Annotated in this window: 179 protein-coding genes, 5 tRNA genes, 1 pseudogene and 1 riboswitch; of the genes and pseudogenes, 131 read left to right on the top strand and 54 right to left on the bottom strand. The window is 69.4% G+C overall.

From position 1 onward, the window contains the following. On the bottom strand, positions 1–838 hold an 838-nt coding region (locus ACFXJL_RS00990; protein WP_384688162.1), incomplete at its 3' end, for an aldo/keto reductase. An 89-nt stretch (positions 839–927) separates the two neighbouring features. Between ACFXJL_RS00990 and ACFXJL_RS00985 the strand changes: the two genes are divergently transcribed. From ACFXJL_RS00985 to serA, 6 genes are all read left to right on the top strand, one after another. Further along, complete coding sequence (locus tag ACFXJL_RS00985; protein ID WP_384689088.1) at positions 928–1,875, top strand: 2-hydroxyacid dehydrogenase; 948 nt, start codon at positions 928–930, stop codon at positions 1,873–1,875. Positions 1,876–2,627: 752 nt separating this feature from the next. Beyond that, on the top strand, positions 2,628–5,432 hold the full coding sequence (locus ACFXJL_RS00980) for a putative bifunctional diguanylate cyclase/phosphodiesterase (RefSeq protein ID WP_384638048.1): 2,805 nt from the start codon (positions 2,628–2,630) through the stop codon (positions 5,430–5,432). A gap of 463 nt (positions 5,433–5,895) precedes the next feature. After that, positions 5,896–7,752, top strand: a complete 1,857-nt coding sequence (locus ACFXJL_RS00975) for an acetolactate synthase large subunit (protein WP_358881753.1) — start codon at positions 5,896–5,898, stop codon at positions 7,750–7,752. 67 nt (positions 7,753–7,819) lie between these two features. Further along, a complete protein-coding gene (gene ilvN, locus ACFXJL_RS00970) occupies positions 7,820–8,344 on the top strand; it encodes an acetolactate synthase small subunit (RefSeq protein ID WP_358881752.1) in 525 nt (174 codons plus the stop codon). Between the two features lie 95 nt (positions 8,345–8,439). Then, complete coding sequence (ilvC, locus tag ACFXJL_RS00965; RefSeq protein WP_358881751.1) at positions 8,440–9,441, top strand: ketol-acid reductoisomerase; 1,002 nt, start codon at positions 8,440–8,442, stop codon at positions 9,439–9,441. A gap of 313 nt (positions 9,442–9,754) precedes the next feature. Beyond that, positions 9,755–11,356: a phosphoglycerate dehydrogenase gene (serA, locus tag ACFXJL_RS00960; RefSeq protein WP_329023603.1), complete on the top strand. Its 1,602-nt coding sequence runs from the start codon at positions 9,755–9,757 to the stop codon at positions 11,354–11,356. 190 nt (positions 11,357–11,546) lie between these two features. On the opposite strand, the gene ACFXJL_RS00955 is transcribed toward serA, so the two are convergent. Then, complete coding sequence (locus ACFXJL_RS00955) at positions 11,547–12,167, bottom strand: TetR/AcrR family transcriptional regulator (RefSeq protein ID WP_384638054.1); 621 nt, start codon at positions 12,165–12,167, stop codon at positions 11,547–11,549. Positions 12,168–12,250: 83 nt separating this feature from the next. On the opposite strand from ACFXJL_RS00955, the gene ACFXJL_RS00950 reads away from it, so the two are divergent. Beyond that, positions 12,251–13,117 (top strand): alpha/beta fold hydrolase, encoded by an 867-nt coding sequence (locus ACFXJL_RS00950; RefSeq protein ID WP_384688156.1) that lies wholly within the window; start codon positions 12,251–12,253, stop codon positions 13,115–13,117. 70 nt (positions 13,118–13,187) lie between these two features. Here ACFXJL_RS00950 and ACFXJL_RS00945 read toward each other — a convergent pair whose 3' ends face one another. Further along, complete coding sequence (locus ACFXJL_RS00945) at positions 13,188–14,444, bottom strand: PucR family transcriptional regulator (RefSeq protein WP_384688153.1); 1,257 nt, start codon at positions 14,442–14,444, stop codon at positions 13,188–13,190. Between the two features lie 177 nt (positions 14,445–14,621). Between ACFXJL_RS00945 and ACFXJL_RS00940 the strand changes: the two genes are divergently transcribed. Continuing rightward, positions 14,622–15,548 (top strand): proline dehydrogenase family protein, encoded by a 927-nt coding sequence (locus tag ACFXJL_RS00940; protein ID WP_384688150.1) that lies wholly within the window; start codon positions 14,622–14,624, stop codon positions 15,546–15,548. Positions 15,549–15,587: 39 nt separating this feature from the next. After that, on the top strand, positions 15,588–17,228 hold the full coding sequence (pruA, locus tag ACFXJL_RS00935; RefSeq protein ID WP_358881746.1) for an L-glutamate gamma-semialdehyde dehydrogenase: 1,641 nt from the start codon (positions 15,588–15,590) through the stop codon (positions 17,226–17,228). 77 nt (positions 17,229–17,305) lie between these two features. Here the strand turns inward: pruA and ACFXJL_RS00930 are convergent, their stop codons facing one another. Both ACFXJL_RS00930 and ACFXJL_RS00925 read right to left on the bottom strand, forming a co-directional pair. Further along, a complete protein-coding gene (locus ACFXJL_RS00930; protein ID WP_358881745.1) occupies positions 17,306–17,662 on the bottom strand; it encodes a metalloregulator ArsR/SmtB family transcription factor in 357 nt (118 codons plus the stop codon). After that, positions 17,659–18,138 (bottom strand): SRPBCC family protein, encoded by a 480-nt coding sequence (locus ACFXJL_RS00925; RefSeq protein WP_384638067.1) that lies wholly within the window; start codon positions 18,136–18,138, stop codon positions 17,659–17,661. Before ACFXJL_RS00925 ends, ACFXJL_RS00930 begins: the two co-directional genes overlap by 4 nt. 181 nt (positions 18,139–18,319) lie before the next feature. On the opposite strand from ACFXJL_RS00925, the gene ACFXJL_RS00920 reads away from it, so the two are divergent. Continuing rightward, positions 18,320–18,781, top strand: a complete 462-nt coding sequence (locus ACFXJL_RS00920; RefSeq protein WP_358881743.1) for a hypothetical protein — start codon at positions 18,320–18,322, stop codon at positions 18,779–18,781. Positions 18,782–18,842: 61 nt separating this feature from the next. Here ACFXJL_RS00920 and ACFXJL_RS00915 read toward each other — a convergent pair whose 3' ends face one another. From ACFXJL_RS00915 to ACFXJL_RS00905, 3 genes are read right to left on the bottom strand one after another with little or no spacing between them, the layout of a single operon-like run. Further along, complete coding sequence (locus ACFXJL_RS00915) at positions 18,843–20,123, bottom strand: lysophospholipid acyltransferase family protein (protein ID WP_384688145.1); 1,281 nt, start codon at positions 20,121–20,123, stop codon at positions 18,843–18,845. After that, positions 20,120–20,983 carry a phosphatidate cytidylyltransferase gene (locus tag ACFXJL_RS00910; protein WP_384688142.1) on the bottom strand — a complete coding sequence of 288 codons (864 nt, stop codon included), beginning with the start codon at positions 20,981–20,983 and terminating at the stop codon, positions 20,120–20,122. Before ACFXJL_RS00910 ends, ACFXJL_RS00915 begins: the two co-directional genes overlap by 4 nt. Then, positions 20,980–21,555: a CDP-alcohol phosphatidyltransferase family protein gene (locus tag ACFXJL_RS00905; protein WP_384688139.1), complete on the bottom strand. Its 576-nt coding sequence runs from the start codon at positions 21,553–21,555 to the stop codon at positions 20,980–20,982. Before ACFXJL_RS00905 ends, ACFXJL_RS00910 begins: the two co-directional genes overlap by 4 nt. A gap of 100 nt (positions 21,556–21,655) precedes the next feature. Between ACFXJL_RS00905 and ACFXJL_RS00900 the strand changes: the two genes are divergently transcribed. The 8 genes from ACFXJL_RS00900 (at position 21,656) to ACFXJL_RS00865 (ending at position 29,630) form a co-directional block, all read left to right on the top strand. Next, a complete protein-coding gene (locus ACFXJL_RS00900; RefSeq protein ID WP_384688136.1) occupies positions 21,656–22,213 on the top strand; it encodes a GNAT family N-acetyltransferase in 558 nt (185 codons plus the stop codon). A gap of 401 nt (positions 22,214–22,614) precedes the next feature. Beyond that, entirely contained in the window at positions 22,615–22,743 is a 129-nt protein-coding gene (locus ACFXJL_RS00895) for a hypothetical protein (protein ID WP_285366387.1), read from the top strand. A gap of 254 nt (positions 22,744–22,997) precedes the next feature. Further along, positions 22,998–24,038: a 3-isopropylmalate dehydrogenase gene (locus tag ACFXJL_RS00890; RefSeq protein ID WP_329023626.1), complete on the top strand. Its 1,041-nt coding sequence runs from the start codon at positions 22,998–23,000 to the stop codon at positions 24,036–24,038. Between the two features lie 249 nt (positions 24,039–24,287). Continuing rightward, entirely contained in the window at positions 24,288–25,376 is a 1,089-nt protein-coding gene (locus ACFXJL_RS00885; RefSeq protein ID WP_358881738.1) for a branched-chain amino acid aminotransferase, read from the top strand. A 45-nt stretch (positions 25,377–25,421) separates the two neighbouring features. Continuing rightward, positions 25,422–25,931 carry a tetratricopeptide repeat protein gene (locus ACFXJL_RS00880; protein WP_358881737.1) on the top strand — a complete coding sequence of 170 codons (510 nt, stop codon included), beginning with the start codon at positions 25,422–25,424 and terminating at the stop codon, positions 25,929–25,931. Between the two features lie 150 nt (positions 25,932–26,081). Beyond that, positions 26,082–26,765 carry an urease subunit gamma gene (gene ureA, locus ACFXJL_RS00875; protein WP_384638088.1) on the top strand — a complete coding sequence of 228 codons (684 nt, stop codon included), beginning with the start codon at positions 26,082–26,084 and terminating at the stop codon, positions 26,763–26,765. A gap of 76 nt (positions 26,766–26,841) precedes the next feature. Continuing rightward, positions 26,842–28,533 carry an urease subunit alpha gene (locus ACFXJL_RS00870; RefSeq protein WP_384688129.1) on the top strand — a complete coding sequence of 564 codons (1,692 nt, stop codon included), beginning with the start codon at positions 26,842–26,844 and terminating at the stop codon, positions 28,531–28,533. Between the two features lie 74 nt (positions 28,534–28,607). Next, positions 28,608–29,630, top strand: coding sequence for an agmatine/peptidylarginine deiminase (locus tag ACFXJL_RS00865; RefSeq protein WP_384688126.1), 1,023 nt, complete (start codon positions 28,608–28,610; stop codon positions 29,628–29,630). Between the two features lie 677 nt (positions 29,631–30,307). On the opposite strand, the gene ACFXJL_RS00860 is transcribed toward ACFXJL_RS00865, so the two are convergent. Further along, entirely contained in the window at positions 30,308–31,558 is a 1,251-nt protein-coding gene (locus ACFXJL_RS00860; RefSeq protein ID WP_384688123.1) for a helix-turn-helix domain-containing protein, read from the bottom strand. Positions 31,559–32,190: 632 nt separating this feature from the next. On the opposite strand from ACFXJL_RS00860, the gene ACFXJL_RS00855 reads away from it, so the two are divergent. The 4 genes from ACFXJL_RS00855 to ACFXJL_RS00840 all read left to right on the top strand — a co-directional run bounded on the left by ACFXJL_RS00855 (position 32,191) and on the right by ACFXJL_RS00840 (position 37,978). Continuing rightward, positions 32,191–32,739: a TetR/AcrR family transcriptional regulator gene (locus ACFXJL_RS00855; protein WP_358881757.1), complete on the top strand. Its 549-nt coding sequence runs from the start codon at positions 32,191–32,193 to the stop codon at positions 32,737–32,739. Positions 32,740–32,862: 123 nt separating this feature from the next. Next, positions 32,863–34,185 (top strand): MFS transporter, encoded by a 1,323-nt coding sequence (locus tag ACFXJL_RS00850; protein WP_358881730.1) that lies wholly within the window; start codon positions 32,863–32,865, stop codon positions 34,183–34,185. A gap of 655 nt (positions 34,186–34,840) precedes the next feature. Continuing rightward, positions 34,841–36,478, top strand: coding sequence for a citramalate synthase (gene cimA / locus ACFXJL_RS00845; RefSeq protein WP_358881729.1), 1,638 nt, complete (start codon positions 34,841–34,843; stop codon positions 36,476–36,478). Positions 36,479–36,577: 99 nt separating this feature from the next. After that, positions 36,578–37,978, top strand: coding sequence for a hypothetical protein (locus ACFXJL_RS00840; protein ID WP_384688120.1), 1,401 nt, complete (start codon positions 36,578–36,580; stop codon positions 37,976–37,978). Positions 37,979–38,096: 118 nt separating this feature from the next. Here the strand turns inward: ACFXJL_RS00840 and ACFXJL_RS00835 are convergent, their stop codons facing one another. Beyond that, positions 38,097–38,702 (bottom strand): YceI family protein, encoded by a 606-nt coding sequence (locus tag ACFXJL_RS00835; RefSeq protein ID WP_358881727.1) that lies wholly within the window; start codon positions 38,700–38,702, stop codon positions 38,097–38,099. Positions 38,703–38,852: 150 nt separating this feature from the next. Between ACFXJL_RS00835 and ACFXJL_RS00830 the strand changes: the two genes are divergently transcribed. The 5 genes from ACFXJL_RS00830 to ACFXJL_RS00810 all read left to right on the top strand — a co-directional run bounded on the left by ACFXJL_RS00830 (position 38,853) and on the right by ACFXJL_RS00810 (position 45,066). Continuing rightward, complete coding sequence (locus tag ACFXJL_RS00830) at positions 38,853–40,007, top strand: pyridoxal-phosphate dependent enzyme (protein ID WP_384688117.1); 1,155 nt, start codon at positions 38,853–38,855, stop codon at positions 40,005–40,007. Continuing rightward, on the top strand, positions 40,004–40,630 hold the full coding sequence (locus ACFXJL_RS00825; protein ID WP_384688114.1) for a transcriptional regulator: 627 nt from the start codon (positions 40,004–40,006) through the stop codon (positions 40,628–40,630). The genes ACFXJL_RS00830 and ACFXJL_RS00825 overlap by 4 nt, the downstream gene beginning before the upstream one ends. 98 nt (positions 40,631–40,728) lie before the next feature. Then, the gene (locus ACFXJL_RS00820; protein WP_384688111.1) at positions 40,729–43,089 is read left to right on the top strand and encodes a polysaccharide lyase 8 family protein; all 2,361 of its coding nucleotides are present in this window, start codon (positions 40,729–40,731) and stop codon (positions 43,087–43,089) included. 154 nt (positions 43,090–43,243) lie between these two features. Next, positions 43,244–44,827: an acyl-CoA carboxylase subunit beta gene (locus ACFXJL_RS00815; RefSeq protein ID WP_384638118.1), complete on the top strand. Its 1,584-nt coding sequence runs from the start codon at positions 43,244–43,246 to the stop codon at positions 44,825–44,827. Between the two features lie 29 nt (positions 44,828–44,856). Further along, positions 44,857–45,066: an acyl-CoA carboxylase subunit epsilon gene (locus tag ACFXJL_RS00810; protein WP_384638120.1), complete on the top strand. Its 210-nt coding sequence runs from the start codon at positions 44,857–44,859 to the stop codon at positions 45,064–45,066. 425 nt (positions 45,067–45,491) lie between these two features. On the opposite strand, the gene ACFXJL_RS00805 is transcribed toward ACFXJL_RS00810, so the two are convergent. From ACFXJL_RS00805 to ACFXJL_RS00770, 8 genes are all read right to left on the bottom strand, one after another. Further along, on the bottom strand, positions 45,492–46,073 hold the full coding sequence (locus ACFXJL_RS00805; protein ID WP_050791473.1) for an ATP/GTP-binding protein: 582 nt from the start codon (positions 46,071–46,073) through the stop codon (positions 45,492–45,494). Further along, positions 46,054–46,641, bottom strand: a complete 588-nt coding sequence (locus tag ACFXJL_RS00800; RefSeq protein WP_358878740.1) for a DUF742 domain-containing protein — start codon at positions 46,639–46,641, stop codon at positions 46,054–46,056. Before ACFXJL_RS00800 ends, ACFXJL_RS00805 begins: the two co-directional genes overlap by 20 nt. Before the next feature lie 98 nt (positions 46,642–46,739). Further along, positions 46,740–47,153, bottom strand: coding sequence for a roadblock/LC7 domain-containing protein (locus tag ACFXJL_RS00795; protein ID WP_009997645.1), 414 nt, complete (start codon positions 47,151–47,153; stop codon positions 46,740–46,742). Between the two features lie 10 nt (positions 47,154–47,163). Beyond that, a complete protein-coding gene (locus ACFXJL_RS00790) occupies positions 47,164–50,481 on the bottom strand; it encodes a nitrate- and nitrite sensing domain-containing protein (RefSeq protein ID WP_384688106.1) in 3,318 nt (1,105 codons plus the stop codon). Positions 50,482–50,845: 364 nt separating this feature from the next. Continuing rightward, positions 50,846–51,427 (bottom strand): ATP/GTP-binding protein, encoded by a 582-nt coding sequence (locus tag ACFXJL_RS00785; protein WP_159686641.1) that lies wholly within the window; start codon positions 51,425–51,427, stop codon positions 50,846–50,848. Next, entirely contained in the window at positions 51,408–51,806 is a 399-nt protein-coding gene (locus ACFXJL_RS00780) for a DUF742 domain-containing protein (RefSeq protein WP_329023658.1), read from the bottom strand. Before ACFXJL_RS00780 ends, ACFXJL_RS00785 begins: the two co-directional genes overlap by 20 nt. A gap of 141 nt (positions 51,807–51,947) precedes the next feature. Continuing rightward, positions 51,948–52,361, bottom strand: a complete 414-nt coding sequence (locus tag ACFXJL_RS00775) for a roadblock/LC7 domain-containing protein (RefSeq protein WP_142214992.1) — start codon at positions 52,359–52,361, stop codon at positions 51,948–51,950. A 9-nt stretch (positions 52,362–52,370) separates the two neighbouring features. Beyond that, a complete protein-coding gene (locus tag ACFXJL_RS00770) occupies positions 52,371–56,144 on the bottom strand; it encodes a nitrate- and nitrite sensing domain-containing protein (RefSeq protein WP_384688103.1) in 3,774 nt (1,257 codons plus the stop codon). A 595-nt stretch (positions 56,145–56,739) separates the two neighbouring features. On the opposite strand from ACFXJL_RS00770, the gene ACFXJL_RS00765 reads away from it, so the two are divergent. The 9 genes from ACFXJL_RS00765 (at position 56,740) to ACFXJL_RS00725 (ending at position 60,734) form a co-directional block, all read left to right on the top strand. After that, positions 56,740–56,910 carry a hypothetical protein gene (locus tag ACFXJL_RS00765; RefSeq protein ID WP_329023661.1) on the top strand — a complete coding sequence of 57 codons (171 nt, stop codon included), beginning with the start codon at positions 56,740–56,742 and terminating at the stop codon, positions 56,908–56,910. A 203-nt stretch (positions 56,911–57,113) separates the two neighbouring features. Continuing rightward, on the top strand, positions 57,114–57,899 hold the full coding sequence (locus ACFXJL_RS00760; protein WP_358878737.1) for a fumarylacetoacetate hydrolase family protein: 786 nt from the start codon (positions 57,114–57,116) through the stop codon (positions 57,897–57,899). Continuing rightward, positions 57,892–59,367 (top strand): glutamate--tRNA ligase, encoded by a 1,476-nt coding sequence (gene gltX / locus ACFXJL_RS00755; protein ID WP_384688100.1) that lies wholly within the window; start codon positions 57,892–57,894, stop codon positions 59,365–59,367. The genes ACFXJL_RS00760 and gltX overlap by 8 nt, the downstream gene beginning before the upstream one ends. Before the next feature lie 65 nt (positions 59,368–59,432). Beyond that, positions 59,433–60,152 carry an HAD family hydrolase gene (locus ACFXJL_RS00750; RefSeq protein WP_358878736.1) on the top strand — a complete coding sequence of 240 codons (720 nt, stop codon included), beginning with the start codon at positions 59,433–59,435 and terminating at the stop codon, positions 60,150–60,152. Positions 60,153–60,240: 88 nt separating this feature from the next. Then, positions 60,241–60,312, top strand: a tRNA-Gln gene (locus ACFXJL_RS00745). A gap of 21 nt (positions 60,313–60,333) precedes the next feature. Next, positions 60,334–60,406, top strand: a tRNA-Glu gene (locus tag ACFXJL_RS00740). 83 nt (positions 60,407–60,489) lie between these two features. Further along, a tRNA-Glu gene (locus ACFXJL_RS00735) sits at positions 60,490–60,562 on the top strand. A 12-nt stretch (positions 60,563–60,574) separates the two neighbouring features. Further along, a tRNA-Gln gene (locus tag ACFXJL_RS00730) sits at positions 60,575–60,646 on the top strand. A gap of 15 nt (positions 60,647–60,661) precedes the next feature. Beyond that, a tRNA-Glu gene (locus ACFXJL_RS00725) sits at positions 60,662–60,734 on the top strand. Positions 60,735–60,984: 250 nt separating this feature from the next. Here the strand turns inward: ACFXJL_RS00725 and ndgR are convergent. Further along, a complete protein-coding gene (ndgR, locus tag ACFXJL_RS00720; RefSeq protein WP_329023667.1) occupies positions 60,985–61,701 on the bottom strand; it encodes an IclR family transcriptional regulator NdgR in 717 nt (238 codons plus the stop codon). 141 nt (positions 61,702–61,842) lie between these two features. Here ndgR and leuC point away from each other — a divergent pair, with 141 nt between their 5' ends. The 4 genes from leuC (at position 61,843) to ACFXJL_RS00700 (ending at position 65,013) form a co-directional block, all read left to right on the top strand. Beyond that, positions 61,843–63,276, top strand: a complete 1,434-nt coding sequence (leuC, locus tag ACFXJL_RS00715) for a 3-isopropylmalate dehydratase large subunit (RefSeq protein WP_384688095.1) — start codon at positions 61,843–61,845, stop codon at positions 63,274–63,276. 6 nt (positions 63,277–63,282) lie between these two features. Beyond that, the gene (gene leuD / locus ACFXJL_RS00710; protein WP_358878734.1) at positions 63,283–63,876 is read left to right on the top strand and encodes a 3-isopropylmalate dehydratase small subunit; all 594 of its coding nucleotides are present in this window, start codon (positions 63,283–63,285) and stop codon (positions 63,874–63,876) included. 104 nt (positions 63,877–63,980) lie between these two features. Then, positions 63,981–64,208, top strand: coding sequence for a hypothetical protein (locus tag ACFXJL_RS00705; protein ID WP_329023673.1), 228 nt, complete (start codon positions 63,981–63,983; stop codon positions 64,206–64,208). 154 nt (positions 64,209–64,362) lie between these two features. Next, entirely contained in the window at positions 64,363–65,013 is a 651-nt protein-coding gene (locus ACFXJL_RS00700) for an HU family DNA-binding protein (protein ID WP_358878733.1), read from the top strand. A gap of 155 nt (positions 65,014–65,168) precedes the next feature. Here ACFXJL_RS00700 and ACFXJL_RS00695 read toward each other — a convergent pair whose 3' ends face one another. Together ACFXJL_RS00695 and cofC are read right to left on the bottom strand one after the other, a co-directional pair. Next, positions 65,169–65,372, bottom strand: a complete 204-nt coding sequence (locus ACFXJL_RS00695; RefSeq protein WP_358878732.1) for a hypothetical protein — start codon at positions 65,370–65,372, stop codon at positions 65,169–65,171. Between the two features lie 167 nt (positions 65,373–65,539). After that, entirely contained in the window at positions 65,540–66,241 is a 702-nt protein-coding gene (gene cofC / locus ACFXJL_RS00690; RefSeq protein ID WP_358878731.1) for a 2-phospho-L-lactate guanylyltransferase, read from the bottom strand. Positions 66,242–66,380: 139 nt separating this feature from the next. On the opposite strand from cofC, the gene ACFXJL_RS00685 reads away from it, so the two are divergent. The 3 genes from ACFXJL_RS00685 to ACFXJL_RS00675 are packed head-to-tail and all read left to right on the top strand — an operon-like array spanning position 66,381 to position 69,371. After that, on the top strand, positions 66,381–67,133 hold the full coding sequence (locus ACFXJL_RS00685) for a lysophospholipid acyltransferase family protein (RefSeq protein WP_383543198.1): 753 nt from the start codon (positions 66,381–66,383) through the stop codon (positions 67,131–67,133). Next, on the top strand, positions 67,130–68,140 hold the full coding sequence (locus ACFXJL_RS00680) for an NAD(P)H-dependent glycerol-3-phosphate dehydrogenase (protein WP_358878729.1): 1,011 nt from the start codon (positions 67,130–67,132) through the stop codon (positions 68,138–68,140). The genes ACFXJL_RS00685 and ACFXJL_RS00680 overlap by 4 nt, the downstream gene beginning before the upstream one ends. A gap of 58 nt (positions 68,141–68,198) precedes the next feature. Continuing rightward, complete coding sequence (locus tag ACFXJL_RS00675) at positions 68,199–69,371, top strand: D-alanine--D-alanine ligase family protein (RefSeq protein ID WP_358878728.1); 1,173 nt, start codon at positions 68,199–68,201, stop codon at positions 69,369–69,371. 504 nt (positions 69,372–69,875) lie between these two features. Here ACFXJL_RS00675 and ACFXJL_RS00670 read toward each other — a convergent pair. Next, positions 69,876–70,109 (bottom strand): Lrp/AsnC ligand binding domain-containing protein, encoded by a 234-nt coding sequence (locus ACFXJL_RS00670; RefSeq protein ID WP_329023688.1) that lies wholly within the window; start codon positions 70,107–70,109, stop codon positions 69,876–69,878. A gap of 335 nt (positions 70,110–70,444) precedes the next feature. On the opposite strand from ACFXJL_RS00670, the gene ACFXJL_RS00665 reads away from it, so the two are divergent. Continuing rightward, positions 70,445–71,413, top strand: a complete 969-nt coding sequence (locus tag ACFXJL_RS00665) for a thiamine-phosphate kinase (RefSeq protein WP_358878727.1) — start codon at positions 70,445–70,447, stop codon at positions 71,411–71,413. Beyond that, the gene (thiD, locus tag ACFXJL_RS00660) at positions 71,410–72,195 is read left to right on the top strand and encodes a bifunctional hydroxymethylpyrimidine kinase/phosphomethylpyrimidine kinase (protein WP_358878726.1); all 786 of its coding nucleotides are present in this window, start codon (positions 71,410–71,412) and stop codon (positions 72,193–72,195) included. Before ACFXJL_RS00665 ends, thiD begins: the two co-directional genes overlap by 4 nt. Before the next feature lie 195 nt (positions 72,196–72,390). On the opposite strand, the gene rpmB is transcribed toward thiD, so the two are convergent. Continuing rightward, on the bottom strand, positions 72,391–72,576 hold the full coding sequence (gene rpmB / locus ACFXJL_RS00655) for a 50S ribosomal protein L28 (protein WP_078877327.1): 186 nt from the start codon (positions 72,574–72,576) through the stop codon (positions 72,391–72,393). 256 nt (positions 72,577–72,832) lie between these two features. Between rpmB and ACFXJL_RS00650 the strand changes: the two genes are divergently transcribed. Continuing rightward, entirely contained in the window at positions 72,833–74,467 is a 1,635-nt protein-coding gene (locus ACFXJL_RS00650) for a DAK2 domain-containing protein (RefSeq protein ID WP_384688086.1), read from the top strand. Between the two features lie 174 nt (positions 74,468–74,641). Here the strand turns inward: ACFXJL_RS00650 and ACFXJL_RS00645 are convergent, their stop codons facing one another. Both ACFXJL_RS00645 and ACFXJL_RS00640 read right to left on the bottom strand, forming a co-directional pair. After that, entirely contained in the window at positions 74,642–77,593 is a 2,952-nt protein-coding gene (locus ACFXJL_RS00645) for a tetratricopeptide repeat protein (RefSeq protein ID WP_384688083.1), read from the bottom strand. Continuing rightward, positions 77,590–79,422 carry an HSP90 family protein gene (locus ACFXJL_RS00640; protein WP_384688080.1) on the bottom strand — a complete coding sequence of 611 codons (1,833 nt, stop codon included), beginning with the start codon at positions 79,420–79,422 and terminating at the stop codon, positions 77,590–77,592. The genes ACFXJL_RS00645 and ACFXJL_RS00640 overlap by 4 nt, the downstream gene beginning before the upstream one ends. A 180-nt stretch (positions 79,423–79,602) precedes the next feature. Here ACFXJL_RS00640 and recG point away from each other — a divergent pair, with 180 nt between their 5' ends. From recG to mutM, 8 genes are all read left to right on the top strand, one after another. Then, positions 79,603–81,867 carry an ATP-dependent DNA helicase RecG gene (gene recG, locus ACFXJL_RS00635; protein WP_384688078.1) on the top strand — a complete coding sequence of 755 codons (2,265 nt, stop codon included), beginning with the start codon at positions 79,603–79,605 and terminating at the stop codon, positions 81,865–81,867. A gap of 100 nt (positions 81,868–81,967) precedes the next feature. Beyond that, the gene (rsmD, locus tag ACFXJL_RS00630; protein WP_358878721.1) at positions 81,968–82,570 is read left to right on the top strand and encodes a 16S rRNA (guanine(966)-N(2))-methyltransferase RsmD; all 603 of its coding nucleotides are present in this window, start codon (positions 81,968–81,970) and stop codon (positions 82,568–82,570) included. 26 nt (positions 82,571–82,596) lie between these two features. Continuing rightward, a complete protein-coding gene (gene coaD / locus ACFXJL_RS00625) occupies positions 82,597–83,088 on the top strand; it encodes a pantetheine-phosphate adenylyltransferase (protein ID WP_358878720.1) in 492 nt (163 codons plus the stop codon). A gap of 162 nt (positions 83,089–83,250) precedes the next feature. Beyond that, positions 83,251–84,627 (top strand): cell division initiation protein, encoded by a 1,377-nt coding sequence (locus ACFXJL_RS00620; RefSeq protein ID WP_384688073.1) that lies wholly within the window; start codon positions 83,251–83,253, stop codon positions 84,625–84,627. A gap of 195 nt (positions 84,628–84,822) precedes the next feature. Beyond that, positions 84,823–85,461 (top strand): DUF177 domain-containing protein, encoded by a 639-nt coding sequence (locus ACFXJL_RS00615; RefSeq protein WP_358878751.1) that lies wholly within the window; start codon positions 84,823–84,825, stop codon positions 85,459–85,461. Between the two features lie 2 nt (positions 85,462–85,463). Continuing rightward, a complete protein-coding gene (rpmF, locus tag ACFXJL_RS00610; protein WP_250923301.1) occupies positions 85,464–85,637 on the top strand; it encodes a 50S ribosomal protein L32 in 174 nt (57 codons plus the stop codon). A gap of 19 nt (positions 85,638–85,656) precedes the next feature. After that, on the top strand, positions 85,657–86,535 hold the full coding sequence (gene rnc, locus ACFXJL_RS00605; RefSeq protein WP_384639916.1) for a ribonuclease III: 879 nt from the start codon (positions 85,657–85,659) through the stop codon (positions 86,533–86,535). Between the two features lie 143 nt (positions 86,536–86,678). After that, positions 86,679–87,548, top strand: a complete 870-nt coding sequence (gene mutM / locus ACFXJL_RS00600) for a bifunctional DNA-formamidopyrimidine glycosylase/DNA-(apurinic or apyrimidinic site) lyase (RefSeq protein ID WP_329023711.1) — start codon at positions 86,679–86,681, stop codon at positions 87,546–87,548. 164 nt (positions 87,549–87,712) lie between these two features. Here the strand turns inward: mutM and ACFXJL_RS00595 are convergent, their stop codons facing one another. After that, a complete protein-coding gene (locus tag ACFXJL_RS00595) occupies positions 87,713–88,552 on the bottom strand; it encodes a CAP domain-containing protein (protein ID WP_384688068.1) in 840 nt (279 codons plus the stop codon). Positions 88,553–88,738: 186 nt separating this feature from the next. On the opposite strand from ACFXJL_RS00595, the gene ACFXJL_RS00590 reads away from it, so the two are divergent. The 4 genes from ACFXJL_RS00590 (at position 88,739) to ACFXJL_RS00575 (ending at position 95,185) form a co-directional block, all read left to right on the top strand. Beyond that, positions 88,739–89,020, top strand: coding sequence for an acylphosphatase (locus ACFXJL_RS00590; RefSeq protein WP_358878713.1), 282 nt, complete (start codon positions 88,739–88,741; stop codon positions 89,018–89,020). Between the two features lie 389 nt (positions 89,021–89,409). Continuing rightward, positions 89,410–89,628 (top strand): hypothetical protein, encoded by a 219-nt coding sequence (locus ACFXJL_RS00585; RefSeq protein ID WP_329023716.1) that lies wholly within the window; start codon positions 89,410–89,412, stop codon positions 89,626–89,628. A gap of 231 nt (positions 89,629–89,859) precedes the next feature. Then, positions 89,860–93,525 carry an AAA family ATPase gene (locus tag ACFXJL_RS00580; protein ID WP_384688064.1) on the top strand — a complete coding sequence of 1,222 codons (3,666 nt, stop codon included), beginning with the start codon at positions 89,860–89,862 and terminating at the stop codon, positions 93,523–93,525. Positions 93,526–93,766: 241 nt separating this feature from the next. Continuing rightward, entirely contained in the window at positions 93,767–95,185 is a 1,419-nt protein-coding gene (locus ACFXJL_RS00575; RefSeq protein ID WP_358878711.1) for a sugar porter family MFS transporter, read from the top strand. Positions 95,186–95,292: 107 nt separating this feature from the next. Here ACFXJL_RS00575 and ACFXJL_RS00570 read toward each other — a convergent pair whose 3' ends face one another. Then, positions 95,293–96,522: a GNAT family N-acetyltransferase gene (locus tag ACFXJL_RS00570; RefSeq protein WP_384688062.1), complete on the bottom strand. Its 1,230-nt coding sequence runs from the start codon at positions 96,520–96,522 to the stop codon at positions 95,293–95,295. 174 nt (positions 96,523–96,696) lie between these two features. Between ACFXJL_RS00570 and ftsY the strand changes: the two genes are divergently transcribed. After that, positions 96,697–97,911 carry a signal recognition particle-docking protein FtsY gene (gene ftsY / locus ACFXJL_RS00565; protein WP_384639905.1) on the top strand — a complete coding sequence of 405 codons (1,215 nt, stop codon included), beginning with the start codon at positions 96,697–96,699 and terminating at the stop codon, positions 97,909–97,911. Positions 97,912–98,170: 259 nt separating this feature from the next. On the opposite strand, the gene ACFXJL_RS00560 is transcribed toward ftsY, so the two are convergent. Then, positions 98,171–98,887 carry a bifunctional DNA primase/polymerase gene (locus ACFXJL_RS00560; RefSeq protein WP_329023726.1) on the bottom strand — a complete coding sequence of 239 codons (717 nt, stop codon included), beginning with the start codon at positions 98,885–98,887 and terminating at the stop codon, positions 98,171–98,173. Between the two features lie 434 nt (positions 98,888–99,321). Here ACFXJL_RS00560 and ACFXJL_RS00555 point away from each other — a divergent pair, with 434 nt between their 5' ends. The 23 genes and pseudogenes from ACFXJL_RS00555 (at position 99,322) to ACFXJL_RS00445 (ending at position 123,180) form a co-directional block, all read left to right on the top strand. Continuing rightward, positions 99,322–100,794 (top strand): hypothetical protein, encoded by a 1,473-nt coding sequence (locus ACFXJL_RS00555; RefSeq protein WP_358878750.1) that lies wholly within the window; start codon positions 99,322–99,324, stop codon positions 100,792–100,794. Positions 100,795–101,108: 314 nt separating this feature from the next. Next, positions 101,109–102,464 carry an ammonium transporter gene (locus ACFXJL_RS00550; protein WP_384639902.1) on the top strand — a complete coding sequence of 452 codons (1,356 nt, stop codon included), beginning with the start codon at positions 101,109–101,111 and terminating at the stop codon, positions 102,462–102,464. Further along, positions 102,461–102,799, top strand: a complete 339-nt coding sequence (locus ACFXJL_RS00545) for a P-II family nitrogen regulator (protein ID WP_329023729.1) — start codon at positions 102,461–102,463, stop codon at positions 102,797–102,799. Before ACFXJL_RS00550 ends, ACFXJL_RS00545 begins: the two co-directional genes overlap by 4 nt. 73 nt (positions 102,800–102,872) lie before the next feature. Beyond that, positions 102,873–105,332, top strand: coding sequence for a [protein-PII] uridylyltransferase (locus ACFXJL_RS00540; RefSeq protein WP_384688058.1), 2,460 nt, complete (start codon positions 102,873–102,875; stop codon positions 105,330–105,332). Between the two features lie 155 nt (positions 105,333–105,487). Further along, positions 105,488–107,035, top strand: a complete 1,548-nt coding sequence (gene ffh, locus ACFXJL_RS00535) for a signal recognition particle protein (RefSeq protein WP_384688056.1) — start codon at positions 105,488–105,490, stop codon at positions 107,033–107,035. 166 nt (positions 107,036–107,201) lie between these two features. Beyond that, the gene (proS, locus tag ACFXJL_RS00530; RefSeq protein ID WP_384688053.1) at positions 107,202–108,614 is read left to right on the top strand and encodes a proline--tRNA ligase; all 1,413 of its coding nucleotides are present in this window, start codon (positions 107,202–107,204) and stop codon (positions 108,612–108,614) included. A 603-nt stretch (positions 108,615–109,217) separates the two neighbouring features. After that, the gene (locus ACFXJL_RS00525) at positions 109,218–109,811 is read left to right on the top strand and encodes a hypothetical protein (RefSeq protein WP_329023736.1); all 594 of its coding nucleotides are present in this window, start codon (positions 109,218–109,220) and stop codon (positions 109,809–109,811) included. 203 nt (positions 109,812–110,014) lie between these two features. Then, positions 110,015–110,464, top strand: a complete 450-nt coding sequence (gene rpsP, locus ACFXJL_RS00520) for a 30S ribosomal protein S16 (RefSeq protein ID WP_358878704.1) — start codon at positions 110,015–110,017, stop codon at positions 110,462–110,464. 2 nt (positions 110,465–110,466) lie between these two features. Further along, positions 110,467–110,706, top strand: coding sequence for an RNA-binding protein (locus ACFXJL_RS00515; RefSeq protein WP_005311361.1), 240 nt, complete (start codon positions 110,467–110,469; stop codon positions 110,704–110,706). Positions 110,707–110,902: 196 nt separating this feature from the next. Beyond that, positions 110,903–111,523: a ribosome maturation factor RimM gene (gene rimM, locus ACFXJL_RS00510; protein ID WP_358878703.1), complete on the top strand. Its 621-nt coding sequence runs from the start codon at positions 110,903–110,905 to the stop codon at positions 111,521–111,523. Further along, entirely contained in the window at positions 111,523–112,344 is an 822-nt protein-coding gene (gene trmD, locus ACFXJL_RS00505) for a tRNA (guanosine(37)-N1)-methyltransferase TrmD (protein ID WP_384688050.1), read from the top strand. The genes rimM and trmD overlap by 1 nt, the downstream gene beginning before the upstream one ends. A 130-nt stretch (positions 112,345–112,474) precedes the next feature. After that, positions 112,475–112,825: a 50S ribosomal protein L19 gene (gene rplS, locus ACFXJL_RS00500; RefSeq protein WP_329023743.1), complete on the top strand. Its 351-nt coding sequence runs from the start codon at positions 112,475–112,477 to the stop codon at positions 112,823–112,825. Between the two features lie 139 nt (positions 112,826–112,964). Then, positions 112,965–113,882 (top strand): signal peptidase I, encoded by a 918-nt coding sequence (gene lepB / locus ACFXJL_RS00495; RefSeq protein ID WP_384639883.1) that lies wholly within the window; start codon positions 112,965–112,967, stop codon positions 113,880–113,882. Continuing rightward, positions 113,875–114,899 (top strand): annotated as a pseudogene (gene lepB / locus ACFXJL_RS00490) (signal peptidase I). The gene lepB (ACFXJL_RS00495) and the pseudogene lepB (ACFXJL_RS00490) overlap by 8 nt, the downstream one beginning before the upstream one ends. Next, on the top strand, positions 114,859–115,800 hold the full coding sequence (lepB, locus tag ACFXJL_RS00485; RefSeq protein ID WP_358878749.1) for a signal peptidase I: 942 nt from the start codon (positions 114,859–114,861) through the stop codon (positions 115,798–115,800). Before lepB (ACFXJL_RS00490) ends, lepB (ACFXJL_RS00485) begins: the two are co-directional and overlap by 41 nt. An 89-nt stretch (positions 115,801–115,889) precedes the next feature. Then, positions 115,890–116,630 (top strand): signal peptidase I, encoded by a 741-nt coding sequence (gene lepB / locus ACFXJL_RS00480; RefSeq protein WP_384688047.1) that lies wholly within the window; start codon positions 115,890–115,892, stop codon positions 116,628–116,630. A 229-nt stretch (positions 116,631–116,859) separates the two neighbouring features. Beyond that, a complete protein-coding gene (locus ACFXJL_RS00475) occupies positions 116,860–117,354 on the top strand; it encodes an NUDIX hydrolase (RefSeq protein ID WP_358878748.1) in 495 nt (164 codons plus the stop codon). 55 nt (positions 117,355–117,409) lie between these two features. After that, complete coding sequence (locus tag ACFXJL_RS00470; RefSeq protein ID WP_003993268.1) at positions 117,410–117,718, top strand: DUF2469 domain-containing protein; 309 nt, start codon at positions 117,410–117,412, stop codon at positions 117,716–117,718. A gap of 85 nt (positions 117,719–117,803) precedes the next feature. After that, entirely contained in the window at positions 117,804–118,166 is a 363-nt protein-coding gene (locus tag ACFXJL_RS00465) for a YraN family protein (RefSeq protein WP_358878699.1), read from the top strand. Further along, positions 118,166–119,782, top strand: a complete 1,617-nt coding sequence (locus ACFXJL_RS00460; RefSeq protein WP_384688045.1) for a YifB family Mg chelatase-like AAA ATPase — start codon at positions 118,166–118,168, stop codon at positions 119,780–119,782. The genes ACFXJL_RS00465 and ACFXJL_RS00460 overlap by 1 nt, the downstream gene beginning before the upstream one ends. Positions 119,783–120,274: 492 nt before the next feature. After that, complete coding sequence (gene dprA, locus ACFXJL_RS00455; RefSeq protein WP_384689081.1) at positions 120,275–121,465, top strand: DNA-processing protein DprA; 1,191 nt, start codon at positions 120,275–120,277, stop codon at positions 121,463–121,465. A 249-nt stretch (positions 121,466–121,714) separates the two neighbouring features. After that, a complete protein-coding gene (gene whiG / locus ACFXJL_RS00450) occupies positions 121,715–122,551 on the top strand; it encodes an RNA polymerase sigma factor WhiG (RefSeq protein WP_329023755.1) in 837 nt (278 codons plus the stop codon). Between the two features lie 71 nt (positions 122,552–122,622). After that, positions 122,623–123,180 (top strand): helix-turn-helix domain-containing protein, encoded by a 558-nt coding sequence (locus tag ACFXJL_RS00445; protein ID WP_329027819.1) that lies wholly within the window; start codon positions 122,623–122,625, stop codon positions 123,178–123,180. Here ACFXJL_RS00445 and ACFXJL_RS00440 read toward each other — a convergent pair. Next, the gene (locus ACFXJL_RS00440; RefSeq protein WP_384688043.1) at positions 123,131–124,384 is read right to left on the bottom strand and encodes a peptidoglycan DD-metalloendopeptidase family protein; all 1,254 of its coding nucleotides are present in this window, start codon (positions 124,382–124,384) and stop codon (positions 123,131–123,133) included. The genes ACFXJL_RS00445 and ACFXJL_RS00440 overlap by 50 nt on opposite strands. Positions 124,385–124,643: 259 nt before the next feature. Between ACFXJL_RS00440 and rpsB the strand changes: the two genes are divergently transcribed. The 9 genes from rpsB (at position 124,644) to ACFXJL_RS00395 (ending at position 135,155) form a co-directional block, all read left to right on the top strand. Then, the gene (gene rpsB, locus ACFXJL_RS00435) at positions 124,644–125,579 is read left to right on the top strand and encodes a 30S ribosomal protein S2 (protein WP_358878697.1); all 936 of its coding nucleotides are present in this window, start codon (positions 124,644–124,646) and stop codon (positions 125,577–125,579) included. A gap of 145 nt (positions 125,580–125,724) precedes the next feature. Continuing rightward, positions 125,725–126,570, top strand: coding sequence for a translation elongation factor Ts (gene tsf / locus ACFXJL_RS00430; RefSeq protein ID WP_358878696.1), 846 nt, complete (start codon positions 125,725–125,727; stop codon positions 126,568–126,570). A gap of 192 nt (positions 126,571–126,762) precedes the next feature. Then, on the top strand, positions 126,763–127,557 hold the full coding sequence (gene pyrH / locus ACFXJL_RS00425; RefSeq protein WP_358878695.1) for a UMP kinase: 795 nt from the start codon (positions 126,763–126,765) through the stop codon (positions 127,555–127,557). Between the two features lie 151 nt (positions 127,558–127,708). Beyond that, positions 127,709–128,266 carry a ribosome recycling factor gene (gene frr, locus ACFXJL_RS00420; RefSeq protein ID WP_329023762.1) on the top strand — a complete coding sequence of 186 codons (558 nt, stop codon included), beginning with the start codon at positions 127,709–127,711 and terminating at the stop codon, positions 128,264–128,266. Next, positions 128,266–129,432: a phosphatidate cytidylyltransferase gene (locus ACFXJL_RS00415; protein ID WP_358878694.1), complete on the top strand. Its 1,167-nt coding sequence runs from the start codon at positions 128,266–128,268 to the stop codon at positions 129,430–129,432. The genes frr and ACFXJL_RS00415 overlap by 1 nt, the downstream gene beginning before the upstream one ends. Before the next feature lie 489 nt (positions 129,433–129,921). After that, positions 129,922–131,031: a 23S rRNA (adenine(2503)-C(2))-methyltransferase RlmN gene (gene rlmN, locus ACFXJL_RS00410; protein ID WP_358878693.1), complete on the top strand. Its 1,110-nt coding sequence runs from the start codon at positions 129,922–129,924 to the stop codon at positions 131,029–131,031. 131 nt (positions 131,032–131,162) lie between these two features. After that, positions 131,163–131,272: riboswitch (TPP riboswitch) on the top strand. An 84-nt stretch (positions 131,273–131,356) separates the two neighbouring features. Continuing rightward, entirely contained in the window at positions 131,357–132,451 is a 1,095-nt protein-coding gene (locus ACFXJL_RS00405; RefSeq protein ID WP_384688040.1) for a thiamine ABC transporter substrate binding subunit, read from the top strand. Beyond that, positions 132,427–134,121, top strand: a complete 1,695-nt coding sequence (locus tag ACFXJL_RS00400; RefSeq protein WP_384639962.1) for an ABC transporter permease — start codon at positions 132,427–132,429, stop codon at positions 134,119–134,121. Before ACFXJL_RS00405 ends, ACFXJL_RS00400 begins: the two co-directional genes overlap by 25 nt. Next, the gene (locus tag ACFXJL_RS00395) at positions 134,121–135,155 is read left to right on the top strand and encodes an ABC transporter ATP-binding protein (protein ID WP_384688038.1); all 1,035 of its coding nucleotides are present in this window, start codon (positions 134,121–134,123) and stop codon (positions 135,153–135,155) included. Before ACFXJL_RS00400 ends, ACFXJL_RS00395 begins: the two co-directional genes overlap by 1 nt. A 61-nt stretch (positions 135,156–135,216) precedes the next feature. On the opposite strand, the gene ACFXJL_RS00390 is transcribed toward ACFXJL_RS00395, so the two are convergent. The 5 genes from ACFXJL_RS00390 to ACFXJL_RS00370 form a co-directional block, all read right to left on the bottom strand. Continuing rightward, entirely contained in the window at positions 135,217–135,705 is a 489-nt protein-coding gene (locus ACFXJL_RS00390; protein WP_384688036.1) for a nuclear transport factor 2 family protein, read from the bottom strand. A gap of 225 nt (positions 135,706–135,930) precedes the next feature. Continuing rightward, the gene (locus tag ACFXJL_RS00385) at positions 135,931–137,082 is read right to left on the bottom strand and encodes a hypothetical protein (RefSeq protein ID WP_384688034.1); all 1,152 of its coding nucleotides are present in this window, start codon (positions 137,080–137,082) and stop codon (positions 135,931–135,933) included. Then, positions 137,064–137,792: an ATP-binding cassette domain-containing protein gene (locus ACFXJL_RS00380; RefSeq protein ID WP_358878688.1), complete on the bottom strand. Its 729-nt coding sequence runs from the start codon at positions 137,790–137,792 to the stop codon at positions 137,064–137,066. Before ACFXJL_RS00380 ends, ACFXJL_RS00385 begins: the two co-directional genes overlap by 19 nt. Before the next feature lie 193 nt (positions 137,793–137,985). After that, entirely contained in the window at positions 137,986–139,371 is a 1,386-nt protein-coding gene (locus ACFXJL_RS00375; protein ID WP_358878687.1) for an aspartate aminotransferase family protein, read from the bottom strand. Then, positions 139,356–139,862, bottom strand: coding sequence for an Lrp/AsnC family transcriptional regulator (locus ACFXJL_RS00370; protein ID WP_358878686.1), 507 nt, complete (start codon positions 139,860–139,862; stop codon positions 139,356–139,358). The genes ACFXJL_RS00375 and ACFXJL_RS00370 overlap by 16 nt, the downstream gene beginning before the upstream one ends. A gap of 167 nt (positions 139,863–140,029) precedes the next feature. Here ACFXJL_RS00370 and ACFXJL_RS00365 point away from each other — a divergent pair, with 167 nt between their 5' ends. Continuing rightward, positions 140,030–141,466 carry a gamma-aminobutyraldehyde dehydrogenase gene (locus ACFXJL_RS00365; RefSeq protein WP_358878685.1) on the top strand — a complete coding sequence of 479 codons (1,437 nt, stop codon included), beginning with the start codon at positions 140,030–140,032 and terminating at the stop codon, positions 141,464–141,466. A gap of 275 nt (positions 141,467–141,741) precedes the next feature. Further along, positions 141,742–142,914, top strand: coding sequence for a PotD/PotF family extracellular solute-binding protein (locus tag ACFXJL_RS00360; protein WP_384639848.1), 1,173 nt, complete (start codon positions 141,742–141,744; stop codon positions 142,912–142,914). 234 nt (positions 142,915–143,148) lie between these two features. Here the strand turns inward: ACFXJL_RS00360 and ACFXJL_RS00355 are convergent, their stop codons facing one another. The 3 genes from ACFXJL_RS00355 to ACFXJL_RS00345 all read right to left on the bottom strand — a co-directional run bounded on the left by ACFXJL_RS00355 (position 143,149) and on the right by ACFXJL_RS00345 (position 145,833). Then, complete coding sequence (locus ACFXJL_RS00355; RefSeq protein WP_358878683.1) at positions 143,149–143,943, bottom strand: SAM-dependent methyltransferase; 795 nt, start codon at positions 143,941–143,943, stop codon at positions 143,149–143,151. 49 nt (positions 143,944–143,992) lie between these two features. Then, positions 143,993–144,721 carry a glycerophosphodiester phosphodiesterase gene (locus tag ACFXJL_RS00350; protein ID WP_384639844.1) on the bottom strand — a complete coding sequence of 243 codons (729 nt, stop codon included), beginning with the start codon at positions 144,719–144,721 and terminating at the stop codon, positions 143,993–143,995. A gap of 86 nt (positions 144,722–144,807) precedes the next feature. Beyond that, entirely contained in the window at positions 144,808–145,833 is a 1,026-nt protein-coding gene (locus ACFXJL_RS00345) for an adenosine deaminase (protein WP_384639840.1), read from the bottom strand. A 110-nt stretch (positions 145,834–145,943) separates the two neighbouring features. Here ACFXJL_RS00345 and ACFXJL_RS00340 point away from each other — a divergent pair, with 110 nt between their 5' ends. After that, a complete protein-coding gene (locus ACFXJL_RS00340; protein ID WP_384688030.1) occupies positions 145,944–146,552 on the top strand; it encodes a DUF4190 domain-containing protein in 609 nt (202 codons plus the stop codon). A 287-nt stretch (positions 146,553–146,839) separates the two neighbouring features. Here the strand turns inward: ACFXJL_RS00340 and ACFXJL_RS00335 are convergent, their stop codons facing one another. Further along, a complete protein-coding gene (locus ACFXJL_RS00335; protein WP_384688028.1) occupies positions 146,840–147,409 on the bottom strand; it encodes an NADAR family protein in 570 nt (189 codons plus the stop codon). 312 nt (positions 147,410–147,721) lie between these two features. Between ACFXJL_RS00335 and ACFXJL_RS00330 the strand changes: the two genes are divergently transcribed. From ACFXJL_RS00330 to ACFXJL_RS00295, 8 genes are all read left to right on the top strand, one after another. Next, the gene (locus ACFXJL_RS00330; protein WP_358878678.1) at positions 147,722–149,233 is read left to right on the top strand and encodes a gamma-aminobutyraldehyde dehydrogenase; all 1,512 of its coding nucleotides are present in this window, start codon (positions 147,722–147,724) and stop codon (positions 149,231–149,233) included. Positions 149,234–149,288: 55 nt separating this feature from the next. Then, positions 149,289–150,545, top strand: coding sequence for a spermidine/putrescine ABC transporter substrate-binding protein (locus ACFXJL_RS00325; protein WP_384639830.1), 1,257 nt, complete (start codon positions 149,289–149,291; stop codon positions 150,543–150,545). A gap of 74 nt (positions 150,546–150,619) precedes the next feature. Continuing rightward, positions 150,620–151,771 carry an ABC transporter ATP-binding protein gene (locus ACFXJL_RS00320; RefSeq protein WP_358878676.1) on the top strand — a complete coding sequence of 384 codons (1,152 nt, stop codon included), beginning with the start codon at positions 150,620–150,622 and terminating at the stop codon, positions 151,769–151,771. Further along, on the top strand, positions 151,768–152,688 hold the full coding sequence (locus ACFXJL_RS00315; protein WP_329023799.1) for an ABC transporter permease: 921 nt from the start codon (positions 151,768–151,770) through the stop codon (positions 152,686–152,688). Before ACFXJL_RS00320 ends, ACFXJL_RS00315 begins: the two co-directional genes overlap by 4 nt. Continuing rightward, positions 152,688–153,485, top strand: a complete 798-nt coding sequence (locus ACFXJL_RS00310; protein ID WP_358878675.1) for an ABC transporter permease — start codon at positions 152,688–152,690, stop codon at positions 153,483–153,485. The genes ACFXJL_RS00315 and ACFXJL_RS00310 overlap by 1 nt, the downstream gene beginning before the upstream one ends. 36 nt (positions 153,486–153,521) lie before the next feature. Then, the gene (locus tag ACFXJL_RS00305) at positions 153,522–154,934 is read left to right on the top strand and encodes an NAD(P)/FAD-dependent oxidoreductase (protein ID WP_384639826.1); all 1,413 of its coding nucleotides are present in this window, start codon (positions 153,522–153,524) and stop codon (positions 154,932–154,934) included. Between the two features lie 333 nt (positions 154,935–155,267). Beyond that, positions 155,268–155,729 (top strand): hypothetical protein, encoded by a 462-nt coding sequence (locus tag ACFXJL_RS00300; protein ID WP_358878673.1) that lies wholly within the window; start codon positions 155,268–155,270, stop codon positions 155,727–155,729. A 97-nt stretch (positions 155,730–155,826) separates the two neighbouring features. Continuing rightward, complete coding sequence (locus tag ACFXJL_RS00295; RefSeq protein WP_358878672.1) at positions 155,827–157,620, top strand: glycoside hydrolase family 18 protein; 1,794 nt, start codon at positions 155,827–155,829, stop codon at positions 157,618–157,620. On the opposite strand, the gene ACFXJL_RS00290 is transcribed toward ACFXJL_RS00295, so the two are convergent. Together ACFXJL_RS00290 and gabT are read right to left on the bottom strand one after the other, a co-directional pair. Beyond that, positions 157,589–158,155, bottom strand: coding sequence for a phosphatase PAP2 family protein (locus ACFXJL_RS00290; protein WP_384639822.1), 567 nt, complete (start codon positions 158,153–158,155; stop codon positions 157,589–157,591). The genes ACFXJL_RS00295 and ACFXJL_RS00290 overlap by 32 nt on opposite strands. Positions 158,156–158,667: 512 nt before the next feature. After that, on the bottom strand, positions 158,668–160,002 hold the full coding sequence (gene gabT, locus ACFXJL_RS00285; protein WP_384639819.1) for a 4-aminobutyrate--2-oxoglutarate transaminase: 1,335 nt from the start codon (positions 160,000–160,002) through the stop codon (positions 158,668–158,670). A 466-nt stretch (positions 160,003–160,468) separates the two neighbouring features. On the opposite strand from gabT, the gene ACFXJL_RS00280 reads away from it, so the two are divergent. The 7 genes from ACFXJL_RS00280 (at position 160,469) to ACFXJL_RS00250 (ending at position 168,534) form a co-directional block, all read left to right on the top strand. Beyond that, positions 160,469–162,619 carry an ATP-binding protein gene (locus ACFXJL_RS00280; RefSeq protein ID WP_358878669.1) on the top strand — a complete coding sequence of 717 codons (2,151 nt, stop codon included), beginning with the start codon at positions 160,469–160,471 and terminating at the stop codon, positions 162,617–162,619. 148 nt (positions 162,620–162,767) lie between these two features. Beyond that, the gene (locus tag ACFXJL_RS00275) at positions 162,768–164,330 is read left to right on the top strand and encodes a PucR family transcriptional regulator (RefSeq protein WP_358878668.1); all 1,563 of its coding nucleotides are present in this window, start codon (positions 162,768–162,770) and stop codon (positions 164,328–164,330) included. 139 nt (positions 164,331–164,469) lie between these two features. After that, a complete protein-coding gene (locus tag ACFXJL_RS00270) occupies positions 164,470–165,504 on the top strand; it encodes an EamA family transporter (protein WP_384639812.1) in 1,035 nt (344 codons plus the stop codon). A gap of 183 nt (positions 165,505–165,687) precedes the next feature. Further along, the gene (locus ACFXJL_RS00265) at positions 165,688–167,133 is read left to right on the top strand and encodes an aldehyde dehydrogenase family protein (protein WP_384688022.1); all 1,446 of its coding nucleotides are present in this window, start codon (positions 165,688–165,690) and stop codon (positions 167,131–167,133) included. Positions 167,134–167,643: 510 nt separating this feature from the next. Beyond that, entirely contained in the window at positions 167,644–167,892 is a 249-nt protein-coding gene (locus tag ACFXJL_RS00260; protein WP_358878664.1) for a hypothetical protein, read from the top strand. Further along, a complete protein-coding gene (locus ACFXJL_RS00255; protein WP_358878663.1) occupies positions 167,889–168,140 on the top strand; it encodes a hypothetical protein in 252 nt (83 codons plus the stop codon). Before ACFXJL_RS00260 ends, ACFXJL_RS00255 begins: the two co-directional genes overlap by 4 nt. 82 nt (positions 168,141–168,222) lie before the next feature. Then, on the top strand, positions 168,223–168,534 hold the full coding sequence (locus ACFXJL_RS00250; protein WP_384639804.1) for a hypothetical protein: 312 nt from the start codon (positions 168,223–168,225) through the stop codon (positions 168,532–168,534). A gap of 92 nt (positions 168,535–168,626) precedes the next feature. On the opposite strand, the gene ACFXJL_RS00245 is transcribed toward ACFXJL_RS00250, so the two are convergent. Then, the gene (locus tag ACFXJL_RS00245) at positions 168,627–170,003 is read right to left on the bottom strand and encodes a hypothetical protein (protein ID WP_384688019.1); all 1,377 of its coding nucleotides are present in this window, start codon (positions 170,001–170,003) and stop codon (positions 168,627–168,629) included. A gap of 309 nt (positions 170,004–170,312) precedes the next feature. Between ACFXJL_RS00245 and ACFXJL_RS00240 the strand changes: the two genes are divergently transcribed. Beyond that, positions 170,313–170,717: an ATP-binding protein gene (locus tag ACFXJL_RS00240; RefSeq protein WP_384688017.1), complete on the top strand. Its 405-nt coding sequence runs from the start codon at positions 170,313–170,315 to the stop codon at positions 170,715–170,717. A 596-nt stretch (positions 170,718–171,313) separates the two neighbouring features. On the opposite strand, the gene ACFXJL_RS00235 is transcribed toward ACFXJL_RS00240, so the two are convergent. Continuing rightward, complete coding sequence (locus ACFXJL_RS00235; protein WP_384688015.1) at positions 171,314–171,514, bottom strand: hypothetical protein; 201 nt, start codon at positions 171,512–171,514, stop codon at positions 171,314–171,316. Between the two features lie 31 nt (positions 171,515–171,545). Here ACFXJL_RS00235 and ACFXJL_RS00230 point away from each other — a divergent pair, with 31 nt between their 5' ends. The 8 genes from ACFXJL_RS00230 to ACFXJL_RS00195 all read left to right on the top strand — a co-directional run bounded on the left by ACFXJL_RS00230 (position 171,546) and on the right by ACFXJL_RS00195 (position 182,415). Further along, positions 171,546–172,700 (top strand): serine hydrolase domain-containing protein, encoded by a 1,155-nt coding sequence (locus tag ACFXJL_RS00230; protein ID WP_358878659.1) that lies wholly within the window; start codon positions 171,546–171,548, stop codon positions 172,698–172,700. A 290-nt stretch (positions 172,701–172,990) separates the two neighbouring features. Continuing rightward, entirely contained in the window at positions 172,991–174,937 is a 1,947-nt protein-coding gene (locus ACFXJL_RS00225) for an acyl-CoA dehydrogenase family protein (protein ID WP_358878658.1), read from the top strand. A gap of 53 nt (positions 174,938–174,990) precedes the next feature. Beyond that, on the top strand, positions 174,991–176,241 hold the full coding sequence (dxr, locus tag ACFXJL_RS00220; protein WP_358878657.1) for a 1-deoxy-D-xylulose-5-phosphate reductoisomerase: 1,251 nt from the start codon (positions 174,991–174,993) through the stop codon (positions 176,239–176,241). Then, positions 176,238–177,539, top strand: a complete 1,302-nt coding sequence (locus tag ACFXJL_RS00215; protein WP_358878656.1) for a site-2 protease family protein — start codon at positions 176,238–176,240, stop codon at positions 177,537–177,539. The genes dxr and ACFXJL_RS00215 overlap by 4 nt, the downstream gene beginning before the upstream one ends. A gap of 165 nt (positions 177,540–177,704) precedes the next feature. Next, the gene (gene ispG / locus ACFXJL_RS00210) at positions 177,705–178,862 is read left to right on the top strand and encodes a flavodoxin-dependent (E)-4-hydroxy-3-methylbut-2-enyl-diphosphate synthase (RefSeq protein WP_329023836.1); all 1,158 of its coding nucleotides are present in this window, start codon (positions 177,705–177,707) and stop codon (positions 178,860–178,862) included. A 291-nt stretch (positions 178,863–179,153) separates the two neighbouring features. After that, positions 179,154–179,996, top strand: coding sequence for a GNAT family N-acetyltransferase (locus tag ACFXJL_RS00205; RefSeq protein ID WP_358878745.1), 843 nt, complete (start codon positions 179,154–179,156; stop codon positions 179,994–179,996). A 103-nt stretch (positions 179,997–180,099) separates the two neighbouring features. Then, positions 180,100–180,648 (top strand): GNAT family N-acetyltransferase, encoded by a 549-nt coding sequence (locus tag ACFXJL_RS00200; protein WP_383537143.1) that lies wholly within the window; start codon positions 180,100–180,102, stop codon positions 180,646–180,648. 69 nt (positions 180,649–180,717) lie between these two features. Beyond that, on the top strand, positions 180,718–182,415 hold the full coding sequence (locus tag ACFXJL_RS00195; RefSeq protein WP_384688011.1) for a proline--tRNA ligase: 1,698 nt from the start codon (positions 180,718–180,720) through the stop codon (positions 182,413–182,415). A 101-nt stretch (positions 182,416–182,516) separates the two neighbouring features. On the opposite strand, the gene ACFXJL_RS00190 is transcribed toward ACFXJL_RS00195, so the two are convergent. From ACFXJL_RS00190 to ACFXJL_RS00180, 3 genes are all read right to left on the bottom strand, one after another. Then, complete coding sequence (locus ACFXJL_RS00190; RefSeq protein WP_358878653.1) at positions 182,517–183,386, bottom strand: aminoglycoside phosphotransferase family protein; 870 nt, start codon at positions 183,384–183,386, stop codon at positions 182,517–182,519. 146 nt (positions 183,387–183,532) lie between these two features. Further along, the gene (locus ACFXJL_RS00185) at positions 183,533–183,967 is read right to left on the bottom strand and encodes a ferritin-like domain-containing protein (RefSeq protein WP_384688009.1); all 435 of its coding nucleotides are present in this window, start codon (positions 183,965–183,967) and stop codon (positions 183,533–183,535) included. Continuing rightward, the gene (locus ACFXJL_RS00180) at positions 183,964–184,473 is read right to left on the bottom strand and encodes a hypothetical protein (protein WP_358878651.1); all 510 of its coding nucleotides are present in this window, start codon (positions 184,471–184,473) and stop codon (positions 183,964–183,966) included. Before ACFXJL_RS00180 ends, ACFXJL_RS00185 begins: the two co-directional genes overlap by 4 nt. 160 nt (positions 184,474–184,633) lie before the next feature. Between ACFXJL_RS00180 and rimP the strand changes: the two genes are divergently transcribed. The 9 genes from rimP (at position 184,634) to ACFXJL_RS00135 (ending at position 196,559) form a co-directional block, all read left to right on the top strand. Beyond that, a complete protein-coding gene (gene rimP / locus ACFXJL_RS00175) occupies positions 184,634–185,134 on the top strand; it encodes a ribosome maturation factor RimP (RefSeq protein WP_358878650.1) in 501 nt (166 codons plus the stop codon). A 2-nt stretch (positions 185,135–185,136) separates the two neighbouring features. Then, a complete protein-coding gene (nusA, locus tag ACFXJL_RS00170; protein WP_358878649.1) occupies positions 185,137–186,171 on the top strand; it encodes a transcription termination factor NusA in 1,035 nt (344 codons plus the stop codon). Between the two features lie 132 nt (positions 186,172–186,303). Further along, complete coding sequence (locus ACFXJL_RS00165; RefSeq protein WP_358878648.1) at positions 186,304–186,600, top strand: YlxR family protein; 297 nt, start codon at positions 186,304–186,306, stop codon at positions 186,598–186,600. A gap of 152 nt (positions 186,601–186,752) precedes the next feature. Continuing rightward, a complete protein-coding gene (gene infB, locus ACFXJL_RS00160) occupies positions 186,753–189,887 on the top strand; it encodes a translation initiation factor IF-2 (protein WP_358878647.1) in 3,135 nt (1,044 codons plus the stop codon). Between the two features lie 156 nt (positions 189,888–190,043). Beyond that, complete coding sequence (locus tag ACFXJL_RS00155) at positions 190,044–190,337, top strand: DUF503 domain-containing protein (protein WP_329027824.1); 294 nt, start codon at positions 190,044–190,046, stop codon at positions 190,335–190,337. 34 nt (positions 190,338–190,371) lie between these two features. Beyond that, positions 190,372–190,815 (top strand): 30S ribosome-binding factor RbfA, encoded by a 444-nt coding sequence (gene rbfA / locus ACFXJL_RS00150; RefSeq protein ID WP_329023853.1) that lies wholly within the window; start codon positions 190,372–190,374, stop codon positions 190,813–190,815. Then, positions 190,812–191,708, top strand: coding sequence for a tRNA pseudouridine(55) synthase TruB (gene truB / locus ACFXJL_RS00145; RefSeq protein WP_384688006.1), 897 nt, complete (start codon positions 190,812–190,814; stop codon positions 191,706–191,708). Before rbfA ends, truB begins: the two co-directional genes overlap by 4 nt. Before the next feature lie 187 nt (positions 191,709–191,895). Then, positions 191,896–195,531, top strand: coding sequence for a serine protease (locus tag ACFXJL_RS00140; RefSeq protein ID WP_384688004.1), 3,636 nt, complete (start codon positions 191,896–191,898; stop codon positions 195,529–195,531). Positions 195,532–195,611: 80 nt separating this feature from the next. After that, positions 195,612–196,559 (top strand): bifunctional riboflavin kinase/FAD synthetase, encoded by a 948-nt coding sequence (locus ACFXJL_RS00135; protein WP_358878644.1) that lies wholly within the window; start codon positions 195,612–195,614, stop codon positions 196,557–196,559. Positions 196,560–196,643: 84 nt separating this feature from the next. On the opposite strand, the gene ACFXJL_RS00130 is transcribed toward ACFXJL_RS00135, so the two are convergent. From ACFXJL_RS00130 to eccE, 9 genes are all read right to left on the bottom strand, one after another. Beyond that, on the bottom strand, positions 196,644–197,567 hold the full coding sequence (locus ACFXJL_RS00130) for a DMT family transporter (RefSeq protein ID WP_384639958.1): 924 nt from the start codon (positions 197,565–197,567) through the stop codon (positions 196,644–196,646). 181 nt (positions 197,568–197,748) lie between these two features. Then, on the bottom strand, positions 197,749–198,723 hold the full coding sequence (locus ACFXJL_RS00125; RefSeq protein WP_384688002.1) for an ABC transporter ATP-binding protein: 975 nt from the start codon (positions 198,721–198,723) through the stop codon (positions 197,749–197,751). Further along, positions 198,720–199,706, bottom strand: coding sequence for an ABC transporter ATP-binding protein (locus tag ACFXJL_RS00120; protein ID WP_384688000.1), 987 nt, complete (start codon positions 199,704–199,706; stop codon positions 198,720–198,722). Before ACFXJL_RS00120 ends, ACFXJL_RS00125 begins: the two co-directional genes overlap by 4 nt. A gap of 91 nt (positions 199,707–199,797) precedes the next feature. Beyond that, positions 199,798–200,685: an ABC transporter permease gene (locus tag ACFXJL_RS00115; RefSeq protein WP_384639769.1), complete on the bottom strand. Its 888-nt coding sequence runs from the start codon at positions 200,683–200,685 to the stop codon at positions 199,798–199,800. Further along, complete coding sequence (locus ACFXJL_RS00110) at positions 200,682–201,689, bottom strand: ABC transporter permease (protein ID WP_384689078.1); 1,008 nt, start codon at positions 201,687–201,689, stop codon at positions 200,682–200,684. The genes ACFXJL_RS00115 and ACFXJL_RS00110 overlap by 4 nt, the downstream gene beginning before the upstream one ends. A gap of 156 nt (positions 201,690–201,845) precedes the next feature. Continuing rightward, positions 201,846–203,657, bottom strand: a complete 1,812-nt coding sequence (locus ACFXJL_RS00105; protein WP_384687998.1) for an ABC transporter substrate-binding protein — start codon at positions 203,655–203,657, stop codon at positions 201,846–201,848. 174 nt (positions 203,658–203,831) lie between these two features. Continuing rightward, the gene (locus ACFXJL_RS00100) at positions 203,832–207,446 is read right to left on the bottom strand and encodes an SCO5717 family growth-regulating ATPase (protein ID WP_384687996.1); all 3,615 of its coding nucleotides are present in this window, start codon (positions 207,444–207,446) and stop codon (positions 203,832–203,834) included. 339 nt (positions 207,447–207,785) lie between these two features. Continuing rightward, a complete protein-coding gene (locus ACFXJL_RS00095) occupies positions 207,786–208,505 on the bottom strand; it encodes a hypothetical protein (protein ID WP_329023864.1) in 720 nt (239 codons plus the stop codon). Then, positions 208,505–209,800 carry a type VII secretion protein EccE gene (eccE, locus tag ACFXJL_RS00090; RefSeq protein ID WP_358878638.1) on the bottom strand — a complete coding sequence of 432 codons (1,296 nt, stop codon included), beginning with the start codon at positions 209,798–209,800 and terminating at the stop codon, positions 208,505–208,507. Before eccE ends, ACFXJL_RS00095 begins: the two co-directional genes overlap by 1 nt. Positions 209,801–210,017: 217 nt before the next feature. On the opposite strand from eccE, the gene eccB reads away from it, so the two are divergent. The 4 genes from eccB to ACFXJL_RS00070 all read left to right on the top strand — a co-directional run bounded on the left by eccB (position 210,018) and on the right by ACFXJL_RS00070 (position 213,663). Next, positions 210,018–211,553 carry a type VII secretion protein EccB gene (gene eccB / locus ACFXJL_RS00085; RefSeq protein ID WP_384687993.1) on the top strand — a complete coding sequence of 512 codons (1,536 nt, stop codon included), beginning with the start codon at positions 210,018–210,020 and terminating at the stop codon, positions 211,551–211,553. A gap of 14 nt (positions 211,554–211,567) precedes the next feature. Beyond that, positions 211,568–212,845, top strand: a complete 1,278-nt coding sequence (mycP, locus tag ACFXJL_RS00080; RefSeq protein WP_384687991.1) for a type VII secretion-associated serine protease mycosin — start codon at positions 211,568–211,570, stop codon at positions 212,843–212,845. 144 nt (positions 212,846–212,989) lie between these two features. Beyond that, positions 212,990–213,325 (top strand): WXG100 family type VII secretion target, encoded by a 336-nt coding sequence (locus ACFXJL_RS00075; protein ID WP_329023869.1) that lies wholly within the window; start codon positions 212,990–212,992, stop codon positions 213,323–213,325. 44 nt (positions 213,326–213,369) lie between these two features. Next, entirely contained in the window at positions 213,370–213,663 is a 294-nt protein-coding gene (locus tag ACFXJL_RS00070; protein ID WP_329023871.1) for a WXG100 family type VII secretion target, read from the top strand. The last annotated feature ends 90 nt before the right edge of the window (positions 213,664–213,753 follow it).

The following is a 213,753-nucleotide window of genomic DNA, read 5'->3' as shown; positions in this document are numbered from 1 at the left end:
TCCCCCCCGGCAACCCCTGCTGTCCCCCCCCCACCGGGGGTTCGGTCCCCCCTGCGGACTGCGGGAACGATCCGCCAGTAGCGCCGCTCGCCGCCGCGCCCGCCGGGAAGGCGCCGCCCGCCGGGAACGCGCCGCCCGCCGGGAAGGTGGTACCCGTCGGGAACGCGGTCGCATCCCCCCGGACGCCCATCGAGAACCCCTGGCCCGCCCCGCCCGACCCAGCCCCGGGCTGTGGTCTGACCTGGCCACCGGGGCCCGGCCCCGGGTACGGCACCTCGCCCAGGCCCGTCGACCGGGCAGCACCGCGCCACCGGCCGCCACGTGCCGTTGTGTCCGTCGAGGCCGATCCGGCCCCCGCCCCGTGCGCGCCGAGCGCACAGACACCGAGCGCACGTACCTTCCCCGCCCCCACCAGCTCCGCCATCGCCCCCCAGGTCTCCTCCACCGGCACCTCGGGGTCCGCACAGTGCAACTGGTAGAGATCGATCACGTCCGTCTGGAGTCGTCGCAGCGATGCGTCACACGCCCGTCTGACGTACCCGGGCCGCCCGTGGGCGACCACGTGCCGGTCTCCCACCAAGAGGCCGACCTTGGTGGAGATGAAGGCGTCCCGCCGTCGCTCCCGCAGCACCCGTCCCACCAGGAGTTCATTGGTGAACGGCCCGTACATGTCGGCCGTGTCCAGCAGGGTGGCGCCGGCGTCGAGCGCGGCGTGGACCGTGCGCAGCGACTGTTCCCCGTGCCGCCTGGAGGCGGTGTAGGCCCAGTGCATCGGCATGCACCCGAGCCCGACCGCGCCCACTGCCAGCGCCGCCGCGCCGATCGTCCTGCGCTCCAACTGCCCGTATCCCTCCCTTGACCGCCCCCAAACTAACCAATGCGGATCACCCCTCTCCGCCCAGGCTCCCGCCGACTAGCCTCGTGACCATTACCGCAGACATATGGCTCTCCCTTCCGGCCGACGAGATCGAGGGTCTGCCCTCGACCGTCGACGCCGGGTTTCGCTACCGGTTCTGGAACGGAGGTCCGGAGTTCCCCGCCGATCCGGCGGACTGCGTCTTCTACACCGTTCCCTACCTCCAGCCGGGGGTGGCGCTCCGCCCCCTACCGGAGATGACGTCCGTACAGGTCATCCAGACCCTCTCGGCGGGCATCGACCACGTCGAGCCGGGTCTGGGCGCGCTGCACCCCGGGGTGCAGCTGTGCAACGCCAAGGGGGTCCACGACGCGTCGACGGCCGAGCTGGCACTGACCCTGGTGTTGGCGTCGCTGCGCGGCATCCCCGGCTTCGTCCGCGGACAGGACGGGGAGGAGTGGCGGTCAGGCTTCTATCCGGCGCTCGCCGACTCCTCGGTCCTGATCGTCGGCTACGGATCGATCGGCGCGGCGATCGAAGACCGGCTTGCGCCCTTTGAATGCGCGCGGGTGGCGCGCATCGCGCGCTCTGCCCGCACTACGGCGCGCGGTGAAGTGCGCCCATTCACCGAAGTGCACTCTCTGCTCCCGGACGCCGATGTGGTGATCCTGTCGACTCCGCTCACCGAGGACACCAGGGGGCTGGTGGACGCCGAGTTCCTGGCCCGGATGAAGGACGGAGCGCTCCTGGTCAATGTGGCCAGGGGCCCGGTCGTCGATACGAAAGCCCTGCTGGCAGAGGTGGGGACCGGCCGTATCACCGCCGCGCTCGATGTCACCGACCCGGAGCCGCTACCGCCGGGCCACCCCCTGTGGCATGCCCCCGGAGTGCTCATCAGCCCTCATGTCGGTGGCTCCACCTCGGCCTTCCTACCGCGTGCCAAGAAGCTGCTCGCCGCTCAGGTAGGAGCCTTCGTCGCCGGTGAGCCCGTGCAGAATGTCGTACTGACCACGGAGTAATGGCTGGTGAGCCCAGCGGAGGTCCGGCCGCCCGCCCGCCGCGGCCATCTGGAACACCTGGCACCCCGGCTAAACCACAAGAAGTCAACCAATCGCTCTGCGCGCCGCGGTGGCGATTGATGGTCACTCAGAGTAGAGGAACTATGTCCCTGAGTGACGATTCTGGTGTATCGTCCGGACCTGGGGGCTGCACCGGCAAGGGGCGGTGCGCTGACGCGACCTGACTGCCAATCAGACTTTTGAGGGGGGCGACGGGCGATGCACGGCCAGTGGACCCAAGATCCCATGAGGCAGGGACGTCGACGACGACCCTCGCACGATCCAGAGCCCGGCGCCATCACCACGGCAGTGCACACACCCCTTCCCGGCAGGGGCACCAGCGCGGTTGACGTCCCCGGCCGGGCACTTCGCCCGCCCCCGGTGAGCCCGGCCCTCACCACGGTGATCGCTTCCCATGGGCCGGGCGCCCCAACCCGACGGACGTCCGCCAGTCGAACGACGTCCGTAACCCAACGGGTGTCCGTCGCCTCCGTGGTGTCCGTGGCGCTGATGCCGTTCCCGATCGTCATGGCGCTCTTCCAGCCCTCGGCGCTCACCCCGCCATTACGCACCTCGGGTACTTCCTCGCGCCATGCTCCCCGGGCCCTGCCGACCACCCCGGCCGATCCGCCCTTCCCGCCCTGCACGCCCGCTGGATCTCCCACTGCCGCACACCGGTCGTCCGTGCCGGGCACACCGCAAGGAGCGGCCCGGTGAGCGCGCCGGGGGCGATGGCGGCCCGAGAGCCCGCCCCCAGCGGCAAGGGCCTGGTCGCCCAACTCATCCTCGCCCTGATCTGTGCCGGCTACGGAGTGGGCGCGGCGCTCGGTTGGGGCTCACCCGAACTGGCTTTGATCATGGGGGATTTCGGCCTCAGTGCGGGCGCTCTCGTCGCAGCCGTCTCCTGCTTCCTCTACGCACGCACGAGCCCACCCCGACTGCGTCCCGCCTGGCTGCTCTTCGCTCTCTCCTCGCTGATGGCCTCCGCGGGCAACGCCATCTGGGGCTGGTACGAGGTGGTCCTGCACCGCGAGGTGCCCAGCCCCTCCATCGCCGACCTCTTCTTCCTCTGCTTCGCCCCGCCCGCCATCGTCGGGCTGCTGGTGCTCGCCAAGCGCCCGGTGAGCAGGGCCGGTTGGGTCTGCCTCGGCTTGGACGCCTGGCTGATCGGCGGTTCACTGTTGACCCTCTCCTGGAGCCTCGCGCTCGCCCACACCACCCGCGTACAGGGTGAGAGCGTCGCCCCGGCCGCCCTCGCCCTCGCATACCCGCTCCTGGACATCGTCCTGGTCAGCATGGTTCTGGCGTTGCACTTCCGGCGCTCGGCCACCAACCGCTCGGCCGTCAACACCGCCATCGCCGCGCTCGCCCTGACCGTGCTGTGCGACACGCTGTTCACCTCCCCCCTGCTGCGGGAGAGCTACCGCTCCGGCCAACTGCTCGACGCCGGCTGGTTCGCCGGCTCGCTCCTGCTGGCGTACGCGCCCTGGGGCGCCAGACGCTCGGCCGAGACCGTACGGCCACCGCGACCGCCCCGCCCGAGCAGGCCCGTCGCCGGGTCGCTGGCCGCCCTGACCCCCTATCTGGCCGCCGCGGTCTGCACCCTGGGCATTCTCTACAACGTTGTCGAGGGCCGTACGGTCGACCGGGTCGTCGTCCTCACCGGCTGCACGGTCGTCCTGGCGCTCGTGGTGCGACAGGGCATCATGCTCGTCGACAACATCGCCCTCACCCATGAGCTGGCCCAGAAGGAGAACCACTTCCGCTCGCTCGTACAGGGCTCCAGCGATGTCATCATGATCGCCGCGCCCACCGGAGTTCTGCGCTACGTCAGCCCTGCCGCGTCCGGGGTCTACGGACGTGAGGCGGACGAGCTGATCGGCTCCGAGCTGGCCACCCTCATCCATCCGGAGGACCTCGGCAGGGTCATCAGGGAAGTGCGCCGCTTCCTGGCGGCCTCACCGGCCGAGGAGCCGACCACCCGCATCGAGTGCCGCTTCCGCTCGGGCAGCGGTGACTGGCTCAATGTGGAGTCCACGGTCAACCGCCATCAGGGCGGGCTCATCTTCAACAGCCGCGACGTCACCGAACGCGTGCGCCTGCAAGCCCAGCTCCAGCACAGCGCCGAACACGATCCACTCACGGACCTGCCCAACCGGGCCCTCTTCACCGATCGCGTCCGCCGCGCGCTGAGCGGTAGACGGGCCGCGGACCGGGGCGCGGCCGTGCTCTTCATCGACCTCGACGGCTTCAAGGGCGTCAATGACCGCCTCGGCCATCAGGCGGGGGACGACCTGCTGATCCAGGCCGCCGGTCGGCTCGCCGACTCCGTACGGGCCGGAGACACCGCAGCCCGACTCGGCGGCGATGAGTTCGCGGCACTCATCCTCGGCGACGGCATGGCGGACGAGACCGCCCGCGAGACCCAGGTCGCCGAGATCGCCGACCGGCTCAGACTCACCCTCTCCCAGCCCTACCGCATCGACGGCCACGACGTCCGGGTCGCCGCCTCGATCGGTGTCGCCTTCGCCGAGGAGGGCATCACCCCCACCGACCTCATGCGCAACGCTGACCTCGCGATGTACCGGGCCAAGGCCGCCGGCAAGGACCGCGTCGAGCTCTACGCGCCCCAGATGCAGGCCGAAGTCGTCCGCCGTACCGAGTTGGCGGCCCGCTTGCGCAGTGCCCTGCACGACGGAGAGTTCGCCCTGCTCCACCAGCCCGTGGTCAACCTCGCCACCGGTCGCATCGAAGCCGTGGCCGCGCAGGCCCGCTGGCGCTCCGCACAGGGGATGCTGTTCACGCCCGCCGAATTCCTCCGCTCGTCCGACGACGGCGACCGCACCGCGGAGCTGGGACGCTGGCTGCTGGAGGAGGCCGTGGAACAGGCGGCGGAGCGGGACCGGCTCGGCCACCGGGTGCCCGTCTCGGTGCGGCTGTCCGCCCGCAGGCTCCTGGACCGGTCACTGCCCTGCGGCACCGTCGAGGCCCTGCTGACCCGCCACGGCCTCCCGCCCGGGGCGCTCATCATCGAACTCGCCGACAGCGATCCACGGATCTCCTTCGACGACCTCGAACAACGTCTCGTGGCCCTGCGCCGACTCGGTGTAAGGATCGCGCTCGACGGATTCGGCAGCGGTCATGCCGCGATCAACGCCCTGCGCAGGCTCCCCGTGGACCTGCTGAAGCTGGATCGCGGGCTGATCGAGGGCATTGTGGAGTCCTCCCGACTGCACAAGATCACCAGCGGACTGCTGCGGATCTCCGGAGACCTCGGCCTCCAGTCCGTCGCCGATGGAGTGGACCTCCCCGAGCAGGTGCTCGCGCTGCGCAGCATGGGGTGCACGCATGGTCAGGGCATGGCGTTCGCCGGCCCCCTCGATGAGTACAGGCTGCGCAGGGCGCTGGTCCGCGACGACTTCCCGCTACCGGGAGGAGCGGTGCTCCCGCTGCTTGCCGGTGGCTCATTGACGACGCGCACCGGCTCAAATAGTGAGACGCGCGTCCCACCCGCTTGACAGCCCCACGGGCTGAGGTGGAGGGTCTGTGACATGCGCACCCGAATTCTCGTACTTGGAAAGCGCGTCGGCTGAGCGGAGCCTTGACGGCCCTGCTGAATCCCCCGACGCGCTCCCCTCGCTTGCCTCACGGCACGAGGGGTTTTTTGTTGTACCGATGCAGTTTCCAGGTGTGAGAACTCCCCGCGCAGCCCCTCACCGGGCCCCGACTGACCCCTTCGCACCACTCATGAAATCCTGAAGCAAGACAACAAAACAGCAGAAAACAAGCATTCAGCAGCACAACGGCCAAGAGTTCGCGCGGTTCCGCACTCCTGGCGCAACCGTCGCCCGACAGGGCGGCAGAGTCACACCCGTCGGGACCGACGAACCACCGGACCCGCTCAACCGCCCGCACCACCCAGCAGCACCCGCCAGATCCTCAGCACCAACCTCAGCGTCAGCCCTCAGCTTTGAGAAGAGAATGCCGATGACCGAGCAGGCCACCGGGGCCCACCATCCGCAGCCGCGGGCCCGTACTGTCGGAAGCTCCACCCCCGCAGTCGAGCATGTCACGGGTGCCAAGTCCCTCATCCGCTCTCTTGAGGAAGTGGGGGCGGACACCGTCTTCGGCATCCCCGGCGGCGCCATCCTCCCCGCCTACGACCCGATGATGGACTCCACCAAGGTCCGTCACGTCCTGGTCCGCCATGAGCAGGGTGCGGGGCACGCCGCCACCGGATACGCCCAGGCCACCGGCAAGGTCGGCGTCTGCATGGCGACCTCGGGACCCGGTGCCACCAATCTGGTCACCCCGATCGCCGACGCCCACATGGACTCCGTCCCGCTGGTCGCGATCACCGGTCAGGTCTCCTCCAAGGCGATCGGCACCGACGCCTTCCAGGAAGCGGACATCGTCGGCATCACCATGCCGATCACCAAGCACAACTTCCTGGTCACCAATGCCGACGACATCCCGCGGACGATCGCCGAGGCGTTCCACATCGCCTCCACCGGCCGCCCCGGACCAGTCCTCGTCGACATCGCCAAGGACGCCCTCCAGGCCAAGACCACCTTCAGCTGGCCCCCCACCCAGGACCTGCCCGGCTACCGCCCGGTGACCAAGCCGCACGCCAAGCAGATCCGTGAGGCCGCCAAGCTGATCGTCCAGGCCAAGCGGCCGGTGCTCTACGTCGGCGGCGGCGTGATGAAGGCCCGCGCCACCGCGGAGCTGAGGGTCCTCGCGGAGCTGACCGGCGCCCCCGTCACCACCACGCTGATGGCGCTGGGATCCTTCCCCGACAGCCACCCGCTGCACGTTGGAATGCCCGGTATGCACGGTTCGGTCACCGCCGTCACCGCGCTCCAGAAGGCCGATCTGATCGTCGCCCTCGGTGCCCGCTTCGACGACCGCGTGACCGGCAAGCTGGACAGCTTCGCGCCGTACGCCAAGATCGTCCACGCGGACATCGACCCCGCCGAGATCGGCAAGAACCGCACCGCCGACGTGCCGATCGTCGGGGACGCCCGCGAGGTGATCGCGGATCTGGTCCAGGCGGTCCAGGCCGAGCACAGCGAGGGCCACACCGGCGACTACGCCGCGTGGTGGAAGGACCTGAACCGCTGGCGCGAGACCTACCCCCTCGGCTACGACCAGCCCGGGGACGGCAGCCTCTCCCCCCAGCAGGTCATCCAGCGCATCGGCCAACTCGCCCCCGAGAACACCATCTACGCCGCAGGCGTGGGCCAGCACCAGATGTGGGCCGCCCACTTCATCGAGTACGAGAAGCCCGCCACCTGGCTGAACTCCGGTGGTGCCGGAACGATGGGGTACGCGGTCCCGGCCGCCATGGGCGCCAAGGCCGGTGCACCCGACCGCACGGTCTGGGCGATCGACGGTGACGGCTGCTTCCAGATGACCAATCAGGAACTCACCACCTGCGCGCTCAACAACATCCCGATCAAGGTCGCCATCATCAACAACGGCGCGCTCGGGATGGTCCGCCAGTGGCAGACGCTCTTCTACAACCAGCGCTACTCCAACACCGTGCTGCACTCGGGCGGCGGAGACGGCGGCGAGCCCAGCGGTGGCACCCGCGTCCCCGACTTCGTCAAGCTGTCCGAGGCGATGGGGTGTTACGCGATCCGTTGTGAATCCCCCGACGACCTCGACAAGGTCATCGCCGAGGCCAACTCCATCAACGACCGTCCCGTCGTGGTCGACTTCATCGTCCACGAGGACGCCATGGTCTGGCCGATGGTCGCCGCCGGCACCTCCAACGACGAGGTCATGGCCGCCCGCGGGGTCCGCCCCGACTTCGGCGACAACGAAGACGACTGAGCGAGCGAGCAGAAGAGAGAGATCGACTCCGATGACCTCCTACCACCACCCGGCGCACACCTCCCACATGTCGAAGCACACGCTCTCCGTCCTCGTGGAGAACACCCCCGGCATCCTCGCGCGGATCGCCGCCCTCTTCTCCCGCCGTGGCTTCAACATCGACTCCCTCGCCGTCGGTGTCACCGAGCACCCCGACATCTCCCGCATCACGATCGTGGTCAATGTCGAGGAACTGCCGTTGGAGCAGGTGACCAAGCAGCTCAACAAGCTCGTCAACGTCCTGAAGATCGTCGAGCTGGAGCCGGCCAACGCCATCCAGCGCGAGTTGGTGCTGGTGAAGGTCCGCGCCGACAACGAGACCCGCTCCCAGATCGTCGAGATCGTCCAGCTGTTCCGCGCCAAGACGGTGGACGTCTCCCCGGAGGCCGTCACCATCGAGGCCACCGGTTCGAGTGACAAGCTGGAGGCCATGCTCAAGATGCTGGAGCAGTTCGGCATCAAGGAGCTGGTCCAGTCCGGCACGATCGCCATAGGGCGTGGCGCCCGGTCCATCACCGACCGGTCCCTGCGCGCGCTCGACCGCAGCGCCTGACCCGCGCACCGGCTCGCATGGCGAGACCCGAAAACCTCCCCGCCCACTCCCGCCGTACGGTGGGACGCACACCTGCACACCAAGGAGACATTCCAGTGGCCGAGCTGTTCTACGACGACGATGCCGACCTGTCCATCATTCAGAACCGCAAGGTCGCGGTCATCGGCTACGGCAGCCAGGGTCACGCGCACGCCCTGTCGCTCCGTGACTCCGGCGTCGATGTCCGCGTCGGTCTGCACGAGGGTTCCAAGTCCAAGGCGAAGGCCGAGGAGCAGGGCCTGCGCGTGGTCACCCCTGCCGAGGCGTCCGCCGAGGCCGACGTCATCATGGTCCTCGTGCCGGACCCGATCCAGGCACAGGTCTACGAGGAGTCCATCGCCCCGAACCTGAAGGACGGCGACGCGCTGTTCTTCGGTCACGGACTCAACATCCGCTTCGGCTTCATCAAGCCCCCGGCCGGCGTCGACGTCGCCATGGTCGCCCCCAAGGGCCCGGGCCACCTCGTGCGCCGCCAGTACGAGGAGGGTCGCGGAGTTCCCTGTATCGCGGCCGTGGAGCAGGACGCCACGGGCAAGGGCTTCGAGCTCGCCCTGTCCTACGCCAAGGGCATCGGCGGCACCCGCGCCGGCGTCATCAAGACCACCTTCACCGAGGAGACCGAGACCGACCTCTTCGGTGAGCAGGCCGTCCTGTGTGGCGGTGCGTCCGCGCTGGTCAAGGCCGGCTTCGAGACGCTGGTCGAGGCCGGCTACCAGCCGGAGATCGCGTACTTCGAGTGCCTCCACGAGCTGAAGCTGATCGTGGACCTGATGTACGAGGGCGGCCTGGAGAAGATGCGCTGGTCGGTCTCCGAGACCGCCGAGTGGGGCGACTACATCACCGGGCCCCGGATCATCACCGACCAGACCAAGGTCGAGATGAAGAAGGTCCTCGCCGAGATCCAGGACGGCACGTTCGCGCGCAACTGGATGGACGAGTACCACGGTGGTCTGAAGAAGTACAACGAGTACAAGACGCAGGACGAGAACCACCTGCTGGAGACCACGGGCAAGGAGCTCCGCAAGCTCATGAGCTGGGTCGACAACGACGACGCGTAAGTCGTACGGCGAGGGTCGGGACGACCGTGTCCCGGCCCTTCGCCGTTGTGCGCCCTGCCCGGCGCGCGAGCACTTGGCGTGCGCCCCGGACACTCGTGGACACCCCGGTACTTGCCGGGCGGTTCTCCACTTCGTCCAGCCACGGACGGGTGATCCTGCCGAGAAGGCACAAGACACACCCTGAACCACCACTACACTTCTCAACAACACTTCGCGTCAGGCCCACAGTGTCGTGCGTCTTCCACGCGGCTAGCCCCCTCCACCGCCTGCGGCCGTCGGGACGGCCGTCTGCACTGGACTAGTGAGGACTCACGTGAGCACTGCGTCTCGGAAACCAGTCGTACTCATCGCTGAAGAGCTGTCGCCCGCCACCGTGGATGCGCTCGGCCCTGACTTTGAGATCCGCCACTGCAATGGTGCGGACCGCGCGGAGTTGATCCCCGCCATCGCCGATGTGGACGCCATCCTCGTGCGTTCCGCCACCAAGGTCGATGCCGAAGCCATCGCAGCCGCCAAGAAGCTGCGCGTCGTCGCGCGTGCCGGTGTCGGTCTGGACAACGTCGACGTCTCCGCCGCCACCAAGGCCGGCGTGATGGTCGTCAACGCCCCCACCTCCAACATCGTCACCGCAGCCGAGCTGGCCTGCGGTCTGTTGGTCGCCACCGCGCGCAACATCCCCCAGGCCAACACCGCCCTGAAGAACGGCGAGTGGAAGCGTTCCAAGTACACCGGCGTCGAGCTGAGCGAGAAGACGCTCGGTGTCGTCGGTCTCGGCCGCATCGGCGTGCTCGTCGCCCAGCGCATGTCGGCCTTCGGCATGAAGATCGTGGCGTACGACCCCTATGTGCAGCCCGCCCGGGCCGCGCAGATGGGCGTCAAGCTGCTGACGCTCGACGAGCTCCTCGAAACGTCCGACTTCATCACCGTGCACCTGCCCAAGACGCCCGAGACCCTCGGGCTCATCGGGGACGAGGCGCTGCACAAGGTCAAGCCGTCCGTGCGCATCGTCAACGCCGCCCGTGGCGGGATCGTGGACGAGGAGGCGCTCGCCTCCGCGCTCAAGGAAGGGCGCGTCGCCGGCGCGGGCCTCGATGTGTACGCCAAGGAGCCCTGCACCGACTCGCCGCTGTTCCAGTTCGACCAGGTCGTCTGTACGCCGCACCTCGGTGCGTCGACCGACGAGGCGCAGGAGAAGGCCGGTGTCGCCGTGGCGCGTTCGGTGCGTCTCGCGCTCGCCGGTGAGCTCGTACCGGACGCGGTGAACGTCCAGGGTGGCGTGATCGCCGAGGACGTCAAGCCGGGTCTGCCGCTCGCCGAGCGCCTCGGTCGCATCTTCACCGCACTCGCGGGCGAGGTCGCGGTCCGTCTCGACGTCGAGGTGTACGGCGAGATCACCCAGCACGACGTCAAGGTGCTCGAACTGTCGGCGCTCAAGGGCGTGTTCGAGGATGTCGTCGACGAGACCGTCTCCTATGTCAACGCTCCGCTCTTCGCCCAGGAGCGCGGTGTCGAGGTCCGGCTGACGACCAGTTCGGAGTCCCCGGACTACCGGAACGTCGTCACCGTGCGCGGCACCCTCTCGGGTGGCGAAGAGGTCGCCGTCTCCGGCACCCTCGCCGGCCCCAAGCACCTCCAGAAGATCGTGGCGATCGGCGAGCACGACATCGACCTGGCGCTCGCCGACCACATGCTGGTGCTGCGCTACGAGGACCGTCCCGGTGTCGTCGGTACGGTCGGTCGCATCCTGGGTGAGGCCGGACTGAACATCGCGGGCATGCAGGTCTCACGCGCCGAAGAGGGTGGCGAGGCCCTGGTCGTCCTCACGGTCGACGACAATGTGCCGCAGACGGTGCTCACGGAGATCGCCGAGGAGATCGGCGCCGCGTCCGCCCGTTCGGTGAATCTGACGGACTGATCCCACACGTTCATCCCGGCAGGGGCCCGACTCGCCTGGTGCGGAGTCGGGCCCCTGCCGTGTCTACGGACGCCGCCCGGTTCCTTGAACGTGTCCTTGAACGTGCGCCACCGAGCTGTTGAGCCGCCAGGCACGCCAGCCACTCACTGGATCGGGCGTCCGCGGGCCGGGACCGGCGGACAGAGCCGGCTCAGCCGGCTCGGTCGGCGCTAGGTACCAGCAGCCCTTCCACCAGGTGCTCCAGTGCCTCCGTCATCTCCGTGCGGGTCGCCCCGGGATCGTCCGAGTGCGCGACCATCAGCGCCGCCTCGTCCAGCGCGCCGAGAAGGATGTGGGCCAGCGGCGGTACGGGTCGGGTGGTCATCGCCCCGGCTGCCATCGCCGCTTCCAGGGCCCCTGTGATCACTCCGAGGCCGTGCTCCTGGCCGATCTCCCGCCATCGCCGCCAGCCCAGCACTCCTGGCGCGTCCAGCAGCAGGATGCGTTCCACGTCCGGCTCGGCGAAGGCGTCGAGAAAGGCGCGTGCGCCTGCCTTCAGCGCCTCCACCGGATCCGTTGCGGTCGTCATGACCTGCCCGGCGATCCGCTCGGTCAGCTCCGCCTCGACCGTCTGCACCGTGGCGTCGAACAGATCGGTCTTGTCCCGGAACTGGTGGTAGAGCGCCCCTCTGGTCACCCCCGCCGCCCGGACGATCTCCTCGGTGCCCACCCCCGCGTAGCCGCGCTCGGCGAACAGCGAACGGGCGGCGGCGATGAGAGCTGCCCTGGTCGCCCGGGATCGCTGGGTGTGCTTGGTGTCGGTCGATTCCATCCTGCCCCCTTGAGTTCCGTACAGACTGTATGCAACTCTACATGCATACAGTCTGTATGTAATTGCAGCGAGAGGTGACCGCCATGCCACAGATCACGCTCGACCAGGGAACCGTCCACTACCGGGACACCGGAGAAGGCGAGCCCGTGCTGTTTCTGCACGGCTACCTCATGGACAGCAAGCTCTGGGAGCCGATCGTCGACCGGCTCGCCCCGGACTTCCGGTGCATCACCCCCGATCTGCCCCTCGGCGCCCACCGCACCCCGATGAACCCCGGCGCGGACCTCAGCCTCGCGGGGATCGCCCAGTTGGTCGCCGATCTGATCGTCGCGCTCGATCTGCCGCGCGTGACCCTGGTCGGCAACGACCTGGGCACCGCCATCGCACAGATCGTCGCCGCCCACCATCCCGAGCGGATCGGCCGTCTCGTCCTCACCAACGGCGAGTGCTTCGAGAACTGCCCGTCACCCTGGTTCAGAACACTCGGCCCCTCCTCCCGGGTGCCCGGCCTGCTCACCCTGGTCTTCCAGGCCCTGCGGCTGCGCGCCGTCCGTCGGATGCCCTTCGGGTTCGGCCTGCTCACCAAGGGCGCACTGCCCCACGACCTGATCGACGGCTGGCTGGGTGCCTTCTTCGCCGACCCCGCCGTCCGGCGCGACTGCGTCAAGGTCACCCGCGGGATCGTCCCCACGGCCCTGCTCGAACCGGCACGACAGCTCGCCTCCTTCGACCGGCCCACCCTGCTCGCCTTCGCCCGTGAGGACCGACTCTTCCCGTACGCGCACGGCGAGCGGCTGGCCGCGATCATGCCCGGCGCCCGGCTGGAGACCATCCACGACAGCCGGACCTGGCTGATGCGCGACCAGCCCGATCTGACGGCCCTGCTCTTCGGGGACTTCATCCGCAGCACGCCCGCGGGCGCTGCGGCGGCGGACGTCACCCCCGCTTGATCCCAGCCGGCCCGAGAATCGCGCCATCGGACGGGCAACTCGATCAGACCTCGATCCATCGGGGAACGGGTCAGAGCCGGGCCGTCTTCAGCGCCATGTGGAGCAGTAGCCGGTCCTCGCCGTCAGCGAGGTCGAGCCCGGTGAGCTGCTCGACCCGGGAGAGCCGGTAGTAGAGCGTCTGTCGATGGATGCCCAGCGCGGACGCGGTACGACTGGCCTGGCCGCCGCAGTCCAGATAGGTCTCGGCGGTGTGGACGAGATCGGGGTGGGAGCCGTCGAACAGCGGCAGCACCGCGGGGTCCTGGGGCAGGTCGCCCGGGAGAGCGGTGAGGATGCGGTACGCCCCGATGTCGGCCCACTGGGTGACGGGCCCGAACCGGGGCGCTGCTCGGGCGGCGCGGGCTGCGGAGGACGCCTGGCGCCAGGCGGCGCCCAGGTCGGCGAGGCCCTGGTGGGGCGAGGAGACACCGGCCGTGGCGGCGCTGGTCGCCGAGGCGAGCAGACGTTCCGCTGCGGCGATCGCGGGGGCGGGCGTGTCGAGGGTGCGCAGCCGCAGCAACACTGCGAGGGCGTGCGTGCCCGCGGTGCCCCGGCCGCCCGTTGCGGCCGGGGCGCCACCGGCCGCCCGGCCTGCGGCTCGTGACGAGCCACCGCGGGACGTCCGTACGGCCGGAGCCTCGACCCGGGCCGCCGCACCCGGCACCGTGCACAGGGCAGCCGCGCCGGGGAGCGCGCGGACCGGCGGGGCGTCGCCCGACGGCCAGGGTGCGACGCACACCACCGCATGGGGGCCGTCGGCGCCCCGCTCCCCACCGCCGAGAGCGGTGCGCAGCGCGGCCACCGCCATGTCGTACTGCCAGCCGCGATCCGCGGTGAGTACCGCACGGAACTCGCGGGACAGATCGGTGCCGGCCCGTTCCTCGTCGGCGAGCAGACCGCCGATCCGTTCGGCGACCTCCATGGCCGCGACCAGCTGGGCGTCCGTGGGCCCGGGTGTGGTGTCCAGCAGCCACACATAGCCGAGCGCGATGCCCCGGTGGCGTACCGGAAGACAGATGCGGTCCCGGAAGACGCCGGCGTCGGGGGCGGCGGGGATGCGGACGGGGGCGGTGGCGCGGGTGATCCCGAAGCCCTCGAACCAGGCGCGGACCGCGGGGGAGGACTTTCGGGTGAGGATCGAGCGGGTCCTGACCGGGTCCATCGCATCGTCGTCGTCGCTGTCGTGCGCACCGAAGGCGATCAGCTCGAAATCGCGGTTCTCCAGCGTTGCCGGGGCTGCCAGCAGAGCCGAGATCTCATCCACGAGTTCCTGGTAATCGCCCTTCATTCGGACATTCTGACACGGCCTTCAGACAGATGTCTGAGATCCCGGCCACGGATGCGTGACAGCTGTCGATGGCTGAGGATCGGAGCGATCCTTAGATTTCACGGTGGTTCTTCGTGCCGTTCCGGACGCGTCTTCCCCCGCGTTCCGGCCCGGCGCCCGTACTTCCAGGAGGTCCCCGTGCTGGGTCCCGTGATCCTCGCCGCCTCGCGCAGCGACAGGATGCGTCGCATCGTCTCGGCCGCTCCGGTCACCAAGCCCGTGGTCAGTCGCTTCATCGCGGGTGAGACGGTCCACGAGACCATCCCCGTGGTCCAGGAGACCGCTGCCCGCGGCCTGGAGGTCACGCTCGACGTCCTCGGTGAGGACATCACCGATCCGTCGGAGGCGCTGCGCGCCCGCGATGCCTATCTGGAGCTGATCGAGGCGCTGAAGCCGCTCGGTCTGGGGGAGCGCGCCGAGATGTCGGTCAAGCTCTCCTCCTTCGGCCAGGCGCTCGCCGGCGGTCATGACCTGGCGCTGAAGAACGTCACACCGGTCGTCGAGGCCGCCGCCGAGATCGGCACCACGGTTACCCTCGACATGGAGGACCACACCACGGTCGATTCGACCCTGGCCATCCACACCGAACTCCGTGAGCGCTTCCCCCGCACCGGAGCGGTCGTCCAGTCGTACCTCTTCCGCACCGAAGACGACTGCCGGGCGCTGGCCGCCGCGGGCTCCCGGGTCCGGCTGGTCAAGGGCGCCTACAAGGAGCCCGCGTCCGTCGCGATCCAGGACAAGGCCGAGGTCGACCGCGCGTACATCCGTTGTCTGAAGATCCTGATGGAGGGCGAGGGGTATCCGATGATCGGGTCCCACGACCCGCGCATCATCTCCATCAGCCAGGAACTCGCCCGTCGTGCCGGCCGCAAGCTCGACGACTACGAGTTCCAGATGCTCTACGGCATCCGCGAGGGCGAGCACCACCGGCTCGCAGTCGAGGGCCACCGCATGCGCGTCTACATCGCGTACGGCACCGACTGGTACGGGTACTTCATGCGTCGCCTCGCGGAGCGCCCCGCCAATCTGGCGTTCTTCCTGCGTTCGCTGGTCAGCCGAGGCTGAACCCCCCAACTGACCTACTGATTAAGGAGAGTCGGCACCATGGACGCCGTCACCAAGGTTCCCGCGCCGGTCAATGAGCCGGTCCACGGCTATGCACCGGGCAGCCCCGAGCGCGCCCGGCTGGAGGCCAAGCTCAAGGAGCTGGCCGAGAACCCGATCGAGCTGCCGATGACCATCGGCGGCGTACGCCGGATGGGCGGCGGCGAGCGGGTCGACGTCGTCCAGCCGCACAACCACTCCGCCGTGATCGGCACCTTCGCCGGGGCGACCGAGCAGGATGCGCAGGACGCCATCGACGCGGCGCTCGCCGCCGCGCCCGCCTGGCGTGCGATGTCCTTCGACGACCGCGCGGCGATCATCCTGCGCGCTGCCGAGCTGCTGTCCGGCCCCTGGCGCGAGACGCTCGCCGCCTCCACCATGCTGGGCCAGTCGAAGACCGCCCAGCAGGCCGAGATCGACACCCCGTGCGAGCTGATCGACTTCTGGCGCTTCAATGTCGCCTACGCCCGCGACATCCTGGCCGAGCAGCCTCCGGCCAACTCCCCGGGCGTGTGGAACCGGATGGACCACCGTCCGCTGGAGGGGTTCGTCTATGCGATCACCCCCTTCAACTTCACCGCCATCGCGGGCAATCTGCCGACCGCTCCGGCCCTGATGGGCAATGTGGTGGTGTGGAAGCCGTCCCCCACGCAGACGCACGCGGCCGTGCTGCTGATGCAGCTGCTGGAGGAGGCCGGGCTGCCCAAGGGCGTCATCAACCTGGTCACCGGTGACGGCATCGCCGTCTCCGAGGTGGCGCTGAACCACCGCGACCTCGCCGGGATCCACTTCACGGGCTCGACCCGGACCTTCCAGCACCTGTGGAAGACGGTCGGCAACAACATCGAGAAGTACCGCTCGTACCCCCGGATCGTCGGCGAGACCGGTGGCAAGGACTTCGTGGTCGCGCACCCGAGCGCCGATCGCGCCGTGCTGAAGACCGCGCTGACCCGGGGTTCCTTCGAGTACCAGGGCCAGAAGTGTTCGGCGAGCTCCCGTGCGTACATCCCCGCCTCGATCTGGAACTCCGGTTTCAAGGAGGAGTTCGCGGCCGAGGTCGACGGGATCAAGATGGGTGATGTCACCGATCTGTCGAACTTCATCGGTGCGGTGATCGACGAGCGTTCGTTCGCGAAGAACAAGGCCGCCATCGACCGGGCCAAGGCCGATGACACCTGCACGATCGTCGCCGGTGGCACGTACGACGACTCGGTCGGCTACTTCATCCGCCCGACCGTCGTCGAGTGCTCGGACCCCTCCAACGAGGTCTTCACCACGGAGTACTTCGGCCCGTTCCTGGCCGTGCACGTCTACGACGACAGCTCCGCGGACCAGTACGACGCCATGCTGGACCAGATGGAGTCGGTCTCCGACTACGCGCTGACCGGTGCGGTCATCGCCAACGACCGGGCCGCTGCCGCGCACACCATGGAGAAGCTGCGCTTCGCCGCCGGCAACTTCTACATCAACGACAAGTCGACCGGTGCGGTCGTCGGGCAGCAGCCCTTCGGCGGCGGTCGGGCATCGGGCACCAACGACAAGGCCGGCGCTCCGCAGAACCTGATGCGCTGGACGCTGACCCGTGCGATCAAGGAGACGCTGGTCGCTCCGACGGAGTACGGCTACCCGCACATGGGCTGATCTTCACCGCCCCCCTGATCCCGCCCCCGTTCCAGCCCCCACGCCGGAACGGGGGCGGTTCCATGCCCGGGCACGGCTCACCGCTCGGGGTCGGACTCCGCCAGCCGTTTGATGGCCGCGAGTCGGGAGTCCCAGTCGGTGGCCAGTCGGTCCATCCAACGGGCCGTCGCGGCCAGTCGGGTCGGTGCGACGGCGTAGCGCGCTTCCCGCCCCTCCCGGTGCCCCTCCACCAGACCGGCGCGGGCGAGGACGCCGAGGTGCTTGACGATCGCCTGTCTGCTCACGGGCAGTTCCAGGGCGAGCACGGTTGCCGTCGCCCGGCCGCCGTGGGCGGCCAACGCATCGAGTATCCGACGCCGGGTCGGGTCCGCCAGCGCCGTCAGGACGTCGCTGACGGCCTCCTCGTCCGACACCCGATCCTGCGGGTCGGTCATGCCGACAGTCGTTCCGCGTACTGCTGGATGTTGACGACCTGCTCGCTCCAGCCGCCCTCGTGGCTCTCGTACGAGGCCGAGTCCTTGCGGTCGTCGGGGATGGTGATCGAGGAGAAGCCGGTCTCGACCACGCGCAGTCGGGTGCCGTCGCCCTCGGAGGTCAAGGTGAACTCGACCAGGGTGGAGTTTCCGTCGACGGCCTGCTCTCCGGGGTAGGCGGACGCCCAGCGGTAGGAGAACCGATGGGGTGCGTCCACCTCGACGATGGTGGTGGGGAACTGCCCGAACTCGCCGTGGTCCAGGAACATGGTGCCGCCGGGGCGGAGGTCCACCGGGGTGGGGCTGCCCTGGCCGAACCAGGAGCCGACGTGTTCCGGTTCGGTCAGCACCGCCCAGACGCGCGCCACGGGTGCATTGATGGTGATCTCCTTCTCGATCCGGTCGCCGGCGCGGTCGGACTTGAGGTCTTCGGTCATGGTGAGCCTCCCTCTGGTTGCTGCGAACTGGCTTTACGTGCAACTCCAGAGTTGCACGAAGCAACAGGAGGTGCAACCCGCGAGTTGCAGGTTCTGGGAGTCTCCGGAATGGATCTGTGACCTGATGAACACTCTTCGCAGCGACGGCTCCCCGCGGATGGGCCGGTGCCACACTTGGGCCGTGTTCCAACTCCTGCCGGGCACCGGAGTGTTGTTGCCGCACCGCGCGGGAACCCTCCGCTTCGGCATGAGCGAACACACCGCGCGCTGGGCCCTGTCCACCATCTGCGACATCCGCACGCAATCCGTCTGTGGCGCGGCCTGGGCGTTCAGTGGCGAGTACCTCGGGCTGACCATCGACGTCCTCGGTGCACCGGAGGGAAACCATGCCCAGCGCCTCGGCTATGTGGAACTCGGTAGGTCACCGTGTGACAGTTCGGGGGAGGAGCCCCGAGGGCCCGCCCTCGTGCCCGTACTGCACGAGGGCATCGACCTCTTCGGGCGCCCCCGGCACGACGTGGCGAGCCATCTGCCGTCGGACTCCCGGGTGAACCACGGCCTCGGGCGCACCGGCGGATACATCCAGTCGATCGGTCTCCGCAGTCCGTACTGGGCGATTCCCTACGGCTCGGAGACTGTCTAGGCGTACTGACCGACTCGCCGGGCCTTCCCCGCCGGGCCCCTTCCCGTACGGAGAGGACCCGTCACTGCCAGCCGATCACGATCCAGGTCAGCCCCGTAGCGAACGCCCCGGTCAGCAACGCCAGATAGCTGCCGTAGCACCTGCGGTAGCGCCGTAGGAGCAGGCCCAGTGCGGCGAACGCCAACCCCACCGTCAGTGTGCGCGATCCTCGCGCACCGGCCGAAGCGAGCAGCCAGTCGTCGACGGGCACGTCGGCCCGACCGGCTTCGGCCGCGTACACCTTGAACGGAACGCCGTTCCACGGTTGGTGACGCACGGCGTCCGCGGACTCCACCACCAACTGCTGGCGCACCTCGGCCCGCATCCGGTCCGTGGTCAGCGGCGCGGGCAAGACGATCCCCGCCGCCGCGATGTGCAGCGCCAGGAGCGCTCCCACGATGCTCCCAGCCCATGCGGTGAGCGACAGCCGCAGTGCCGCCCGGGGCGCCGCCGCACAGGCGATGCCCAACAGCAACTCCGGCATCAGCGGCCAGCTCAACGCCTCGGCGAACGCCCAACAGAAGGCGATCAGCAGCCCCCAGCGTGAAGCGGCCCGGGTTGCCACCCAGCGCCGCACCTTCGAGTCCCGGAGCGATTCCGCGTTGGTCCTTCGGTGCAGCGCGGCGACCGCGTCCCGGGCCTCCTCCGGGGTCGCCGTCGGCGCCAGCGGTGCCCCGATCCGCACCCGGACCAGAGAGGACCGCAACCGTCCGTGCTTGGGCAGCAGCCGATCCGTCCCCGCGATCCCGACCGGCACCACGGGCACCCCCGCGGACTGGGCCAGCACGAGCGCACCGCGGTGGAAGGAGCCCACCGAGCCGTTCGAGCCCCGGGTGCCCTCGGGGAAGAGGACCACGGCTCGCCCGGCGCGCAACTCCGCGGCCATCGACAGCAGATCGCCCATCCCGCCGCCCGTGCGCCGCAACGGGAAGCCGGCCGCGAGCCGACGGCAGATCCGGCTGCGCCACCGTGAGGCGAACCAGTAGTCCGCCGCGGCCCCGATCAAGGGGGTGTGGCGGGCGTCGAGGGCCGCGAGCAGGGCGGCCGTATCGGCATGCGAGGAGTGGTTGGCGACGACGACACAGCCGCCGCGCGGCAGTCGCCCGCGGCGCTCCACCCCACCGGTGAGGGTGAGCACGCACCACCACAGCGCGCGGCGGAGCACGGACGCCACCCGCGAGCGGGAGGGACGATCCTGCTCACCCGGCTCAGGTCGGTCAACGTCGGGCGGGTCCGCGATCGCGCCCGGCACGGGCCGTGCGCCGGCCGGCCCCTTCGGGCCGTACCCCTCATGCCCGCTCATGCGCCGACCACCATCGCCAGCACCAGAGCCGGCAGCAGTGAGTCGATGCGGTCCAGCAGACCACCGAACCCCGGCAGCCAACTCCCCGCGTCCTTCACCCCTGCCTCCCGCTTGACCATCGACTCCAACAGGTCTCCGAGGACGCACCCCAGCAGCACCGCGGCCCACAGTTGCGGGGTGAAGGCGCCGACCGCGAACAGCACCAGACCGGTGGCCACCGCGGCACCCGCCACACCTGCCCAGGTCTTGTTGGGCGACAGCGGTGACAGCGGCCGTGCCAGCGGCCCGCGCCGCCTTAGAGCGGTGCCGCCGCACCAGGCCCCCACATCGCCCAGGGCCACCGCGAGTCCCACCGCGACCGCGGTGTCCCCGAGCGTCACCAGGCCGGTCAGCGAGAGGGGAATCCACAACAGGCCGAAGGCGGAGCGTGCTGCCCGGGTGAACCCGGTCGTGTGGTCGCCCGACAGCAGGGGCGGTACGGCGGCGATCAGCAACAGCAGTGCGGCGGCCCGCAGATCGAGGACGTGCGGCGCCAGCCAGGCCAACGCCGGGAGCACGAGCGCCGAGGCCATCAGCACCGTCTGATCGAACCGTCCCAGCCCGGCCATCCGCACGTACTCGCTCACGGCGATCACCCCGAGCACGGCGGCCAGGGCGAAGGCCCCACCGGCACCGAGGTAGAGGGAGCCCAGGAACACGGGAGCGGTCAGTGCCCAGGTACGCCAGCGCCGGCGCAGCTCCGCCCGCATCCGCACCCGCGCCGGCAGTGCCGCGACCGCGACCCCACCGGCGCCCAGGGCCCCTGCGACCAGGGGGAGCGCCCGTCCCATGGCGTCACCCACGACGAGGAATCCGCTCATCGTCCGAGCTCCTTCCAGAGTCCACCGCACCGGAGCACCGCCGTCAGCAGCGAACCGACCGCGATGACCGCCAGTACCGGCACGACCCAGCCCGTCACGGCGGCGACCAGCACCAGCAGGCAGCGCTCGGTCTTGCCCAGGGGGCCGCCGTTGCGTCGTGGTGCACCCGCCGCCGCACCCGCGAGGGACACCCAGGACGGAAGGGTCGCCGCCAAGGCCGTGGTGGCCACCAGCCACAACGGGGCCAGTGTGAGAAAACCGGCCAGCACCACCAAGTCCGCCATCCGGTCGCCGAGTTCATTGAGCAGGGCGCCGCGCCGGGTGATGCGTCCGGTGTCCCGGGCCAGTGCCCCGTCGAGATTGGCGAACGCCAGGCGCGCGGCGAGCAACAGGGCGACCGGGACCGCGGCGAGCGGCGCGGGAAGCCAGGCCAGTGCCGCTGCGGCCCCGGCGGCGCTCACCACACCGGCCGCGGTCAATGCGTCGGGCGACACATCGCGGCGGGCGAGTGCGCCGCGGACCCCGGAGAGTCGGGCCGCGTACCAGGGCTTGAGGGAGTAGAGGCCGTTCATGTGTTCAACTCTCCAGCGGTGGCTTGTTCTTCACCACGAGCTGCGTACTCAGTTCCTTAATGAGTACGCGCAGACCGTGGGACCGGAGAGACTCAGTCCCATGTCTGCGACAGTCGGGGCGGTTCGTACCGCCCACACGCATCAGCTCACCCCTGCCGAACGCGACGCGATCCGTGACCTCCTGGACCTTGCCTTCGACGGGGACTTCGGCGCCGAGGACTGGGACCACTGCCTCGGTGGTGTCCACGCCCTGCTGTACGACGCCGATGACGTTCCCGTCGCCCATGGTTCGGTGATCATGCGCAGAGTGGTCCACCGCGGGCGTTCGTACCGTGTGGGGTACGTCGAAGCGGTTGCGGTCCGGGCGCAGGAGCGGCGCCGGGGGTTCGGTGACCGGATCATGGAAGCCCTGGAGGGGGTCATCGACCGGGCGTACGACTTCGGTGCCCTGTCCGCATCGGATGCGGGTGCGGCGCTCTACCGCTCGCGCGGTTGGACGCTGTGGCAGGGCCGGATCGAGACGGCAGGCCCGGACGGGCTGGTGCCGCTGCCGGAGGAGGAGGACTCCACCTTCGTCCGGATCGGAGGGACGTCGGGTGGGCTGGTGGTACCGCCCGATGCCTTGCTGTTCGACTGGCGCGACGGGGATGTGATCTGAGGCCCGGCGGTTCGCACTGCGCCAAGTTCGCACTGCGCCAGGGGGGAGTCGCCTTCGGCCGGCCGGAGTGGTCCAGCGCGGTTCCGCGGAGCTGGTTCAACACCGCGCGGGTTCCTCAGCCGCCGTGGTGTGGATGACTTCGGCCCGGTTCCTCCCCTTGAGCGCTCTCCGTCACACCTCTCTGACCTGCGTGTTCCATGATTCCCGTCTCAGATAGTAGGAAGTCCGACTACTTGTAGAGACAGCGGAGCCCACCTGCCCTAGCTTTGTAGGAGCCGAACGTCTCGCTTGATCCAGCGAATGGCGTGCGTGAGCAACGGCCCCGGCAGGTGACCCCTGCGGCGTGCTCCCCGCCCCAACCGGCGCCTCGACATCTCCGTGATCTCAAGGAGTCGATCACCATGCCAGCTGAGACCGCCCGCCGTGTCCGCCATGCCTCCCACGCCAGCGAGTCCGACCGCAAGAACGCCGCGGCAGCACTCCAGCGAGCCCTCGACCGTCGTGACAACGGCGGCTCGACCGGTCACTGATCCCACACGTCTCGACCGGGCGCTGATCCCCGGCGCCCCGTCGAGCGCCTCGATATCGCCGTGTCTCGTCTTCGGCGACGAAATGTCCGTCCACCGTCCCGTGCTGCTGCGTTCCCGCAGATCGGCCCGGTTCGGTGCCTCGACGGCCCGGTTTGGGCGCGGAGTTCGGTGCGCGCGGTGTTCCGCCGACAGCCTTCAGTCCACAGTGTGGACATCGCATGTCATGGGATGGGACGGAGAGTAGGGTGCCCGACATGTCTCGGAGCCTCAATCTCGCAGTCATCCCCGGCGACGGCATCGGCCAAGAGGTCGTGGCCCAGGGTCTGAAAGTCCTGTCCGCGGTTCTGCCGCAGGACGTGAAACTGGAGACCAAGGAGTACGATCTCGGCGCCCAGCGCTGGCACCGTACCGGCGAAACCCTGCCCGACGCGGAGTTGGAGGCCCTCAAGGCCCACGACGCGATCCTGCTCGGTGCCATCGGTGATCCGACCGTACCTTCTGGAGTGCTGGAGCGCGGGCTGCTGCTGAAGCTGCGCTTCGCCTTCGACCACTACGTCAACCTGCGCCCATCGAAGCTGTTTCCGAACACGGCGACTCCGCTGGCAGGCCGCCCCGAGATCGACTTCGTCGTCGTCCGCGAGGGCACCGAGGGCCCGTACACGGGCAACGGCGGTTCCCTGCGCACCGGTACGCCCGCCGAGGTGGCCACCGAGGTCAGTGTGAACACCGCGTACGGCGTGGAGCGCGTCGTCCGTGACGCCTTCGAGCGGGCCAACTCCCGTCCGCGCAAGAAGCTGACGCTGGTCCACAAGAACAACGTCCTCGTCTACGCGGGACATCTGTGGAAGAACATCTTCGACGCGGTGGCCGCCGAGTACCCTGACGTCACCACTGATTATCTGCACGTCGACGCCGCGACGATCTTCTTCGTCACCCAGCCGGAGCGCTTCGACGTCATCGTCACCGACAACCTCTTCGGCGACATCCTCACCGACCTCGCCGCCGCCGTGACCGGCGGCATCGGCCTGGCGGCCTCCGGCAACATCAACCCGACGGGCACCTTCCCGTCCATGTTCGAGCCCGTCCACGGCTCGGCGCCCGACATCGCGGGCACCGGCAAGGCGGACCCGACGGCCACCATCCTCTCCGTCGCCCTCCTCCTGAGGCACCTCGGCTTCGAGGCCGAGGCAGTGCGCATCGAGGAGGCGGCCTCCGCCGACCTCGCGGGCCGCGACGGCACGTTCCGTACCACGGACGAGATCGGCGACGCGCTCGCGGCGCGAGTAGCGGGCTGACCCGACGCTTCCACCCCAAGCCGCCGGGTCGCACTTCGCACCCGGCGGCTTTTCCTGTACGGCTTCCGGGTGTCACCATCATCCTGGACTGATTCACGCCGTTCCCCCCGGTTCCACCCCCGTTTCTCGCATTCACCCCTTCGGGCGATAATCGAGACGGGCCGTGGGCTCGCGGTAATGCTCGGACGTCCTAGCATCGGCGGCGGCGTGAGTGCGGTCCGTCACAACCAACGGTGAAGGACACTCCTCATGACGACGCCCTCGATCGAGCTCAAGCCTTCGGCGCATCCGCTTTCCGACGCGGAGCGCGAGGCGATCCTGACCAACCCCGGGTTCGGCCGCCACTTCACCGATCACATGGTGACGATCAAGTGGACCGACGGCCGCGGCTGGCACGACGCGCAGCTCACGCCGTACGGGCCGCTCTCCATGGACCCGGCCAACATGACCCTGCACTACGCCCAGGAGATCTTCGAGGGCCTCAAGGCGTACCGCCGTCCCGACGGCACGGTCGCCACCTTCCGTCCGGACGCCAACGCGGCCCGCTTCCAGCGCTCGGCCCGCAGGCTGGCCATGCCCGAGTTGCCCGTCGAGTTGTTCATCGAGGCGTGCGACGTCCTCATCCAGCAGGACAAGGCATGGGTTCCGGAGCACGGCGGTGAGGCATCGCTCTACCTCCGCCCCTTCATGATCGCGTCCGAGGTCGGGCTGGGTGTGCGGCCCGCCAACGAGTACCTCTTCCTCGTCATCGCATCGCCCGCCGCCTCCTACTTCCCCGGTGGGGTGCAGCCCGTCTCCGTCTGGCTCTCCGAGAACTACGTCCGCGCAGTCCCCGGCGGCATGGGCTTCGCGAAGACCGGCGGCAACTACGCGGCCTCCCTCCTCGCCCAGGCCGAAGCCGCCGAAAAGGGCTGCGACCAGGTCGTCTGGCTGGACGCGCTGGAGCACCGGTGGGTCGAGGAGATGGGCGGGATGAACCTGTACTTCGTGTACGGGGACCGCATCGTCACCCCGGAGCTGACCGGCTCCCTCCTCGCGGGCGTCACCCGTGACTCGCTCCTCACCCTGGCCAAGGACCTCGGCTACGAGTCCGGCGAGGGACGCATCTCCACCGAGGACTGGAAGCGCGACAGCGAGAACGGCACGCTCACCGAGGTCTTCGCCTGCGGAACCGCCGCCGTGATCACCCCCGTCGGCCTGGTGAAGTCCGCAGGCGGCGAATGGACCCAGGGCGACGGCAAGCCGGGCGAGGTCACCCTCAGACTGCGCAAGGCGCTCCTCGACATCCAGACCGGGGCCGCTCCGGACGAGCACGGTTGGATGCACCCGCTGGGCTGAGCACCTCCGCGCACGCCCCCGTCCCACGTCAGCGAGGATGGGGGCATGCGCGCAACCGAGCGGGACGAGGAACTGGCCGAGGCCGTACGACTGCGGGAGAACGGCAACGCGGCCGAGGCGAGGCTGCGCCTCCTCGCCCTCGGTGAGCACTGGCCCGATGACGCCAGGATCGCCTATCAGACCGCCTGGGCGCACGACGTCCTCGGTCGCGAGGCAGAGGCCGTCCCCCACTACGAGCGGGCCCTGCGGGTCACCGCGCCCGCACTGCCGTCCGTCGACCGCTCGGAGGCATTCCTGGGTCTCGGCAGCACCTACCGGGTGCTCGGCCGCTTCCATGAGGCGGGCACCACCCTGCGGCGCGGTGTCGCCGAGTTCCCGGAGCACGGCGCGCTGCGCGCGTTCCTGGCGATGGCCCTCTACAACGAGGGCCGCCACCAGGAGTCCGTACGACTGCTCCTCGAACTCCTCGCCGCGACGAGCGACGACCCGACGGTACGGGAGTACCGAGGGGCGATCGCGGAGTACGCCCGGGATCTGGACGGCACGGTGAGCTAGGACGGCTGCCACCTCGGAGCTCCCGAAGGCCCCCGCGTAGCCGGCCTTTCTTCGAGTGATGCTCAATTCCATGGATCCCATCCCTCCCGGCTCCTTTCCTCCTGCGTTATCGCAGGTTTAGAGTGATGCTCTAAAAGGAGGTGTGCAGAGGTGCGACTCACCCCCACCGAACGGGACCGGCTGCTGCTCTTCAGCGCGGCCGAACTCGCCCGGGCGCGGCGGGCCCGTGGTCTGCGGCTCAATGTGCCCGAGGCGACCGCGCTGATCGCCGACACCGTCTGCGAAGCAGCACGTGACGGTCGGCGCCTGGCAGAGGCAGTCGAAGCAGCCCGTGCCGTGCTGGGTCCGGACGACGTACTGCCCGGAGTCAGCGACGTGGTCACGGAAGTCCATGTGGAGGCCGTCTTCGACGACGGGTCCCGCCTCGCCGTGGTCAGCGATCCGATCGGCGGCACCGGGCTGGGCGACACGGCACCCGGCGCGGTCCTACCGGGCCCTGCCACCCCCGAACCGGAACCGGCACTGCGACTGTCCGTCCACAACACGGCGGCCGTCCCCGTGAGCGTCACCTCCCACTTCCACTTCTTCGAAGCCAATCCGCGGCTCGACTTCGACCGGTCCGCCGCGTACGGCATGCGGCTGTGCGTCCCCGCCGGTTCCTCCGTCCGCTTCGATCCGGACGCCCGGATCGAGGTCGGTCTGCTGCCGATCGGTGGGGCCCGTGTCGCGATCGGGTTCGCCGGTCTCGTGGACGGCCCCCTCGATGCTCCGGGTGCCAAGGAAGAGGCCCTGCGCAGGGCGGCTGCCTGCGGATACCGAGGAGCCCGGCCATGACGACCCCACCACGGCACCCCTCGCCGTGCGCCGCGAGCCGTTCAGCGGCCGTCGATCTCACAACGGAGCTGCGCTGATGGCCGGAATCGACCCGTACGAGTACGCCGCCGTCCATGGCCCCCGCGCGGGCGACCGAGTGGTCCTCGGTGACTGCGGTCTTGTCGTCCGGGTCGAGTCCGACTCCCAGCAGTCGGGGGACGAGTTCCTCGCCGGCTTCGGGAAGACGGCCCGCGACGGACTCCACCTGAAGGCCGCGGCCGTCCGCGAGACCTGTGACGTCGTCATCAGCAACGTGCTGGTCATCGATGCCGTCCAGGGCATCCGCAAGGTCTCCATCGGCATCCGGGAGGGTCGGATCGCCGGCATCGGCCGCGCAGGCAACCCCGACACCCTCGACGGAGTGGACGTGGTCACGGGGACCGGCACCACCATCGTCTCCGGTGAGGGGCTGATCGCCACCGCTGGCGCGGTGGACACCCATGTCCACCTGCTGTCACCCCGGATCATGGAAGCGTCCCTCGCCTCCGGCGTCACCACCATCATCGGCCAGGAGTTCGGCCCGGTCTGGGGCGTCGGCGTCAACTCCCCCTGGGCCCTGCGCCACGCCTTCAACGCCTTCGACGCCTGGCCGGTCAACATCGGCTTCCTCGCCCGCGGCTCCTCATCCGACCCCGCCCCCCTCGTCGAGGCGCTCGCCGAGGGCGGGGCCTGCGGATTCAAGGTCCACGAGGACATGGGCGCCCACACCCGGGCGCTGGACACCGCGCTACGGGTCGCCGAGGAGCACGACGTCCAGGTCGCCCTGCACAGCGACGGGCTGAACGAATGCCTGTCCGTCGAGGACACCCTGAAGGTGCTCGCCGGCCGGACCATCCACGCCTTCCACATCGAGGGGTGCGGGGGAGGCCACGTACCCAACGTCCTGAAGATGGCCGGGGTGCCGAACGTCATCGGCTCCTCCACCAACCCGACCCTCCCGTTCGGCCGGGACGCCGTCGCCGAGCACTACGGAATGATCGTTTCCGTACACGATCTGAAGACCGATCTGCCGGGAGACGCGGCCATGGCCCGCGATCGCATCCGGGCCGGGACCATGGGTGCCGAGGACGTGTTGCACGACGTCGGAGCCATCGGCATCACCTCATCGGACGCCCAGGGGATGGGCCGGGCCGGTGAGACCGTGCGCCGGACCTTCGCCATGGCCGGCAAGATGAAGGCCGAACGGGGGCCGATCGAAGGCGACGGGCCGCACGACGACAACGGCCGAGTGCTTCGCTACATCGCCAAGCTCACGATCAATCCGGCCATCGCCCACGGCCTCGCACACGAGATCGGCTCCATCGAGGTCGGCAAGATGGCCGACATCGTGCTCTGGCAGCCGCGGTTCTTCGGCGCCAAACCCCAACTCGTACTGAAGTCGGGCTTCCCGGCGTACGGGGTGACCGGTGACCCCGGAGCCGCGACGGACACCTGTGAACCCCTGGTGATCGGACCCCAGTTCGGATCGTACGGCGCAACCGCCGCCGACATCTCCGTGGCCTTCGTGGCCGAAGCAGCCGTCGACCTCGGCGCCGACCGCATGCCCACCCGCAGACGACGGGTCGCGGTCCGCGGCACCCGTGGCATCGGGCCGGCCGACCTGCGGTTCAACTCGCGCACCGGGGAGGTGGATGTGGACGGTCGCAGTGGGCTGGTCACCCTCGACGGGGAACCGATCCGCTCGGAGCCCGCCGACGCCGTCCCGCTCAACCGCCTGTACTTCCTCTGACCGCAGCCTCCTCGCCCCCGACCCGCTGACCTTCCCCACCGCCTACGCCCCCGACCACCAGCCAGGAGTGACCCATGTTCCATATGCCGCCCGAGTGGGCACCGCACGAGCGCACCTGGATGGCCTGGCCCGTGCCCAACACCACCTTCGCCGGTGAGGACCTCGCCGCCGCCCGGCGTGCCTGGGCCGACGTGGCACGTGCGGTGCGGCGCTTCGAGCCGGTCACCGTGGTCGTCGGACCGGCCGGGACCCGCGAGGCACGGGCCCTGCTCGGCCCCGAGATCGAGATCGTCGAGCGGCAACTCGACGACGCGTGGATGCGGGACATCGGCCCCACCTTCGTCACCGACGGCAGTCGACTGGCCGCCGTGGACTGGGTGTTCAACGGCTGGGGCGCACAGGAGTGGGCCCGCTGGGAGCATGACTCCACCATCGCGCGCCAGGTGGCGGACATCGCAGGTGTCCCCGTTCACTCCTCACCCCTGGTGAACGAGGGCGGCGGCATCCACGTCGACGGTCGGGGCACGGTGCTGCTGACGGAGACCGTGCAACTCGGACCGGAGCGCAACCCCGGCTGGACCAAGGCCGAAGTGGAAGCGGAGATCCATGCCCGACTGGGCACGACCAAGGCGATCTGGCTGCCACGGGGACTGACCGCTGACTACCCGCCGCACGGATTCGGCACCCTGGGCCATGTGGACATCGTCGCGGCGTTCGCGGGGCCCGGCGTCATCGTCGTCCACACCCAGCCCGACCCCACCCACCCCGACCACGAACCCTGCGCCGAGAACGCGGAGTTCCTGCGCACCCGGACGGACGCACTTGGACGCCCCTTCGAGGTGGTCGAGGTCCCGGCACCCACGAGCGTGCACAACGAGGACGGCGGCTGGGCCGACTACTCGTACATCAACCACTACGTCTGCAACGGCGCGGTGATCCTCTGCGCCTTCGACGACCCACGGGACGAAGAGGCTGCGGCCGTCTTCCGGCGTCTCTACCCCGAGCGGGAAGTGGTCCTGGTGGATGCACGGACGATCTTCGCGGGCGGTGGGGGCATCCACTGCATCACCCAACAGCAGCCGAGGGTTTCCGTCTGACCTGCTGAGCATGGCGGTTGATCAGCGATGTACCTGGCCAGGTACAGGTTTTTGATCGTGGTCGCCAGAGGATGAGTGGGGTGCCCCCTAGCCTCTGTGGACGACCACCACGGAAGAGTGGCCCCGGCCGTTGGGGCGGCCGGGGCTTGGGGGTGCCTGCCCCACGCGCGGGACCGTGAGGCATACATCTACCGGCCCTGCGGGGCAGAGAGCCGTATTGTCTCGGCCAACTGTTCCACTGCGTCCGCGGCTAGTCGGCCCACCTGCACGTGCGGCCGGCCATCGTGGGTGACCACCGGTCGGATCGATCTCACGGCCCGCTCGGATAGGCCGAATTGGCGGAGCGACTGTTGAAGCGCTGTCGCCGCGGATTCTGCTCGGGCTCGGGCGTCGCGCCAGGTCTGCATCTCCACCGTCACTGTCCCTTCGCGGTGCAGCGGCGGCAGGTGCACGGCGGGTATGCCGAGGACGTGTTTGGCGTCTGCTGGTTTGGCGGCGGGTCCGGGATCACGACCTTCGGCCGTACTGGATACCGAGATAGGTCGGGCCGTACTCCGTACACAGACATCGTCATCATTCGGCCCGCCATTCTGAGCTGGTCAGCGTCACTCAGACGACGGTAGGCGTGCACACATGGTAGAAGGGGCACGGTTTGTGCCCCTTCGATTCCTGATGCGTCAGGCAGCCAGCAGGCCCAGCTTCACTGCGAGTTCAGATGCCCGACGCCGTCGGACCGGCGCCCTCGACTCGACTTCCTCCAGCACGATTATCTTCGCGAACCCGTTGTACCGGATGGTCTCCGGCGCGGCCTCATGCGCCTGCGCGAGCGTCGCCAGGGCGACATCCGGTTGCCCGTCCAGCTGATAGCCGCGAGCCTGCTCGATGCGGTGCCGGGCACGGCGCGGACGAGAAGGGATCGCCGCTGAATCCGACGCCGCTGCCTGCCGTGCGGACTCCCCGCCCTGGTGCAACTCCACCGCCACCGTGACCGCGTGGGCTCCTATGATCGTGCGTCCGAAGCTGGTCACCGGGTGGAAGTAGTTCTCGGGCAGCCGTTTGGCCATACGTCGGGCTTCGTCCCAGTGGCGCCATGCCGTGCCCGTATCAGCTCGGCGGGCAGCCGTGTATCCGGCCTCGAAGACCAGCGCCCCCGTGATGGCCCGAACATCGTCACTGGCGTCCGGCAGCAGCGGTCTCAGGTAGTCCAGCGCCTGTGTGGTCACCATGTCCGCAGCGTCGAAATGAGCCGGTCCCGCATCACGGTGCGCCTGTGCGCACAACCACGCCGCCACCCCGATGCTGTGCGGGTCCTCCGACTCCTGCGCCGCCACCATGCCCCGCTCCGCCACCCGCCAGAGCAGCGCAGCGTCCGGCTGATACGCCACGAAGAACTGAGCGAGTGAGTAGACCTCGGAGAGGATCGCCTGCGTGGAACGCCGATCGCCCGCCGAATTGGCCTGCCGCACAGCCAGTTGGGCATCACGGAGCAACTCCGGGAGGAGTGCCCCCACCACCTCGCGGTGTTTCGGAGAGGAATGCCGAGCCGACCAAGCCTGCGCGAGCCGCGCCGCAAGATGCTCTGACGAAGGGGCTTCCCGGTCCGCCCCAGGAGTCAGCGCGTCCACTGCGGCCTTGACCGCCCCGAGTCGTGGATGGCCAGGGCCGGTGAACAGGGGGACGTGCATGGACTGGTCCCCTGTGAGGTCGGAGAGGTCCCGGACCCGGAGCACGTCCGCGAGCCGCAGTATGACGTCCAGCTTCGGCGTCTTGAGCCGGCCGGTCTCCAGCGCTTTGACCCAGGAGCCGGATCGGCCCAGGAGCCCGCCGAGTTGCTCGCGGGTCACGCCGCGGCGAGTGCGGAGAATCTGTAGACGCTGACCGAATGCCAGCGGGTCGGCGTACGGGTCCGGGGTAGCACGAGATGACACGGCCCTGCCCCTCTCTGTCCAGCTCGTCACTGCCAGGGTATGGGGCAAGGTCTATTTCATGGGTGCTTCCTGCCACCAACTTCTACCGTCGTGGATCCCGCGGGAGAGCCATGCCGCGGAGTCTCCCGGCATGCCTTCCATAAAGCGAAGCCTCAACGCCCTCGGCATGATCTGGTATCCCCGCGCCCCTCCCGTGGGGAGACGGGAGGGGCAACATTGGTCCCGCCCGAATGGGGGCACGGGCGGGACAAAGCCCCACCTGATCGGCGCAGGTGGAGCGGTTCCCTCCGCCCACCCTGGCACTCTGACCCCGGCATCGATAGACGTCGTACTGGGGAAATCACATCGTGCGGTAGGCGGCCACAGTCGCCCGTCCGGTCGCTACAGGGCCAGCGAATCCGATAGAACGTACGGGTGAATGTGATGCCCCGCGCACCGGCGTGCAGCGCGTCCGGGAACGGCGTGCCGGCCGGGCCCCGCGAACCCGGCGGTCAATGCCGTGGGATCGCTCACCGGTATGCGAGCACCATGCAACACACCCGACCCTCTCTCCCCAGTACGGAAGGCACCCTGTGACCCCCTCCCGGCGCCGCAATGTCGCGCCGCCCCGCGAGTCCGTCCTGGCCGCAGCCATGGCCACCATCGCCGCACACGGTCTCGACGGGCTCACCATGGCGGCCCTCGGTCGCGAGGTGGGCATGAGCAGCGGACACCTCCTCTACTACTTCCGCAGCAAGGACGAACTGCTCCTGCGGACCTTGGAGTGGAGCGAGGGCCGGTTGGGCGTCGAGCGGGGTGCGCTGCTCTCCCACTCGGGAGCGGCCCGGGAGCGGCTGCGTGCCTTCGTCGAGCTCTATCTGCCCGAGGGGCCGAGCGACCCCCACTGGACCCTCTGGCTGGAGGTGTGGAACCGCTCCCAGCGTGCCGGCGAGCAGGCGCGGGCCCGCCAGGCCGCGATCGAGGGTGCCTGGCACCGGGATCTGGTCGCCCTCGTGGCGGAGGGGATCTCCCGCGAGGAGTTCCGGTCGGTCGATCCCGACCGCTACGCCACCCGACTGCGCGCGCTCCTCGACGGCTTCAGCGTCCACATCGCGGTGGGGATTCCCGGGACCGAGCGGGCCCAAGTCCTCGTACACATAGGCGAATTCCTCGAAGGCACGCTCTACCATCAACAGAACTGACGCACTGTCAGGTGTGGTTGCAGGGCCCCGGACCACGGAGGGAACGCAAGGCACGCAAGTACACGGGATCGTTGTGCCGGCCGGCCTTGTCGGGCCACGGGCCGTCCGGCACGGTGTTCCGCCATGGGACGAGCGCACTGGAAGAAGATCTGGGTCGGGTCCGCAGGGAACATGGTCGAGTGGTTCGACTGGTTCGTGTACGCGAGTTTCGCCACCTACTTCGCGGGTGCCTTCTTCCCCGAGGGCAACGACACCGCCAAGCTGATGAACACCGCGGGCATCTTCGCGGTCGGGTTCTTCATGCGGCCGGTGGGTGGCTGGCTGCTCGGTCGGGTCGCGGACCGCAAGGGGCGCAAGACCGCCCTCACCCTCACCGTGACCCTCATGTCCGCTTCGGCTCTGCTGATCGCGATCGCCCCCACCTATGCGGTGGCCGGATACGGAGGGGCGGCCGTCCTCCTGGTGGCCCGCCTCCTCCAGGGCTTGTCCGTCGGCGGCGAGTACGCGGCCAGCGCCACCTACCTCACCGAGGCTTCGCTGCCCCAGCACCGGGGCTTCGCCTCCAGCTTCCAGTACGTCTCCATGACGGCAGGCCAGATCCTGGGGCTGGGACTCCAGATCGTCCTCCAGAACACCATGTCGTCGCAGGCGCTGCACAGTTGGGGCTGGCGCATCCCCTTCATCATCGGAGCGCTGGGCGCCGCGGTGGTGTTCTACCTGCGCCGCGCGATGCTGGAGACCGAGGTGTACGAGGAGTCCGGCGACGACACGCCCGATCGCCTCAAGGGCACGATCAAGGCGCTCCTTGTCCACAAGCGGGAAGCGTTCCTGGTCGTCGCGCTGACGATGGGCGGGACCGTGGCGTACTACACGTACACCACGTATCTCACCAAGTACCTCGCCAACAGCGCCGGGCTGCCCAAGGAGACCGCGACCCTGGTCTCCTTCTGTGCGCTGATCGTCTTCGCCTGCCTCCAGCCGTTGGCCGGCCGGCTCTCCGATCGGATCGGCCGCCGTCCGCTCCTGATCACCTTCGCGTTGGGGTCGACCTTCCTCACCGTGCCGATCATGACGATGCTCCGGCATGCGGGCTCGTTCTGGCCGGCCTTCGGGCTCTCCCTGCTGGCCCTGGTGGTCATCACCGGCTACACCTCGATCAATGCCTGTGTGAAGGCTGAACTCTTCCCGACCGGAGTGCGTGCGCTCGGGGTCGCGCTGCCGTACGCCATCGCCAACGCCCTGTTCGGGGGGACGGCCGAGTATGTGGCGCTCTGGTTCAAGAAGGCCGGCATGGAGTCGGGGTTCTCCTGGTACGTCGCGGGGTGTGCCGCGGTCTCGTTGATCGTCTATCTGACGATGCGGGAGACCAGGGGCATCGACCTCAACCGGGTGGGGGCCACCGTGGAGCGTGCTGAACCGGCTCCTGCGAAGGTTGCGCCCCTTTAAGCGGCTGGGCGGCTGAGCGGCTGAGTGGCTCACGGCTGAGCGCCTGAGCGCCTGAGCGCCTGAGCGGCACTCGTGCCTGCGGACGTTTGATCTTGGCCAGTGGTTGTACGCATTTGATCGGATTGTTCCGAGGGTGGTGATGCGCTTGACTCGCCCTGAGCTCCGGCGGGTGCCAGGGGCATGAGGTCAGGGGGAGTCATGAGGCAGGAGCCGACCGCCGTGGCGGGCGCCTGTGTCGCGGCGCGGTTATTACCGACCGGAGCCGTGGCCCACTCGATGGCATGGCTGCCACGCCGAATGCCCGGGTCCGGCCCCGGTCCCTGTCCCCGCCGCGCCGGCCGCCGTCCACTCGATGGCCGCGGTGCCCGCATGGTGAGACCGCTCACCATCGGCGGCGGACCCTGTGGCAGACTTCTCGCGTGCTTTCGTTCGCCATGATTATGGGCAGCAGGCGCGCCGGTCCGCAGTGAATGCCTCGTACCACCCGTGCGACGCACTCATCGTGCCCCAGACCCGCGCGCAAACCTCTCGCACCCGCGAGGGGTTTTTTCGTTTTCCGGCCCCAACCCTGGTCGAAAACGGACAGCGCGCGAAGATGGGGGCAAGTGGAGCCAGTCATTCCGGGAGCCACTCATCCGACAGGAGCAACACAGCCATGACCCCACAGCCCACGGATACCGGTACGGCGGCCGACGCAGGCTTCCGCGTCGACGACTCCTTCCACGTCTTCGACACGACGCTCCGCGACGGTGCCCAGCGCGAGGGCATCAACCTCACCGTTGCCGACAAGCTGACCATCGCCCGGTATCTGGACGAGTTCGGTGTGGCCTTCATCGAGGGCGGCTGGCCCGGTGCCAATCCACGTGACACGGAGTTCTTCGCCCGTGCCCAGCAGGAGATCACCTTCCGGCACGCCCAGCTGGTGGCCTTTGGCGCCACTCGCCGAGCCGGTGGACAGGCGGCTGAAGACCCGCAGGTCAGAGCCCTGCTTGAGTCCGGTGCACCCGTGATCACCTTGGTTGCCAAAGCACATGACCGGCATGTGGAACTGGCCCTGCGCACCACCCTCGAAGAGAACCTGGAGATGGTCCGCGACACCGTCTCCTACCTCTGCGCCCAAGGCCGTCGGGTCTTCGTCGACTGCGAGCACTTCTTCGACGGCTACCGGGCCAACCCCGAGTACGCCAAGTCCGTCGTCCGGACCGCCGCCGAAGCCGGGGCCGACGTCGTCGTGCTGTGCGACACCAACGGCGGGATGCTTCCCGCGCAGGTCCAGGCGGTCGTCGCCACCGTGCTCGCCGACACCGGTGCCCGTCTGGGCATCCATGCCCAGGACGACACCGGCTGTGCGGTGGCCAACAGCCTCGCCGCCGTCGATGCGGGCGCGACACACGTCCAGTGCACCGCCAACGGATACGGAGAGCGGGTCGGCAACGCCAACCTCTTCCCCGTGGTCGCCGCGCTGGAGCTGAAGTACGGCATGAAGGTGCTGCCCAGCGGAGCGCTCGCCGAGATGACCCGGATCTCGCACGCCATCGCCGAGGTCGTCAACCTCACCCCCTCCACCCACCAGCCCTATGTGGGTGTTTCCGCCTTCGCCCACAAGGCCGGGCTGCATGCTTCCGCGATCAAGGTCGACCCCGACCTCTATCAGCACATCGACCCCGAGACGGTCGGCAACACCATGCGGATGCTCGTCTCCGACATGGCCGGCCGGGCCTCGATCGAGCTCAAGGGCAAGGAACTGGGCGTCGACCTCGGCGGTGATCGTGAGCTGATCGGCAGGGTCGTCGAGCGGGTCAAGGAGCGCGAGCTCCAGGGGTACACGTACGAGGCCGCCGACGCCTCCTTCGAGCTGCTGCTGAGGGCCGAGGCCGAAGGCAGGGCGCGCCGCTACTTCCGCACCGAGTCCTGGCGCACGATCTCGGAGAACCGCCCGGACGGGACCCACGCCAACGAGGCCACCGTGAAGCTGTGGGTGAAGGGCGAGCGGATCGTCACCACCGCGGAGGGCAACGGACCGGTCAATGCGCTGGACCGGGCGATGCGCGTCGGTCTGGAGCGGTTCTATCCGCAGCTGGCCAAGCTGGAGCTGGTGGACTACAAGGTCCGCATCCTCGAAGGCCGCCACGGCACCGAGTCCACCACCCGGGTGCTGATCACCACGGGTGACGGCACCGGCGAATGGGCCACCGTCGGCGTCGCCAACAACGTCATCGCCGCTTCCTGGCAGGCCCTGGAGGACGCGTATACCTACGGTCTGCTGCGGGCAGGAGTGGAACCGGCCGAATAGCCCCATGGAACAGCCGGGGGTAGGCGGAGGGAGCGGGGCAGACGGAGCAGCATGTCGCTACTTGTCCTGAAACAGCTGCTTTCAAGGTAGCGTCGAAGGATGAGGACCAGGCTGCTTTCCGCACTGTCCGGTCTGCTGCTGGCGCTCTCGGCCGCCGTACTCGGGACGGCTCCGGGAGCGCAGGCGGCCACCGGAGCCGACTCGGTGGCCAGCTCGGGCGTGACCACGAGCATGCAGGTCACCGGCCCCGAAACGGTGGCCGACGCCTTCCGGGACGGTCCCGTCTACGTCGATCCGCGGGCCTCGGACCAGTTGTCCAGGCAGGACGCCGACGCGCTGGCGAAGAAGATCAAGGACGCGGACAAACCCCTCTTCGTCGCCGTACTGCCGGTCGGCTCCGACTATCCGGCCGCCACCGTGCTCCCGGCGATCCGTACCGACACGGGGATCACCGGTCTCTACGCGATCCGCCTCGGCGACGGCTTCAACGCGGGCGCGGACCGTGCCGTCCTGTCGAATCAAGCGGTCCAGAACCTGGTCACGGCCGTGAAGACGCCTCCGGGTGCCGACGCGGTGACCCAGTTGAACAACTTCGTCGACCAGGCCCTGCCGCAGATGCAGGGGAGCGCGCCCGCCTCCTGGGGCTCGGCCGGCACGGGCGCCGACGGCTATGACTCCTCTGTCAACACCGGTGCCCTGATCACCTTCGGCGCGCTCCTGGCGGCTGGCGGTGCGGGTGCCTATGCCGTCGTGCGCCGCCGCAAGCGCCAGAAGGCGGCCGAAGAGCAGGCAGCGCTGGACCGGCTTCGGGTCGTCGTGGACGAGGACATCACGGCCTTCGGCGAAGAACTGGACCGGCTGGACTTCCACCCCTCGGAGAAGGGCGCCGACGATACGATGCGCGCCGACTACGAGCGGGCACTGGACGCCTATGACCAGGCCAAGTCACGGATGGGCGCCGCCGCTCACCCCTCGGACGTACGCACGGTGACCCGGGCCCTCGACGACGGCCGGTTCAGTCTGGCCGTGCTCGATGCCCGACGGACCGGTCGTACGTTGCCCGAGCGCAGACCACCCTGCTTCTTCGACCCCCGACACGGACCGTCGACGGCCGATCGCATCTGGACCCCGTCCGGGGGAGCCTCCCGCGAGGTGCCGGTCTGCGCGGCGGACGCCGCTCGTCTGGACGACGGACAGGCGCCGCTCGCCCGTACCGTCGACACCGAGACCGGCCACCGCCCTTACTGGGAGGCGGGGCCCGCGTACGGGCCGTGGGCCGGTGGCTACTTCGGCGGCGGTCTGCTGCCGGGACTGCTCGTGGGCACGATGCTCGGCAGCATGCTGTCCTCGCCCGCGTACGCCGCGGAGTACGGCGGGGACGGTTTCGAAGGCGCGGCCGGTGGCGATTTCTCTGGCGCCGACTTCAATTCCTCGGACTTCGGCGGCGGCGGCGACTGGGGCGGTGGCGGAGGCGGCGGGTTCGACGGCGGCGGGTTCTGACGCCCGTCCGCAGGGGTCTCCTGTGCTTCCGCCCGGTCCCACCAACGCAGAGCGCCCGCCCCGGCCGTGGGGGGACGGCAGGACGGGCGCGCTCTGGGTGCCCTCGACGGGCAGCGGGTCAGGCGTTCTTGATCGCGGAGATGTCGAAGTTCAGCTTGACCTTGTCGCTGACCATGACGCCACCGGTCTCCAGCGCGGCGTTCCAGGTCAGGCCCCACTCGGAGCGCAGGATCTCGGCGCTGCCCTCGAAGCCGATGCGCTCGTTGCCGTAGACGTCCTTGGCGGCACCGTTGAACTCCAGGTCGATCGCCAGCGGGCGGGTCACGTCCTTGATGGTCAGGTCGCCGGTCACCCGGTACTGGTCGCCACCGATCTGCTCGGCGTTGGTGGAGCGGAAGCTCATGAGGGGGAACTGCTCGACGTCGAAGAAGTCGCCGCTGCGCAGGTGGCCGTCACGGTCGGCGATGCCGGTGTCGATGCTGCCGATCTTGACGTCGATCACGGCGCGGGAGGAGCCGGGGTCGTTGCCGTTCAGGACCAGGTTGCCCTCGTGCTCGGTGAAGGTGCCGCGGACGTTGGTGACCATCGCATGGCGCACGGTGAAACCGATGCTGGTGTGGGCGGGGTCGAGGGTGTACTCACCGCTCAATGCGGCCAGTGCGGGGTCCACCGTCGTGGTGGCGGGGGCGGTGGTGGTGGCTGCCTTGCGGTTGAACAGACCCATGACGTCACTCCTTGAGGGGGGATGTTGTTAAACCTTCAACGAGATTGACTGTAGACGAATTCCGTTTAAGTTTCAACTTCTTCCGGTGTCGAGGTGTCCGGTGGGGTTGCGAGCTTGACAAGATGTCCATCATTGGAAAGCTTGTCAAGCATGGATCGGTACCCGACGCCTCCCCGCTATCTCGACGAACGAACCGGCGACACCTACCCCCTCACCGGGCGACGCTGGCGCGGCGACAACGGGACCCCGCTCTCGGTGACCCCGCTCCCCGGCATCACCCGTCACGACATCGACACCGACGTCCGCTCGCTCTGGCGCTATCGAGCAGCCCTCCCCGTCGACATCCCCCGTCCCATCTCGCTCGGCGAAGGCCGCACCCCCCTGATCGAAGCGCAGTGGGACGGGGTTCCGGTCGCCTTCAAAGCGGAGTGGTTCAGCCCGACCGGCAGCTTCAAGGACCGCGGCACCACGGTGATGGTCTCCTTCCTCGCCCAACAGGGCATCACCGACGTCATCGAGGACAGCTCGGGCAACGGCGGCGCCTCCGTCTCCGCCTACTGCGCCGCCGCAGGCATCCGGGCCACCATCCTCGTCCCCGCCACCACCTCACCCGCCAAGATCCTCCAGAGCCGGGCGTACGGAGCGGACGTACGGCTCGTTCCCGGCGACCGCGAGGCGACCGCCGCCGAAGCACTGCGCCTGTCCGCCAGCACCAGCTACGCCAGCCACAACTGGCACCCCCTCTTCCTCCAGGGCACCAAGACCCTCGCGTACGAGATCTGGGAAGACCTCGGCTTCGAAGCACCCGACCAGGTGGTGACCGTGGCCGGCGCCGGCAGCACCGTGCTCGGCTGTGCGCTGGGCTTCGGCGAACTGCTCGCCGCCGGACAGATCAAGCGGCTGCCCCGACTGCTCGTCGCCCAACCGGCCAACTGCGCACCCCTCCACGCCGCCTTCCAAGCCGGTGTGGAACACACCGTGCCCGGACACTGGACGCCGACCATCGCCGAGGGGACCGCCATCGCCCACCCCGTCCGCCTCCCCGAGGTGCTGCGGGCCATCCGAGGCTCGGGCGGCGACATGGCAACCGTCCCCGAGGCCGACATCACGTCAGCCCTGCGGCGCCTCGCCGCACAGGGCCTGTACGCGGAACCGACCAGCGCCACCGCCGCCGCAGCGATCGGCACCTTCGCCGCCCGTGGACTGATCCGGCCCGGTGACCGCACCGTCGTCATCCTCACCGGCTCCGGACTCAAGGCCCCGGCCGCCCTGGCGGACGCCTTCGACGGGAGCGGCGCGCCATGACCGCCGAAGACGAACTGCTGCTGCGCGAGGCCGAGACGATCACCACCGCGATCGGCCGGATGTTCCCCGGACTGTGCGAGGTGGTCCTGCACGACCTGCGCGACCCCGACCACTCCCTGCGCGCGATCGAGAACAACCTCTCCGGCCGGACCGTGGGGGAGCCCGCCACCGAACTGGGCCGCGCGCGCATCCAGGACCCCGACTTCCCGGCCGTCGTACAGAACTACCCCAACCGCTTCCCCGACGGCCGCGCCGCCAAGAGCACCTCCATCGGCATCAAGAACAGCTCCGGCGCCTACGTGGCAGCGATCTGCCTCAACCTCGACATCTCCGTGTTCGACGGTGTCGTCAGCGGCATCAGCCGGCTGATCGCCACCGACGAGGGTGAGCGCCCCCTCCACGAGACCCTCCGTGCCCGGACCGTCGAAGAACTGCACGGCGTGGCAGAGGACTTCGCCGCCCGACGCGGCCGATCGGCCCAGGCACTGACCACGGCCGACAAACGCGAACTGGTCCGCACCCTCGAAGCACAGGGCTTCCTCCAGGTGAAACACGCCGTACGGACCCTCGCCGGAATCCTGGGTGTCTCCCGGGCCACGGTCTACAACCACCTCCGGACCTGACGGACACGTTCCGGCACTTCCTAGGCGGAAGGCGACACGACGGGAAGAGTGGACGCGCCCCACCCGGGGCGCGACCGCTCCCGTCCCCAGAGGTGGCCGTGCTGCTTCCGTCCCGTGGATCCCGCCGTGCCTTCCTCGCCGGTATCGGTGCGGGCGCCCTCACCCTGGCCTCGACCGCACCGGCGTCCCCCGCCCAGCGGGGCGCCGATCCCTTCACAGCACTCAGAAGGCGCTGGCTGGAGATCAGTCTCGGCACCGGATACGACCCGACTGAGGAGCCGTACGCCTCCCGGATCGCCCGTACCGTGCGTCTCGCCGCAACCGCCCGAGCCACGATGGCCCCCACCGCCCGCTCCCTCTGGCCCGACCACCCCTTCGACCCACCCGCCGGGATCACCCAGAGCTACGGCCGGCTGTGGACCATGGCACGGGCCCATGCGCACACCCACGACCCCGACACCCTCGCCGATGTCCTGCGCGGCCTCGACCACCTCGCGACCACCGTCTACCACCCCGGCACCACCCGCTACGGCAACTGGTGGGAATGGCAGATCGGCGCTCCCCGCCATCTGATGGACCTCACCGCCGTCCTCCATGACCACCTCACCGAGGAGCAGCGCCGAGCGGCCTGCGCCGCAGTCGACCACTTCATCCCCGATGCCCTGCTCCGCACCTACGGCGGCACCTCCACCGGCGCCAACCGCGTCGACCTCTGTCGATCGGTCGCACTCCGCGGCATCCTGGGCGCCGCCCCGCAGCGCATCACCCTCGCCGTCGAGGCGTTGTCACCCGTCTTCCCCCAGGTGACCAGCGGTGACGGTCTCCACACCGATGGATCGTTCGTACAGCACACCTCGGTCGCCTACTCCGGCACCTATGGACAGGTCCTGCTCGACGGTCTCGCGCGCCTCTTCGTCCTGCTCGAAGGCTCCCCCTGGGCGATCGTCGACCCCCGTCGCCGGCATGTGTTCGACAGCGTGGAGCACGCGTACGCCCCCTTGATCCACGACGGTCTGATGATGGACAGCGTCAACGGTCGGGCGATCAGCCGCGGGTACCTGCGCCACGACGACAGCCGGACCATGCGCAGCGACCACTTCCACGGGCACGCGATGATCGGCGCCATGGCACTGCTCGCCGAAGCCGCGAGTGAGCCGGAACGGAACCGGTGGCACGCGCGGATCAAGGGCTGGATCGCCCGGGACACCACCGCACCGATCCTCACCAGCGCCCAGTACGAGGTGGCCGACCTCGCCCGGCTCCACTCCATCGCCCGCGGTCCGGCCCCGGTCGCGCCCGAGCCGGTCGGGCACCGACTCTTTCCGGCCATGGACCGTGCGGTGCATCGACGGCCGGGATGGGCCGCCTGCATCGCCATGGCCTCGAACCGGATCTCGTTCTACGAATGCGGCAACGGGGAGAACCCGCGCGGCTGGCACACCGGGGCCGGCATGCTCTCTTGGTGGCCGGACCGGTCAACGGTCGGCCAGGACCAGTACACGGACTGGTTCTGGCCGACGGTCGACTGGTACCGGCTGCCAGGCACCACCGTCTCCACCCGACGGCTCGCCGACCGTGCGGGGGGCGAATGGGGCGAGCCCCGTCCCGATGTCCGTTGGGTGGGCGGCACCACCGATGGGGAGTATGCGGCGATCGGTCAGCACCTGCGGGGCCTCGGGTCCACGCTCGAAGCCCGGAAGTCCTGGTTCTGCGTCGACGACGCCGTCATCTGTCTGGGAGCCGGAATCAGCTGTGGTGACGGCGTTCCCGTGGAGACGGTCGTGGACAACCGGCAGTTGGGGGCGGTCGGGAGCGCGCGGCTGACCCGTGGTCGGCGCTGGGCACATCTGGAGGGGCACGGCGGCTGGGTCCTGCTCGGCGCCGATGGGGAACTGCGCACCCTGCGCGAGCAGCGCACCGGGGCCTGGAGCGACATCAACACCATGAGCACCAGCGAGCGGGTGACCCGCCACTACCAGACGCTCTGGCTCGACCATGGAATCGATCCGGTGGATGCGACATACGCCTATCTGCTGATGCCGGGCGCGACCCGGCGGGTGGTCGCCGCCCGGGCGGCTGAGAGGCGCCGGCTGCGGATCCTCGCCAATGACGCCTCGCGGCAGGCGGTGGCCGTTCCGGCCCTCGGGCTGGTGGCCGCGAACTTCTGGCGCCCCGGTACGGTGGGCCCGCTGATCGCGGGCGCTCCCGCCAGCGTCCTGGTGCGGATCGGGTCCCCGCAGCAGGCGGAGCTCGCTCGCCGCGGACGGGTCGCCACCGTGTGCGTCAGCGATCCGGAGCGCTCCGGCGTCGCCCTGGACATCGTCTGGAACCACCCCGTGCGGGAGGTCCTGCACCATGATCCAGGCATGGAGGTACGCGGTACGGGACGCTCGCTCACGCTGCGGCTCGGCGGGACCGGCCAGGGCGAGACGCTCCGCTGTGTTGTGACCCTCGCATGAACACTTTATGGAAACTCCACAAAGATCAGTGGTCCCGAGCTGGTGGTTGAGCCGCTGTACTGAATGCTTCTGTGGGAGGCCCACAGGAGATCGGTCGCGAGACTGTACAGAGTCAACGGGATGGTTTTCTTGGTCGCGTCCGTAGGGTCGATGTATGACCGTTGTGGACGAGACTTCCAGCGAGCCCGCCGACACCCGTGGACGGGTGGCGGAGCTGCATGACCTGCGGGCGCGTGCGGTGGCGGGGCCGAGTGATCGGGCGACCGAGGCGCAGCATGCGAAGGGGAAGTTGACGGCGCGTGAGCGGATCGCGTTGTTGGTGGATGAGGGTTCGTTCCGTGAAGTGGAGCAGTTGCGGCGGCATCGGGCGGTTGGTTTTGGGTTGGAGGCGAAGCGTCCGTTCACCGATGGTGTGGTGACGGGGTGGGGCACGGTTGAGGGGCGGACCGTGTTTGTGTATGCGCATGATTTTCGGATCTTTGGTGGTGCGTTGGGGGAGGCGCATGCGGCGAAGATTCATAAGATCATGGATATGGCGATTTCGGCGGGTGCGCCGTTGGTGTCGTTGAATGATGGTGCGGGTGCGCGTATTCAGGAGGGCGTGTCGGCGCTTGCTGGGTACGGGGGGATTTTTCAGCGGAATACTCGGGCTTCGGGTGTGATTCCGCAGATTTCGGTGATGTTGGGTCCGTGTGCGGGTGGTGCGGCGTATTCGCCGGCGTTGACGGATTTTGTGTTTATGGTGCGTGAGACGTCGCAGATGTTTATCACGGGTCCCGATGTGGTGAAGGCGGTGACGGGGGAGGAGATTACGCAGAATGGTCTCGGTGGTGCGGATGTGCATGCTGAGACGTCGGGTGTGGCGCATTTTGCGTATGACGATGAGGAGACGTGCATCGCTGAGGTGCGGTATCTCCTGTCGATGTTGCCGTCGAACAATCGGGAGAATCCGCCGTTGGTGGTGTCCGATGATCCGGCGGATCGGCGCTCGGATGTGTTGTTGGATCTGGTGCCGGCGGATGGCAATCGTCCGTATGACATGCATCGGGTGATTGAGGAGTTGGTGGACGAGGGGGACTTCCTGGAGGTCCATGAGCGGTGGGCGCGGAACATCATCTGTGCGTTGGCTCGGTTGGATGGCCAGGTGGTGGGGATTGTGGCGAATCAGCCGCAGTCATTGGCCGGGGTGTTGGACATCGAGGCGTCGGAGAAGGCGGCTCGGTTTGTTCAGATGTGTGATGCGTTCAATATTCCGATTGTGACGCTGTTGGATGTGCCGGGGTTCTTGCCTGGGGTGGACCAGGAGCATGGTGGCATCATCCGGCATGGGGCGAAGTTGCTGTATGCGTATTGCAATGCGACGGTGCCGCGGATTTCGTTGATTCTCCGGAAGGCGTATGGCGGCGCTTATATCGTGATGGATTCGCAGTCCATCGGTGCGGACCTGACGTTCGCCTGGCCGACGAATGAGATCGCGGTGATGGGTGCCGAGGGCGCCGCGAATGTGATCTTCCGTCGGCAGATCGCCGACGCGGAAGATCCCGAGGCCATGCGAACCCGCATGGTCAAGGAGTACAAGTCCGAGTTGATGCATCCGTACTACGCGGCCGAACGCGGACTGGTCGACGATGTGATCGACCCCGCCGAAACCCGTCAGGTACTGATCTCCTCACTCACCATGCTCCGCACCAAACACGCCGACCTGCCGTCCCGCAAACACGGCAACCCCCCGCAGTAGTGCTGCGGAGAAATGGAAGCCACATCAGTATGAGCAGCAACCGTTCTTCTTCCTCCGTGCTGCGGGTCGAGAAGGGGCAATGCGACCCCGAGGAACTGGCCGCGATCACCGCGGTCCTCCTGGCCCGTGCAGCTTCTCAGCCCGAGAGCGCACCGCTCCAGGAGCGCTCGACGGCGGCCGGCTGGCGGCGTCTGGAGCGCCAGCGCGGCTTCCAGCCCTCCCACAGCTGGCAGGGCTGAGCCAAGAGCCCGCAAACGGGCCGCACCACGCCGAGCCGGCCCCGTCCACTTCGACAGAGGTGGACGGGGCCGGCTTTCGTCGTGCCCGGACGGCGACCACCCGCCCAGTTCCCGAGTAGGCAGGTGGTGTGTCTGCGTACGTCGTGCCGCAAGGGCCCCTGGTGGCCGCTGGGGGCCGTTGTGGGCTGTCCTCAGGGCCGGCCCGGGGGCGGTCGGGCCCGGGTAGCGCTCCGGTGCGACCGGTAGCCGCGCCTCCCACGGCAGCGCGATGCCGAGCGGCATGCCCGAACCGGATCCTCGGCGCCCCCCGGGCCCGGCGCCCCGGCCCCTGGCAGCACGAAGCCCTCGTGCCTCCGTATGGAGGACGAGGGCTCATATGCTGCGTCTGCGTCCACGGGGCGCAGCCACCGTGTTCAGGGCACGGCCTAGCGCAGTCGTGCCATGAGGGCGTGTTCGACGAGGGTGATGAGGGCGCTTTTGGCGTCGGCGCGGTGGCGTGCGTCGGTGGTGATGATGGGGGTGTCGGGGCCGATTTGGAGTGCTTCGCGGACTTCTTCGGGGTTGTAGGGCTGGTGTCCGTCGAAGCCGTTGAGGGCGATGACGAAGGGGAGGCCGCTGTTTTCGAAGTAGTCGACGGCGGGGAAGCAGTCGGCGAGTCGGCGGGTGTCGACGAGGACGACGGCTCCGATGGCTCCTCGGACGAGGTCGTCCCACATGAACCAGAAGCGGTCCTGTCCGGGGGTTCCGAAGAGGTAGAGGATGAGGTCCTGGTCGAGGGTGATGCGGCCGAAGTCCATGGCGACGGTGGTGGTGGTTTTGTCGCCGGTGTGGGTGAGGTCGTCGATGCCTGCGGATGCGCTGGTCATGACGGCTTCGGTACGCAGCGGGTTGATCTCCGAGACGGCGCCGACGAACGTGGTCTTGCCCACGCCGAATCCGCCCGCCACCACGATTTTCGCGCTGGTGGTTGAGCGGGCTGCACCGCCGCTAGAGCTTGCGAAGTCCACTGAGCACCCTTTCGAGCAGTGTCACATCTGGCTGACCGCCGACGGCCTCGTCGCCGCCGGGTTGATGAATGGCCACCATGCCCGCCTCGGCGAGGTCGGCCACGAGGATCCGGGCGACACCGAGAGGAAGATGGAGGAGTGCCGAGATCTCGGCTACGGACTTGATCTCGAAGCACAGTCGGCAGATCCGCTGGTGCTCGGGCAGTTGCCCTTGCAGCCTCGCTGGATCTGCCGTGGTACTGACCAGCGCCTCGATGGCGAGCTGGTAACGCGGCCGGGTTCTGCCACCGGTCATCGCGTACGGACGCACCAGCGGGTTGTGCGCGTTCTGGTGCGACGGCGGCTCGGGTGGCCGCTGCTGCTGGTGACGCTGCTGGTGGCCGTACTGCTGTGGGTCCTGGGGCGGGTACGGCTGCTGGTCGTGCGAGGGGTACGGCTGCTGCTGGTACGGCTGAGGGGTGTCCCCTCTGGTCGGGGTCGAAGGAAAGTTGTAGCGGTTGTGCGACTGCTCTCCGGGCATCCGATGAACACCGCCGTCATAACGGTGTCCGCCTGGGGGTGTTGCCACGTTTCCTCCTCCGACCGCGAGTAAGCCGGTTCCTGTCCCTGTGGGGGGTGCGCCACCGCACCCTATGGTGCGGTGGCGTGAAACGCACTGTCTGCCTATTAGTTGAGAAGACTCCCCTGAAGTTCGGCGCGAAGGTCCGGAGTTAGGACATTCCCGGCGCGATCCACCAGCAGGGCCATCTCATAGCCCACGAGACCGATGTCGGCCTCGGGGTGGGCCAGCACGGCCAGCGAGGAACCGTCGGAGATGGACATGATGAAGAGGAAGCCCCGTTCCATCTCCACCACCGTCTGGTTGACCGCGCCGCCTTCGAAGATCCTGGACGCTCCTGCGGTGAGCGAGGTCAAACCAGAGGCGACCGCCGCCAGTTGATCCGCCCGATCGCGCGGGAACCCTTCAGACATCGCCAGCAGGAGTCCGTCGGCGGAGACCACCACGGTGTGGGACACCCCGGGGGTGTTGTCCACGAAGTTGGTGATCAACCAGTTCAGATTCTGCGCCGCCTGGCTCATCGGGCTCACACTAACGCTCCTGGTGGTAGCTGCTACCCGGGCCGAAGCCCGGTCCGTTCGTGTCCGCTCCCGCGTTGCGTCCCTGCTGGACGCCCCGGCGCAGGTTGCTCAACCTGCCCCGGACGTCCTCGGGAGCACGGGAAACCTGTGGGCCCCCCTGGGGGGTCTGCTCCGCCGCACCCTCGATGAGGTTGGCCTTGGGCACCCGTCGCGGCAGGCCGGAAGCGGTGACTCCGCCGGCCTTCGGCTCGCGGAGCTTCTCCGCCCGCTGAAAGCGTGCGTCGTTGGCGGAACGCCAATCCGTGGGCTGTGCCGCGGATTCCGCCGCGCCACTGACACCGCCGACCACCGCCTCGGACTGGGCGCCCTGCGCCGCTTGCGTGGTCCGCTCCGCGGGCGGCTGCCACTGCTGCTGAGGCTGTCGCTGCTCGGGCTGCGACTTCTGCTGACTGCCGCGCCGTGGCAGACCGGCCTCGGTCAGCTCATGACCGCTGCTCGAAGAGGGTCCCGGACGTTCGAAGCCTACGCGTTCAGGGGCGGCCGTGGGGCCGCTGGAGACAGATGAGGCCAATTCCGATTCTGGCTGAAAATCAGACTCAAAAGCGTGGGGTTGAGAGCCCTGATCTGCCCACTCGCCCTGGTGGGGGTGGCCTTCGAACTGACCGGCGAATTGTGGCGAGGCCGGCTGCTGGCTCGGATACGTTGCTTCCGGATAGGGCGATCCAAGATGCCCCTGATATGCCTGATCTTGCTGTGGCATCTGGTGCTGTTGGGGCATTTGGTACGCAGGATCGTGGGGCTGGTGGCCCACGGTCGGGGTACCGGGGAATCCGTCGAAGGCCGGACCGGGTTGGGCCTGCGGCTGGCTCTGCCCGAACCCCTGCCCCGGGTAACCCGGCTGCTGGTAGGGCTGTCCGAAGTCGGAACCGTACCCCTGCTGCCCCGCCGGCTGCTCGTCGCTCTGACGGGGCTGTGGAGCCGGCTGCGGAGCCGTGGGGCCGCCGTCCGCCGACCGTGCCTCGAGGGCGGCCTTCCGCTCCTCACGCTTGCGCGAGCGAGCTTCCTGGGCCTGGTTCGCCGCCGGGGCCTCTGGGGTCGCGGCAGGGGTCTCGTAGCGGGAGTCGTCGAATCCGAGCTCCGCGGCCGTGCGCAGGGGCGGGCTCGTGAACGTCGGCTGCTGGGGAATGATCTGCGACACGGTGAAGCCGTCAGCCGGCTGCTGCTCGCCACCGCCGCCGTGCGTGATCGCGTCGGGAAGCATCACCAGCGAGGTGGTGCCCGCCTGCTCGCCCGACGGGCGCAGTTGGACCCGGATGCCGTGGCGGTCGGCGAGCCGTCCGACCACGAAGAGGCCCATGCGCTGGGAGACCGCCGCGTCCACGGTCGGCGGATTGGCCAACTTGTGGTTGATGTCGGCGAAGTCCTCGGCGGTCAGCCCGATGCCCTTGTCATGGATCTCGACCATGACACGGCCGTCCGGCAGCCTGGTCGCCGTCACCCTGACCTTGGTCTGCGGTGAGGAGAAGGTGGTGGCGTTCTCCAGCAGCTCGGCCAGGAGATGCACCAGGTCGGTCACGGCCTGGCCGTGGATCTCCGACTCGGGGACCCCGGTCAGCTCGATGCGCTCGTACGACTCGACCTCGGAGGTCGCCGCACGCAGCACGTCGACGAGCGGTACTGGCTCGTTCCACCGCCGGCCCGGCTCCTCCCCGGCGAGGATCAGCAGGTTCTCGCCGTTGCGGCGCATCCGGGTCGCCAGGTGGTCCAGCTTGAACAGCGACGCCAGCTGGTCCGGGTCGGCCTCGCCGTTCTCCAGCTCCGTGATCAGGGAGATCTGACCCTCGATCAGGGACTGGTTGCGTCGGGAGAGATTGGTGAAGATCGCGTTGACGTTGCCCCGCAGCATGGCCTGCTCGGCGGCGAGCCTGACCGCTTCCCGGTGGACCTGCTCGAAGGCCCGGGCGACCTCGCCGATCTCGTCCGTGGTGTCGATCGGGATCGGCTCCACGCGGGTGTCGACTCGACCCGGTTCCGTCCGCGAGAGCTGGTCGACGAGGCTCGGCAGCCGATCCTGGGCGATGGAGAAGGCGGCAGCGCGCAGCCGCAGCATGGAGCGGCTCATCTGACGTGCGGCGGCCCCGGCCACGAGGAAGGCGGTGAGCAGGGCGAGGACGGTGATCAGACCGTTGATGAAGGCGTCGCGACGGGCGTCCGCAGCGATCGTGGAAGCCTCTTCCACGGTCCGGTCGAGCAGCTCGCGCTCCACCTCGCTGTAGCCCTCGAACTTGGCGGTGGCGACGGCCATCCAGCTGCTCGCGGTGATGCCGTTCTTGCGGAGCGTCGAGGGTCCCGCGCCGCTGCCGATCTGTAGGGCCATCCCGGTGAAGGCGGAGTTGCCCTCGCGCGGGAGGTCGGAGCCCTGGAACTGCCGGTCGACCTGGGAGCTCTTCTGTGCCATGACGCGCTGGAGGCGGTCCGCGTCGGCCTTGCTCCCGCCCGAGACGAATTCGCTGACCGCGATCGACTCCAGGTAGCTGTAGGAGTTGAAGGCCACCCGCTGCTTCTGGGCGATGTCGGCCTCGGTGCTCGGCCGCACCAGCAGATGCGTGCCGATGGAGCGCTGCAAGGACGCCGCGGCCTTCGCCAGCTGGACGGCGTAGACCGTACGGCCGTACGAAGAGACGTTTCCGGTGCCGAAGCCGAGCTCGTTGGAGAACGACATCAGCGGGTGCTGGATGCTGACGTAACCCTCTTCGGTGGAGACCGGATCCATGCCCACGCTGTAGGCGGACTTGCGGAGCTTGTCCAGGTCGGGCTCCTGCTCGCGAAAGAGCGCGAGTCGCCGCTCCAGACCCTGGCCCTGCGGGAGGTTCCGTACGGCGGCGTCGAACTCCCGGCGCGCGCGGTCCGTCTCCGCGTAAGCGGAGTCGATCACATCGGTTTGGCGGGCGTCCGACGAACCGGCGCTGAGGAGGGTCGCCGCCGTCAGGTCGCGCTCGTTGAGGAGCGCCTGACCGTATCCGGATGCCGCCTGCACGATCAGTGCGGTCTGCTCGGCCCGCTGGGCCTCGTCCCAGGTCTCGATCGATCCCTTGACCTGGAGACCACCCATCACGAGCGCGACCAGGGCGGGTATCAGGAGGATCGCGTTCAGTCGGGTGGGCACCCGCCAGTTGCGCGGGGAGAGCGGGCCGTTGCCGCCCCGGCCGCCTGCCTCATGGCTGGGAGGGTGCGGTGCCGGCTCGTCCGAGGGCACCGCCGTGCGCGCGGGCGGGGTGAAGTTTCCCCGCGCCTGCTGCTCCGCGGAGCCCGTCATGCTTCGCCTCACTCGACCAACAACCTCTCGGCACCGGCACCTGAGCTGTGCCGTGTTTCGTTCAGAGCCGTACTACTCAGGAGTTCGTCGAATTTCAGCATGTGGAGAGGGTCCGTTCCAAACAGTTGGAATCAGCCATTCCTACCGACGGCACTGACCGATAAAACGGGCATAAAGAGCGAGCCCCTTCAAAAGGCGAGGGCGATGTGAGCGCAGCGGTACCGACCGTATGCAACGGGTGTCCGGGCCGTGGCAATTCTCTGTCGAAACGTTATGAACGCGCAGGCGGACCGTGTCTAAGGACACAGTCCGCCTATGCGCATTTGCGACAACTGCCGTATATCGCCGCCGACTTGGGGCGTTTGAAGCCGACCGACTACTTGAGTCGTGCCATGAGGGCGTGTTCGACGAGGGTGATGAGGGCGCTTTTGGCGTCGGCGCGGTGGCGTGCGTCGGTGGTGATGATGGGGGTGTCGGGGCCGATTTGGAGTGCTTCGCGGACTTCTTCGGGGTTGTAGGGCTGGTGTCCGTCGAAGCCGTTGAGGGCGATGACGAAGGGGAGGCCGCTGTTTTCGAAGTAGTCGACGGCGGGGAAGCAGTCGGCGAGTCGGCGGGTGTCGACGAGGACGACGGCTCCGATGGCTCCTCGGACGAGGTCGTCCCACATGAACCAGAAGCGGTCCTGTCCGGGGGTTCCGAAGAGGTAGAGGATGAGGTCCTGGTCGAGGGTGATGCGGCCGAAGTCCATGGCGACGGTGGTGGTGGTTTTGTCGCCGGTGTGGGTGAGGTCGTCGATGCCTGCGGATGCGCTGGTCATGACGGCTTCGGTACGCAGCGGGTTGATCTCCGAGACGGCGCCGACGAACGTGGTCTTGCCCACGCCGAATCCGCCCGCCACCACGATTTTCGCGCTGGTGGTTGAGCGGGCTGCACCGCCGCTAGAGCTTGCGAAGTCCACTGAGCACCCTTTCGAGCAGTGTCACATCCGGCGCTCCGCCGGCGTCTCCGTTGCCTGGCTGGTGGATCGCCACCATGCCCGCCTCGGCGAGGTCGGCCACGAGGATCCGGGCGACACCGAGCGGCATGGACAGCAGGGCCGACACCTCCGCCACCGACTTGACCTCGCGGCACAGATGGCAGATCCGCTGGTGCTCGGGCAGCAGCCCGGCAAGGAGCGAGGGATCGGCCGTGGTGCTCACCAGCGCCTCGATGGCGAGCTGGTAACGCGGCCGGGTACGGCCACCGGTCATGGCATACGGACGCACCAGCGGCTGGTCACCCTCGTACCCGTAGGCATCGGAGCCGTACGGATCGTGAGAGGCAGTTGGCGGGGTCATGAGTCCTCCGGGCGGGACAGCAAGGGTTGGTGCCGTCTGAGCGGGCCGGTGGGGGAGCCGGTTGGTCGACCTGACAGTGACGGCGCGTGGAGCGCTATCTGACACAGATACGTAGAAGGAGTGGGATCGGAAGCATACGGATCAGTGCAAGAGGCTTCCCTGGAGCTCGGCGCGGAGGTCCGGAGTGAGGACGCTGCCCGCACGGTCGACCAACAGGGCCATCTCATAGCCCACGAGACCGATATCGCACTCGGGGTGGGCCAGCACGGCCAGCGAGGAACCGTCGGAGACGGACATGAGGAAGAGGAAGCCGCGCTCCATCTCGACCACGGTCTGGCTGACCGGGCCGCCTTCGAAAATTCTTGACGCTCCTGCGGTGAGCGAGGTCAGCCCGGAGGCGACCGCTGCCAGTTGGTCCGCCCGATCGCGCGGGAAACCTTCGGACATCGCCAGCAGGAGTCCATCGGCGGAGACCACGACCGTGTGGGACACCCCGGGGGTGTTGTCCACAAAGTTGGTGATCAACCAGTTCAGGTTCTGGGCCGCCTGGCTCATCGGGCTCAACTAACGCTCCTGCGGGTGAGTGGGGCCGAGGTTGAAGCTACCGGTCGTCGAAGTGTTCTGTTGACGACCCTGCTGAATGCCTCGGCGAAGGTTGGTCAGCCGGCCGCGCACATCGTCCGGCGCACGCGAAACCTGCGGACCGCTCTGGGTGCTCTGCTCCTGTGCCGTACCCGCGACCAGATTCGCCCGAGGGACACGACGAGGGAGACCTGAGGTGGTGACGCCGCCCGCGGTCGGCTTCTTGAGCCGCTCGGCCTGGCGCACCAACTCGTCATTGGGGGAGGGGCGCCAGCCGTTGCTGTGCGCGCCCTGGTTCGCGGGGCGACCCGCGGTCGGGCGCTGCGGCATCGACGGCACGGAGTGCTCGGCGGTGTTGCGCGAGACTCCCGGCGCCGGAGTGTCCACCGGCTGGTCCGGCAGACCGTTCTGCGCCCGGCCCTGGGTATGGAACCAGTCCGTCTCCAGGGTGTCGAACAGCGGGGTGCGGCCATCGCCGGGACCGGCCGGCGGCAGGGCCTCCGGCTGGGGCTGCGGCGGCAGGGCGTGCTGTGCGGGCAGACCCGGGTGCGCGTCGAATCCGGGCGGCACCGGGGCCTGGCCGGGAAGCGGCGGCTGCGGTGCGCCGAAGTCGGGGCGGGGGAACTGTCCGGTGGACGTGGGGTCCTGGGGTGTGGGTGCGCCGAAGTCGGGGCGGGGGAACTGTCCGGTGGACGTGGGGTCCTGGGGTGTGGGTGCGCCGAAGTCGGGGCGGGGGAACTGTCCGGTGGACGTGGGGTCCTGGGGTGTGGGTGCGCCGAAGTCCGGACGGGCGAACTGTTCCGTGGACGCCGAACTCTGCGGCCCACCGGGGGCGGGGCTCCCGGGCGGAGTGAACTGCCCCGCGGACGATCCCGTCGGTCCGGCAGGTGCGGAAGCACCACCACCGGCATTCGCCGGCGGACCGAAGACATCAGGGCGGACGAACTGTCCGGACGGCTCGCCAGGCCCGGAGGCCACCGGCCCACGCTGGGGCAGACCTGCGGGGAACTCGGGCTGCTGGTCGCTGAAGTCGGGACGCGCGAACTCCGCCGTCGCCGGGCCGGGTGCCGCCTCGTTGTCCGCATGGCCGCGCGGACCCTCACCGCGGCCCTTGGGGCCGCCGGGCATCTGGTCGCTGCCCCAACTCGTGGTCTGCGGACGCTGCGGGCGCGAACCCGGCAGCTCCGGCCGCGGCCCGCCCGAAGGCGGCAGCTGCCGCCCGTGGTCGCCGTCCTGCTGTCCGGGGCGCGCCTGCTCGCCCGGCGCACCGCTGGAGCGGGCGTTGCGCACGCTCGCCGCGCCGCCGAACGCACCGGCCAGACCGCTGCTCTGACGGCTGGGACCACCATCGCGGCTGGGGAGAGCGGCACGCTGCGCCGGGCTGCTGCCCGCACCCGCGCCGACCTGTCCGCGCGGCGGCGCTCCGGCACCGAGGAGTCCGCCGGGAGCCCCCTGCGGGCCGCCGGACGCTCCGGGACCACTGCCACCTGGACCGCTGATCCCGGGGCGTCCATTGTTCCCCGTCGTGGCGGGGCCGCCCAGACCGGGCGGGATGATCGGCGGCGCGCCCTGCACCGCACCGGGTGCGAGGGGGACCTTCCGGCCGCCCTGGGCGACGTCGACGGGGAGCATGACCAGTGCGGTCGTACCCCCGGAGTCGGAGGGACGCAGCTGGATGCGGATGCCGTGGCGCAGTGAGAGTCGACCGACCACGAAGAGGCCCATGCGACGGGAGACCGAGACGTCCACGGTGGGCGGCGACGCCAGCCGCTCGTTGATCGCGGCGAGGTCCTCGGGGGAGAGGCCGATGCCGGTGTCGTGGATCTCGACCAGCACCCGTCCGTCGGGCAGTGCGTGACCGGTGACCCGGACCTTGGTCTGGGGTGAGGAGAACGACGTGGCGTTCTCCAGCAGCTCGGCGAGCAGGTGCACGAGGTCGTTGACGACCCGGCCGGCGACCTCGGTGGTCGGCACGGAGGCCAACTCGATGCGCTCGTACTGCTCCACCTCGGACGCGGCGGCACGCAGCACGTCGACGAGGGGGACCGGCCGCGTCCAGCGACGGCCCGGCTCCTCGCCCGCGAGGACGAGGAGGTTCTCACCGTTCCGGCGCATACGGGTCGCCAGGTGGTCCAGCTTGAACAGCGACGACAGCTGGTCCGGGTCGGCCTCGCGGGACTCCAGCTCGGAGATGAGCGAGAGCTGACGCTGGATGAGTCCCTGTGAACGGCGGGACAGGTTGGTGAACATCGCGTTGACGTTGCCCCGCAGCAGAGCCTGCTCCGCGGCGAGTCGAACCGCCTCGCGGTGCACGTCGTCGAAGGCCGCGGCGACCTTGCCGATCTCGTCCCTGGAGTGCACACCGACCGACTCGACGGAGGTGTCGACGTCCTGCGGGTCCGATTCCGAGAGGTGCTTGACCAGCTCGGGAAGGCGTTCCTGGGCCACCTTGGTCGCGGTGTCCTGAAGCCTGCGCAGCGAACGGATCATGGAGCGGGCGACCACGAACGCGCCGACGAGCGAGACGCCGAGGACGAACAGGATCAGCGCACCGTTGATGATGGCTTCCTGCTGTGACTCCTCGCGCAGCTGACGGGCCTTGGCCTCCATCTCGCCGAGCAGCGTCGCCTCGATGGTGTTCATCGCGTCGATGCGGACGGTGTAGTCGTCCGTCCAGTCCAGATAGGAGCGCGCCGTCTGCTCCTGGATGCCCCGTTCCTTCAGGAACACCTGGGATGCGTACTGCTCGGAGGCGGCGATGATCGGGTTGCCGTTGTCCAGGGCGTCCGTCAACTCGGCGGCGTCACCGCCGTACGAGGTGTAGATCCTCTCGAACTCCTGGAGTTCGTCGTCGCCGTTCTCGAAGGCGGTGAGTCCGTACTCGCGGTCGTCCTCGTCGAGCTTGACCTGCTTGCTGTCATTGCCGCCGGGCAGCGCCGACGCGATGATCGCGCGCTGCATCGAGGCGTACTCCTTGGCGGAGGAGAAGGCCGCCAGCGCACGCGTACGCTTGATCATCTCCGGGTTACTGGTCGCCTGGGCCATGTCCTGGGAGAGGCTCAGCAGGGACTCGATCAGCCGGTGGTACCTCTGGACCGTCAGCGCCACGGATGTGTCGGGCGCGTAGGCGTTTTCCCGGATCTTCGTGAGGTTCGTGATCTGGGTGACGATGATGTTCGCGTTCTGCCGGATGCTGTCGGTGGCTTCGCGGTTGTCCGTGTTGGAGATGTCCCGGGTGGTCTCCAGGAACGCCGCCCGCGCCCGGTCCGTCTCCAGACGCTCATTGGTGATCTTGAAGTTGGTTTCGGGTACCTCGTTGGAGAGCGGGCCGGCCGTCAGGTCGCGCTCGTTCTGGAGAGCTACCGCCAGCCTGGTCGCTTCCTGGGTCATGTTGGTGAGCAGCTGCATGTGTTCCAGCTGCTCCATGCGTTCCATGGACTCGTTGATCCGCAGACCGCCCAGGGTGGTCGCGGCGACGACGGGGAGCGTCAGGAGGGAGACGAGACGGGTGCTGATGCGCCAGTTGCGCAGCGCAAGGCGCGAGCCGGTGCCGTTGGGACCCTTCGCCTTGGGCAGGGCCTTGGGCGCTTCGGGGCCGTCCGGGACAGCCGCGCCGGGGCGTGCGGAAGTGCCGCCTTCGCCGGGCGCTGTCGGAGTCTGGTTCTGGGTGTGCTGGGGCGAGGAGCCGCGGTCGGTCCCGCCCTGCGGCTCCGGTTCGGCCGCAGCGCTGCCATCCCTCTTGTAACGTCCCTGCACTAGCGTCGCAACCTCTGGACCAGGCGCCCCTGCCGTGGATTGCGGCGGGACGGTGTCGGCGTCTGTGAGGCGCGGGGCGCCCCTACGTTTTGGTGGTCGTGAGTGACCGGCGCTTCTCCCCCTTCTCCCGCCGCCGCTCGGCGCTGCGTTGCGCCTCTGCGCGCCGGCCTGAAACCGCGGCGGTGCGTGGAATTCCAGCACAGTGCAGGATCCGCAACAAGGGCCGCGTACCGTCCTGTGACCTGGGTGACTCGGTGTGAGTGGCGGGTCACCAGGCGTAGAAGGATTTCCTGGTCAAAAGGTGCGAATTGCTGCGACTTCCAAGCCCCGAGTGGGTGTCCCAGTCGCCATGATCGAGAGTGGAATGCCAGATTCAGGCGCTAAATGTCCGATTCCTTGCAGATGATCAACGGTCCGCATTGACCGAAATGCGCATCGAATCGTGACCAAAATCACACCCTGAACCTCGGCTTTCCGGGGATTTCTCGGGGAATCGGATGTTTAGCCTGGCGCTTTACAGAATCAGCACTCTGTAGTGACCGCCGCTCCGCCGCCGTCCGTGCGGCCATACGCCGAGAAGGTCGTAAAAACACCGATGAAGACGATGATGCTCCGCAACATAGCGAACCCCCGGCGCACCACCCTCGCCCATCTCTCGGACGCCGAGCAGCTGCAGACGCCGGAGCAGCCGGAGCACTCGCTCGATCTTCCCACCCAGACGGCCAACCCCCGTCGCACGATCCTGATGGACGCCCCCGCCTCCTGAGACCGAACTCTCCCGAGCCGGCGCCATCGACGGCCACGCCGTCCGCCCATCGCCCCGCACCGGTTCGTCCACCGCCCGCAGCCGCAGGGCGCCGTCGGACACCACGGCTGCGGGGCGGTGGGCGTCGGGGCTCCCCGCGACCGCGTTAGCCTGGACCGTCAGGCTTCAGCAGCGTCAGCAGTAGTAGAGGGGCAGCCGCATCCGTGCGCATCGCCAGATTCTCCATCGACGGCAATGTCGCCTTCGGCGCGGTCGAGGGTGACGGTCCCGAGGAACTCGTCCTCGACATCATCAAGGGCATCCCGTTCGCGGACTTCGAGCTCTCGGGCACCAAGGTCCCGCTCAGCAAGGTGCGGCTGTTGCCGCCGGTGCTGCCGAACAAGGTCGTCGCCTTCGGTCGCAACTACGCGGACCACGCGGCTGAGCTCGGACACGAGCTCCCGCCGGCCCCCTTCGCCTTCTTCAAGCCGTCCACCTCGGTGATCGGTTCCGGCGACGCCATCGCGTACCCCTCGTTCTCCGAGGAAGTCCACCACGAGGCAGAACTTGCGGTCGTCATCGGCCGCATGTGCCGTGAAGTGCCGCGCGAGCGCGTCCAGGACGTCATCCTCGGCTACACCTGCGCCAATGACGTCACCGCACGCGACGTCCAAAAGCGCGAGGCCCAGTGGGCCAGGGCCAAGGGCTTCGACACCTCGTGCCCGCTCGGCCCGTGGGTGGAGACGGGCATCAGCCTGGAAGAAGCGGGCGACTTGGCAATCCAGTGCACCGTCAACGGCGAACAACGCCAGCTCGGCAGCACCCGACAGATGATCCACTCCATCACGGATCTGATCGTCAACATCACCGAGGCCATGACCCTGCTCCCGGGTGACGTGATCCTCACCGGCACCCCCGCCGGGGTCGGCCCCCTCGGCATCGGCGACGAGGTCGCCGTCACCATCCAAGGCATCGGCACTCTCACCAACAAGGTGATCAAGCGTGGCTAACGCGAACGTCCGCGTACGTTTCTGTCCCTCGCCGACCGGAAACCCCCATGTGGGTCTGGTCCGCACCGCCCTGTTCAACTGGGCCTTCGCCCGGCACAACGGCGGCACCATGGTCTTCCGCATCGAGGACACCGACGCCGCACGCGACTCGGAGGAGTCGTACCAGCAACTGCTGGACTCGATGCGCTGGCTCGGCCTCGACTGGGACGAGGGCCCCGAGGTCGGCGGACCCCACGCCCCCTACCGGCAGTCGCAGCGCATGGACATCTACCAGGGGATCGCGCAGCGCCTCCTCGACGGTGGGTACGCCTACCACTGCTACTGCACCACCGAGGAACTCGACGCACGCCGCGAGGCGGCACGGGCCGCCGGCCGCCCCTCCGGCTACGACGGCCACTGCCGCGCGCTGAGCGCCGAGCAGGTCGCGGCGTACCAGGCCGAGGGCCGCCCGGCCATCGTCCGCTTCCGGATGCCCGACGAGCCCATCGTCTTCACCGACCTGGTGCGCGGCGAGTTGACCTTCACCCCGGACAACGTGCCGGACTACGGCATCGTCCGGGCCAACGGCGCTCCGCTGTACACCCTGGTCAACCCGGTCGACGACGCGCTCATGGAGATCACGCACGTACTGCGCGGCGAGGACCTCCTCTCCTCCACACCACGGCAGATCGCGCTCTACAAGGCACTGATCGAGTTGGGCGTCGCCCAGCAGATCCCGGCCTTCGGCCACCTCCCGTACGTGATGGGCGAGGGCAACAAGAAGCTGTCCAAGCGCGACCCGCAGGCTTCCCTCAACCTCTACCGGGAGCGCGGTTTCCTCCCCGAGGGACTGCTGAACTACCTGTCGCTGCTCGGTTGGTCCTTCTCGGCCGACCAGGACATCTTCTCGATCGCCGAACTGATCGAACGGTTCGACATCGCCGACGTCAACGCCAACCCGGCGCGCTTCGACCTCAAGAAGGCCGAGGCGATCAACGCCGACCACATCCGTCTGCTCGATGTGAAGGCGTTCACCGAGGCGTGCGCTCCCTGGCTTGAGGCCCCGTACGCCACCTGGGCCCCCGAGCAGTTCGACCGCGCGGCCTGGGAGGCGATCGCCCCCTACGCCCAGACCCGCCTCACGGTCCTCTCCGACATCACGGTCAATGTCGACTTCCTCTTCCTGGCCGAGCCCGCCGAGGACGAGGCTTCCTGGACGAAGGCGATGAAGGAGGGCTCCGACGCCCTGCTGCGCACCGCCCGGGAGAAGCTGGAGTCCGCCGACTGGACGAGCGCCGAATCGCTGAAGGAAGCGGTCCTGGCCGCCGGTGAGACCCACGGCCTCAAGCTCGGCAAGGCGCAGGCGCCGGTACGGGTCGCCGTCACCGGTCGCACCGTCGGTCTGCCGCTCTTCGAGTCCCTGGAGATCCTGGGCCGGGAGAAGACCCTGTCCCGGATCGACGCGGCACTGGCGAAGCTCACGGCCTGAGCCGTACGTGTCACGGGATCACGCGATCCCGTGACGGTGCCCAGGAGCATCGGTAGCGTTGGATCATGACGATCCGCGCCGTCCTGTGGGACGTAGACGACACGATCTTCAACTACTACGAGGCTGATCGCCTGGGGATCATGCAGCACCTCCGTTCGGAGGGCCTGGACGCCGGATACGACTCCGCCGACCAGGCCCTCTTGCGTTGGCGGGAGGTCACCGCCGTGCACTGGGCGCGCTTCTCGGCCGGGGAGGTCGACTGGCAGCAGCAGCGGCGCGACCGAGTGCGGATGTTCACCGGCCTGGCCGGGCTGTCGGATCCCGAGGCGGACGCTTGGTTCGAGCGCTACATCGCCCACTACGAGGCCGCCTGGACCCTCTTTCCCGATGTGGTTCCGGTGCTGGACCTCCTCACGGAGTACCGGCACGGGATCCTGTCCAACTCGGCGCTCGCCGTTCAGGACCACAAACTGCGGGTCCTGGGGGTGCGCGAACGCTTTGAGACGGTGATCTGCGCGGCCGAACTCGGCTACAGCAAGCCGGCCGCCAGGGCCTTCCACACCGCCTGCGAGGCCATGGAGCTGCCGCCCCACGAGGTCTTGTACGTGGGGGACGAGCCGGACATCGACGCCCGCGGAGCGAGTGAGGCGGGGCTCCCCGCGGTCTGGCTGGACCGCACGGGTGTCGGTGGCCGGCCCGAACTCGTCCGGATCACCGCTCTCGACCAGCTTCCCGCCTTGTTGCAGGGCGATACCCGTTTTGGAGCGCCGCTCTCCTTCGGGTAATGTTCTTCCTGCGCCGCCCGCCAAGGCCACGGGGTCAGACCGGAAAGCGCAAACCAAATGAATCCCCTCAGCGGGGGTTGCTTTTTGGTGGCCTATGGTGTAATTGGCAGCACGACTGATTCTGGTTCAGTTAGTCTAGGTTCGAGTCCTGGTAGGCCAGCTCGCAGAGCTCATCTGCAAAGCCCCCGTTGTGTAGCGGCCTAGCACGCTGCCCTCTCAAGGCAGTAGCGCCGGTTCGAATCCGGTCGGGGGTACAGATCCATCCTGCTGATCACTTGGGTCGCTCCCGGTGATCGCGCAGTGACATCACCCGGCCTCGCCGGGTGGGATCGCTAGGGCCCCCGTTGTGTAGCGGCCTAGCACGCCGCCCTCTCAAGGCGGTAGCGCCGGTTCGAATCCGGTCGGGGGTACGGAAATCACCATGGCCTATGGTGTAATTGGCAGCACGACTGATTCTGGTTCAGTTAGTCTAGGTTCGAGTCCTGGTAGGCCAGCAGATCCCAGATCTTGCCCCCGTTGTGTAGCGGCCTAGCACGCCGCCCTCTCAAGGCGGTAGCGCCGGTTCGAATCCGGTCGGGGGTACATGAGGAGAAGCCCTCCGCAGCGATGCGGAGGGCTTCTTCGTTCTCCCGCCTCCGGGGTGTGAGCCACAACGATCGAGGCGGTCAGCCGGCCCACCGACAGCTCTCCCGGTGCCCCCTCAGCGAGGCGTTCCGGAGCGGTCGTTGGCCGGGTCGGTCGAGTACCCCCGGAGAACTCCCCCCGGGCGGGCAGGGATTGACCAGCAGTCATTCGCCTTCCCCGGTGGGGGAGTTCCCGTGTCGGAGGTGGGTCAGTTGGTGCGGCGCAGGGCCTCGCTGAGCCGGGCGGCCGAGTCGATGACCGCCTGTGCGTGCATCCGGCCGGGGTGCCGGGTCAGCCTCTCGATGGGTCCTGAGACCGACACCGCGGCGACGACGCGATTGGAGGGGCCGCGCACCGGAGCGGAGACCGATGCCACGCCGGGCTCGCGCTCGCCGATCGACTGGGCCCAGCCCCGGCGCCGTACGCCCGAGAGCGCCGTCGCCGTGAAGCGTGCGCCCTGGAGGCCGCGGTGCAGCCGCTCGGGCTCCTCCCAGGCCATCAGGATCTGGGCGGACGAACCTGCCTTCATCGTCAGTGTGGATCCGACCGGGACCGTGTCCCGCAATCCGGACAGCCGCTCGGCCGCGGCCACACAGATCCGCATGTCTCCCTGGCGGCGATACAGCTGTGCGCTCTCACCGGTCACATCGCGCAGATGGGTCAGCACCGGGCCGGCGGTGGCCAGCAAACGGTCCTCACCGGCCGCGGCGGCCAGTTCCGAGAGCCGCGGCCCCAGGATGAACCGGCCCTGCATGTCCCTCGCCACCATCCGGTGGTGTTCCAGTGCCACGGCCAGTCGATGGGCCGTGGGTCGGGCGAGCCCGGTCGCCGCGACCAGCCCGGCGAGGGTGGCCGGACCGGACTCCAGTGCGCTCAGTACCAGAGCCGCCTTGTCGAGAACGCCGACGCCGCTAGAGTTGTCCATGCAACGATACTCACGTCTCACACTGTGAAACGCAAGTTCAAATTTCTCGGGAACCCGCCAGTCTGTAGTAGCAGCCTGCGACAACGGGCTGCGTCAGGATCTCTAGCGGTGCCGGCATCGTGGCCGGCCGGAGGGAAAGCGATGGGTAGGACACTCGCGGAGAAGGTTTGGGACGACCACGTCGTCCGGCGCGCTGAGGGCGAGCCCGACCTGCTCTACATCGATCTGCATCTGCTGCACGAGGTGACCAGCCCCCAAGCCTTCGACGGACTCCGTCTGGGCAATCGGCGCGTGCGTCGCCTCGACCTCACCATCGCCACCGAAGACCACAACACACCGACGCTCGACATCGACAAGCCCATCGCCGACCCCGTCTCCCGAGCCCAGTTGGAGACGCTGCGGAAGAACTGCGCCGATTTCGGTGTGCGACTGCACCCGCTGGGCGATGTCGAGCAGGGTGTCGTCCATGTCGTCGGACCCCAGCTGGGACTGACCCAGCCCGGCACCACCGTGGTGTGCGGTGACTCCCACACCTCCACGCACGGTGCCTTCGGTGCCCTCGCCTTCGGCATCGGCACCTCGCAGGTCGAGCACGTGCTGGCCACCCAGACACTGCCGCTGGCCCGCCCCAAGACCATGGCCATCACCATCGAGGGCGAACTGCCCGAGGAAGTGACCGCCAAGGACCTCATCCTCGCGATCATCGCCCGGATCGGCACCGGCGGCGGCCAGGGCTACATCCTGGAGTACCGCGGCTCGGCCATCGAGAAGCTCTCGATGGAAGCGCGGATGACCATCTGCAACATGTCGATCGAGGCGGGCGCCCGCGCCGGCATGATCGCACCCGACGAGACCACCTTCGAGTATCTGCGCGGCCGTGACCACGCCCCCGAAGGCGCCGACTGGGACGCTGCGGTCGAGTACTGGAAGACGCTGCGCACCGACGACGACGCGGCATTCGACGCCGAGGTCGTCATCGACGCCACCGAACTGGCTCCCTTCGTCACCTGGGGCACCAACCCGGGGCAGGGCGCACCGCTCTCCTCCAATGTCCCCGATCCTGCTTCGTACGAGGACGCTTCGGAGCGGCACGCAGCCGAAAAGGCCCTGGAGTACATGGGGTTGAGCGCCGGCCAGCCGCTGCGCCAGATCAAGGTCGACACCGTCTTCGTAGGCTCCTGCACCAACGGTCGCATCGAGGACCTGCGCTCCGCCGCTTCCATCCTGGACGGGCGCAAAGTCGCCGACGGGGTACGGATGCTGGTGGTACCCGGCTCGGTGCGCGTGGCGCTCCAAGCGGTCGCGGAGGGGTTGGACAAGGTCTTCACCCAGTCCGGCGCCGAGTGGCGGCACGCGGGATGCTCGATGTGTCTGGGCATGAACCCCGACCAACTGGCCCCTGGCGAGCGCTCCGCGTCCACATCGAACCGCAACTTCGAGGGGCGGCAGGGCAAGGGCGGACGTACCCATCTCGTTTCGCCGCAGGTTGCCGCCGCCACCGCGGTACTGGGCCATCTGGCCTCTCCGGCCGATCTGTCCGACCAGGCTGATGCAGCCGTCACCGCGGGAGTCTGAGGAGCCATGGAAGCATTCACCGCACACACCGGCCGCGCTGTCCCGCTGCGCCGCAGCAATGTGGACACCGACCAGATCATCCCCGCCCACTGGCTGAAGAAGGTCACCCGGGACGGTTTCGAGGACGGGCTCTTCGAGGCGTGGCGCAAGGACGACTCCTTCGTCCTCAACCAGCCCGAGCGGCAGGGCGCATCGGTCCTGGTCGCAGGACCCGACTTCGGTACCGGATCCTCGCGTGAGCACGCCGTCTGGGCACTCCAGAACTTCGGCTTCAAGACGGTCATCTCCTCCCGGTTCGCCGATATCTTCCGCGGCAACTCCCTCAAGAACGGTCTGCTGACCGTCGTTCTGCCGCAGGAGACCGTCGAGCGGCTCTGGGAGCTCACCGAAGCCGATCCCAACGTCGACATCACGGTTGACCTGGAGACGCGCGAGGTGCGGGCCGAGGGCATCACGGCTGCTTTCGAACTCGACGAGAACGCGCGCTGGCGGCTGCTGAACGGGCTGGATGACATCAGCCTCACCCTTCAGAACGAAGCGGACATCGCGGCTTACGAGTCCACTCGCCCCGCCTTCAAACCACGCACTCTACAGGTCTGATCAGCGCTTTTACCCGACTGCGCCCCCCACCGCCCGGTGGGGGGCGCAGTCGTCTGTTGAGACCCTGCCGGGCGACAACTCGCCCCAGATGGCACAATCGGTGCATGGGACGCGACAACCAACTCAAGCTCTATGCCGAGCTCGCGGCCCAACTCAAGGAAGCGCACACACGAGTGCGTGAACTGCAAGTCCCGGAGGGCGTAAGGAAGGCGCTGTCCCGGAAGCTGCTGGTCGTGACGGCAGCTGCGAAGCACGATCTCCCGGATGCAGCACGGCGTCTGGACCGCTTGATGAAGGACCTCGACGAGGGTCGATTTCCCGAAGGCGACTGACGTCCGAACTCCGTGCTGACCCACTTCCGAAGTCGACTTCGTTGCGGCACTAGGGTGATTAGACCGTTTCGTGTTTGATTTGCGGTATATATCTGCCTAACGTGCGAAAAAGCCTGAACACATTCGTTCCGGCAATGTCTCCGAAGGGGAAGACGTGAACAAGGCGCAGCTCGTAGAAACGATTGCCGACAAGCTCGGCGGCCGTCAGCAGGCCGCAGACGCTGTCGACGCGGTGCTTGACGCGATCGTCCGCGCGGTTGTCGGCGGAGACCGGGTATCGGTCACCGGCTTCGGATCGTTCGAGAAGGTCGACCGTCCCGCCCGCTACGCCCGCAACCCCCAGACGGGTGAGCGGGTCCGGGTCAAGAAGACCTCCGTACCCCGCTTCCGTGCGGGCCAGGGCTTCAAGGACCTGGTCAGCGGCTCGAAGAAGCTGCCGCGCGGTGGTGAGGTCTCGGTCAAGAAGGCGCCCAAGGGCAGCCTGTCGGGCGGTGCTTCCACCCGGACGACCACCAAGGCCGCGGCCAAGAAGGCCACCGCCAAGAAGACCGCCGCGAAGAAGGCCACAACCGCCCGCAAGACGGTCGCGAAGAAGACCACCGCGGCGAAGACGGCCGCGAAGAAGGCGACCACCGCCAAGAAGGCCACGGCGAAGAAGGCGACGACCGCCAAGACCGCCGCCAAGAAGGCCACGGCCAAGAAGACCGCACCGGCGAAGAAGGCCACCGCCAAGAAGGCGCCCGCCAAGAAGGCCACGGCACGCAGCACCGCCGCCAAGAAGACGGCCACTGCCAGGAAGAGGTAGGCGGTACCCAACGGGCCGCTCACGCGCCGGGCCGGGCTCCTTTCGGGGAGCCCGGCCCGCGGCATGTCCAGACCCGGCCACCGGCCTTAAGCCGCGGAGGAAGCGGCAGCTCAGAGGGGGTTCGAGAGGTTCGGTACGAGGGTGCGCGCGCCGGTTCAGAAGGTCTGGAGCGTCACCAGGGTGATACGACGGTCCGTGCCCTCGCCCGCAGTTTCGATCCGGACCCGCTGGCCAGACCGCAACAACCGCAGCCCGCCCGCGTCGAAGGCCGCTGTGTCGAACTCCATCGGGGTGCCGTCGTCGAGCAGCACGCTCCCGCTGCGAGTGTCAGGATCGTAGGTAAACGAGGTCGCCTGCATGGGACGAAGCCTATGCCCTGCCGAGGCGACCCTGCCGATCCGTACTGCCGCCCGTGCCGGGTGCATCCGATACCCGTACCGAATCCGGGGGAGAAGGCTGCCGTTTCGATGCGGCACCACTCCGGTGGAGCAGTGCCCTCCCACAGGAATCACGAAATGGGATCGGGCTATCCCTCCATGCGCTGCACCCCGGCCAGTCGTTCGTTCGTCCGAAGCCCCACGCCCAGTGCGAGTGCGGCGGAGAGGTCATCCCCGGTATCCACGTCCCTACGGACGGAATCGACACCACTCAGCGTGATTTCCACCGCCCCTGACATCGAATGGCGACTTCGCGACGAGCCGCCGAAAGCGGGCTGCAATTCCACTCCCGGGCCGGCCGCCAGCAAAGTGGTGCCGATGCCCACCGCATCAGCGAGAAAGGCTCGCGGAAATCCACGGGCGAACTCCAGTACTCGCCCCAATTCCTCCGACCTGAGTGCGGGCAGATCGGCATTGAGCGCGGCCACGGCAGCCCCGGGCCGCCCCTGGCGCACGGCACGTACCCCTTGGACCAATGCTGCGTTGAGCCCCGTCGCAGGGTGGTCGGGCACGATGCGCGCCCCCAGCGCCCGCAGTCGGCTGCCCGCCAGGACGTCGTTCGTGACAACTGCCACATCTTGCACGGCCGTGCAGGCCAGCGCGGCTACGACGGTGTCTTCGGCGAAGGCGAGCGCCAGCTGTGGTCGCAGCAGGTCACCCGCGCGGGAGGCCAGTCGACTCTTCGCCAGGGCGAGGGGCTTCAACGGGATCACCAAGGACCAGCGTGCCGTTGGGTCGGTGTTCGTGGTCGGCTCTCCGTCCAAGTGCGCAGGGCTGCGTGTGCTTCCCATTGTGGCCCGCCGCGGGGTTGATCCGACGGGGCGGTCCGGTAGTCGGGGCGTACCGTGTCCTCGACAGACCAGGGGCCTGGGGCGACACTTGACCCCCGGCATCCGGGCAAACGCCCGGACGAAGAAGAAGGGTGTCCGAGTGTCCCGCCGTAGAATCGGCTTCTGGTACCGCCTGGCGGCGGTCATCGCAAAACCGCCGCTACTGGTTCTGTTCAAGCGGGACTGGCGGGGAATGGAACACATTCCGGCCGACGGCGGATTCCTCACCGCGGTCAATCACAACTCCTATCTCGACCCGCTGTCCTACGCGCACTTCCAGTACAACAGCGGACGGGTGCCGCGCTTTCTGGCGAAGGCGGCGCTCTTCCGGGTGTCCTTCGTCGGCATGATGCTCCGCGGCACCCGGCAGATCCCCGTCTACCGGGAGACCACCGACGCGCTCGACGCCTTCCGCGCCGCGGTCGCCGCCATCGAGCAGGGCGAGTGCGTGGCCTTCTACCCCGAAGGCACCATCACGCGCGACCCCGAGATGTGGCCCATGGCGGGCAAGACCGGCGCCGCCAGGGTCGCGCTGATGACGAAGGCTCCCGTGATTCCGGTTGCCCAGTGGGGTGCCAACCTCGCGATGCCCCCGTACGCCAAGGAGAGGCCGCTGCGGCTCTTCCCCCGAAAGACACTGATCGTGCAGGCCGGACCGCCCGTCGACCTGACCAGGTTCTACGATCAGGAACCCACGCCCGAGGTGTTGCGCGAGGTGACCGAGGCGATCATGGCGGACATCACCGCACTCCTCGAAGAGGTACGGGGAACCAAGGCACCGGCCGAGCCGTTCGACCACCGCACGGCGCGTGCAGAACAGCGGCGCAAAGCCGCAGGGGAAGGAACGATGTGACACACCCGGCGAAGGCAGCCGTCTTTGGAACGGGCTCCTGGGGGACGGCCTTCGGCATGGTGCTCGCCGATGCGGGGTGCGATGTGACCCTGTGGGGTCGTCGCGCCGAGCTCGCCGAAGCGGTCAACACCACCCGGACCAACCCGGACTACCTCCCGGGCATCGAGTTGCCGCCCTCCCTGTCGGCCACCACCGACCCGGCCGAGGCATTGCACGGTGCGGACTTCGCGGTGCTCGCCGTGCCCTCGCAGACCCTGCGCGCCAATCTCGCGGCCTGGGTGCCCGAGCTGGGTACGAACACCGTCCTCGTATCCCTGATGAAGGGCGTCGAACTCGGCACCGCCAAGCGGATGAGCGAGGTCATCGAAGAGGTGGCCGGTGTCGGTGCCGATCGCGTCGCGGTGGTCACCGGTCCCAACCTGGCCAAGGAGATCGCCCAGCGCCGGCCCGCGGCCTCGGTCGTCGCCTGTCGCGACGAGGCCGTCGCCAGAAGGCTCCAGGCGGCCTGTCACACCCAGTACTTCCGTCCGTACACCAACACCGATGTGGTGGGGTGCGAGCTCGGCGGTGCCGTGAAGAACGTCATCGGTCTCGCCGTCGGCATCGCGGACGGCATGGGTCTCGGTGACAACGCCAAGGGATCGCTGATCACCCGTGGTCTGGCCGAGACCACCCGCCTGGGGCTCGCCATGGGCGCGGATGCGCTCACCTTCTCCGGGCTCGCGGGCCTCGGCGACCTGGTCGCCACCTGTTCCTCGCCGCTCTCGCGCAACCACACCTTCGGGATGAACCTCGGCAAGGGCATGACCCTGCAGGAGACGATCGCCGTCACCAGGCAGACCGCCGAAGGCGTCAAGTCCTGTGAATCCGTGCTGGATCTGGCACGTCGGCACGGAGTGGACATGCCGATCACGGAGACGGTCGTCGACATCGTGCACGACGGCAAGCCCCCGGTGGTCGCGCTGAAGGAGCTGATGTCCCGCAGCGCCAAGGCCGAACGCCGCTGACACGACCGGACGCAGCGGCGCTGACTCCCGGGGTACCAACAGGTACGCTCAAGCCGATATGAGCACTGAGAACCTCCCCCAGAGCCCTGAGCCGCAGCGCCCTGAGCAGCCGCTCCGCAAGCCGCGTGTGGCCGTTGTCTTCGGCGGTCGCAGTTCCGAACACGGGATCTCCATGGTCACCGCCGGAGCCGTACTGCGCGCCGTCGACCGTTCCCAGTACGAGGTGCTGCCCATCGGCATCACCTCGGACGGCCGGTGGGTGCTCACCGCCGACGAGCCGGAGCGGATGGCGATCGCGGACCGCCGCACCCCGCACGTCGAGCAGTTGGTCGAGTCCCCCGAGGGACAGGTCATGCTCTCCGTCGACCCGGGAAGCCGCGAGGTCGTCTACACGGAGCCCGGTGCGGTGCCGAAGGCGTTGGGCGAGGTCGACGTCGTCTTCCCCGTGCTGCACGGCCCCTACGGCGAGGACGGCACCATCCAGGGCCTGCTGGAGCTCGCCGGAGTGCCGTACGTCGGCTCCGGCGTGCTCGCCTCCGCGGTGGGCCAGGACAAGGAGTACATGAAGCGGGTCTTCACCTCCTTCGGCCTGCCCGTCGGCCCCTACACGGTGATCCGCCCGCGTGAGTGGGAACTCGACCCCGCCGCCGCCCGCAAGAAGATCGTCGACTTCGCGGGCGACCACGGCTGGCCGCTGTTCATCAAGCCCGCCCGGGCCGGATCCTCCATCGGCATCACCAAGGTCGACGATCTGTCCGGCCTCGACGACGCCGTGGCCGAGGCACAGCGCCACGACCCCAAGATCCTGGTGGAAGCGCTGCTGCGCGGCCGGGAGATCGAGTGCGGGGTGCTGGAGTTCGAGGACGGTCCGCGCGCCAGCGTCCCGGCCGAGATCCCACCGGCGCAGTCCCACGCCTTCTACGACTTCGAGGCCAAGTACATCGACTCGGCCGAGGGCATCGTGCCCGCACCGCTGACGGCCGAGCAGACCGCCGAAGTACAGCGGCTGGCGGTCGCCGCCTTCGACGCGGCCTCGTGCGAGGGTCTCGTCCGTGCGGACTTCTTCCTCACCGAAGAGGGCGAGTTCGTCATCAACGAGATCAACACGATGCCCGGCTTCACCCCGATTTCGATGTACCCGCGGATGTGGCAGGAGAGCGGCGTCGGCTACCCGGAGTTGGTCGACCGACTCATCCAGGCGGCGCTGCGACGCTCCACCGGACTGCGCTAGACGGCCTTCGCCCCGCCGATAGGCCCGGCAGGAAGCCGAGTTGGGCGAACGGGGGTGAGCTCGACCGGTGGCTGGTGAGTACCCCGACGGACAACACCACTTCGGCGCGGCACCGGCCGGCGCCGTGTCCCGGCGCCGATACCGGTGCCGTCCGCCGTGGTTTCGCCGGTGGGGCGACCGCCTCCGCAGCGGTCGTCCCACCGAAATGCAGCTCACCTTCCCCCGTCGGGCGACACCGCAGCGCAGTACGATCGCGGCGTCGCCCCAGCCGGCGGTCCGTTCGGACGACGGCTGTGGATCGTTGTGGCTTCAGCCACCGGCCGTCCGTCGCGCTTCCTCGTGACGACCGGTGCAGGGGCCGCCCGGTCGGACGGCAACAGGGGAACCGCGACCGTGGTCGTGGCGTCCGAAGAGGGAGCAGCCCGCGGGAGCGAGCGGCCCCACCGGGGCACAGTTCGGGCGGAGACCGGCCGACCGATGTCGCCGGCCAAGCGCAGACGGGGGCTACAGGTGCACGACCGGACAGGTCAGAGTGCGGGTGATGCCGTCCACTTGCTGGACCTTGGCCACCACCAGACGCCCCAGGGCGTCGACCGTATCCGCCTGGGCGCGCACAATCACGTCATAAGGGCCGGTGACATCCTCGGCCTGAATCACTCCCTGAAGCTTTCCGATGGCCTCGGCGACGATCGACGCCTTGCCCACTTCGGTCTGAATCAGGATGTACGCCTGTACCACGGAACCTCCAGGGCGGCCCGAGGATCATTTCCCCTACCGTCGGTGGGGAGACCTCAGGGGAGAGAAAGGGACGCCACGGTATCGCGTCGCCGTGGGCCACGGGGAGACCTCCGCGCCGGGTGGCGCCCGCAGCGTGGTGTGCGCACAGCAGAAGTTGACGTATCCCTTGACGGTACCGACGGAGCAAGCGCGCCGCGACCGCAAGCGGAGGGCCCGTACATGGGTCTGCGGCTTCGTCGGGCGGTCCGGCGGGGCGGGTTCTTCCGGGCCGGCGGGCCGGTCCGGACGGGGTCTTGCCGGAGACACCGGTGGGACGACGGAGAGGTGAGACTCGGGTGAAGGGCACTGTGGGCGAGCTGGGGGAGTTTGGGCTCATCAGGGAGCTCACTTCCCGGCTCACCTCCACCCCCGCGGTACGGCTGGGGCCCGGCGATGACGCTGCGGTCGTGGCCGCCCCCGACCGCAGGGTCGTGGCGAGCACGGACATCCTTCTGGAGGGCCGGCACTTCCGCCGTGACTGGTCGACGGCGTACGACGTGGGTCGCAAGGCCGCCGCACAGAATCTGGCCGATATCGCGGCCATGGGCGCGGTGCCGACGTCCCTGCTGCTCGGGCTGGTGGTGCCCGCGGAGCTTCCCGTCACCTGGGCGACGGAGTTGATGGACGGCATCCGCGACGAGTGCCAGGTCGCCGGAGCCGCAGTGGTCGGCGGGGACGTGGTCCGGGGCGAGGTGATCACCCTGGCCATCACCGCACTGGGAGACCTGCGCAACCTTGAACCCGTCACCCGTTCCGGAGCGCGACCGGGCGATGTGGTCGCGTACACCGGCTGGCTCGGCTGGTCGGCCGCCGGGCATGCCGTGCTCTCCCGCGGGTTCCGCTCACCACGTGCCTTCGTCGAGGCGCACCGTCGCCCCGAGCCGCCGTACCACGCCGGCCCCGCCGCCGCCGGCCTCGGCGCCACCGCGATGTGCGACATCAGCGACGGCCTGGTCGCCGACCTCGGGCACATCGCCGAGGCCAGCAAGGTCCGGATCGATCTGCGCTCCGGAGCCATCGACATCCCCAGCCAGATGAACGACATCGGGCAGGCGGTGGGCGTCGACCCGATCCAATGGGTGCTGACCGGGGGAGAGGACCACGCGATCCTGGCCACGTTCCCCCCGGACGTCAAGCTTCCCGCCCGTTGGAAGGTGATCGGCGAAGTGCTCGGCGCATCGGTGCAACCCCAGGTCACGGTGGACGGGGCACCCTGGCACAGCACCGGAGGGTGGGACCACTTCGGCTCCGGGGGCGGGCGATGAACCTGCCCCGCGTACTCACCGTCGCCGGTTCGGACTCGGGCGGCGGGGCCGGCATCCAGGCCGATCTCAAGACGATGCTCGCCCTCGGCACCCACGGGATGAGTGTCGTCGCAGCCGTGACCGCGCAGAATTCGTTGGGCGTGCAGGGCTACTGGGAACTGCCGCCCGAGGCGGTACGGGCCCAGTACCGCAGTGTCGCCGATGACATCGGCTTCCAGGCGATCAAGACCGGCATGCTCGCCTCCGCCCCACTGGTGGAGACCGTCGCCGAACTCCTCGCGGACGCATCCGCGCCGGTGGTGGTCGACCCGGTGGGGGTGTCCAAGCACGGTGACTCCCTGCTGGCCGCGTCGGCGCTGGATTCCGTACGGCACGCACTGCTGCCGATCGCGACGGTCGCCACTCCCAATCTGGACGAGGTGGCCCAACTGACCGGCGTCGAGGTCATCGACGAACAGGGGCTACGACGAGCCGCCGACGCGATACTCGCGTTGGGGCCGCGCTGGGCGCTGATCAAGGGCGGTCATCTGGCGGGCGACGCGGTGGACCTCCTCACCGACGGCACGGCCAGCCACTGGTTCCGCGCCCCCCGGCATGACAACCGCCACACCCACGGCACCGGCTGTACCCTCGCCTCCGCGGTCGCCGCGGGGCTGGCGCACGGTCTTTCGGTGCCCGAGGCGGTGGCTGCGGCCAAGGAGTACGTGACCGGAGCCATAGCCGCCGGGTTCGCCCTCGGGCAGGGGATCGGCCCGGTCGATCACGGCTGGCGCCTACGCTGACCCACCGCGAAGGCGTGGCCCGAAGCCCGCACGAGCCCACCACGCCATCGAACCCACCACGCCATCGAACCCACTACGCGATCGAGCGCGGGACGTTCATCGAGCGCGCCAGGACAGCGAAAAGCCGGCCCACCAAAAAGGTGGGCCGGCTTTCAAGGCAACCGCAGGGGCTGCGCTACGACGTCACCGTCGCGATTAGCGCGAGACCTTGCCGGCCTTGATGCACGAGGTGCAGACGTTGAGCCGCTTCGGCGTCCTACCGACCACGGCACGCACGCGCTGGATGTTCGGGTTCCAGCGACGGGACGTACGGCGGTGCGAGTGGGAAATGCTGTTGCCGAAGCCCGGCCCCTTGCCGCAGACGTCGCAGTTGGCAGCCACGGGTCACTCCAAAGACTTCAGGTGCACTTACAGTGAATTCCGGCGTGCCGGAAATCAGTGAGCTGATTGGTGGCTTTGCCGGGGAACCGCCCGATTTTCATCGGGCAACCGGAGCAGCATACAACGACTGCGTCCGCAGTACGAAACTACCATGGGTTTCGCCGCCCCCACTCAGCCCTCCGCCTCCGCACGGGGTCTACCCTGCGATGCGACCCGCTGCCCACGGCCGCTCCGGCGGTTCAAGGAGGATCACCAGGTGCCGCAGAACCTCGACGCCGCAGCGGTGCGGATCTGGTGCGCACTGGCGCTGGAGGCGCTCGGCCAGGAGCGCGAGGAGATCGACGCGATCAACGTCTATCCCATCGCGGACGGCGACACCGGCACCAATCTGTACCTCACCGTGGAATCCGCGACCCAAGCGGTCGAGGCGGTCTTCGTCGCCCATGAGACCCAGGCGGTCGGATTCGGCGCGGGAGGTCCTGCGGTGGCCGACGTGGTCCGTTCGATGGCGCACGGTGCGCTGATCGGCGCCCGTGGCAACTCCGGCACGATCCTGGCGCAACTGCTCCGCGGCCTCGCCGAGCGCATCGCCGCCGCCGACGACCTCACCGGCGGACTGCGCAGGGCAGCGGTGCTCGCCCGTGAAGCCGTGGCCCACCCGGTGGAGGGGACCATCCTCACCGTGGCCGCGGCTGCCGCCGACGCAGCCGGGCAGACCCCGCCCGACGCGGATGCCGCCACGGTGGCCCGAGCCGCGTACGAGGGCGCGAAGACGGCACTGGCGGCCACCCCCGGGCAACTCGCCGTCCTCGGCCGGGCCGGAGTCGTGGACGCCGGCGGACGCGGACTGCTCACCGTCCTGGGCGCGCTCGTCAAGGCCGTCTCCGGGGAGGCGCCCGCACCACTTGCCTCCGTCCGCCCGACCGGCACCCCGATCACGGCGGGGGCGTCGTGCGCGGACGCCGGGCCCGCCTTCGAGGTGATCTACCTCCTGGAGGCCGATGACACGGCGGTGGCGAAACTGCGCGGGCGGCTGGACGCTCTCGGTGAGTCCCTCGTCGTCGTCGGTGGTGACGGCCTGTGGAACGTCCACGTCCATGTCGACGACGCGGGAGCGGCCGTCGAAGCCGGAGTGGAAGCGGGCCGGCCGTACCGGATCCGCATCACCCACTTCGATCCGGCGATCGACACCGGCGAAGGCGCGACCGAGCCACCCGAGCGGACCCAACGGGCCGTCGTCGTCGTCCTCCCCGGCGAGGGTCTCGCCGATCTGTGCGGCGCCGCCGGCGCCACGACGGTGCTGGCCCGCCCCGGTGAGCCCCCGGCGAGCGGCGAACTCGTCGATGCGATCCGTCGCGCCCACGCCCGCGAAGTGGTCCTCCTGCCCAACTCGGCCGAACTGAGGCACACCGCAGCAGCAGCGGTGGAACAGGTCCGCGGCGAAGGGATCAGGGTGGCGCTGATCCCCACCCGCGCCGCGGTCCAGGGCATCGCCGCCCTCGCGGTCCATGAACCGGACCGACGGTTCGACGAGGACGTGGTGGCCATGACGGCCGCCGCCGGAGCGACGCGCTACGCCGAACTGGCGGTCGCGGAACGGCAGTCGTGGACCTCGGCCGGGGTCTGCCAGGCCGGCGATGTGCTGGGCCTGATAGACGGGGACGTTGCGGTCATCGGTACGGACGTGACCGCCACCGCGACGGCGGTGCTGGATCGGATGTTGGCCGCGGGAGGCGAGCTGGTGACCCTGATCCTGGGCCAGGACGTCCCCGACGCCACCGAGGTGGGAGCCCACCTGGAGCGCCATGTCCGGGACGCCTATCTGGCGGTGGACACGGTCGTGTACGAGGGGGGAAGGGGATCGACGCCCCTCCTCATCGGAGTGGAGTAGTCGCACTGGAGTGGAGTAGCCGTACCCGCTCCCGTCGGCCGTCCGAGCGGACGCGCCTCAGGAGAACGTTCAGGAGCGGGAGCGCACAACCCCTGCCCGACGTCGTTCGCCCCATGCCCGGACCTGAGAACGGGCGGACGGTGCCCCGTGTCCACACGTCATCTCAGAAGCGTCTCACCGCATCACATAGCGCAGCAGCGCCTGTGCCTCTCCTCTCAGCCCCTCCGCCGAGAACGCGTCCAACACCCCCTGGGCCCGGGCCCGAGCGGCTACCGGATCGCCGAGGTCGGCTTCCAACCAGCCGGCCAGCAACTCCGCCTTGGCCCGGTCCGCGGAGCACGCATCGCCCACCGCCCCGAACACCTCGACGGCACGCTTCGCATGCGACAGTGCCTCCTCGTAGGCGGCCCGCGCAGCCGCCGCCTTGGCCGCGTCCTTGTCGCCCGGCTCTCCCTCGACCGAGTTGACCAGCAGTTCCCCCAGCTGCCGATAGGTCTCGGCCAGTTCGACGCGCATCCGGTCGCGGTCCTCGCCACCGAGCCCGGGCAGGGCCTCCTCGCACCCGGAGGCGGCCGAGACCATCAGGTCCCGCGCGGCTGCCGGCCCGGCCTGGCCCTCGCGGACCGCTATCCACGCCCGTACCCGAAGACTGCGGGCCAGCGCACGGACATCACCGAGTTCACGCCACAGCTCGCCCGCCCGCCGGTACGCCAACTCGGCCTCGGCGTTCAGACCGGCACGGTAGAGGGCCTCCCCGGCCAGATTGGCGAGCATGGCGTGGTCGCGCTGTTCCGGCCACGTACGGGCGATGTCCGCCGCCTTCAACCAGTGCTCAGCCGCCGACCTCGGCTCGTTGAGCGCCATCAGGCACTCGCCCAGCCACCACAGGGTCTGGACGACCATCCCGTCACCGTGGTCGTCTGCGGACAGCTCCGGCAGCACGGCCTCCAGGATGACGGCGGCCTCCTCCGCCCGCCCCAGCCGCAGCAGGAGCCCACCGAGCCGGTGCCGGGCGTAGGCGCCCAGGCCCCCCGACTCGCCCGCCTCGTCGGCCCAGTGCGCTCCTTCCAGCGCGTGCTCGGCCGCCTCCTCCCACGCCGCCAGGTCCGGGGACTCGGTGTCCGCGAGGTGCTCCACCAACTGGAGGTGCAACCGGGCCCGCCCCGCCGGGGGAGCATCGTCCCGACCGCGCTCCAGGGCAGTGCGGGCTGCCTGCTGCGCACCCTCCGGATCGCCCGACGCCCGGCACGCCCTGGCGAGCTGCGCGTACACGTCCACCGCGTACCAGGGGCGCCCGGCCCGCTCGTACCCGGCCGCCGACTCCGCGTAGAGCTCCGCCGCCCTCGCCGGGTCCCGTCGGATGCCGGCGATCTCACCGAGGTGACCGAGTGCCTCGGCGACGATGACGTCCACACCGGGATCGCCCCGGTGCTCCCGGGTGAAGGCGAGCAGTTCGCCCACCGCCTCCTCCCAGGCGCTGACGGCGGCGCCCGCCGCCACGGTGCCCTGGGCCGTGCCCAGTCGGACGCTCAGGATGCGCGAGCGGCACAGCAGGACTCGGCTCGCCTGGTGAGCGTCCGTCGCACCGCCGGCGAGCAGCGCGCGCACCTCGTCGAACGCGCTGCTCACGGTCGTCAGCGCGGCCTCGATCTGCTCGTGGGAGGGATGGTCGAGACAACCGACGTGTGCCGCTCGCGCCCGCGCCGCCAGCGCCCGACCGGCCTCACCCGACGCCTCGTACTGTCGCGCCGCCAACCGGAGGTGCTCCACCGACCGGGCGATCGAACGGCCCGCTTCCGTACCCAGTACGTCATGGAGTTCGGCCTGCGCCAGTGCGTCCAGGGTGCCGCCGTCCTGCTCGGCCGCCGCTGCCGCGGCCCGCCACGCCTGCGGGGCGTCCGGCCGCTGCGCCGCGGACAGCTCTCGGGCCCGGGCCAGCAGGGACGCGGCCGATGCGGGCGCTCCCGGACCGGCAGGGGCCGCGACAACCGGGCCGGTCGGCCGCACCGACACCGGACGACCGGCCCGCAGCCCGAGCGGCAGCCGCTCCACCAGCGGGGCCTGGTCCATCCGGCGGCGCACCAGGTCGCTGACGTGGGTGCTGGCGTTGCGTTCGTCGAAGCGGGCGGCGAGCTCCAGGGCTTCGCCGCGGGCGTGCCGGCCGAGTTCGACGGCGGTCCAGGCCCGCTCACCCGGCCCCGGAACGCGCTGCTCGCCGTGACCGAGCACGACCAGCCGGTCACAGAGGAGGGCCGTCACCGCGAGATGGCCCAGCAGACTGACCGGCTCCCCGGTCTGGGTGAAGTACGCCGGCCGCTCGGCGAGGATCTCCAGCCCGCGTGCCTCGTTCCCGGTGAGCGCGCAGAACTCCACGTGCTCGGCCACCGCGCTGCGCATGGACTCCATCGGACGGACCAGTCGATAGCCGCGCAGGTGGTGGGCCCGGGCCTCGTCCGCGCGCCCGAGCCGCAGCAGGGGCAGTAGGGACTGGGCGAGGATGGCGTGGGGCTCGTGGGCACAGGTGAACTCGCCCTCAAGCACCGGTCGCCACCTCTCCAGTGCGGCCTCGTCCTCACCGAGTTGGGCGAGCCAGGCGCCCTGGTTGTGCAGTTCGCAGGCGTGGCAGTCGCTCTTGTCGTCCCGGTCGGCCGCCAACCAGGCCGCGTACGCACGCGTCGCCCGCTCCCGGTCGCCCAGATGACGGGCGATCCGCAGCTCCCCCTGTCGTACGGCCCGCTCCGAGTGGCCCGCGAGCCGGTACCGCCGCTCCATCTCGGCCTGCCACTTCTCGATGGAGGCGAGGGGGATGTGCGGTTGGTCGATCATTCCGCTGGAGACCCACTTGAACATCCAGAACAAACTGTGGGTCTGCTGGGCGTCGAACTCCTCGGGGTGTTCCTCCCACAAGCGCAGCAGCCGCGCGAAGGGGACGAACATCTTGTCCGTCTCGGAGCTGTAGTTGTAGACCACCATCAGATGGTGGAGGCCGTCGATCAGGAGGTCGGTGTCGCCCGACCGCTCGATGTCGGCGAATATTCGCTCCGCGCGGGCGTTGCGGGCCGGCCCCTCCGGCTCCTCGTGGTTGCTCTGCAGTGCCTGGCGCAAGGACGGCACATCGGTGGTCATCGGCCGTTCTCCCGGTCGTGCGTGGCCCACTCCAGCAGGCCGATGAACGCCCGGTTGAGCAGCGCGGAGTCGGCGGGCCGCAAGGGGCGCTGGGCCATCAGCAGGGCCTGTCCGTACAGTGCCTCCGTCGCCGTAGCGGCCAGTTCCGCATCCGGGAGGGTGCTGATCCGGCGGACCAGCGGATTGAGGTGGTTGAGCACCAGCCGGGCGCGCGGGGCGCTGCCGCGCAGCGATCCGAGAATGCCCGCCCACAGTTCGCCCGCCTCCTCCTCGGCCTCGGCGCGCGCCCGTTCATGGCGTGCGGCGCGATCGTCGAGATGCAGCGCGGGCACGGTCAGTGGATGGAACGCGCGCAGGGCGACATCGCAGCCCAGCGGGTCGAGCCGGGAGCGCGCGGCGGCCAGGAAGGGCGCCAGCGCCAGTTCGTCCGCGGGGTCCACCGAGTCCAGGTGTGCGGTCACGGTGTCGGCGTCGAGTTCGCTGACGGTCGTTCCCGGTCGGACGGCGGGCAGTTTGCCGACGAGTTCGGCGTCGTAGGTGTAGCCGCCGTTGACCACGCCGATGCCCTGGGCCGCGGCGATCGGGGCGACCTGACGGAACTCCTCCACGCTCTGTGTGTAGTGCACCACCGGGTGCCGTTGTGCGAACTCCTCCAGTGACACGGAGCCCTCCGTGGTCTCGAACGGCAACCACGGCAACATCGTCCGGAGCATCTCGGTGTCGTGCCGCGCCAGGGACTTCACCCCGAGGTGGTGCACGGTCAGGAACTGCGCCAGCCGTTCGGGGTCGCCGGCGGCGAGGCCGGTCAGCCACTCCCTGATCCGTTCGCCGAGGGCCTCGCGCACGATGGCGAGCGTCTCGTCCTCGTACAGCGACTCGCGGGACGCGGTGGGCCGCAACGAGTCGGTGTCGATCACGCACCGTACGAAGAAGGCCCACTCCGGCAGGAGTTCATCGGCCCTCTCGGTCAGCAACATCCCCTTGAGGTGGACCCGGTGGCCCGACCGCTGGGCGGGGGAGACCGACGACGGCAGCACATAGGCCACGCCCCGCACCCCGGCGACCGGCACTGACAGGTCGATCGAGTCGAGCGGGCTGAAGCCGAACAGTTCATTGCAGTGCGCCGCCAGCGCCACCCGGCGGGCGGACGGACTGGGGTGGGCGCGCTCCCAGGGCGCCGGCAGCTCCGTGACGGCCCGATCGCCGACCTTGATGTCGTACGGCAGGAGGCGTCCGAAGTCCCGGGCGAGGGCGTACACGCGCTCCTCGGCGAGCCAGTCGGCGCTGCCCGGCCGGGCGATCAGCTCCACCGTCGTCCCCGGCTGCGGCCGTGCGTCGGCCGGCAGGGTACGCACCGTGTAGGAGCCGTCGTCCCGCGCGGACCACTCCACGGGTGGTGCGTCCGCGGTGCGCGCCGACCTGCTGACGACCCGGATCTCACTCGCCACCACGAAGCAGGCGAGCAGACCGATGCCGAACTGACCGAGGAACTCCGTCCGTGCCGAGGCGATGCCCTCCGCCCCCGGCCGTTTGGAACTGCGGCCGATGGTGGCGAGCAGGCTGTGCAGATCTGCTTCGGTCAGACCGATGCCGGAGTCCTCGACCCGCAGCCGTCCGGCATCGACGGACAGCCGCACCCGCCCGGGCGCGCCGGGGAACTCGGACTGACGGGCCGTGATCGCGTCCACGGCGTTCTGGAGCAGCTCGCGCAGATAGACCCTGGGGCTCGAATAGAGGTGGTGGGAGAGCAGATCCACCAGGCCGCGCAGATCGACCTGGAAGGTGTGCGGAGTGGTCGCGGACGCATGTGCGGTGGTGTCAGAAGTCATCGTCGCTGCGCCGGTGGGGGGACTCTTCTTACCCGGGGGGCCGGCGCGGGTCGGGCGATCCCGTGGGGTGGTGACCGCGAGTGGGAGGAGGCAGGGTGTCGCGCCATCCTAGGGTCCGTCCCACACTCACGACCAGGACTGATCCACAGGTGCGGGCGGTTGTCGGTGGCGTGGTGTGCAATGGAACGCGTGCCCGTGCTCGATGAACCACTCCAAGAACCGCTGAAGAAGTCGCTCGGACCCGCCACCGCCAAGGTGCTGGCCGATCATCTCGACCTGCATACGGTCGGGGACCTGCTGCATCACTATCCCCGCAGGTACGAGGAGCGTGGGCAGCTGACCCGGCTCGCGGAGCTCCCGCTCGACGAGGACGTCACGGTGGTGGCGCAGGTCGCGGACGCCCGTGTGCACACGTTCAACGGCGGTCGGGGAAAGCGTCTGGAGATCACCATCACGGACGGCAGCGGCCGGCTCCAGTTGGTGTTCTTCGGCCGTGGTGTCCACCGCCCGCAGAAGGAACTGCTGCCCGGGAGCCGGGCGATGTTCGCCGGTCGCGTCTCCGTCTTCAACCGCAAGCTGCAACTGGCCCATCCCAGCTACGCCAAGCTGGGTGGCGACCCCGATGCCGATGCGGTGGGCGCCGCCGAGAGCGCGGACGTCGACTCCTGGGCGGGCGCTCTCATTCCGATCTATCCCGCCTGCAAGGGGATGGAGTCCTGGAAGATCGCCAAGGCGGTCGACGCCGTCCTGCCGCGCGCGCAGGACGCGGTCGACCCGCTGCCGCCGGCCCTGCGGGACGGCCGGGGATTCGTCCCGTTGCCCGAGGCACTGCTGAAGATCCACCGACCGCAGACCAAGGCGGACATCGAGTCCGCCAAGCAGCGGCTGAAGTGGGACGAGGCGTTCGTCCTCCAAGTGGCGCTGGCCAGGCGCCGGTTCGCGGACACCCAGTTGCCGGCGGTGGCGCGCAGGCCCACTCCCGGCGGTCTGCTGGACGCGTTCGACGCCCGGCTGCCCTTCACCCTCACCGACGGCCAGCGCAAGGTCACCCAGGAGATCTTCGACGACCTGGCCACCGAGCACCCGATGCATCGACTGCTCCAGGGCGAGGTCGGTTCCGGGAAGACCCTGGTGGCGCTGCGGGCCATGCTGACCGTGGTGGACGCAGGAGGCCAGGCGGCGATGCTCGCCCCGACCGAAGTCCTCGCCCAGCAGCACCATCGGTCGATCGTGGAGATGATGGGTGACCTCGCCGAGGGCGGGATGCTCGGTGGGGCCGAGCACGCCACCAAGGTGGTGCTGCTGACGGGTTCCATGGGGGCCGCCGCCCGTCGTGGGGCACTGCTCGACCTGGTCAGCGGGGATGCGGGCCTGGTCATCGGCACCCACGCCCTGATCGAGGACAAGGTGCACTTCGCGGAACTGGGGCTGGTCGTCGTGGACGAACAGCACCGCTTCGGGGTGGAGCAGCGGGATGCCCTGCGCGCCAAGGGGAACTCCCAGGGGGAGAAGCGCATCCCGCATCTGCTGGTCATGACGGCCACGCCCATTCCCCGTACGGTCGCCATGACCGTCTTCGGCGATCTGGAGACCTCGGTCCTGGACCAGTTGCCCGCGGGCCGTTCGCCCATCGCCAGCCATGTCGTACCGGCCCAGGACAAGCCGCACTTCCTGGCCCGGGCGTGGGAGCGGGTGCGCGAGGAGGTGGAGAAGGGGCACCAGGCGTACGTGGTCTGTCCGCGCATCGGCGACGAGGAAGACGATAAAGCCGCCAACGCCGGCAAGTCGGGCAAGGCGGGCAAGAAGTCCGCCGAGGACGAGGCGGAGAAGCGCCCGCCCCTGGCCGTCCTCGACATCGCCGAGCAGTTGCGCCGCGGCCCACTGGAAGGGCTGCGCATCGAGGTGCTGCACGGGCGGATGCCACCGGACGACAAGGACGAGGTGATGCGCCGCTTCGCCGCCGGAGCCGTGGACGTCCTGGTGGCCACGACGGTCATCGAGGTCGGGGTGAACGTGCCCAATGCCACCGCCATGGTGATCATGGACGCCGACCGGTTCGGCGTCTCCCAGCTCCACCAGCTCCGGGGCCGGGTCGGTCGGGGCTCAGCCCCCGGGCTCTGTCTGCTGGTCACCGAGATGCCGGAGGCGGCTCCGGCCCGGGCCCGGCTCGCAGCGGTCGCCGCCACGTTGGACGGCTTCGAGCTCTCCCGCATCGACCTGGAACAGCGCAGGGAGGGCGATGTGCTGGGCCAGGCGCAGTCCGGGGTCCGATCCTCGCTGCGGATGCTGACAGTCATCGACGACGAGGAGATCATCGCCGCGGCACGGGAGGAGGCCGTCTCCGTGGTCCGGGCCGATCCCGAACTCACCTCGCTGCCCGGGCTGCGCACCGCCCTGGACGCCCTTTTGGACAAGGAGCGCGAGCGGTACCTCGACAAGGGCTGAGAGACTGGTCCGAAAGGGCCGGGCCGACGTCCTGGGGCGATCGTTCCGCTACGGCTGTCGTGCACGGCCCATCGACGACGACCCCTGTGTAAGGACCGAGATGACCCGCGTGATCGCCGGCACGGCCGGCGGACGCCGCCTCGCCGTCCCGCCCGGCACCGGCACCCGCCCCACGTCCGACCGCGCTCGCGAGGGACTGTTCTCCAGTTGGGAGTCCTACCTCGGTTCGTTCGACGGGGTGCGGGTCGCCGATCTCTACGCGGGCTCCGGCGCGGTCGGCCTTGAGGCGCTGTCCCGGGGGGCGTCCCATGCGCTCCTGGTGGAGGCCGACGCCCGGGCCGCCCGCACGGTCCGGGAGAACGTCAAGGCACTGGCGCTGCCAGGCGCCGAGGTCCGCACCGGCAGGGCGGAGCAGATCGTGACAGGACCCGCGCCCGAAGTGCCCTACGACCTGGTCTTTCTCGACCCGCCCTACGCCGTCAGTGACGATGATCTTCGGGAGATCCTGATCACACTCCGCACTCAGGGGTGGCTCACTGACGATGCGCTGGTCACCGTGGAACGCAGCACCAGAGGTGGGCCCTTCAGTTGGCCGACTGGCTTCGCACCGCTGAGGGCCCGTCGCTACGGCGAGGGAACCCTTTGGTACGGTCACGCCGCCTCTGTCAGCACAGAGGCTTCCACCTGCGAAAACGCCCCATGACCGGACCGGAGAGCGAGGGACTTCCAGTGCGCCGCGCAGTCTGTCCGGGGTCATTCGACCCCATCACCAACGGACACCTCGACATCATCGCCCGTGCCACCAGGCTGTACGACGTCGTACATGTCGCCGTGATGATCAACCAGTCCAAGCAGGGTCTCTTCACCGTCGACGAGCGGATGGATCTGATCCGTGAGGTGACGAGCGAGTACGGAAACGTATCTGTTGAGTCCCACCACGGCCTGTTGGTCGACTTCTGCAAGGAGCGGGACATCCCCGCGATCGTCAAGGGTCTGCGGGCGGTCAGCGACTTCGACTACGAACTACAGATGGCCCAGATGAACAACGGCCTCTCTGGTGTCGAGACCCTCTTTGTCCCCACCAACCCCACCTATAGCTTCCTCTCCTCCAGTCTGGTCAAGGAGGTCGCCGCCTGGGGCGGCGATGTCTCCCATCTCCTGCCTCCGGTCGTGCACGAGGCTCTGAGCAGGCGTCTTGCCGAGCGCCGCGAAGGAAAGTGACTCCCTGCACCCCGAGGGGAGCCCTGCCCCGGTCCACTGAGGGGTCCGTGGACCGTCGTCCGTCGCTGACTGTGGTGTCCGTGTCGCCGTACAGTCTTCCCGTCCGTCTCGTGTGAGCCGGACGCAGCTCAGGCGTACCAGTGCAGAGAGTGGCGAACCACGGTGGACGTGCAGAAGAAGCTCGATGACATCGTCGAGGCGATCGGGAGCGCGCGATCGCTGCCCATGTCGGCGTCCTGCGTGGTCAACCGCGCCGACCTGCTCAGCCGGCTCGAAGAGGTGCGCCAAGCCCTGCCCGGCTCCCTGGCCCAGGCCCGCGAGCTGATCGGGGACCGCGAGCAGATGGTCGCCCAGGCCCGCCGTGAGGCCGAGCGGATCATCGAGAGCGCCCATGCCGAACGCGGTTCCCTGATCTCGGACACCCTGGTGGCCCGCCAGTCCAAGGACGAAGCCGAGCGCATCCTCGCCCAGGCCCGGGAGGAGGCCGACGAGATCCGGGCGGAGGCCGACGAGTACGTCGACTCCAAGCTCGCCAACTTCGAGGTGGTGCTGAGCAAGACCATCGGATCGGTCGACCGCGGCCGGGAGAAGCTGCTCGGCTGGCGCCCCGGTGGCGATGCTCCTGACCCCGCGGTCCACCAGGGCAGGGAGGGTGCGGACGGCACGGACACCACGAACGCCGCGGACGCGGGGTACGCCGTGGACGCCCACTCCGATCCCGGCCGCCTTGCCGATGCGCCCGGCCGCGCCTTGGGCCCGGCCGCTCTCGTCCAGCAGGCCGACGCCTATGTGGATGCCAAGCTCAGGGCCTTCGAAACCGTGCTCACCAAGACCCTCGAAGCCGTGGGCCGGGGCCGGAGCAAGCTCCACGGTCCGGCCGTGGACGGTTCGCTCGGCGACCATATGGCCGCCCAGGACGCCGCTACCGTCACCCAGCACAACGGCGACACCAGCGACGCCGACTACCTCGCCGGTCTCGCAGAGCTGGCCGACGACGAGACCGGGCTGTCCAGCAGGGCCCGTCACTCCCGCTCCGCCGCCGCCCCCGCCCCCGCGTTGAACCCGCCGGCCCCGCCGGCCCCGCCGGCCCCGCCGATCCCGAGCGCACCCGAGCGACCCCGCTACGAACCCGACACCGCGTTCGCCGACGCGGGCGCCCAGCCGTCCCCGGCCCGCCCGTGGGACGAGCCCGGCGCACCGTACGAGCCCGCGGCGCCCGCCGCCCACGAACCCTGGCCGCAACAGTCCCCGGCATGGGCGCCCGGCGCCCACTCCGCCGAAACGGGCGCGCCGGCCTCGGGCCAGGTGGACCCCGCCACCGGTCGGACCCCGCACCAGCGGGCGTACGGCGACCAGGCCGCTGACCCCTTCGCCGGGTACCAGCCGCAGATTCCTCGCGACCCGCACCCGTCCGTCGAGCCCGGCGCACAGCAGGCCCGGCAGGCTCGCCCGCAGGCCGGCGCCCTGGACGAGACCAGCCTCTTCGACACCGGCATGATCGACCTCGACCAGCTCCGCCCGTACGACGAAGGCCGCTGACTCCGCTCCCTCCAACGGGACCGGATTGGGTTCAGCGCGGTCGGTGAAGTATCCTGGCTCTTCGGTCGCACAGGTTTGGCGATCTCGGCTGCCCGCTTCTTCCCAGATGTCTTCGGCTCGGGTCCTGCGACTCGAATCGATGCTCCTCGAAGAATTCGGCCAGTCCCTCCCTCACAGCTGAAAGCAGGAAAAGCCCTGAACGCCCGCCTCGACCACCGCAACCCCCTCGTGTTCGACACGCACGAGCTGGGTCGGCGTCCCGGCGCGCTCCAGCGGCTGTCCCGCTCGATCCCCGCGCCGAAGGACCTCGGCGTGGAGGGAGTCGTCGGAGTGCCGGAAGGCGCGTCCGTGGAGCTGGACCTCCGCCTTGAGTCGGTCATGGATGGTGTGCTCGTCACAGGCACCGGCCGTGCATCCGCCCAGGGGGAGTGCGTAAGGTGTCTGGAGCCGCTGCGCCTCGATGTCGCGGCGGACTTCCAGGAGATGTTCACGTACCCCGACGCCGACGACCGGAGCCATGGCCGTGCCGTGGAACCGGGCGACGACGCCGAGGGCGAGGACGTCCTCTACCTCAAGGACGGATTGTTCGACCTTGAGCCCGTGCTGCGTGACGCGGTAGTGCTCGCACTGCCCATGCAGCCGGTGTGTCGGGAGGATTGTGCCGGTCTGTGCGTTGAGTGCGGGATCAGGCTCGATGACGACCCGGAGCACCATCACGACGCCGTCGACATTCGTTGGGCGGCACTGCAAGGACTCGCCGAAACCATCACGGACGGCGAGAAGGACAACATGGGCGGCGCCGATGCGGGCGTCGACGAGAAGCAGGAGAAGTAGCCGTGGCTGTTCCGAAGCGGAAGATGTCGCGCAGCAACACGCGCCACCGCCGGTCGCAGTGGAAGGCTGCGGTCCCCGTCCTGGTTTCGTGTGAGCGTTGCCAGGAGCCGAAGCTGCAGCACATCGCGTGCCCCAGCTGTGGCACCTACAACAAGCGCCAGGTCCTCGCGGTCTGAGCGGCTGGTGAGAGGCCCGATGTCTGAGCTGTCCAATGCCAAGAAGCAGGCAGACACCATCAACACAGCCTCGTCCCACACGCTTCTGGAAGGGCGGCTCGGCTATCGGCTGGAGTCCGCCCTTCTAGTGCGTGCACTGACCCACCGCTCGTACGCCTACGAGAACGGCGGCCTGCCCACCAATGAGCGGCTGGAGTTCCTCGGCGACTCGGTGCTGGGCCTGGTGGTCACCGACACCCTCTATCGCATCCACCCCGACCTGCCGGAAGGCCAGCTGGCGAAGCTGCGGGCCGCGGTGGTCAACTCGCGTGCGCTGGCGGGCGTCGGCCGCGGTCTTGACCTCGGGGCGTTCATCCGGCTCGGCCGGGGCGAAGAGGGCACAGGTGGCCGGGACAAGGCGTCCATCCTTGCCGACACCCTAGAAGCGGTGATCGGTGCGGTCTATCTCGACCAGGGGCTCGAAGCCGCGTCGGAGCTGGTGCACCGACTCTTCGACCCGCTGATCGAAGAGTCCTCGAACCTCGGTGCCGGCCTGGACTGGAAGACCAGTCTCCAGGAGCTCACCGCGGCCGAGGGGCTCGGGGTGCCGGAGTACCTCGTCTCGGAGACGGGGCCGGACCACGAGAAGACCTTCACTGCTGCTGCCCGCGTCGGTGGTGTCTCGTACGGCACCGGCACCGGCCGCAGCAAGAAGGAGGCGGAGCAGCAGGCTGCTGAATCCGCTTGGCGGGAGATCCGCGCCGCCGCTGATCAGCGCCTCGCCGATCAGAAGGCCGGAAGCACGCCGACCGTTGAAAGCTCTCCGGCTGACGACGGCGAAGCGGACGACCCGTCCGCAGAGCCCACCGGCTCGGCTGATCCCGCGTCCTCCACCGACACCGATCGGGCGACGGCCTGACCCGTCACACCACGGTCGTTCGAGACCCCTCGCGCCTTAGGGAGCGAGGGGTCTCGGCGTCTTTCACCTGGCATTGAGCGGTACGCTGCGCACATCAGCAGTGAGCGACTTCCGTGGTCGTGAGCATGTCCCGAAGGAGCCCCGTGCCCGAGCTGCCCGAGGTAGAAGTCGTACGCCGCGGACTGCAGCGCTGGGTCAGCGGACGCACGATCGCCGAGGTGCGAGTTCTCCACCCCCGGGCGGTGCGGCGCCATCTCGCGGGTGCCGAAGACTTTGCGTCGCAGCTCAAGGGACACAGCGTGGGGATCGCGCGGCGACGCGGCAAATACCTATGGCTGCCCCTGGCCGACACCGATTCCTCCGTGCTCGGCCATCTCGGCATGAGCGGGCAACTGCTGGTCCAACCCGAGGACGCGGCGGACGAGAAGCACCTGAGGATACGGATCCGCTTCGCGGACACCCTCGGCACGGAACTCCGCTTCGTCGACCAGCGCACCTTCGGTGGACTCTCCCTCCACGACAACACCCCCGACGGCCTGCCCGACGTCATCGCCCACATCGCCCGTGACCCCCTCGATCCGGCGTTCGACGACGATGCCTTCCTCGCCGCGCTCAAGCTGCGCCGCACCACCGTGAAACGGGCCCTCCTCGACCAGTCCTTGATCAGCGGAGTCGGCAACATCTACGCCGATGAGGCCCTGTGGCGGGCACGATTGCACTACGAGCGGCCGACGGCCGGCATCAGCAGGGCCCGCTCGACCGAGCTGCTCGGCCATGTCCGAGACGTGATGAACGCGGCCCTGGCGGTCGGGGGCACGAGCTTCGACAGCCTCTACGTCAATGTGAACGGCGAATCCGGCTACTTCGACCGGTCCCTCGATGCGTACGGCCGGGAGGATCTGCCCTGCCGGCGCTGTGGGACCGCGATGCGTCGTCGGCCGTGGATGAATCGCTCCAGCTACTTCTGCCCCCGCTGCCAGCGCCCGCCGAGGCCCGTCCGCCCGGCGGTGTGAACCGCGCCCGTGCGCTCACCCCGATCCTGCGCGGAGAACCAACCTTCCAGCGGGCCGTGGCCAGAAGGCGGCACAGCACGCCCAAAGCCCTTCGCGAGATGCGAAGGGCTCGGGGACGAAGCGGTCCCTGGGTGAGGGGACGCGGGGCAGGGGAGGGTGCGGGCTCAGAAGCCGAAGTTCTGGGTCCACCACGGGCCGCCGTCGCCCATGTGGACGCCGACACCAAGCCGGGTGTAGTCGCAGTTCAGGATGTTCGCCCGGTGGCCGTCGCTGTTCATCCATGAGTTCATCACCGCACCGGCGTCGGCCTGGCCGCGGGCGATGTTCTCGCCGCCCAACTTCGGGACGCCCGCCTGCTCGGCGCGGTCCCAGGGGGAATCGCCGTCCGGGTCGGTGTGGTCGAAGAAGCCGCGCGTGGCCATGTCCGTGCTGAAGTCCCCCGCGAGCTTCGCCAGCGCAGGATCGAAGCGCAGCGGCTGGCAGCCGACCTTGGCCCGCTCCTCGTTCACCAGTGCAAGCACCTCGGACTCGACCGCGGCCTCCGCGGACGGCGAAGGACTTCTCGGGGTCGGCACCGGCGCCGGACGGGTCGCCGAGCGGTCGGACTCCCGCTGCTTCGGCCGGGTGGGTGTCGCGGGCCGCTCCTTCTCCTTTGTGCGCTCCGGAGCCTTGGTCTGCTCGGTCGGCTTGGTCGAAGGCTTGCGCGGGGGCGTGGCCGAGGGGGTCGTCGACGGCGTCCGCGGGGTGGCGGACGGCGATTGTGACGCGCTCTCCGTCGGGGTGGCCCCGGCTCCCGAGTCGCCCTGCGTCTGCCATTCCGCCGAGGCGTCGGCGCGCACCTGACTGCCGGAGTCACGATCGCCCACGGTGAAGACGTCGCCGCCCGGCAGCAGGCCGGACGCTACGGCCGCGGCACCCACCGCCATGGCAGCGGAGGCGCCGAGCAGCCCAGTGCGCACGGGCCTCGTACCCGTACGCGCGGCGGAGCGTCGATGGCGTCCCATTCTGCGATGCCTTCCTCGTTGAACGACGTGTTCGATGGTGGGGAGACCCTGCCCAATACCGGTCTGGATACCGGTGGACAGTGGAGACGCTCCCCCGAACGGGTGACCGTCATTGCGACCGGACTGTACGCCATGAGAGGTCGATGAGAAGTGCTTCGCAAGCAATTCAGCGATTACCGTGCAGTCATGAATGATGCGGCACGGCTCACCGCTTGGGTACGCGGTCGAGTACAGGGAGTAGGGTTTCGCTGGTTCACCAGGGCAAATGCTCTGGAAATCGGCGGGCTCAGTGGTTTCGCCCTCAATCTCGACGACGGCAGGGTGCAGATCGTCGCTGAGGGGCCGCGTGAGAATTGCCACCGTCTCCTGGACTGGCTCCGATCCGACGACACACCCGGGCGTGTGGACGGAGTCACTGAGATCTGGGACACGCCCCGCGGTGGCTATGACGGCTTCGCGATCCGCTGAACCGGTGCCATTCCCGGGCTCTCGCGATGGACTCCAGCGAGGTGGCGGAAGCCGGCCAGATGAGAAAACAGGCTGGTGGTTGCCTTATGGGGGTGCTCGTGCCAGGCTGCCCGGGTAAGGAAGATCTCCACGCCCCCAGGGCCCCGGAGCGGACAGTGCGCCGGCCGTCGCCGTGCCGCCAGTCCCCGGGTCTGCCCGGTCCGCGGGCTGTGATCGTGTTGACCGTCAAACTTTTTGGTGAGACTCTGGAATCCCCGCGCACCTCAGCTGTTTGGCAGTAAGAAACGCAGCGAGATCGGTACTACACAGCACTGTCGAGCACCGCGGGTGCGAATCCCTCACGACCCACACCGCATCGGTCGGTCACTCATTGTGGAGGACCATCCATCATGGCAAAGGCGCTTCTCGGTTACGTCGGCGGTTCCGACCCGCGACTCCTCGCCGAGATGCGACGGCTTCAGCAGCGCGTTCAAGATCTTGAATCCGAGCTGGTAAGGATTCAGACCGAGAACGACGCACTCAGCGCTGCCGTCGCTCAGCACCCCGGAGAGTCGCTGCTTGACGGCATCGACATCGACGTACCCCGGGCGGAGCCCGCGCTCACCTGAGCGGGCGTTCGCCGGAGAATCATCGCGCAAGATGTGCAAGGGACGCCCTCGGCGTCCCTTCTTTCTTTCCCCCAAGCCATCCCCAAGCCGTCCCCAAGCCTTTGAGCCTTCCCTCTCACGTCAGATCTGCCCCTCACCTTCCTCGGTGAAACCGAACCGGGCAGGCGATGACAGGCCCGAGGGGGTATCTTCCCGACGCTCCGGACGAATCGAAAGGTAGAGTCCGGATGTGTGCACCTCAAGGCCATGACCCTGCGCGGTTTCAAATCCTTCGCGTCCGCGACCACCCTGCGGTTCGAGCCCGGCATCACCTGTGTCGTGGGCCCGAACGGTTCTGGCAAGTCCAATGTGGTCGACGCGCTTTCCTGGGTGATGGGTGAGCAGGGAGCGAAATCACTGCGTGGCGGGAAGATGGAGGACGTCATCTTCGCCGGCACCACGGGTCGGCCGCCGCTCGGTCGGGCCGAGGTGTCCCTCACGATCGACAATTCCGACGGCGCATTGCCCATTGACTATGCCGAAGTCACCCTTACGCGGATTATGTTCCGCCACGGTGGTAGCGAGTATCAGATCAATGGGGATACCTGCCGCCTTCTCGACATTCAGGAACTGCTCTCCGATTCCGGTATTGGTCGGGAGATGCACGTGATCGTCGGGCAAGGTCAACTCGACTCCGTACTGCATGCCGACCCGATGGGGCGCCGGGCCTTTATCGAGGAAGCGGCGGGAGTGCTCAAACACCGCAAGCGCAAGGAAAAGGCGTTGCGGAAACTCGACGCCATGCGGGCGAACCTCGCCCGGGTGCAGGACCTCACCGATGAACTGCGCCGTCAGCTCAAGCCCTTGGGCCGCCAAGCGGCGGTCGCCCGGCGGGCCGCGGTGATCCAGGCCGATCTGCGCGATGCCCGGCTGCGGCTGCTCGCGGACGATCTCGTGGCGCTGCGGGATGCGCTGAGCTCGGAGATCGCGGACGAGGCAGCGCTCAAGGAACGCAAGGACGGCGCGGAGGCCGAACTGAAGGCCGCGCTCGCCCGTGAGGCGGACCTGGAGGACGAGGTGAGGCGGCTCGCCCCTCGACTCCAGCGGGCCCAGCAGAGCTGGTACGAGCTCTCGCAGCTCGCCGAGCGGGTGCGTGGCACGGTCTCCCTCGCCGATGCTCGGGTCACCAGCGCGAGTGCCCAACCGGTGGACGAACGGCGCGGCCGGGACCCGGAGGACATGGAGCGCGAGGCGGCGAGGATTCGCGAACAGGAAGCAGAGCTGTCCGCCGCCCTGGAAGCGGCGGAGCACGCGCTGGAGGACACGGTCACCCACCGCGCCCAGCTGGAGCGCGAACTGGCCGCTGAAGAGCGCCGTCTCAAGGACGCCGCCCGGGCCATCGCCGACCACCGCGAGGGCCTGGCCCGACTGCACGGCCAGGTGAACGCAGCCCGCAGCAGGGCATCGGCGGCCCAGTCGGAGATCGACCGGCTGACCACGGCCCGGGACGAGGCCCAGGAGCGGGCGATCATCGCCCAGGAGGAGTACGAGAACCTCAGGGCCGAAGTTGACGACCTTGCGGCGGGTGACGACGAACTCTCCCGGCGCCATGACACCGCCCGCGCGGAACTCACCGCTGCGGACGCAGCACTGAGCACGGCCCGGGACGAACTCACCGCCGCCGAACGGGAACGTGCGGCCGTCACCGCACGTCGTGATGCCCTTGCGCTCGGACTGCGGCGCAAGGACGGCACCGGCGCCCTTCTGGCGGCGAAGGGGCAGCTGAGCGGATTGCTCGGCACTGCTTCCGAACTGCTCACCGTCTCCCCGGGCCATGAGGTGGCGGTGGCGGCGGCCCTCGGCGCCGCGGCGGACGCCGTGGCCGTCACCAACCCGACCACCGCCGCCGAGGCCCTGCGCCTGCTGCGCAAGACGGATGCCGGACGGGCGGCCATCGTCCTGGCCGGCGCCCCCGAGCCCGACGCCGGCCAGGACCAAGGAAACCCCACCCCCTACGGCCATGAGCCGACCGGTGCGGACCGCAGCGGTGGACCCGTACGGCCTTGGGGATCGCACGGGGACGAAGGGGCGCGCGACGGAAGGGCACCCGTCCGGGCCGTGGATCTCGTACGCGGCCCCGAGGAGCTGATGCCAGCGGTGCGGCGACTCCTGCGCGACACCGTCGTCGTCGAGTCCCTGGCGGATGCCGAGAATCTGATCCGGGCCCGCCCCCAGCTCACCGCCGTGACCGCTGAAGGCGATGTGTTCGGTGCGCACTTCGCCCAGGGCGGGTCCGCCGGGGCGCCGAGCCTGCTGGAGGTGCAGGCGTCCGTCGACGAAGCAGATGCTGAGCTGCGCGAACTGGAGCTGAGCTGCGCCGGGCTGGTCACGGCGCAGCAGCGGGCCGTGGAACGTCGTGGCGCGTGCGTGTCGCTGGTGGACGAACTGGGCGAGCGTCGACGGGCCGCCGAACGTGAGAAGTCTGCGGTCTCGGGCCGGTTGGGGACCCTCGCCGGACAGGCGCGTGCCGCCGCAGGCGAGGCGGAACGGACCGTCGCCGCCGTGGCCAGGGCCGAGGAGGCGTTGGAGCGGTCACGCACCGAAGCCGCAGAACTCTCCGAACGCCTGCTCGTGGCGCAGGAGAGCGCGCCCTTCGGCCAGGACGAATCCGAGCCCGACACCCATCGACGCGACCGGCTAGCCGCGGACGGTGCCAACGCCCGCCAGACCGAGATGGAAGCCCGACTCCAACTGCGTACCCACGAGGAACGGGTCAAGGGGCTCGCCGGGCGGGCCGATGCACTCGACCGGGGCGCCCGTGCGGAGCGTGAGGCGAGAGCCAGGGCCGAGCAGCGGCGCAACCGGCTGCGCCACGAGGCTTCCGTGGCCGCGGCCGTTGCGGCAGGTGCCCGCCAGGTGCTCGCCCACGCCGAGGTCTCGTTGGTGCGGGTGGAGAGGGAGCGGGCCGCCGCCGAGGGGGCGAAGGCGGAGCGCGAGCGCGAGCTGACCGCCGCCCGCACCCGGGGGCGTGAACTCAAGGGCGAACTCGACAAGCTCACCGACTCCGTCCACCGCGGCGAAGTGCTCGGAGCCGAGAAGCGGCTGCGGATCGAACAGTTGGAGACCCGGGCGCTGGAGGAGCTGGGGGTGGAGCCCGCGGGGCTGATCGCGGAGTACGGCCCGGACCAGCTCGTACCGCCTTCCCTGCCCGCCGAGGGGGAGGAACTGCCCGATGACCCCGAGCACCCGCGCCACCAGGCGAGGCCCTTCGTCCGGGGCGAACAGGAGAAGCGCCTGAAGTCGGCGGAGCGGGCCTATCAACAGCTCGGCAAGGTGAATCCGCTCGCGCTGGAGGAGTTCTCCGCGCTGGAGGAGCGCCACCAGTTCCTCTCCGAGCAGCTCGAAGACCTCAAGAAGACCCGCACCGACCTCCTCCAGGTGGTGAAGGAGGTCGACGAGCGCGTCGAACAGGTCTTCAGCGAGGCGTTCAGGGACACCGCCCGGGAGTTCGAAGGTGTGTTCTCACGGCTGTTCCCCGGCGGTGAGGGACGGTTGATCCTGACCGACCCCGACAACATGCTCACCTCCGGGGTGGACGTGGAAGCCAGGCCACCGGGCAAGAAGGTCAAGCGCCTTTCGCTGCTCTCCGGCGGGGAGCGCTCACTGACCGCGGTGGCGATGCTGGTGTCCATCTTCAAGGCCCGGCCGAGCCCCTTCTACGTCATGGACGAGGTCGAGGCCGCTCTCGACGACACCAACCTCCAGCGACTGATCCGGATCATGCAGGAGCTCCAGGAGTCTTCGCAGCTCATCGTGATCACTCACCAGAAGCGGACGATGGAGGTCGCCGACGCGTTGTACGGGGTCTCCATGCAGGGCGACGGCGTCTCCAAGGTCATCAGCCAGCGGCTGCGCTGATCGACGCCGCTCGGCGATGACCTGTCGTCAGGCGGACGGTCCGTGTTGAGCGGAGCCCTCGGTGGGCGCGGCCTGTGTCAGGCGTTCGGCCCATGCCCGGTGGTGGCTCAGGGGCGGCCGTGCCCCACTGGAAGGGCTCGCCCCCGCCTGTTGGACGGCCCGCGGTCACCTGGCCCCCGTGCATCCCGATGTTTTCGGGGAACACGTGGACCGCCAGGAGCCCCACGCCCCAGGAGTACATGTGACCAGCACCGCACAGCCACCGCCTTCGGGGGCCCGTGACGCGCACCCCGAGCACCTCGGCCACGTCATCTTCATCACGGCCTCAGCCGCCATGGGCGGATTCCTCTTCGGCTATGACAGCTCGGTCATCAATGGCGCGGTCGAAGCGATCCGTGACCGCTACGAGATCGGTTCGGGTGAGTTGGCCCAGGTCATCGCCATCGCCCTGATCGGCTGTGCGATCGGTGCCGCCACCGCCGGCCGGATCGCCGACCGCATCGGTCGCATCCTGTGCATGCGGATCGCCGCCGTCCTCTTCACCGCCAGCGCCATCGGCTCAGCCCTGCCCTTCGCCCTCTGGGACCTGGCGATGTGGCGCATCATCGGTGGCTTCGCCATCGGCATGGCATCGGTCATCGGCCCGGCGTACATCGCGGAGGTCTCGCCCCCCGCCTACCGCGGTCGGCTCGCCTCCTTCCAGCAGGCCGCCATCGTCATCGGCATCGCGGTCTCGCAGTTGGTCAACTTCGGCATCCTCCAGATCGCCGACGGCGACCAGCGAGGGGAGATCGGCGGCCTCGAAGCCTGGCAGTGGATGCTCGGTGTGATGGTCGTCCCGGCCGTGCTGTACGGGCTGTTGTCCTTCGCGATCCCCGAGTCCCCGCGCTATCTGATCTCCGTCGGCAAGGTCGACCGCGCCAAGAAGGTGCTGGCCGAAGTCGAGGGCGAGCACATCGACCTCGACGCCCGGGCCACCGAGATCGACCTGGCGATGAAGCGCGAGCACAAGTCCACCTTCAAGGACCTGCTCGGCTCCCGCTTCGGCTTCCTGCCGATCGTCTGGGTCGGCATCGGACTGTCCGTCTTCCAACAACTGGTCGGCATCAACGTCGCGTTCTACTACTCGTCCACGCTCTGGCAGTCCGTCGGCATCGATCCGACGAGTTCCTTCTTCTACTCGTTCACCACGTCGATCGTGAACATCATCGGCACCGTGATCGCGATGCTGTTCGTGGACCGGATCGGGCGCAGGCCGCTGGCCCTCATCGGTTCCGCCGGCATGGCGGTCGCCCTCGCCTTCGAAGCCTGGGCGTTCTCGGCGGACCTCGTGGACGGCAAGCTCCCCTCCACCGAGGGCACGGTCGCCCTCGTCGCCGCCCATGTCTTCGTCCTCTTCTTCGCGCTCTCCTGGGGTGTAGTGGTCTGGGTCTTCCTGGGCGAGATGTTCCCCAACCGCATCCGCGCCGCAGCCCTGGGCGTCGCCGCTTCCGCCCAGTGGATCGCCAACTGGGCCATCACGGCGAGCTTCCCGAGCCTGTCGGACTGGAACCTCTCCGGCACGTACGTCATCTACGCGTCCTTCGCGGTCCTCTCGATCCCCTTCGTGCTGCTGTTCGTCAAGGAGACCAAGGGCAAGGCGTTGGAGGAGATGGGCTGAGGCTCGTTCCCGGTTGCTTCCCATGAGTTGCTCAGGGACTACGGGGTGTCCGCTGCCGGCCGTAGCCGGAGCGGGCACCCCGTACCCCGAGAATTACTGACGGAGCCTCAGAACTCGTCCGTGGTGTGGGGGAGCAGTTCCGTACGGGCCGCCGTGTCCCAGGCGCGCGCCGCACCCGCGGTGTGTTCGCGCACCAGACCCGCCCGGACCAGTTCGCCGGCGCCCTGGTCGCCCAGATAGCACGCCGCCAGTTCCCGTACGTCGAACGTGAGGTCCGCGGGGGCATCGGTGGGGGAGACCTCCGCCCGCCCCCCGGCCCCGACCGTGACCCGGTACCGCCCCGCGTTGTCCGGCAGCCCGTCGTCCGTCACATCCAGCACCAGATCCACCGGAGCGGACCAGGTCCGTCCCTGGAGGGCCGCCGCCACGTCCACGAGCCTCAGCCAGAGCGCCGGGAACTCCTGGGTCACCCGCGCCCGGTCGCGGTCGGCGGCGAAACGCAGCAGGGGGTCGTCCAGCGGACGCCCCCATGCGCGGACCTTGTCCGCCAGGTCGATCGAGGCCACGTACCGCCAGAGTGCGGCGGCGACGGCCGGCGACTCGGCCTCCAGCTCCCGCAGATGTACGGTGCCCCGGCCCTCGTCGTCGGTGAGGGTGCGGTAGATGACATAACCCGCTGGCGGCTGCCCGGGGTCCCCGATGGTGACCACCCGGGGCGGACTGAAGTCGTCGTTCTCCTCGTCCTCATCGGGCAGGATGTGCGTACGCCACCAGAAGTCGTCCCTGGCCACCCGACCCGCCCGCTCGGTGCGGGCCGCGGAGTGCCGAGCGCCGATCACGCTCGGCGCGTCCTGCGGGGAGACCAGCCGCAGCGGCCTGCCGTCGGGAGTGATCCGCAGCTCCAGGGGAGTGTCCGCATCGATCTCCACGGTGTACGAACGGGTCGCCGGCTCAAAACCGAAGCGGCCGTAGATGCCCGTCTCCGACACCCACAGGGCGGCCAGCGGTTGGCCGTCGGCGGCACACCGCCGCCATAGCTCGGCGAGCATCCCGCTGAGCACACCACGACGGCGGTGCGTCGGCGCCACCGAGACGAAGGTCACCCCCGCGCACGGCAGCTCCGAGCCCGGCACCGAGAGGTCCAGCCGGTGGGCGGCGAGCAGGCCGACGAGCTCACCCCCCTCGTACGCCCCGATGCGGTCGCAGCGCTCCAGGATCTCCCGGTGCAGCTTGCGCACCTCGTCCTCGCAGTTCTTCCCCAGGAACACGAGGTAGTGGAGATCCAGGGCGCGATCGAGGTGCGCCTCTGGGATGGTCCGATACTCCAAGTCGGTCATGGACGGACGCTAACCCGCGCTCGGCGGACAGTCATCCGGGTTTTTCGCGACTTCCGGGGCCGGTGCAGTTCCGGTGCCGGGAACCCCGAGGGGGCAGCTCCGACACGGGCCGAGGCGCGCTGTGGCGGCGTGGGCGACGGCCTTCCACGGGGCGTGACCGATACTGGGGACGTTATGGAAATCGTCATCCTTGCTGTAGTCATCGCCCTGGTCGCCGTCGGTGCGATCAGCGGGCTCGTGATCGGCAGCCGCAAGAAGAAGCAGCTGCCGCCATCGGCCCCGCCGTCCGCGCCGACCATCACCGCTCCGCCCGCCGAGCCGCACGTCGGCGACGAGGCGGAGACACCGCGGGAAGAACCGCGCCGCACGATCGAAGAGGTCGACCTCCCCGCAGCCGACGAGGCCACCACCTCCCCGGTCGCCGTCGAGGACCCGGTGGTCGCCGCCCCCGAGATCGAGGTCCCGGCCCCCACGGCCGGCCGACTGATCCGACTGCGTTCCCGACTGGCCCGCTCGCAGAACTCCCTGGGCAAGGGCCTGCTCACCCTGTTGTCCCGCGAGCACCTCGACGAGGACACCTGGGAGGAGATCGAGGAGACCCTCCTGATCGCCGACGTCGGTGTCGCACCGACGCAGGAGCTGGTGGGACGGCTGCGCGAGCGGGTGCGGGTGCTGGGCACCCGTACCCCCGAGGAGCTGCGCGCCCTGCTGCGGGAGGAACTGCTCACCCTCGTCGGCACCGACTTCGACCGTCAGGTCAAGACCGAGAGCGGTCTGGACACGCCCGGTGTGGTCATGGTCGTCGGGGTCAACGGCACCGGAAAGACCACCACCACCGGAAAGCTCGCCCGTGTGCTCGTCGCGGACGGCCGTTCGGTCGTCCTCGGGGCGGCGGACACCTTCCGCGCCGCGGCGGCCGACCAGCTCCAGACCTGGGGCGATCGCGTCGGAGCGCGGACCGTCCGGGGTCCCGAGGGCGGCGACCCGGCGTCGATCGCCTTCGACGCGGTCAAGGAGGGCATCGCCGAGGGCGCCGATGTGGTGCTGATCGACACGGCGGGCCGCCTTCACACCAAGACCGGGCTGATGGACGAGCTGGGCAAGGTCAAGCGCGTCGTGGAGAAGCACGGCCCGCTGGACGAGGTGCTGCTGGTACTCGATGCCACCACCGGGCAGAACGGCCTGGTACAGGCGCGGGTCTTCGCGGAGGTCGTCGACATCACCGGCATCGTGCTGACCAAGCTGGACGGCACCGCCAAGGGCGGCATCGTCGTGGCGGTCCAGCGGGAGCTGGGCGTACCGGTCAAGCTGGTCGGTCTCGGCGAGGGAGCGGACGACCTCGCCCCCTTCGAGCCGGAGGCGTTCGTCGACGCGTTGATCGGCGACTGATCCGGCCTCGCCGCTCTGAGCGGCCGGCCGGGCGAAGTGGCCCGCGGGCTCGTCGCGAACGACGGGAGAGTGCCCGGCGCATGCTCAGCGCATGCGACCGGGCACTCCTGCGTCTCGGCCGGGCCGGTACAGGACACGCCCCGATGGACGATCGGGCGCAGGCCCCCACGACGGAGGAGCAGTGCCCCGGCGACCCTGATGGGATCCACGGCGGCGGGCACCCGCCGTCTGCCCTCGTCGACGCCCCGGGACAACGCGCCTAGATCGTCGAGCGATGGCAGATGTACGCCAGGGTGCCCAGGAGGAGTCGGGCCTCGGGGGGCGCCGTGGAGGTCGAGAGGGCGCCCGTGCCCTCCTCGCCGTCCGTGTCGTCGCTCTGGTACGCCATGTCGAGGGTCGGTGGTCGAAGCCAGCTCACCTGCCCGAGGCCGCCGCGATCGGATGGCGGAGCGGTGATGTGGTCGCCCGGTCCCAGACAGTGCAGATCCAGATCCGCATCGTCCCAGCCCATCCGGTACAGCAGTTCGGGGAGGTCGCCCGCAGCGCCCGGCGCCACGAAGAACTGGCACCGTCCGTCGGGGGTCATCGAGACCGGGCCGAGCGGCAGCCCCATGCGTTCGAGTCGCACCAGCGCCCGGCGGCCCGCGGAGGCGGCGACATCGAGGATGTCGAAGGTCCGGCCGACGGGGAGGAGCAGGGTTGCGCCGGGCACCTTGGACCAGGCCCGGGACACCTCGTCGAGCGTCGCGCCCGCGGGGATCTCCGCGGCGTGGGGGAGCGGGTGCGCCCCCGGAGCGATGCAGTCCGATGCGCCGCAGGAGCAGACGCCATCGGTCGCCCGGGCCCCGGGTACCACGGTCCAGCCCCACAGCCCTGTGTACTCAGCCACCACGGTGCACTCTGCGGTGCGGCCACGGCGTCGTGAGCCGGACCGGATGTCTCGGATCCCGCGGCTACTGCCGATCGTGAAGCCCATGCCCCCTCCAACGGGTCGTGCTCGCCGGTGGTTACGACCCGAAGTCTCCTCGTAACACAGCGTCGCCATCAGTGATGTTCGGGTGGCTTGTGGTGGCGCGAGGGGGAGTGCGCATGGTTCTGCACGCCTGCCCGGACACCGCTCCGCCGCCTCCTGGTCGTTGTCTGTCAAGTGAATCGCGCCCAACGTGGCGGCAGTTCATTCAAAGGGGTGGCGAATGGTGGCGTTTGTGGAATCGCGCTCGCGTGAGGGGTGATCGTAGGATTACTTTGAGTGTGCTGACCCTGGAGTTGTGCGGACCCATGGGCATGTCGCGACCCGTCCCGGGGATTCGTTTCCTTGTTCGGCGGGTGCCTCCTCCATGCAAACCGCCCCAACTCACGGCATTCTGGTAAGGGTTGGAGCTTCGGGGCATGACGGATGGGGGCGTTCCAGTGGACGGCAGCGGCGCCGGGGCAAGTTCCGGCAAGCGCCCGAACGAGCGGCTGAGCTCATGGTTCGTGCGCAGCGGTTGGTCCAAGGGAGAGCTGGCGCGTCAGGTGAACCGACGCGCCCGTCAGCTCGGCGCACTGCACATCAGCACCGACACCTCGCGCGTCAGGCGCTGGCTCGACGGAGAACAGCCCCGCGAGCCCATCCCACGCATCCTTTCCGAGCTCTTCTCGGAGCGCTTTGGCAGCGTTGTCGGGATCGAGGACCTCGGGCTGCGCTCGGCCCACCAGTCCCCTTCAGTCTCGGGCGTTGACCTGCCGTGGGCGGGGCCGCAGACGGTCGCTCTGCTCAGCGAGTTCTCCCGCAGCGATCTGATGCTCGCCCGCCGCGGCTTCCTCGGCAGCTCCCTCGCACTGGCCGCCGGCCCCTCCCTCGTGGAACCGATGCAGCGCTGGCTCGTCCCGGCCCCCGGCTCCGAGCCGCCCAAGCCGCCCGCGGCCACCACCGGTGCCAAGACCTCCCGCCTCTCCGGCCCCGAGCTCGATTTACTTGAGGCGACCACGGCGATGTTCCGTCAGTGGGACGCCCAGTGCGGCGGTGGGCTGCGGCGCAAGGCAGTCGTCGGCCAACTCCACGAGGTCACCGATCTGCTCCAGGAGTCGCACCCCGAAGCCACCGCGCGACGACTGTTCACCTGCGCCGCCGAACTGGCCGAGCTCGCCGGCTGGATGAGTTACGACGTCGGCCTCCAGCCCACCGCACAGAAGTACTTCGTCCTCGCCCTGCACGCCGCGAAGGAAGCGGGCGACAAGCCCCTGGGCTCCTACATCCTGTCCTCGATGAGCCGGCAGATGATCCACCTCGGGCGTCCCGACGACGCCCTGGAGCTGATCCACCTCGCCCAGTACGGCAGCCGGGACTGCGCCACGCCCCGGACCCAGTCGATGCTGTACGCCATGGAGGCCCGCGCCTACGCCAACATGGGCCAGCCCAGCAAGTGCAAGCGGGCCGTCCGCATGGCCGAGGACACCTTCGCCGACATCGAGTTCGACCATGAACCGGAACCTGACTGGATCCAGTTCTTCTCCGAAGCCGAACTCAACGGCGAGAACGCCCACTCCTACCGCGATCTGGCGTACGTGGCAGGGCGCAGCCCCACCTATGCCTCACTCGCCGAGCCGATCATGGCCCGCGCCGTCTCACTCTTCCGTGACGACACCGTCCACCAGCGCTCCTACGCGCTCAACCTGATCGGCATGGCCACCGTCCATCTGCTGAAGCGGGAGCCGGAGCAGGCCACCGGCCTTGCCTCCCAGGCGCTCACCGTCGCCAAGCGGGTCCGCTCGGAGCGGGTCAACACCCGACTGCGCAAGACCGTCGACACCGCGGCCCGGGACTTCGGCCATGTCGCCGAGGTGGTCCACTTCACCGATCTCCTCACCGCGCAGCTCCCCGAGACGGCGGAGGCGGTCTGACCCGCGCCCCGGGCTCTCCCCCTCCCGCGCGCCCTCACACCCCGGTCGCGACGGCCGCCCCGACAACTCCGACTCGGCTCCCCCGTGCCTGGTCGATCGGGCGGCGTCGCGACCGGTTCCTCGTCCCGGGCACGACAGGGGCGTTCACCGTGGCGTAACACACCCCATCTCATCGTCACCGCGGCGAAACATCGGGTGGCATCGGTGGAAACCGCACCCGGCCACTGTCTGGCGCATAACCACCGGCCCGCCGCCGAACCGTTCCGGCGCTGCCCGCACGCCGCACGAGGCCGCACGACGACGAGGAGACGCCGATGCCCCCTGGCATCTCGACGCTTGCCGCAGAAACACCGGCACTCTCAGCCGCCAACACCGGCTTCCTGCTGATCTGCTCCGCCCTGGTCATGCTGATGACCCCCGGCCTCGCCTTCTTCTACGGAGGCATGGTCCGCGTCAAATCCACCCTCAACATGCTGATGATGAGCTTCATCAGCCTCGGCATCGTCACCATCCTGTGGGTGCTCTACGGCTTCAGCCTCGCCTTCGGCACCGACACCGGCTCCTTGATCGGATGGTCGTCCGAGTACGTCGGGCTCAGCGGTATCGGCCTCACCGAGCTCTGGGACGGCTACACGATCCCGGTCTACGTCTTCGCCGTCTTCCAGCTCATGTTCGCCGTCATCACCCCCGCCCTGATCAGTGGTGCGCTCGCGGACCGGGTCAAGTTCAGTGCCTGGGCCCTGTTCATCGCCCTGTGGGCCACCGTCGTCTACTTCCCCGTCGCCCACTGGGTGTGGGGCTCCGGCGGCTGGCTCTTCGAGATGGGGGTCATCGACTTCGCGGGCGGTACCGCCGTCCACATCAACGCCGGAGCCGCGGCCCTCGGCGTGATCCTCGTCATCGGAAAGCGCATCGGCTTCAAGAAGGACCCGATGCGTCCGCACAGCCTGCCCCTCGTGATGCTGGGCGCGGCCCTCCTGTGGTTCGGCTGGTTCGGCTTCAACGCCGGTTCGTGGCTGGGCAACGACGACGGCGTCGGCGCGGTGATGTTCGTCAACACCCAGGTCGCCACGGCCGCCGCCATGCTCGCCTGGTTGGCGTACGAGAAGATCCGGCACGGCGCCTGCACCACGCTCGGCGCGGCCTCCGGAGCGGTCGCGGGACTCGTCGCGATCACCCCCGCCGGCGGCTCGTGCTCGCCGCTGGGCGCCATCGCCATCGGTGCCATCGCGGGAGTCCTGTGCGCCATGGCCGTCGGACTCAAGTTCAAGCTCGGCTACGACGACTCGCTCGACGTCATCGGCGTCCACCTCGTCGGCGGTGTCATCGGCTCCCTCCTCGTGGGCTTCTTCGCCACCGGAGGCGTGCAGTCCGACGTCAAGGGACTCTTCTACGGCGGCGGGCTGGAGCAATTGGGCAAGCAGGCCATCGGTGTCTTCTCCGTACTGGCCTACTCTCTGGTCGTCTCCGCCCTGCTCGCCTTCCTCCTCGACCGGACGATGGGCATGCGGGTCGACGAGGACACCGAGATCTCCGGAATCGACCAGGTCGAGCACGCCGAATCCGCGTACGACTTCAGCGGCGCCGGCGGTGGCACGGCTTCCCGCAAGCCCCTGGCCGTACCCACCGAGGTCATCACCGCGACCCAGAACAAGAAGGTGGACGCATGAAGCTCATCACGGCCGTCGTGAAGCCACATCGGCTCGACGAGATCAAGGAGGCGCTCTCCGCCTTCGGGGTCCAGGGGCTCACCGTCACCGAAGCCAGTGGATACGGCCGGCAGCGGGGACACACCGAGGTCTACCGGGGTGCCGAGTACACCGTCGACCTGGTGCCCAAGATCCGTATCGAGGTCCTGGCCGAGGACGATGACGCCGAACAGCTCATCGACGTCATCGTCAAGGCCGCCCGCACCAACAAGATCGGCGACGGAAAGGTGTGGAGCGTCCCGGTCGAGACCGCGGTCAGGGTGCGCACCGGCGAACGCGGCCCGGACGCGCTCTAGGACTGGCCCGTGATCCACCGCGGATCAACGGGACAGCCCTGAGCAGGAAAGAACAGCGAGAAAGGCCGAACGGGTGTCGAGCACGGTAGTGAGCACCGAAACGGAAGACTCGGGACCCCGTGGCTACGCGGCGGCCCGGCTGCACCTCCTCAACGACGGGGAGCAGACCGGGCCGGCGCGCCGCGCCGCCCTCGCCGCACTCACCGACCAGTGGCTCGCCGCCCTCTTCCGCTCCGCCTGCCGCGCCACCGGCATCCACACCGCCGCACTCGTGGCCACCGGTGGCTACGGCCGTGGCGAACTCTCCCCCCGCAGCGACCTCGACCTGCTGCTCCTCCACGACGGCAGCGCGGACCGCGGCGCCCTCGCCGCCCTCGCGGACCGCCTCTGGTACCCCGTCTGGGACCTCGGGCTCGCCCTCGACCACTCCGTCCGCACCCCCGGCCAGGCGCTCAAGACGGCGGCCGACGACCTCAAGGTCCAACTCGGCCTCCTGGACGCCCGGGCGGTCGCAGGAGAACTCGGACTGGTCGCCGCCCTGCGCACAGCCGTCCTCGCCGACTGGCGCAACCGGGCTCCGAGCCGGCTGCCGGCGCTCCATGAACTCGGCCGTGAACGTGCCGAGCGCCAGGGCGAACTGCGCTACCTCCTCGAACCCGACCTCAAGGAGGCCCGCGGCGGGCTGCGCGACTCCACCGCCCTGCGCGCCGTCGCCGCCTCCTGGATCGCCGACGCACCCCGTCGGGGCCTCGACCGGGCCCGCCGCACCCTCCTCGACACCCGCGACGCCCTCCATCTGACCACCGGACGCGCCACCGACCGGCTCGCACTCCAGGAACAGGACCAGGTCGCCGCTGCACTCGGCCTCCTGGACGCGGACACGCTGCTGCGCCAGGTGTACGAAGCTGCCCAGACGATGTCGTACGCCAGCGATGTCACCTGGCGCGAGGTGCACCGGGTGCTGGGGGCCAGGAGCACCCGCCCCCGGCTGCGGCCCCGGCGACGCACGGAACCCGAGCGGACCCCGCTGGCCGAAGGGGTCGTCGAACAGGACGGGGAAGCCGTCCTCGCCCGAACCGTCCGGCCCGATCGTGACCCCGTACTCCCCCTGCGGGCCGCAGCAGCCGCCGCCCAGGCCGGTCTGCCGCTCTCCCCGCACGCGGCCCGCCGCCTCGCCGCCGAGTGCCCGCCGCTCCCACTGCCCTGGCCCGCCCAGGCGCGGGAGGAGTTCATCACCCTGCTGGGCGCGGGGGAGTCCGCCGTACCGGTCTGGGAGGCGCTGGACGCCGAGGGCCTGATCACCCGGCTCCTGCCCGACTGGGAACGCGTCCGCTGCCGCCCCCAGCGCAACGCCGTCCACACCTGGACCGTCGACCGCCATCTCGTGGAGACCGCTGTTCGGGCCTCGGCGCTCGCCCGCAGCGTCGGCCGCCCCGATCTCCTGCTGATCGCCGCGCTCCTCCATGACATCGGCAAGGGCTGGCCGGGCGATCACTCGACGGTCGGCGCCACCATCGCCCGGGACATGGCTCTCCGGATCGGTTTCGACCGAGCGGACGCCGAGATCGTCGCCACGCTCGTGCGACACCATCTCCTGCTCGTGCAGACCGCCACCCGACGCGATCTGGCGGACCCGGCTACCGTGCGCTCGGTGGCCGGGGCCGTCGGCTCCACCACCGTCCTGGAACTGCTCCACGCCCTGACCGAGGCCGATGCGCTGGCCACAGGACCTGCGGCCTGGTCCGGCTGGCGCGGCCTCCTGGTCGCCGATCTCGCCGCCAGGGTGGCCGAGGCGCTCGTCGGCACGGGCGGGGCCGAGCGCCCGGCACCCACCGCGCTCACGGCCGACCACGAACGCCTCGCCGTCGAGGCACTGCGCACCGGTGGCCCCGTCCTCTCCCTGACGGCCCAGGCCGAACCCGGCTCGGTGGCCTCGCCCGAAGACGAACCGGAACCCGTCGGCGCGCAGTTGTCGATCGCGCTCCCCGACCGGCCGGGAATCCTGCCGGCGGTCGCCGGGCTGCTGGCACTGCACCGGCTCACGGTCCGATCCGCAGAACTGAGGACGGTGGGGCCGCCGCCCGCTGGAGGCGAGCAGAGCGCGCTCGTCCTGGCCTGGCGGGTCGCGGCGGCGTACGGCTCGCTGCCCCAAGCGGCCCGGCTGCGCAGCGATCTCGTACGGGTCCTCCAGGGACAGCTGGACATCGCGGCCAGGCTGGCCGAACGTGAGGCCGCCTATCCGCGCAGACGAGGAGCGGGGGCGCCGCCCCCGCGGGTGAGGGTCGTCCCCGCCGCTTCCCACCACGCGACGGTGATCGAGGTCAGGGCCCAGGACGCCCCGGGGCTGCTCCATCGCATCGGACTCGCGTTCGACGAAGGGGGCGAGGGAGGCGTACGGGTGCGCAGTGCCCATGTGTCCACCCTGGGCGCGAACGCCGTGGACGCCTTCTACGTCACCGATCTGACCGGCCGCCCGCTGGCGGCGTCCGCAGCCGCCGAACTCGCGCGCTCCATCGAGCGGCAACTCGGCTGAGTCCGGCCCGCCCCCGAGCCCGGACCGGGGTGGCCGGGCCCGTACGGACACCGGTGCGAGCCGGTGCCGACGACGGCGCGGGCACACATCCGGCCGGGCCGGATACTCTGGAGGGCGATTCCCACTGCCCCCGACTCTGAGGACCGACGAGCGCCGTGTTCGACACTCTTTCCGACCGCTTGGCGAATACCTTCAAAACCCTGAGGGGCAAGGGTCGCCTCAGCGAGGCGGACATCGACGGCGCGGCCCGGGAAATCCGTATCGCCCTGCTCGAAGCGGATGTCGCCCTCCCCGTCGTACGGGCCTTCATCGCGAGCGTCAAGGAGCGAGCCCGGGGCGCCGATGTCTCCAAGGCGCTCAACCCGAGCCAGCAGTTCATCAAGATCGTCAACCAGGAACTGGTCTCCATCCTGGGTGGCGAGACCCGTCGGCTGCGCTTCGCCAAGACCGCGCCGACGGTCATCATGCTCGCCGGTCTCCAGGGTGCGGGTAAGACCACCCTCGCCGGCAAGCTCGGCCGCTGGCTCAAGGAGCAGGGCCACTCCCCGCTGCTGGTCGCCTGTGACCTCCAGCGTCCGAACGCCGTCAACCAGCTCTCGGTCGTCGCCGAGCGCGCCGGTGTCGCCGTGTACGCGCCCGAGCCGGGCAACGGCGTCGGAGACCCCGTCCAGGTCGCCAAGGACTCCCTGGAGCACGCCCGGGCCAAGCAGTACGACGTGGTCGTCGTCGACACCGCCGGCCGGCTCGGCATCGACCAGGAGCTGATGCAGCAGGCCGCGGACATCCGCGACGCCGTCAGCCCCGACGAGATCCTCTTCGTCGTCGACGCGATGATCGGCCAGGACGCGGTCAACACCGCCGAGGCGTTCCGTGACGGCGTCGGCTTCGACGGCGTCGTCCTCTCCAAGCTCGACGGCGACGCCCGCGGTGGTGCGGCGCTCTCCATCGCGCACGTCACCGGCCGCCAGATCATGTTCGCCTCCAACGGCGAGAAGCTGGACGAGTTCGACGCGTTCCACCCCGACCGGATGGCGTCCCGCATCCTCGGCATGGGCGACGTACTGAGCCTGATCGAGCAGGCCGAGAGGACCTTCAGCCAGGAAGAGGCCGCCAAGATGGCCTCCAAACTGGCGAGCAGCAAGGGCAAGGACTTCACGCTCGACGACTTCCTGGCGCAGATGGAGCAGGTCAGGAAGATGGGCAGCATCAGCAAGCTGCTCGGGATGCTGCCCGGCATGGCCCAGATGAAGGACCAGATCAACAACATCGACGAGCGCGATGTCGACCGTACGGCCGCCATCATCAAGTCGATGACCCCGGGTGAGCGCCACGACCCGACCATCATCAACGGCTCGCGCCGGGCCCGGATCGCCAAGGGTTCGGGTGTCGAGGTCAGCGCCGTGAAGTCCCTCGTCGAGCGGTTCTTCGAGGCCCGCAAGATGATGTCGAGGATGGCGCAGGGCGGCGGGATGCCCGGGATGCCGGGCATCCCCGGCATGGGCGGCGGTGCGGGACGTCAGCGCAAGCAGCAGAAGCAGGCCAAGGGCAAGCGCCGCAGCGGCAACCCGATGAAGCGCAAGGCCGAGGAAGAGGCCGCAGCCGAGAAGCGGGAGCAGGCCGCACAGGGCGGCGCCTTCGGCCTTCCGGCCGCGGAGGACAAGAACTTCGAACTGCCGGACGAGTTCAAGAAGTTCATGGGCTGACCCGGTTCGACGCACCGGTCGACGGCTGACGACTGCGGCACCCGACTCCCTGCGAGCGGGTGCCGCAGTCGTCTCTGCGCCCGCTCCTCCGCGCCGGTATAGCAGCCGCGGCGTCCACCTTCGAGCCCCGCCGATGAGCGGCCCCCATCGCTGTACGATGCGCGCCATGGCCAAGGCACCCGTACTCACCCCGCAGTCGGACGACTTTCCCCGCTGGTACCAAGACCTCATCACCAAGGCCGAGTTGGCGGACAACGGCCCGGTACGCGGCACCATGGTCATCCGGCCGTACGGCTACGGCCTGTGGGAGCGGATGCAGCAGGAGTTGGACGCCCGGATCAAGGCCGCCGGTGCCCAGAACGCCTACTTCCCCCTCTTCATCCCGCAGTCCTATCTGACCCGGGAAGCCGAGCACGTCGAAGGCTTCGCACCCGAACTGGCGGTCGTCACCCACGGCGGCGGCAAGGAACTCGACGAACCCGTCGTGGTCCGCCCCACCTCCGAGACGATCATCAACGACTACTTCGCCAAGTGGGTGCAGAGCTACCGGGACCTGCCGCTGCTGATCAACCAGTGGGCCAACGTCGTGCGCTGGGAGATGCGTCCGCGCGTCTTCCTCCGTACGACCGAGTTCCTCTGGCAGGAGGGCCACACCGCGCACGCCACCCAGGAGGAGGCGCGCGACTACGCCGCCCACATCCACCGCGAGGTGTACGCGGACTTCATGGTCAACGTCCTCGGCATCGACGTGCTGCTCGGTCGCAAGACCCCCAGGGAGCGGTTCGCCGGAGCCATCAACACCCTCACCCTCGAAGGGATGATGGGCGACGGCAAGGCGCTCCAGATGGGCACGAGCCATGAACTCGGCACCAACTTCGCCCGTGCCTTCCACACCAGGTACCTCTCGAAGGAGGGCCAGCAGGAGTTCGTCTGGCAGACCTCGTGGGGCGCTTCCACCCGGATGATCGGTGGATTGATCATGTCCCACGGCGACGACGACGGACTGCGCGTACCGCCCCGGCTCGCGGCCGTTCAGGTCGTCGTCATGGCCATCAAGGGCGACGAGTCCGTCGCGGCGGTCCACGAGATCGGTGATCGGCTCCGGGCGGTCGGTGTGCGCGTCCAGGTCGACGACCGGATCGACACCCCCTTCGGCCGGCGCGCGGTGGACTGGGAGCTGAAGGGCGTACCCGTACGGGTCGAAGTGGGGCCGCGCGACCTGGCGGACGGGACCGCGATGCTCGTCCGCCGCATTGCGGGCGGCAAGGAGCCGGTGCACATCGACACCCTGGCGGCGCGCGTTCCCGCACTGCTCGATGAGGACCAGGCCGTATTGCTGCGGCAGTCGCGGGAGCGGAGGGAGTCCCGTACCAGCGACGTCACCGTGATCGAGGATGCGGCGCAGGCGGCCCTGGCCGGTGGTTGGGCGCGGATTCCCTGGTCGGTGCTGGGTCAGGACGGCGAGGCTGCCCTGGCCGAGCGGGGTGTGTCGGTGCGCTGTCTGATCACGGAGGACGGCTCGGTACCCGCCGAGGACGATGCCCCCGGCACCCTCGCCGTCGTGGGCCGGGCGTACTGATCGACCGTGTGCCCGGTTGGTTCCCGACCTCAGGGAGACGGTGCGGCTCCTTGAGGCTTCGGCCCCTTTCGGCCGTTCTTCGATGCGGGGCGAACCCGGGATCGGGGCAGCCCTGCTCGGTCCCGATCTCGCCGGGGACCCATGGACGGGGTGCTCCACCGGGGATGCGTCCATGATCAGCGAAAGGTGATCCGGGGCTGGGCCGCGTTCTCCGTGGCAGATCAGGGGCGGAGCAGCGGCGGGCCAGGGTGCTTCGCGGGGAGGCTTCGGCCTGGGTGCACGGCGGGGAACCGCCGGGCGCACCGCTCGCAGGGCCCGGGGGCGGTCACCGTTGTCTTTCGGGCCGGTGGAAAACCACCCCACCGGGATGCCCGTGCGCGGAAGATGTTCCTGTGCATCCCGGTGCACGCCCAAAATTCGTACGCCAGGACCAGTACATCCACGGAGGCACTACATGCCACCTTGGGGCGAGCTGTGCCGCTTCTCCGTAGATTCTGCTGACCCGCCCCGTCAGGACGCATCATCTCCAACTGACTGGTACGTGCAAAATATTTGAGATGCCCCGTAATGGAACCCGGGGGCCGTCAGGCTCGTTATCACGACGTGAGCACGACACCACCTGTTCTCGCCGCAGAGCTGGCACAGGCATGGGCCGATATTCAGCGGCACCACCCTGAACTGCCAGATCTCGCCGCGCCAGAGTCCCTGATCGGAGAGTCCTCGTCCGCTTGCGGCGCCGAACTCTCCTTCGAGCGACTGCTTCATGAAGCAGTCCACGGCATTGCCGCTGCGCGAGGCGTCCGTGACACCTCACGCGCCGGCCGCTATCACAACCGTCGTTTTCTCGCGATCGCCGAGGAGATGGGCCTCGACCACGCCGACGAGCCGCATCCCAGCAGTGGCTTCTCGCTGGTCGTGCTGAACCCCGAGGCCAAGCGCCGCTACCGCCCCACAATGGAGCGACTACAGCGTGCCCTGAAGGCGCACACGGTCGCCACGGCCTCCGACACCAAGCGCTCGTTCCGCGGCCCTGCGGCCCGGCACGGGTCGTCCGGTGGCGGTGTGCGGGTCAAGGCGGTCTGCGACTGCGGTCGCAACGTCCGTGTGGTGCCGTCGGTCCTCGCCCAGGCACCCATCGTGTGCGGAGGTTGCGGCAAGCCCTTCCGCATCCCCGAGCCGGTCGCCGCGGCGAGCTGACCTCGGTCCGGCCGCCCGACGGGGGCGGTGCAGGTCCGGGGGAAGCGCATATGCGACGTGTGGCACAATGAATAGCTGTACTCGACGGCCGACCAGGACCCCTCTCTCCTCCGGCTGACGCGTCCACCGGGCACCCGAGTGCCGCAACCCCACGTGGCATCTTGTTGTGCCCAACCACGTCAAGACCAGGAGACACCACTTCCGTGGCAGTCAAGATCAAGCTGAAGCGTCTGGGCAAGATCCGTTCGCCTCACTACCGCATCGTCGTCGCCGACTCCCGTACCCGCCGTGACGGCCGGGCCATCGAGGAGATCGGCCTGTACCACCCGGTGCAGAACCCCTCCCGCATCGAGGTCAACTCGGAGCGCGCGCAGTACTGGCTCTCCGTCGGCGCGCAGCCGACCGAGCCCGTCCTCGCGATCCTGAAGCTCACCGGTGACTGGCAGGCGCACAAGGGCCTCCCGGCCCCGGCGCCGCTGCTGGTGGCCGAGCCCAAGGCGAACAAGCGTGCCGCGTTCGACGAGTTCGCCAAGGCCCTTGAGGCCGGCGAGCCCAAGGGCGAGGCCATCACGCCGAAGGCGAAGAAGAGCGACAAGAAGGCGGACGAGGCGGCAGACACCTCTGCGTCCGCCGCTGAGTCGACTGAGGCCTGAGCATGCTCGAGGAGGCTCTTGAGCACCTCGTGAAGGGCATCGTCGACAACCCCGACGATGTGCAGGTCGCCTCGCGCAATCTGCGCCGCGGACGGGTGCTTGAGGTCCGGGTTCATCCCGATGATCTCGGTAAGGTGATCGGTCGCAACGGCCGTACCGCCCGTGCCCTCCGTACCGTCGTGGGCGCCATCGGCGGCCGTGGCATCCGTGTCGACCTCGTCGATGTGGACCAGGTCCGCTGATCCAGTGAAACACCGGCTCGGGCCGGGGATGGCCTCCTGGCCGTCCCCGGCCCGTAGTCGTACCGACCACCGTGGTCGTCCGGATCCGCGGTCGTCACCGACCGGACGCCGGTCAAATCGGCGTCCGGTGGCAGCGGTGGCTCATGCGTCGATGTCCGTTGACGTTCTCAGGGCCCGTGACAGGAGAGAGTGCGAAGTGCAGTTGGTAGTCGCCCGGATCGGCCGCGCCCATGGCATCAAGGGCGAGGTCACCGTCGATGTGCGCACGGACGAGCCGGAACAGCGGCTCGCCCCCGGGGCGGTACTGGCCACCGACCCGGCCGGCATCGGACCGCTGACGATCGAAACCGGCCGGGTGCACAGCGGCCGGCTGCTGCTGCGGTTCGCAGGCGTACGGGACCGCACCGGCGCCGAAGCCCTCCGGAACACCCTGCTGATCGCCGAGGTGGACCCCGAGGAGCAGCCCGACGACCCGGACGAGTACTACGACCACCAGCTCATCGACCTCGATGTGGTCACCGTCGACGGCGCCGAGGTCGGCCGGATCACGGAGATCAGCCATCTGGCCTCCCAGGATCTGCTGATCGTGGAGCGCGAGGACGGCAGCGAGACGATGATCCCCTTCGTGGAGGAGATCGTCGTCGAGATCGACCTCGAAGAGCAGCGCGCCGTGATCGACCCCCCGCCCGGGTTGATCGACGACCGTGCCGAGATCGCCTCCGCCCGTGACGCGGACTCGTCGCCGCGGCACCCGGGCGATGAGGCCGGTGGATCCCCCTCTTCCGACACCGGCCGCGCCCCCGAGGGCGATGCCTGATGCGGCTCGACGTCGTCACGATCTTCCCCGAGTACCTGGAACCCCTGAACGTCTCCCTCGTCGGCAAGGCCCGTGCCCGCGGACAGCTCGACGTGCGGGTGCACGATCTGCGCCAGTGGACCTTCGACCGGCACAACACCGTCGACGACACCCCCTACGGCGGCGGCCCGGGCATGGTGATGAAGACCGAGCCCTGGGGCCAGGCCCTGGACGAGGTACTGGCCGGCGGCTACGAATCCGGGGCACAGGGCCCCGTCCTGGTGGTTCCCACCCCCAGCGGGCGGCCGTTCACCCAGGAAGTCGCCGTCGAACTCTCCACCCGCCCTTGGCTGATCTTCACCCCGGCCCGCTACGAGGGAATCGACCGCAGGGTCATCGACGAGTACGCCACCCGGATGCCCGTGTACGAGGTCTCCATCGGCGACTACGTCCTCGCAGGGGGAGAAGCGGCCGTACTCGTGATGACCGAGGCGGTGGCCAGGCTGCTGCCGGGCGTCCTCGGCAATGCCGAGTCCCACCGCGACGACTCCTTCGCCCCCGGTGCCATGGCCAACCTGTTGGAAGGGCCCGTCTACACCAAGCCGCCGACCTGGCGGGGCCGTGCCATTCCGGACGTACTGGTCAGTGGGCACCATGGGAAGATCGCCCGCTGGCGGCGGGACGAGGCATTGCGCCGCACCGCCCTCAACCGGCCCGATCTGCTCGAACGCTGTGACCCGGCCGACTTCGACAAGAAGGACCGGGAGATCCTCTCCATCCTGGGCTGGGCCCCGGTGGCAGACGGCGGATTTTGGCGCAGGCCGGGAGCCGTGGAAGAATAGGCAGCTGCCGTACGTCCGGCGCGCGCCCCTGCCACAGGGGGACACGACGCCCGCTTCGACGCAGCGGTCCTCAGAATCTCATCCTCTCTCCCGCTGATGACCTGTGGCATCGCGAAGAAAGCAGACGAACATGTCGCACGTGCTCGACGTCGTCAACTCCGCCTCGCTGCGGACTGACGTCCCGGCATTCCGTCCCGGTGACACCGTGAACGTTCACGTTCGCGTCATCGAGGGCAACCGCTCCCGTATCCAGCAGTTCAAGGGTGTCGTCATTCGTCGCCAGGGCGCTGGCGTCAGCGAGACCTTCACCGTTCGCAAGGTCTCCTTCTCCGTCGGCGTTGAGCGCACCTTCCCGGTGCACAGCCCGATCTTCGAGAAGATCGAGCTGGTCACGCGCGGTGACGTCCGCCGCGCCAAGCTGTACTACCTCCGTGAGCTGCGCGGCAAGGCCGCGAAGATCAAGGAGAAGCGCGACAACTGAGCCGTCGCGCCTTTCGGGCGTCGACGGTAGCCGGGTCACCGCATCGCGGTGGCCCGGTTTTTGCGTTCCCGGGGCGACGGCACACCCTGGGTTGCTCGCCATCCGCCTCCACAGCGGGGCCGGATAGGCTTCGCCCTCGATGGACACCGAAGCGAAGCACACCGAGCGCGACCCCTCCCACGGCCCCGATGCGGGCGAGTCGTTGGAGGGGTCGTCGCACCCGGTGGGCGCGGAGGGGACACCGCAGGCAGCCGCCGATTCTGATCCCGATGGCGATGGCGCTACTGGTGTCGGAGCCGGTGCGGAACCGTCTTCTTGGGCGCGGTTCGCCGCGTTCTCCTGGCGCCGAGCCGCCCTGCTGGCCGTGGCTCTCATCAGTGTGGTGTTGCTTTTCAGCCACTTCGTCGCCCAGCCCTTCCAGATTCCCAGCGGGTCCATGACACCGACCCTCCGCCCTGGTGACCGAGTCCTCGCCAACAAGTTGGCGTACCGTTTCGGGGCGGAACCCAAGCGCGGAGATGTGATCGTCTTCGACGGTAGGGGCTCGTTTGTTCGGGAAGACTTGGAAGAGAATCCGGTCAGCGTCGCGGCACGGGGTGTGCTCACGGCGATCGGCCTCGCTGACCCGACCGACACGGACTACGTGAAGCGTGTGGTCGGTGTGGGTGGTGACCGGGTGGTCTGCTGTGACAAAGGGGGCAGGGTCCAGGTGAACGGCACGGCGGTTGATGAGGACTATCTGTATCCCGGCGATACGGCCTCCGAGGTCGCGTTCGACATCGTCGTCCCGGAGGGGACCCTCTGGGTCATGGGAGATCACCGGAGCGACTCCAGCGACTCCCGTGATCACCTCGGTAGCCCTGGTGGAGGCATGGTTCCGGTGGAGAAGGTCGTCGGGCGGGCGGACTGGATCATCTGGCCCATCGGGCACTGGACGTCCGTGGAACGGACCTCGGCCTTCGGTCGCGTTCCGGACTCCCCCTCGTCCCACAGGTCCACGAGCGACCGAGCGGCTGCGCCCGTCGGTTCGGGCCGGCCCGGCGGCATAGATGGGTAACCGAGGACGGCACGCTGCACCCAGGACCGATACCCGGCTCCCCACCGGGACACGATCGCCCGAGGACGGGAACAGGCAGTTGCCGGGACGCGCGGAGCGACGCAAACTGGCCAAGAAGGTGCGCCGCAAACGACGGCGCTCCGCCCTCCAGGAAATCCCGCTGCTCATCGTGGTGGCCCTGGTGATCGCCCTGGTCCTCAAGACCTTCCTGGTGCAGGCGTTCGTGATCCCCTCCGGTTCGATGGAACAGACGATCAAGATCCAGGACCGGGTGCTGGTGGACAAGCTCACCCCTTGGTTCGGATCCAAGCCCCGACGCGGCGACGTGGTCGTCTTCAAGGACCCGGGCGGTTGGCTCCGGGAACAGGACACCACCAGCAAGAAGAAGGACCCGATCGGGGTCAAACAGATCAAACAGGGGCTCACCTTCATCGGCCTGCTGCCATCGGACGAGGAGCAGGACCTGATCAAGCGGGTCGTCGGCATCGGCGGCGACACCGTGCTGTGTTGTGACGAGAAGGGCCGCGTCACCGTCAACGGCGTACCACTCGTGGAGCCGTACCTCAATCCGGGCAATGTGCCGTCGGCGCTGACCTTCGAAGTAAAGGTGCCGCCGGGACGCCTCTTCGTCATGGGCGACCACCGATCAAATTCGGCCGACTCGCGCGCCCACATGGATCGGGAGTACAGCGGCACGGTCTCCGAGAAGGAGGTGGTCGGCCGCGCCGTGGTGATCGCCTGGCCGGTCAAGCACTGGCGCAGGCTGGAAGAGCCCGATACCTACGCGTCCGTCCCCAACGCGACGGGTGGGGCGACGGCGGCGCTGCGTGAGTCGAATAGTGTGTCGTCCCAGGATCACAAGGGAATGGTCCCGCTCCCGCGCCCTGCGGAACTTCCGCTCGTTATGGGAGTAGTAGGTCTGCTCCTTCTTCGGGGTAGGCGGTCGGCAACGGAGTGAGGAGTGGATGTGGGGGACGTGGCGGTCGGCGCACGGTCCGGACACGAGCAGCCGGATGACAGGCCGGGGAGGCCCGCCGAGCCATCCCCGCCGGCGACGGGCGATCTGGACGGGGAGCCCTCGAAGGACGGTTCGTCCGGTTCGTTCGACGATCCCCCCGGTGATGTCGGGGGTGATGACCATGGAGGGAAGAAGCAGCGCTCCTTCTGGAAGGAACTGCCCCTCCTGGTCGGCATCGCGCTGATTCTCGCGCTGCTGATCAAGACCTTCCTGGTACAGGCGTTCTCGATTCCTTCGGACTCGATGCAGAACACCCTCCAGCGCGGTGACCGGGTGCTGGTGGACAAGCTCACCCCGTGGTTCGGCTCCGAGCCCGAGCGCGGTGAGGTCGTGGTCTTCCATGACCCCGGCAACTGGCTGGACGGCGAGGCGACGCCCGAGCCGAACGTATTGCAGAAGTTCCTCAGCTTCATCGGTCTGATGCCGTCGGCGGAGGAGAAGGACCTGATCAAGCGGACCATCGCCATCGAGGGCGACACGATCGAGTGTCGTAAGGGCGGACCGGTCAAGGTCAACGGCAAGGTGCTCGACGAGCCGTACATCTACCCCGGCAACACCGCCTGTGACGACCAGCCGTTCGGTCCGTTCAAGGTGCCGAAGGACCGGATCTGGGTGATGGGCGACCACCGCCAGAACTCCAAGGACTCCCGGTACCACATGGAGGACGTCAACGAGGGCTTCGTCCCCGTCGACAAGGTCGTCGGTCGGGCCGTGGTCGTGGCATGGCCGGTCAACCGCTGGGCGACGCTGCCCATCCCGTCCACCTTCGACCAGTCCGGTCTGAACGCCGCAGCGTCCGTCGCGGTCTCGTCCGCGCCGCTGGCGATGGGAGCCCTCGGTGCCGTGCCGATCGTGCTGTGGCGCAGGAAGCGGCTGACCGTCGGGTCCACCCCCCGATAGGGTTCCGTCCCAGTTCACGGATCGGCCAGTGACCGCCACGGGAAGCCCGTCTCCCCGCCGTTCGATGGTCGGTCGGGGTGAGGAGGGGCATGGGAACGATACAGACGGATGACGGCCGCGGCCGGCTCGGCCATGTGTTGTCGAGCGTGGCCGTGGCCGTCGGCTGTGTGCTCTTCCTCGGGGGCTTCGCCTGGGGCGCTGTCGTCTACCGGCCGTACACCGTGCCGACGGACTCCATGGCGCCCACGGTCGAGATCGGAGACCGGGTGCTCGCACAACGGATCGACGGTGACGAGGTTCGGCGCGGTGACATCGTCGTCTTCCGGGATGCCGGCTGGGGCGATCTGCCCATGGTCAAGAGGGTGGTCGCCGTCGGCGGTGACGAGGTCGCCTGCTGTGGCGACGGCCGGAAGCTCACCGTCAACGGCGTTGCGATCGAGGAACCGTATCTGCCTGACGCCGTCCCCGCATCGCCCGGCAACTTCACCGCCAAGGTGCCCGCGGGGCAGCTCTTCCTGCTGGGCGACGAGCGGATCGGTTCCCTGGACTCCCGTACCCACCTTGAGGACCCCGGACAGGGATCGGTCGCCCGCTCCGCAGTGGAGGCACGGCTGGACGCGGTCGCCTGGCCCCTGGACGGGGGAGTGTTGGAGCGACCGCAGAGCTTCGCACAGCTGCCGGGCGGGGTGTCACGACCCGGGCCGGTGAAGCTGATCGTGGGGTCGGTGCTGGTCGGGGCGGTGCTGATCTTCGGTGGGGCGGCCTGGGGGCCGTTGACGCGAGGACTCCTTGGACGTCGACGGGGGAGGGTGTCCGCGGATGCCGGATGACGAGACGCAGGAGTACCAGGAGTACCAGGAGTACCAGGAGTACGCGGAGCGACAACGCCGCCAGCCGCCGCCAGAGGGCGAAGTCGTGGCCGGATCGGGTGAGGAACCACAGGCGGGTGGCGCGAGGAACGGCGACACCAGCCGGGGCACCCCGGCGGGCGATGATCGCGAGAGCTCCGAGGCTGTTGCGGGCCGATCGGACGAGGCACTGACAGCAGCGGATGGATCCCTGACCTCGGGCGAACGCCTGAGGAAGGTGGCTCGTGTGGTCCTCCTCGACCCCCAGGACCGCATCTTGCTGATGCACGGCTGTGAGCCGGACGACCCCACCGACTCCTGGTGGTTCACTCCTGGGGGCGGACTGGAAGGCGATGAGACCCGTGAGGAGGCCGCACTGCGCGAACTGGCCGAGGAAACGGGGATCACGGATGTGCAGTGGGGGCCGGTGCTCTGGCAGCGGTACTGCTCCTTCCTCTTCGACGGCAGGCGGTGGGACCAGGACGAGTGGTACTTCTTGGCACGCACCACCCAGACCGTGACGGGCCCGCGCGCACTCACCGCACTGGAGCAGCGCAGCGTCACGGGTCTGAGGTGGTGGACCTCCGCCGAACTGTCCTCGACGCGTGAGACGGTGTACCCGACCAAGCTCGCCGAGCTGCTGCGCACGCTGCTCGCCGAGGGTCCTCCGAGCACGCCGGTCGTCCTGGCCCCCGAAATCGTCTAGGGGCCCGTGGGGCTGGCGCACAATAGGGGGACGTAAGGCTGAAGGGGAACATGCCATGAGCGCCGAGGACCTCGAAAAGTACGAGACCGAGATGGAGCTGAAGCTCTACCGGGAGTATCGAGACGTCGTCGGATTGTTCAAATACGTGATCGAGACCGAGCGTCGTTTCTATCTCACCAATGACTACGAGATGCAGGTGCACTCGGTCCAGGGTGAGGTGTTCTTCGAGGTGTCGATGGCGGACGCCTGGGTCTGGGACATGTACCGCCCTGCGAGATTCGTGAAGCAGGTCCGCGTCCTGACGTTCAAGGACGTGAACATCGAGGAGCTAAACAAGAGCGACCTCGAACTTCCGAGTGGCTGAGTTATCCACAATGGGTCGGTTGTCCACCAAGATCCACACCTAGGGGAGTGACCCGTCAGAGTCGGTGCCGGAGGTGGTGCCGACTATGAACGGTACGGGGGCACTGGGACGGTACGGCGAGGAGTTGGCGGCGCGGCTGCTGACCGAAGCCGGAATGACGGTGCTGGCGCGGAACTGGCGCTGTGGACGGGTCGGCGAGATCGACATCGTGGCCCACGACGGTGATGACCTGGTCATCTGTGAGGTGAAGACCCGCAGGCCCGGGCCTTTCGGGCAACCGCTGGCCGCGATCACTCCCACGAAGTCCGATCGGCTGAAACACCTCGCCGAGTGCTGGCTCCAGCAACAGGGGGGAGCCCCGCCCGGCGGGGTGCGGATCGATGTGGTTGCGGTGCTCGTGCCCCGAAGGGGAGCACCGCTGGTCGAACACGTCCGAGGGGTGGCCTGATGGCCTTCGCACGGGCCTGCTCCGTGGCGCTCGTGGGCGTCGAGGGCGTCTTGGTGGAGGTCCAGGCGGACTTGGAACGGGGAGTGCCGGCCTTCGCGCTGGTGGGGCTGCCCGACAAGAGCCTGGTGGAGAGCCGCGACCGGGTGCGCGCAGCCATGGTCAACTCGGGGGCTGAGTGGCCGCAGATGAAGCTGACGGTGGGTCTGAGCCCGGCATCCGTCCCCAAGGGAGGCAGCGGATTCGATCTGGCGATCGCCACGGCGGTGCTCGGGGCTTCGGGGCGCATCGACCCCGGTGCCATGGCCGATCTGGTGCTGATCGGCGAACTCGGTCTGGACGGCAGGGTCCGGCCGGTGCGTGGGGTGCTGCCCGCGGTGCTCGCGGCTGCCGCGGCGGGATACCGGCAGGTCGTCGTACCGGAGCAGACCGCCGGGGAAGCCGCGTTGGTGCCGGGCGTCTCCGTACTGGGCGTGCGGAGCCTGCGCCAGTTGATCGCCGTGCTCAACGATGAGCCGGTCCCGGACGAAGCCCCTGCGCCCGAAGGGAGCCCGGACAGTTCGCTGGCCGGACTGATGGTCCCCGGGGCGGGCCTGGGCACCGGGCTCGGGGCGTCTCCTGGCGGTTGCGCCGACCTCGCTGATGTGGCGGGGCAGCACATGGCGCGCACAGCGCTTGAGGTCGCCGCGGCGGGCGGGCACCATCTGATGCTCCATGGACCACCGGGCGCAGGGAAGACGATGCTTGCCGAGCGTTTGCCCGGAGTGCTGCCACCCCTGACCCAGGAGGAGGCGTTGGAGGTCACGGCGGTCCACTCGGTGGCGGGCATCCTGCCGCCCGATCAACCTCTGGTGCGCACCGCTCCCTACTGTGCGCCCCATCATTCGGCGACCATGCCCTCTCTCGTCGGCGGCGGGAATGGTCTTCCGAGGCCAGGCGCGGTTTCTCTGGCCCACCGCGGGGTCCTCTTCCTGGATGAGGCGCCCGAGTTCTCCGCCAAGTCGTTGGACGCACTGCGCCAGCCCCTGGAATCGGGCCATGTGGTGGTGGCGCGGAGCGGCGGGGTGGTGAGGCTTCCTGCCCGCTTCCTGCTCATCCTCGCCGCGAATCCCTGTCCCTGCGGGCGGCACGCGGTCAACGGGGCAGGGTGCGAGTGCCCCCCTTCGGTGGTTCGGCGCTATCAGGCTCGTCTGTCAGGGCCCCTGCTCGACCGCATCGACCTCCGGGTCGGAGTCGGCCCCGTCAGCCGAAGCGATCTTCTGGGGCCAGGAGGAGGCGGCGAGCCCACCGCGGCGGTCGCTGCCAGGGTCCTGGCAGCGAGGGGACGGGCCCGATCGCGGTTGACCGGTACCCCTTGGAGGGTGAACAGCGAAGTGCCCGGCTATGAGTTGCGGACGCGGTGGCGGGCCGGTCCAGGGGCGCTTTCCGCGGCCGAACGGGATATGGAGCGCGGTCTGCTCACGGCACGCGGGCTGGACCGGGTGCTGCGGGTGGCCTGGACGCTGGCGGACCTGGCAGATCGGGATCGGCCGGAGAAGACTGATGTCGATCTTGCGCTGGCCCTGCGCACCGGGGTGGCCCGAGGAACGCCACAACGGGTCGGCACCAGGGGTCGGTGAAGGCGGCCCCTGAGTGGGCGGGCATGCCCCGCTGGCTGTACGCCGAGATCCGGCGCTCTGGGCGTGCGACGGGCGGACGCCGAGGCTGCCGTGGCTGTTGCCTGTGCGCGAACTCGGGCCCTGCGACCACCGAGCGGGCTGGACTGCGGATGAGCGGTCCGGACGGCAGAGCTCAGGCCCAGGGGTGGCGGGCCGGCGAAAGGCCCAGCCCAGAGATCAGGACGTGCCAGGAGTACCGGGACCTGCCAGGAGGAGGGCCTGTGAGGAGTACCGGGGTGAGAGCGGATGACGTCAGGACCGGGGGAGGGGGCGATCAGCCTTGATGCGGGATGCGGGATGCGGGATGCGGGATGCGGGTGAGGCTGGCGGATGGGTGCCGGAGAAGCGGGGGCGCGGGCGGAACCACGGCGAGGCGGGTGGGAGGTCCGAACCGTGGGTGTGGTCCTCAACGGAGGAGGGCCGAGGAAGGTGAATGCGTCCTCCGCGGCGAACATGTGTGAACGAAGGGAGAGCAAGACGATGCCGGATGCGGACGACCCCGATCGGGTGGCACGAGCAGCCCTCACTCGTGTGATCGAGCCCGGAGATGAGCGGGGCGGTCGATGGCTCCGGGAGTTCGGAGCCCCCGAGCTCCTGGCGAGACTGGCCGGACCCGAGTCCGGCGCAGTGGAATTGACGGGAGCCACACCGCGCCGTCTGGCAGCACTCCGCGCAAGGGCACGGGAGGCCGCCCCGAGCCGTGACCTGGCCGCCATCGATGAAGCAGGCGGTCGTTTCATCTGCCCCGGTGACCAGGAGTGGCCGACACAGCTTGATGATCTCGGGGACGCCAGACCCCTGGGACTCTGGGTCCGGGGGCGCCCCGACCTGAGGGCCTGGGCGCTACGGTCGGTGGCGATCGTCGGGGCCAGAGCCTGCACCCCCTATGGCGCGCACATGGCGGCGGTGCTCGGCTCCGGGCTCGCCGAGCGCGGCTGGGTCGTGGTCTCGGGGGCTGCGTTCGGCGTGGACGGCGCAGCCCACCGAGGGGCACTGGGCGCGGACGGCGCCACCGTGGCCGTGCTCGCCTGCGGTGTGGACACGGTCTATCCGCGGGGTCATGCCGAGTTGATCGGGCGGATCGCCGAACAGGGCCTACTCGTGGGCGAGTTGCCGCCTGGCGATCACCCCACGCCCAGTCGGTTCATCTTGCGCAACCGCGTCATCGCGGCGCTCACTCGGGGCACGGTGGTGATCGAGGCACAGTACCGCAGCGGCTCCCTGGTCACGGCCCGCTGTGCTCAGCGATTGGGGCGCCACACGATGGGGATCCCCGGCCCGGCCACCAGCGGCCTCTCCGCAGGAGTCCATGAACTCCTGCGAGGTGAGGGCGTGCTGGTCACCGACGTCGATGAAATCGTCGAACTGGTGGGGGAGATGGGCGAGCTCGCACCGGCTCGACGCGGGCCCGTGCTTCCGCGGGATCTACTGGACGCGCTGAGCACCCGGGTGCTCGAAGCGGTTCCGGCGCGAGGGGCGGTTGACTGTGCGCGACTCGCCCGGATCGCGGGGACCGTGCCGGAAGAGACGCTCGGCAAGCTCTACGGGCTGCATGCGCTGGGCTTCGTCGAACGCCATGGCGACTACTGGCAGTTGACGGATCAAGCGATCCGCGGGTCGAACGCGCGGCGAGGCGGTTCTTGACCTGGGTCATTCGGGTGAAAAGGTGATGTCGAGGACCTTTTGCGGGCCCGTGGGTGGCGTCTGAGGGCCGGCGTGTGATGTCTCGGTGCCGGTTCGAGGTGTGGTCGACGGTGGATACCCCGTAGCGGGTCGTTCACCAGACCTTCGCCCACCGCGACCGTTCAGTCACGCTACGCTCACCCTCCTGGCCCAGACGCTCGTCGATCCCTCACCGACTCCCCTCACAGCAGAACGGCTCAAGGCAACGCCATGCCACAGCACACCTCCGGGTCTGACCGCGCGGCAGTACCCCGCGCTGCCCGTGGCGCCGTCCGGCCCCCCGCTCCCTCCTCTTTGGAGGAGCTGTGGCGGTCGTACAAGTCCACGGGGGACGAGCGGCTGCGTGAGCAGTTGATCCTGCACTACTCGCCACTGGTGAAATACGTCGCGGGCCGGGTCAGCGTCGGGCTGCCGTCCAATGTGGAGCAGGCGGATTTCGTCTCGTCCGGGGTCTTCGGGCTGATCGATGCGATCGAGAAGTTCGACATCGAGCGGTCCATCAAGTTCGAGACCTACGCCATCACCCGCATCCGAGGGGCGATGATCGACGAGCTTCGCGCTCTGGACTGGATCCCGCGGTCGGTCCGACAGAAGGCGCGAGCCGTGGAACGCGCCTACGCCACCTTGGAAGCCCAGCTCAGACGGACCCCTTCGGAGCTTGAGGTGGCTTCGGAGATGGGTATCGCAGTTGAGGAACTGCACGCCGTTTTCAGCCAATTGTCTTTGGCGAACGTCGTCGCACTCGAAGAGCTTCTGCATGTCGGCGGCGAGGGCGGCGACCGGCTCAGTCTGATGGACACCCTGGAGGACACGGCCGCTGACAACCCCGTCGAGGTCGCCGAAGACCGTGAACTGCGCCGTCTGCTCGCCCGTGCCATCAACACCCTCCCCGAGCGGGAGAAGACCGTGGTGACCCTCTACTACTACGAGGGCCTCACCCTCGCCGAGATCGGAAACGTCCTCGGTGTGACCGAGAGCAGGGTCAGTCAGATCCACACCAAATCGGTCCTTCAGCTGCGGGCCAAGCTCGCCGACGTGGGCCGTTGAACGCTGAATCGTGCCTGCCTCTTGCGCGATATCCGTAAAGTGGAGACGTGCCCAGGATTCGAGCGGCCTCCGTGGCCGAGCACCGGACCATGCAGCGCGACGCTCTGCTCGACGCCGCGCGTTCCCTCCTGTCCGAAGGCGGTACGGAGGCGCTGACCTTCCCCGCCCTCGCCGAGCGCACGGGCCTCGCCCGCTCCTCGGTGTACGAGTACTTCCGCTCCCGAGCCGCGGTCGTCGAGGAACTGTGCGCCGTCGACTTCCCCGTCTGGGCCGCCGAGGTCGAGGGCGCAATGGCCCGTGCCGACACGGCCGAAGGGAAGATCGAGGCGTATGTGCGCCAGCAGCTCACCCTCGTGGGTGACCGGCGACACCGCGCGGTCGTCGCCATTTCCGCCAGCGAGCTTGATGCCGGCGCCCGGGAGAAGATCCGTGCCGCGCACGGAGGCTTGATCACGATGATCGGCGAGGCGCTCGGTGAACTCGGGCACCGTCAGCCCCGTCTTGCGGCGATGCTGCTCCAGGGAGTGGTCGACGCGGCGGTGCGGCGCATCGAGTTGGGTGCTGCCGAGGAACCGGACGTCATTGCGAATGCCGCCGTCTCCATGGCCCTCCGCGGCGTCCAGACGTGATGGTTTTCTGACCTGACCTGACCTGACCTGACCTGACCTGACCTGACCTGACCTGACCTGACCTGACCTGACCTGTGCCGTTCCGGCTCAAGCCAGATCTGCCGTCGTCGAGAGCTGACCGTGCCAGGGCGCTGCTCGCCGTGTCGCTTCGCGCCCGGCTTGTTCGTGAGCAGGCGCCGCCCGTGCCGGGGCACCCGTAGTTGATTCCACTACCGCGGTCCGCGTGATGGTTGGCGCTCGCGGACCCGATGGGTCGAAAGCCCGCCCTGCGGCCCCTTCGCTCGCTGGCGCCCTGGTCGCGATGTCGTCGTCCCCTTGTCGGGCGGTACTGAGGGAGGCGGCGTACGACCCCGTACAGGGCCAGGACGGCGCCACTGAGCACCAGCTCTCCGGGTGACAGGAGGGAAGGCAGGAGGGAAGAGTCGTGCCGTGGATGCCGTGGATGCCGTGGATGCGGTGGACGTGTGAAGTGTGCGGGGAGGGGGACGTTCGCGCCGAGCGGTGGCGTGCCGATGACGGGGAGCAGCCGAGGGCCTGCGTGCCCGAGCAGTTGCGGCGGCAGCAGACTCAGAGGATCCAGATACTGGAGTCCGCGACGCAGACCCCAGTGCAGACAACCCGTCCGACAGTGGGATCCCCCGGTGGCCACCCGGCCCACCGGTTGACCGGCCGACACCTCGGCGCCCACCGGCAGCAACGCGTCGACCGGCTCATACGTGGTGCGCAGCGGAGTGCCTGTCGACTCCGCCTCGGTCAGGCTGATCGACAGCACTCCCCGGCCCGCCACCCGGCCGGCGAACACGATCCGGCCGGCCGCTGCCGCCCGCACCACCGTTCCCGGCGCTGCCGAAAGATCCACCCCCCGGTGGCCCGGCCCGTACGGAGAGGTAGGCGGCTCCCAGCCCCGCACCACCAGGGGTCGCGGCGGACCCACCGGCCAGCTCCGGGTGGTTGAGGCGCCGCCCGGGCGCACCCCGGTGGTGACACCCTGCTGACCGCCCTGCCGACGACCCTGCTCGCCGTCCTGCCGTCGACCTTGTTCGCCCCCCTTCTCGCCGCCCTGCTTGCCGCCCTGTTCTGCGTCCGCCACGGGGGCTGTGCGGGCGATGTCGACGGCTCCGACCTGCGAGGACGACCACGGGTCGACCAGGAGCACTACGGCCGAGACGGTCAGGAGCAGCAGGACGAACAGACGCCGGTTCATGGCCAAGACCGTCTCGCACAAAGCCCCCATCAAGTGGATCATGGGCGGCATTTGTGGAGTACCCGTCGGTTGTGGACAACGACGTCACCCGGCACCGTACGGGTCCCGTACACTTCTATCGGCGACCCGGGTCACCGGGTCGACTTCGCACGCCCCGCCACCATTCACCTCTCAAGGTTTCGGTGGCCGCGCTCCTCGGTCCCTGTGGCACGGCGCGTCGGGGCGTCAGGACACAACCGAGAATCAAGGAGATACGGCCATGGCCGTCGTCACGATGCGGGAGCTGCTGGAAAGCGGCGTCCACTTCGGTCACCAGACCCGTCGCTGGAACCCGAAGATGAAGCGCTTCATCTTCACCGAGCGCAACGGCATCTACATCATCGACCTGCTCCAGTCGCTGTCGTACATCGACCGCGCCTACGAGTTCGTCAAGGAGACCGTCGCCCACGGCGGCTCCATCATGTTCGTCGGCACCAAGAAGCAGGCCCAGGAGGCGATCGCCGAGCAGGCGACCCGCGTGGGCATGCCGTACGTCAACCAGCGTTGGCTGGGTGGCATGCTGACCAACTTCTCCACGGTCTACAAGCGGCTCCAGCGCCTCAAGGAGCTTGAGCAGATCGACTTCGACGATGTGGCCGCGTCCGGCCTCACCAAGAAGGAGCTGCTGGTTCTCTCCCGCGAGAAGGCCAAGCTGGAGAAGACCCTGGGCGGCATCCGCGAGATGCAGAAGGTGCCCAGCGCCGTCTGGATCGTCGACACCAAGAAGGAGCACATCGCCGTCGGTGAGGCGCGCAAGCTCCACATCCCGGTCGTCGCGATCCTCGACACCAACTGCGACCCCGACGAGGTCGACTACAAGATCCCGGGCAACGACGACGCGATCCGCTCCGTCACCCTGCTCACCCGCGTGATCGCCGACGCCGTCGCCGAGGGCCTCATCGCCCGTTCCGGTGTCGCGACCGGTGACTCCAAGCCGGGCGACAAGGCCGTCGGCGAGCCGCTCGCCGAGTGGGAGCGCGACCTGCTTGAGGGCGACAAGAAGTCCGACGACGCCGAGAAGCCGGCTGAGGCCGCCGCCGAGACCCCGGCTGCCGCCGAGGGCGAGGCCGCTGCGGACGAGGCCCCGGCCGCTGAGGCCGAGGCTGACGCTCCGGTCGCCGAGGCTCCGGCCGCGGACGCCGAGCAGCAGGGCTGATCGCCGTACAGCTTCGGTAGGTGAGACGGCGGGGGACGGTGCCAGGTGCACCGGCCCCCGCCGTACACCCGTAGATCTTCGACGGATCGTCGCTAGATCTTCGGCAGATCTTCGACTTTTGACTTTCGAGAAGAGACTCAAGGACATGGCGAACTACACCGCCGCTGACATCAAGAAGCTCCGTGAGCTGACCGGCGCCGGCATGATGGACTGCAAGAAGGCGCTGGACGAGGCCGAGGGCAGTGTCGACAAGGCCGTCGAGCTGCTCCGCGTCAAGGGGCAGAAGGGCGTCGCCAAGCGCGAGAGCCGCAGCGCTGAGAACGGCGCCGTCGTCTCCCTCATCTCCGAGGACCAGACCTCCGGCGTACTGCTTGAGCTGAAGTGCGAGACGGACTTCGTCGCCAAGGGTGACAAGTTCCAGACCGTCGCCAACACGCTCGCCGCGCACGTCGCCGCGACCTCCCCGGCTGACCTCGACGCCCTGCTCGCCTCCGAGATCGAGGCCGGCAAGACCGTTCAGGCGTACGTCGACGAGGCCAACGCCAACCTCGGTGAGAAGATCGTCCTCGACCGTTTCGCGCAGTTCACCGGCGCGTACGTGGGCGTCTACATGCACCGCACCATGCCCGACCTTCCGCCGCAGGTCGGCGTGCTGGTCGAGCTGGACAAGGCCGGTGACGAGGCCGCCGTCGTCGCCAAGGACGTCGCGCAGCACATCGCCGCCTTCTCGCCCAAGTACCTCAGCCGTGACGAGGTCCCGGCCGACGTCGTCGAGAACGAGCGTCGCGTCGCCGAGGCCACCTCGCGTGAGGAGGGCAAGCCCGAGGCCGCCCTCCCGAAGATCGTCGAGGGTCGGGTCAACGGCTTCTTCAAGGAGGTCACCCTTCTTGAGCAGCCGTTCGCCAAGGACAACAAGAAGTCCGTCCAGAAGATCCTGGACGAGGCCGGTGTCACGCTGAAGCGCTTCGTCCGCATTCGCGTCGGCGCCTGAGCAGACGGCGAGTACGCGATCGGTCCGGGAGCCCGCTAGGGTTTCTTACGCAGTCATCGGCCGCGATTGTCATGCGGCAGTGCTGCGCCGAGGCGCCGGACGACCGCAGATCTGACGAGGAGGCCATTGCCGACAGGGACACCAGCACCCAGGCGGCAATGGCCTTCTTCGTATGTGCACGAGGAGATCTCCATGAACAAGGGCGCGGACGCCAACCAGGCTCCCGGCGACAACAGCGATCACGACGGGAATCACGAAGTGAACAAGGCCGGACGCTTCATGCTGAAGCTCTCCGGTGAAGCGTTCTCGGGCGGCGGGGGGCTCGGTGTCGACCCCGACGTCGTCCACGCCATCGCCCGCGAGATCGCCGCGGTCGTCCGTGACGGTGCCCAGATCGCCATCGTGATCGGTGGCGGCAACTTCTTCCGCGGCGCCGAACTCCAGGTGCGCGGTATGGACCGGGCCCGTTCCGACTACATGGGCATGCTCGGCACCGTGATGAACTGCCTCGCCCTCCAGGACTTCCTGGAGAAGGAGGGCATCGACTCACGGGTCCAGACCGCGATCACCATGGGCCAGGTCGCAGAGCCGTACATCCCGCTGCGGGCCGTGCGCCACTTGGAGAAGGGCCGTGTCGTGATCTTCGGCGCCGGTATGGGAATGCCGTACTTCTCCACGGACACCACCGCAGCCCAGCGTGCTCTGGAGATCGACGCCGAAGCCCTGCTGATGGGGAAGAACGGTGTCGACGGGGTCTACGACTCCGACCCCAAGGCCAACCCCGACGCGGTGAAGTTCGACGCGCTGGAGTACGGCGAGGTGATCACCCGCGACCTCAAGGTCGCCGACGCCACCGCCATCACGCTCTGCCGCGACAACTCCCTCCCCATCCTGGTCTTCGAACTGCGCACCGAGGGCAATATCGCGCGAGCCGTCCGGGGTGAGAAGATCGGCACCCTGGTGAGCGATCGGGGCACCCGAGCCTGATCCGGGGGTGTCCGGGGACGACCGGCCGTGGCCGTCCGGGGATAGACAAAGCCCTGCCGGTCGGACACCGTGCAGGGGATAGACGCGAGACAGGTTCCGCCCGCCCGAAATTCCGTACGCCGGGCCTACTCAAGACACGCAGGAGCACGTGGTGATCGAAGAGACCCTCCTCGAAGCCGAGGAGAAGATGGAGAAGGCCGTCGTGGTCGCCAAGGAGGACTTCGCGGCGATCCGTACCGGCCGGGCGCACCCGGCGATGTTCAACAAGATCGTGGCCGACTACTACGGTGCACTGACCCCGATCAACCAACTGGCCTCGTTCTCGGTGCCGGAGCCGCGCATGGCGGTGGTGACCCCGTTCGACAAGAGCGCGCTGCGCAACATCGAGCAGGCGATCCGTGACTCGGACCTCGGGGTCAACCCGAGCAACGACGGCAACATCATCCGTGTGGTGTTCCCGGAGCTGACCGAGGAGCGCCGCCGCGACTACATCAAGGTCGCCAAGAGCAAGGCCGAGGACTCGAAGATCTCGATCCGCTCCGTGCGCCGCAAGGCCAAGGAAGCCATCGACAAGCTCGTCAAGGACGGCGAGGTCGGCGAGGACGAGGGGCGCCGCGGGGAGAAGGAGCTCGACGACACCACCGCCAAGCACGTGGCCCAGGTGGACGAGCTGCTGAAGCACAAGGAAGCCGAGCTGCTCGAAGTCTGATGAATGACTCTTCCTGGGGGGCCCCGGCGGGGGCCAGTTACGTCGGGCAGTGGCCGCCGTCCGACCAGGGCCCTGCCTCGGCGGGTCCTACATACGATGAGCGTGACGCACAGCAGACTCGGCCCATGCCCATCGTGCCGGACTTTCCCGATGCAGGTAGAGACGCCGAAAACCCCGACGAATCCGACGATCACGCATCCCGCGATGAGCGCGACCAGAGGGCCGCTCGGCTGAGTGGCCCTCTGTTCCGCGAGGAGAAGCCGCAGGAGCCCATGCCCATTCCGCCGCCCGAGTCGGTGCCCGAGGGACCGCGCGCACAGCGTGCGGGTCGTCAGGCCGCTCGGGAGAAGAAGCGGGCCGGCCGTGACCTACGGGCGGCCATAGGGGTCGGGCTTGCGCTCGGCGGTGTGATCGTGGCTTCGCTCTTCGTCGTCAAGGCAGTGTTCGTCGGGGTGGTCGTGGTCGCCGTGGTGGTCGGGCTCTGGGAGCTGACCACCCGCCTGGACGAGCGCAAGCAGATCAAGGCGCCGCTCGTACCGCTCGCGATCGGTGGGGCGGCGATGGTCGTGGCCGGCTATGTGCGCGGCGCGGAAGGTGCCTGGGTCGCCATGGCGCTCACGGCGCTCGCCGTCCTCGTCTGGCGGATGACCGAGCCGCCCGATGGCTACCTCAAGGACGTGACGGCGGGTGTGTTCGCCGCCTTCTACGTTCCCTTCCTGGCGACGTTCGTCGCCCTGATGCTCACTGCCGACGACGGCGCCAAGCGGGTGCTGACCTTCCTGGTGCTCACCATCGTCAGCGACACCGGGGCGTACGCCGTGGGCTGGCGGTTCGGCAAGAACAAGCTCGCGCCGCGCATCAGCCCCGGCAAGACCCGCGAGGGCCTGCTGGGCGCGGTCGGCTTCGCGATGGTGGCCGGTGCACTGTGTATGCAGTTCCTGGTCGACGGCGGTGCCTGGTGGCAGGGGCTGCTGCTGGGGCTTGCGGTCGCGGTCAGTGCCACCCTCGGCGATCTCGGTGAGTCCATGATCAAGAGGGACCTCGGCATCAAGGACATGGGCACGCTCCTGCCGGGGCACGGCGGGATCATGGACCGGCTCGATTCCCTGTTGCCGACGGCTCCGGTGGTGTGGCTGCTGCTGGTCCTGTTCGTCGGCTCGGGCTGAGCTGCGGCTGAGTTTTTGGGGTTCGGTGAGCGCCCCAGGCCACGGGACGGGTCGTACGGCAACGCCGACGGCCTCGGCTCGTGGCCGCTGTGTTTCACCCGGCGGCCGGGTCAGTGGGCGGTTCGCGGTGACGGCGGTCATATCCGCTGTCGCTGACCGCACGGGCTGCCCTCGACCGCAGCGGCTGACGGCGGGCCTGGGCCCGTGGCCAGCCGGTATTCGGTGCGCGTGTGCCTCCGTCGTCCGGACCGTTCCTCGATCGGGAGCGGTCCGAACGGGGGATGGAGCGGTCGGATCTCTGACGGCGAAGCGGTCGTCGGCGTACCCGTTACCCTGGAAGGGCGTGCCGCTCAAGCAGCGGCGCGCCCTTTCGGCCCCGCAGCCCCGGGGCGCCCCGCCGCGGCCCCAGGGTCCACCGGCACCACACCGTCGTCGGCTCCGCCCCCAGCGGAGGCTGCCCGGTCTCGTCTCACTGAGGAGTTACCGCTCATGGCCCCCGCCCCGGGAGAGCTCACTTTCGTCGCACCTCGCGGAGCCAAGAAGCCCCCGCGGCACCTCGCCGACCTCTCGCCCGCCGAGCGGAAGGAAGCCGTCGCGGCCATCGGTGAGAAGCCGTTCCGTGCCAAGCAGCTCTCGCAGCACTACTTCGCCCGGTACGCGCACGACCCGGCCCAATGGACCGACATCCCCGCCGCCGCGCGGGAGAAGCTCGCCGCCGAACTGCTGCCCGATCTGATGTCCGTGGTGCGACACATCTCCTGTGACGAGGACACCACCCGCAAGACCCTGTGGCGGCTGCACGACGGGACCTTGGTGGAGTCCGTCCTGATGCGCTATCCGGACCGGGTGACCATGTGCATCTCGTCACAGGCCGGCTGCGGGATGAACTGTCCCTTCTGTGCCACCGGACAGGCCGGTCTGGACCGCAATCTGTCCACCGCCGAGATCGTCCACCAGATCGTCGACGGCATGCGCGCCCTGCGCGACGGGGAAGTCCCCGGTGGTCCCGCACGGCTGTCCAACATCGTTTTCATGGGGATGGGCGAACCACTCGCCAACTACAAGCGGGTCGTGGGTGCCATCCGCCGTCTCACCGACCCGGAGCCCGACGGGCTGGGCATCTCCCAGCGCGGGATCACCGTGTCGACCGTCGGCCTGGTGCCGGCCATGCTGCGCTTCGCCGACGAGGGCTTCAAATGCCGCCTCGCGGTATCGCTGCACGCCCCCGATGACGAACTGCGCGACACCCTCGTCCCCGTCAACACCCGCTGGAACGTCCGCGAGGTCCTCGACGCAGCGTGGGAGTACGCCGAGAAGTCCGGCCGCCGGGTGTCCATCGAGTACGCGCTGATCCGGGACATCAACGACCAGGCGTGGCGCGGTGACCTCCTGGGGCGTCTGCTGAAGAACAAGCGGGTCCATGTCAATCTCATCCCGCTGAATCCGACCCCCGGCTCCAAGTGGACCGCGTCGCGGCCCGAGGACGAGAGGGCCTTCGTCAATGCGATCGCCGCACACGGGGTCCCCGTCACCGTCCGGGACACCCGGGGGCAGGAGATCGACGGCGCGTGCGGCCAGCTCGCCGCCTCCGAGCGCTGAACAATCCTGCGGGAGGACACGCTCTCCGTCGGCTCCTTTCACCGACTCCGTCCGTCGGCATCCTTCCTCGGCCGTGGGACCCCTGCCGCCGAGGGGTGTGGACCTTGTAGGGTGTGCCTCGTACATCTGCATATATCCGACAGGGGAGCGCCACAGCGCTGAGAGTGCGGTTTGAGAAGACCGCAGACCCTCTGAACCTCGCCCAGGTCATTCTGGGTAGGGAGTTCGGACACCACTCAAGCTGTTGCGCCCTGCCCGGAATCCTCGTGCGCGAGGACCGGGCGGGGCCGCGTCTCTTCCTGGCCACCCCCAGGAGGAATTGTCAGTGAGCACCATCAAGAAGGTCACCGTCACCGCGCTGGCCGCGGCGCTGGGCGTCACCACGCTCGCCGCCTGTGGGAGCGACGGGGACGCCAAGGACGGCGGGTCGGGCAGCTCGTCCAAGACGGTCACCCTGGTCACCCATGACTCCTTCGCCGTGTCCGACTCCGTTCTGGCGGACTTCACCAAGCAGTCCGGATACAAGGTGAAGATCCTCAAGAGCGGGGACGCCGGCACCGCGCTCAACAAGGAGATCCTCACCAAGGGCTCCCCCCAGGGCGACGTCTTCTTCGGTGTCGACAACACGCTGCTCTCCCGTGCCCTCGACAAGGGACTGTTCACCGGATACGAGGCCAAGGGCCTGGACCAGGTGAGCGACGAGGTCCAACTCGACAAGGGCGAGCACCGTGTCACCCCGGTCGACACCGGAGACATCTGCGTCAACTACGACAAGAAGTTCTTCGCCGACAAGAAGCTCGCGCCTCCGGCCACCTTCGACGATCTGATCAAGCCCGAGTACAAGAACCTTCTGGTCGTCGAGAACGCGGCCACCTCGTCGCCCGGCCTCGGCTTCCTCCTCGGAACGGTCGCCCAGTACGGCGAGGACCAGTGGACCGGCTACTGGAAGAAGCTCAAGGCCAACGGGGTCAAGGTCGTCGACGGCTGGGACCAGGCGTACAACGAGGAGTTCTCCGGCTCGGCCGGTGGCAAGAAGGCGAAGGCCGATCGCCCGCTCGTCGTCTCCTACGCCTCCAGCCCGCCGGTGGAGGTCCTCTACTCCAAGCCCCAGCCCACCACCGCCCCGACCGGCGTCGCCACCGGCACCTGTTTCCGCCAGATCGAGTTCGCCGGGCTGCTGGACGGGGCCAAGAACGAGGCGGGCGGCAAGGCGCTGCTGGACTTCATGGTCTCCAAGACGTTCCAGGAGGACATGCCGCTGAACATGTTCGTCAACCCGGTCGTCAAGGACACCAAGCTGCCGGAGCTGTTCACCAAGTTCGGTGTGACCGTCGACAAGCCGGGCACCGTCGCACCCGACACCATCGCCAAGAACCGGGAGCAGTGGGTCCAGACGTGGTCCTCGCTCGTCGTGAAGTAGCACGGACAGGCCGTCGGGCCGAACTGCGGGCAACCGCCGCGCGGCTCGGTCTGATGGCCCTGCCCGTCACCTTCCTCGCCGTCTTCTTCGCCTACCCGGTCGCCGCCATCGTCGGCCGGGGGCTGAGGGACGGCGGAATGTGGCAGTTCGCTCGGATCGGCGAGGTCATCGGTCGTGACGACCTCCAGCGAGTGCTCTGGTTCACCACCTGGCAGGCGCTCGCCTCCACCGCGCTCACGCTGCTCGTCGCCCTGCCCGGGGCCTATGTCTTCGCCCGACTCGACTTCCCCGGCAAACGGCTGCTGAGAGCGGCCGTGACCGTGCCGTTCGTGCTGCCGACGGTCGTCGTGGGCACCGCGTTCCTCGCCCTGGTGGGCCGGGGCGGACCGCTCGACGAACTGTGGGGCATCCGGCTGGACGCCACGGTCTGGGCCATCCTGCTCGCCCATGTCTTCTTCAACTACGCCGTCGTCGTCAGGACCGTCGGTGGGCTCTGGGCCCAGCTCGACCCGCGGCAGGAGGAGGCCGCCCGAGTGCTGGGCGCGGGTCGTATCGCAGCCTGGCGACAGGTGACCCTGCCCGCCCTGACCCCCGCCCTGGCAGCCGCTGCCCTGATGGTCTTCCTCTTCACCTTCACCTCCTTCGGCGTCGTACAGATCCTCGGCGGACCCTCCTACGCCACCCTGGAAGTGGAGATCTACCGACAGACCGCCCAACTGCTGGACCTGAGGACGGCAGCCGTCCTCACGATGGTGCAGTTCGTGGCGGTCGGGGCCGTCCTCGCCGTGCACGCCTGGACCCTGCGCCGCAGGGAGAGCACCCTGCGGCTGGTGGATCCGGCCCGCACCGCGCGGCCACCGCGCGGCCCGGGACAGTGGACCCTGCTCGGCGTGGTGCTCACCACCATCGTCCTGTTGCTCCTCGCTCCGCTCGCCGTACTGGTGGAACGTTCCCTCGACACCCCCGGCGGCTATGGATTCGACTACTACCGGGCGCTCGGCGACCTCGACGACAGCGGGTCCGCGTTCCTCGTCCCGCCGATCGAGGCGGTCTGGAACTCGCTCCAGTACGCACTGGCGGCAACCGCCATCGCCGTGCTGGTCGGAGGGCTCGCGGCTGCCGCACTCACACGGCGGGCGGGTCGGCTGGTCCGCGGCTTCGACGCGCTGTTGATGCTTCCGCTCGGTGTCTCCGCGGTGACCGTCGGCTTCGGCTTCCTGATCACCTTGGACGAGCCCCCGCTGGATCTGCGGGCCTCCTGGATCCTGGTGCCGTTGGCCCAGGCGCTGGTCGGGGTCCCCTTCGTCGTACGGACGATGCTGCCGGTCCTGCGGGCCGTCGACGGACGGCTGCGGGAGGCGGCTGCGGTGCTGGGAGCCTCCCCGCTACGGGTGTGGCGGGAAGTCGATCTGCCGATGGTGCGGCGGGCGGTGCTGATCGCCGCCGGATTCGCCTTCGCCGTCTCCCTGGGCGAGTTCGGCGCCACCGTCTTCATCGCCCGACCGGACCACCCCACGCTGCCCGTCGCGGTGGCGCGGCTGATCGGACGGCCCGGTGAACTGAACTACGGCCAGGCCATGGCACTGAGCACGATCCTGATGGCCGTGTGCGCCACCGCACTGCTACTGCTGGAGCGGACCAGGGTCCGCAACACCTCCGGAGAGTTCTGATGGCCCTGCCCGAACCGCTGCTGCGCCTCGATGAGGTGACCGTCCGCTTCGGCCCGCGGGCCGTGCTGGACGCGGTGCGTCTGGACGTCGTCGAGCATGAGATCGTCTGCGTTCTCGGCCCCAGCGGGAGCGGAAAGTCGACCCTGTTGAGGGTGGTCGCCGGACTCCAGCGCGCCGATGCGGGGCGGGTGCTGCTGTCGGGAGTCGACCAGAGCGGCGTCCCCGTACACCGCCGGGGCGTGGGAATGATGTTCCAGGACCACCAGCTCTTCCCCCAACGCGATGTCGCAGGCAACCTCGCCTTCGGACTGCGGATGCACGGCACGGCGAAGGCCGAACAGCAGCGGCGCATCGCCGAGTTGCTGGAGCTGGTGGGTCTGCCGGGCGCCCAGAAGCGGGCCGTCTCCTCCTTGTCGGGCGGTGAGCAGCAGCGGGTCGCCCTGGCCAGGGCGCTGGCCCCCGAACCGCGGCTGTTGATGCTCGACGAACCCCTTGGACAGTTGGACCGGGGACTGCGGGAGCGGCTCGTCATCGAACTGCGTGAGCTCTTCGGCCGGCTGGGCACCACCGTGCTCGCCGTCACCCATGACCAGGGCGAGGCGTTCGCGCTCGCCGACCGGGTGGTGGTCATGCACGAGGGGCGCATCGCCCAGACGGGCGCGCCGCTGGAGGTCTGGCAGCGCCCCGCCGATGAGTTCGTGGCCCGGTTCCTCGGTTTCGACAACGTCGTCTCCGCCACGGTCAGCGGCACGGTCGCCCGTACGGCCTGGGGGAAGGTCCCCGTTCCCGACGGCTCGGCACAGGGCGAGCAACGGCTGTTGGTGCGACCTGCGGGGGTGCGCATCGGTGCGCCCGAGGACGGTGTGCGCTGTCGCGTGGAGGGTCGGACGTTCCGCGGCAGCCGGGTTGCGGTGCGGCTGCGTCCTGAGGAAGGCCCGCCGTTGGAGGCGGAGGTGGCGCTACGGGACGTTCCCGAGGAGGGCGCGGAAGTGGGGGTCGCCTTCGCGGTGGACGAGGTGGTGGTGCTGGGGTGAGGTGCCGTCAGGTGCTGTGCTTCCGTTGCTTCCGTTGCTCTCGGCGGACCGTGAGCGGCCGTCAGTTCGCGGTCGGCGCGTGGGGTCGTGCGTCTGGTGACGGCGTGCAGGCTTCCGCGATGGCGAGGGCGTCCTCCACCACGCGATAGCCGACGATCAACCCGTTGTGAACGGTCAGCCCCAGCGTGAACGGTGAACGGAACGTCTTTCCCGTCGCCCGGACCGTTCCCGCGAGCCGTCCGCTGATCAGCGCCCGGTCGCCCGTGACGGTGATCGCGTCGACGGAGGTGCCCGCCGGATCGGGCTGCTGGCCCTCGGTCAACTCCCGGAAGTGAGCGGCGACATCGGCGCGCGTTCGTCGCGGTCGGATCCAGGGCACCGCGGGGTTCTCTGCGATCACCCAGTCGACCTCCGGAGCGAACAGTTTGGCGATCCGCTCCGGCGATCCTTCCTGGAGGCGGGCCAGGAACCCCGACACGACGGCCCCGGTCGCCTCGTCGGCACCGGAGGGTCGGGTCGCGATGTGTGCGGTGGCTGCTGCGGTGGTCATGGTGGGTCGGGTCCTTCCAGGGGGACGGCTACGACGGAAATCCTGCTGCGGCCGTCGCGAAAGGTCGATGACGTCTGAGGTAATGCCGGGCCCTGGCACCTGGCCCCGGGGCCGCCTTGGACTCCCGACGCCGGTCCGCGCCGAGGCCGACCGGCAACCACCGCCCGACCCGGCGCACCCTGCCTCAACAGCCCTGAACAGCCTGAACAGCCCTGAAACAGCCCGTCAGCCCGTCAGCGGGGCTGCGGCGAGCGTCGCCACCGCCCACGTCAGGGGAGCGAAGACCAGCAGGAGGGCCGCCACCCGCAGTGCGGCGGCCAGGCGCAGGGAGCCTGCCGGAGCCCCCAGCCCCCGCAGTTCGCCCATGGTCTCGGTACGGGTGCGACGCACGTCGACGGCGGCGATCAGCAGCGTCGCCGATGTACAGGCGATCACCAGTGCGGCCCCGAGACCGGTCAGGGGGCCGAAGGGCCGTGGCCCCTCACCCGCGAGTGTCCAGGCCGCGATCACCGCCGATGCCACGGCGCACACCACTCCCAGGGGGCGTCCGATCCGATGTGACTCCGCCATCAGGACCCGGCCCGCGAGCAGTCGTACCGCACTCGGTCGGAAGGTTTGCAGCAGCCGCCCGCAGAAGTGGGTCAGCGCCGGGCCGGCGATCGCCAGGCCCACGGCGGTCAGCGCCCAGCCGACGAGGACCCCCACCGGGTTGCTGTCGAGCTCTCCGGGCAGTTGGACCGATGCGCCGCCGTCCGTGTGGGCCGCGTACGTTCCGACCGCGAGGCCCACCGCCGTCAGGGTGCACCCCCAGGGCAGTCCGCCCGGCGCGGACGGAGGTGCCGGGCGGGCGTCGGGCGCAGGGTCGTCCTCGCGCGGACGCAGGGCGAGCGCCGCCGCGGCCGTGGCGCCCAGCGGGGCGAGCGTCAGGAGGGTCAGGGTGGCCGCGAAGGGCAACGGCTGCTCGGCGGCGAGCAACTCGGCTGCGGCACCGTCGAGGGGCAGACCGGTGAGATCACCCCGTAGATGGAGGAAGAGCAGGAGGGCGACCGCGCTGCCGAGGGTGCCCGCAACGGCCGTGGACGAGGCGGAGAGCAACGCCATCCGCCCCGGTCCCAGCCCGATGGCGGACAGTCCGGTGCGCGGTCGGGTACCGGGGTCGGTACGGGCCACCGCCACCGCGAACTGGACGGTGGCGGCGAGCGGGATCGCGCACCAGGACAGGCGCAGCAGGGAAGCCGCCGAGTCCCCGGGGTGCGCCAGCGCATGGGTCAGCGCGCACAAGAGCAGGAAGCCGACTCCCGCGGACGCCGCGGCCACGAGCAGTCGCCGCAGGAGTACCAGGGGGTGGGCGCCGCGGGCTAGACGGAGAGCGAGCACTCGGCCCGGCCTTCCGGTGCGGTGTCGGACAGCGAGGTCACCCGACGGCCGTCGACGAGGACGGCGGTCCGGTCGGCGAGCGCCGCCACCTCGGGGTCGTGGGTGGCGAGCACCACGGTGACGCGGTGGGAGCGGGCGGCTGCCAGCACCGTCCGCAGGAGGTGGGCGTGGTCCGAGCGGTGCAGGGACGCCGTGGGTTCGTCGGCGAAGAGGACGCCCGGGGTGGCCGCCAGTGCGCGGGCGGCCGTGGTGCGTTGCCGTTGTGCCTGGTTGAGCGCGTGGGGGCGGTGCCGGGCGAGATGTCCGATGTCGAGGCGTTCGAGCCACTCCAGGGCGGTCGCCTTGGCGCTGCGGCGTGAGGTGCCGCGCAGCAGCAGGGGGAGCGCCGTGTTCTCCCAGGCGGTGAGCTCCGGGACGAGACCGGGCTCGGGGCCGATCCAGGCGAAGTGGTCGCGGCGCAGTCGTTCGCGCTGGAGCGCGGGCAGGGTGTGGACGGGGGAGCCGTCGAACCAGACCTCCCCCTCGTCCGCGAGGGTCTGCCCGGACAGACAGCGCAGCAGTGTGGTCTTTCCGCTGCCGCGGGGCCCGCACACGGCGAGGACCTCCCCCTTGCGCACCCCGAGCGAGACACCGGCGAGCGCGGGTGATCCGTTGTGGGCGTGGTGGAGGGCGCGTGCCCAGATCACATCGTTGTCCGGCGGGGCCACCATGGCGTACACCTCGGTTCTGATCAGATTCGTCGTCCCTCGTACGGCGGAACGAAGCCAGGCCGATCGGTCACTCGCACGCTAGGCAGCCGGATGCGGGCTGCCGGGAAGCACACGGCCCGGGTGCGCGCCATCCACTCGGATGGGCGTACCCGGGCCGTGTTGCGGGGCCGAGATCAGACCGTGGCGGTCGTGATCAGAGCTTGGTCCACGCCTCGGTGAGGACGGTCCGCAGCACCTGCTCGATCTCGTCGAACGTCGTCTGGTCCGCGATCAGCGGCGGCGCGAGCTGGATGACCGGGTCACCGCGGTCGTCGGCCCGGCAGTACAGGCCGTTGTCGTACAGCGCCTTCGAGAGGAAGCCGTACAGGACGCGCTCGGTCTCCTCGTCGGTGAAGGTCTCCTTGGTGGCCTTGTCCTTCACCAGCTCGATGCCGTAGAAGAAGCCGTTTCCGCGTACGTCACCGACGATCGGCAGGTCGTAGAGCTTCTCCAGCGTGGCCTTGAAGTTGCCCTCGTTGTCGAGGACGTGCTGGTTGAGGCCCTCGCGCTCGAAGATGTCGAGGTTGGCGATGCCGACGGCCGCGGAGACCGGGTGGCCGCCGAAGGTGTAGCCGTGCAGGAAGGTGTTGTCACCCTTGTAGAACGGCTCGGCGATCTTGTCCGAGATGATGCAGGCGCCGATCGGGGAGTAGCCCGAGGTCATGCCCTTGGCGCAGGTGATCATGTCCGGGATGTAGCCGAACTTGTCACAGGCGAAGGTGGTGCCGAGGCGGCCGAAGGCACAGATGACCTCGTCCGATACGAGCAGCACGTCGTACTGGTCGCAGATCTCGCGCACCCGCTGGAAGTAGCCGGGCGGGGGCGGGAAGCATCCGCCCGCGTTCTGCACGGGCTCCAGGAACACCGCGGCCACGGTGTCGGCGCCCTCGAAGAGGATCTCCTGCTCGATCTGGTCGGCGGCCCAGCGGCCGAACGCCTCGGGGTCGTCGCCGTAGATCGGGGCGCGGTAGATGTTGGTGTTGGGCACCTTGTGTGCGCCGGGCACCAGCGGCTCGAAGGGAGCCTTCAGCGCGGGCAGACCGGTGATGGACAGGGCGCCCTGCGGGGTGCCGTGGTAGGCGACCGCACGCGAGATGACCTTGTACTTGGTGTGGTGACCGCGCAGCTTCCAGTACTGCTTGGCGAGCTTCCACGCGGTCTCGACCGCTTCGCCGCCACCGGTGGTGAAGAAGACCTTGTTGAGGTCGCCCGGGGCCTCGTGGGCGAGGCGCTCGGCCAGCTCGACGGCCTTCGGGTGGGCGTAGGACCACACCGGGAAGAACGCCAGTTCCTGGGCCTGCTTGTACGCGGTCTCGGCCAGCTCTATGCGGCCGTGTCCGGCGTTGACGACGAAGAGTCCGGCGAGCCCGTCGATGTAGCGCTTGCCCTGGTCGTCGTAGATGTAGGTGCCCTCACCGCGAACGATGGTGGGGACGGGGTTGTGCTCGTACGACGACATGCGGGTGAAGTGCATCCACAGGTGGTCGTAGGCGGTCTTGGAGAGGTCGCTGCGGTTGCTCACGGCTATCGGGTTCCCCACGTGTAGGTCTGCTTCTTGAGCTTGAGGTAGACGAAGCTCTCGGTGGACCGCACACCGGGGAGTGCACGAATCCGCTTGTTGATCACTTCGAGCAGGTGGTCGTCGTCCTCGCAGACGACCTCCACCATCAGATCGAAGGAGCCCGCGGTCATCACCACGTACTCGCATTCGTCCATGCCGGTCAGCGCTTCCGCCACCGGGTCGAGGTCCCCCTCGACCTGGATGCCGACCATCGCCTGACGACGGAAGCCCACGGTGAGCGGGTCCGTCACGGCGACGATTTGCATCACGCCCTGATCGAGCAGCTTCTGGACGCGCTGTCGCACGGCCGCTTCGGAAAGGCCCACGGCCTTGCCGATCGCGGCGTACGGTCGACGCCCGTCCTCTTGGAGCTGCTCGATGATCGCGAGGGAGACGGCATCGATCGTCGGGGACGATCCGCTGCCGCTCCTGGAGTCTGCGCTTCGACTGGCCACCGGATCACCATGCACCGGGAGTCGTCGCTCTCGCAAGCCCCGACCGATGAAATTCGTTGATATGTGCTGCCGATCTCACTGAATCCGTAGATTGGGCGTGCTGGGGCTATGGAAAACGTTACTGGTGCGCTTAGGCTGGCCGTGACTCACCCATCGGAGATCTGACAGGAGGGGTGGCAACAGTGACCACCGAGCTGCGACGTCTGCGCAACTACATCAACGGGGAGTTCCGGGACGCCGCCGACGGCCGGACGATTGATGTCATCAACCCCGCCACCGGCGATGTCTACGCCGCCTCCCCGCTCTCCGGGCAGGCCGACGTCGATGCCGCCATGGACGCCGCGGAGGCAGCCTTCCCCGCCTGGCGCGATGCGACCCCGGCCGAGCGGCAGCGCGTACTGCTCAAGATCGCGGATGCGGTGGAGGAGCGGGCCGAGGACCTGATCGCCATCGAGTCCGAGAACACCGGCAAGCCGCTGGAACTCGTCCGCACCGAAGAGATCCCGCCCATGGTGGACCAGATCCGCTTCTTCGCCGGTGCCGCGCGGATGCTCGAAGGCCGCTCCGCCGGTGAGTACATGGAGGGCTTCACCTCCATCGTCCGCCGGGAGCCGGTCGGCGTCTGCGCGCAGGTCGCCCCCTGGAACTACCCGATGATGATGGCCGTCTGGAAGTTCGCCCCGGCGCTCGCCGCGGGCAACACCGTCGTCCTCAAGCCGTCGGACACCACTCCCGCGTCCACCGTGCTGCTGGCCGAGATTATCGGTGCCATCGTCCCCAAGGGCGTCTTCAACGTCATCTGCGGCGACCGTGACACCGGCCGCGCGATGGTCGAGCACCCCACCCCGGCGATGGCCTCCATCACCGGTTCGGTACGTGCGGGCATGCAGGTGGCCGAGTCCGCGGCCAAGGACGTCAAGCGCGTTCACCTGGAGCTGGGCGGCAAGGCCCCCGTCGTGGTCTTCGAGGACACCGACATCGCCAAGGCCGTCGAGGACATCGCGGTCGCCGGATACTTCAACGCCGGCCAGGACTGTACGGCTGCGACCCGCGTCCTCGTCCACGAGTCCATCCACGACGAGTTCGTGGCCGCCCTCGCCAAGACCGCGTCCGAGACCAAGACGGGTGCGCCCGACGAGGACGTGCTCTACGGCCCCCTGAACAACGCCAACCAGCTCGCCCAGGTCTCCGGGTTCATCGACCGGCTGCCCGCGCACGCCAAGGTGGAGGCGGGCGGCAAGCGCGTAGGGGACAAGGGGTACTTCTACGCCCCCACCGTGGTCTCCGGCCTCAAGCAGGACGACGAGATCATCCAGAACGAGGTCTTCGGTCCGGTCATCACCGTCCAGTCCTTCACCGACGAGGCGCAGGCGCTCGGGTGGGCCAACGACGTCGAGTACGCGTTGGCGTCCTCCGTGTGGACCAAGGACCACGCGCGTGCCATGCGGATGTCGAAGGCGCTCGACTTCGGTTGCGTCTGGATCAACACCCACATCCCGCTCGTGGCCGAGATGCCGCACGGCGGCTACAAGAAGTCGGGCTACGGCAAGGACCTGTCCGCCTACGGCTTCGAGGACTACACGCGGATCAAGCACGTGATGACGTCCCTCGACGGCTGACCCCAGCTTCGTGCCCCGTCCGGTCCCTCCGGTGCGGGGCACGGGCATGTCCGGAGCAGAAGCGGCCTGACAGCCGGCCTGACAGCCGGCCTGACAGCAGGGCGGACGCGGGGAGGGCGCGGGGAGGGCGCAGGGCGATCCCCTACCCCCGCTGCACCCCGTCGAATGATCGACAAGGTGTCCCGCCCCGCCGTCAGGGGTCGACGGACCGTCCATTGCCCACAGCCGGTCAGACCGGACATCCTGCGCAGGTGTCAGCGCTACGGATGAATCCCATGTCACGGCGGTCCCTGCTGCGCGCGCTCGGCGCGGGCGCCGCCCTCGCCGGCGGTGCTGCCCTCACCGGCTGCGGGGTGCCGGCCGCCTATGTGCAGCCCGGCGATCGCGCAGGCCGGGACCGGTCGGCGCAGGAGCGCAGTGTCCACTTCGCGAACTGGCCGCTGTACATCGACACCGACGAGAAGAACGAGTCCCGTCGGCCCACGCTGGCCGCCTTCACCGAGCGCACCGGGATCAATGTCCGTTACACCGAGGAGATCAACGACAACGACGAGTTCTTCGGCAAGGTCAGTCCGGCCCTGATGAACCACCAGGAGACCGGCCGGGACCTCATCGTGATCAGCGACTGGATGGCCGCCCGATTCGTCCGGCTCGGCTGGGTGCAGGAGATGGACCGGGCCCGGCAGCCGAACGTCACCCGGTATCTGGACCCCCAACTGCGCTCGCCCGCCTTCGACAAGGGCCGGCTGCACAGCGTCCCCTGGCAGTCCGGGATCACGGGCATCGCCTACAACCGCAAGAAGCTCGGCCGGGAACTGCGGAGCACCGCGGATCTGTGGGCGGACGACCTGCGGGGGCGGGTCACCCTGCTCTCCGGGCTCGACGAGTCCTTCGCCCTCCTGATGCAGGGCGAGGGCGTGGACATCACCCGCTGGACCGAGGACGACTTCCACGACATGTGCGACCGGGTGGAACGCATGGTGAAGCGCCGCCACATCCGACGCTTCACCGGCAACGACTACATCAAGGACCTCGACAGCGGGGACGTGCTGGCGTGCCAGGCGTACTCGGGGGACGTCATCCAACTCCAGGCGGACAACCCCGACATCGCCTTCGTCGTGCCCGAGGAGGGCGGCGAACTCTGGGCCGAGAGCCTGATGATCCCCAACCTCGCCCATCACAAGCGCAATGCCGAGGCGCTGATCGACCACTACTACCAGCCGGAGGTCGCCGCCGAACTCGCGAGCTGGGTCAACTACGTCTGCCCGGTGCCCGCGGCCCGTGACGTCCTGGCCTCAGCCAAGGACGAGGAGACCGCGGCCCTCGCCGAAGACCCACTGATCTTCCCCGACGACGAGATGCGCCGCCGACTCGCCATCGCCCGGGACATCACCTCCGCGGAACGGGTCCGGCTCGCACAGCGCTGGAACACGATCGCGGGTCTGTAGCCGGACCGAGCGGCTGACCTGGCCTGACCGGCTGGGAGGGGTCGTGGGTCGTGGGTCGTGCCCAGGATGGCCGAAGGGCCACCGGGCGTCCGCGGTTCAGTTTCGCCACGATTCCCGATTCCCGATTCCCGATTCCTGGCTCCCGGTTCCTGACTCGGCCTTCCGCCTGGGCCGCATCGGTCGACGAGTCGGGTCCTCGCCGTGCCCAGGAGACCTCCATGATCTCCCGTACGCCTAGGGCTTGCGGCCCACCGCGCCGTACTGCGCCACCCGTGGAGGCAACTCCACGCCGTCCTCCACCCGCCAGTGCGCACAGCACACCACGCCCGGCTCCAGGATCTCCAGGCCGTCGAAGAACGAGGTGATCTCGGCGCCCGTACGGGCGGTGATGGGCGGGGTGGCGTTCTCGTTCCAGAACGCCATCGCGTCGGCGTTGCCCTCACCGCCGAGTTCCAGCGTCGGATGGGTCACCACCAGATGGCTGCCGGAGGGCATCGCGGACATCAGCGAACGGGCGATCGAACGGGCCTGGTCGGTGTCGAGCACGAAGTTCAGGATGCCGAGCATTATCACGGCCACCGGACGCGTCAGATCCAGTGTTCCATCGACGGCACGGACGGTACGGAGGATCGCCTGCGGATCGTGGGCGTCCGCGTCGACGTACGAGGTCGCGCCCTCCGGGGAACTGGTGAGCAGCGCCCGGGCGTGGGCCAGCACGATCGGATCGTTGTCGACGTACACGATCCGGGAGTCGGGGGCGATGCGCTGGGCCACCTCGTGGGTGTTCTCCGCGGTGGGCAGCCCCGTCCCGATGTCGAGGAACTGCCGTACGCCGAGGTCGGCGGTCAGATGGGTCACCGCGCGCCGTAGGAACGACCGGTCCGCGCGGGCCACTTCCCCGATGCTCGGATAGAGGGCGGTGATGTGGTCGCCCACGGCGCGATCGACGGGGTAGTTGTCCTTCCCACCGAGCCAGTGGTTCCAGACTCGGGCGTTGTGGGCCACATCGGTACGGATTCTGTCATTCATCGGCGACTCCTCGGCCGGAGGGGCGGGTGGTCCATCATGCCCGAAATGATCAAGTCGTCGTGGCCGGTGAGTAGTTCGTGGCGCCTTCCGGGGCTGCCGCCGAGGACAGCACCGAACGCAGGGTGCCGATGCGGTTGCTGGTGATGGAGTCGATGCCCGCTGCCAGCAGTCGACGCATGGTGCGACGGGTGTCGGCGGTCCAGGCGGAGACCAACAGGCCCTCATGGTGGACACGATCCACGAGCCCCCGGCTGACCAGGCCAAAGCGGTAGTTGAGCGTGCGGGGGCGTACGGCGGCCAGGAGGACCGGGCGCGGCGGTGCCAGCGAGGTCCAGGTCAGAGCGATCTCCGCGGACGGATCGGCCGTGCGCACCGCGAGCATGGTGGCCGGTCCCGCGCAGTAGTACACCCGGTCCCCGGCTCCCCCTTCGCCGACCGCGCCCACGACCGTGCGCACCGACTCCGGTGTGGCACCCGGCAGATCGATCATCACGCGGTGGTCCGACAGGGTGCGCAGGGCCTCGTCCAAGGTGGGCACGCCCTGTCCGGTCAACCGGGCCACCTCGGCGTACGTGAGGTCCTTGAGTCGTCGGTCGTGGTTCCACAGCCGCTTCAGCGTGGCGTCGTGCAGCAGGACGGGCACGTTGTCCCGGGTCACCCGCACATCGATCTCCACCGCATCGGCTCCCCTGGCCACGGCCGAGCGGAGCGAGGGGAGGGTGTTCTCACGGGCGAGGTAGGGATCGCCGCGGTGTCCCACGGCGGTGACGGTAGGCATGGCCCCATTGTCACCGCACTCCACGGCGCACGCCGCCGGGTGGACCGGATGCCGCGCAACCGCCCCACCCGGCAGCGTCGGCTTGCTCAGGGCGCCAGCCAGGCCGTGGTGTAGGCGTCGATCTCGCTGCTGATCCTGGACTTGCCTGCGGGGTCGAGGAACGAAGCCTCCACGGCGTTCTTCGCGAGTTCCGCCACTCCGTGCTCATCGAGGTCCAGGAGTCGCGCCGCGACCGCGTACTCGGTGTTGAGGTCGGTACCGAACATCGGCGGGTCGTCGCTGTTGACGGTGACCAGCACTCCGGCCTCGACCATCTGCCTGATCGGGTGCTGTTCGAGGTCGAGGACCGCTCGCGTGGCGATGTTCGAGGTGGGGCACACCTCCAGCGGAATGCGGTGCTCGGCGAGATGGGCGAGCAGCGCCGGGTCCTGGACGGCGCTGGTGCCGTGCCCGATGCGCTCGGCCCCCAGATGACGGATCGAGTCCCAGATCGTCTGCGGTCCCGTGGTCTCACCGGCGTGCGGCACCGATCGCAGACCGGCCGCGATCGCCCGGTCGAAGTGCGAGGTGAACTGGGCCCGGGACACACCGATCTCCGGGCCGCCCAGCCCGAAGGAGACCAACCCCTCGGGGCGCAGGTCCACCGCGAGCCGGGTGGTCTCGTCGGCCGCCTCCAACCCGGCTTCTCCGGGAATGTCGAAGCACCACCGCAGCACCACGCCCAACTCCCGCTCCGCCGCCTTGCGGGCGTCCTCGATCGCCGCCATGAAGGCCCGCTCGTCGATGCCGCGACGGGTCGAACTGAAGGGGGTGATCGTCAGCTCCGCGTAGCGGATGTTCTGGCGCGCCATGTCACGGGCCACCTCGAAGGTGAGCAGCCGGACGTCCTCGGGCGTGCGGATCAGATCGACCACCGACAGATAGACGTCGATGAAGTGCGCGAAGTCCGTGAAGGTGAAGTAGTCCGCCAACGCCTCGGGGTCGGTCGGCACCTTGGAGTCCGGGTGCTGGGCGGCGAGTTCGGCGACGATCCGGGGGGACGCCGATCCGACGTGGTGCACATGCAGTTCCGCCTTGGGCAGCCCCGCGATGAAGGTGTGCAGATCGGTCATCGAGGTCCTCCGGGGCGATCGGGCGTAGTGGGCACGGATCATCGTAGGCGGCCGGTTCGTCCGGGGGGTCGAGGCTTTAGCATGACCGCAGGACAATCGGGGGGAGAACCATGACTGATCACCCGTCCCAACCGATGGGCGGACAGGAACCGCACGACCCGTGGGCACCGCCGGCTCCGGCCGCGCCGTACGGGGGATCGGGGCAGCCCACGCCTCCCTATCCTTCGCCGCACGTGCACGACCAGCCCACCATCGCCGCCATGCCCGGTGCCGTGCCCCCGCCGTCCACCGGTTCGGTGCCGCCGCCTCCGGTGGCACCCGGTGGCCCGGCCGCAGCCCCGGCGGGCCCGTACGGATATCCGGCGGCTACCAGTGCACCGCAGCAGGGGCCTGCGGGCTATGCGCCCTTCCCGGGCTACCCGGCCTACGGCCAGCCGGGCCACCAGCCGCTGCTCCCGCAGCAGAACGGGCTGGGCACCACCGCGATGGTGCTCGGCATCGTGGCCACGTTGCTCTTCTGTCTCTACGGCGTGGTCTCGATCGTCCTGGGCATCATGGCCATCGTCTTCGGCACCATCGGCCGCAAGCGTGTGCGGCAGGGTGAGGCGAACAACGGCGGCATGGCGCTGTCCGGGATCATCCTGGGAGCGATCGGCGTTGTGCTCGGCGGGCTCTACATCGCGTTGATCGTCTGGGGGATCGCCAGCGAGCAGATCTAAAGGGCTGTCCCGCCAGTACTCGGCGGGACGGCCCTCGTGGAATGTCCTTGGGGAATGTCTTCGAACGAGGACGCTCGTACGGACCGCGCCGGGGTGCTTCAGCATCCCGGCGCTTCCCGTCCCCCGTGAACTTCAGCGCAGGTCGGCGAGACCCGGCGAAGGTGCCTGGTCCGGGCGCTCATGCCCGGGGGCGACACGAATACCAGGGCCGGCACCCGCAGCGGCCCCTTGGACCTGTGCCAGGTGGTGCGCAGGGCCCGGAGCCCGCCCCCGCTCATATGTGGTGCCTATGCGGGCGGGTCTATCGCCCCCTGCGAGCCCCGCAGCTCCTCCCGGGCCTCCATCAGCGCGAATCCCAAGAGGTTCAGCCCTCGCCAGCGGGTCGGGTCCGCCGCCCGCTCGTCATCGGCCGTCAGTCCGATCCCCCAGATCCGGTCCTGTGGGCTCGCCTCCACCAGCACTCGGTCTCCGGTGCCGAGCAGAAAGGCCCCGAGCTCCGGGAGCCGGCCGAACTTGTGGACGCTGCCACGGCGCACGATGTCGAAGCGCTCGCGCTTCCACACACTCTCGTCGAAGCCGCGCACCAGCCGACCGGCCTTCTTGGCCTCCGCCGGACTGTTGGCTTCGAGGGCCTGTCGCTCGGCCTCGGGGTCATCGAACAGCCTGGCCTTCTCCGCCATCATCCAGTGCTCGGCCGTCGCGTAGTGCACGTTGTCCACCGTGAACGGTGCGGGCCACCACTGGCTGAGACAGCCCGCGCCGATCTTTCCGTCCGGACGCGCTCGGTGCCCCCAAAAGTGCAGATACTTGATGCGCTCACCACTGCTGACCTGCTGCATCAGCTCATCCATCGCCATGCACGCGAGTCTTGCATCCACCACTGACACTCCGTACGGGGAATTGCCCGTAGACGCGACAGATGGTCGACCGATTCCGTCGCGTAACCAAAAGGCAACAACGGAATCACTTGTTGGCTTAAGGGTGCTCTGTCAGGATCGGCACTCCATTCACGCTGGGACAACGACGTCGAGCGCCGGAATCTCGACGTCCATGGCCTTGCGGCCTCCCACCATCCTTCCGGCACGACCAAGGCACCGCCCGGCATGGTCCGGGCACCAATCAGTCAACATCCAGGGCGATGTGCATCGAACTGGGACTACGGAGACGTCATGGGCAACCGCGACCAGATGCAGGACCGTTTCGCCGGCGGCGCGCAGTACATCGCCGGAGAGCTACGGCCCGGCACCTCAGGGCGTACGCAGGACATCGTCGACCCGGCCACCGGTGAGACCGTCCTCGGCTACGAGCTGGCGGGAACCGCCGATGTGGACGCCGCCGTCGCCGCCGCCCGCGAGGCGTTCCCCCAGTGGGCGGGCGCCACCCCAGGCGAGCGCTCCGACGCCCTGCACAGCTTCGCCTCGGTGCTGGCAGCACAGGCCGACGACTTCGCCCGGGCCGAGTCGCTCCAGTGCGGCAAGCCCATCAAGCTCAGCACCGAGTTCGACGTTCCCGGCACGGTGGACAACACGGCCTTCTTCGCCGGAGCGGCCCGCCACCTCCAGGGCCAGTCGGCCGGTGAGTACAGCGGTGACCACACCTCGTACGTACGCCGTGAGGCGATCGGTGTCATCGGCTCCATCGCCCCCTGGAACTATCCGCTCCAGATGGCCGCCTGGAAGATCCTCCCGGCCATCGCCGCGGGCAACACCATCGTCCTCAAGCCGGCTGAGATCACCCCGCTGACCTCGCTGATGTTCGCCCAGGCCGCGACCGAGGCCGGTATCCCCGACGGTGTCATCAACATCGTCTCCGGCGCCGGCCTCGGCGCCGGAGAGCATCTGGTGGGCCACCCCGACGTGGCCATGACCTCCTTCACCGGCTCCACCGCCGTGGGCAAGCGCGTCGCCGAGATCGCCACGTCCACCGTCAAGCGACTCCACCTCGAACTCGGCGGCAAGGCCCCCTTCGTCGTCTTCGACGATGCCGACCCCGAGGCCGCGATCCAGGGCGCTGTCGCCGGATCGCTGATCAACTCCGGTCAGGACTGCACCGCTGCTACGCGCGTCTATGTGCAGCGCCCCCTCTATGACCAGCTCACCGCCGGCATCGCCGATGTGATGGCGAGCGTGCGGGTGGGCGACCCCTTCGACCCGGCCACCGACCTCGGCCCCCTGGTCTCGCACGCCCACCGCGACCGCGTCGCCGGCTTCGTGGAGCGGGCCCGTGCCTACGCCAGGGTTGTCACCGGCGGCGCCATCCCCAAGGACCGCCCCGAGGGCGCGTTCTACCTTCCGACCCTGATCGCGGGCGCCGCCCAGGACAGCGAGGTCGTCCAGTCCGAGATCTTCGGCCCGGTCCTGGTCATCCTGCCCTTCGACTCCGACGACGAGGGCATCGCACTCGCCAATGACACCCCGTACGGACTCGCCGCCTCCGCCTGGACGCGCGACGTCTACCGGGCCGGACGCGCCACCCGTGAGATCAAGGCGGGCTGCGTCTGGGTGAACGACCACATCCCGATCATCAGCGAGATGCCGCACGGCGGATACAAGGCATCGGGATACGGCAAGGACATGTCCACGTACTCCTTCGAGGAATACACGCAGGTCAAGCACGTCATGTACGACAACACCGCGGTGGCCGCGAAGGACTGGCACCGCACGATCTTCGGGGACAGATAGCCGATCGCCGCCCCCGTGCGCGGGGGCGGCCCCCATCCCGAAAGGGCACAGCTTTATGGACCGAAACGAGTCCGAAGGTCCCCAGGACCTCTCCGGGGCCCAACTCGCTGCGATGCGGCGCACCCTCACCAGCGGCAGGGGTGCCCTCACCCGCCGTTCGGTGCTGCGCGCGGGCGGTGTCGGAGCGCTCGGCGTGGGTGCGATGGCCGCCCTGAGCGGCTGTGGCATCCCACCCGCCAAACGGGAGGGCGGGGCGCAGTCGTCCGATGACCACTCGGACAAGGAGAAGACACTCAGCTTCTCCAACTGGACCGAGTACATGGACGTCAGTGAGGACGAGAAGAGCCGTCCCACGCTGGTCGAGTTCACCAAGCGGACCGGTATCAAGGTCAAGTACACCGAGGACATCAACGACAACGTCGAGTTCTTCGGCAAGATCCAGCCGCAACTCGCCGCCGGCCAGCCCACGGGCCGCGATCTGATCAGCGTCACCGACTGGCTCGCGGGTCGGATGATCCGCCTCGGCTGGGCGCAGAAGCTGGACGCCTCGCTGCTGCCGAACGCGTACGCCAACCTCTCCGCACAGTTCCGCAGCCCTGACTGGGACCCGGGCCGGGCCTACTCGTACCCCTGGACCGGTATCTCCACCGTCATCGCCTACAACGCGAAGGCCACCGGTGGCAAGAAGGTCGACTCGGTCGCCCAACTCCTCGACGACCCCACCCTGAAGGGTCGCGTCGGCTTCCTCACCGAGATGCGCGACACCGTCGGAATGGCCCTCCTCGACCTCGGCAAGGACCCCGGGAAGTTCACCGACGCCGACTTCGACGCCGCGATCGGCCGGCTACAGAAGGGCGTCGACAAGAAGCAGATCCGGCGCTTCACGGGCAACGACTACACCTCCGACCTGGACAAGGGCGACCTGGCCGCCTGTCTCGCCTGGGCCGGGGACGTCATCCAGCTCCAAGCGGGCAATCCAGACATCAAATATGCGATCCCGGCCGCCGGATACATCACCTCCAGCGACAACCTGCTGGTCCCGGCCGGTGCCCGGCACCAGAAGAACGCCACCCGGCTCATCGACTACTACTACGAGCCACCGGTGGCCGCCCAGCTCGCCGCGTACATCAACTATGTGTGCCCCGTCGAGGGTGTGGCCCCGGAGCTGGCGAAGATCGATCCCGCTCTGGCCAGCAACACTCTGATCATTCCGGACCGGGCGATGGCCGCCAAGTCCCACGCCTTCCGCTCGCTGAGCGCAGCGGAGGAGAAGGCGTACGAAGAGAAGTTCGCCAAGCTCATCGGTGCCTGAGCCCGCCCCGCCCATGCGCCGAACCACCCAGCGCCCCCGTCCTCGTCTGACCGCAACCCCTGGGAACGCGACCCATGACTGACACAACTGCGGGCGGAGATGTCCGCCTCTCCGGGATCAGCAAGAACTACGGCTCCTTCCAAGCCGTCCATCCCCTCGATCTGACCGTTCCCCAGGGCTCGTTCTTCGCACTGCTCGGCGCCTCCGGCTGTGGAAAGACCACCACCCTGCGGATGATCGCCGGCCTGGAGGACCCCAGCACCGGAAGCGTGTTCCTCGGCGACCGCGACGTCACCGGGCTGCCCCCCTACAAACGCCCCGTGAACACGGTGTTCCAGAGCTATGCGCTCTTCCCCCACCTGTCGATCGCGGAGAACGTCGCCTTCGGGCTGCGCCGGCGCGGCATCAAGTCCGTGAAGAAGCAGGTCGGCGAGATGCTGGACCTCGTACAGCTCGGTGACTTCGCCCAGCGCAAACCGCACCAGCTCTCCGGCGGCCAGCAGCAGCGCGTCGCCGTGGCCCGGGCCCTGATCAACCACCCGCAGGTCCTGCTGCTCGACGAGCCGCTCGGCGCGCTCGACCTCAAGCTGCGACGCCAGATGCAGCTGGAACTCAAGCGCATCCAGACCGAGGTCGGCATCACCTTCGTCCATGTCACCCACGACCAGGAGGAGGCCATGACCATGGCCGACACCGTCGCGGTGATGAACGGCGGACGGGTGGAGCAGCTCGGCGCGCCCGCGGAGCTCTACGAGAACCCGCACACCACCTTCGTCGCCAACTTCCTCGGCACCTCCAACCTGATCGAGGCCACGGTGGTCTCGTCGGGCGGCGGCGAGGTGGCCGTCAGCGCCGCGGACGCCACCCTGAAGCTCCCCGTCGACCGCTGCGCCACCACGCCCAGCACCGGTGGCAAGATCCTGGTCGGCATTCGGCCCGAGAAGATCTCCCTGACCCACGCCGATGAAGCGGACGGGATCGGCGCCGGCCGCAACCGGCTCACCGGCACCATCGCCGACTCCAGCTTCATCGGCGTCTCCACCCAGTTCGTCGTCGACAGCCCCGTCTGCCCGGAGCTGGAGGTGTACATCCAGAACATCGAGCGGGACCCCCGGCTGGTGCCCGGCGCCCAGGTGGTCCTGCACTGGAACCCGGACCACACCTTCGGGCTCGACGCGGCCCAGGACATCGACGCGGGCGTGGAGACGGTGGGGGAGACCTCATGACCGCAACCGCCACCGCCGCCGCGGCCGAAGCGGGAGTGGTCCACAAGCCGTCGCTGCGCCGCAAGCTGGTGCCGTACTGGCTGCTGCTCCCCGGCATCCTCTGGCTGCTCGTCTTCTTCGCGCTGCCCCTGGTCTACCAGGCGTCGACCTCGGTCCAGACGGGGTCCCTGGAAGAGGGGTTCAAGGTCACCTGGCACTTCCCGACCTACTGGGACGCCCTCACCGAGTACTGGCCGCACTTCGTGCGCTCGGTGCTCTACGCGGGCACCGCCACGATCCTGTGTCTGCTGCTCGGCTATCCGCTGGCGTATCTGATCGCGTTCAAGGCCGGACGCTGGCGCAATCTGCTGCTGGTCCTGGTCATCGCGCCGTTCTTCACCAGCTTCCTGATCCGCACCCTGGCCTGGAAGACGATCCTCGCCGACAGCGGCCCGGTGGTGGAGACGCTCAACACCATCGGCTTCCTGGACGTCACCAACTGGCTGGGGATGACCGACGGCAGCCGGGTGCTCGCCACTCCGCTCGCCGTCGTCACCGGTCTGACGTACAACTTCCTCCCGTTCATGATCCTTCCGCTCTACACCTCCCTGGAACGGATCGACACCAGGCTCCACGAGGCCGCCGGGGACCTCTACGCGAAGCCGTCGACCGCCTTCCGCAAGGTGACCTTCCCGCTGTCCATGCCGGGTGTGGTCTCCGGGACCATGCTGACCTTCATCCCGGCCAGCGGTGACTACATCAATGCCGAACTGCTCGGCTCCACCGACACCAAGATGGTCGGAAACGTCATCCAGTCGCAGTTCCTACGCGTGCTCGACTATCCGACCGCGGCGGCGCTCTCATTCATCCTCATGGCGGTCGTCCTGATCGTGGTCACGATCTACATTCGCCGGGCTGGAACGGAGGACCTGGTCTGATGCGTTGGCTACGGCGCAATATCGTCGTGATCGCGGGTCTGCTGACGCTCGCGTATCTGATCCTGCCGAACATCGTCGTCATGGTGTTCTCGTTCAACAATCCGGCCGGAAAGTTCAATTACTCCTGGCGCGAATTCTCCACGGAGGCATGGCAGGACCCCTGCGGTGTCGCCGATATGTGCGGCTCGCTGGTCCTCTCGCTCCAGATCGCCTTCTTTGCCACGATCGGGGCGACCGTACTCGGTGCGATGATCGCCTTCGCCCTGGTCCGGTACCGCTTCAAGGCCCGCGGCACGATCAATTCGCTCATCTTTCTGCCGATGGCGATGCCCGAAGTCGTGATGGCCGCCTCACTGCTCACGCTGTTCCTGAACCTCGGCGCCCAGCTGGGTTTCTGGACCATCCTCATAGCGCACACCATGTTCTGTCTCAGCTTTGTGGTGGTCGCCGTCAAAGCGCGGGTGCTTTCCATGGACCCGCGGCTCGAAGAGGCCGCGCGGGATCTCTATGCGGGACCGGTGCAGACCTTTTTGCGGGTCACCCTCCCCATTGCCGCACCGGGAATCGCCGCGGGCGCGATGCTCGCGTTCGCGCTGTCCTTCGACGATTTCATCATCACCAATTTCAACTCGGGTAGCACCGTCACCTTCCCCATGTTCGTATGGGGCTCGGCACAGCGCGGCACACCCGTTCAGATCAATGTCATCGGTACGGCCATGTTCATCATCGCCGTACTGATCGTGGTCGCCGCCCAGCTGATCAGCAGCAGGCGGAAGCACAGCGCACGATCCAAGTAAGGCCCGCACCCGCGGGTCCTCGAAGGAGTGGAAACCATGGCCCCAGCTGCCATGACCTTTGCCTCATCCCTGTCCGACGCCCAGCCCGTGCCCTACTGGCTGGACGACCCGGACAAGCCGACGGCGCTGCCCGCGCTCACCGGCGACGACCGCTGCGACCTCCTGGTCGTCGGCGGCGGATACAGCGGACTGTGGACCGCACTGCTCGCCAAGGAGCGCGACCCGGCCACCGACGTCGTCCTCATCGAAGGCCGCGAGGTGGGCTGGGCCGCCTCGGGCCGCAACGGCGGCTTCTGTGCCGCATCGCTCACCCACGGCCTGAGCAACGGGCTGGCGCGCTGGCCCGGGGAGATCGATCGACTGGAGGAACTCGGCGCCCGAAACCTCGACGGCATCGAGGAGACGGTCGCCCGCTACTCGATCGACTGCGACTTCGAGCGCACCGGCAGTCTCGACGTCGCCACCGAGCCCTACCAGGTGGCCGAATTGGCCGAGATGTACGAGGAGACCCAGCGGCTCGGCATCGAGGGGCTCACCCTCCTCGACCAGGACGCCGTGCGGGCCGAGGTGAACTCGCCGATCTTCCTCGGTGGGCTGTGGGACAAACGGGGGACGGCCATGCTGCACCCTGCCCAGCTCGCCTGGGGCCTCAAGCGCGCCTGTCGGGAACTCGGCGTGCGGATCTACGAGAACACCCCCGGCCTCGACCTCGCCACGGCCGGGGCGGGCATGGCCGTGCGCACCCCCTACGGACGGGTCTTCGCGAGCCGGGTCGCGCTGGGCACCAATGTGTTCCCCTCCCTGGTCAAGCGGGTGCGGCCGTACACCGTTCCGGTCTACGACTACGCGCTGATGACCGAGCCGCTCAGTCCTGCGCAGCTCGCGGAGATCGGCTGGGGCGGCCGGCAGGGGCTCGGCGATGTCGCCAACCAGTTCCACTACTTCCGGATCACGGCCGACCACCGCATCCTGTGGGGCGGCTATGACGCGATCTACCCGTTCGGCGGCAAGGTCAGCGCGGAGCTGGACCACCGTCCGGAGACCTATCTCAAGCTCGCCGAGCACTTCTTCCGCTACTTCCCCCAGCTGGAGGGGTTGCGCTTCAGCCATGCCTGGGGTGGGGCCATCGACACCTGTTCGCGTTTCTCGGCGTTCTTCGGCACGGCGCACGGCGGCCGGGTCGCCTATGCGGCGGGCTACACGGGTCTGGGCGTGGGCGCGACCAGGTTCGGCGCCGATGTGATGCTCGACCTGCTCGCGGGGGAGCGCACCGAGCGCACCGAGTTGGAGATGGTCCGCAGCAAGCCACTGCCCTTCCCGCCCGAGCCGGTGGCCTGGGCGGGCATCGGGATCACCAAGTGGTCGCTCGCGCAGGCGGACGCCAACGGCGGCCGTCGGAACGTCTGGCTGAAGACGATGGACCGCCTGGGTCTCGGCTTCGACAGCTGAGTACCGGCTGAGTACCGCTGGGTGTCGGCTGGGTGTCGGTGAGGGCCGGCTCAGCTCATTGATCGGGCCGCGGCCCTGATTCCTGGATCGCGCTGTCCAGGAACCGGGGCCGCGGTCTTGTGCGCCGTGCGTCCCCCAGGGCTCGTCCCGCCCCCGCCCGTGCTGCCCCCGGTGCGAGCCCGGGGCGCCAGGGGGCGCACAACCGTGATCATGGCGTGACGCAGTTCACTACTAATGAGTAGCCAAAGTCGCGTCATCCCCGGCGCCCACCCCGCTCTCCCCGTGTGCAGGTCGATGTTCACCACACACGGAACGAAAGTTGGAGGCCGGGCGATGACTGCCTCGGGGGTCAAGACAGCGGTGGAGTGGCTGGCGTCGGTGGCGCCGAATCCGGATGCCTGCCGATGGGAGTGGGAGCGCAACCCGCTCGGGATCGCGCTGTTGCCGGCGGGACACCGGTGGGACGTGTTGATCCTGCCGGCCGAACTCGGCTATCCCACCTTGGATGTCCTCCAGCGATTGGTCAGTCGGCCCGGACCGGTCCTCGCTGACTTCGGCGACGCCCGGATGGGCTTCTTCGTCCCCGCGGGCACGGCCGGCCGCTGGCTGGGTACGGGCATTCGCAGTGCAGGTCAGGGCACCTGGATCGTGGTGCCCTACCCCGGTCGGGCGAGCAGTGGGGGCACGCGGTGGCTGATCGCTCCGGACGGTTCGGGGCACCTCAACGACCCCCTGCTGTTGGAGTTGGCCATGCACGAGGCGGCGGCCGTGCTGGCCCGTCACAAGGGGGAGTGAGGGGCCCGGTGTCTGTGAGAACCCTTGACAACCTTATTGGTCTGGACCAAATTGACGGCGACTTGACCTCCCAACCCCCCATGTACCGGAGGTAGTTGTGAAGCGCACCAGACTCACGGCCGCTCTGACCGCGGCCGTGCTCGCTCTCGGTGGACTCGTCGCCACCGCGACCACCGCGCAAGCGGCCGATCAGGAACTCGCCGTCAACGGCGGCTTCGAGGCAGGGCTCACCGGGTGGAGTTGTTCCGCGGGCAGCGGCGCAGCCGTGACCACCCCGGTCCACGGTGGCACCTCAGCCCTGAAGGCCACCCCCTCGGGCGGCGACAACGCGAAGTGCACCCAGACGGTCACCGTCAAACCGAACTCCGCCTACACCGTGAGCGGGTGGGTGCAGGGCGGCTACGTCTATCTGGGCGTATCGGGCACCGGCACCACGGACGCCTACAACTGGACCCCCTCGGCCAGCAGTTGGCAGAAGCTGTCCACGACCTTCCGCACCGGCGCCTCGACCACCTCGGTCACCCTCTACACCCACGGCTGGTACGGCACGGCCGCCTACTACGCCGATGACCTCTCGCTCTTCGGGCCCGGTGGCGCGCCGATCGAGATCCCGGCGACCCCGACGGGGCTCACCGCGGGCTCACCCGGCTCCACCTCGGTCCCGCTGAACTGGAGCGCCGTGCCCGGGGCCACCGGCTACAAGGTCTACCAGGGCACCCGCGTCATCCCGGTGACCGGCACCTCCACCGTGGTGACCGGCCTGACGGCCTCCACCTCGTACAGTTTCCAGGTCTCGGCCACCAACAGCGCCGGCGAGTCGGCCAAGTCGGCGGCGGTGACCGCCGAGACCACCAGCGGCGGTAATCCCGGCACCGCACTACCCCCCCACGCGCTGGTGGGCTATCTGCACTCCAGCTTCGCCAACGGCTCCGGCTACACGCGGATGGCGGACGTGCCCGACTCCTGGGACGTCATCAACCTGGCCTTCGGCGAACCGACCTCGGTGACCTCGGGTGACATCCGGTTCAGCCTCTGCCCGGTGACCGAGTGCCCGAACGTGGAGTCGGTCGCCGAGTTCAAGGCCGCGATCCAGGCCAAGCAGGCGGCGGGCAAGAAGGTGCTGATCTCCATCGGCGGCCAGAACGGTCAGGTCCAACTCTCCTCCACCGGGGCGCGGGACGCGTTCGTCACCTCCGTATCGAAGATCATCGACGAGTACGGCCTCGACGGGCTCGACATCGACTTCGAAGGGCACTCGCTGTCGCTGAACACCGGCGACACGGACTTCCGCTCCCCGACCACTCCCGTGGTGACCAATCTGATCCAGGCGGTCAAGACGCTCAAGGCGAAGTACGGTGCCAAGTTCATCCTGACGATGGCTCCGGAGACCTTCTTCGTCCAGCTGGGCTACCAGTTCTACGGCTCGGGCCCCTGGGGCGGCCAGGACCCGCGGGCGGGCTCGTACCTTCCGGTGATCCATGCGCTGCGCGACGACCTCACCCTGCTGCACGTCCAGCACTACAACTCGGGTCCGATCATGGGCCTCGACAACCAGTACCACACCATGGGCAACGCCGACTTCCACATCGCCATGGCCGACATGATGCTCACCGGCTTCCCGGTGGCCGGCAACCAGTCGCGGATCTTCCCGCCGCTGCGGGCCGACCAGATCGCCATCGGCATGCCGGCGTCCACCCAGGCGGGCAACGGCCACACGGCGCCCGCCGATGTGAACAAGACGCTCGACTGCCTCACCAAGAAGACCAACTGCGGTTCCTACCAGACCCATGGCACCTGGCCGGCCCTGCGCGGGCTGATGACCTGGTCGATCAACTGGGACCGCTACAACCAGTGGCAGTTCAGCCGGAACTTCGACGCCTACACCTGGTAACCACCACCAGCAGCGCGCCGCACAGGGCCCAACTGCCGATCACGTCCAGCGGCCAGTGATAGCCCCTTAGCACCAGACCGATGCCCGTCGCCAGGGTGAGCACCAGGGCGACGGGCATCGCCCATGGTCGGCGGAGGAGGGGGGACAGGAGAAGGGCCGCGCCGCCGTACGCGACCAGGGCGGTCGCCGCATGTCCTGAGGGGTAGTAGCCGGTGGCGTCGGTCAGCGGTCCGGGGCGGTCCAGGAGCGCCTTCAGCGGTACGACGAGGGCGGGAACCGCCGCCATGGCGAGGACGACGCCAACCGCCTCCCGCCACCGCCGCAGGCCCTCGCGCCAGTACGCGTACGCCAGTGAGGCACCCAGCACGGGCAGCGCCACCGCGAGATTGCCGAGGTCGGCGAGGAGTTCGGTGAAGGCGGGCGGACCGTGGCCCACGATCCGTGACGAGATGCGCTCGTCCAGGGCGCGCAGGGGGCCGTCGACCGCCACCTGCCAGGTCACCACCGCGAACGTCAGCAGGGTGAGCGCCAGCAACAGAAAAGCCGGCCGCCTCGGAACAGGGGGGGTAGTTCCGAGGCAGCCGGTCTGATCGGACCGCCGCGCGCCCCGGGGGGTTTGGGGCGAGCGGACATCCGATCGGTGAGGAGTTCCGGAGCTTGAGGCTCCGGTGGTGTGCGCGAAGGCACGGCCCGTGCGGTGCTGGGGAGGCTCCGCATCGGACTCGCCCGCAGTCCCCTGCGGGCGGGGTGTTTCTCTCATCTGCAGAAACCGTACGGCAGTGACAGGGGGGACCGACAGCCACATCTCCATGCCGCCATCGGGCCCCCACATCTTCTTCACAGGGTCCGACCGTTCCGCCTGGTCAGCCCAGCATTGTTACCGGCGGTCACCGCCGGGGTGAGCCGTCCGTGCGTCCGACAGGCCGGACCGGCACTGGTCGGCACTCGTCGGCGCCGGTCCGGGCTGTGAGCCCCGTGAGGCCCGTGCGATCCCCTCGGAGCCCTGAGAACAGAACCCTGAGAACAGAGCCCTCAGATACAGAGCTCTCAGATACGGGTGAAAGCCTGCTCGATGATGTCCAGGCCCTCGTTCAACAGGTCCTCGCCGATCACCAGCGGCGGCAGGAAGCGCAGTACATTGCCGTACGTACCGCAGGTCAGCACCAGCAGACCCTCGGCGTGGCACGCCTTGGAGAGCGCGGTGGCAGCCGCCGCGTGCGGCTCCTTGGTCTCCCGGTCCTGGACCAGCTCGATCGCGATCATCGCGCCACGGCCGCGGATCTCGCCGATGATGTCGAACTTCTCCTGCATCGCGGTGAGACGGCCCTTCATGACCTCCTCGATGCGCCGAGCCTTGCCGTTGAGGTCCAGCTCCTTCATGGTCTCGATCGACCCGAGCGCACCGGCACAGGCCACCGGGTTGCCACCGTAGGTGCCGCCGAGGCCACCGGCGTGGGCCGCGTCCATGATCTCGGCGCGGCCGGTCACGGCGGCCAGCGGCAGACCGCCCGCGATGCCCTTGGCGGTGGTGATCAGGTCCGGGACGATGCCCTCGTCCTCGCACGCGAACCACTGGCCGGTGCGGCAGAAGCCCGACTGGATCTCATCGGCGACGAAGACGATCCCGTTCTCCTTGGCGAACTCGGCGATCGCCGGCAGGAAGCCCTTGGCCGGCTCGATGAACCCGCCTTCGCCCAGCACGGGCTCGATGATGATCGCCGCGACGTTCTCCGCGCCGATCTGCTTGCTGATCTGGTCGATGGCCTGCGCGGATGCCTCGGCGCCTGCGTTCTCGGCACCGGTGGGCCAGCGGTAGCCGTACGCGACCGGCACCCGGTAGACCTCGGGGGCGAACGGCCCGAAGCCCTGCTTGTACGGCATGTTCTTCGCGGTCAGCGCCATCGTCAGATTGGTGCGGCCGTGGTAGCCGTGGTCGAAGACGACGACGGCCTGCCGCTTGGTGTAGCTGCGGGCGATCTTGACCGCGTTCTCGACGGCTTCGGCACCGGAGTTGAACAGCGCGGACTTCTTGGCGTGGTCACCGGGGGTGAGCTCGGCCAGCGCCTCGGCCACGGCCACGTAGCCCTCGTACGGGGTGACCATGAAACAGGTGTGGGTGAAGTCCGCGAGCTGGGCCGATGCACGGCGTACGACGGCCTCGGCGCTGGCGCCGACGCTCGTGACGGCGATGCCGGAACCGAAGTCGATCAGACGGTTGCCGTCGACGTCCTCGATGATGCCGCCTCCCGCACGAGCGGTGAAGACGGGCAGCACCGAACCCACGCCACCGGCGACCACTGCGGTACGGCGAGCCTGGAGCTCCACCGACTTGGGTCCGGGAATGGCGGTGACGATGCGGCGCTCCTGCGGGATCGCGGTCATAGGGGCTCCTGGGGGTGCTGTGGACGCTTCAGTTCTTCCCCGCAGGCTAGGGGTGGGCCGGGGCAGGGGGCATGTGCCGTTCGGGAGTGTTGGGGGCGAGTCCTTGTCCGCACCGGACATACCGCACCGTCCGGGTCCCCGACGTGAACGGTGCGGCGTCCGTACGTCACCGCCCCGGCGCCGACGGACGGGTCTCCGTGCGGTACGCCGGACGGCCCGGGCCATCCGGTCGGCAGGCTTCCGGCCAGGGCGACCCACCCGGGCGAAGCCGCCCCCGCCATGGGGCCCACCACCGGCCGCCTCACCACGGGCCCATCACCGGCCGCCTCACCACCGGTACCCGCATGAGCCGCGCCGACAACCGGCCCGATCGCCCTCCGCCGGGGTGAATCGGTGAACTCCCCGCGCCTGGGCACTAGATTGACCGTGCACAGAGCGGGCCTGGCTGGTCAGGGGGCAGCAGTTCATGGATTCCGAAGGCACATTCGATGCGCGCGGCACGGAGCGCGGTCCTGCGCCGGGTTCCGGGCCGCCGCCGCACCCGCCTTCCGTACCCCGACCCGGTGGGCCACCGAGCTTCCCGCCCACCCCGGGCATCCCCGCCGTCCCCAGCCATGCGCCCGGCAGGCGCCAGGCCGTCACCGAGTGGCTGCGCACCCCCCGACCCGAGGCCGACCCCGGCGTCTGGCGACTCGGTCACCGCGCCCGCCCCGACGAGGAACCGGACGAAGTACCCGCGCGACGCCTGTTCGCCGGCGCGCTCATCGCCCTGCTCACCGGCTGGCTGCTCTGGTCCCTGCTGTGGAACGGCTACCTCGGCCGGTACTGGATCTGGCCCCTGCTCGTCCTCACCCCCGACTCCTGGCGTGCCGACCCGCCCCTGTGGGCCACCGCCAGCTACACGTACTACGCGCTCGTCGGCGGCGGGCTGCTGGTGTTCTTCGCCCGCCTCGGCCATGTGCCGGAGATATGGCGCCGCTACACCCGCCGCGCCGACAAGCCCCGTACGACACCACCACCGGTCGGACCGGACCCCACCCAGTGGCCCGAACTGCGCACCGCCGGGCTCATCGACGCCGCGGAGACCCTCACCGAGGCCGGCCGGGCCGGTGCGCTCGGCGATGTGGACTACGCCCGCATCCGCCGCGCGTGGCAGGGCGTCCAGGCCCGCCCCGAACTGCTCCCCGCCTTCACCGACACCGTGCGGCGACAGGGGGCTGCGTCCTGCGCCCATCCCTCCGGGCTGCGGGACCTGCCCGTGCGCACCGCCACCCATGACCTCGTCACCGCACAGGTGCGGATCGGCACCGCCGCCGACGACCGCCGCAACCCTTACGCGCGGCGCACCACCGGTGTGGCACTCGACCCGTCGCTGCTCGGCACCTCACTCCTCGCCGTCGGCCCGTCCGGCTGCGGCAAGAGCGTGCGGCTCATCCGCCCGGTCGTCGAATCCCTCGGACTGCTGGCCCTCGCCAACCGCGCCGCCGTGGTCGCCGTCACCGCCCAGGGCGCCCAGCTCGCCCCTGATGACGCCTTCGACCTGGTCATCGCCGTCGGACGCAGCGACTCCCGGCACGACCTGGACCTCTACGGAGGCTCCAGCGATCCCGACGAAGCCGCCCGGATGCTCGCCGAAGCCCTGGTCGGCGACCTCGCCGCGACCCTGCCCGGCACCGACGGCCGCCGCGCCGCCACCGCACTGGCCCAGCTGATCGGCCCGTACCAGTCCGTCCACGGCCACTTCCCGGCCGTTCCCGAACTGAGGGAACTCCTCAGCGGCGCCCCCGCCGCGCTCGACGCCCTGCGCCAGGCGCTCCAGGCCCAGGGCGGCACCGCGGCGGCAGCGCAACTGCGCGAGCTGGACGCCCGCGAGCGCCAGTCCGCCCGCGGCGGCGACGACATCGGAGTGCTCCTCGCCGAACGAATCGCCTTCCTGGACCGACCCGCCTTCGCCGCCTCCTTCCGCACCGACGGAGGCGGCCGACAGTTCTCCTTGCAGGCCATCGAGCACCCGTTGCGGGTCCGCGTCGACCTGCCGGAACGCGGCCACGCCGAGGCGTCCCGGATCATCGCGCGGCTGCTGCTCGCCCAGTTCACCGAAGCAGCGCTCAGCCGTTCGGACCGCTCGCTCTTCGCCGCGCTCGTCCTCGACGACGCGACCTACACGGTGACCGCCGACTCCGTACGGGCCATCCAGCGGCTGCGCTCCGCCCACGCCGGGGTGGTCCTGACCCTGCGCACCCTGGAGGACGTACCCGATCCGCTGCGCGGGCCCCTGCTGGGCGCGGTGGGCTGTCGGATGGCCTTCGCGGGACTCGCCCCGTGGGACGGCGGTCGGTTCGCGGAGACCTGGGGCACCGAGTGGGTGCAGACCCGCGATGTCACCAACCGCCAGATCATCTCCGACGAGCCCCTCACCAAGGCCATGCACGCCATGCGCCGACTGGTCACCGGCAAGGCGACCACGGCCGAGGCGATCACCGTACGAGAGGTGGAACGGGCCCGCTGGTCGGCGTCCGACCTCGCCCACGCGGTGCCCGCAGGACACGCGGTGCTCTCCCTGACGAACGTGAACGGCGAGCACACCCCGCCCCTGCTGGTGGATCTCCGTACATAGCGGTCCTTTCCCGTGCTGGTCTCCCTGACCGCCCTGAACCACTACGAGCTGGCAGAATCGAGGTAATCAGTTCATACGGCGCGGCGAAATCCCCGGATGTCCCCGGCCGGCCCGTGAACAGTCCTGACGAACCAGTTCTGAAGGTGCCATGCCGCCCACGCTCGCCTCCCTCGTCCAACACTCGGCGCTCAAACTCACCGTGCGCGCCGGCGAGGAGCGGCTCGACACCCCCGTCCGGTGGGCACACGTGAGCGAACTGGCCGATCCGGTCCCCTACCTCGACGGCGGCGAACTCCTCCTCGTCACCGCCATGACCCTGGACGCCCAGGACCCCGACACCATGCGCCGCTATGTGCGCAGGCTGGACGCAGCGGGCGTCGTCGGCCTCGGCTTCGCCATCGGCGTGTTCTACGACGACATCCCCGACGCCCTCCTCGACGCGGCCAGGGACGAGGGCTTCCCCCTGCTGGCCGTACCGCGCCGCACCCCGTTCCTGGCGATCAGCAAAGCCGTCTCGGCCGCCATCGCGGCCGACCAGTACCGGGCGGTGACCGCCGGGTTCGAGGTCCAGCGGGAGCTGACCCGGGCCGCGCTCGCCGACGGACCGAACGCGGTCGTCGCCCGCCTCGCCGCCCATGTGAACGGCTGGGCCGCCCTCTACGACGCCTCGGGCGCCGTGGTCGCCGCCTCCCCCGAGTGGGCGGTGCGCAGGGCAGGCCGGCTCACCGCCGACGTGGAACGGCTGCGCGAACGCTCCGCACCGGCCAGCACCATCGCCGCCGACACCGGCGACGACCGGGTCGAACTCCAGTCCCTGGGCACCGGCCGCCGGGTCCGCGGCGCCCTCGCCGTCGGCACCGCAGCCGCCCTCGGCACCGCCGAACGCTATGCGGTGCACTCCGCCATCGCGCTCCTCACCCTCTCCACCGAACGCTCCCGCTCGCTCCAGCACGCGGAACAACGCCTGGGGGCCGCCGTCCTGCGCATGCTGCTCTCCGGCGAACCCGACCACGCCCGCGCGGTCGCATCGGACCTCTACGGCACCCTGCTGGACGCCCCCTTCCGGCTACTGCTCGCCGAAGCCCCCTCCCCGGGCGACGATGCCGAGCCGCCGCTGCCTGCGCTCGCCGAGGCACTGGACGCGGCGGCCTCCCGCGCGGGCGAGACGATCATCACCGTGCCCGACAACGACAGCCGCCTCGTGGTGCTCGCCGCCGACGGGGGAGCGGTCGTCGCCGACTGCATCGCCCGGTACTCCGCCCAGGACGCCGACGACGCCGGAGTCGTCATCGGCCTCTCGGCGCCCACCGGTCCCATCGCCGCAGCCGGAGCGTACAAACAGTCGGAGCAGGCACTCTCCGTCGCCCGCAGACGCGGCCGGGCGCTCGTCGAACACGAGGACCTGGCGGCGGGCTCCATCGTCCCGCTGCTGGCCGACGACGCCGTACGCGCCTTCGCCGACGGCACGCTGCGCCCCCTGTACGCGCATGACGCCACCGGCCGCGGCGACCTCGTGGCGTCCTTGCGGGCCTGGCTCTCACGCCACGGACAGTGGGACGCGGCGGCAGCCGACCTCGGTGTCCACCGCCACACCCTGCGGTACCGGATGCGCCGGGTCGAAGAGATCCTGGGCCGTTCACTGGATGACCCGGACGTCCGGATGGAGCTCTGGCTCGCGCTCAAGACCACCGCAGGCCCGACCGGCGACTAGACACCGCAGAAGATCCTTCCGTCCGCCTGCCCGAAGTCGGACAAAAGTATTGGCAGCCGGGGGCGGCACTCCCTAAAGTCGCGTCGACGCAGCGGAGGGGAGTGGCCCGGACCGCCGTCCGGGGACCCCAGAAGGACTGATGAGAGACCTCCCTACCGCCGGCACGCCTTCGGACGGACCCACCGAGTCCCTTCGGTCCGCCCCACCCGCCGAATCGTTCCTGCCCGCGGCTCCGATCGGACCTGTCGAAGCCCCCGCCCCACCGGTGACCGAGCCGCCCGGACGGCGACGCATATCCGGCGCGGTCTGGGCCGCGCTCGCCATCGTCTACGTCGTCTGGGGCTCCACCTACCTCGGCATCGCCGTGGTCGTCGAGACCATGCCGGCCTTCCTCTCGGCCGGCGGACGCTTCGTCCTCGCCGGTCTGATCCTCGCCGCCCTGGTGGCCTGGCGACAGGGCCCCGCCGCGCTCAGGCTCACCCGCGCCCAACTCGGCTCCGTCACCCTCCTCGGGCTGATGCTGCTCCTCGGCGGCAACGGCCTCGTGGTCCTGGCCGAGACCGCCATCCCCTCGGGACTGGCCGCGCTGCTGGTCGCCGTCGTACCCGCCTGGGTGGTGGTGCTGCGCCGCTGCTCCGGCGAACGCCCCGGCCTCGGCGCCTACGGCGGGGTGCTGTTCGGACTGGTGGGCCTGGTGGTGCTGACCATGCCCGGACTCAGCGGAGACATCCGACTCTGGGGCGTCGTCGCCGTCCTGGGTGCCACGATCAGCTGGTCCGTGGGCTCCTTCGCCTCGGCCCGCATCCCCATGCCGGCGAACCCGTTCGCGGCGAGCGCGTACGAGATGATCGCGGGCGGCATCGGCTGCGCCCTGGTCGGCTTCGGCCGCGGCGAGCACCGGGGCTTCGCCTTCGACGACGTCTCCACCAGCTCGTGGATCGCCCTGGGCTATCTGGTCGTCTTCGGCTCGCTGGTCGCCTTCACCGCCTACGCCTGGCTGCTGCACAGCGCACCCCTGTCGCTGGTGGCCACCTATGCGTACGTCAATCCCGTGGTGGCCGTGCTGCTGGGCGCCGTCTTCCTCCAGGAGGAGCTGACCTGGTCGATCGCGGTGGGCGGGGCCGTCGTCGTCGCAGGCGTCTGCCTGATCGTGACCACGGAGCGCCGCCGCTGAGCGGACCGCGCCGGGCGCCCCACGCCTGCGAACGCCACCCGGACCGGGCCGATGCACCAAAGCGGCAGGAAAGACGCCGTTGATCACTCCACCCCGTACAAACCAACAATCCGCCCTCCGGCCCTACCGTGGGGCGGGCACCGCCCGACAGTCACACTCACCTCACCTCGGAAGGGCCGGGACATGACCTCCACCCACGCCTTCTGGCTCGCCGGCCGCGAGGCCACCGGCGAGACCTCCTTCGACGTCACCAACTCGTGGGACGGACGTCTCGTCGGCCGGGTCTCCGTGCCCACCGAGGCCCAGGTCGAAGAAGCCGTCGCCGCCGCCCACGCGGTACGTGACGAGTTCGCCGCCACACCGGCCCATGTGCGCGCCGCCGCACTCGACCACGTCGCCAAGCGCCTCGCCGAGCGCACCGAGGAGATCGCCCAGCTGATCTCCGCCGAGAACGGCAAGCCCATCAAGTGGGCCCGCGGCGAAGTCGGCCGTGCCGTGTCCGTCTTCCGCCTCGCCGCCGAGGAAGCCCGCCGCTTCAACGGCGGCCAGGCCCAGCGCCTCGACACCGACGCCGGTGGCACGGGCCGTCTCGCCCTGACCCGACGCATCCCCAAGGGCGTCGTCCTCGGCATCGCGCCCTTCAACTTCCCGTTGAACCTCAGCGCCCACAAGGTGGCCCCCGCCATCGCGGTCGGCGCCCCCATCATCCTCAAGCCCGCCCCGGCCACCCCGATCTCCTCGCTGGTCCTCGGTGAACTGCTCGCCGAGACCGAACTGCCGGTCGGATCCTGGTCGGTGCTGCCGGTCCCCAACGACCGGATGCCCGCCCTGGTCCAGGACGAGCGGCTGCCCGTGATCTCCTTCACCGGCTCCGGCCCCGTCGGCTACGCGATCATGGACTCCGTACCGCGCAAGCACTGCACGCTGGAACTCGGCGGCAACGGCGCCGCGGTCGTCCTCGACGACTGGACGTCCGAGCAGGACCTCGACTGGGCCGCCACCCGCATGGCCACCTTCTCCAACTACCAGGGCGGCCAGTCCTGCATCTCCGTGCAGCGCGTGATCGCCGACACCTCCGTCTACGACCGGCTGCTGCCCAAGCTCGTCGCCGCGGTCGAGGCCCAGGTCACCGGTGACCCGGCCGACGACGCGACGGACGTGGGCCCCCTGGTCAGCGAGGACGCGGCCAAGCGCGTGGAGTCCTGGGTGGACGAGGCGGTCCAGGCCGGTGCCAAGCTCCTCGCCGGCGGCAAGCGCGACGGTGCCACCTACGCCCCGACCGTCCTGGCCGAGGTCCCCCCGCACGTCACCATCGCCTGCGAGGAAGTCTTCGGCCCGGTGCTGACCGTCAGCAAGGTCGACGGCGAGGCCGAGGCGTTCGCCGCCGTCAACGACTCCCCGTACGGCCTCCAGGCGGGCGTCTTCACCCATGACGTCCAGACCGCCTTCCGCGCACACCGCGCACTGGAGGTCGGCGGCGTGATCATCGGCGACGTCCCCTCCTACCGCGCCGACCAGATGCCGTACGGCGGAGCCAAGCAGTCCGGCGTCGGCCGCGAGGGCGTCGCCTATGCGATGGATGACTACACCTACGAACGCGTACTGGTCCTGACGGGCCTCACGCTGTAGTTTTCCGCGCGTAACAACCAACGGCTGGAGCCCACTGTGCGGGGGCTCCAGCCGTTCTTTGCGTGCCGCCCACACTGTCGACGCCGGTCGGGTCGTTCTTGCGGTAGTGGGTCAGAGCGCTCCCCTCGCACTGGGCGAGGTCGTCCCGGGCCTGGTTCACATGGCGGGCGATCACGTCGAGCTGTCGGGATGCGTCGGCGATGGAAAGGGTGTCCACGGGCCCTCTGCGGACATACCCATCAAACTGTGCGGGGTCCATGCAGGTCACGGTGGCAGAGGGCGTGGCACGCCCACAAGATCGAACCGCGCAGATGAGCCGACCGAGGGGCAGGGGGCCTGTTCCGGGAACGACGGAATCGCTGGGCAGGGCTGCACATCCGGGCGCACGAGGTGCGCCCGGACTCAACTGGTGCCCCAACACGCCGTTCTTGGCGCTGCGAAGCCTCCGTTCGTGCTCTCTTCCAGCAATAGCCTGGGAGGACTCGCCCAAGGAGAGGACTCGTTCCCGCCATGTCTGAGCACAGCACGTCGAGATGGACCATCCACAACGAGGAACGAGTGAAGGTGCCCGCCACGGTCGAGGGCGTCCGCAGCGCACTGCCAGAGGACCAACGGCGGCGCTTTGACGAGGAACTGGGCGCGGCCACGGTGGAGAGCGTCGCCGATGTGCTGCGGCACTGGATTCTCAACCTCGCCTCTGGTCCGGAGGACGAGGAGGTCTTCGCCCGCTTGGAGGCCGAAGGGCGTGGGGCTGCATGAGTCGTTACGAGATCGCGTATGCGCCGGTGGCAGAAGCAACGCTGAAGCAGATGCCCTCACCCTCGGCAGCAGCGTTTCGGGCAGCCATAGGGCGCACGTTGGGCCGAGACCCCTACGGCCACGGATCGCGGGCTGTGAGCCGTGAGAGGGACCGGAGGGAAGCCACCGTCGCCGGGATCTTCATCCGGTACTACGTGGCACAGAGCGTTCTGCAAGTCACGGTGGTCCGCATGGTCCCTCCGCCCTGACACGGTTGGTGGTCTACTCCCCCCCAGAGTCAGGGAGCAGAGGCGAAGAAGATCGACAGCTTTACGAGGAGGCATCAGAACTGTGCGTGAGTGGCAATTCAATCTCATTCTGGATGCTCCGCTTACCGACGAGCATCGGGACACCTTGGACGGTCTCGACCGGTTCGCCGATGGGCGTATCGGGTTGGCGGAAGCACCGGGCTACTCCCGTTTCATGTGTCTCTTCCCTGCTGAATCTCTTACCGCCGCCATTGCCGAGGCCCTGAACCGCTTTGAGGACTTCCCCGGTGTGCTCGTGCGCGGTGTCGAACTGGATGAGCTGGCCCTTGACGCCAACGGCATGGTGACGGCCGCCGTCGTACCCGCGCCGCCGCCGCTTTCCGACACCATCTGAGAAGGGCGATCCAGGGCATCGGCCTGGAGGGTGTCACTAGGCCCGCCAGAAATGTAGTTGGCCGGGCCGTCCATGCTGTGGCCGACTATTGATCAGGGCGCTTCGCGAAGCCAGGTGTGGGCGCGTTCATCCAGGTCGAGTGCCGGGCGTACGGCGCGGTCCTTGACCTGGTTGACCGCGGATCGCATGGCGTGCACGGCTTTGAGCGTTCGAGTGGAGCGAATGCCGGTCATGGTGTCCAGCGCCTGGCCCCAGGTGGCGCAAGCCCTTTCGACCTGGCCTTGCTGGTACTGGGAGTGTCCTTCGGCCGCCGCGGAGAGCGCAGCAATCCTCTGGTGCTCCGTACCGCTGTATCGGCGGCGAGCGTTGGCGTGATGGCGCTCCGCACCGCGGAAGTCGCCGATGCTGTCCAGGATCTTCGCGGTTTGGCTGGCGACGTTGGCGGACGCCGCCCCCCACATGGAGGCCCAGCCGGTCATGCCCTCTGCGCCGGTCGACCCCGCGAGGGTGCGGGCGCGGTCTGCCTCGGCCAGGGATCGGCTGGCCTGGCCCACGCTGGCCAGGGCTCGGGCCCGGCAGATCACGAACAGCGACTCCGTCACCCGGTCGACCCTGCCCTGAGCCCGTTCCAGTGCGGCGTCGGCCAACCCGAGTACGTGTTCGTGCCGCCCGTTGTCCATGCCGTGATAGGCGAGGATGCGGAGTGTGAACGCCTCGTGGGCGGTGTTCCCGGCGTCCTTTGTGAGGGCGTACGCCTGCAAGTAGTAGCGCTGGGCAAGCCCCATTTCCCCCGCGTCATACGCCTTCCAGCCACAGAGGTAGGCGAGGGACGCGGCGGAGGTCAGCATGTCGTTGCGTTGCTCGATGGTGCGGAACTGAGCTTGGCACAGCCCGAGGACGTCGGTCCGGAGGTACTGCACGACAGCGCTGCGACCGTGTTGGCCACCATGGCGTTCGTCGATGGCGGTGAACATCGCCACCATGTCGCGGACGGCGCGGACTTCACTGGAACCGGCGATGCCGCCGTTCAATGCTCTGCGGGTGCGGGCATGGGCTTCACCGGCGTTGCCGAGTGGCAGGGCGGCGGCTGCGACGGAGTAGGCGGACCCGGTGAGGAAGGTTCGGCGTTCGATATCGGCACTCCCCAATTGCCCCAGCATTTCCACTGGATCGCCTTCAACGGTAAGCCCGACATCAGCCCGACCGGTATCGCCGGGCGTTGCCGAGAGGCCGATGTCGGCCAGGGAAATCGGTCGACCGAGCGTTCGGGACAGTGCCTCGCAGAGATAGCGGGCGGTCTGGGGGTTGGGCGGGGTGCCACCCAACCAGCAGGAAACGTTCGATTTGCCGGTGCGGATCGTGGTCCCGGATGCGGCGGCCACGGACCTCACGAGGCGGGCTAAATCCTCGTATCGCAGACCTGATTCATGAATGATGGCGCGGAGGCGGCTGTTGGGCGACCTGGTCATGGATCCCAACGCTAGACCAGCGCTCACCGAGTCGAACACGGGTGAACTCGTTGAACCACTCCACCTCTTGAGTCCTCTGGCTCCCGCTCCGGGCCCACCGGTTCACTTAACGACGTTGGGCAGCGAGCACACGCGGGACTCCTTCAACGGGCAGTTCCCCCGGTGGACGTGCAGGCGCTCGTCCCGACTCCTTGACGGTGACTGTTCCCAGACCGATGGAGATGCCTCATGTCACCCCCAACCAACAGTCAGCCCATGGCGGCGGGCTGTATCGGCGTCAGTCCACCCGAAGGTGCACCCCGCCTCGACGTGAACCTGCCACGTACCACCGGACCGGGCAGTCCCCTGACCCCCGAGGACAGACGGAGGCCGGGGCAGGTCCGTCGGGTCGGCTGGGCCCATGCGGCCCTCTGGGGATTCGGCGCCCGTGCGGACGCCGTCGGCCTGTGTCTCTCCGAATTGGTCACCAACGGGTTCGTTCACGGCGACGGTGATGTCGGGGTCCGGATGTGGCCCACGCAGACGCAGCTCTGCATCGAGGTGAGCAGCAGTGGCCCCGAGCGGGTGCCGCCCACACCGAGTGCGGTGGATCTCCTGGATGAGGGCGGCCGGGGGCTGCTGCTGGTGGCGGCCCATGCCGATGTCTGGGGGATCGCGGAGGATGGTCCGCTCACGCGTATGTGGTGTGCCTTCGGGAGCGGGGACGCCCGGTGACCGCCGCTTTCGGCACTCGCGCGGAGCGGACTCCCGGCCTCGGGCCATGCGTCTACTGGGCAGAGGCCATCGCCGAGTTCGACCGGCGCGGTGCCACCGAGCCCCGCAGGCTGGTGCTCGGGACCTTCGCGACTCCCTTTGCCGCCAGGGCTCTGCGCTGGTTCTGCGTACAGGCTGTCCGTATCGCCAACGGTTTGGACCCCGATCCCGATGTGCCGTGGTCCGCCGCGCTGATGTGCGCCATCCCCGATCCGTGCCCCTCCCCGGACCCCGTCGACGTACCGACCGTCCCGGCGTGCTGCCTTTCGACGGCTCCTGGCCGGAATGCCGTGCACGCTCACTGCGGCCGACCGGTCGGGCCGGTATGTGTTGGCGGCGTGGCCCGTGGTCCTTCCCCCGCGGATGGATGCACCTCACACCCGGGGTGCGGCGGCCCATGGTTTGCACAGGCGTTGGATGGTCTTTCCGTGGTGATCGAAGTCGTACGCCAAGTCCTCTGTGTGGCCGTCGTCGTCGGATGGATGACCGTGCTCGTCTACAGCCTGGCCAACCGCTGAGGATCCTGCGCTTGGGGCCGTCGCCGACCGTAGCCGTGATCACGCCGTGCTGGCCGGGGCGTGGACCGTCATTGCCCCCTGCGGGCGACGGGCCGCTGAGCCGTGGTGGTTCGGGTCCATCGGGGTCCGCGCCCAATTCGCCCTGAGAGCACTGGGGTTGACCCCGAGTCGACGACCGGGGGCGGTGTCCTCCGTGATGAGGATCCGGCGTCCCACGGTCGTCTTCAGGATGGGAGGCATCCCCCATCCCTCTCCTGAAGGGCCCTTTCTTGTGAAACCCACTCCGTTGCATCGGCGTGCCCTGCTCGCCGCCGTTTCGACCGTCGTCGTTCTCGGGGTCACGGCCGGGCCCGCCCTCGCGGGCCCGGCCACCAGCCAGGTACCCGGTGTCTCGCAGGCCCGGGCGGCCGAACATCCGCAGGCGCAGGCGCTTCAAGCCGCGCTGCGGGGACTTCCGGACGGTGAGGCGACCAGCGCGGTGGTACGCGCCGGTGGGCGGGACGGGCGATGGGAGGGCAGCGCCGGAGTGCGGGAGGTGCGCCACAACAGCCCAGCCCTCACCCACGGCCGCTTCCGCGCCGGATCGACGACGAAGGTGGTGACCGCGGCCCTGGTGCTGAAGCTCGCCGCCGATGGCAAGGTCAACCTCGACCGGCCCGTACAGCGCTACCTTCCCGGACTGCTGACGCCCGAGTTCCAGCCCGTCACCGTACGGCAGTTGCTCAACCACACCAGTGGGATCCAGCCCGCAGCCGTCGCCGATGCGTCCTGGGAGGAGCAGTACGCGCGCCGGCTCGACGTCGTGGAGCCGGAAGTGGTGGTGGCCGCGGGGATCGCCAGGGGCCCTGAGTTCGCACCCGGTACCCAACAGCACTATCTGAACATCAACTACACCATCCTCGCCATGCTGGTGGAGAAGGTGACCGGACGGTCGTTCGAGGAGGGTGCCGCTCGCTATGTCTTTCGGCCTGCCGGCATGCGGAACTCCTCCTTCCCTGGTAGCGACCCCCGCATCAACGGGCCGCACAACAGGGGCTATCAACTGGTCGACGGACAGCGGGTGGACGTCACCGAGTGGAATGTGGCGGACCGCTGGGCGGCGGGGGACATGATCTCCACCCTGGACGATCTGGAGCGATTGCTGACCGCGCTGTTCCGGGGCAAGGTCGTGCCGCAGCAGCAGCTCAAGGAGATGTTCACCGTTCCCCGGAACATCGCCGGCGCCAACAAGAGCGCCGGGCTTGAGCGGTTCATGGTCGACGGGGTGGAGGTCTGGGGCAAGACCGGTGCCCGCCCCGGCTACAACACGGTGGTCGCCGCCACCCGTGGTCTCACCCGTACGGTCGTCTATTCGGTGACCGGGACCGATGCGCACGCCCAGGGTCAGGCTATCGGCCAGCGCTTCGCCTTCCCGGCCTTCCGATAGGGCCCTCGCCGCTCCATCCGGGCGGTGGACCGAGCAATCGGCCCTCGGTTCGGGGTGTGCGGACCCCTCGCGGTCCGCACACCCCGGACCCGGGCTCGGGGACGCTGGTGTCAGCCATGGAGAACCTCTCCGAAGCTGCCGCTATCACTCTCCGCAACGGATGTTCCCCCGGGTGCGGCACGGGGATGGTGGGCGGCACAGTAATCGGGTAATACGGACGAGTAGTACCGGTTGGTAGAGCGCCCCGCCCCGACCGGCGCCCCAACCCGACTCGCGGCGAGGTGGACCTCATGACCGCACCACTGGAGAAGGACCGTACCCCCAAGGTCACCGAGCGTGAGGCCCGGCAGGTCGCCGAGGCCGCACGCGAACAGGACTGGCGCAAGCCCAGCTTCGCCAAGGAGCTGTTTCTGGGCCGGTTGCGGCTCGATCTGATCCACCCCCACCCCTTGCCCTCGGGGGAGGCCACCCGGCGTGGCGAGGAGTTCCTCACCCGGCTGCGCACCTTCTGCGAGACCAGGATCGACGGTGCGCTGATCGAGCGCGAGGCCCGCATCCCCGACGACGTCATCAACGGTCTGCGGGAACTCGGTGCGCTCGGCATGAAGATCGACACCAAGTACGGCGGACTGGGCCTCACCCAGCTCTACTACAACCGCGCCCTCGCGCTGGTCGGCTCCGCGAGCCCCGCCATCGGCGCCCTGCTCTCCGCACACCAGTCGATCGGTGTGCCGCAGCCGCTCAAGACGTTCGGCACCGAGGAGCAGAAGGACACGTTCCTGCCGAGGCTCGCCCGTACCGACATCTCGGCGTTCCTGCTGACCGAACCCGACGTCGGCTCCGACCCGGCGCGCCTGGCGACGACCGCGGTCCCCGACGCCGACGAGTACGTCCTCGACGGCGTCAAGCTCTGGACCACCAACGGTGTCGTCGCCGATCTCCTGGTGGTGATGGCGCGGGTGCCGAAGTCGGAGGGTCACCCCGGCGGCATCACCGCCTTCGTGGTCGAGGCGGACAGTGCGGGCATCACCGTGGAGAACCGCAACGCCTTCATGGGGCTGCGCGGTCTGGAGAACGGCGTCACCCGCTTCCACCAGGTCCGTGTGCCCGCCGCCAACCGCATCGGGCCCGAGGGAGCCGGCCTCAAGATCGCGCTGACCACGCTCAACACCGGTCGGCTCTCCCTGCCCGCGATGTGCGCGGGCGCCGGGAAGTGGTGCCTCAAGATCGCCCGCGAGTGGTCGGCCGCACGTGAGCAGTGGGGCAAGCCTGTGGCCCGGCACGAGGCGGTGGGAGCGAAGATCTCGTTCATCGCCGCCACCACGTTCGCCCTCGAAGCGGTCGTCGACCTCGCCTCCCAACTGGCCGACGAGGACCGCAACGACATCCGCATCGAGGCCGCGCTCGCCAAGCTCTTCGGCTCCGAGATGGGCTGTCTGATCGCCGACGAACTGGTTCAGATCCGCGGCGGCCGGGGCTTCGAGACCGCGGACTCGCTCGCGGCGCGCGGCGAGCGGGCGGTGCCGGCCGAACAGATGCTGCGCGATCTGCGGATCAACCGGATCTTCGAAGGCTCCACCGAGATCATGCACCTCTTGATCGCCCGTGAGGCGGTCGACGCCCACCTCAAGGTGGCGGGCGATCTCATCGACCCGGACAAGTCCCTGGGTGACAAGGCGAGAGCCGGTGCACAGGCCACCGCGTTCTACGCCCGTTGGCTCCCCAAACTCGTCACAGGACCGGGGCACAGCCCCCGCTCCTACGGTGAGTTCCACCCTGCCGGCCACCCCGACCTCGCCGTACACCTGCGCTATGCGGAGCGCAGCGCCCGAAAGCTCGCCCGCTCCACCTTCCTCGCCATGTCCCGCTGGCAGGGGCGGATGGAGACCAAACAGGGCTTCCTCGGCCGGATCGTCGACATCGGCGCGGAACTCTTCGCGATCTCCGCCACCTGTGTACGGGCGGAGATGCTGCGCGTCTCTGGTGACCACGGCCGCGAGGCGTACCAACTGGCCGACGCCTTCTGCCGCCAGTCCCGGCTGCGGATCGAGGAACTCTTCACCCGGCTGTGGTCCAACACCGACGACATCGACCGTCGAGTGGTGGACGGGGTCCTCGCGGGACGGTACGCGTGGCTGGAAGAGGGGATCATCGACCCCAGCGGCGACGGACCCTGGATCGCGGACGCCACACCCGGCCCATCCGAACGGGAGAACGTCCACCGCCCCATCCGTTGACGCTCTCGGGCACCCCTGTCAAGCGGGCCGTCGATTACGGACACAATGGGGGGATGAGCGACAGCCCATCCCCCCTTGCCGACCCGCACACCGTCTTCGACCCGGCCACCGGGCGCAGAGACATCGTGGTCCTTGGCTGTACCGGATCGATCGGCACCCAGGCCATCGACCTCGTCCTGCGCAACCCGGACCGCTTCCGGGTCACGGCGCTCTCCGCCGCGGGTGGCCGCGTTGCCCTCCTGGCCGAGCAGGCCCATCAGCTGGGGGTTCGCGTCGTCGCCGTGGCCAGGGAGGACGCCGTGCCCGCCCTGCGTGCGGAGCTGTCCGCCCGCTACGGCACCGCGCCGCAGCCCGAGATCCTGGCCGGCCCGGACGCGGCCACCGAACTTGCCGCATCCGAATGCCACACCGTGCTCAACGGCATCACCGGCTCCATCGGTCTCGCACCCACCCTGGCTGCGCTCAGGGCGGGCCGTACCCTCGCGCTCGCCAACAAGGAGTCGCTCATCGTCGGCGGGCCCCTGGTGAAGGAGTTGGCCCGCCCCGGTCAGATCATCCCGGTGGACTCCGAGCACGCCGCGCTCTTCCAAGCCCTGGCCGCAGGCAAGCTCTCCGAGGTCCGCAAGCTGGTCGTCACCGCGTCCGGCGGGCCGTTCCGGGGCCGTACCCGGGCCGAGCTCGCCAAGGTGACCCGCGCCGAGGCGCTGGCGCACCCCACCTGGGCGATGGGCCCCGTGATCACCATCAACAGCGCCACCCTCGTCAACAAGGGGCTGGAGGTCATCGAGGCGCACCTGCTCTACGACATCCCGTTCGAGCGCATCGAGGTCGTCGTCCACCCCCAGTCCTATGTGCACTCCATGGTGGAGTTCACCGACGGCTCCACGCTGGCGCAGGCCACCCCGCCCGATATGCGCGGCCCGATCGCCCTCGGTATCGGCTGGCCCGAGCGGGTGCCCGACGCGGCCCCTTCCTTCGACTGGACCAGGGCGTCGAGCTGGGAGTTCTTCCCCCTGGACACCGAGGCGTTCCCCGCGGTGGGTCTCGCCCGCCAGGTGGGGGAGCTGGGCGGTACCGCGCCCGCGGTGTTCAATGCGGCCAATGAGGAGTGCGTCGAAGCGTTCCTCGCCGGTCGGCTGCCTTTCAACGCCATCATGGATACGGTCACTGACGTCGTCACCGAACACGGGGTGCCCGTCCGGGGAACTTCACTGACGGTGTCCGACGTCCTGCAAGCGGAGAGCTGGGCCCGAGCCAGGGCCCGGGAGCTCGCGGTCAAGGCCACAGCGGAGGCTCGCGCATGACGATGTTGTTGACCATTCTCGGCATTGCGCTGTTCGCCGTGGGTCTGTTGTTCTCCATCGCCTGGCATGAGCTGGGCCACCTCTCGACGGCCAAGCTGTTCGGCATCCGGGTGCCGCAGTACATGGTGGGCTTCGGTCCCACCCTCTTCTCCCGGCACCGGGGCGAAACCGAGTACGGCATCAAGGCCATCCCCATGGGCGGCTACATCCGCATGATCGGGATGTTCCCGCCGGGGGAGGACGGCCGGATCGAGGCCCGCTCGACCTCCCCTTGGCGCGGCATGATCGAGGACGCCAGGACCGCCGCGTACGAAGAGCTCCAGCCCGGGGACGAGAAGCGCCTCTTCTACACGCGCAAGCCGTGGAAGCGCGTCATCGTGATGTTCGCCGGACCGTTCATGAACCTGATCCTCGCCGTCGCGATCTTCCTCGGGGTGGCGATGACCTTCGGGTTCGCCACCCAGACCACCCAGGTCGCCGGAGTCCAGAACTGCGTCATCAAGCAGAGCGAGGAGCGCGACACCTGCGCGGCGGGCGACCCGGTCTCCCCGGCGAAGCAGGCCGGCCTCCGTGCGGGCGACAAGATCGTCGCCTTCAACGGGGAGAAGGTCTCCGGTTGGCCCGAGCTCTCCGACCGCATTCGCCAGACGATCGGCCCCGCCAGCATCACCGTCGAGCGCGATGGCACCGAGCAGGTCCTTGAGGCCAACCTCATCAGGAACATGGTGGCCAAGAAGGACTCGGACGGGGAGGTCGTCCCCGACGCCTTCGTCCCGGCCGGCTACCTCGGCTTCGCCGCGCAGACCGAGATCCTGCCGCTGAACTTCACCCAGTCCGTCGACCGCATGGGCGACATGATGGCCAACGGCGTGGAGTCGATCATCGCCCTGCCGGCCAAGGTCCCCGACCTGTGGGACGCGGCCTTCAGCGACGGCGAGCGCAAGGACGACTCCCCGGTCGGTGTCGTCGGCGCGGCCCGCATCAGCGGCGAGGTGATGAACCTCGACGTCCCCACCGAGAACATCATCGCCACCTTCATGATGCTCCTCGCCGGCTTCAACCTGTCGCTGTTCCTGTTCAACATGCTGCCGCTGCTGCCGCTCGACGGCGGGCACATCGCGGGCGCCCTGTGGGAGTCCGTACGCCGCAACGTGGCGAAGGTCTTCCGCCGCCCCGACCCCGGACCGTTCGACGTCGCCAAGTTGATGCCGGTGGCCTATGTGGTCGCGGGCGTCTTCATCTGCTTCACACTGCTGGTCCTCGTGGCCGACATCGTCAACCCGGTGAAGATCAGTTGACCACCTGAGTGTGGGGCGGCCGGGTGTACTTTGCACCCGGCCGCCCCACTATGTGGGGTGTTTTCCTCGCGCGATGTGCTTGTCGTAACCGTGGTGCCGTAACCTCGGAGCCCTGGAGCCCGCCGTTCTCGGGACCTCGATCCACACCTTGGGGTTGCACAGCAGATGACCGCGATTTCTCTCGGTATTCCCACCGTTCCGATCAAGCTCGCCGACCGACGGGTCAGTCGGAAGATCCAGGTCGGATCCGTCGCGGTAGGTGGTGACGCCCCGATCTCGGTGCAGTCGATGACCACGACGCGCACCTCCGACATCGGTGCGACCCTCCAGCAGATCGCCGAGTTGACGGCCTCCGGCTGCCAGATCGTCCGGGTGGCCTGCCCCACCCAGGACGACGCCGACGCCCTGTCCATCATCGCGCGCAAGTCGCAGATCCCGGTCATTGCGGACATTCACTTCCAGCCCAAGTACGTCTTCGCCGCGATCGACGCCGGCTGCGCCGCGGTCCGGGTCAACCCGGGCAACATCAAGCAGTTCGACGACAAGGTGAAGGAGATCGCCGCGGCGGCGCTCGCCTCGAACACTCCCATCCGCATCGGCGTCAACGCCGGTTCGCTGGATGCGCGCCTGCTGAAGAAGTACGGCAAGGCCACCCCCGAGGCGCTCGTCGAGTCGGCCCTGTGGGAGGCGTCCCTCTTCGAGGAGCACGGCTTCCGCGACATCAAGATCTCGGTCAAGCACAACGACCCCGTCGTGATGGTCAACGCCTACCGCCAACTGGCTGCCCAGTGCGACTACCCGCTGCACCTCGGCGTCACCGAAGCCGGTCCCGCGTTCCAGGGCACCATCAAGTCGGCCGTCGCTTTCGGCGCCCTGCTGAGCGAGGGCATCGGCGACACCATCCGGGTCTCCCTCTCCGCCCCGCCCGCGGAGGAGATCAAGGTCGGCATCCAGATCCTGGAGTCGCTCAACCTCCGCCAGCGCCGGCTGGAGATCGTCTCCTGCCCCTCCTGCGGTCGGGCCCAGGTCGACGTCTACAAGCTCGCCGAGGAGGTCACCGCCGGCCTGGAGGGCATGGAGGTGCCCCTGCGGGTCGCGGTCATGGGCTGTGTGGTGAACGGTCCGGGCGAAGCCCGTGAGGCCGACCTCGGTGTCGCGTCGGGCAACGGCAAGGGCCAGATCTTCGTCAAGGGCGAGGTCATCAAGACCGTCCCCGAGTCGAAGATCGTCGAGACCCTCATCGACGAGGCCATGAAGATCGCCGAGGAGATGGAGAAGAACGGCATCCCCTCGGGTGAGCCGACCGTCTCCGTCGCGGGCTGACGCCCGTCAGACCTCCCGGTGACCCTCCGGTCACCGCACGTTGACGGGCCGGGTCGTTGTCGACCAGCAGACCGGACCGCTCCCGCTCCGGCCCCGGACGTGAGCGCGGACCGATCACTAGCCCGCACAGCGACCCCGCACCCCGAAAACGCCGACCACCCCCCGCACCAGGCAGTACCGGCCCCGCACCCGTCCGGCGACGGAATGCGGGGCCGCCCACCGCTCGGCACCCGGCCCACCCGGCAGGTACAGTGCGGAGACCAGCAGACCGTTTGGTGAGGCCCCCTCGTGTTGACGCAGACCACCACCCGGGTCCTCGAACCCAGCGACCTTGAAGCGGCGCTCGCCGTCCTGGAGAGCGAGCCCGTGACGAACGCCTTCGTCACCTCGCGGGTCCAGGTCGCCGGGCTCGACCCATGGCGGCTGGGCGGGGAGATGTGGGGTTGGTACACCGACGGACGACTGCGCTCGCTGTGCTACTCCGGCGCCAACCTCGTCCCCATCTGTGCCACCCCCGAAGCCGTTCGCGCCTTCGCCGACCGGGCCCGCAGGGCGGGCCGCCGCTGCTCATCGATCGTGGGCCCCGCCGAGCCCACGGCGCTCCTGTGGCGACTGCTCGAACCCAGCTGGGGCCCCGCCCGCGACGTACGACCCCACCAGCCGCTCATGGTCACCGACCGCGTGCCGACCGACATCGCGCCCGACCCCTACGTCCGCCGCATCCGCAAGGACGAGATGGAAGTGATCATGCCCGCGTGCGTGGCCATGTTCACCGAGGAGGTCGGAGTCTCCCCGATGGCGGGCGACGGCGGCCTCCTCTACCAGGCACGGGTGGCCGAGCTCGTCGGCGCCGGACGTTCGTTCGCCCGCATCGACGACGGCCGGGTCGTCTTCAAGGCCGAGATCGGCGCCGCCACCTCCCAGGCGTGCCAGGTGCAGGGCGTCTGGGTCGACCCCGAACACCGCGGCCGAGGACTCTCCGAGACGGGCATGGCCGCCGTACTGCGCTACGCCCTCGCCGACATCGCCCCCGTCGTCAGTCTGTACGTCAACGACTACAACACCGCTGCCCGAGCCGCGTACCGTCGCGTCGGCTTCGAGGAGACCGGCGCCTTCATGAGCGTCCTGTTCTAGGCCGCGTGGGACACCTCGCCCAGTCGTGACGGGATCCGGCGCACGAGCACCCCCGCCACAGTGCGCCGTTCTGACCGTCTGGCGAGACCAGTAGGGTTCGCGCATGGCAGCACTCTCCGATGTCCTGATCGGGCCGTTCGATCTTGCCTCGCGCATTGATGAAGCCCTGACGGTTCAGGCACTCGCCTTCGGGCTCAGCGACGAGGAGATCGCGGTACGCCGCCACATCGTCTACCGCCACATGCTCCAGCCGGGAGCCTGGGCCCTGGGTGCCCAGACCGGCACCGGCCGACTCGTCGGCTTCGTCTACGGCATGCCCAACGACCGCCGGCACTGGTGGTCCACCATCGTGGAGCCCTACCTCCGCAGTGCCGGCATCGACCACTGGCTCGACGACTCCTTCGTCATCACCGAACTCCACGTCCACCCCGACTTCCAGGGCCGTGGCATCGGGCGCTCCCTGATCACCGCCATCACCGACGGAGTGGACCAGCCGCGTTCCATCCTCTCGGCCCTGGACATCGAATCGCCCGCCCGGGGGCTCTACCGCAGTCTCGGTTACCAGGACCTCGCGCTCCAGGTCCACTTCCCGAGCGCACCCAGTCCGTACGCCGTGATGGGCGCCCCGCTGCCCCTGCTGAGGGGGAACTGATTTCCACCCTCACCAGCGGCCCAGCTAACCTCCTGGACATCACTCTTTCTTGACGCAGGAGAATTCCTCATGGCAGCCCAGGTCCAGCGCATGTCCCGTCTGATGGTCAAGACACTGCGCGATGACCCGGCAGACGCCGAGACGCTCAGTCACAAGCTGCTCGTCCGCGCCGGCTACGTCCGCCGCAATGCCGCGGGCATCTGGTCCTGGTTGCCGCTCGGCAAGAAGGTCCTGGAGAACGTCACCCGCGTGGTCCGCGAGGAGATGGACGCCATGGGCGCCCAGGAGGTTCTGCTCCCCGCCGTGCTCCCCAAGGAGCCCTACGAGGCGACCGGGCGCTGGGAGGAGTACGGGCCCGAACTGTTCCGGCTCAAGGACCGCAAGGGCGCCGACTACCTGCTCGGACCCACGCACGAAGAGATCTTCACCCTGCTCGTCAAGGACCAGTGCACGTCCTACAAGGACCTGCCGGTCACGCTCTACCAGATCCAGTCGAAGTACCGGGACGAGGCCCGCCCCCGCTCGGGCATCCTGCGCAGCCGCGAGTTCCTGATGAAGGACTCGTACTCCTTCGACACCACCGACGAGGGACTCGTCGACTCGTACGGCGCCCACCGCGAGACGTACATCAGGATCTTCGACCGGCTCGGGCTCACGTACCGCATCGTCTCCGCCATCTCCGGGGCGATGGGCGGCTCCGCGTCCGAGGAGTTCCTGGCCCCCGCAGCGGCCGGCGAGGACACCTTTGTCCACTGCACCGCCTGTGACTACGCGGCGAACACGGAGGCCGTGACCTACACCGTCGAGGCTCCGGCGCCCCAGCAGCACCCCGCGATGGAGGAGCTGGACACCCCCGACACCCCGACCATCGAATCGCTCGCCGCACACCTCGGTGTGCCGGCCGCCGCCACGCTGAAGAACCTCCTGGTGAAGGTGGACGGCGAGATCGTCGCCGTCGGAGTGCCCGGTGACCGCGAGGTGGACCTGGGCAAGCTCTCCGACCACCTGGCTCCCGCCGAGGTCGAACTGGTCACCGCCGAGGACTTCGCCGACCGCCCCGACCTGGTGCGCGGCTACGTCGGCCCGCAGGGCCTTGAGAAGGTCCGCTACCTCGCCGACCCGCGCATCGCGGCGGGCACGGCCTGGATCACCGGGGCCAACAAGGACGGCGCCCATGTGCGCCACGTCGTCGCGGGCCGAGACTTCGAGGTCGACGAGTACGTGGACGTCGTCACCGTCCAGGACGGCGACCCCTGCCCGAAGTGCGGCACCGGCCTCAAGCTGGACCGCGCCATCGAGATCGGCCACATCTTCCAGCTGGGCCGCAAGTACGCCGACGCCTTCCAGCTCGACGTCCTCGGGCAGAACGGCAAGCCCACCCGGGTCACCATGGGCTCGTACGGCGTCGGTGTCTCCCGTGCCGTGGCGGCGCTCGCCGAGCAGAGCGCCGACGAGAAGGGCCTGTGCTGGCCCGCGGAGATCGCACCCGCCGACGTCCACGTGGTCGCGGCCGGCAAGGCGCTCCAGATCGAACTGGCACTCCAGGCGGCCGATGCGCTCGCCGAGGCGGGGCTGCGGGTCCTGGTGGACGAGCGCCCGGGGGTGTCGCCCGGAGTGAAGTTCACCGATGCCGAACTGATCGGCGTGCCCAAGATCCTGGTCGCGGGCCGTCGCGCTGCCGAAGGGGTCCTGGAACTGAAGGACCGCCGTACCGGTGAGCGCGAGGAACTTCCCCTCGCGGAGGCCGTCGCCCGACTGCGCGCCTGAACCTCGCGTCGTGCCCCCCTCGGCCATCGGCCCGAGGGGGGCACGCCCGTGTCCACCGTTCCTCAGCCGTCGAAGCCCCCGCCCGTGCTCACAACCCGTGCTCACAACCAGGAGGCGAACTCCCACCGGAGCTCCGCCTCAGGGACGGACACCCGCCGGGCCGACTCCACCGCGCGGAACAGCGCCCACCCGCGCAGCCGCTCCGCATCCACCTCCAGCGAATCCGCGAGCTTGTTGATCCGACGCCGGGTCGCCGAAGCACCGGCCGCCGCGGCCACCAGGTCCTCCACCCGGTCCCAGGCGAGCCGGCCCAGATCGTAGGCGCGCTCCCCGACCACGGGGTCGGGGCCCACCGCGACCCAGGGCGTACGGTCCCCGGCCAAGACCTTGCCCTGGCGGAAGCTGCCGTGCAGCAGCAGGGACTCCGGGGAACTCTCAGCCAACTCGTCCCGCGCCGCCAAAGCTGCCATCACCAGGGGCTCCCCGGCCAACTCCGCCGAGTCACGCAGTGACTTCGCCTGGCGGGCGGTGCGTTCGGCGACCGTCTCGAAGCCATGGTCCGCGGCCGGCTCCACCCAGAGCCGGCGTACGATCCCCGCCGCCTCCAGCAGTGCCTTGCCGTCGGGGAGCGAGCGCAGGGACACCTCCGGGTGCAACCGCTCCAGCAGGAAGGCGCCCTCCGTGGGGGCAGCGGGCAGCAGATGGGCCGCACCCCAGCCGGCCCAGTGCGCGAGGGCCGCGCGCTCCGCCTCGGGTGCCGCGGACGGCGGCGCCAGCTTCAGCGCCGCTGAGGTGCCGTCCGAGCGTCTGACGAGCAGGACGCAACTGCTCCTGCCGCCCGGGACCACCGTCCGCTCGACCGCCAGTTCCAGCCGGTCCACTGCTTCCTCGGCGATCGACGGCAGCCGGGCGAGCCAGGCATCACCCTCACCGAGCGCCCGCACCAGACGTCGGGGCGCTTCAAAACCCATGTGCGAGTGTTTCCCTCTCCAACGATGTCGACACGGTCATCGGCGCCGACATCCATCTGTTCGGTCCACGCTCACCGCTGTTCGGTCCACGCCCACCGCTGCCTCCCGTAGCGCCACCGCCGTCGGGGACCGACGGGGACGGCTCGTCACGGACGGGCCGCACGCTCGGCGAGCCCAGGAAAGGCTACGCCGCTGCCCCGCCACCGGACCGACCGGACTGCCGCCTCCCGCAGCGACACCGCCGCCTCCCGTCTGAGCTGGCCGTTCGCCGCCCGTACGAGATCGGAGTACACACCGGCGACCCGGTCCTCCAGATGGCTGGCGAGCCGTAGGGCAGCGGCCGGGTCAGGGACCGGGAAGGGCAGGCCGTAACCCGGCGCAGCAGCGGCGGGGGTGCCGCCCAGGTCGCGCACGGTGCGTGCCAGTGCGTCGCGCCGGGCGCGGTGGGCGTTGTGGGCCTGGACGGCCTCGGCCCTGCGGGCGTCGTCGATCCGGGCGCCGACGACCCCGTAGCCGTAGACCGCGGCGTGTTCCGCGGCCAGCGCGGCCTGGACCGCGGTCAACAGGGCCGGGGCGCTCATGTGACCACTCCGCTCGGCACCGGGGCGGTCAACAGATAGGTGTGCGCGGCGCCGGCAGCGGCGACGGACGCCAGCAATCTGGCCAGTTCCGGCTCTGCGTCCACCAGGGCTGCTGTGTGGGCGTCGGCGATGTGCCGTTCGGCCGTCGCCAGGGCCCGCAGGGCACCGTCCGGGTCATCGGGCACCGTCGGCGGGGGCGCGGTACGACCGGTGCCGCCGAACGCCGTGACGTGCTCCGACACCGACCCGCGCAGCGCCGTCAACCGCCCGGCCAACTGCGGATGGCGCGTCACGGTGGCGTCGTACTGGTCCCGCAGCGCTCCGCTGGCGGCGGCCAACCGTTTCCGCAAGGTCGCGTCGGCCTCGGCTCGACGCTGCGCAGCGCGCTCCGCACGGGCGCGTGCATCCGGTCCGGAACCGCCATCGGAGCAGCCCGCAAGCGAGCCCGCGGTGGCCGCCGCCGTCACGACGAGGGCACGTCTACGTGTCGTCCCCGTGCGCCCCACGCGCGTCTCCCTACTTCTCGGTGATCATCGCCGCAGGCGAGCGTACCTGTGGGTCCCCCGTACGTGGACAGCAACACCCTTCCGGACCGGATACCCTTTGATCTGACACGCAGACTTGCCACGCACCCACAACAGCACACGCGGCCGAGGAGTCACCCGGATGAGCACCACCCAGAGCGACAGGCTGCGCGGGCTGCTGGAGCCGCTCGTCAGCGCCGCGGACCTGGATCTGGAAGAGATCGAGTTGTCCCGCGCGGGGCGTCGCCGGGTACTGCGGATCATCGTGGACTCTGATGACGGAGCCACTCTGGATGCCTGTGCCGAGTTGAGCCGTGCCATCTCCGAGAAGCTCGATGAGAGCGACGCCATGGGCGAGGAGGAGTACGTCCTCGAAGTCAGCTCGCCCGGCGCGGACCGCCCGCTGACCGAGCACCGCCACTACGTGCGCGCCGTCGGCCGGCTGGCCAGATTCCAACTGCACGACAGCGGTGAGCTGGTGGCTCGGATCCTCACCGTGGATGACGAGGGACTCGACCTCGAAGTACCGGGTGTGAAGGGGCGCAAGCCCACCGCCCGCCGCATCGCCTTCGACGAGATCGCCAAGGCGCGCGTCGAGATCGAGTTCAACCGCAAGGACAAGAAGCAGGAAGAGGAGGCGTAGCCGTGGACATCGACGTAAAGCTCCTGAAGGGCCTGGCGCAGGAGAAGGAGATTCCCTTCGACCTCCTGGTCGAGGCGATCGAGTCGGCCCTCCTCATCGCGTACCACCGCACCGAGGGCAGTCGCCGTCACGCTCGGGTGGTGCTGAGCCGGGAGACCGGTCATGTGACGGTGTGGGCCAAGGAGGACGCGGCCGATCTGGAGGAGGGCCAGGAGCCCAAGGAGTTCGACGACACTCCGTCGGACTTCGGTCGGATCGCCGCGACCACGGCCCGGCAGGTCATCCAGCAGCGGCTGCGGGACGCCGAGAACGACGTCACCTTCGGCGAGTACGCCCGCCGGGAGGGCGACATCGTCGCCGGCATGGTCCAGCAGGGCAAGGACCCGAAGAACGTCCTGGTGAAGCTGGACGACAAGCTGGAGGCCATCCTGCCGGTGCAGGAGCAGGTCCCCGGCGAGGAGTACACCCACGGGCTGCGGCTGCGCACCTATGTGGTGCGGGTGGCCAAGGGAGTGCGCGGTCCTTCCGTCACCCTCTCGCGCACCCATCCGAACCTGGTGAAGAAGCTCTTCGCGCTGGAGGTCCCGGAGATCGCGGACGGCAGTGTGGAGATCGCGGCGATCGCCCGCGAGGCCGGCCACCGCACCAAGATCGCGGTCCGCTCCACCCGCTCGGGGCTCAACGCCAAGGGCGCCTGCATCGGCCCCATGGGCGGTCGCGTGCGCAATGTGATGGCCGAGCTGCTCGGCGAGAAGATCGACATCGTCGACTGGTCGGACGACCCGGCCGAGATGGTGGCCAACGCGCTCTCACCGGCTCGGGTCAGCAAGGTCGAGGTCGTCGATCTGGCGGCGCGTTCGGCCCGGGTGACGGTGCCTGACTACCAGCTGTCCCTGGCCATCGGCAAGGAGGGGCAGAACGCCCGGCTGGCCGCTCGGCTGACCGGCTGGCGCATCGACATCCGCCCCGACACCGAGCAGTCCGCCGACGGTTCCGATGCCGACCCGGGCGCCGACCGGACCCGCGGCGAGCGCTGACCCGACCGCCCGGCGCTGAGCCGGGCGCCGGGGTGGCCTCCCATATGCTGCGGTGGTCACCTATATCAAGACAACGAACGTTCGATTCTTGCCCCAAACGGGTGGGGTCGCAACGGGGAGGTAGACTTAAACGTGTCTGGCCGGACGTATGCCCGCCTACGCCCTGAACGCACCTGCGTGGGCTGCCGGGAACGAGCGGCCAAGACCGATCTGCTGCGCATCGTGGTGGTCGGAGGCGAATGCGTCCCCGATGATCGCGGTACGCTGCCCGGCCGGGGTGCATATGTACACCCCGCCATGGACTGTCTCGATCTGGCTGTACGACGCCGGGCGTTCCCCCGGGCCTTCAAGGCCAAGGGACCGCTCGACACGGCCGGAGTGCATCGGCATCTGCACGACGCGCACGAGACGGCGCAGACAGCACCGTAATGAAGATGTACGGCACGGAATCCCGTGCGGTCAGGTACCTCGCGAGTCGGAAGTAGGTCGAGATTGCGATGAGCACCCCTCGATGAGTACGCGATGAGTACGCCCATGAAGTAGCGACGGTCCGGCGGTAACCCGGACCTAAAAGGAGCGAAGTGGCTAAGGTCCGGGTATACGAACTCGCCAAGGAGTTCGGCGTCGAGAGCAAGGTCGTCATGGCCAAGCTCCAAGAACTCGGTGAATTCGTCCGTTCGGCTTCCTCGACGATCGAGGCGCCGGTTGTACGCAAGTTGACTGACGCTTTGCAGGGACCCGGCTCCGCCGGCAAGTCCGCTGCCAAGCCCGGCGCGCCCCGCAAGGCAGCGCCTTCCCCCGCCCCCCGTCCGGGTGGCCCCACTCCCGGTGCGCCCTCCGCGGCGTCCCCGGCACGTCCTGCTGCTCCCAAGCCCGGCGCCCCGGCCCCCCGGCCGGCTGCCGCCGAAGCGCCTTCGAGCAGCGCCCCCAGCACGCCGGCCCCGGCAGCTTCAGGCCCGCGTCCGGGCCCCAAGCCCGCTCCGGCCAAGCCCGCCCCGGCGAACCCGGTGCCCGCGGCGGAGTTCTCCGCCCCGGCCCAGGCCCAGCCCGCCGCACCGCAGCAGGCTCCCCGTCCCGCCGCAACCCCCGGCCCTCGTCCGGCTCGTCCGGCCCCGGCCGGCGGTCAGCGCGACGGTGGCCAGCGTGATGGCGGACAGGGTCGCGGTGGCGACCGCGGCGACCGAGGTGGACGTCCCGCCGGCCAGGGTGCCCCGCGCCCGGGCGGCAGCCGTCCGGCCGGTCCCCGTCCGGGCAACAACCCCTTCACCTCCGGTGGCTCCACCGGCATGGCGCGTCCGCAGACCCCTCGTCCCGGTGGCGCACCCCGCCCCGGTGGCCAGGGTGCTCCCGGCGCACCGCGCCCGCAGGGTGGCCCCGGTGGCGCGCCCCGTCCGCAGGGTCAGGGCGGCGCCCGCCCGTCCCCGGGTGGGATGCCTCGTCCGCAGGCCCCCCGTCCCGGTGGCGGTCCCGCAGGTAACCGCCCGAACCCGGGCATGATGCCGCAGCGTCCTGCTGCCGGTCCCCGCCCCGGCGGCGGTCCCGGTGGCGGTGGCCGCGGTCCCGGTACGGGTGGCGGTCGTCCCGGTGGCGCAGGTGCCGGTCGTCCCGGTGGCGGTGGCGGCGGTTTCGCCGGTCGTCCCGGTGGCGGTGGCGGTGGCGGTCGTCCCGGTGGCGGCGGTGGCGGTTTCGCCGGTCGTCCCGGTGGCGGTGGCCCCGGTGGTGGCGGCGGCTTCGGCGGCGGTCGTCCCGGTTTCGCCGGTCGTCCCGGTGGCCCCGGTGGCCGTGGAGGCACACAGGGCGCGTTCGGTCGCCCCGGTGGCCCGGCTCGTCGTGGTCGCAAGTCGAAGCGGCAGAGGCGCCAGGAGTACGAGGCCATGCAGGCCCCGTCGGTCGGCGGCGTGATGCTGCCTCGCGGCAACGGCGAGACCATTCGCCTGTCGCGCGGTGCGTCCCTCACCGACTTCGCGGAGAAGATCAACGCCAACCCGGCGTCGCTCGTCGCGGTCATGATGAACCTCGGCGAGATGGTCACCGCGACCCAGTCCGTCTCCGACGACACGCTCGTCATGCTGGCCCAGGAGATGAACTACCTGGTCCAGATCGTCAGCCCGGAGGAGGAGGACCGCGAGCTCCTGGAGTCCTTCGACATCGAGTTCGGCGAGGACGAGGGCGGCGAAGAGCAGCTCGTCTCCCGTCCGCCGGTCGTGACCGTCATGGGTCACGTCGACCACGGTAAGACCCGACTGCTCGACGCGATCCGCAAGACGAACGTCGTGGCGGGCGAGGCCGGTGGCATCACCCAGCACATCGGTGCCTACCAGGTGAAGACCGAGGTGAACGGCGAGGACCGTCGGATCACCTTCATCGACACCCCCGGTCACGAGGCGTTCACCGCCATGCGTGCCCGTGGTGCCAAGTCGACCGACATCGCGATCCTCGTGGTGGCGGCCAACGACGGCGTCATGCCCCAGACGATCGAAGCGTTGAACCACGCCAAGGCGGCCGACGTGCCGATCGTGGTCGCGGTCAACAAGATCGACGTCGAGGGTGCCGACCCGACGAAGGTGCGCGGACAGCTCACCGAGTTCGGTCTGGTGGCCGAGGAGTACGGCGGCGACACGATGTTCGTCGACATCTCCGCCAAGCAGGGTCTGAACATCGACTCCCTGCTGGAGGCCGTGGTCCTGACCGCGGACGCCTCGCTCGACCTGCGCGCCAACCCGGAGCAGGACGCACAGGGCATCGCGATCGAAGCCCACCTCGACCGCGGCCGTGGTGCCGTGGCGACCGTCCTGGTCCAGCGAGGCACGCTGCGCGTCGGCGACACGATGGTCGCGGGCGACGCCTACGGCCGAGTGCGCGCCATGCTCGACGACAAGGGCGAGAACGTGGAAGAGGCGGGTCCCTCGACTCCGGTCCTCGTCCTCGGTCTCACCAACGTCCCGGGCGCCGGCGATAACTTCCTGGTGGTCGACGAGGACCGTACGGCCCGTCAGATCGCCGAGAAGCGCGCTGCTCGTGAGCGCAACGCGGCCTTCGCCAAGCGCACCCGCAGGGTCTCCCTGGAGGACCTGGACAAGGTGCTCAAGGCCGGCCTCGTGCAGGACCTCAACATCATCATCAAGGGTGACGCGTCCGGTTCGGTGGAGGCTCTTGAGTCCTCGCTGCTCCAGCTCGATGTGGGCGAGGAGGTCGACATCCGCGTGCTGCACCGTGGCGTGGGTGCGGTCACCGAGTCCGACATCGACCTGGCGATGGGCTCCGACGCCATCGTCATCGGCTTCAACGTCCGTGCGGCCGGTCGTGCCGCGCAGATGGCGGAGCGCGAGGGCGTCGACGTTCGGTACTACTCGGTGATCTACCAGGCCATCGAGGAGATCGAGGCGGCCCTGAAGGGCATGCTGAAGCCGGAGTACGAAGAGGTCGAGCTCGGTACGGCGGAGATCCGCGAGGTCTTCCGCTCCTCCAAGCTGGGCAACATCGCGGGTGTTCTCATCCGCTCCGGCGAGGTCAAGCGGAACACCAAGGCCCGTCTCATCCGCGATGGCAAGGTCATCGCGGAGAGCCTCAACATCGAGGGCCTGCGTCGCTTCAAGGACGACGTCACCGAGATTCGGGAAGGGTTCGAGGGCGGTATCAACCTCGGAAACTTCAACGACATCAAGATCGACGACGTCATCGCGACGTACGAGATGCGCGAGAAGCCGCGCGGCTGATCGCACACGGCACGGCCGGGGCCGGTCGGCGGGAAAACCCGTCGATCGGCCCCGGCCGCCGCATGTACGGTTCTGGTGGCCCCACCCTCGGCGTTCGATCAGGTGGGCCCACCTCAATCGCACATGAACCCGAACCGGCGGGACATCCGGACACACATGTATGTGGGGACGCTGTCCTTCGATCTGCTCCTCGGCGACGTACGGTCGTTGAAGGAGAAGCGCTCCGTGATCCGCCCGATAGTCGCCGAGATACAACGGAAGTTCTCGGTGAGCGTGGCGGAGACCGGGGACCAGGACCTCTATCGCAGGGCCGAAATCGGCCTGGCGGTGGTATCAGGGGACGCGGCGCACCTCACAGCAGTACTGGACCGGTGCGAGCGCTTTGTCGCGGGCCGGCCAGAGGTGGAGCTGCTCTCAGTTCGACGCAGGCTCCACAGCGACGAAGACTGATGGCAAGGCAAGCAGGTAAGAAGGAGAAGGACCAGTGGCCGACAACGCGCGGGCGAAGAAACTGGCGGACCTCATCCGGGAAGTGGTCGCGGAGAAGCTACAGCGCGGTGTCAAGGACCCGCGGCTGGGCACTCATGTGACCATCACCGACACCCGGGTCACCGGAGATCTGCGGGAGGCCACGGTCTTCTACACGGTCTACGGCGACGACGAGGACCGGGCGAGCGCCGCTGCGGGGTTCCAGAGCGCCAAGGGCGTACTGCGCAGCGCGGTCGGGGCCGCGGCGGGAACCAAGTTCACGCCCACCCTGACCTTCGTGGCGGATGCGCTCCCGGAGAACGCCAAGACGATCGAAGACCTCCTCGACAAGGCACGTGCCTCGGACGAGAAGGTGCGCGAAACGTCCTCGGGCGCGACCTACGCGGGCGAAGCGGACCCGTACCGCAAGCCGGAGGACGAGGACGACACCTCCGCATGACACAGCAGAACACCCCCGACGGCCTGGTCATCGTCGACAAGCCGTCGGGCTTCACCTCTCACGACGTCGTCGCCAAGATGCGCGGCATCGCCCGGACCCGCCGCGTCGGACACGCCGGGACGCTCGACCCCATGGCGACCGGTGTCCTGGTGCTCGGCGTCGAGCGGGCCACCAAGCTCCTCGGGCACCTCGCACTCACCGAGAAGGAGTACCTGGGCACCATCCGTCTGGGTCAGACGACCGTCACGGACGACGCCGAAGGAGCGCTCACCGCCTCCGTGGACGCATCGGCGGTCACCCGGGAGGGCATCGACAAAGGGGTGGCGGCCCTCACCGGCGCCATCATGCAGGTTCCGTCCAAGGTCAGTGCGATCAAGATCGACGGCAAGCGCTCCTATGCCCGCGTCCGCGGCGGCGAGGACTTCGAGATCCCGGCCCGGCCGGTCACGGTCTCCTCGTTCCAGGTGTACGACGTCCGTGGTGCCGTCGCCGACGACGGCACCCCGGTCATGGATCTGGTCGTCTCGGTCGTCTGCTCCTCGGGCACCTACATCCGGGCGCTCGCTCGTGACCTCGGCGCCGGACTCGGTGTCGGAGGACATCTGACCGCGCTGCGGCGCACCCGGGTGGGTCCGTACGGCATCGACGCGGCCAGGACGCTCGATCAGCTCCAGCAGGAGTTGACCGTGATGCCCATCGCCGATGCGGCTGCCGCGGCCTTCCCCCGGTGGGAAGTGGATGAGCGCCGCGCCAAGCTGGTGGCCCACGGCGTACGTCTGGACATGCCCCCGTACGACACATCACCCGTGGCCGTGTTCGGGCCGGAGGGGCGATTCCTCGCCCTGGTGGAGGAACAGAAGGGCAAGGCCAAGAGCCTGGCCGTCTTCGGCTGAGCACCATGGTGCGGGCCCACGTGGAGCGGGCCGCCGTCCCGCTCCACGTACTCCGCACTTCGCTCCGCTGTTCTCGGCCGCCCTCACCCGGACGGTCGGGCGCTCGGGGCACAGCGGGGTGCATGCGGGGGGCGTGTTCGCACCGTGTCCTTCACCCGGTCCTCACGGTCGACCTACCGTCGATGCCATGGGACGCGGTGACTCGGCCTCGCTGGTACGCATCTGCGACCTCGCAGGACGGCACCGCGGCATCGGATTCATCGCCGATCACCTCGGCACGGTCATCACGGGCCATGAAACCGTCGACGGGCTCGCACGCGTCGTGGTGCGCGCCCGCGACGAGCGGCTCTGCCTCGCCGAAGCCGATGCGATCATCCCGATCGCAACGGCGGGGATCGCCCTGGTGCGCACGGAGGGTCTCGGTGTGGCACCGCTGCCCATCGGCGTCCGTCGACAGATCGCGCCCGGGCGCCTACTGAGGCTGTGGGCCGACGGTTGGCACACCGCGTACGTCCTGGGACGGACCGGAGTCGTCTACACGGCGAACGACCGGTTCCATCTGATCGATGACGCCCTGGCACTCACCGTCGAACCCGGGACCGGCGACGCCCTCGTGCTCGGCGGCACCGCGGCCGGGAGCCCGCTGGTCGACGCGGCGACCGGTGCGGTCGTCGGTCTGGTGGGCACCGCCCTCCACAGCGAAGGCACGGCCCCCGCCTACGCCCTGCCGCTGCCTCCGCTCCACCTCGACGCAAGATCGCCGCTGGGGGAACTCCTCGATCGCAACGCCACCACCGTGCCCTGCCGCGGAGCCGATCTGAACTTCGCGGCGGTCCTCGAACTCACCGCGCTGTCCGCCCGCGGGCCGAGGTGCCCCGACGACTGGCCGGACCCACTGCCGCGGCCCTCGGTACAAGCGGAACTCGATGCCGTCACCCGGGGTGTGTGCGCACTCGTGGGCCCGCCGGGGTCCGGTCGTACGACCGAACTGACCGCGTGGGCGGCCCGACGTGCACAGGGTGATCAGCCGGCACCCACGGTGTGGCTGCGCGGAGCGGATCTCTGGCCCGACGACCGCTGTCTCGCCGATGCCGTCGCCCGAGTGCTCCGGCGCGCGGCCGGCGACTGCGGGAGGTCAGGTCCAGACGAAGCCGCCGCCCCGACGACCATCACGCCCGACCGGATCGCCGCCCTCGCCCGCGATGCCGGCCGCCCATTGCTGGTGCTCCTGGACGGCCCCGAGGAGATGCCGCCCCCACTGACCCGCCGACTTCTGCACTGGACCGCGGCCACAGCGCGGTGGCTGGACGCCCACGCCGTGTCGTTGGTCGTCGGCTGCCGGCCCGAGTTCTGGGAACAGGCGGGTGCCCTCTACCCCCGGCGACTGCTCCACCACCCCGACGGGCCCGCCCCCGCGCTACCGCCCGCAGTCTCCCTCGACCCGCTCACCACGGCGGAGGCCGGCCGGATCGCCGAGCACTACGGGCTGTCCGAGGGAGCGCTCGCACCGGGCGAGGAGCCCAGCCCGCTCACCCTGCGCCTCCTGGCCGAGGTACGGCGAGCGCTTCCCGGTGGTGCCTCCGGTCGACCGACGCGCACCGAGGTCCTCCGGGCGCACCTCGATCTCCAGTGCGCCCGGATCGCGGTGCGGATCGCGGCGTTCGACCGCCAACCGCACCACGGGCCCGCGGTGCGTCGACTCGCCGTCCAGGTGTCCGACCGGGTCCATGAGGCGGCGCGGCGGTGTCTCGGCCCCGGCCAGGGCGAACTGGACCGGGAGTCCTTCGACGAACTCTTCCCCTGGCGTACGGGATGGGCTCCCGCCGTCCTCTCGGAGGGGCTGCTCGTCCCCACGGGCGCCGGCTACCGCTTCGCCCATGAGGGCGTCGCCGACTGGCTCCAGGGGGCGCACCTCGATCTGGACGCCGCACTGGCCGCCCTGACGGACCCGGGCGGCACCGCTCCGCTCGCACTGCCCGCACACCCCGGCCCCCCGAGGGTGCCGGGACATGTACCCCCGCCGCCCGGCGCGCGGCAGGGGCCCTATGTCCTGGCACCCGCCCTGCCCGTACCGCACCATCGCATCGCGCCCGTGATCCAGGCACTGCTCCACCGGGAGCGCGAGCGAGGACCGAACGCGCTCGCCGAATGCCTCGCCAAGGTGATCGAAGCGGTGGACCGGCTGGATCGGGCCGAGCCACCGGGCCCTCGGGGCCAAACGGACCCCGCTGGTCGGGCGTCGGGCGGCTCCGCGTGGGCCCCGGGCGCCCACCACGGCTCGGGGAGCAGCGAGCGGGCCGTCGAGGCCCGCTGGTGGGGCGTGCACCTCATCACCGAGACGCTGCTCGCCGTTCCTGATCCCGCTGCCCATCTCATCCTGCTGCGGGCCCTGGCCGATCACATCGCCGAACGGTCCCGCCACCCTCCCGGCACCGGCGCGTTCGCCTCCTTCGGTCCCGCCTTCTGGTGCGGGCTGAGACTGTCGGAGGCCGATCGGCTCGATCTGCTGCGACGGTTGGTCCCCGTCGATCCGCCCGCACGCGCTGGCCGACCCTCGTTCCTCGACGCGGTCGCCGCCCGGCTCGCCGCCGACCCCCTCCTCGTACAGCCCCTGCTGTGCCGATGGCTCACCGATCGGACGCCGCTGGCGGCCGGCTCCCTGCCGGGACCCGATTCGAGCGTGGCCGGGGCCGCCCGGACCCTGCTGTACGACCATCGGCTGCTCGCCCCCGACGATCTGATGGAAGCCCTGGTGGCGAGCGGCCATCCCGGTGCGCACGAACTGCTTGCCGCGCTCGCCGCCGCCGAGCCCTCCGCGCTGAGCCGGGCCGTGGACCGCTGGGCGCACGACCCCCGGCCCGAGAGACGGCGCGCGGCGGCGACCCACGCCCTGGTCACGGCCGCCCATGCGGACACCGAAGCCGATGGTGCACTGCTGCGGTACGCGGCGTTTGCGCTCCTGGCCCGTCCCGCCGACGAGGAGCTGCGAGGGCCGGCGCTCGCCGTGCTCGTCCGGGATCCCCTCACCCGCTCCCGCCATCTCGCCGGGGCCCTCGACCATTGGGCGGCCGGGCATCCCGGACTGCCGGCTTCCGCGCTGATGCCTGCCCTCACCACCCACTCCGACCAGGTGTTTCCCGTACTGAGCGCGCGACTGCGCGAAGCGGACCGCGATGCGGGCGAGATCGTCCGCGCGCTGGCGGGACTCAGGGAGCACCAGCCGGCCCGACGGGCGACCGAGCTGGTGGCCCGGTTCATCCGATCCCGTCCTGAGGGGGCGGACCACGCCGCAGCCTTCGTCGAACACCGGCTGGAGGACGGGCCGGCCGCCCGCGCTCTGCTGCTCCCGTTGGTCAGCGAGGCCATCTGGGACGGGCCGGGGGAGTTCCGGCGGGCACTCGCACCCGTGGTCGCCGCACCGGGCGGGGCTCTGTCCGGTCCCTTGCGGACCGAACTGCTGGAGGCACTGCTCAAGGAGCAGGGCGAGCGATCCGCGGACCCCGCGGTACTCGACGCGCTTCTGCGCACGGTCGCCCGCACCGCCACCGCCCGCACGATGGCCCGCACCCGAGACCTCATCCACCGCACCGGCAGCCTCTACGCCCGTACCCCGCACGGTGACGCCCGCTGGGACCGTACCGTCGTCGAGTTGGCCCGGGAACGCCCGGAATTTGCGTTACTGGTCGCAGGCTGCCTGGCCAGGGACCCACGGGAGTGGACCGGAGTGCTCGGCCCGGGCGCTCGACGAGCGGTGGGGAACCTGGGTGGCGCGATGCCGATGCCAACCGTACGGCGTGGGCATGGCAGTCTTAGACCTGCGTAATGGGCAATCGGCTGTCGGAAAATCGACACACCGGCAGATCGGTACATCTGTTGAACGGGTTCGGGCGAGGAGCGAGCACAGTGCAGCGCTGGCGTGGCTTGGAGGACATTCCCGAGGACTGGGGGCGCAGCGTCGTCACCATCGGCTCCTATGACGGGGTGCACGGCGGCCACCAGGTGATCATCGGACGGGCCGTGGAGCGGGCGCGTGAACTCTCCCTGCCCTCGGTCGTGGTGACCTTCGACCCCCACCCGAGCGAGGTCGTGCGCCCGGGCAGCCATCCGCCGTTGCTCTCGCCGCACCACCGGCGGGCCGAACTGATGGCGGAGCTGGGGGTGGACGCGGTGCTGATCCTGCCGTTCACCGCGGAGTTCTCCCAGCTCTCACCGGCCGACTTCATCGTGAAGGTGCTGGTCGACAAGTTGCACGCACGACTGGTCGTGGAGGGCCCGAACTTCCGCTTCGGCCACAAGGCCGCGGGCAATGTCACCGTCCTCGCGGACCTCGGTGCCACGTACGACTACGAGGTCGAGGTCATCGACCTCTTTGTGACGGGTGAGGCGGGCGGCGGCGAACCGTTCTCCTCCACGCTCACCCGCAGGCTGCTCGCCGAGGGCGACATCGGCGGCGCGAACGAGATCCTGGGCCGTCCCCACCGCGTCGAGGGCGTGGTGGTGCGCGGGGCACAGCGCGGCCGGGAGCTGGGTTACCCCACCGCCAATCTGGAGACCCTGCCCCATACGGCGATCCCGGCCGACGGGGTGTACGCGGGCTGGTTGACGGCGAACGGCGAACGAATGCCCGCCGCGATCTCCGTGGGCACCAACCCGCAGTTCAACGGTACGCGGCGCACGGTCGAGGCGTACGCCATCGACCGGGTCGGGCTCGATCTCTACGGGCTCCATGTCGCGGTGGACTTCCTGGCGTACCTCCGGGGTATGGAGCGGTTCGACACCGTGGACGATCTGCTGGTGCAGATGGCCGCCGACGTCAAGAAGTGCCGTGAGCTGATCTCCGCCGCCTCCTGAGTTTTTTGTGCCGGTGCCCGATGGGCACCGTGGGAAGTGAACGCCCCGGCCGGATCGGCCGGGGCGTTGTGCGTTCGGTGGCCGTCAGCTCTCGCGGTCCGCGGCCCGGCGCCCCCAGGTCGTGCCCCCGAGCACCAGTGCCGCCCCCAACACCCCGAGCGCCCCCAACTGTTCGCCGCCGATCATGATGCCGACCGAGGCGGCCCACAGGGGCTCGGTGCCGAGGAGGAGGCTGACTCGGGACGGTGAGGTGCGACGCACCGCCCACATCTGGACGAAGAACGCGAACAGGGTGCAGAACACGGAGAGGAACAGCAGCCCCGCCCACTCGCGCGGGCCGAAGCCGACGGCGACCGCCCAGGGGGACGCACCCGTGCCTGGCAGTGCGGCCAGTACCGCGAACACGGCCACCGCACTGCCCAGTTGCACCGTGGTGAGCGACAGCGAATCCGCGCTCCGGACCGCCTTCACCCGGGCCATCGCCAGTACGTGGACCGTCCGGGCCAAAGCGGCGAGCAGCATCAGCAGATCGCCGACGGACGGCGTGGTGAACCCGCCGCCCTGGGTCAGCAGTACCACGCCGGTCACCGACAGCCCCGCCGCGCCGACGAAGGCCCGCGACGGTCGGGTGCGGGTGACCGCGGCCTCGGCGAGCGGGGTGAAGATCATGGTGAGGCTGATGATCAGTCCGGCGTTGGTGGCCGAGGTGTGGACGACTCCATAGGTCTCCAGCAGGAAGATGCCGCTGAGGATGGCCCCGAGTGCGGCACCTCCCCGCCATTGGGTCGCCGTCAGTGCCCTCAGCCTGCGGTATCCGGCGATGACCAGCACCGGGAGGACCACCGCGAACCGCAACACCAGTACGGCGACGACGGTGTGGGTGGTGGTGATGCCCTTGGCGGCCAGATAGCTGGCACCCCAGACGACGGCCACCAGCAGTACGGGCAGATCGGTCAGCCAGGCGCGGCGTGGCGCGAGGGCGGACGAGGGCAGGGCGAACGAGGACAACGCCGTCTCCAACGAGGGGCCGAAGGGGTGGAGACGACTACGGCTCACACGCGGGCGATCACCGTACCGGGAAGGTAGGTGTAGGGGCCAGAGGTCTGGGGCGGACCTCGCTCATCCGCCGGACGCGACCGGCTCCGCCGTCCGCGCGCACCTCGCGGGCGCGGACAGGAACGGGGGTCGGTCACACCCAGTGGCAGGCCGCCCCCGGGCCCGTCAGGATCGGGAGGGCCTGCTGTCGACAGCGCGAAGCCCGCATCGTGGGGTCCGCAGCCAAGAGGGGACACCGTTCGTGGAAGCGGCAGCCGTCTCCCACCCTGGTTGGGTCCGGAGGCTCACCGCCCAGGACCACGGCCGGTGTCTTCGCCTCGGGCAGCACCGACAACAGCGCCTGGGTGTAGGGGTGCCGCGGCGCCGTCAGCACCTCCTCGACCGTGCCGTACTCCACGATCCGCCCCAGGTACATCACCGCGACCCGATCGGCGATGTTCCACGCCAACCCCAGATCGTGCGTCACCACCAGTGCGGCCAGGCCCAGTTCGGCGCGCAGCCGCAGCAGCAGCGCCAGGATCTCGCCGCGCACCGAGGCGTCGAGCGAGGCCACCGGCTCATCGGCGACGATCAGTTCGGGCTCCAGTGCCAGGGCGCCCGCGATCACGACCCGCTGTCGCTGTCCGCCCGAGAGCTCGTGCGGGCGGCGCAGCAGGAAGCGCTCCGGGGGACGCAGCCCCGCCGATGACAGGGCCCGGCAGACCGCCGCCCGCTCGTCCCCGTCGTACCGGTGGATCCGCAGGCCCTCGGACACCGCGTCGTACACGGTGTGCCGGGGGTTGAGCGATCCGCTGGGGTCCTGAAGGACCAGCTGGACCCGACGGCGGAAGGACTTCAACCCGCGGGCGGTGGTGGCGAGCGGGGCGCCGGCGAAGTCGATCCGGCCAGCGGTCGCCGGCACCAGCCCCAGCAGGGCGCGGGCCAGGGTGCTCTTCCCACAGCCCGACTCACCGACCAGGGCGACGATTTCCCCGGTGGTCACGGTGAGGTCCACGCCGTCCACGGCCCGCACCTCGGGTCCGCCGCGGCGCCCGGGGAACCGTACGTGCAGCCCGTTAGCGGACAACAGGGGTTCGGGTCTCACTTCGGGATTCACTTCGGGTTTCACCGAGTCCTCCCGGAGGGCGGAACCTGAGGGCGGTCGGCCAGGAGACAGGCCACCCGATGGTCGCCGTTCCCGGTCAGGAACTGGTCGTCGTGGGCACAGGGCTCCAGGGCCCGGGCACACCGGGGGTGGAAGGCGCACCCGGTGGGCAGCGCCGCGGGGTCGGGCGGATCGCCGGGCAGACCGCGCGGTGCCCGCCGTGATGCCGGGTCACCGACGCGGGGGAATGCGGCCGAGAGTGCCTGCCCGTAGGGGTGGCGTGCCGCGTCGAACACGGCACGCGCAGGCCCCTCCTCGACCACGCGCCCCGCGTACATCACCGCCAGCCGGTCGCAGACGTCCGCCAGCACCGCCAGATCATGGCTGATCATCACCAGCCCGATGTGTCGTTCCGTCACCAGTTGTTGGACCAGGCGCAGGATCTGGGCCTGGATCATCACATCGAGGGCGGTGGTCGGTTCATCGGCGACGATCAGCGCCGGATCGCACGCCAGCGCCATCGCGATCATCACCCGTTGGCGCTGGCCACCGGAGAGTTCGTGCGGATAGGAGTCCGCGCGCCCCTCGGGCAGTCCCACACTCCGCAGCAGCTCACCGGCCAGGGTCCGGGCGGCAGCGGGTGTGGCCCGCCGATGGACGAGCAGCGGTTCGGCGATCTGCTCGCCGATCCGCCGTACCGCGTTCAGGGAGTGCATCGCCCCCTGGAAGACGATGGAGGCCCCGGCCCAGCGCACCGCCCGCAGCCGGCCCCACCGCATGGTCAGCACGTCCTCGCCGTCGAGCAGGATCCGGCCGTCCACGTGGGCGGACGGCGGCAGCAGCCGCAGCAGCGCGAGTGCCAGGGTGGACTTGCCGCACCCCGACTCCCCGGCGATGCCCAGCTGCTGGCCGGCGGCGACGGTCAGGTCGACGCCTCGGACGGCGGGTACCGCGGTGGGCCCCGATCCATAGGTGACCGTGAGGTTCTGCACCTCAAGCAGGTTCATCGCACCGCCCCCGCGTTCCTGGCAGTCGCTGAGTTCCGGGCCTTCCCCGTGCTCATGACCGTCCTTGCGTGCGCAACCGTGTGATGAGGATTCATCGCGTCGCCCCCAACCGGGGATTGAGCACCGACTCCACGGCCCGCCCGCACACCGTGAACGCCACGGCCACCGCGGCGATCGCGATCCCGGGCGGGGCCAGGTACCACCAGTGGCCGGACGAGACCGCCCCCGCCTCCCGGGCGTCCTGGAGCATGCCGCCCCAGGAGACCACCGAAGGATCACCGAGACCGAGGAAGGCGAGGGTCGCCTCGGTGAGGATCGCCGTGGAGATGCCGAGTGTCGTCTGCGCCAACACCAGGGGCATCACCTGGGGGAGCACATGGCGGGTCATGATGTGCCGGTGCCCGCCGCCGAGCGCGGTGGCGCGCTCGATGTAGGGGCGGGACTCGACGGCGACCGTCTGCGCCCGCACCAGCCGTGCCGTCGTCGGCCAACTGGTCACCGCGATGGCGAGGACCACCGTCCACAGGCCCCGGGACAACACCGTCGCCAGCACGATCGCCAGCACCAGCGCGGGCATCACGAGGAACCAGTCGGTGATCCGCATCAGGGCGGTGGCGAACCAGCCCCCGTAGTGCCCGGCGACCACTCCGACCAGCGTACCGATCGCCACGGACAGTGCCGCCGCGAGCAGTCCCACGGCGAGCGAGACCCGCGCGCCCCACACCAGCAGGCCCAGGAGTGAGCGGCCGAACTGATCGGTCCCCAGCCAGAACGCTCCGCTCGGCGCCTCCATGGGGCCACCGGGTGCGTTCGCCACGCTCCGCACATCGCCGGCGGCCAACAGCGGGGCGGCGACCGCGACGGCGCCGATGAGCAGGAGGACGGTGAGTCCCCACAACCCCGCGCGCTGTTCGCGGTAGCCCCGCCAGAAGCGCGCGAGCGAGCCGCGGCGACGGGCCCACACCAGGGCGGACGTCATCGGCGCACCCTGGGGTCGAGCAAGGGACAGGCGAGGTCGGCCAGCAGATTCATCAGGATCATCACCCCGGCGAAGACGATGAACAGCCCCTGGACCAGGGGCAGGTCGGGCACGCTGAGCGCCTGGTAGAAGAGACCTCCCAGACCGGGCCAGGAGAACACCGTCTCCACCAGGATCGAACCGGCCACCACATGGCCGAGATTGATGAACACCATGGTCACGGTGGGCAGCAGCGCATGGGGGACCGCGTGCTGTCGGCGTACGTCCGCGTCCCGCAGCCCCTTCGCCCGCGCGGTCGTCAGATAGTCGCTCCCCAACTCGTCCAGGAGCGAGGCCCGCACCACCAGCAGCGTCTGCGCATATCCGACGGCGACCAGGGTGCACACCGGGAGCACCATGTGGTGCGCCACGTCCACGGCGTACGCGAGGCCCTGCGCGCCCCCTGACTCCATGCCACCGGTGGGGAAGAGTCCGGGGACGGGCCCCGTACCGACCGCGAGGGTGACGATCAGCAGCAGCCCGAGCCAGAAGGACGGTACGGACCACAGGGTCAGGGCCACGCCGGTCGTGAACCGGTCCATCCGCCCGCCGTGCCGCCATGCACAGTGGGTGCCGAGCCAGAGGCCAAGGGCCGAATAGAGCAGGACCGCGGTCCCGGTCAGCAGCACCGTCGCCGGGAGCTTCTGCACGATCAGCTCGCCCACCGGGGCGTGGAACTGGTAGGAGACGCCGAGGTCGCCCCTGAGCGCCGCACCGCAGTAGTCGGTGAACTGCTGCCACAGCGGTTGGTCCAGCCCCAGTTGCGAGCGCAGCGAGGCCAGTTGCTCCGCCGAGGTGGGCATGCCGTGCGTCATGGCCTTCACCGGGTCGCCCGGGATGATCCGGAACAGGAAGAAGCCCGTGACCAGCACGGCCACCAGGGAGACGATCGCGCCGCCCACCTTGGCGAACCCGTAACGGAGATAGCCGACGAGGACCCGGCCCGACCGCTCCTCGGCGTACATCACCGTCGTCATGGGCCTGGTTCCGTTCCTCGGCTGCGGCTGCGGCTGCGGCTGTGGCGGCTGCGGGGCGGGGTGTACTCGGCTCGCTCCTTCGGTACTGGGCTCTGGTGAGGCGTGCACGGTTCGTCGACGGTCGCCGGGGAGCGGGGCAGGCCGCTACGCACGATCGTCCGCCGTCGCGCGTCGCCGTCGGGCGATCAGACCCGCGACCAGCAGTGCGAAGACCAGTGCCGCGGCCATGCCGGACAGGACGGACCCCGCCGAAGGCCCGAGTGAGGTCCGCGCAGCCGCACCGACCGTGGGCTTGGCGGACCACCAACTCCAGTAGCCGTCCTGTCCCCAGATGTTGCCGCCGTCCTCGGGCATGGTGGTGATCGAGGCGATCTGGTCGGTGCGGTACGCCTCGACCGCGTTCGGATAGGCCAGGATGTGCAGATATCCCGTGTCGTAGAGCCGGGACTGCATCCGCTTCACCAGATCGGCCCGTCGTGCCGTGTCGTACTCGACCGACTGCTGCCGGTACAGCTCGTCGAATCTCCGGTCGCAGATGAAGTTGTCGGTCGAGCCGGTGCCCGAAGGGGTCGCGGGCAGTGCCCCGCAGGTGTGGATCGACAGGACGAAGTCGGGGTCGGGGCTGACCGACCAGCCGTCGAACGCCAGGTCGTAGTCGCCGCGCAGCCAGGGGTCGGATACGTTGTCCCGGCAGTCCAGCCGTACGTCGATGCCGAGCCCGCCCCACCACTCCTGGAGGTATCGGCCGACCGCCTTGTCGTTGGGGTCGATGGCGTGGCAGAGGAGCCGGAACCGCAGCGGCCTGCCGTCCTTGCCGAGCCGCTTCCCGTTCCCGTTCTTCTTCAGCCGGTAGCCCGCCCGATCCAGCAGCGCCGCCGCGGCGGTCGGGTCGAAGTCCATCCGTTGGCCTGCGCCCGGCTCCCAGAAGTAGGAACGGAACCGGGGCGGGATGTATCCGGCGCCTTCCACGGCATGCCCCCGGAAGACCTTCTCGACGATCGTCCGCCGATCGGTGGCGTGGATGAGGGCCTTGCGGACGGCCGGGTCGAGGAGGGCGCGATGTCCGCTGCCGAACCGGCGCCCGTCGAGGGAACGCGCGCCCGGATTGGTCGCCAGGGCGAAGAATCGACGCCCTGGGGCGTCGTTGACCGTGATGCTCGGTTCCCTCCCGAGGGCCGCGGCCTGCGCGGGAGTGAGACCGTGGACGAAGGACACCTCGCCCTTACGCAAGGCGGCGACGGCCGCGTCCCCGTCCTTGTAGTACGTGAACACCAACTCGTCGAAGTGCGGCGCACCGCGCCAGAACGTCCTGTTCGGCTTGAGCCTGATGAACCGGTCCACCCGGAAGTCGATGAGGACGAAGGGGCCGTTCCCGACGACCGGATACGTCCGGTCGTTGTTGAACGACGAGAAGTCGCGCACCCGGGACCAGATGTGCCGGGGCACGATGGGCACGTCGAGCGCGACCATGGTGGCCTGCGGTTTGTGCAGTTCGATGACGAGGGTGTGCGGATCGGTCGCGGTGACCTTGCGGAAGTTCGCCGTGTAGCTGCCATGGGCGGTGGCGGCCTCGGGGTCCCTCATCATCGTGGTGAACGTCCAGGCGGCGTCGGCGGCGGTGACCGGTCTGCCGTCGGACCAGCGGACACCGCGGCGGATCGCGTACGTCCAGACGAGCTTGGACGGCGAGGCGGTCCAGGAGGTGGCGAGCCCCGGCACCGCGCGCCCGTCCTTGACGTCGTAGTTCGTCAGATTCTCGTAGATCAGCCGGTGCACGGTGGTCGCGACCATCCGTTGGGCGAGGAACGGGCTCAATGAGTCGACGCTCTGCGAGACGGCCACCGTCAACACCCTGGGAGCGGCGCCGGCCGCCCGGCCGGGCTGGACGAGCACGGCCAGCAGGACGATGGTGACGCCCATGGCGAGCCACAGTCGTCTGTGCGCCTCAGTGGCCATGGTGACCTCGCGTCATCACTCACGGGGAGCTGATGGCCGGTTGGGGGTCGGCCCGTCCTTGACGCGACGTCTATCAGGGGAGGTTCGGCAGGTCAACGACCTACCGACCGCGTGTGGGGCTCGGGAAACGGCGAGGGCCCGCACCGCTCGGCGGTACGGGCCCTGCTGGTCGAGCTACTGCGGAGGGGCCTGTGGCGGCTGCGGGGGCTGGCGGGGCGGCCAGCTCTCGGACGGCGGCGGAGCCCCCGCGTCCGAGGGCCCGGAATCATCCGACTGGCCCCCTCCGGGCGGAGCCTGCGGGACTCCCGGCTGCGAGAAGGCCGGTGGAGGAGGAGTCTGCCCCGGGGCTCCGTAGAAGCCTTGGCCCGGACTCTGGTGGGGTGCCGCCGGCTGTCCGGGTACCTGGTACTGAGCCTGCGGATGCTGCTGCCAGTTCCCCTGGGGGTAGGGCTGCTGTCCGCCTCCGTACGGTGCACCGCCTTGGGGGTGACGCTGCGGCGCATGGGGTTGCTGGCCCTGCTGGGGTACGGGAGCCCCCTGGTGCCCGGGCATCGGCGGCGCCATGGTCGGCGGCGGATTGCCGTTCGACGCGGTCCACAGCCCCTGCTGCTGCTGGGCGCGCACGAAATCCTCGGCGATCAGTGCCGAGAGGTTGAAGTACGCCTCGCGGGTCTTGGGCCGCATCATGTCCAGATCGACCTCGGCGCCCGCCGCGAGGTGCTCGTCGAACGGCACCACGACCACACCGCGGCAGCGGGTCTGGAAGTGCTGCACGATGTCCTCGACCTTGATCATCTTGCCGGTCTCGCGGACCCCGGAGATGACGGTCACCGAACGCTGCACCAGGTCCGCGTACCCGTGCGCGGACAGCCAGTCGAGCGTCGTCGAAGCGCTGCTGGCGCCGTCGACGGACGGCGTCGAGATGATGATCAATTGGTCGGCGAGGTCGAGCACGCCACGCATCGCGCTGTAGAGCAGGCCCGTGCCCGAGTCCGTGAGGATGATCGGGTACTGGCGGCCCAGTACCTCGATGGCCCGCCGGTAGTCCTCGTCGTTGAACGTCGTCGAGACCGCGGGGTCCACGTCGTTGGCGATGATCTCCAACCCGGACGGCGCCTGCGAGGTGAACCGTCGGATGTCCATGTACGAGTGGAGGTACGGGATCGCCTGCACCAGATCCCGGATGGTGGCACCCGTCTCGCGGCGCACCCTGCGACCGAGCGTGCCCGCGTCGGGGTTGGCGTCGATGGCGAGGATCTTGTCCTGTCGCTCCGTGGCCAGCGTCGAGCCCAGGGCGGTGGTCGTCGTGGTCTTGCCGACACCGCCCTTGAGGCTGATCACCGCAATGCGGTAGCAGGACAGCACCGGCGTACGGATGAGTTCGAGCTTGCGCTGCCGCTCGGCCTCCTCCTTCTTGCCGCCCAGTTTGAACCGGGAGGCGCCCGATGGCGTCCGGCTCGACTTGGGCTTCTGCCGGTTGTTGCGCAGCAGCCGGTCCGACGACAACTCGACTGCCGCCGTGTAGCCGAGCGGCGCCCCCGGCACCGAACGCTCCCGCTGATCGTGGGTGACCGGTGTCGGCCAGGCGGCCCCGGCCCGTGGATCGACGGGCGGTGCCGTCGGTTGCGGCGGTCCCGCCTGCGGCTGGTTCTGCTGGGCCTGCTGGTAGGCGGACGGGTTGTGTTGGCCCTGTGCGAGGGGCGGTCCCTGCGGACCGGGCTGCCGGGGGCCGGGCTGCTGGGGTGGCAGGGGAGCGGCAGCGGGCGGCGCGCTCTGCGGATAGCCGTAGCCGGGGGGCGGCTGCGGTACTTGCCCCTGCTGGTGCTGTGCGGCTGGCTGTTGCTGAGGCTGGTGTTGCGCTTGCGGCTGCGGCTGCGGTTGCGGTTGCGGTTCGGACGGCCGTGGCGGCTGGGGGAACCCATAGCCGGGCGGGGCCTGGTGAGCGTACGGCTGCTGCGGTGCCTGCTGGTACTGGTGTTGCGGCGCGGGGGGCTGAGGCTGCTGTGTGGGCCGCGCGTGCTGAGGGGCTTGGGGGTGCAGGGGAGCCTGAGGGTGCATGGGGGTTTGGGGGTGCGGGATGGCTGCCTCGCCGGGGCCCTGATGAGCCTCCGGAACGCCCGGCTGCATCGGTACGGGAGGAGTGTGAGGTCCGGGGGGTGCAGGATGCGGTCCCCGGGCCATCGGGTCACCCGGCTGGGGATAGCCGTACCCACCGCGCTGGTCCGGCGTTCCGGGCTGCGGGAAGCCGTACCCCGGCGGAGGCCCGGCCTGCGTGGGGCCGGGCAGTGGTGGCACCGCGGACTGCTCGGAACTCTGCGGGGAGACCGGCCACTGCGGCGCGGAGGCAGGCGCGGCGGGCTGGAAGGCAGGCGGCAGCGGCGGCAGGGCCGCATCCGGCGTCTGACCACCGGGCGTCCACGCCTGCGCGGGTGTCGGCAGGGCCGCAGGCACCCCGTCCTGGGAAACCGGCCCCGCGTCGCGCGGAGCCGGAGCTGCGTCCTGAGGTGCCGGACGGCCCGGATCGGCCTGGGGATGCTGGGCATCCTGGGCATCGGCGGAGGCGACGGAGTCCGACTGACCATCGGAGGCCGGGTCCTCGCCGGCAGGTGGTACGGAATCCGTCGCCGACGGGCGGTCGGAGGCATCGCCGGCCGCAGCCGTCGTACCGCCCTGCTCGGACGTCTCGGCGGGTGCCGGTGCGGCAGCGGGGTCGACCACGGGGTCCGTGTCGACGTCGCCCGGTGGGTCGACGGCGAACGCTCCGTCCGCGGTGCGCTCGGCGTGCGGAGCGGAATCAGCTGCCTCGTCGGACCGCTCGGGCTGCTTCGACGCCGTATCCGGGGCCGTGGCCGTGTCCGTGGTGGTGGCCGTGTCCGTGGTGGCGCTCAAGGGACGCGACTGCTCAGCCGCGGCGTCCCGCTCCGTGATCTCGTGAGCCGGCGCGGCGGGGATCTCGCGAGCCGGCGCGGCGGGGGAGAAGCGCATGGTCGCCCCGCTCTCCACATCACCGCCGCCGAGGGGCGCGGACGCGGATGCGACGGGCGTCCCCGTGGTGTGCGGACGGGACTCGGGTGCCGACTCCGGGGCGGAAGAGGCGCTGTGAGCAGCGGCTTCCTGCCCGGCCACCGGTACTGATGGCGCCGTGAAGTCCGGGGCGGCAGCCGTATCCCGCAGGGGCTCAACGGGCGCCGGCTCGACGATCGGTGCCGGCTGCATGACCGGCACCGGCTCCGGAGTCGGCGGCGCGATGGTGCTCGGCGGCTGCTCGGAAGCCGGCGCCTGGGCCATGGCTTCGGTCGACGGCCGCTCCGGCGAGAGAGCGTTGGGAGCCGGCGGCTGCACAAAGGCCGGAGGCGCATAGGCAACAGGGTCGACAGCAGGGCGGTTGACGTCAGGACGGCTGAAGTCAGGACGGTCGACCGTGGGAGGGGAGAAAGCAGGAGCCACCGGGGTCGAAGTCGCAGCATCCGGAGCCGGAGGTGCGGATTCCGGGTGCTGGGACACCGGAGGGCCGGGCTGCGGTGCCACCGGCGGACGTGCCTGGGTCCAACTCGGCTCGAACCCACTGCCCGTGGGCAGCCCCGGTACCGCCACCGGCGCACCGGCCGGTGGTGGAGGTGCCGACTGCGCCGACCCCGCTGCGCCCCCCGAGTCACCCGACGCGTTCTGCGTGTACCAGGCCGGCGGGGTGTAGTCGATGGTGAACTCACCCGTCATCTCGGCGGGCTCCGCGTCGGACTCGTCGGCGGGAACCCAACCCCCGCGGATTTCGTCCCGATCGCTGTTCACTGTGCCTCCTGGTGTGGTCGAGCACCCTGGTGCCGTCGTGGGTGGGGGCGACCGCTGATTCCCGATCGGCCCGGCTCTCCCTGTGGAACACCGCCGGTGTCCCCTCAGGTTCTACGGCGCACCCCCGCAGGGTCTTGCGCCGCTCTCCCCACCACCCTAATCGCCCATTGGGGCGGACCGGCAGGGCCGACCGTCCGTCGGCTACCGTCCCGTACACCAAGGGCGGCCCCCACGTGGCCCATGCCCACCAGTCGTTGAACAAAACGCAGAGGAAGAAACGGCGAAGAACTGGGAAGAACGCCGGACAAAACAGGGCAAGCCCTGGCGTAGGCGCGCCGGTCAGTCCATCCTGCGGGCGCTGCCCAACAATCCGGTCTCGGCGTCCGTGGCCTGGGTCATGACGAACTGTCGATCACGTGCCGTACACCAGAGCGTCACACCGTCCGCAAGAGTGGACAGCGCCTCCGCCTCGGCCGGGGGCAGATGCATGATGCGACCGATCTGAGCCGCCTCGTCGGGGGACACCCGCTGGACCCCCACCACACCCGACTTCTCCATCAACCGCGGTGCGACCGGACTGAGATACGGGAGCAGGGTCACCACGGACTGCCAGGGCCCGGACACCACCCGGCCGCGCGGCGGACGCATGCCGCAGTCGCGTACCACCACGACCGGGCTGCCCGCCGACGGCCCCTGCGGCGGCACCCGCCCCACATCGTGGAGCGAGATGCACTGCTGACCGCCGCCGGCAGCCTGGGCCAACGCCGTCCAGGCCGGGGCACGTCCGGTCTCGACCGTCACCCGGGCGCCCGTGGCCGCCGCCCGCAGCGCGAGCACCTGCGCCGTCCACAGGCCGCCGATCAGCGTCACGTCGTACGGAGTGGGACGGTTGATGCCGAGCACGGTGGGCCGGCCCTCGGCGTCCACACCGATGACCATCCCGTCGTCACCCACGGGCACGGCGAGCGCGGCGAGCTGGTCCAACGGCACCTCGTGCCGGTCGCGGCGCGGGCCGATCAGTCCGAATCCGGTGCGGAGTCTGGTGGCGGGTGACGGCATCAGCGGGCTCCCCCGAGCGGCAGTGTGGCGAGCATTCCGGGCAACTGCTCCCGGTCGAGCCGCACCAGTCCGGTACGCACTCCCCGGGCGGCGCGCTCCAGTTCATGGCGGGCGGTGACCAGTTCCTCATCGCTACGACCCGTGATGCGGACATGGCCGGTCACGGTCATCCCCTGTCGATCGCCCCGCCCCAGGGTGAGACTGAAGGTCGTGGCCAGTGCCGGGATGGAGGTCAGCAACGCGACCAGTTGCGGCATGGAGGCCCCGCCGCCGCCCAGTTGCGGCCAACGGCCCATCCAGTACGTGGTGTGACGACGGTCGTCGACCCGCCAGGTGCGGGAGGTCTCCTGGGTGCGCCGCGTCGGCGCGTCCGCCCGACCGGCCTGGGCGATGGCGAGCGGGCTCGCACAGGAGGAGGTCGCGATGGCGGCGATCAACTCCGGCTCGGTCAGCACGGTCGCGGTGAACCCGGCGCCCGTCAGCCGGCTCGCCAACTGGTCGGCGGTGCGCACCAGACACTTCTGTGCCCCCTCCAAACCGCCACCGCGGGCCGCGACCGCCTCGGGGCACAGTTCGGGATCCAGCTTGAGCGCGATCCAGGTGATCCGCAGTGCGGGCGAGCCCGTCTGGGCCTGGAGGGGGGCGTAATTGCGAGCGGCGACGGACTGCTGCGGCAGATGCGGCGCAGGCGCCGGTTGGGTGTGCTGGACGATCTGCGCCGACTCCAACCGGATGCCGTCCACCTCCAGCACATCCCGTACCAGGGAGACGGGCAGGGGCCGCGCGGTCCGCTCCGGGCGCAGCGCGGTGGGGCCGGTCTCGACCTGGAGGAGCGCGGTCACGAAGGTGCCGTCCCCGATCATTCCGACCGGTCGGCGGTCACGGTCGCTGAAGGTGTACGTCCGCAGGGCGGGGTCGCATTCGACGGCGGGGGCCAGACCCGGTTCGGTGTCCGTGGGCAGCACCAGGGAGGCGGCCCTGCGGGTCCGTGCGCGCAGCGCGAAGACGGTGGACAGCCACTCCGGCAGGGAGCGTCGGTGCCTGCGCAGGAGGGCCAGGAGCACCAGGACCGCCGCGACGACGGCCGTCGGAACCAGCAGCAGGGTGTCGATCACCCAGGCCACCAGCAACAGGGCGGCGGCGATCTCGATCAGGACGAACTGTTGCAGTCGGAACGAGCCGAAGTGTCCGGGTCGTCCCTTGAGTCGGGGGGCGACCGCTCCTTGCGAGGGCGCCCCGGGTTGGTTGGGGGATTGCCCCCGGGCAGCGCGCCGCGCACGCGTAGCGGAAGCCATTAATCCGTCCCCCAGTTCATAAAACCCCAAACCGTCCCGATCGCCCCCGATGGCCCATTCCCATAAGGGGATTCAGGGGCCGGAACACCCTACCCGGCCCACGCGCGCCATCGGATAACAGGCATAGTAGGGGGCCGGTCCGGTATTCAGGACCCGAGGTCGAACGCACCAGACGGCCTCCACGGGGAAATAGCGCCTTCTTCATCAATGGGGACTCATGGCATCACGGCGGGATGAGCTCAACGCGTACACCTTTGCGAAGAAACGCACGGTGGCGGCATTCCTCCAGCCTTCTGCCACGGGAACGGAGGAAGGAGCGCCGCGCCCGATGCGGGCCATCGTGCCCGGGCTGATCGTCGGCGCTCTCGTCCTGGCCGGCTTCGGCGCGTTCGGCATGTTCAAGCCCAAGGCGCCCAAGGACTGGGCGGCACCCGGCACCAAGGTGATCGTGGGCAAGAAGTCCACCACCCGGTACGTGGTCCTGGAGACGGGCAAGGACAAGAGCAAGAAGGTCCTCCTCCACCCCGTCCTCAACCTGGCCTCCGCCCGACTGCTGCTCAACCCCCAGCAGTTCAAGGTCATCACGGTCAGCGACGACGTCCTGGACCGCGGCAAGCCCCCGCGCGGACCCATCCTCGGCATTCCGTACGCCCCCGACCGGCTGCCCGGCGAGAAGGAAGCGGAGCAGCCCAAGCGATGGGCCGCCTGCGAGCAGCCGGGCGCGGGCAAGAGCACCTCCGTGCAGAAGGCGACGTTCGTCTTCGGCAAGCGCGACGAGAAGCTCACCGAGGGCGCCCGGAAGCTCAAGGACGGTCAGGTCCTCTATGTGCAGGGCCAGCAGAAGAAGCGCTTCCTCGTCGATCCGTCCGGCACCAAGTACCTGGTGCCCGGCGACGATTCCGATGTGTTGACCCGGGCCCTGGTCAACCGGGAGCAGCCCCAGGCCGTCACCGACGACTGGCTGGCCACGCTCCATGAGGGCAGCCGGGTCGAGTTCCCCGAAGTGCCGGGTGAAGTGGGAGCGGATGCCGGTATCCGCGGCGGGCTGACCGAGGGGCAGGACCGGATCGGCATGGTCCTGCGGGCCCCCACCGGCACCGGCCCGCAGCACTACGTCGTGCTCAAGGGCGAGGTGCGTCCCGTGTCGGACTTCACGGCCTGGCTGCTGATCAACTCCCCCCAGACCGACCTGCTCAACATGGAGGGTGACGCGTCGAAGGTGGACGCCTCGTCGTTGGTCCCCGAGTCCGAGGACTTCGGCGGTGAGTACCGTTGGCCCGCCCTGAAGGCGGAGCTGATCAACACGACGGGCGGGGAGCGCGACACGATCTGCAGCGTGCTGCGCAAGGTGGACGACAAGGGGCGGACGACCTTGTCGATGTGGGCGGGCTCCCGCTATCCGGCGGAGATCACGGCCGGTGGGACCAGTACCTATGTGACGCCTGGCACCGGGCTCCTCTACACCCAGGTCCAGGGCGAGCAGACCAAGCCCGACGGCTCGTTGTTCCTGGTGACCGACACCGGACTGCGATACGCGGTCCAGTCCAACGGTGACAGCGACAGCGACCGTTCGGAGATCGGCGCGGGCGACCAGCCGGAACAGTCCGACGGACGCCCCGAGCCGAGCGAGGCGCAGAACCGGCTGGGATACGGCAAGGTGACGCCCGCGCTGGTTCCGATCGTGTGGTCGGAGTTCCTTTCCAAGGGGCCCCGGCTCGACACCAACAGCGCGCGCCAGCCGCAGGGTTCATAAGGGAGCGCTCGTCCGTGTCGCATACACATCCGTATCCGCGTCCCCACCGACGGATCGCTCGGGCCGCCGTTGCGGCCACCCTCGCCGGATGGGCGTTCGCACCCTCGCTCGCGTACGCCGTGCACTCTCCGCACACCGCGGGCGGCGGAGGGCCCGTCCTGGACGGCAGTGGTGAGTGCACCATTCCGATGAAGAAACAGATCCCCGGCATCCCCTGGCCCTTGCAGCGCGTCCTTCTCGACCAGGTCTGGCAGGACACCAAGGGCAAGGGCGTCCGCGTGGCCGTGATCGACACGGGCGTGGACAACAAGAACCCCCAACTGCGAGGGGCCGTCGATGCATCCGCCGGCAAGGACTTCCTACCGGTGGACAAGGAGAACCCGAGCGGTAACGCGGGCAAGACCAACGGGACGGTCGACGAGATCGGGCACGGCACCAAGGTCGCCGGCATCATCGCGGCCCGTCCGCGGGCGGGGACGGGTTTCGTGGGGCTGGCCCCGGAGGCCACCATCATTCCGATCCGCCAGAACGACGAGAACAACAGCGGCAGCGATGTGTCGATGGCGAAGGCGATCGACCACGCCATCGCCGAGAAGGCCGACGTCATCAACATCTCCCAGGACACGACCAAGCCCCTGAAGCCGGATTCGGCGCTGGGGCTCGCGGTCGATCGGGCGCTGAAGGAGGAGATCGTCGTCGTCGCCTCGGCGGGCAACGACGGCATGGACGGCAAGTCGAAGAAGACGTATCCCGCGGCCTTCCCCGGGGTCCTCGCGGTGGCCTCGTCGGACCGCAACAACGAGCGGGCCGCCTTCTCCCAAGCCGGTGACTTCGTCGGCGTCGCCGCACCGGGCGTCGACGTGGTCTCCACCGTCCCCGGCAACGGCCAGTGCGTCGACAACGGCACCAGCTTCTCGGCGCCCTATGTGGCCGGGGTCGCCGCCCTGTTGAAGGCGAAGTACCCGCGCTGGAAGCCGCACGAGATCGTCGCCCAGATCGAGCAGACCGCCGAGCGCAGCACCAACGGCCGTGATGACTTCGTCGGCTGGGGCGTCGTCGACCCGGTGCGCGCGCTCGACGGTGACGACGGCCCGATCCAGCAGCCGACCCCCGACCTCGGGCCGGCCAAGGCCCCCGCTCCGGAGCCCGCAGCGCTCACCCTCGGCGAGACTCCACAGGAACGCACCGAGCGGTACGCAACCTATGCATTGGGAATCGGCGTCGTACTGGTGTCCGTGGTCGCAGGGTCGGCGACGGTCCTCCGCGACACCCGGCGCAAGAGGGCGCATTGAGGTAAATGGCCCAGGTTACTTTGCAGTTGGAACACCTGTACCGAGTGGATAGAGTGACGGTAGGACCGGTGGAAACCTGTCCATCACGGGGGCGGCATCCAATTGGCTTCCGTCTACGTAACCGTCGAAGGAAGAAGGAGCACGATGTCGGGCAATAGGGACCTTGATGTCACTAGTGGCGAACTCGTCGGTCTTTCCGGCAAGATCGACAAATTCCAGGGGGAGCTGAACAGTCGGATCACTTCGCTCAACGGCGTGGTGGACCGCATTCAGGCGGGCTGGAAGGGTGCGGCCCAGCAGGAGTACGACCGGGTACAGGCGGAGCTCAACCGCCGACTGCGCGATGTGCAGCGCGACCTGGACAACCTCCAGCAGCTGGTCAAGATGAGCGCCGACGGCTTCGACGCCCAGGAGACCGAGCGCATCCAGGCGTTCCGCAAGATGGAGCCCGGACAGGGCAGCGCCATCCTGAACGTCTGATCCACACCGCACCGTTCGCAGACCCTCGCCACTAGGAGCAAACGATGACGACTGCCGTCAATTACGACACAGTGACCACGGCGGCCAGCGATGTGCGCGCCACCTCCACCTACCTCAACCAGCAGCTCCAGGACCTCTTGGGCCAGGTGAAGCAGGTCGCCGGAAACTGGCAGGGTGAGGCCAAGGAGGCGTACATCACCGTCCAGAGCAACATCGCCACCAACATGGACGGCCTCAACCAGGAGCTGGCGACCATCGCCCGCCTGCTGGACCAGGCCGTCGTGGGCTACCAGGACACCGACAAGGGCAACGCAGCCCGGTTCCGCATGATGCAGTGATCCGAACTGCGCCCATGACGAGGGGGGTTGCCCGGCACCGGCCCCGGCCCCCCCCCCCGTACGCGGAGGGCCCGCGCCCCCCCCCCCCCC

Source organism: Streptomyces sp. NPDC059256, assembly GCF_042753785.1.
Lineage (GTDB): Bacteria > Actinomycetota > Actinomycetes > Streptomycetales > Streptomycetaceae > Streptomyces.
This window is presented reverse-complemented; position numbering and strand designations above follow the sequence as displayed.

What these genes read in the sequence shown, in the direction of transcription:
- ACFXJL_RS00835 (WP_358881727.1), bottom strand. Translation starts at nt 38,702, where the DNA reads ATGGGTCTGTTCAACCGCAAGGCAGCCACCACCACCGCCCCCGCCACC.
- ndgR (WP_329023667.1), bottom strand. Translation starts at nt 61,701, where the DNA reads ATGGACAACTCTAGCGGCGTCGGCGTTCTCGACAAGGCGGCTCTGGTA.
- ACFXJL_RS00840 (WP_384688120.1), top strand. Translation starts at nt 36,578, where the DNA reads ATGAGGACCAGGCTGCTTTCCGCACTGTCCGGTCTGCTGCTGGCGCTC.
- ACFXJL_RS00780 (WP_329023658.1), bottom strand. Translation starts at nt 51,806, where the DNA reads ATGACCCCGCCAACTGCCTCTCACGATCCGTACGGCTCCGATGCCTAC.
- rlmN (WP_358878693.1), top strand. Translation starts at nt 129,922, where the DNA reads ATGGCCCCCGCCCCGGGAGAGCTCACTTTCGTCGCACCTCGCGGAGCC.
- ACFXJL_RS00880 (WP_358881737.1), top strand. Translation starts at nt 25,422, where the DNA reads ATGCGCGCAACCGAGCGGGACGAGGAACTGGCCGAGGCCGTACGACTG.
- ACFXJL_RS00885 (WP_358881738.1), top strand. Translation starts at nt 24,288, where the DNA reads ATGACGACGCCCTCGATCGAGCTCAAGCCTTCGGCGCATCCGCTTTCC.
- truB (WP_384688006.1), top strand. Translation starts at nt 190,812, where the DNA reads ATGACACAGCAGAACACCCCCGACGGCCTGGTCATCGTCGACAAGCCG.
- eccB (WP_384687993.1), top strand. Translation starts at nt 210,018, where the DNA reads ATGGCATCACGGCGGGATGAGCTCAACGCGTACACCTTTGCGAAGAAA.
- ACFXJL_RS00890 (WP_329023626.1), top strand. Translation starts at nt 22,998, where the DNA reads ATGTCTCGGAGCCTCAATCTCGCAGTCATCCCCGGCGACGGCATCGGC.
- ACFXJL_RS00095 (WP_329023864.1), bottom strand. Translation starts at nt 208,505, where the DNA reads ATGCCGTCACCCGCCACCAGACTCCGCACCGGATTCGGACTGATCGGC.
- ACFXJL_RS00245 (WP_384688019.1), bottom strand. Translation starts at nt 170,003, where the DNA reads ATGACCAGGTCGCCCAACAGCCGCCTCCGCGCCATCATTCATGAATCA.
- ACFXJL_RS00640 (WP_384688080.1), bottom strand. Translation starts at nt 79,422, where the DNA reads ATGACTTCTGACACCACCGCACATGCGTCCGCGACCACTCCGCACACC.
- ACFXJL_RS00925 (WP_384638067.1), bottom strand. Translation starts at nt 18,138, where the DNA reads ATGACCGAAGACCTCAAGTCCGACCGCGCCGGCGACCGGATCGAGAAG.
- ACFXJL_RS00895 (WP_285366387.1), top strand. Translation starts at nt 22,615, where the DNA reads ATGCCAGCTGAGACCGCCCGCCGTGTCCGCCATGCCTCCCACGCCAGC.
- ACFXJL_RS00470 (WP_003993268.1), top strand. Translation starts at nt 117,410, where the DNA reads ATGAGCGCCGAGGACCTCGAAAAGTACGAGACCGAGATGGAGCTGAAG.
- ACFXJL_RS00110 (WP_384689078.1), bottom strand. Translation starts at nt 201,689, where the DNA reads ATGTACGCCGAGGAGCGGTCGGGCCGGGTCCTCGTCGGCTATCTCCGT.
- ACFXJL_RS00905 (WP_384688139.1), bottom strand. Translation starts at nt 21,555, where the DNA reads ATGAACGGCCTCTACTCCCTCAAGCCCTGGTACGCGGCCCGACTCTCC.
- ACFXJL_RS00350 (WP_384639844.1), bottom strand. Translation starts at nt 144,721, where the DNA reads ATGCCTACCGTCACCGCCGTGGGACACCGCGGCGATCCCTACCTCGCC.
- ACFXJL_RS00265 (WP_384688022.1), top strand. Translation starts at nt 165,688, where the DNA reads ATGACCTCCACCCACGCCTTCTGGCTCGCCGGCCGCGAGGCCACCGGC.
- rplS (WP_329023743.1), top strand. Translation starts at nt 112,475, where the DNA reads ATGTCGCACGTGCTCGACGTCGTCAACTCCGCCTCGCTGCGGACTGAC.
- ACFXJL_RS00825 (WP_384688114.1), top strand. Translation starts at nt 40,004, where the DNA reads ATGACCGCCGAAGACGAACTGCTGCTGCGCGAGGCCGAGACGATCACC.
- ACFXJL_RS00185 (WP_384688009.1), bottom strand. Translation starts at nt 183,967, where the DNA reads ATGAGCGCCCCGGCCCTGTTGACCGCGGTCCAGGCCGCGCTGGCCGCG.
- ACFXJL_RS00305 (WP_384639826.1), top strand. Translation starts at nt 153,522, where the DNA reads ATGGCCCCAGCTGCCATGACCTTTGCCTCATCCCTGTCCGACGCCCAG.
- ACFXJL_RS00115 (WP_384639769.1), bottom strand. Translation starts at nt 200,685, where the DNA reads ATGACGTCCGCCCTGGTGTGGGCCCGTCGCCGCGGCTCGCTCGCGCGC.
- ACFXJL_RS00765 (WP_329023661.1), top strand. Translation starts at nt 56,740, where the DNA reads ATGAAGACGATGATGCTCCGCAACATAGCGAACCCCCGGCGCACCACC.
- ACFXJL_RS00595 (WP_384688068.1), bottom strand. Translation starts at nt 88,552, where the DNA reads ATGGGACGCCATCGACGCTCCGCCGCGCGTACGGGTACGAGGCCCGTG.
- ACFXJL_RS00645 (WP_384688083.1), bottom strand. Translation starts at nt 77,593, where the DNA reads ATGACCACCGATGTGCCGTCCTTGCGCCAGGCACTGCAGAGCAACCAC.
- whiG (WP_329023755.1), top strand. Translation starts at nt 121,715, where the DNA reads ATGCCACAGCACACCTCCGGGTCTGACCGCGCGGCAGTACCCCGCGCT.
- ACFXJL_RS00810 (WP_384638120.1), top strand. Translation starts at nt 44,857, where the DNA reads ATGAGCAGCAACCGTTCTTCTTCCTCCGTGCTGCGGGTCGAGAAGGGG.
- ACFXJL_RS00320 (WP_358878676.1), top strand. Translation starts at nt 150,620, where the DNA reads ATGACTGACACAACTGCGGGCGGAGATGTCCGCCTCTCCGGGATCAGC.
- ACFXJL_RS00415 (WP_358878694.1), top strand. Translation starts at nt 128,266, where the DNA reads ATGAATGACTCTTCCTGGGGGGCCCCGGCGGGGGCCAGTTACGTCGGG.
- rnc (WP_384639916.1), top strand. Translation starts at nt 85,657, where the DNA reads ATGTCTGAGCTGTCCAATGCCAAGAAGCAGGCAGACACCATCAACACA.
- ACFXJL_RS00795 (WP_009997645.1), bottom strand. Translation starts at nt 47,153, where the DNA reads ATGAGCCAGGCGGCGCAGAATCTGAACTGGTTGATCACCAACTTCGTG.
- eccE (WP_358878638.1), bottom strand. Translation starts at nt 209,800, where the DNA reads ATGGCTTCCGCTACGCGTGCGCGGCGCGCTGCCCGGGGGCAATCCCCC.
- rimP (WP_358878650.1), top strand. Translation starts at nt 184,634, where the DNA reads ATGAGCACCACCCAGAGCGACAGGCTGCGCGGGCTGCTGGAGCCGCTC.
- ACFXJL_RS00335 (WP_384688028.1), bottom strand. Translation starts at nt 147,409, where the DNA reads ATGGCGATGGATGAGCTGATGCAGCAGGTCAGCAGTGGTGAGCGCATC.
- recG (WP_384688078.1), top strand. Translation starts at nt 79,603, where the DNA reads ATGGAACGCGTGCCCGTGCTCGATGAACCACTCCAAGAACCGCTGAAG.
- pruA (WP_358881746.1), top strand. Translation starts at nt 15,588, where the DNA reads ATGGACGCCGTCACCAAGGTTCCCGCGCCGGTCAATGAGCCGGTCCAC.
- ACFXJL_RS00325 (WP_384639830.1), top strand. Translation starts at nt 149,289, where the DNA reads ATGGACCGAAACGAGTCCGAAGGTCCCCAGGACCTCTCCGGGGCCCAA.
- ACFXJL_RS00515 (WP_005311361.1), top strand. Translation starts at nt 110,467, where the DNA reads ATGCTCGAGGAGGCTCTTGAGCACCTCGTGAAGGGCATCGTCGACAAC.
- ACFXJL_RS00830 (WP_384688117.1), top strand. Translation starts at nt 38,853, where the DNA reads ATGGATCGGTACCCGACGCCTCCCCGCTATCTCGACGAACGAACCGGC.
- ACFXJL_RS00850 (WP_358881730.1), top strand. Translation starts at nt 32,863, where the DNA reads ATGGGACGAGCGCACTGGAAGAAGATCTGGGTCGGGTCCGCAGGGAAC.
- ACFXJL_RS00585 (WP_329023716.1), top strand. Translation starts at nt 89,410, where the DNA reads ATGGCAAAGGCGCTTCTCGGTTACGTCGGCGGTTCCGACCCGCGACTC.
- ACFXJL_RS00215 (WP_358878656.1), top strand. Translation starts at nt 176,238, where the DNA reads ATGACGATGTTGTTGACCATTCTCGGCATTGCGCTGTTCGCCGTGGGT.
- rsmD (WP_358878721.1), top strand. Translation starts at nt 81,968, where the DNA reads ATGACCCGCGTGATCGCCGGCACGGCCGGCGGACGCCGCCTCGCCGTC.
- ACFXJL_RS00195 (WP_384688011.1), top strand. Translation starts at nt 180,718, where the DNA reads ATGGCAGCCCAGGTCCAGCGCATGTCCCGTCTGATGGTCAAGACACTG.
- ACFXJL_RS00545 (WP_329023729.1), top strand. Translation starts at nt 102,461, where the DNA reads ATGAAGCTCATCACGGCCGTCGTGAAGCCACATCGGCTCGACGAGATC.
- trmD (WP_384688050.1), top strand. Translation starts at nt 111,523, where the DNA reads ATGCGGCTCGACGTCGTCACGATCTTCCCCGAGTACCTGGAACCCCTG.
- ACFXJL_RS00075 (WP_329023869.1), top strand. Translation starts at nt 212,990, where the DNA reads ATGTCGGGCAATAGGGACCTTGATGTCACTAGTGGCGAACTCGTCGGT.
- ACFXJL_RS00705 (WP_329023673.1), top strand. Translation starts at nt 63,981, where the DNA reads ATGGGACGCGACAACCAACTCAAGCTCTATGCCGAGCTCGCGGCCCAA.
- leuD (WP_358878734.1), top strand. Translation starts at nt 63,283, where the DNA reads ATGGAAGCATTCACCGCACACACCGGCCGCGCTGTCCCGCTGCGCCGC.
- ACFXJL_RS00390 (WP_384688036.1), bottom strand. Translation starts at nt 135,705, where the DNA reads ATGACCACCGCAGCAGCCACCGCACACATCGCGACCCGACCCTCCGGT.
- ACFXJL_RS00345 (WP_384639840.1), bottom strand. Translation starts at nt 145,833, where the DNA reads ATGACCGATCTGCACACCTTCATCGCGGGGCTGCCCAAGGCGGAACTG.
- ACFXJL_RS00315 (WP_329023799.1), top strand. Translation starts at nt 151,768, where the DNA reads ATGACCGCAACCGCCACCGCCGCCGCGGCCGAAGCGGGAGTGGTCCAC.
- ACFXJL_RS00070 (WP_329023871.1), top strand. Translation starts at nt 213,370, where the DNA reads ATGACGACTGCCGTCAATTACGACACAGTGACCACGGCGGCCAGCGAT.
- ACFXJL_RS00200 (WP_383537143.1), top strand. Translation starts at nt 180,100, where the DNA reads ATGGCAGCACTCTCCGATGTCCTGATCGGGCCGTTCGATCTTGCCTCG.
- ACFXJL_RS00260 (WP_358878664.1), top strand. Translation starts at nt 167,644, where the DNA reads ATGTCTGAGCACAGCACGTCGAGATGGACCATCCACAACGAGGAACGA.
- ACFXJL_RS00775 (WP_142214992.1), bottom strand. Translation starts at nt 52,361, where the DNA reads ATGAGCCAGGCGGCCCAGAACCTGAACTGGTTGATCACCAACTTTGTG.
- ACFXJL_RS00815 (WP_384638118.1), top strand. Translation starts at nt 43,244, where the DNA reads ATGACCGTTGTGGACGAGACTTCCAGCGAGCCCGCCGACACCCGTGGA.
- ACFXJL_RS00560 (WP_329023726.1), bottom strand. Translation starts at nt 98,887, where the DNA reads ATGGGCTTCACGATCGGCAGTAGCCGCGGGATCCGAGACATCCGGTCC.
- ACFXJL_RS00945 (WP_384688153.1), bottom strand. Translation starts at nt 14,444, where the DNA reads ATGAAGGGCGATTACCAGGAACTCGTGGATGAGATCTCGGCTCTGCTG.
- ACFXJL_RS00155 (WP_329027824.1), top strand. Translation starts at nt 190,044, where the DNA reads ATGTATGTGGGGACGCTGTCCTTCGATCTGCTCCTCGGCGACGTACGG.
- ACFXJL_RS00955 (WP_384638054.1), bottom strand. Translation starts at nt 12,167, where the DNA reads ATGGAATCGACCGACACCAAGCACACCCAGCGATCCCGGGCGACCAGG.
- ACFXJL_RS00910 (WP_384688142.1), bottom strand. Translation starts at nt 20,983, where the DNA reads ATGAGCGGATTCCTCGTCGTGGGTGACGCCATGGGACGGGCGCTCCCC.
- ACFXJL_RS00330 (WP_358878678.1), top strand. Translation starts at nt 147,722, where the DNA reads ATGGGCAACCGCGACCAGATGCAGGACCGTTTCGCCGGCGGCGCGCAG.
- ACFXJL_RS00750 (WP_358878736.1), top strand. Translation starts at nt 59,433, where the DNA reads ATGACGATCCGCGCCGTCCTGTGGGACGTAGACGACACGATCTTCAAC.
- ilvN (WP_358881752.1), top strand. Translation starts at nt 7,820, where the DNA reads ATGTCGAAGCACACGCTCTCCGTCCTCGTGGAGAACACCCCCGGCATC.
- dxr (WP_358878657.1), top strand. Translation starts at nt 174,991, where the DNA reads ATGAGCGACAGCCCATCCCCCCTTGCCGACCCGCACACCGTCTTCGAC.
- ACFXJL_RS00855 (WP_358881757.1), top strand. Translation starts at nt 32,191, where the DNA reads ATGGCCACCATCGCCGCACACGGTCTCGACGGGCTCACCATGGCGGCC.
- leuC (WP_384688095.1), top strand. Translation starts at nt 61,843, where the DNA reads ATGGGTAGGACACTCGCGGAGAAGGTTTGGGACGACCACGTCGTCCGG.
- cimA (WP_358881729.1), top strand. Translation starts at nt 34,841, where the DNA reads ATGACCCCACAGCCCACGGATACCGGTACGGCGGCCGACGCAGGCTTC.
- ACFXJL_RS00865 (WP_384688126.1), top strand. Translation starts at nt 28,608, where the DNA reads ATGTTCCATATGCCGCCCGAGTGGGCACCGCACGAGCGCACCTGGATG.
- ACFXJL_RS00570 (WP_384688062.1), bottom strand. Translation starts at nt 96,522, where the DNA reads ATGACCGACTTGGAGTATCGGACCATCCCAGAGGCGCACCTCGATCGC.
- proS (WP_384688053.1), top strand. Translation starts at nt 107,202, where the DNA reads ATGGCCAAGGCACCCGTACTCACCCCGCAGTCGGACGACTTTCCCCGC.
- ACFXJL_RS00360 (WP_384639848.1), top strand. Translation starts at nt 141,742, where the DNA reads ATGTCACGGCGGTCCCTGCTGCGCGCGCTCGGCGCGGGCGCCGCCCTC.
- ACFXJL_RS00275 (WP_358878668.1), top strand. Translation starts at nt 162,768, where the DNA reads ATGCCGCCCACGCTCGCCTCCCTCGTCCAACACTCGGCGCTCAAACTC.
- ACFXJL_RS00190 (WP_358878653.1), bottom strand. Translation starts at nt 183,386, where the DNA reads ATGGGTTTTGAAGCGCCCCGACGTCTGGTGCGGGCGCTCGGTGAGGGT.
- ACFXJL_RS00930 (WP_358881745.1), bottom strand. Translation starts at nt 17,662, where the DNA reads ATGACCGACCCGCAGGATCGGGTGTCGGACGAGGAGGCCGTCAGCGAC.
- ACFXJL_RS00870 (WP_384688129.1), top strand. Translation starts at nt 26,842, where the DNA reads ATGGCCGGAATCGACCCGTACGAGTACGCCGCCGTCCATGGCCCCCGC.
- ACFXJL_RS00280 (WP_358878669.1), top strand. Translation starts at nt 160,469, where the DNA reads ATGGATTCCGAAGGCACATTCGATGCGCGCGGCACGGAGCGCGGTCCT.
- ACFXJL_RS00915 (WP_384688145.1), bottom strand. Translation starts at nt 20,123, where the DNA reads ATGAGCGGGCATGAGGGGTACGGCCCGAAGGGGCCGGCCGGCGCACGG.
- ACFXJL_RS00340 (WP_384688030.1), top strand. Translation starts at nt 145,944, where the DNA reads ATGACTGATCACCCGTCCCAACCGATGGGCGGACAGGAACCGCACGAC.
- cofC (WP_358878731.1), bottom strand. Translation starts at nt 66,241, where the DNA reads ATGGGAAGCACACGCAGCCCTGCGCACTTGGACGGAGAGCCGACCACG.
- ACFXJL_RS00300 (WP_358878673.1), top strand. Translation starts at nt 155,268, where the DNA reads ATGACTGCCTCGGGGGTCAAGACAGCGGTGGAGTGGCTGGCGTCGGTG.
- lepB (WP_384639883.1), top strand. Translation starts at nt 112,965, where the DNA reads ATGGACACCGAAGCGAAGCACACCGAGCGCGACCCCTCCCACGGCCCC.
- rpsB (WP_358878697.1), top strand. Translation starts at nt 124,644, where the DNA reads ATGGCCGTCGTCACGATGCGGGAGCTGCTGGAAAGCGGCGTCCACTTC.
- ACFXJL_RS00550 (WP_384639902.1), top strand. Translation starts at nt 101,109, where the DNA reads ATGCCCCCTGGCATCTCGACGCTTGCCGCAGAAACACCGGCACTCTCA.
- ACFXJL_RS00675 (WP_358878728.1), top strand. Translation starts at nt 68,199, where the DNA reads ATGAGCACTGAGAACCTCCCCCAGAGCCCTGAGCCGCAGCGCCCTGAG.
- ACFXJL_RS00310 (WP_358878675.1), top strand. Translation starts at nt 152,688, where the DNA reads ATGCGTTGGCTACGGCGCAATATCGTCGTGATCGCGGGTCTGCTGACG.
- gabT (WP_384639819.1), bottom strand. Translation starts at nt 160,002, where the DNA reads ATGACCGCGATCCCGCAGGAGCGCCGCATCGTCACCGCCATTCCCGGA.
- pyrH (WP_358878695.1), top strand. Translation starts at nt 126,763, where the DNA reads ATGAACAAGGGCGCGGACGCCAACCAGGCTCCCGGCGACAACAGCGAT.
- ACFXJL_RS00440 (WP_384688043.1), bottom strand. Translation starts at nt 124,384, where the DNA reads ATGAACCGGCGTCTGTTCGTCCTGCTGCTCCTGACCGTCTCGGCCGTA.
- ACFXJL_RS00975 (WP_358881753.1), top strand. Translation starts at nt 5,896, where the DNA reads ATGCCGATGACCGAGCAGGCCACCGGGGCCCACCATCCGCAGCCGCGG.
- ACFXJL_RS00255 (WP_358878663.1), top strand. Translation starts at nt 167,889, where the DNA reads ATGAGTCGTTACGAGATCGCGTATGCGCCGGTGGCAGAAGCAACGCTG.
- lepB (WP_384688047.1), top strand. Translation starts at nt 115,890, where the DNA reads ATGGGAACGATACAGACGGATGACGGCCGCGGCCGGCTCGGCCATGTG.
- ACFXJL_RS00900 (WP_384688136.1), top strand. Translation starts at nt 21,656, where the DNA reads ATGTCTGCGACAGTCGGGGCGGTTCGTACCGCCCACACGCATCAGCTC.
- tsf (WP_358878696.1), top strand. Translation starts at nt 125,725, where the DNA reads ATGGCGAACTACACCGCCGCTGACATCAAGAAGCTCCGTGAGCTGACC.
- ACFXJL_RS00950 (WP_384688156.1), top strand. Translation starts at nt 12,251, where the DNA reads ATGCCACAGATCACGCTCGACCAGGGAACCGTCCACTACCGGGACACC.
- dprA (WP_384689081.1), top strand. Translation starts at nt 120,275, where the DNA reads ATGTGTGAACGAAGGGAGAGCAAGACGATGCCGGATGCGGACGACCCC.
- ispG (WP_329023836.1), top strand. Translation starts at nt 177,705, where the DNA reads ATGACCGCGATTTCTCTCGGTATTCCCACCGTTCCGATCAAGCTCGCC.
- ACFXJL_RS00695 (WP_358878732.1), bottom strand. Translation starts at nt 65,372, where the DNA reads ATGCAGGCGACCTCGTTTACCTACGATCCTGACACTCGCAGCGGGAGC.
- ACFXJL_RS00225 (WP_358878658.1), top strand. Translation starts at nt 172,991, where the DNA reads ATGACCGCACCACTGGAGAAGGACCGTACCCCCAAGGTCACCGAGCGT.
- ACFXJL_RS00235 (WP_384688015.1), bottom strand. Translation starts at nt 171,514, where the DNA reads ATGCCTCCCATCCTGAAGACGACCGTGGGACGCCGGATCCTCATCACG.
- ftsY (WP_384639905.1), top strand. Translation starts at nt 96,697, where the DNA reads ATGGAAATCGTCATCCTTGCTGTAGTCATCGCCCTGGTCGCCGTCGGT.
- ACFXJL_RS00460 (WP_384688045.1), top strand. Translation starts at nt 118,166, where the DNA reads ATGGCCTTCGCACGGGCCTGCTCCGTGGCGCTCGTGGGCGTCGAGGGC.
- ACFXJL_RS00380 (WP_358878688.1), bottom strand. Translation starts at nt 137,792, where the DNA reads ATGGTGGCCCCGCCGGACAACGATGTGATCTGGGCACGCGCCCTCCAC.
- ACFXJL_RS00465 (WP_358878699.1), top strand. Translation starts at nt 117,804, where the DNA reads ATGAACGGTACGGGGGCACTGGGACGGTACGGCGAGGAGTTGGCGGCG.
- ACFXJL_RS00355 (WP_358878683.1), bottom strand. Translation starts at nt 143,943, where the DNA reads ATGAATGACAGAATCCGTACCGATGTGGCCCACAACGCCCGAGTCTGG.
- ACFXJL_RS00395 (WP_384688038.1), top strand. Translation starts at nt 134,121, where the DNA reads ATGGCCCTGCCCGAACCGCTGCTGCGCCTCGATGAGGTGACCGTCCGC.
- thiD (WP_358878726.1), top strand. Translation starts at nt 71,410, where the DNA reads ATGAACCTGCCCCGCGTACTCACCGTCGCCGGTTCGGACTCGGGCGGC.
- ACFXJL_RS00120 (WP_384688000.1), bottom strand. Translation starts at nt 199,706, where the DNA reads ATGAACCTGCTTGAGGTGCAGAACCTCACGGTCACCTATGGATCGGGG.
- ACFXJL_RS00590 (WP_358878713.1), top strand. Translation starts at nt 88,739, where the DNA reads ATGAATGATGCGGCACGGCTCACCGCTTGGGTACGCGGTCGAGTACAG.
- ACFXJL_RS00270 (WP_384639812.1), top strand. Translation starts at nt 164,470, where the DNA reads ATGAGAGACCTCCCTACCGCCGGCACGCCTTCGGACGGACCCACCGAG.
- ACFXJL_RS00140 (WP_384688004.1), top strand. Translation starts at nt 191,896, where the DNA reads ATGGGACGCGGTGACTCGGCCTCGCTGGTACGCATCTGCGACCTCGCA.
- ACFXJL_RS00105 (WP_384687998.1), bottom strand. Translation starts at nt 203,657, where the DNA reads ATGGCCACTGAGGCGCACAGACGACTGTGGCTCGCCATGGGCGTCACC.